The sequence below is a fragment of the Bradyrhizobium sp. CCBAU 25360 genome (genome assembly GCF_028128695.1).
Lineage (GTDB): Bacteria > Pseudomonadota > Alphaproteobacteria > Rhizobiales > Xanthobacteraceae > Bradyrhizobium > Bradyrhizobium ottawaense.
The window spans coordinates 226640-451304 of record NZ_LBJA01000045.1; the positions used below are offsets into that span (position 1 = coordinate 226640).

General features: G+C 64.9%; 221 protein-coding genes, 1 tRNA gene and 2 pseudogenes (2 of these 224 cut by a window edge). 126 read left to right on the forward strand and 98 right to left on the reverse strand.

The annotated features are described in order from the left end of the window. Both XH81_RS35150 and rnz read left to right on the forward strand, forming a co-directional pair. Positions 1–273, forward strand: the final stretch of a protein-coding gene (locus tag XH81_RS35150; protein WP_028145189.1) for an antibiotic biosynthesis monooxygenase. It extends 711 nt beyond the left edge of the window; the window shows 273 of its 984 coding nt (coding positions 712–984); its start codon lies beyond the left edge, outside the window; the stop codon is at positions 271–273. 52 nt (positions 274–325) lie between these two features. Next, a complete protein-coding gene (rnz, locus tag XH81_RS35155; protein WP_028145188.1) occupies positions 326–1231 on the forward strand; it encodes a ribonuclease Z in 906 nt (301 codons plus the stop codon). A 34-nt stretch (positions 1232–1265) separates the two neighbouring features. Here rnz and XH81_RS35160 read toward each other — a convergent pair whose 3' ends face one another. Both XH81_RS35160 and XH81_RS35165 read right to left on the reverse strand, forming a co-directional pair. Next, positions 1266–1997: a DUF3750 domain-containing protein gene (locus XH81_RS35160; protein ID WP_028145187.1), complete on the reverse strand. Its 732-nt coding sequence runs from the start codon at positions 1995–1997 to the stop codon at positions 1266–1268. Between the two features lie 132 nt (positions 1998–2129). After that, the gene (locus XH81_RS35165) at positions 2130–2981 is read right to left on the reverse strand and encodes an IclR family transcriptional regulator (protein WP_028145186.1); all 852 of its coding nucleotides are present in this window, start codon (positions 2979–2981) and stop codon (positions 2130–2132) included. Positions 2982–3085: 104 nt separating this feature from the next. Here XH81_RS35165 and XH81_RS35170 point away from each other — a divergent pair, with 104 nt between their 5' ends. The 9 genes from XH81_RS35170 to XH81_RS35210 all read left to right on the forward strand — a co-directional run bounded on the left by XH81_RS35170 (position 3086) and on the right by XH81_RS35210 (position 11722). Continuing rightward, positions 3086–4006, forward strand: coding sequence for a dihydrodipicolinate synthase family protein (locus tag XH81_RS35170; protein ID WP_179879861.1), 921 nt, complete (start codon positions 3086–3088; stop codon positions 4004–4006). 24 nt (positions 4007–4030) lie between these two features. Next, positions 4031–5470 (forward strand): FAD-binding oxidoreductase, encoded by a 1440-nt coding sequence (locus XH81_RS35175; RefSeq protein ID WP_028145184.1) that lies wholly within the window; start codon positions 4031–4033, stop codon positions 5468–5470. Between the two features lie 2 nt (positions 5471–5472). After that, positions 5473–6579, forward strand: coding sequence for a four-carbon acid sugar kinase family protein (locus XH81_RS35180; protein ID WP_028145183.1), 1107 nt, complete (start codon positions 5473–5475; stop codon positions 6577–6579). Next, complete coding sequence (gene pdxA / locus XH81_RS35185; protein WP_028145182.1) at positions 6576–7613, forward strand: 4-hydroxythreonine-4-phosphate dehydrogenase PdxA; 1038 nt, start codon at positions 6576–6578, stop codon at positions 7611–7613. The genes XH81_RS35180 and pdxA (XH81_RS35185) overlap by 4 nt, the downstream gene beginning before the upstream one ends. Beyond that, complete coding sequence (locus XH81_RS35190) at positions 7570–8757, forward strand: iron-containing alcohol dehydrogenase (RefSeq protein ID WP_271596801.1); 1188 nt, start codon at positions 7570–7572, stop codon at positions 8755–8757. The genes pdxA (XH81_RS35185) and XH81_RS35190 overlap by 44 nt, the downstream gene beginning before the upstream one ends. A 60-nt stretch (positions 8758–8817) precedes the next feature. Then, positions 8818–9789, forward strand: coding sequence for a Bug family tripartite tricarboxylate transporter substrate binding protein (locus XH81_RS35195; RefSeq protein WP_038970931.1), 972 nt, complete (start codon positions 8818–8820; stop codon positions 9787–9789). An 11-nt stretch (positions 9790–9800) separates the two neighbouring features. Beyond that, positions 9801–10940 (forward strand): acyltransferase family protein, encoded by a 1140-nt coding sequence (locus XH81_RS35200; protein WP_271596802.1) that lies wholly within the window; start codon positions 9801–9803, stop codon positions 10938–10940. 177 nt (positions 10941–11117) lie between these two features. Further along, a tRNA-Gln gene (locus XH81_RS35205) sits at positions 11118–11191 on the forward strand. Positions 11192–11359: 168 nt separating this feature from the next. Further along, on the forward strand, positions 11360–11722 hold the full coding sequence (locus XH81_RS35210; RefSeq protein WP_038946399.1) for a DUF1428 domain-containing protein: 363 nt from the start codon (positions 11360–11362) through the stop codon (positions 11720–11722). A gap of 196 nt (positions 11723–11918) precedes the next feature. On the opposite strand, the gene XH81_RS35215 is transcribed toward XH81_RS35210, so the two are convergent. The 3 genes from XH81_RS35215 to XH81_RS35225 form a co-directional block, all read right to left on the reverse strand. Continuing rightward, positions 11919–12482 (reverse strand): invasion associated locus B family protein, encoded by a 564-nt coding sequence (locus XH81_RS35215; protein ID WP_028145177.1) that lies wholly within the window; start codon positions 12480–12482, stop codon positions 11919–11921. 66 nt (positions 12483–12548) lie between these two features. Further along, on the reverse strand, positions 12549–15695 hold the full coding sequence (locus XH81_RS35220; RefSeq protein ID WP_028145176.1) for a multidrug efflux RND transporter permease subunit: 3147 nt from the start codon (positions 15693–15695) through the stop codon (positions 12549–12551). Beyond that, positions 15692–16864, reverse strand: a complete 1173-nt coding sequence (locus tag XH81_RS35225; protein WP_028145175.1) for an efflux RND transporter periplasmic adaptor subunit — start codon at positions 16862–16864, stop codon at positions 15692–15694. The genes XH81_RS35220 and XH81_RS35225 overlap by 4 nt, the downstream gene beginning before the upstream one ends. A 377-nt stretch (positions 16865–17241) precedes the next feature. On the opposite strand from XH81_RS35225, the gene XH81_RS35230 reads away from it, so the two are divergent. From XH81_RS35230 to XH81_RS35255, 6 genes are all read left to right on the forward strand, one after another. After that, positions 17242–17481 carry a hypothetical protein gene (locus XH81_RS35230; protein WP_018319817.1) on the forward strand — a complete coding sequence of 80 codons (240 nt, stop codon included), beginning with the start codon at positions 17242–17244 and terminating at the stop codon, positions 17479–17481. A gap of 224 nt (positions 17482–17705) precedes the next feature. Next, positions 17706–20105: a TonB-dependent receptor gene (locus XH81_RS35235; RefSeq protein ID WP_028145174.1), complete on the forward strand. Its 2400-nt coding sequence runs from the start codon at positions 17706–17708 to the stop codon at positions 20103–20105. Between the two features lie 2 nt (positions 20106–20107). Continuing rightward, positions 20108–20797, forward strand: coding sequence for a Fe2+-dependent dioxygenase (locus XH81_RS35240; protein WP_028145173.1), 690 nt, complete (start codon positions 20108–20110; stop codon positions 20795–20797). Next, positions 20794–21783, forward strand: a complete 990-nt coding sequence (exbB, locus tag XH81_RS35245; protein ID WP_028145172.1) for a tonB-system energizer ExbB — start codon at positions 20794–20796, stop codon at positions 21781–21783. The genes XH81_RS35240 and exbB overlap by 4 nt, the downstream gene beginning before the upstream one ends. Positions 21784–21786: 3 nt before the next feature. After that, positions 21787–22242: a TonB system transport protein ExbD gene (exbD, locus tag XH81_RS35250; protein ID WP_028145171.1), complete on the forward strand. Its 456-nt coding sequence runs from the start codon at positions 21787–21789 to the stop codon at positions 22240–22242. Positions 22243–22251: 9 nt separating this feature from the next. Further along, positions 22252–23064: an energy transducer TonB family protein gene (locus XH81_RS35255; protein WP_028145170.1), complete on the forward strand. Its 813-nt coding sequence runs from the start codon at positions 22252–22254 to the stop codon at positions 23062–23064. On the opposite strand, the gene XH81_RS35260 is transcribed toward XH81_RS35255, so the two are convergent. The 7 genes from XH81_RS35260 to XH81_RS35290 form a co-directional block, all read right to left on the reverse strand. Next, positions 23052–23474, reverse strand: coding sequence for a hypothetical protein (locus XH81_RS35260; RefSeq protein ID WP_028145169.1), 423 nt, complete (start codon positions 23472–23474; stop codon positions 23052–23054). The genes XH81_RS35255 and XH81_RS35260 overlap by 13 nt on opposite strands. Positions 23475–23536: 62 nt before the next feature. Then, entirely contained in the window at positions 23537–24217 is a 681-nt protein-coding gene (locus XH81_RS35265) for a site-2 protease family protein (RefSeq protein ID WP_028145168.1), read from the reverse strand. 149 nt (positions 24218–24366) lie between these two features. Continuing rightward, positions 24367–24759 carry a GFA family protein gene (locus tag XH81_RS35270; RefSeq protein ID WP_028145167.1) on the reverse strand — a complete coding sequence of 131 codons (393 nt, stop codon included), beginning with the start codon at positions 24757–24759 and terminating at the stop codon, positions 24367–24369. Between the two features lie 7 nt (positions 24760–24766). Next, positions 24767–25513 carry an SDR family NAD(P)-dependent oxidoreductase gene (locus XH81_RS35275; protein WP_028145166.1) on the reverse strand — a complete coding sequence of 249 codons (747 nt, stop codon included), beginning with the start codon at positions 25511–25513 and terminating at the stop codon, positions 24767–24769. A gap of 17 nt (positions 25514–25530) precedes the next feature. After that, positions 25531–26262 (reverse strand): SDR family oxidoreductase, encoded by a 732-nt coding sequence (locus XH81_RS35280; protein ID WP_028145165.1) that lies wholly within the window; start codon positions 26260–26262, stop codon positions 25531–25533. A gap of 154 nt (positions 26263–26416) precedes the next feature. Continuing rightward, positions 26417–28246 (reverse strand): IlvD/Edd family dehydratase, encoded by a 1830-nt coding sequence (locus XH81_RS35285; protein WP_028145164.1) that lies wholly within the window; start codon positions 28244–28246, stop codon positions 26417–26419. Between the two features lie 136 nt (positions 28247–28382). Then, on the reverse strand, positions 28383–29483 hold the full coding sequence (locus XH81_RS35290) for a LacI family DNA-binding transcriptional regulator (RefSeq protein ID WP_028145163.1): 1101 nt from the start codon (positions 29481–29483) through the stop codon (positions 28383–28385). A gap of 202 nt (positions 29484–29685) precedes the next feature. On the opposite strand from XH81_RS35290, the gene XH81_RS35295 reads away from it, so the two are divergent. The 14 genes from XH81_RS35295 to XH81_RS35360 all read left to right on the forward strand — a co-directional run bounded on the left by XH81_RS35295 (position 29686) and on the right by XH81_RS35360 (position 42645). After that, complete coding sequence (locus tag XH81_RS35295) at positions 29686–30753, forward strand: ABC transporter ATP-binding protein (RefSeq protein ID WP_028145162.1); 1068 nt, start codon at positions 29686–29688, stop codon at positions 30751–30753. A 47-nt stretch (positions 30754–30800) separates the two neighbouring features. Continuing rightward, positions 30801–32120 carry an ABC transporter substrate-binding protein gene (locus XH81_RS35300; protein WP_028145161.1) on the forward strand — a complete coding sequence of 440 codons (1320 nt, stop codon included), beginning with the start codon at positions 30801–30803 and terminating at the stop codon, positions 32118–32120. Positions 32121–32220: 100 nt separating this feature from the next. Continuing rightward, positions 32221–33138, forward strand: a complete 918-nt coding sequence (locus XH81_RS35305) for a carbohydrate ABC transporter permease (RefSeq protein ID WP_080670311.1) — start codon at positions 32221–32223, stop codon at positions 33136–33138. Beyond that, complete coding sequence (locus tag XH81_RS35310) at positions 33131–34066, forward strand: carbohydrate ABC transporter permease (protein ID WP_028145159.1); 936 nt, start codon at positions 33131–33133, stop codon at positions 34064–34066. The genes XH81_RS35305 and XH81_RS35310 overlap by 8 nt, the downstream gene beginning before the upstream one ends. A gap of 67 nt (positions 34067–34133) precedes the next feature. Further along, complete coding sequence (denD, locus tag XH81_RS35315; protein WP_028145158.1) at positions 34134–35120, forward strand: D-erythronate dehydrogenase; 987 nt, start codon at positions 34134–34136, stop codon at positions 35118–35120. Between the two features lie 24 nt (positions 35121–35144). Then, complete coding sequence (locus XH81_RS35320) at positions 35145–36119, forward strand: sugar kinase (protein ID WP_028145157.1); 975 nt, start codon at positions 35145–35147, stop codon at positions 36117–36119. 11 nt (positions 36120–36130) lie between these two features. Next, positions 36131–36781: a bifunctional 4-hydroxy-2-oxoglutarate aldolase/2-dehydro-3-deoxy-phosphogluconate aldolase gene (gene eda / locus XH81_RS35325; RefSeq protein ID WP_028145156.1), complete on the forward strand. Its 651-nt coding sequence runs from the start codon at positions 36131–36133 to the stop codon at positions 36779–36781. A 61-nt stretch (positions 36782–36842) separates the two neighbouring features. Continuing rightward, complete coding sequence (locus XH81_RS35330; protein WP_028145155.1) at positions 36843–38012, forward strand: acetyl-CoA acetyltransferase; 1170 nt, start codon at positions 36843–36845, stop codon at positions 38010–38012. A gap of 122 nt (positions 38013–38134) precedes the next feature. Further along, positions 38135–38341 (forward strand): hypothetical protein, encoded by a 207-nt coding sequence (locus XH81_RS35335; protein WP_028145154.1) that lies wholly within the window; start codon positions 38135–38137, stop codon positions 38339–38341. Positions 38342–38469: 128 nt separating this feature from the next. Beyond that, a complete protein-coding gene (locus tag XH81_RS35340) occupies positions 38470–39669 on the forward strand; it encodes a CaiB/BaiF CoA transferase family protein (protein WP_028145153.1) in 1200 nt (399 codons plus the stop codon). Positions 39670–39814: 145 nt separating this feature from the next. Continuing rightward, positions 39815–40951: a thiolase family protein gene (locus XH81_RS35345; RefSeq protein WP_152103096.1), complete on the forward strand. Its 1137-nt coding sequence runs from the start codon at positions 39815–39817 to the stop codon at positions 40949–40951. Continuing rightward, a complete protein-coding gene (locus XH81_RS35350; protein WP_028145151.1) occupies positions 40948–41307 on the forward strand; it encodes a Zn-ribbon domain-containing OB-fold protein in 360 nt (119 codons plus the stop codon). The genes XH81_RS35345 and XH81_RS35350 overlap by 4 nt, the downstream gene beginning before the upstream one ends. Positions 41308–41788: 481 nt before the next feature. After that, positions 41789–42316 (forward strand): carboxymuconolactone decarboxylase family protein, encoded by a 528-nt coding sequence (locus XH81_RS35355; protein ID WP_028145150.1) that lies wholly within the window; start codon positions 41789–41791, stop codon positions 42314–42316. Positions 42317–42342: 26 nt separating this feature from the next. Then, positions 42343–42645 carry a nucleoside triphosphate pyrophosphohydrolase family protein gene (locus tag XH81_RS35360; protein WP_028145149.1) on the forward strand — a complete coding sequence of 101 codons (303 nt, stop codon included), beginning with the start codon at positions 42343–42345 and terminating at the stop codon, positions 42643–42645. 135 nt (positions 42646–42780) lie between these two features. On the opposite strand, the gene glsA is transcribed toward XH81_RS35360, so the two are convergent. The 4 genes from glsA to XH81_RS35380 all read right to left on the reverse strand — a co-directional run bounded on the left by glsA (position 42781) and on the right by XH81_RS35380 (position 48581). Next, positions 42781–44628, reverse strand: a complete 1848-nt coding sequence (gene glsA / locus XH81_RS35365) for a glutaminase A (RefSeq protein ID WP_028145148.1) — start codon at positions 44626–44628, stop codon at positions 42781–42783. 21 nt (positions 44629–44649) lie between these two features. Next, positions 44650–46725 carry a TRAP transporter permease gene (locus XH81_RS35370; protein WP_028145147.1) on the reverse strand — a complete coding sequence of 692 codons (2076 nt, stop codon included), beginning with the start codon at positions 46723–46725 and terminating at the stop codon, positions 44650–44652. A 150-nt stretch (positions 46726–46875) separates the two neighbouring features. After that, the gene (locus XH81_RS35375; protein WP_028145146.1) at positions 46876–48042 is read right to left on the reverse strand and encodes a TAXI family TRAP transporter solute-binding subunit; all 1167 of its coding nucleotides are present in this window, start codon (positions 48040–48042) and stop codon (positions 46876–46878) included. A gap of 317 nt (positions 48043–48359) precedes the next feature. After that, positions 48360–48581, reverse strand: a complete 222-nt coding sequence (locus tag XH81_RS35380; protein ID WP_028145145.1) for an acetyl-CoA carboxylase biotin carboxyl carrier protein subunit — start codon at positions 48579–48581, stop codon at positions 48360–48362. Positions 48582–48675: 94 nt separating this feature from the next. On the opposite strand from XH81_RS35380, the gene XH81_RS35385 reads away from it, so the two are divergent. The 4 genes from XH81_RS35385 (at position 48676) to XH81_RS35400 (ending at position 53987) form a co-directional block, all read left to right on the forward strand. After that, positions 48676–49650 (forward strand): IclR family transcriptional regulator, encoded by a 975-nt coding sequence (locus XH81_RS35385; protein WP_028145144.1) that lies wholly within the window; start codon positions 48676–48678, stop codon positions 49648–49650. After that, on the forward strand, positions 49580–51139 hold the full coding sequence (locus tag XH81_RS35390) for an acyl-CoA carboxylase subunit beta (protein ID WP_271596803.1): 1560 nt from the start codon (positions 49580–49582) through the stop codon (positions 51137–51139). The genes XH81_RS35385 and XH81_RS35390 overlap by 71 nt, the downstream gene beginning before the upstream one ends. A 269-nt stretch (positions 51140–51408) precedes the next feature. After that, complete coding sequence (locus tag XH81_RS35395) at positions 51409–53106, forward strand: GMC family oxidoreductase (protein ID WP_028145142.1); 1698 nt, start codon at positions 51409–51411, stop codon at positions 53104–53106. Between the two features lie 287 nt (positions 53107–53393). After that, positions 53394–53987, forward strand: coding sequence for a hypothetical protein (locus tag XH81_RS35400; protein WP_162832234.1), 594 nt, complete (start codon positions 53394–53396; stop codon positions 53985–53987). A gap of 99 nt (positions 53988–54086) precedes the next feature. On the opposite strand, the gene XH81_RS35405 is transcribed toward XH81_RS35400, so the two are convergent. Next, the gene (locus XH81_RS35405) at positions 54087–55562 is read right to left on the reverse strand and encodes an FAD-binding oxidoreductase (protein WP_028145141.1); all 1476 of its coding nucleotides are present in this window, start codon (positions 55560–55562) and stop codon (positions 54087–54089) included. 193 nt (positions 55563–55755) lie between these two features. On the opposite strand from XH81_RS35405, the gene acuR reads away from it, so the two are divergent. The 5 genes from acuR (at position 55756) to XH81_RS35430 (ending at position 59585) form a co-directional block, all read left to right on the forward strand. After that, on the forward strand, positions 55756–56442 hold the full coding sequence (acuR, locus tag XH81_RS35410) for an acrylate utilization transcriptional regulator AcuR (protein ID WP_049801668.1): 687 nt from the start codon (positions 55756–55758) through the stop codon (positions 56440–56442). Between the two features lie 7 nt (positions 56443–56449). After that, a complete protein-coding gene (locus XH81_RS35415) occupies positions 56450–57025 on the forward strand; it encodes a peroxidase-related enzyme (RefSeq protein ID WP_028145140.1) in 576 nt (191 codons plus the stop codon). 111 nt (positions 57026–57136) lie between these two features. Further along, on the forward strand, positions 57137–57943 hold the full coding sequence (locus XH81_RS35420; RefSeq protein WP_028145139.1) for a CoA transferase subunit A: 807 nt from the start codon (positions 57137–57139) through the stop codon (positions 57941–57943). Beyond that, positions 57940–58686 carry a CoA-transferase gene (locus XH81_RS35425; RefSeq protein ID WP_028145138.1) on the forward strand — a complete coding sequence of 249 codons (747 nt, stop codon included), beginning with the start codon at positions 57940–57942 and terminating at the stop codon, positions 58684–58686. The genes XH81_RS35420 and XH81_RS35425 overlap by 4 nt, the downstream gene beginning before the upstream one ends. A 419-nt stretch (positions 58687–59105) precedes the next feature. Further along, positions 59106–59585: a hypothetical protein gene (locus tag XH81_RS35430; RefSeq protein WP_244439109.1), complete on the forward strand. Its 480-nt coding sequence runs from the start codon at positions 59106–59108 to the stop codon at positions 59583–59585. 193 nt (positions 59586–59778) lie between these two features. On the opposite strand, the gene XH81_RS35435 is transcribed toward XH81_RS35430, so the two are convergent. Together XH81_RS35435 and XH81_RS35440 are read right to left on the reverse strand one after the other, a co-directional pair. Beyond that, on the reverse strand, positions 59779–60054 hold the full coding sequence (locus XH81_RS35435) for a DUF3303 domain-containing protein (RefSeq protein WP_018319867.1): 276 nt from the start codon (positions 60052–60054) through the stop codon (positions 59779–59781). A 156-nt stretch (positions 60055–60210) separates the two neighbouring features. Continuing rightward, on the reverse strand, positions 60211–60636 hold the full coding sequence (locus XH81_RS35440; protein WP_028145136.1) for a YybH family protein: 426 nt from the start codon (positions 60634–60636) through the stop codon (positions 60211–60213). A gap of 185 nt (positions 60637–60821) precedes the next feature. Between XH81_RS35440 and XH81_RS35445 the strand changes: the two genes are divergently transcribed. Then, positions 60822–61616, forward strand: coding sequence for a hypothetical protein (locus tag XH81_RS35445; protein ID WP_162130946.1), 795 nt, complete (start codon positions 60822–60824; stop codon positions 61614–61616). Between the two features lie 1421 nt (positions 61617–63037). On the opposite strand, the gene XH81_RS35450 is transcribed toward XH81_RS35445, so the two are convergent. After that, positions 63038–64213, reverse strand: a complete 1176-nt coding sequence (locus XH81_RS35450; RefSeq protein ID WP_028145133.1) for a patatin-like phospholipase family protein — start codon at positions 64211–64213, stop codon at positions 63038–63040. A gap of 198 nt (positions 64214–64411) precedes the next feature. Here XH81_RS35450 and XH81_RS35455 point away from each other — a divergent pair, with 198 nt between their 5' ends. The 3 genes from XH81_RS35455 to XH81_RS35465 all read left to right on the forward strand — a co-directional run bounded on the left by XH81_RS35455 (position 64412) and on the right by XH81_RS35465 (position 67720). Then, positions 64412–65191, forward strand: a complete 780-nt coding sequence (locus tag XH81_RS35455; protein ID WP_028145132.1) for an acetoacetate decarboxylase — start codon at positions 64412–64414, stop codon at positions 65189–65191. Positions 65192–65302: 111 nt separating this feature from the next. Next, positions 65303–66319, forward strand: coding sequence for a transporter (locus tag XH81_RS35460; RefSeq protein ID WP_028145131.1), 1017 nt, complete (start codon positions 65303–65305; stop codon positions 66317–66319). Between the two features lie 30 nt (positions 66320–66349). Further along, the gene (locus XH81_RS35465; RefSeq protein WP_028145130.1) at positions 66350–67720 is read left to right on the forward strand and encodes a carbohydrate porin; all 1371 of its coding nucleotides are present in this window, start codon (positions 66350–66352) and stop codon (positions 67718–67720) included. Here XH81_RS35465 and XH81_RS35470 read toward each other — a convergent pair. The 3 genes from XH81_RS35470 to XH81_RS35480 all read right to left on the reverse strand — a co-directional run bounded on the left by XH81_RS35470 (position 67717) and on the right by XH81_RS35480 (position 71250). Further along, positions 67717–69012 (reverse strand): MFS transporter, encoded by a 1296-nt coding sequence (locus XH81_RS35470; protein ID WP_028145129.1) that lies wholly within the window; start codon positions 69010–69012, stop codon positions 67717–67719. The two genes, XH81_RS35465 and XH81_RS35470, sit on opposite strands and share 4 nt — an antisense overlap. A 112-nt stretch (positions 69013–69124) precedes the next feature. Beyond that, positions 69125–70321, reverse strand: coding sequence for an acetyl-CoA C-acyltransferase (locus XH81_RS35475; protein WP_028145128.1), 1197 nt, complete (start codon positions 70319–70321; stop codon positions 69125–69127). Between the two features lie 158 nt (positions 70322–70479). Continuing rightward, the gene (locus XH81_RS35480; protein WP_028145127.1) at positions 70480–71250 is read right to left on the reverse strand and encodes an enoyl-CoA hydratase; all 771 of its coding nucleotides are present in this window, start codon (positions 71248–71250) and stop codon (positions 70480–70482) included. Between the two features lie 152 nt (positions 71251–71402). Here XH81_RS35480 and XH81_RS35485 point away from each other — a divergent pair, with 152 nt between their 5' ends. After that, positions 71403–71936, forward strand: coding sequence for a PaaI family thioesterase (locus tag XH81_RS35485; protein WP_028145126.1), 534 nt, complete (start codon positions 71403–71405; stop codon positions 71934–71936). Between the two features lie 64 nt (positions 71937–72000). Further along, complete coding sequence (locus tag XH81_RS35490) at positions 72001–72618, forward strand: TetR/AcrR family transcriptional regulator (protein ID WP_028145125.1); 618 nt, start codon at positions 72001–72003, stop codon at positions 72616–72618. Positions 72619–72721: 103 nt separating this feature from the next. Here XH81_RS35490 and XH81_RS35495 read toward each other — a convergent pair whose 3' ends face one another. After that, complete coding sequence (locus XH81_RS35495; protein WP_028145124.1) at positions 72722–73636, reverse strand: LysR family transcriptional regulator; 915 nt, start codon at positions 73634–73636, stop codon at positions 72722–72724. A gap of 102 nt (positions 73637–73738) precedes the next feature. Here XH81_RS35495 and XH81_RS35500 point away from each other — a divergent pair, with 102 nt between their 5' ends. The 8 genes from XH81_RS35500 to XH81_RS35535 all read left to right on the forward strand — a co-directional run bounded on the left by XH81_RS35500 (position 73739) and on the right by XH81_RS35535 (position 83209). Further along, the gene (locus XH81_RS35500; protein WP_028145123.1) at positions 73739–75235 is read left to right on the forward strand and encodes a CoA-acylating methylmalonate-semialdehyde dehydrogenase; all 1497 of its coding nucleotides are present in this window, start codon (positions 73739–73741) and stop codon (positions 75233–75235) included. Between the two features lie 156 nt (positions 75236–75391). Further along, positions 75392–76537 (forward strand): isobutyryl-CoA dehydrogenase, encoded by a 1146-nt coding sequence (locus tag XH81_RS35505; RefSeq protein WP_028145122.1) that lies wholly within the window; start codon positions 75392–75394, stop codon positions 76535–76537. Continuing rightward, on the forward strand, positions 76534–77601 hold the full coding sequence (locus XH81_RS35510) for an enoyl-CoA hydratase/isomerase family protein (protein WP_028145121.1): 1068 nt from the start codon (positions 76534–76536) through the stop codon (positions 77599–77601). The genes XH81_RS35505 and XH81_RS35510 overlap by 4 nt, the downstream gene beginning before the upstream one ends. A gap of 6 nt (positions 77602–77607) precedes the next feature. Next, positions 77608–78516 carry a 3-hydroxyisobutyrate dehydrogenase gene (mmsB, locus tag XH81_RS35515; protein WP_304489545.1) on the forward strand — a complete coding sequence of 303 codons (909 nt, stop codon included), beginning with the start codon at positions 77608–77610 and terminating at the stop codon, positions 78514–78516. A gap of 127 nt (positions 78517–78643) precedes the next feature. After that, the gene (locus tag XH81_RS35520) at positions 78644–80359 is read left to right on the forward strand and encodes an AMP-binding protein (RefSeq protein ID WP_028145120.1); all 1716 of its coding nucleotides are present in this window, start codon (positions 78644–78646) and stop codon (positions 80357–80359) included. A gap of 129 nt (positions 80360–80488) precedes the next feature. Next, on the forward strand, positions 80489–80968 hold the full coding sequence (locus XH81_RS35525) for a MaoC family dehydratase (protein WP_028145119.1): 480 nt from the start codon (positions 80489–80491) through the stop codon (positions 80966–80968). A gap of 106 nt (positions 80969–81074) precedes the next feature. Then, the gene (locus tag XH81_RS35530; RefSeq protein WP_028145118.1) at positions 81075–81992 is read left to right on the forward strand and encodes an SDR family NAD(P)-dependent oxidoreductase; all 918 of its coding nucleotides are present in this window, start codon (positions 81075–81077) and stop codon (positions 81990–81992) included. Beyond that, the gene (locus tag XH81_RS35535; RefSeq protein WP_080670325.1) at positions 81989–83209 is read left to right on the forward strand and encodes an NAD(P)/FAD-dependent oxidoreductase; all 1221 of its coding nucleotides are present in this window, start codon (positions 81989–81991) and stop codon (positions 83207–83209) included. Before XH81_RS35530 ends, XH81_RS35535 begins: the two co-directional genes overlap by 4 nt. A 95-nt stretch (positions 83210–83304) precedes the next feature. Here XH81_RS35535 and XH81_RS35540 read toward each other — a convergent pair whose 3' ends face one another. The 3 genes from XH81_RS35540 to XH81_RS35550 all read right to left on the reverse strand — a co-directional run bounded on the left by XH81_RS35540 (position 83305) and on the right by XH81_RS35550 (position 86765). Beyond that, positions 83305–84384 carry a D-TA family PLP-dependent enzyme gene (locus XH81_RS35540; protein ID WP_028145116.1) on the reverse strand — a complete coding sequence of 360 codons (1080 nt, stop codon included), beginning with the start codon at positions 84382–84384 and terminating at the stop codon, positions 83305–83307. A 64-nt stretch (positions 84385–84448) separates the two neighbouring features. Beyond that, on the reverse strand, positions 84449–86260 hold the full coding sequence (locus XH81_RS35545; RefSeq protein WP_028145115.1) for an ABC-F family ATP-binding cassette domain-containing protein: 1812 nt from the start codon (positions 86258–86260) through the stop codon (positions 84449–84451). 1 nt (position 86261) lies between these two features. After that, complete coding sequence (locus XH81_RS35550) at positions 86262–86765, reverse strand: YaiI/YqxD family protein (RefSeq protein ID WP_028145114.1); 504 nt, start codon at positions 86763–86765, stop codon at positions 86262–86264. A gap of 104 nt (positions 86766–86869) precedes the next feature. Between XH81_RS35550 and XH81_RS35555 the strand changes: the two genes are divergently transcribed. Then, entirely contained in the window at positions 86870–87667 is a 798-nt protein-coding gene (locus tag XH81_RS35555) for a hypothetical protein (protein ID WP_028145113.1), read from the forward strand. 82 nt (positions 87668–87749) lie between these two features. Here the strand turns inward: XH81_RS35555 and XH81_RS35560 are convergent, their stop codons facing one another. Then, on the reverse strand, positions 87750–90122 hold the full coding sequence (locus XH81_RS35560; RefSeq protein WP_028145112.1) for a xanthine dehydrogenase family protein molybdopterin-binding subunit: 2373 nt from the start codon (positions 90120–90122) through the stop codon (positions 87750–87752). Between the two features lie 209 nt (positions 90123–90331). Here XH81_RS35560 and XH81_RS35565 point away from each other — a divergent pair, with 209 nt between their 5' ends. Then, a complete protein-coding gene (locus XH81_RS35565) occupies positions 90332–91405 on the forward strand; it encodes a Ppx/GppA phosphatase family protein (RefSeq protein ID WP_028145111.1) in 1074 nt (357 codons plus the stop codon). Between the two features lies 1 nt (position 91406). Continuing rightward, positions 91407–92102: an RlmE family RNA methyltransferase gene (locus XH81_RS35570; RefSeq protein ID WP_028145110.1), complete on the forward strand. Its 696-nt coding sequence runs from the start codon at positions 91407–91409 to the stop codon at positions 92100–92102. 208 nt (positions 92103–92310) lie between these two features. Here the strand turns inward: XH81_RS35570 and XH81_RS35575 are convergent, their stop codons facing one another. Continuing rightward, positions 92311–93801, reverse strand: coding sequence for a DHA2 family efflux MFS transporter permease subunit (locus tag XH81_RS35575; protein ID WP_028145109.1), 1491 nt, complete (start codon positions 93799–93801; stop codon positions 92311–92313). Positions 93802–94276: 475 nt separating this feature from the next. Here XH81_RS35575 and guaB point away from each other — a divergent pair, with 475 nt between their 5' ends. The 3 genes from guaB (at position 94277) to XH81_RS35590 (ending at position 97503) form a co-directional block, all read left to right on the forward strand. Then, positions 94277–95767, forward strand: a complete 1491-nt coding sequence (gene guaB / locus XH81_RS35580) for an IMP dehydrogenase (protein WP_028145108.1) — start codon at positions 94277–94279, stop codon at positions 95765–95767. 243 nt (positions 95768–96010) lie between these two features. Next, on the forward strand, positions 96011–97033 hold the full coding sequence (locus tag XH81_RS35585) for an NADP-dependent oxidoreductase (RefSeq protein WP_028145107.1): 1023 nt from the start codon (positions 96011–96013) through the stop codon (positions 97031–97033). 170 nt (positions 97034–97203) lie between these two features. After that, positions 97204–97503, forward strand: coding sequence for a hypothetical protein (locus tag XH81_RS35590; RefSeq protein ID WP_028145106.1), 300 nt, complete (start codon positions 97204–97206; stop codon positions 97501–97503). A 15-nt stretch (positions 97504–97518) separates the two neighbouring features. On the opposite strand, the gene XH81_RS35595 is transcribed toward XH81_RS35590, so the two are convergent. Together XH81_RS35595 and XH81_RS35600 are read right to left on the reverse strand one after the other, a co-directional pair. Next, positions 97519–98361: a metallophosphoesterase family protein gene (locus XH81_RS35595; protein ID WP_028145105.1), complete on the reverse strand. Its 843-nt coding sequence runs from the start codon at positions 98359–98361 to the stop codon at positions 97519–97521. A 69-nt stretch (positions 98362–98430) separates the two neighbouring features. Beyond that, positions 98431–99045 (reverse strand): hypothetical protein, encoded by a 615-nt coding sequence (locus tag XH81_RS35600; RefSeq protein ID WP_028145104.1) that lies wholly within the window; start codon positions 99043–99045, stop codon positions 98431–98433. A gap of 171 nt (positions 99046–99216) precedes the next feature. Between XH81_RS35600 and XH81_RS35605 the strand changes: the two genes are divergently transcribed. Together XH81_RS35605 and XH81_RS35610 are read left to right on the forward strand one after the other, a co-directional pair. After that, positions 99217–99639, forward strand: coding sequence for an MAPEG family protein (locus XH81_RS35605; protein WP_028145103.1), 423 nt, complete (start codon positions 99217–99219; stop codon positions 99637–99639). 33 nt (positions 99640–99672) lie between these two features. Continuing rightward, positions 99673–100974, forward strand: a complete 1302-nt coding sequence (locus tag XH81_RS35610) for an RsmB/NOP family class I SAM-dependent RNA methyltransferase (protein ID WP_028145102.1) — start codon at positions 99673–99675, stop codon at positions 100972–100974. 216 nt (positions 100975–101190) lie between these two features. Here the strand turns inward: XH81_RS35610 and XH81_RS35615 are convergent, their stop codons facing one another. The 3 genes from XH81_RS35615 to XH81_RS35625 form a co-directional block, all read right to left on the reverse strand. Further along, positions 101191–101400 (reverse strand): cold-shock protein, encoded by a 210-nt coding sequence (locus tag XH81_RS35615; RefSeq protein ID WP_008141931.1) that lies wholly within the window; start codon positions 101398–101400, stop codon positions 101191–101193. Positions 101401–101666: 266 nt separating this feature from the next. Further along, positions 101667–101999 (reverse strand): DHCW motif cupin fold protein, encoded by a 333-nt coding sequence (locus tag XH81_RS35620; protein ID WP_028145101.1) that lies wholly within the window; start codon positions 101997–101999, stop codon positions 101667–101669. Between the two features lie 152 nt (positions 102000–102151). Then, positions 102152–102523, reverse strand: coding sequence for a nuclear transport factor 2 family protein (locus tag XH81_RS35625; protein ID WP_028145100.1), 372 nt, complete (start codon positions 102521–102523; stop codon positions 102152–102154). Positions 102524–102673: 150 nt separating this feature from the next. On the opposite strand from XH81_RS35625, the gene guaA reads away from it, so the two are divergent. Beyond that, positions 102674–104272 carry a glutamine-hydrolyzing GMP synthase gene (guaA, locus tag XH81_RS35630; RefSeq protein WP_028145099.1) on the forward strand — a complete coding sequence of 533 codons (1599 nt, stop codon included), beginning with the start codon at positions 102674–102676 and terminating at the stop codon, positions 104270–104272. 51 nt (positions 104273–104323) lie between these two features. After that, positions 104324–105223 (forward strand): HNH endonuclease, encoded by a 900-nt coding sequence (locus tag XH81_RS35635; RefSeq protein ID WP_080670309.1) that lies wholly within the window; start codon positions 104324–104326, stop codon positions 105221–105223. Positions 105224–105258: 35 nt separating this feature from the next. Here the strand turns inward: XH81_RS35635 and XH81_RS35640 are convergent, their stop codons facing one another. Next, positions 105259–105606 carry a hypothetical protein gene (locus XH81_RS35640; protein ID WP_028145097.1) on the reverse strand — a complete coding sequence of 116 codons (348 nt, stop codon included), beginning with the start codon at positions 105604–105606 and terminating at the stop codon, positions 105259–105261. 309 nt (positions 105607–105915) lie between these two features. On the opposite strand from XH81_RS35640, the gene XH81_RS35645 reads away from it, so the two are divergent. Together XH81_RS35645 and XH81_RS35650 are read left to right on the forward strand one after the other, a co-directional pair. Next, positions 105916–106578, forward strand: coding sequence for an SRPBCC family protein (locus XH81_RS35645; RefSeq protein WP_018317656.1), 663 nt, complete (start codon positions 105916–105918; stop codon positions 106576–106578). Further along, entirely contained in the window at positions 106578–106940 is a 363-nt protein-coding gene (locus XH81_RS35650; protein WP_028145096.1) for an ArsR/SmtB family transcription factor, read from the forward strand. The genes XH81_RS35645 and XH81_RS35650 overlap by 1 nt, the downstream gene beginning before the upstream one ends. Positions 106941–106964: 24 nt before the next feature. On the opposite strand, the gene XH81_RS35655 is transcribed toward XH81_RS35650, so the two are convergent. Further along, positions 106965–107315 (reverse strand): AraC family ligand binding domain-containing protein, encoded by a 351-nt coding sequence (locus tag XH81_RS35655; protein ID WP_028145095.1) that lies wholly within the window; start codon positions 107313–107315, stop codon positions 106965–106967. 524 nt (positions 107316–107839) lie between these two features. Between XH81_RS35655 and XH81_RS35660 the strand changes: the two genes are divergently transcribed. The 3 genes from XH81_RS35660 (at position 107840) to XH81_RS35670 (ending at position 112277) form a co-directional block, all read left to right on the forward strand. After that, entirely contained in the window at positions 107840–109843 is a 2004-nt protein-coding gene (locus tag XH81_RS35660) for a TonB-dependent siderophore receptor (protein ID WP_212436791.1), read from the forward strand. Positions 109844–109961: 118 nt separating this feature from the next. Continuing rightward, positions 109962–111218 (forward strand): serine hydrolase domain-containing protein, encoded by a 1257-nt coding sequence (locus tag XH81_RS35665; RefSeq protein WP_028145093.1) that lies wholly within the window; start codon positions 109962–109964, stop codon positions 111216–111218. A gap of 180 nt (positions 111219–111398) precedes the next feature. After that, the gene (locus tag XH81_RS35670) at positions 111399–112277 is read left to right on the forward strand and encodes an AraC family transcriptional regulator (protein WP_028145092.1); all 879 of its coding nucleotides are present in this window, start codon (positions 111399–111401) and stop codon (positions 112275–112277) included. A 57-nt stretch (positions 112278–112334) separates the two neighbouring features. On the opposite strand, the gene XH81_RS35675 is transcribed toward XH81_RS35670, so the two are convergent. Continuing rightward, on the reverse strand, positions 112335–112835 hold the full coding sequence (locus XH81_RS35675) for a peptide deformylase (RefSeq protein WP_028145091.1): 501 nt from the start codon (positions 112833–112835) through the stop codon (positions 112335–112337). Positions 112836–112913: 78 nt separating this feature from the next. Here XH81_RS35675 and XH81_RS35680 point away from each other — a divergent pair, with 78 nt between their 5' ends. From XH81_RS35680 to XH81_RS35690, 3 genes are all read left to right on the forward strand, one after another. Next, positions 112914–113498: a TetR/AcrR family transcriptional regulator gene (locus XH81_RS35680; protein ID WP_028145090.1), complete on the forward strand. Its 585-nt coding sequence runs from the start codon at positions 112914–112916 to the stop codon at positions 113496–113498. An 87-nt stretch (positions 113499–113585) separates the two neighbouring features. Continuing rightward, positions 113586–114164, forward strand: coding sequence for a hypothetical protein (locus XH81_RS35685; protein ID WP_028145089.1), 579 nt, complete (start codon positions 113586–113588; stop codon positions 114162–114164). A 308-nt stretch (positions 114165–114472) separates the two neighbouring features. After that, positions 114473–115693 (forward strand): MFS transporter, encoded by a 1221-nt coding sequence (locus XH81_RS35690; RefSeq protein ID WP_028145088.1) that lies wholly within the window; start codon positions 114473–114475, stop codon positions 115691–115693. Positions 115694–115714: 21 nt separating this feature from the next. Here the strand turns inward: XH81_RS35690 and XH81_RS35695 are convergent, their stop codons facing one another. Then, entirely contained in the window at positions 115715–116101 is a 387-nt protein-coding gene (locus XH81_RS35695; protein WP_028145087.1) for an ester cyclase, read from the reverse strand. Positions 116102–116117: 16 nt separating this feature from the next. Next, on the reverse strand, positions 116118–117008 hold the full coding sequence (locus XH81_RS35700; protein ID WP_028145086.1) for a LysR family transcriptional regulator: 891 nt from the start codon (positions 117006–117008) through the stop codon (positions 116118–116120). Between the two features lie 105 nt (positions 117009–117113). Here XH81_RS35700 and XH81_RS35705 point away from each other — a divergent pair, with 105 nt between their 5' ends. Further along, positions 117114–117839 (forward strand): SDR family oxidoreductase, encoded by a 726-nt coding sequence (locus XH81_RS35705; RefSeq protein WP_028145085.1) that lies wholly within the window; start codon positions 117114–117116, stop codon positions 117837–117839. 15 nt (positions 117840–117854) lie between these two features. Here XH81_RS35705 and XH81_RS35710 read toward each other — a convergent pair whose 3' ends face one another. The 8 genes from XH81_RS35710 to XH81_RS35745 form a co-directional block, all read right to left on the reverse strand. Continuing rightward, positions 117855–118727: a helix-turn-helix domain-containing GNAT family N-acetyltransferase gene (locus XH81_RS35710; protein WP_028145084.1), complete on the reverse strand. Its 873-nt coding sequence runs from the start codon at positions 118725–118727 to the stop codon at positions 117855–117857. 63 nt (positions 118728–118790) lie between these two features. After that, entirely contained in the window at positions 118791–119972 is a 1182-nt protein-coding gene (locus XH81_RS35715) for a VWA domain-containing protein (protein ID WP_028145083.1), read from the reverse strand. Beyond that, positions 119969–122194 carry a DUF5682 family protein gene (locus XH81_RS35720; protein WP_028145082.1) on the reverse strand — a complete coding sequence of 742 codons (2226 nt, stop codon included), beginning with the start codon at positions 122192–122194 and terminating at the stop codon, positions 119969–119971. Before XH81_RS35720 ends, XH81_RS35715 begins: the two co-directional genes overlap by 4 nt. A gap of 16 nt (positions 122195–122210) precedes the next feature. Further along, positions 122211–123287: an ATP-binding protein gene (locus XH81_RS35725; protein WP_028145081.1), complete on the reverse strand. Its 1077-nt coding sequence runs from the start codon at positions 123285–123287 to the stop codon at positions 122211–122213. Beyond that, a complete protein-coding gene (locus tag XH81_RS35730; RefSeq protein WP_028145080.1) occupies positions 123284–124711 on the reverse strand; it encodes a DUF5691 domain-containing protein in 1428 nt (475 codons plus the stop codon). The genes XH81_RS35725 and XH81_RS35730 overlap by 4 nt, the downstream gene beginning before the upstream one ends. Beyond that, the gene (locus XH81_RS35735; protein WP_244439106.1) at positions 124704–125924 is read right to left on the reverse strand and encodes an SWIM zinc finger family protein; all 1221 of its coding nucleotides are present in this window, start codon (positions 125922–125924) and stop codon (positions 124704–124706) included. Before XH81_RS35735 ends, XH81_RS35730 begins: the two co-directional genes overlap by 8 nt. Continuing rightward, the gene (locus XH81_RS35740) at positions 125924–126091 is read right to left on the reverse strand and encodes a hypothetical protein (protein WP_271596804.1); all 168 of its coding nucleotides are present in this window, start codon (positions 126089–126091) and stop codon (positions 125924–125926) included. Before XH81_RS35740 ends, XH81_RS35735 begins: the two co-directional genes overlap by 1 nt. Before the next feature lie 98 nt (positions 126092–126189). Further along, positions 126190–126558 (reverse strand): MmcQ/YjbR family DNA-binding protein, encoded by a 369-nt coding sequence (locus tag XH81_RS35745; protein ID WP_028145079.1) that lies wholly within the window; start codon positions 126556–126558, stop codon positions 126190–126192. Positions 126559–126762: 204 nt separating this feature from the next. Here XH81_RS35745 and XH81_RS35750 point away from each other — a divergent pair, with 204 nt between their 5' ends. The 9 genes from XH81_RS35750 (at position 126763) to XH81_RS35790 (ending at position 133575) form a co-directional block, all read left to right on the forward strand. Further along, positions 126763–128427 (forward strand): acetolactate synthase large subunit, encoded by a 1665-nt coding sequence (locus XH81_RS35750; RefSeq protein ID WP_028145078.1) that lies wholly within the window; start codon positions 126763–126765, stop codon positions 128425–128427. A gap of 214 nt (positions 128428–128641) precedes the next feature. Next, entirely contained in the window at positions 128642–128989 is a 348-nt protein-coding gene (locus XH81_RS35755; protein ID WP_026201886.1) for a Lin0512 family protein, read from the forward strand. 4 nt (positions 128990–128993) lie between these two features. Next, a complete protein-coding gene (locus XH81_RS35760) occupies positions 128994–129686 on the forward strand; it encodes a GNAT family N-acetyltransferase (RefSeq protein ID WP_028145077.1) in 693 nt (230 codons plus the stop codon). Positions 129687–129760: 74 nt separating this feature from the next. Then, on the forward strand, positions 129761–130945 hold the full coding sequence (locus tag XH81_RS35765) for a serine hydrolase domain-containing protein (protein WP_028145076.1): 1185 nt from the start codon (positions 129761–129763) through the stop codon (positions 130943–130945). 94 nt (positions 130946–131039) lie between these two features. Continuing rightward, on the forward strand, positions 131040–131249 hold the full coding sequence (locus XH81_RS35770) for a YgaP family membrane protein (protein ID WP_028145075.1): 210 nt from the start codon (positions 131040–131042) through the stop codon (positions 131247–131249). Further along, positions 131246–131767 carry an RNA polymerase sigma factor gene (locus XH81_RS35775; protein ID WP_028145074.1) on the forward strand — a complete coding sequence of 174 codons (522 nt, stop codon included), beginning with the start codon at positions 131246–131248 and terminating at the stop codon, positions 131765–131767. The genes XH81_RS35770 and XH81_RS35775 overlap by 4 nt, the downstream gene beginning before the upstream one ends. Positions 131768–131843: 76 nt before the next feature. Further along, positions 131844–132509: a DUF429 domain-containing protein gene (locus XH81_RS35780; RefSeq protein WP_028145073.1), complete on the forward strand. Its 666-nt coding sequence runs from the start codon at positions 131844–131846 to the stop codon at positions 132507–132509. 34 nt (positions 132510–132543) lie between these two features. Continuing rightward, entirely contained in the window at positions 132544–132771 is a 228-nt protein-coding gene (locus XH81_RS35785; protein ID WP_049801662.1) for a hypothetical protein, read from the forward strand. Positions 132772–132870: 99 nt separating this feature from the next. Next, a complete protein-coding gene (locus tag XH81_RS35790; protein WP_028145072.1) occupies positions 132871–133575 on the forward strand; it encodes a glutathione S-transferase family protein in 705 nt (234 codons plus the stop codon). A gap of 2 nt (positions 133576–133577) precedes the next feature. On the opposite strand, the pseudogene XH81_RS35795 reads toward XH81_RS35790, so the two are convergent. From XH81_RS35795 to XH81_RS35805, 3 genes and pseudogenes are all read right to left on the reverse strand, one after another. Further along, positions 133578–134355: pseudogene (locus XH81_RS35795) on the reverse strand (sulfite exporter TauE/SafE family protein). Positions 134356–134358: 3 nt separating this feature from the next. Beyond that, entirely contained in the window at positions 134359–134991 is a 633-nt protein-coding gene (locus XH81_RS35800) for a TetR/AcrR family transcriptional regulator (RefSeq protein WP_028145070.1), read from the reverse strand. 207 nt (positions 134992–135198) lie between these two features. Next, entirely contained in the window at positions 135199–135570 is a 372-nt protein-coding gene (locus XH81_RS35805) for a tRNA-binding protein (RefSeq protein ID WP_028145069.1), read from the reverse strand. 103 nt (positions 135571–135673) lie between these two features. On the opposite strand from XH81_RS35805, the gene XH81_RS35810 reads away from it, so the two are divergent. Continuing rightward, positions 135674–136033, forward strand: coding sequence for an ArsC family reductase (locus XH81_RS35810; RefSeq protein WP_028145068.1), 360 nt, complete (start codon positions 135674–135676; stop codon positions 136031–136033). A gap of 3 nt (positions 136034–136036) precedes the next feature. Here XH81_RS35810 and XH81_RS35815 read toward each other — a convergent pair whose 3' ends face one another. Next, positions 136037–136684, reverse strand: a complete 648-nt coding sequence (locus XH81_RS35815) for a hypothetical protein (RefSeq protein WP_049801661.1) — start codon at positions 136682–136684, stop codon at positions 136037–136039. Positions 136685–137039: 355 nt separating this feature from the next. Between XH81_RS35815 and XH81_RS35820 the strand changes: the two genes are divergently transcribed. The 7 genes from XH81_RS35820 (at position 137040) to XH81_RS35850 (ending at position 143519) form a co-directional block, all read left to right on the forward strand. Then, entirely contained in the window at positions 137040–137795 is a 756-nt protein-coding gene (locus XH81_RS35820; RefSeq protein ID WP_018317619.1) for an ABC transporter ATP-binding protein, read from the forward strand. Beyond that, on the forward strand, positions 137788–138534 hold the full coding sequence (locus tag XH81_RS35825) for an ABC transporter ATP-binding protein (protein ID WP_028145066.1): 747 nt from the start codon (positions 137788–137790) through the stop codon (positions 138532–138534). Before XH81_RS35820 ends, XH81_RS35825 begins: the two co-directional genes overlap by 8 nt. Positions 138535–138569: 35 nt before the next feature. Continuing rightward, positions 138570–139793 (forward strand): ABC transporter substrate-binding protein, encoded by a 1224-nt coding sequence (locus XH81_RS35830; protein WP_028145065.1) that lies wholly within the window; start codon positions 138570–138572, stop codon positions 139791–139793. A 72-nt stretch (positions 139794–139865) separates the two neighbouring features. Beyond that, a complete protein-coding gene (locus XH81_RS35835) occupies positions 139866–140729 on the forward strand; it encodes a branched-chain amino acid ABC transporter permease (RefSeq protein ID WP_018317616.1) in 864 nt (287 codons plus the stop codon). 1 nt (position 140730) lies between these two features. Further along, positions 140731–141699 carry a branched-chain amino acid ABC transporter permease gene (locus XH81_RS35840; RefSeq protein WP_028145064.1) on the forward strand — a complete coding sequence of 323 codons (969 nt, stop codon included), beginning with the start codon at positions 140731–140733 and terminating at the stop codon, positions 141697–141699. A 156-nt stretch (positions 141700–141855) separates the two neighbouring features. After that, a complete protein-coding gene (locus XH81_RS35845; protein WP_018317614.1) occupies positions 141856–142500 on the forward strand; it encodes a DUF47 domain-containing protein in 645 nt (214 codons plus the stop codon). A gap of 11 nt (positions 142501–142511) precedes the next feature. After that, a complete protein-coding gene (locus tag XH81_RS35850) occupies positions 142512–143519 on the forward strand; it encodes an inorganic phosphate transporter (RefSeq protein ID WP_028145063.1) in 1008 nt (335 codons plus the stop codon). Here the strand turns inward: XH81_RS35850 and sugE are convergent. Next, positions 143512–143826, reverse strand: a complete 315-nt coding sequence (sugE, locus tag XH81_RS35855; RefSeq protein WP_028145062.1) for a quaternary ammonium compound efflux SMR transporter SugE — start codon at positions 143824–143826, stop codon at positions 143512–143514. The two genes, XH81_RS35850 and sugE, sit on opposite strands and share 8 nt — an antisense overlap. A 174-nt stretch (positions 143827–144000) precedes the next feature. Between sugE and XH81_RS35860 the strand changes: the two genes are divergently transcribed. From XH81_RS35860 to XH81_RS35895, 8 genes are all read left to right on the forward strand, one after another. After that, on the forward strand, positions 144001–145623 hold the full coding sequence (locus XH81_RS35860; protein WP_028145061.1) for a peptide chain release factor 3: 1623 nt from the start codon (positions 144001–144003) through the stop codon (positions 145621–145623). Positions 145624–145723: 100 nt separating this feature from the next. Then, positions 145724–146302, forward strand: a complete 579-nt coding sequence (locus XH81_RS35865; protein WP_028145060.1) for a hypothetical protein — start codon at positions 145724–145726, stop codon at positions 146300–146302. Between the two features lie 71 nt (positions 146303–146373). Next, entirely contained in the window at positions 146374–146958 is a 585-nt protein-coding gene (locus XH81_RS35870) for an NnrU family protein (RefSeq protein ID WP_028145059.1), read from the forward strand. A gap of 72 nt (positions 146959–147030) precedes the next feature. Then, positions 147031–148623, forward strand: coding sequence for a class I adenylate-forming enzyme family protein (locus tag XH81_RS35875; RefSeq protein ID WP_028145058.1), 1593 nt, complete (start codon positions 147031–147033; stop codon positions 148621–148623). Positions 148624–148790: 167 nt separating this feature from the next. Next, entirely contained in the window at positions 148791–149444 is a 654-nt protein-coding gene (locus XH81_RS35880; protein WP_028145057.1) for a tetratricopeptide repeat protein, read from the forward strand. 48 nt (positions 149445–149492) lie between these two features. Next, a complete protein-coding gene (locus XH81_RS35885) occupies positions 149493–150041 on the forward strand; it encodes a hypothetical protein (protein WP_028145056.1) in 549 nt (182 codons plus the stop codon). A 50-nt stretch (positions 150042–150091) separates the two neighbouring features. Next, positions 150092–151474 carry a ribosome biogenesis GTPase Der gene (der, locus tag XH81_RS35890; RefSeq protein WP_028145055.1) on the forward strand — a complete coding sequence of 461 codons (1383 nt, stop codon included), beginning with the start codon at positions 150092–150094 and terminating at the stop codon, positions 151472–151474. Continuing rightward, the gene (locus XH81_RS35895) at positions 151471–152727 is read left to right on the forward strand and encodes a TCR/Tet family MFS transporter (protein WP_028145054.1); all 1257 of its coding nucleotides are present in this window, start codon (positions 151471–151473) and stop codon (positions 152725–152727) included. Before der ends, XH81_RS35895 begins: the two co-directional genes overlap by 4 nt. A 188-nt stretch (positions 152728–152915) precedes the next feature. Here the strand turns inward: XH81_RS35895 and XH81_RS35900 are convergent, their stop codons facing one another. From XH81_RS35900 to XH81_RS35970, 15 genes and pseudogenes are all read right to left on the reverse strand, one after another. Further along, positions 152916–154142: an ABC transporter substrate-binding protein gene (locus XH81_RS35900; RefSeq protein WP_028145053.1), complete on the reverse strand. Its 1227-nt coding sequence runs from the start codon at positions 154140–154142 to the stop codon at positions 152916–152918. Between the two features lie 168 nt (positions 154143–154310). Further along, complete coding sequence (locus XH81_RS35905; protein ID WP_028145052.1) at positions 154311–155453, reverse strand: hypothetical protein; 1143 nt, start codon at positions 155451–155453, stop codon at positions 154311–154313. 91 nt (positions 155454–155544) lie between these two features. Beyond that, a complete protein-coding gene (locus XH81_RS35910; RefSeq protein ID WP_028145051.1) occupies positions 155545–156285 on the reverse strand; it encodes an SDR family NAD(P)-dependent oxidoreductase in 741 nt (246 codons plus the stop codon). A gap of 163 nt (positions 156286–156448) precedes the next feature. Next, positions 156449–157972 (reverse strand): amidophosphoribosyltransferase, encoded by a 1524-nt coding sequence (gene purF, locus XH81_RS35915; protein WP_028145050.1) that lies wholly within the window; start codon positions 157970–157972, stop codon positions 156449–156451. Between the two features lie 27 nt (positions 157973–157999). Then, positions 158000–158629 carry a CvpA family protein gene (locus XH81_RS35920; RefSeq protein ID WP_028145049.1) on the reverse strand — a complete coding sequence of 210 codons (630 nt, stop codon included), beginning with the start codon at positions 158627–158629 and terminating at the stop codon, positions 158000–158002. A gap of 167 nt (positions 158630–158796) precedes the next feature. Next, the gene (gene radA / locus XH81_RS35925; protein WP_038946489.1) at positions 158797–160245 is read right to left on the reverse strand and encodes a DNA repair protein RadA; all 1449 of its coding nucleotides are present in this window, start codon (positions 160243–160245) and stop codon (positions 158797–158799) included. Positions 160246–160261: 16 nt separating this feature from the next. After that, positions 160262–160990 (reverse strand): sulfite exporter TauE/SafE family protein, encoded by a 729-nt coding sequence (locus tag XH81_RS35930; protein ID WP_028145047.1) that lies wholly within the window; start codon positions 160988–160990, stop codon positions 160262–160264. A gap of 57 nt (positions 160991–161047) precedes the next feature. Beyond that, positions 161048–161965, reverse strand: coding sequence for a ribokinase (locus tag XH81_RS35935; RefSeq protein WP_028145046.1), 918 nt, complete (start codon positions 161963–161965; stop codon positions 161048–161050). A 13-nt stretch (positions 161966–161978) separates the two neighbouring features. Then, positions 161979–162425, reverse strand: coding sequence for a ribose 5-phosphate isomerase B (gene rpiB / locus XH81_RS35940; protein WP_018317596.1), 447 nt, complete (start codon positions 162423–162425; stop codon positions 161979–161981). A gap of 68 nt (positions 162426–162493) precedes the next feature. Continuing rightward, on the reverse strand, positions 162494–163288 hold the full coding sequence (locus XH81_RS35945; protein ID WP_028145045.1) for a transporter substrate-binding domain-containing protein: 795 nt from the start codon (positions 163286–163288) through the stop codon (positions 162494–162496). Between the two features lie 20 nt (positions 163289–163308). Next, complete coding sequence (locus XH81_RS35950) at positions 163309–164064, reverse strand: amino acid ABC transporter ATP-binding protein (RefSeq protein ID WP_028145044.1); 756 nt, start codon at positions 164062–164064, stop codon at positions 163309–163311. A 1-nt stretch (position 164065) separates the two neighbouring features. After that, a complete protein-coding gene (locus tag XH81_RS35955) occupies positions 164066–164734 on the reverse strand; it encodes an amino acid ABC transporter permease (protein ID WP_026201880.1) in 669 nt (222 codons plus the stop codon). 7 nt (positions 164735–164741) lie between these two features. Continuing rightward, complete coding sequence (locus XH81_RS35960) at positions 164742–165425, reverse strand: amino acid ABC transporter permease (RefSeq protein ID WP_028145043.1); 684 nt, start codon at positions 165423–165425, stop codon at positions 164742–164744. 10 nt (positions 165426–165435) lie between these two features. Beyond that, a pseudogene (locus XH81_RS35965) lies at positions 165436–166341 on the reverse strand (NAD(P)-dependent oxidoreductase); the annotation flags it as partial. Between the two features lie 48 nt (positions 166342–166389). Beyond that, on the reverse strand, positions 166390–167130 hold the full coding sequence (locus tag XH81_RS35970) for a FadR/GntR family transcriptional regulator (RefSeq protein ID WP_018317590.1): 741 nt from the start codon (positions 167128–167130) through the stop codon (positions 166390–166392). Positions 167131–167784: 654 nt separating this feature from the next. Between XH81_RS35970 and XH81_RS35975 the strand changes: the two genes are divergently transcribed. The 3 genes from XH81_RS35975 to XH81_RS35985 all read left to right on the forward strand — a co-directional run bounded on the left by XH81_RS35975 (position 167785) and on the right by XH81_RS35985 (position 170064). After that, positions 167785–168561: a potassium channel family protein gene (locus XH81_RS35975; RefSeq protein WP_028145041.1), complete on the forward strand. Its 777-nt coding sequence runs from the start codon at positions 167785–167787 to the stop codon at positions 168559–168561. A 223-nt stretch (positions 168562–168784) separates the two neighbouring features. Then, positions 168785–169153 carry a GFA family protein gene (locus XH81_RS35980; RefSeq protein ID WP_028145040.1) on the forward strand — a complete coding sequence of 123 codons (369 nt, stop codon included), beginning with the start codon at positions 168785–168787 and terminating at the stop codon, positions 169151–169153. A gap of 95 nt (positions 169154–169248) precedes the next feature. Further along, positions 169249–170064, forward strand: coding sequence for a DUF4886 domain-containing protein (locus XH81_RS35985; protein ID WP_028145039.1), 816 nt, complete (start codon positions 169249–169251; stop codon positions 170062–170064). 110 nt (positions 170065–170174) lie between these two features. Here the strand turns inward: XH81_RS35985 and XH81_RS35990 are convergent, their stop codons facing one another. Continuing rightward, positions 170175–170945, reverse strand: a complete 771-nt coding sequence (locus XH81_RS35990) for an exodeoxyribonuclease III (RefSeq protein ID WP_028145038.1) — start codon at positions 170943–170945, stop codon at positions 170175–170177. A gap of 40 nt (positions 170946–170985) precedes the next feature. Here XH81_RS35990 and XH81_RS35995 point away from each other — a divergent pair, with 40 nt between their 5' ends. Continuing rightward, positions 170986–171207, forward strand: a complete 222-nt coding sequence (locus tag XH81_RS35995) for a cysteine rich repeat-containing protein (RefSeq protein ID WP_028145037.1) — start codon at positions 170986–170988, stop codon at positions 171205–171207. A gap of 122 nt (positions 171208–171329) precedes the next feature. Here the strand turns inward: XH81_RS35995 and alr are convergent, their stop codons facing one another. The 3 genes from alr to XH81_RS36010 form a co-directional block, all read right to left on the reverse strand. Beyond that, positions 171330–172613: an alanine racemase gene (gene alr, locus XH81_RS36000; RefSeq protein ID WP_085967589.1), complete on the reverse strand. Its 1284-nt coding sequence runs from the start codon at positions 172611–172613 to the stop codon at positions 171330–171332. A gap of 40 nt (positions 172614–172653) precedes the next feature. Beyond that, positions 172654–174162 carry a replicative DNA helicase gene (locus tag XH81_RS36005; RefSeq protein ID WP_028145035.1) on the reverse strand — a complete coding sequence of 503 codons (1509 nt, stop codon included), beginning with the start codon at positions 174160–174162 and terminating at the stop codon, positions 172654–172656. Positions 174163–174958: 796 nt separating this feature from the next. Next, positions 174959–176209 (reverse strand): SAM-dependent methyltransferase, encoded by a 1251-nt coding sequence (locus XH81_RS36010; RefSeq protein WP_028145033.1) that lies wholly within the window; start codon positions 176207–176209, stop codon positions 174959–174961. Between the two features lie 279 nt (positions 176210–176488). Here XH81_RS36010 and XH81_RS36015 point away from each other — a divergent pair, with 279 nt between their 5' ends. The 3 genes from XH81_RS36015 (at position 176489) to XH81_RS36025 (ending at position 178632) form a co-directional block, all read left to right on the forward strand. Further along, positions 176489–177448 carry a hypothetical protein gene (locus XH81_RS36015; RefSeq protein WP_028145032.1) on the forward strand — a complete coding sequence of 320 codons (960 nt, stop codon included), beginning with the start codon at positions 176489–176491 and terminating at the stop codon, positions 177446–177448. Between the two features lie 108 nt (positions 177449–177556). Next, positions 177557–178153, forward strand: a complete 597-nt coding sequence (locus XH81_RS36020) for a TetR/AcrR family transcriptional regulator (protein ID WP_028145031.1) — start codon at positions 177557–177559, stop codon at positions 178151–178153. Between the two features lie 11 nt (positions 178154–178164). After that, positions 178165–178632 (forward strand): PaaI family thioesterase, encoded by a 468-nt coding sequence (locus XH81_RS36025; RefSeq protein ID WP_097668183.1) that lies wholly within the window; start codon positions 178165–178167, stop codon positions 178630–178632. 36 nt (positions 178633–178668) lie between these two features. Here XH81_RS36025 and rplI read toward each other — a convergent pair whose 3' ends face one another. From rplI to rpsF, 4 genes are all read right to left on the reverse strand, one after another. Continuing rightward, the gene (gene rplI / locus XH81_RS36030) at positions 178669–179268 is read right to left on the reverse strand and encodes a 50S ribosomal protein L9 (protein ID WP_028145030.1); all 600 of its coding nucleotides are present in this window, start codon (positions 179266–179268) and stop codon (positions 178669–178671) included. A 51-nt stretch (positions 179269–179319) separates the two neighbouring features. Continuing rightward, positions 179320–180306, reverse strand: coding sequence for a membrane protein (locus XH81_RS36035; RefSeq protein ID WP_028145029.1), 987 nt, complete (start codon positions 180304–180306; stop codon positions 179320–179322). A gap of 131 nt (positions 180307–180437) precedes the next feature. Continuing rightward, positions 180438–180677 carry a 30S ribosomal protein S18 gene (gene rpsR / locus XH81_RS36040; protein ID WP_007592020.1) on the reverse strand — a complete coding sequence of 80 codons (240 nt, stop codon included), beginning with the start codon at positions 180675–180677 and terminating at the stop codon, positions 180438–180440. Between the two features lie 5 nt (positions 180678–180682). After that, positions 180683–181192, reverse strand: a complete 510-nt coding sequence (rpsF, locus tag XH81_RS36045) for a 30S ribosomal protein S6 (RefSeq protein WP_028145028.1) — start codon at positions 181190–181192, stop codon at positions 180683–180685. 337 nt (positions 181193–181529) lie between these two features. On the opposite strand from rpsF, the gene XH81_RS36050 reads away from it, so the two are divergent. The 9 genes from XH81_RS36050 to gmk all read left to right on the forward strand — a co-directional run bounded on the left by XH81_RS36050 (position 181530) and on the right by gmk (position 190228). Beyond that, positions 181530–182234, forward strand: a complete 705-nt coding sequence (locus XH81_RS36050) for a TetR/AcrR family transcriptional regulator C-terminal domain-containing protein (RefSeq protein WP_028145027.1) — start codon at positions 181530–181532, stop codon at positions 182232–182234. Between the two features lie 3 nt (positions 182235–182237). Next, positions 182238–183263 carry a fatty acid desaturase family protein gene (locus XH81_RS36055; RefSeq protein WP_028145026.1) on the forward strand — a complete coding sequence of 342 codons (1026 nt, stop codon included), beginning with the start codon at positions 182238–182240 and terminating at the stop codon, positions 183261–183263. A 173-nt stretch (positions 183264–183436) separates the two neighbouring features. Further along, entirely contained in the window at positions 183437–184396 is a 960-nt protein-coding gene (fabD, locus tag XH81_RS36060; protein ID WP_028145025.1) for an ACP S-malonyltransferase, read from the forward strand. Positions 184397–184497: 101 nt separating this feature from the next. Then, positions 184498–185235, forward strand: a complete 738-nt coding sequence (fabG, locus tag XH81_RS36065; RefSeq protein WP_028145024.1) for a 3-oxoacyl-[acyl-carrier-protein] reductase — start codon at positions 184498–184500, stop codon at positions 185233–185235. Between the two features lie 313 nt (positions 185236–185548). Next, positions 185549–185788, forward strand: coding sequence for an acyl carrier protein (locus tag XH81_RS36070; RefSeq protein WP_008130699.1), 240 nt, complete (start codon positions 185549–185551; stop codon positions 185786–185788). Between the two features lie 108 nt (positions 185789–185896). Beyond that, positions 185897–187162 (forward strand): beta-ketoacyl-ACP synthase II, encoded by a 1266-nt coding sequence (gene fabF, locus XH81_RS36075; protein ID WP_028145023.1) that lies wholly within the window; start codon positions 185897–185899, stop codon positions 187160–187162. 125 nt (positions 187163–187287) lie between these two features. Continuing rightward, the gene (gene mltG, locus XH81_RS36080; RefSeq protein ID WP_028145022.1) at positions 187288–188562 is read left to right on the forward strand and encodes an endolytic transglycosylase MltG; all 1275 of its coding nucleotides are present in this window, start codon (positions 187288–187290) and stop codon (positions 188560–188562) included. Positions 188563–188677: 115 nt separating this feature from the next. Next, positions 188678–189565, forward strand: a complete 888-nt coding sequence (locus XH81_RS36085; protein WP_028145021.1) for a YicC/YloC family endoribonuclease — start codon at positions 188678–188680, stop codon at positions 189563–189565. Between the two features lie 3 nt (positions 189566–189568). After that, positions 189569–190228: a guanylate kinase gene (gene gmk / locus XH81_RS36090; protein WP_028145020.1), complete on the forward strand. Its 660-nt coding sequence runs from the start codon at positions 189569–189571 to the stop codon at positions 190226–190228. Here the strand turns inward: gmk and XH81_RS36095 are convergent. Both XH81_RS36095 and XH81_RS36100 read right to left on the reverse strand, forming a co-directional pair. Further along, the gene (locus XH81_RS36095; protein WP_080670308.1) at positions 190161–191390 is read right to left on the reverse strand and encodes a hypothetical protein; all 1230 of its coding nucleotides are present in this window, start codon (positions 191388–191390) and stop codon (positions 190161–190163) included. The two genes, gmk and XH81_RS36095, sit on opposite strands and share 68 nt — an antisense overlap. Before the next feature lie 132 nt (positions 191391–191522). Further along, positions 191523–191819, reverse strand: a complete 297-nt coding sequence (locus XH81_RS36100; protein WP_244429075.1) for a hypothetical protein — start codon at positions 191817–191819, stop codon at positions 191523–191525. A 1515-nt stretch (positions 191820–193334) separates the two neighbouring features. Between XH81_RS36100 and XH81_RS36110 the strand changes: the two genes are divergently transcribed. Both XH81_RS36110 and XH81_RS36115 read left to right on the forward strand, forming a co-directional pair. Continuing rightward, positions 193335–194615, forward strand: a complete 1281-nt coding sequence (locus XH81_RS36110; RefSeq protein WP_038946516.1) for an amidohydrolase family protein — start codon at positions 193335–193337, stop codon at positions 194613–194615. Positions 194616–194792: 177 nt separating this feature from the next. Then, positions 194793–195407 (forward strand): cupin, encoded by a 615-nt coding sequence (locus XH81_RS36115; RefSeq protein ID WP_038946517.1) that lies wholly within the window; start codon positions 194793–194795, stop codon positions 195405–195407. Positions 195408–195457: 50 nt separating this feature from the next. Here XH81_RS36115 and XH81_RS36120 read toward each other — a convergent pair whose 3' ends face one another. Continuing rightward, on the reverse strand, positions 195458–196159 hold the full coding sequence (locus XH81_RS36120) for a Crp/Fnr family transcriptional regulator (RefSeq protein ID WP_028145015.1): 702 nt from the start codon (positions 196157–196159) through the stop codon (positions 195458–195460). Positions 196160–196175: 16 nt separating this feature from the next. Beyond that, entirely contained in the window at positions 196176–196409 is a 234-nt protein-coding gene (locus tag XH81_RS36125) for a hypothetical protein (protein ID WP_028145014.1), read from the reverse strand. A 158-nt stretch (positions 196410–196567) separates the two neighbouring features. On the opposite strand from XH81_RS36125, the gene XH81_RS36130 reads away from it, so the two are divergent. Beyond that, positions 196568–197305, forward strand: a complete 738-nt coding sequence (locus tag XH81_RS36130) for a Crp/Fnr family transcriptional regulator (RefSeq protein WP_038946518.1) — start codon at positions 196568–196570, stop codon at positions 197303–197305. A gap of 115 nt (positions 197306–197420) precedes the next feature. Here the strand turns inward: XH81_RS36130 and XH81_RS36135 are convergent, their stop codons facing one another. The 9 genes from XH81_RS36135 to lptF form a co-directional block, all read right to left on the reverse strand. Continuing rightward, a complete protein-coding gene (locus tag XH81_RS36135; protein WP_028145012.1) occupies positions 197421–198140 on the reverse strand; it encodes a Crp/Fnr family transcriptional regulator in 720 nt (239 codons plus the stop codon). 337 nt (positions 198141–198477) lie between these two features. Continuing rightward, complete coding sequence (locus XH81_RS36140; protein ID WP_028145011.1) at positions 198478–198714, reverse strand: hypothetical protein; 237 nt, start codon at positions 198712–198714, stop codon at positions 198478–198480. Between the two features lie 74 nt (positions 198715–198788). Further along, positions 198789–199847 carry an alcohol dehydrogenase gene (locus tag XH81_RS36145; RefSeq protein ID WP_028145010.1) on the reverse strand — a complete coding sequence of 353 codons (1059 nt, stop codon included), beginning with the start codon at positions 199845–199847 and terminating at the stop codon, positions 198789–198791. Between the two features lie 16 nt (positions 199848–199863). Next, complete coding sequence (gene rsmA / locus XH81_RS36150; protein ID WP_028145009.1) at positions 199864–200724, reverse strand: 16S rRNA (adenine(1518)-N(6)/adenine(1519)-N(6))-dimethyltransferase RsmA; 861 nt, start codon at positions 200722–200724, stop codon at positions 199864–199866. Then, complete coding sequence (pdxA, locus tag XH81_RS36155; protein WP_028145008.1) at positions 200724–201761, reverse strand: 4-hydroxythreonine-4-phosphate dehydrogenase PdxA; 1038 nt, start codon at positions 201759–201761, stop codon at positions 200724–200726. The genes rsmA and pdxA (XH81_RS36155) overlap by 1 nt, the downstream gene beginning before the upstream one ends. Then, on the reverse strand, positions 201761–202696 hold the full coding sequence (locus XH81_RS36160) for a SurA N-terminal domain-containing protein (RefSeq protein WP_028145007.1): 936 nt from the start codon (positions 202694–202696) through the stop codon (positions 201761–201763). The genes pdxA (XH81_RS36155) and XH81_RS36160 overlap by 1 nt, the downstream gene beginning before the upstream one ends. A 69-nt stretch (positions 202697–202765) precedes the next feature. Then, positions 202766–205255 (reverse strand): LPS-assembly protein LptD, encoded by a 2490-nt coding sequence (locus XH81_RS36165; RefSeq protein ID WP_028145006.1) that lies wholly within the window; start codon positions 205253–205255, stop codon positions 202766–202768. Continuing rightward, entirely contained in the window at positions 205255–206352 is a 1098-nt protein-coding gene (gene lptG, locus XH81_RS36170) for an LPS export ABC transporter permease LptG (protein WP_028145005.1), read from the reverse strand. Before lptG ends, XH81_RS36165 begins: the two co-directional genes overlap by 1 nt. Further along, positions 206349–207518: an LPS export ABC transporter permease LptF gene (lptF, locus tag XH81_RS36175; RefSeq protein WP_028145004.1), complete on the reverse strand. Its 1170-nt coding sequence runs from the start codon at positions 207516–207518 to the stop codon at positions 206349–206351. Before lptF ends, lptG begins: the two co-directional genes overlap by 4 nt. A gap of 339 nt (positions 207519–207857) precedes the next feature. Here lptF and XH81_RS36180 point away from each other — a divergent pair, with 339 nt between their 5' ends. The 3 genes from XH81_RS36180 to XH81_RS36190 all read left to right on the forward strand — a co-directional run bounded on the left by XH81_RS36180 (position 207858) and on the right by XH81_RS36190 (position 210468). Then, on the forward strand, positions 207858–209357 hold the full coding sequence (locus XH81_RS36180) for a leucyl aminopeptidase (RefSeq protein ID WP_028145003.1): 1500 nt from the start codon (positions 207858–207860) through the stop codon (positions 209355–209357). A 6-nt stretch (positions 209358–209363) separates the two neighbouring features. Beyond that, positions 209364–209816, forward strand: coding sequence for a DNA polymerase III subunit chi (locus tag XH81_RS36185; RefSeq protein ID WP_018317550.1), 453 nt, complete (start codon positions 209364–209366; stop codon positions 209814–209816). A gap of 166 nt (positions 209817–209982) precedes the next feature. Beyond that, positions 209983–210468 carry a hypothetical protein gene (locus XH81_RS36190; protein ID WP_028145002.1) on the forward strand — a complete coding sequence of 162 codons (486 nt, stop codon included), beginning with the start codon at positions 209983–209985 and terminating at the stop codon, positions 210466–210468. Between the two features lie 165 nt (positions 210469–210633). On the opposite strand, the gene XH81_RS36195 is transcribed toward XH81_RS36190, so the two are convergent. Further along, on the reverse strand, positions 210634–211107 hold the full coding sequence (locus tag XH81_RS36195) for a hypothetical protein (protein WP_028145001.1): 474 nt from the start codon (positions 211105–211107) through the stop codon (positions 210634–210636). 26 nt (positions 211108–211133) lie between these two features. Beyond that, the gene (locus XH81_RS36200; RefSeq protein WP_026201869.1) at positions 211134–211502 is read right to left on the reverse strand and encodes an antibiotic biosynthesis monooxygenase family protein; all 369 of its coding nucleotides are present in this window, start codon (positions 211500–211502) and stop codon (positions 211134–211136) included. Positions 211503–211598: 96 nt separating this feature from the next. Between XH81_RS36200 and XH81_RS36205 the strand changes: the two genes are divergently transcribed. Both XH81_RS36205 and XH81_RS36210 read left to right on the forward strand, forming a co-directional pair. Beyond that, entirely contained in the window at positions 211599–212069 is a 471-nt protein-coding gene (locus XH81_RS36205; RefSeq protein WP_028145000.1) for a MarR family winged helix-turn-helix transcriptional regulator, read from the forward strand. 160 nt (positions 212070–212229) lie between these two features. Beyond that, entirely contained in the window at positions 212230–213198 is a 969-nt protein-coding gene (locus tag XH81_RS36210; protein ID WP_018317545.1) for a tripartite tricarboxylate transporter substrate-binding protein, read from the forward strand. Between the two features lie 92 nt (positions 213199–213290). Here XH81_RS36210 and XH81_RS36215 read toward each other — a convergent pair whose 3' ends face one another. The 3 genes from XH81_RS36215 to XH81_RS36225 form a co-directional block, all read right to left on the reverse strand. Continuing rightward, on the reverse strand, positions 213291–215153 hold the full coding sequence (locus tag XH81_RS36215; RefSeq protein ID WP_028144999.1) for an ABC-F family ATP-binding cassette domain-containing protein: 1863 nt from the start codon (positions 215151–215153) through the stop codon (positions 213291–213293). A gap of 110 nt (positions 215154–215263) precedes the next feature. Then, positions 215264–215437 carry a hypothetical protein gene (locus XH81_RS36220; protein WP_162832233.1) on the reverse strand — a complete coding sequence of 58 codons (174 nt, stop codon included), beginning with the start codon at positions 215435–215437 and terminating at the stop codon, positions 215264–215266. Between the two features lie 218 nt (positions 215438–215655). Then, positions 215656–215913, reverse strand: coding sequence for a hypothetical protein (locus XH81_RS36225; protein ID WP_018317542.1), 258 nt, complete (start codon positions 215911–215913; stop codon positions 215656–215658). Between the two features lie 314 nt (positions 215914–216227). On the opposite strand from XH81_RS36225, the gene ndk reads away from it, so the two are divergent. Further along, complete coding sequence (gene ndk / locus XH81_RS36230) at positions 216228–216650, forward strand: nucleoside-diphosphate kinase (RefSeq protein WP_018317541.1); 423 nt, start codon at positions 216228–216230, stop codon at positions 216648–216650. Between the two features lie 44 nt (positions 216651–216694). Further along, the gene (locus tag XH81_RS36235) at positions 216695–217555 is read left to right on the forward strand and encodes a TerC family protein (RefSeq protein WP_028144998.1); all 861 of its coding nucleotides are present in this window, start codon (positions 216695–216697) and stop codon (positions 217553–217555) included. Positions 217556–217561: 6 nt separating this feature from the next. Here the strand turns inward: XH81_RS36235 and XH81_RS36240 are convergent, their stop codons facing one another. The 5 genes from XH81_RS36240 to XH81_RS36260 form a co-directional block, all read right to left on the reverse strand. Then, a complete protein-coding gene (locus XH81_RS36240; RefSeq protein WP_028144997.1) occupies positions 217562–217873 on the reverse strand; it encodes a DUF3240 family protein in 312 nt (103 codons plus the stop codon). Further along, positions 217870–220944 (reverse strand): efflux RND transporter permease subunit, encoded by a 3075-nt coding sequence (locus tag XH81_RS36245; RefSeq protein ID WP_028144996.1) that lies wholly within the window; start codon positions 220942–220944, stop codon positions 217870–217872. Before XH81_RS36245 ends, XH81_RS36240 begins: the two co-directional genes overlap by 4 nt. Further along, positions 220945–222078, reverse strand: a complete 1134-nt coding sequence (locus XH81_RS36250; protein ID WP_028144995.1) for an efflux RND transporter periplasmic adaptor subunit — start codon at positions 222076–222078, stop codon at positions 220945–220947. 725 nt (positions 222079–222803) lie between these two features. Beyond that, positions 222804–223367, reverse strand: a complete 564-nt coding sequence (locus XH81_RS36255; RefSeq protein WP_028144994.1) for a cytochrome b/b6 domain-containing protein — start codon at positions 223365–223367, stop codon at positions 222804–222806. Positions 223368–223378: 11 nt separating this feature from the next. Then, a complete protein-coding gene (locus XH81_RS36260) occupies positions 223379–223654 on the reverse strand; it encodes a PepSY domain-containing protein (protein ID WP_028144993.1) in 276 nt (91 codons plus the stop codon). 133 nt (positions 223655–223787) lie between these two features. Between XH81_RS36260 and XH81_RS36265 the strand changes: the two genes are divergently transcribed. Then, the gene (locus XH81_RS36265) at positions 223788–224114 is read left to right on the forward strand and encodes a PepSY domain-containing protein (RefSeq protein WP_038946536.1); all 327 of its coding nucleotides are present in this window, start codon (positions 223788–223790) and stop codon (positions 224112–224114) included. Then, positions 224114–224665 carry the 5' portion of a response regulator transcription factor gene (locus tag XH81_RS36270; RefSeq protein ID WP_028144991.1) on the forward strand. It continues 114 nt past the right edge of the window, so 552 of the gene's 666 nt are visible here — the first part of the coding sequence; the start codon lies at positions 224114–224116; its stop codon lies off the right edge, out of view. Before XH81_RS36265 ends, XH81_RS36270 begins: the two co-directional genes overlap by 1 nt.

Here is a 224665-nt window from a genome sequence, read left to right on the forward strand (position 1 = left end):
CCCGTGGTCTATCTCTGGGGCACTTTCGTCAGCCGGCCCCTGATCGACAGCCATGGCGTACCAGTCTGGCTGTCGCTGTTTGTCGGCAATCTCGTCAGCACCCAGCTGCTCGGCTGGTGGCTCGTGCCCGCGGCCTTCAGGGCACTCGACTGGTGGGTCGCGCCGAAGGCGGCGATCAGTCGCCAGATCGCGGGCTATGCACTTCTTGCCGCGCTCTACGCCGCTTCGATGGGGCTGTACGCGCTGTTGCTTGCGTGGCATTGGGGACGGTGAGACCGTCCACCGTACCGTCGCGGAGAGGGGCGGTCGCTGGACATCGACGACCATGTTTGCCCTGACATTCCTCGGCACCTCGGCGAGCGTTCCCTCCGCGGAACGCAACCATCCGGCCCTGCTGATCGAGGCTGCCGGACAGCGCATGCTGGTCGATTGCGGCGAGGGCACGCAGCGCCAGTTGCTGCGCAGTGGCGCAGGTTTTCGACGGCTCGACCGCATTCTGCTGACGCATGCCCATCTCGATCATGTGCTCGGCATCCCCGGCCTGTTCTCGACGCTGCGTTTGCGGCAGAGCGCCGAGGTGATGATGGTTCATGGTGGCCCATCGACGCTTGATACGGTCATCCAGATGCTGGCCGGCTTGTGGGGCGCGGGCAGGGCGCCGCTCCCAGTGGAGTTCGCCTTGTTGGCCGCAGGACGGTTCGTCGACGCCGGTGATTTCACCATCGACTGCTTTCCGGTCCGCCATCGCGACACCGACAGTTTTGGATTCGTCTTCCAAAGCCCCGCTCGCCGCCACCTTCAGCCGGATCGGCTGGCGGCGCTTGGCGTTCCCGACGGTCCCTTGCGCGGCGAGCTGGCCGCAGGCCGGGCAGTCGTAATCGAGGGCGATCAAACGATCGATCCGGAAGACGTCCTGGGGCCGCCGAGCGGCGGCAGGAAACTCGTCGTGATCGGCGACACCGAAACCACCGAGGGGCTGGCGCAACACGTCGTTGACGCCGACATGCTGGTGATCGAGGCAACGTTCCTCGATCGTGACGCGCCAACCGCGCGGGATTACGGCCATCTCACCGCGGCAGAAGCGGCGTCGTTTGCGGCGGCGAGCAATGTGAAGCAGCTCGTGCTGACCCATATGTCGGGACGCTATGAGGACGAAGAGATTTTCGCGGAGGCGGCGCGGATCTTTCCGAACAGCCGGATTGCCGCCGACTTCGATCACATCGTGATCTAGCCGTCGCGACGAGACATCGCCGTCTCGGCCGGCTCTACAGACCGGCGGCAACACCGAGGCGGCCGATGCCCGGCAGCTTGACGGCGGGCCGGCGGATGTCGAGGCCGAGCACGGCGCCGAAGAAGTTGACCTCGAGGCCTTCAACCCATCCGAGGGTCAGGCCGAGATAGCCGAAGAGCGAGGCATAGAAGCCGGTGCGCGAGACGGTCAGCCCAATCCATTCCCCGGAATAGGGATAATCCTTGCCGATCGCGGTCGGCGGCAGAACCGCGCGGAGTTCCGGCACGGCATCGAGCGCGGCTTGAACGAAGGTGTTTGAATTCGGTCCCGGCCAGGCGCTGTAGTCGCCGTAGGTTCGAAACTTGTAGGTCTCGATCACAGTCCGAATCCTGGGAATGAGGAGCTCGGCCCGTGACCCATCTACGGCGACGACGGTTTCCGGCAGGGCGCCGAACCACCTTCCATCGGGGGCGAAGCCATTGCTCCGGATCGGTTCGCCCCACGCGGTGTAGTCGTATCGGCTGTAGCTGGTCGCATCCTTTTCCTTGACGACGATCCAGGTGTGGACGGCGAAGATGCTTCGCCACCGGACCGTTCGCGCCGCATAAACCCGGATCAGGGCGTCGGGATGGGAAGAAGCCGGCGGCAGCAGGCCTGCGCTGGAACGGTCAGCCGTCTGCCAATTGCCGCGGCCATCTCCAAGCCAATAGTACCGCGCGGCCGATAGGCCGATCGGCACGAACAGGAGCAGGAAGAAAATGAGCACGGCTCTTCGCAAGGCGAGATCGGGTTTCGGAAGGAAGTCTCGAGGATATAGGTCGCGAAAGCTTTTTCACAATGATCTTCGAATGCAGATCGTCAGCTGTGAGGTCGCACGGGACATCCGCGAAGAGATCGCTCAGCTCGTCAATCCCGACTTGATCGCGAGATCCTGCACCTGGCCGGTCAGCTCCATCAGCCGCGGCAGCGCCTGGTCACGGAACGTCGGCATGTCCATGCGCATGGCATCGACCGTGATGCTCAATCCCCCGATCACGAGGCCCTGGGCGTCGAAAATCGGCGTTGCCAGGGTGCGCAGGCCGTAGGCGTTCTCCCCGTCGGAGACGGCGTGGCCTTTCTTCTTCACCTGATCGAGCCGGGCGAGCAGGGCATCGAGATCGGTCAGCGTCCGTTCCGACAGTTTGACGCGAGGGCGCGATTCCAGTCGCTCGATCTGCTCGTCACGCGCCAGATGTGCCAGCATGACATGACCGAGCGCGGCGCTATAGGCGGGAATGCGCGTGCCGGGCCGGCGATCCATCTTGTGGCGGTCGAGGCCCGCGCCGACGCGCGCGAGATAGACCACGTCACCGCCGTCGAGGATGCCGAGCGAAGCCGCATCGCCGACATCGGGCACGAGATCTCGCAGCAACGGCTCGACCATCGGCCTTAGCGATCCGTGCGACAGCACGGTGTAGCCGAGGTCGAGGCAGGCAACGCCGAGGCGGAACCGGCGGCTCTGCGGCACGGCTTGCAGATAGCCGAGCTCGGTCAGGGTCTGGATCAGCCGGAACGCCGTTCCGCGATCGAGATCCGCCCGTGCGGCAATCTCACTCAGGGTGAGCTCAAAGGCTTCGCTGCTGAAGCTCTTGAGCACGGCAAAGGCCTTGCCGACGGACGCGACATGATTTTTGGGATTTTTCGGGGACGATTCCGATTTGCGCTTCGTGGCCTTCTTTTCGACCTTGGCCATGCTCGAATGCCTTGCCATGACAGCCACCGCCCTTGACGCGGCGGCAAGCTGATTTTACGACTGGTGCAAGCCAATAACAAATGTTCGCATTCCGAACAACAGATTTGACGATTGGAGGAAGTTTGTCGACACCATCACTGCACCCTCATGGCGTGTTCTCCGCCGCGCTGACTCCGCTCGACGCCGAGCTCGCCCCCGATCATGCGCGCTTCATCGCGCATTGCCGCTATCTCCTCGATGAGGGCTGCGACGGTATCGCGCTGCTCGGCACGACAGGCGAGGCGAACTCCTTCTCCGCGGCCGAGCGCATGGCGCTGCTCGAGGCGGTGGTGGCCGCCGGCATCGCGCCGCAACGACTTTTGCCGGGCACCGGCGTTGCCGCGTTCAGCGAGACCATCGCCCTGACGCGCCACGCGCTTTCAGTCGGCGTCGACACCGTCGTGATGCTGCCGCCGTTTTATTATAAGGGTGTCACGGACGACGGCGTTTACGCGTCCTATAGCGAAATCGTGCAGCGCATTGGCGATGCCAGGCTCAAGGTCGTGCTCTATCACATCCCGCAGATGTCGGCGCAGCCGATCTCGCATGCGCTGATCGAGCGGCTGCGAACGGCTTATCCGGCAACGTTCGTGGGTATCAAGGATTCCTCCGGCGACTTCGCGAACATGACCGCGATGGTCGAGCGCTTCCCCGGCTTTTCGGTCCTGGTCGGAGCCGATCCACTGCTGCTGCCGCTGCTGCGCAAGGGCGGCGCCGGCTGCATCACGGCGACCTCCAATCTGGTCGCGCGGGACCTTGCTTATGTCTACAAGCATTTTCGCGATAGCGACGACGACGCGGCGCTCAAGACGGCGCAGGCGCGCATCGTGAAAGCGCGCGAGCTGGTCTCGCGCTTCCCGCAGATGGCCTCGCTGAAGACACTGGTGGCAGAGCGCACCGGTCATGCGGGATGGCAGAGCCTGCGACCGCCGCTGGAGTGCTTGCCGCCGGAGCAGGTGAAAGAGCTGCTCGCGAATGCTGCGGCATTCGCAGTCGCTTTGTAGGCGGCGCGACGACGAGGCGATCCGATGTCAGACTCCTTCCAGGACGCGCTCTCCGGGCTTGCCGCGATCGTCGGCGACAAGCACGTCATTGCGTCCGGAGCTGACCAGGAAGCCTACGTCGTAGACTGGCGCGGGCGTTATCACGGCCGCGCGGTCGCGGTGGTGAAGCCCGGCTCCACCGCCGAGGTCGCCGCCGTCGTCAAATTCTGTGCGGCAAGGCAGCTCGCGATCGTGCCGCAGGGAGGCAACACCGGCATGTGCGGGGCGGCGACGCCGGACGATCGGGCCGGCAATGTGGTGATCCGGCTCGACCGGATGCGCGCCGTCCGCGACGTCAGCCCACTCGCGAACACGATCACAGTGGAAGCCGGCTGCATCCTCGCTGAGGTGCAGAACGCGGCGCGCGACGTCGATCGCTATTTTCCCTTGAGCTTGGGTGCCGAAGGCTCCTGCCAGATCGGCGGCAACATCTCGACGAATGCCGGCGGCACGGCGGTGCTGCGTTACGGTCCGACGCGCGATCTCGTGCTCGGGCTGGAGGTCGTGCTGCCCGACGGGCGCATCTTCAACGGCCTGCGCGCACTGCGCAAGGACAATACCGGCTACGCGCTCAAGCAGCTGTTCATCGGGGCAGAGGGCACGCTCGGCATCATCACCGCGGCGGTGTTGAAGCTGTTCGCGCCGCCGCGCAGCTCGGCGCTGGCGCTGCTGAAACTGCAGGGCGTCGAGCAGGCGCTCGAGATCATGCAGCACCTGCGCGGCGCGGTCGGCGACCGGCTCGGCAGCCTCGAGATCATGTCGCGTTCGCAGATCGAGGCGATCGCAGAGTCCGTGCCACATGTCGCGATCCCCTTCGAGTTGACGACGCCGTGGTATCTGATCGTCGAACTGACCGACACGCTCGCCGGCGTCGACCTCGACGAGCCGCTGGGCACGGTGCTGGCCGACGCGATGGAAGCGGGGCTCGCCGAAGACGTGATCCCGGCCTCCAACCTGGCGCAGGCGAAGGCGATCTGGGCTGTCCGGCACAGCGTATCCGAAGGCAACAAGCGCAGCGGCTATGTGGTGTCGCATGACAGCGTGGTGCCGCTGGAGCGTCAGGCGGCTTTCGTCAACAATGTCGAAGCCCGTATCAAGGCGGCCGTCCCCCATGCGAACGTCGTGATGCACGGCCATATCGGCGACGGCAACATCCACGTCGTGGCCCTGATCGACCGCGCGCGTTGCCAGGACCCGGCGGCGACGGCTGCGCTGGTGGCTGAAATCAACGCGATCGTCGACGACGAGACCGCAGCGCAGGGCGGTGCGATCAGTGCCGAGCACGGCATCGGCGTCACCAATCGCGGCCGGCTCGCCCGTGTCGCCGATCCCCTCGACATCGAGCTGATGCGCGATATCAAGAGATTGCTCGATCCGGAGGGCCTGATGAATCCCGGCAAGATCTTTGGTGCGGGAGCGGCATGACCATGACGAGCGTCCGCCTGCTTGCCGACGATCTCACCGGTGCGCTCGACACCGCGGCAGAGTTCGTCGGCCTGTGCGGACCGTTCGATGTCCTCTGGTCGGAAGCGTTTACGCCGCTGGAGTCCGGAAGCCTCGCGATCGATAGCGGCACCCGTGAGCGCTCGAAGGCCGACAGCGTCGAAATCGTTGGGCGACTGGCGCCCCACCTTCAGGGCGGGACGATCGCCTACAAGAAGGTCGATAGCCTCCTTCGGGGCGCGTGGGCGGCTGAGCTTGGCGCCTGTCTGCGCAGCGGCCATTGGACCTCCTGCGTGGTCGCGCCGGCGTTCGATTATCAGGGACGCCGCACCGTCGGTGGCCAGCAATTCGCCCGCACCGTGCATGGCGATTGGCACAGGGTCGGCGACAATTTGCTGGATCAATTGCGGCAGGACGGCATCGAGGCACGACAGGGCACGCCCGACACGCTCTCGCAAGGCGGCGTGCAGGTGTTCGATGCCGAGAGCGACCTCGACCTCGATCGCGTCGTCGAAATGGCGCGGCGCATGCCGGGGCCCGTGTTGTGGTGTGGGAGCGGCGGCCTGGCCGGTGCGCTTGCCCGCCGTCAAGGCGCCGCTGCGTCCTCGCAACTGAAGCGGCCGGTGCTGGGGCTGTTCGGCTCCGACCAGGCTGCCACCGCATCCCAGCTGGCTGCATGTGGTCACGCCACCATTGCGCTGGCCGAGGGGGAGGGCGACGCGGGCGTTCGGCGCAAGCTGGCCGACGAGGGCGTGGCGCTGGTGAAATTCGCCCTCGCCGACGGCCTGGTGCGGGCCGAGGCGGCGCGGCGGATCGCGCACGAGATGGCGGGGCTGATCGCGGCACTCGAACCGCCGGGCACGCTGGTTGTTGCCGGTGGGGAAACCCTGAAGGCCGCATGCGTTGCCCTTGGCGCGCATGCGCTCGAGGTGACAGGACGTATCGTGCCGGGATTGCCGCGCTCGATCTTGCAAGGCGGCCGCTGGGCCGGCGTCGATGTCATCTCGAAGTCCGGTGCATTCGGCCCCAGTGAGCTGTGGCGCGACCTGCTTCGGGATAATCATTTGCTCAGCAAGGGGAGTCCGACATGACCTCTCGTCATCTAGCCATCACCATGGGCGATCCCGCCGGGATCGGGCCGGAGATCATCGTCAAGGCCTGCGTCGGGCTGCAGGACCGGATCGCGAAAGGCGATCTGCGGATGCTGATCATCGGCAGCGGCGCGGCGCTCGATGGCGCGAAAGCCGCACTTGGTGCCGGCATTGCGATTCCCGAAGTGCGCGCCGAGGATCGCGACTGGCCAAACCTCTGCTTCCTCCAGGCCGACATCGAGGGCGATCCGATCAAGCCGGGCGTGCTCAGCGCTGATGGCGGCCGCTTTGCCTACAAGGCGATCGAGCAGGGCGTGCGGCTGACGCAGGCGGGCCGGACCGCGGCGATCGTCACGGCGCCGCTCAACAAGGAAGCGCTCAACAGGGCCGGCTATCACTTCCCGGGTCATACCGAGATGCTGGCGCATCTCACCGGCGTGCGCGGCTCGGTGATGCTGCTGGCCCATGGCAACATGCGCGTCAGCCATGTCTCGACCCATGTGGCGCTCGAGGACGTGCCGAAGCGTCTGACGCCGGAGCGGCTGCGCATGGTCATCGACCTCACCAACGATGCCCTGCTGCGGCTCGGCATTGCCAAGCCGAAGATCGCGGTTGCCGCGCTCAATCCACACGCCGGCGAGGGCGGCTTGTTCGGCCGGCAGGACATCGACGTGTCCGCGCCGACGATTGCAAAAGCCGTCGCCGACGGTCTCGACGTCGTCGGCCCCGTGCCCGGCGATACCATCTTCGTCAAGCTGCGCGCCGGCCAGTACGATGCGGCGGTCGCGATGTATCACGATCAGGGGCACATCCCCGTCAAGCTGCTCGGTTTCCAGGTCGATCCGGCAACCGGCCGCTGGCAGGAGCTCTCCGGCGTCAACATCACGCTGGGCCTGCCGATCATCCGCACCTCCGTCGATCACGGCACCGCCTTCGACATCGCCGGCCAGGGCATCGCCAACGAGCACAGCCTGATCGAGGCCATCGACTATGCCGAGCGGCTCGCCGCTGGCGTTTCTGCATCCAAATCATGAGTTCGAACGCACGATGACCAACGCCTTCACGCCCATTGAATTCCAGCGTCCCACCATCCTCGAGTTCGGCAACGGCACGATCGGCGCGGCAGCGCGCTTCGCCGAGCGGATCGGTGCCAGGCGGCCGCTGGTGATCTCCGATCCGTTCAACGCACGCCGCGTCGACATGCTGGCGCTGCCGGGTGCGGTGAAGGTGTTCGGTGAGGTCAAGCCCGAGCCCGACCTGCCCAATCTCGAGAAGGCGGTGGCGATGGCGAAGGACGTCAAGCCTGATCTCGTGGTCGGCTTTGGCGGCGGCAGCGCGATGGATCTCGCCAAGCTGGTCGCGGTGATGTGCACGAGCGACGTGCCCTTTGCCGATATCGTCGGGCCGGAGAAGGTGGCCGGCCGCAGCGTCGCGCTGATGCAGATTCCGACGACGTCGGGCACCGGCAGCGAGGCCGGCACCCGCGCGCTCGTGACCGATCCTGTCAGCCAGAACAAGCAGGCAGTGCAGAGCCGCTTCATGCTGGCCGACATCGCCATCGTCGATCCGGATCTGACGATGACCGTGCCGAAAGAGGTCACCGCGGCAACCGGGGTCGACGCGCTGGCGCATTGCGTCGAGGCCTATACCAGCCGCAGGGCGCATCCGACGATCGACCTCTACGCGCTCGAAGGCGCGCGGCTGGTCGGCCGCTATCTCGAGCGCGCGGTGGCCGATGGCGGCGACCGCGAGGCTCGTGCGGGCCTGGCGCTCGCCTCGCTCTATGGTGGCTATTGCCTGGGACCGGTGAACACGACCGCCGGCCACGCCGTGGCGTATCCGCTCGGCACCCGTCACCACGTGGCGCATGGCCTGGCCTGCGCGGTGATCTTCCCGCATACGCTGGCCTTCAACATGCCGGCGGTGGAAGCGAAGACGATCGCGGTGCTCCAGGCGCTCGGACTGCCGGAGAAGGGCGATCCAAAGCTCGCATTCGACGCCACCTACGGGTTCTGCAAGAATCTCGGCATCGAGATGCGGCTGTCCGCGCTCGGCGTGCCCCGGGACGATCTCGGCGTGATGGCCGACGAGGCGCACGCCATTCGCCGCCTGCTCGACAACAATCCGCGCGACCTCGGCCGGGATGCGATCCTGAACATGTACGAGATCGCGTTCTAGCCGTCTCCGCCGCACGCACGCGGCAGCCGATCAACAACACGGAAAACAGAGGAAACGTCTATGAGATCGATCTGGCTCGTCCTTGCCTCAGCCTTGGTGCTGGCGGCCTCACCCGCAAAGGCGCAGGACGGCTATCCGTCCAAGCAGGTGACGGTGGTCGTTCCCTTCGCCGCCGGCGGCACCGCGGATATCTTCGCGCGGATGGTCTCCAACCATTTGCAGGCGAAGTTCGGCAAGCCTTTCGTGGTCGAGAATGTCGGCGGTGCCGGCTCGATCCTCGGCGTGACGCGGGTGGCGAAATCGGCGCCGGATGGCATCACGCTCGGCCTTGCGAGCACGTCCGCGCTTGCGATCAACCCGTCGCTCTACGGGCCGAAGCTCAGCTACCAGCCGGACAAGGACCTGGTGCCGGTCGCCCAGATCAGCGTCGTGCCCAACGTTCTCGTCGTCAATCCCAACAAGATCAAGGCGCGTACCGTGCCGGAGCTGATCGCCTATCTGAAGGCGAATCCGGACAAGGTCTCGTTCGGCTCGGCCGGTGTCGGCACCTCGCAGCATCTTGCCAGCGAGCTGTTCCAGCAGATGACCGGCACCAAGATGGTGCACGTGCCCTACAAAGGCTCCAGCCAGATGCTGACGGACCTGCTCAGCGGCCAGATCGATCTCGCCTTCGACAACGTTCCGCTGCTGCTGCCGCAGGTGAAGACCGGCCAGCTCGCGCTGCTCGCGACGGCAACGCCGAAGCGCGCCGCCTTCGATCCCGAAGCTCCGGCCGTTGCCGAATTCCTGCCCGGCTTCGAGGCGGTGGCCTGGCACGGTTTCATTGTGCCCGCGGGCACGCCCAAGCCGATCGTCGAAAAGCTCTCGGCCGAGATCCGCGCCTTCATGCAGCAACCGGAGACGGTGCAGAAGATGGCCGAGCTCGGTGCCACCGCTGTCGCCGTGGATTCCGAACCGTTCGCGGCCTACATCAACGCTGAGACGGCGCGCTGGAAGAAGGTGATCGAGGCCGCCAACATCAAGCTGGAGTAGGGCGGCACGCGATGAGAGAAGCCGGCCACCGCATGCCCGAGAACGGCGGCCGCTTGTTCAACGCCGGTCGCCGGTCAAGTTCGCATCAGCCAACGGGTGCGGGGCTGATGGGGACTGTTCGTTTTCTGCTGGCGGCGATCGTCGTTGGATTTCATTGCCAATTTGGCGTCATTCACCAGACAATCGGAGGTTTGGCCGCTGTAGAAGTCTTCTACATCATCAGCGGCTTTTACATGGCCGCCGCCTATGAGCGGCACTATCCCGGACGGCCTGCTGCATTCTTCGCCAGCCGCTTCGCGAGGCTTTATCCGTTCTACCTCGCTGTCCTTGCAGCTACGTTCGCGCTACATCTGTGGAATCCGGCGAACGAGAGCGGCATCTTCAATTCCCTCAGAACGGATGAGCGGCCCTATGTGATCAACCTGTCGCTGCTGGGTCTCGATCTCTATTCGGCCATGCACAGCACCACGTATCTCCTGGTTCCGCAGGCCTGGTCGATCAGTGCGGAGATCGTCTTCTACGCGCTGCTGCCTGCCTTGCTTCTCCTGAATAGAAAATGGCTCGCCGGATTGGTGGTCGCTGCCTTCACGATCAAGATGACCATTCTGCACGTCTACGAATGGAAATGGGCTTACTTCCCGTTCTACAGCCAGATCGGCTATTTCGGCACCGGCGTTGTACTCTTCTCGTTGCGAGATCGCCTGACATGGTCGACGCGAGCGGGCTACTGGCTCGCGGCCCTGTACTGCCTCTATCTCCTCGGCGACGTCTATGCCGACGTCGACTATCACGGGGGCATCGTTCAGGGCGTACCGCTGGTTATCGCAACCTGCATCGTGATTCCGACGCTTTTCTCGAGAATCAACGGACCGCTGTCGACCGCGTTGGGCGACGCCTCCTATGGCGTCTATCTCTCGCATTTTCTCTTCATCCAGATCGCGATCAATCTGCAGTTCTTTGATCCGATCACGCTGACCAATCCACACATTGTGAGCCATTGGCGAATTCTGTTTCAAACCCTGGGCATCCTGCTCGCATCGACGGTCGTTGCGCTCGCCTTCGAGTTCACGCTGCAGCGATGGATCGATCGGGTGCGCCGGTCGCTGTTCTACAACCGCAGAGGGCCGCAGGATTCCTTCGGGAAGAGTTGAGACAGTCGGTCTTGTCGGTGCGAACGCAGCGAGAACAAGCCGACGATGTTCACAGAGGGGCTGGACCGCGAAGGTCAGCGCGGCTATATGAGCGGCCTGCGAGCCGCTGATTTGCGAAACTGTCAGCCCACCCTCGCAGAACTTCCGAAGAAAGCTTAGCGATTTCAAGCGCTTCGGTGGGGAATGGTGTAACGGTAGCACAACAGACTCTGACTCTGTTTGTCTTGGTTCGAATCCAGGTTCCCCAGCCAGTTCCAGGCACGCCCAAAGGTCAAGATCTCGAGGCCCCTCGGTGACGGTGACCGTCCACGGGCCGCGCCGCCGGTCGCGACCGTTTGCCTCATCTGAAATCGCACTTCCCCGGTCGGATCGCCGTTCTCTGCATCGTCCTTGGGTCACACAACTCAAGGAGATCCCTGATGCCCTATGTCGATGGTTTCGTTCTGGCTGTGCCGAAGGACAAGATCGAGGCCTACAAGACGCTGTCGACGACCGCCTGCGCGCTCTGGATGGAGCACGGCGCGCTCGATTATGTCGAATGCGTCGCTGACGATGTCCCCTATGGCGAGCTCACCTCGTTTCCGCGCGCGGTGATGGCGAAGGAGGACGAGGTCGTGGTGTTCGCCTGGATCGTCTACCGCGACCGGGAGACCCGCGATGCCGTCAACAAGAAGGTGATGGCGGACCCGCGGCTGAAGATGGAGGGCATGCCGTTCGACGGCAAGCGCATGATCTATGGCGGCTTCACGACATTGCTCAGGGCGAGCGACGTCGTCAGCTGAGAGGCGGGGGAGAAAGCCTATCTCGGAGGTGCGCGGTCGACTTCGGCCTGCAACAGCGGGCAGCCGGCGAGCCGCGCCTCCATCACCGAATACACGCTGCTGATCGACACGGCTGCTGCACGTCACCGTCACCATGCACAATGACCAGCGGCTCGACGGCGACGCGCAGATGGCGCGGCAGTAACGGGGACTTGCGTTACTTGATCTTGTCGTAGGCGGCCGCGAAATCGCCCAGCGGCATCGGGATCGCGATCGTCTCCTTGGCCATGTTCTGGAAGGAGACCTTGAGCTGCTTGCCCGACCGCAAGGCGGCAAGCAGGTCCGGCGCGATCGGCGCCGAGGCGTAGCAGCCGCGGTTCTCGCAGGTCTGGATCTGCAAATCGACCGTCTTGCCCTCGTCGACCTGGAGCTTGGCGCCGATGGGAAGGTTGAGGCCGAGCGGCAATTGCAGCAGCGCCACCGGCGTGCGGGTGTCGGGCGCGATGCGGATGTTGATCAAAACGATGGTCTGGCCGGTCTTGGTCAGCACCGCGTTCTGCTCCATCGCGCATTCGAGCGGCGCGTCGCGGCTGACGCTGGTGCAACGCACGATCCAGCCGGGCTGTTGTGCCGGCGCGCCGTCAGCCTGTGGCTGCGTCGGAGCCGGCGCGGGCTGTGCCGCCGGAGCGGGGGCGTTCTTCTTGGCCTGTTGGGCATACGCGGCGCCCAAGGGCAACAGGACAGCTGCGGCGAGGGCGACAAGTCTGGATTGCATGAGCATGGCGAGACCGCGTTGGCGTGAACCGGGGGCCTCGCTGTAGCGTCGCCGGAAGCGCCGTGCAAGCCGCTACTCGGCGGCTTCCTTAACGGTGCCGTGCTCGACCGTCTCGCCGCCTTCGCCGTCACCCGAACGGCCCCAGCCCGAGAACCAGTTGTTGAGCTCGTCGAGATAGAGATAGACCACCGGCGTGGTGAACAGCGTCAGCGCCTGGCTGACGATCAGGCCGCCGACCATGGCGTAGCCGAGCGGCTGGCGGATCTCGGCGCCGGTGCCGTGGCCGAGCATCAGCGGCACGCCGCCGAGCAGCGCGGCCATCGTCGTCATCATGATCGGGCGGAAGCGGAGCAGGGCGGCCTGGCGGATCGATTCCGCCGGCGTCTTGTGCTCGTCGCGTTCGGCGGCGATGGCGAAGTCGACCATCATGATGCCGTTCTTCTTCACGATGCCGATCAGGAGAATGATTCCGATCAAGGCAATGAGGCTGAAGTCGAATCCGGCCGCCATCAGGATCAGAAGCGCGCCGACGCCTGCCGAGGGCAGGGTCGACAGAATCGTGATCGGATGGATGTAGCTCTCGTAGAGGATGCCGAGGATCAGGTAGACCACGACGAGCGCGGCAAGGATCAGCAGCGGCACGGTGCCGAGCGATTGCTGGAACGCCTGCGCGGTGCCCTGGAAGCTCGAGTTCAGCGTCGGCGGCGCGCCGAGATCTGCCATCGCCTTCTGCACGGCTTCCGTCGCCTGACCGAGCGCGACGCCCTGGCCGAGGTTGAAGCTGATGGTGATCGCCGGGAACTGGCCCTGGTGGCTGATCGAGAGCGGGCGGACCGGATCGGTGGTCCAGGTCGCGAACGTCGATAGCGGCACCTGGTCGCCCGTCAGCGGCGACTTCAGATAGAGCTTGTTCAGGCTGTCGAGATTGCCCTGCATCTCCGGCAGGATCTCCAGGATCACCTTGTAGGTGTTGAGCTGGGTGAAATACTGCGTGATCTGCCGTTGTCCGAAGGCGTCATACAGCGTGTCGTCGATCAGCTGCGGCTGGATGCCGTAGCGCGCGGCGGTGTCGCGGTTGATCTTGAGCTGGACCGTGGTGCCCTGGGTCTGCTGGTCGGTCGCGACGTCGCGCAGCTCCGGCAGCGTCTGCATCTTGGCGAGGATTTTGGGCGCCCATTCGTTGAGCTCGTCCAGATTGGCGTCCTGCAGCGTGAATTCGAACTGCGTACGCGTCGGCCGTCCGCCGAGGCGCACGTCCTGGGCTGCCTGCATGTAGACGCGGGCGCCCTCGACCTTGTCGAACTGGGGACGCAGTCGCGCGATGATCTGCTGAGCCGAGGCATCGCGCTTGTCGCGAGCCTTCAGCGTGATGAATATGTTGCCGTTGTTGCCGGCGCGGCCGCTGCCGCCGATCGACATGGCGACGCTGGCGACGTCGGGATCAGCGAGGATGATCTTGCCGAGCTGTTCCTGACGCCGGGTCATCTCCTTGAACGAAATGTCCTGCGAGGCTTCCGAAGTCGCCGTGATCAGGCCGACATCCTGCTGCGGGAAGAAACCCTTCGGGATCAGGACGAACAAATAGATCGACAGTCCGAGCGTGGCGAAGAAGATCGCCAGCGTGGTGCGCCGCCAGGCGAGGGCATGGTCGAGAACGTATTCGTAGCCGCGCAGCATCGCGTCGAAGGCGCGCTCGCTCCATTGATAGAACCGGCCGTGGCGCACCTCGCCATGGGCGCGCAGGAAGCGCGAGGCCATCATCGGCGTCAGGGTCAGCGACACGAACATCGAGACGAAGATGGTCATCGCCAGCACGACGGCGAATTCGCGGAACAGGCGCCCGATGATGCCGCCCATCAAGAGCAGCGGAATCAGCACTGCGACCAGCGAGATGCTGATCGACACGATGGTGAAACCGATTTCCTTCGAGCCGCGGAAGGCCGCCGCCATCGGCGATTCGCCTTCCTCGATGTAGCGCGTGATGTTCTCGAGCATCACGATGGCATCGTCGACGACGAATCCGACCGCGATGGTGAGTGCCATCAGCGATAGATTGTCGAGGGAATAGCCGACGACCCACATCAGCGCGCAGGCGCCGAGCAGCGCCAGCGGAACCGTGATGGCCGGAATGACGGTGGCCCAGAAGCTGCGCAGGAAGATGAAGATGACCATGACCACGAGGGCGATGGTCAGCAGCAGCGTGAACTGGACGTCCTCGACGGCGGCGCGGATGGTCGTTGTGCGGTCGCTGATGAGCTCGATCTTGATGGCGGGTGGGATCGCGGCCACGAGGCGAGGCAGGGTGGCCTTGATCCGATCGACGGTCTCGATGACGTTGGCGCCCGGCTGCTTGAATATCACCAGGAACACGCCACGCTTGCCGTTGGCCCAGGCCGCCTGCTTGGCGTCTTCAGCGGCGCTGACCGCCTGGCCGATGTCGCGGATTCGTAATGGAGCGCCGTTGCGATAGGCGATGATGACGTCGTTCCAGTCCTTCGCGTGCGTGAGCTGGTCGTTGGCGTAGATCGTGTAGGCGCGCTTCTCGCCGTCGATATTGCCCTTCGGGCTATCGACCGTGGTGATCGCGATCTGGCTGCGTACGTCCTCCATCGACAGGCCCTTGGCGACCAGCTTCGCCGGATCGACCTGGACGCGGATCGAGGGTTTCTGCTGGCCGCCGATGAAGACCTGGGCGACGCCGGAGAGCTGGCTGATCTGCTGGGCGAGCTGGGCGTCGACCGCGTCGCTGACGCTGGTCAGAGGCAACGTCTCCGATGTCGCAGACAGCAGCAGGATCGGCGCATCCGCCGGGTTGACCTTGCGGTACGTCGGCGGCGACGGCAGGTTCTTCGGCAGCTGGCCGCTGGCGGCGTTGATGGCGCCCTGCACGTCATTGGCGGCGCCGTCAATGCTGCGGTTGAGATCGAACTGGATGGTGATCGACGCCGTGCCGAGATAGCTCGTCGAGGTCATCTGGGCGATGCCGGGAATCTGGGCGAACTGGCGCTCCAGCGGCTGCGCCACCGACGAAGCCATCGTCTCGGGGCTACCGCCCGGCAAATTGGCGGTGATCTGGATGGTCGGGAAGTCGACCTGCGGCAGCGGTGCGACCGGGAGCAGGGGATAGGCGACGAGACCGACGAAGAGGATGCCGGCCATCAGCAGCGAGGTGCCGATGGGATAACGGATGAAAGGTGCCGAAATCCCGCCCTCGGTCATTCCTGTCGTACCTTGTTCTGGGCCGGGTTCGAACTCGCCACCGTCGTCGAGACGAGGCTTCCGGGCTGCACCTTGAACTGGCCGCCGGTGATCACCTGCTGACCGGCGCTCAGCCCTTCTTCGATGACCGAATGTCCGTCGATGGCGTAGCTGACCTTGACCTTGTGCACCTCGGCCTTGTTGTCCTGATTGACGGTATAGGCGTAGAGGCCGTTGGTCGAATGCTGGACCGCGTCATCCGGAACCACGGTCGCATCCTTCAGCGTCCGCACCAGAAGCCGCGTCGAGACCGACTGGCCCGGCCACAGCGTGTGGTCCTTGTTGTCGAACACCGCCTTGAGCCGGATCGTTCCGCTGCTGGTGTCGACCTGGTTGTTGATGACCGCAAGCTTGCCCTCGGCCAGCGTCTTCTTGCCGTCGGTGGTGAAGGCGATCACCTTGAGCGCGCCGCTCTTCTGGCCTTCGGTGATATAGGGCAGCTGGTCTTCCGGCGCGGTGAAGATCACGGAGATCGGCTCGACCTGCGAGATCGTGACGATGCCCGTCTGCGTCGAGGCGTTGACGATGTTGCCGATGTCGACTTGGCGCAGGCCGGCGACGCCGGTGATCGGCGCCTTGACCTGGGTGTAGTCGAGCTGGGTCTGGGCGTTGGCGATCGCGGCTTCGTCGGCGGCGATCTGGGCGGTGAGCTGGGCGACGGTCGAGCGCTGGGTGTCGACCCGCTGGGCGGTGGCGAATTCGCCGAGCTTCATGGCGCGCTGAAGCTCGAGATTGGCGTTGGCCAGACTAGCCTCGTCCTGCGCCTTCTTGGCCTTGGCCTGGTCGAGCGTGGCTTGATAGGGACGGGGATCGATCGAGACCAGAAGCTCGCCCTGCTGGACGATCTGGCCTTCGCGGAAGGCGAGCTTGTCGATCTGGCCATCCACGCGGGTGCGGACTTGCACGGTGTTGAACCCCTGAACCGTGCCGAGACCGGTCAGATAGACCGGGAAATCGACCTTCTGAACCGGGGCAACGCTGACGGGGACGGCGGGCGGGCGGGGCGGACCCTTCTGGGCGGTCTGGGTTTTTCCAGCCTGGGAGGCGCCGAATTTCTGCCAACCATAGTAACCCGCGGAGGCCACGGCCGCGATGATCAGAATCCAGAGGATCGGCCGGGACTTTTTCATATCGTCTCGTGTCGGCTCTTGTGCCCTCAGCTACGAATTATGGGGCAATCGTAGGGTTCCATAAGCGTTTGTATAATACACGCCAAGTTCCAGTGTAAACAGCACTATCAGTTGAGAATCCTAAACAATTGGAAAGCTTTGCACCGTCTGGGCAGTGGTCTGGCACGGCGGTGTGCAGTGCTGCATTTTCCCGGCAGACGCGATCGGCGGGCAAACCTCAAGCAGCACTCCCAGACGGTGTGCTCGGGCCGAATGGTGCGGGCCGAGCCGCCAGTCGGTATCGGTAACAAGAATGGTTCTAAGTCGCGCGGGGGCCGTTTCGGTTGTCAGGAATTTCAGCATCGTCCATATCGGCGCCGCCACAAAGGGAGCGCAGGATGGACGAGCTGAACGGCAAGCTGATCGCGTGTCAGATTCTGATCACGGGATTGATCGCGCGTGTCGCCAATGAGCAGCGCGATCCCTTGCGCTTCCTCACCGACTTCCGGGACGAGATCAAAGCCGTCGTGAACGGCGTCAACATCGCCGGCATGGACAGCACCGATCGCGTGCGCGCTGTTGCGCTGAAAACCGTCGACGAATTGTTTTCGCTGATGAAGCCGCCGAGCAGCGATTGATGCTGTGAGCGAGACCGCCGATTGCACAGCATGCGGCGCTGTTTCTTAGAACGAGTCCAATCTCAGTTTAGAACGATTTCAAACTCTAGTTTAGAATCGTTTTGATCTGGATTGATTCAAGGGTTCTTGCGAGCCGCTCGCATTGACCCGCTATTTTGCGGCCGATACCAACACGCATCGTTCGTCGAAGTGAATGAGCGAACAGGAAGATGGGGCGTTTGGTAATGGGGCAGGTGGTCGCACCGAAATCGTTGCGTTCGGTCGCAGCATTCGGTCTGGTGGATGAAAAGTTCGCGGGCGTTTCTGGCAAGAAGGCGTCGGCAGTTGCGAGCTTGATCGCGGTGGCGTCGGTGTCGAGCGGCGCGCAGGCGCAGCAGTCGAACCTGCCGCCGGTGACGGTCGATGCTCCCGTCGAACGTCCGCGTCCAACGTCGTCGAAGCCCTCGCCGGAGCAGGTCCGCGCCCGCAATGCGATTCGCCGGGCCGCGCAGCGCGAGCAGGCGGCTCAGCAGACGGCGCCGACCACACCGTCAGGCGCTCCCGACGGCAATCCCTATGCGGATCCGGCCGCGCCCTACAAGGTCGACCACGTCCAGGCCAGCGGCAAGTTTCCCGAGAAGATGCTGAACACGCCCAAGTCGATCACGGTGCTCAGCAAGGAAGTTCTCGAGGACAAGAACGCGACGACGCTGAAGGAGATCGGGCGCTCGACCGCGGGCGTGACGCTGGGCTCGGGCGAGGGCGGCAACGCGTTCGGCGACCGTTTCTTCATCCGCGGCTTCGACGCGCGCAACGACGTGTTCATCGATGGCATCCGCGATCCCGCCGTGTCCATCCGCGAGAACTTCTTCACCGAGCAGATCGAGATTCTGCGCGGTCCCGCGTCCTCCTATGCCGGCCGCGGCACCGCCGGCGGCGCCATCAACATCGTCACCAAGCAGGCGGGCGATCGCAATTTCCAGCGCATGGATACCGAGTTCGGGACCGACTACACAAAGCGCGTCACGCTCGACGTCAACCAGGTCATCGATCCCACCTTCTCGGTGCGCACGGGCGGCCTGTTCCAGGACGCCAACGTCGCCGGCCGCAATTATGTGACCGACAATCGCTGGGGCTCCTTCATCTCGACCAAGTACACCCCGACGAGCGACATCAAGATCACCACGAACTACGTCCACACCGACCTCAGCGGTCTGCCGGATTTCGGCGTGCCCTATTACAGGCAGGGCAATGTGCCGGTGACCTCGGCTGGTATTCCGCGCGGCAACTGGTACGGCTTCCTCAATCGCGACTTCCAGACGGCGCGGCAGGATTTCGGCACCGGCACGATCGAGTACAAGGTCAACGAGGCCATCACGCTGACCAGCAAGGTGCGCGGCGAGCATTCGGTGCTCAACTATATCGGCACGCTGCCGCAGAACCCGATTACGACCAGCCCCAATCCGATGCTCTGGACCACGACGGCGAGCGCGCAGAGCCGCTACCAGAACGTGGACGTGTGGACCAATCAGAACGAGGCGACGTTCAAGCTCGACACCGGCGGGGTCAAGCACACCGCGGTGTTCGGCGTCGAATATTCGAACGAGAACATCTCGATCGACCGCTACGCCGGCCTCGCGTCAGAGCTGGCCGGAAGCCCGTTCACGAGCACCGGTGCCGTCACGGGGGTCAATCTCTACTCCCCGCAATACACCAACATTCCCTTCGGCATTCCGGGGCTCGTCGGAAATCCGACGCGCTATGGCGTCAACACCAGCAGCGTGTACGTCATGGACACCGCGAACTGGCAGGACACGATCATCGTCAACGGCGGTATCCGCTACGACGGCTACAGCCAGAGCGCGTCGACGAACTCGGCCTACCTCAAGCAGAACAACGATCTCGTCAATTACAACGTTGGCGCGGTCTACAAGCCGATGTCGATCGGCAGCGTCTACGCAGCCTACGCGACCTCGGCCAATCCGTTCGGCTCGGAGCTTGACGCGACCGGCACCGACTACGGCGGCGTTCCCGCCAACTCGACCATCCTGCTCGGACCCGAGCGCAACAAGGCGATCGAGGTCGGTACCAAATGGGAGCTTGCCGATCGCCATCTGCTGGTGACCGGCGCGCTGTTCCAGACCACCAAGGACAACGCGCGCGAAACCGTCAACGGCCTGCTTACCTCGGGCGCCGCCTACAGGATCCAAGGCATCGACATCGAAGCCGAGGGTAAGATCACGGATCGCTGGAGCATCTTCGGCGGCCTGGTGTTGATGCAGTCCAAGGTCACGCAGAGCGGCGTTGCCTCGAACATCGGCCTGCAGCTTGCCAATATCGCCCACCAGTCGTTCAGCATGCTGACCAAATACAAGTTCGACGACGGCTGGGAGCTTGGCGGACAGGCGGTGTATCGCTCGAAGGTCTATGGCGGCACGTTCGCGGCCAACACCAACGAGCTGCCGAGCTATTGGCGCTTCGATGCGTTCGTCGAGAAGAAGATCGACAAGAACTGGACGATGAAGTTCTACGCCCAGAACCTGACCAACAAGCTGTATTACGACTCGTTCTATCGTAGCGCCGTGCCGTTCGTGGCGGTCGCGCCGGGCCGGGCGTTCTACCTCGTGACGACGGCGAAGTTCTGATCATGTTGACGTGCCTGCCTGGCGTTCTCAGCAAGGATGATGTGGCGGATTTCCGCCGCATCATGGACGCCAGCGCATGGGAGGACGGCCGGTCCACCGCCGGCGCGCAGTCGGCCATGGTCAAGCGCAACGAGCAATTGCCACCGGACAGCGAAGTCGCGCGAAAACTCGGCAACCGCATCATCTCGGCGCTGACGTCGAACCCGCGCTTCATCGCGGCGGCAATTCCGCTCCAGATCTTCCCGCCGCTGTTCAACCGCTATGCGGCGGATAGCGGCCACCATTTCGGCCTGCATGTCGACAATGCGATCCGCGGCGACCGTCTGACCGGCCTTCGCATCCGCACGGACCTGTCGGTGACGCTGTTTCTCGCCGAGCCGGAAGAGTACGACGGTGGCGAACTTGTGATCGAGGACACTTACGGCTCGCACGAAGTCAAGTTGCCAGCCGGCGACTGCGTGCTCTATCCCTCGACCAGCCTCCACCTCGTCACGCCGGTGACCAGGGGAACACGGGTTGCGTCTTTCTTCTGGCTGCAGAGCATGATACGGGACGATCAAGCCCGGAGCATGATCTTCGACCTCGATACCGCGATTCAGGCGCTGGTGGACCGGCTCGGGCGTGACGATCCCGAAACGGTCAAATTGACGGGTATCTATCACAACCTCATTCGCTACTGGGCCGAAGTATGAAGACCATGACCTCTAGAGCAAGCCTTGCCGCAGCTTTGATGCTGGCGGCCGCCGGGCTCGCATCCCCCGTTTCGGCCCAGACACAACCCCCCTCGGCACCGGCGCAGTCGACGGCTCAGCCGGCCCCGGCCGGTCCGGCTCCGGCGGCGCCCGCGGCCACCACGCCTGCGGTCCCGGCGCCTTCGGCTTCGACGGCAGCCACCCCGGTTGCTCCCACGGTGCCCTCCGCGGCCGCCGTTTCGACCACCGCCAAGCCTGATGCCAAGCCTGATGCGGCGGCTGGCATCGCGCCGGCGATGAAGGAATTGTCACCCTGGGTGATGTTCATGTCGGCGGACGTCATCGTGAAGGCGGTGATGATCGGGCTCGCCTTCGCATCGCTGATGACCTGGACCGTCTTCATCGCCAAGTCGATCGAGCTGTCGGTCGCATCCTCCAAGCTTCGTTCGGCGCTGAAGAAGGTTGCGGAGACGCGCTCCCTCGCCGAAGCGCAGATGGCGCTCGGAGCCAAGGAGGGCATCCTGCCGTCGTTCCTGGCGGCGGCGCTGCGCGAGGCGCGGATGTCGGCCGGCCTGTCCAGCGACGCCGGCATCAAGGAGCGCGCAGCCTCCAGCTTTTCCGAGATCGTGCGCGCCGAGGCGCGGCGGATCCGCATCGGCATGGGCGTGCTCGCGACCATCGGCTCGACCTCGCCCTTCGTCGGCCTGTTCGGCACGGTCTGGGGCATCATGAACAGCTTCATCGGCATCTCGAAGTCGCAGACCACGAACCTCGCGGTCGTCGCGCCCGGCATCGCCGAGGCGCTGCTCGCCACCGCGATCGGCCTCGTCGCCGCGATCCCGGCCGTCATCATCTACAACCACTTCTCGCGCGTGACGAAGGGCTATCTCGAGCTCGTCAGCCGCGCCTCGGGTGCCGCGGGGCGGCTGCTCTCGCGCGATCTCGACCGCAGCCACGGCAGCGTGCATTCGCGCGCAGCGGAGTGAGCCATGGGCGTTTCGCTCGCAGACAACGATGACGACGACGATTTCTCGGAAACGCATGACATCAACGTCACGCCGTTCATCGACGTCATCCTGGTGCTGCTGATCATCTTCATGGTCGCAGCTCCGCTCTCCACGGTCGACCTGCCGATCGATCTGCCGACGTCGAGCGCGACGCCGCAGAAGAAACCGGACAAGCCGACCTATCTCAGCATCAAGCCCGATCTGACGCTCGCCCTCGGGGAGAATCCGGTCCACCGGGCCGAGCTGATCGGGACGCTCGACGGACTGTCCGACATGAGCAAGGACAAGTACGTCTTCCTGCGCGCCGATCGTTCGGTGCCGTACGGGGAGTTGATGGGCGTCATGGAGCTCCTGCGCTCAGGCGGCTATACGCGGGTGAAACTGGTGGCGCTGGAAGGCGCGCCGGGAGCGCCTGCGGCAGGCGCCGCTCAGCCTTAGAGGCCCGCTATGTCGGACGAACACAGACCATCCCGGAAGCTCTGGATCCTGGCGGCGGTGGCCGCGCTCGTGCTCCATTTGGGTGGTGCTGCGCTCGCGCTGGCTCATTTGCGCGCTGACGACGACGGCGACGGCCTGGGTGCGAACGGTGCGGAATTCGCCGTGGAGATGGCATCGCCCAAGGCGCCCGAAACCGATCTGCCGCCCGGGCCCGACAGCGAAGCGATGCAGGAGCAGCAGGCGCTTCCCGAGCAGAAGGCCGAGACCAAGGAGACGGAGCTTCCCAAGGACCAGTCGCAGCAGGTCGAGGATCCCGACCGCGTCGTGACCGAGAACAACGCGAAGAAGCCGACCGAAGACGATCCGAAAATTCAGGCGGTCGAAACGCCGGCCGCCGAAGCCTCGCCGAAATCGGTTGCGACGGCACGGCAGACGCTCGAGGAGGACGCGCGCGAGGCCGAGAAGGCGCTGGCGCCCGTCATCGGCATCGGCAAGGACATCCTGAAGCTGACCGCCGACTGGAACCGCAAGATCAGCGCGCATTTGTCGCTGCACAAGATCAATCCGGAAGGCAAGCAGCCCAATAACCAGAAGGTCAAGGTGAGCTTCGCGATCAACCGGAAGGGCAACGTGCTGTCGGTGGATGTGGTGGAGTCATCCGGGGATTCAGCCTACGACGCGGCCGCGGTCTCGATCGTCCGCAAGTCGGATCCGATCCCGCAGCCGCCTGCCGGGCTGACCGAGGACCGGTTCGAGCGGACCGTCGATATCATCTTCACGCCGGCCGACGCGAAAAAGAAGAAGACCGCTCAGCGCCAGTAGAGCCGGATGCCGACATAGACGACGACCAGGCAGGCGAAGATCAGCGCCACCGGGAGTGGCCGTTTCTGGGTTCCAGCTGTCGCCCCAGCCCCGAAAAAGCTGGTCGTCTTTGGCTTCGGCGCCGGACGGCGGAAAGCGGTAACATTGTCCGCCGCTGCTTCAGGCGGGCGAGGGCGGACGTCGGGTGCGGCTCCCGCGCCGCCCATCTCGGCATAATAGGCCTTGTAGATCGCACCGATGGTCGCCTCGGTGGCCTCGCCCTCGCTCATCTGCGCCAGCAGGTTCTGGTAGCTCGCCAGAAACTCCTGGGCCTCCGGCGGGAGCGCGGACGCCCCATTGAGCTTGGCCATCATCTTCCAGGTGGCAAAATCGGCGCGGGCGCGGGTGTCCGCGCGTCGCGCGATCAGCATATCGGCAGCTTTGACCAAGTCGGCCTCTGGCCCTTCGGCTTAAAGTTCGGGTGGCTGTTCAACTACGCATTGCCGGTCAGGAGGAGAACAGCCTGAATCACATAACCGGTCAACGTTCGCAGTATTGCTGAAATAACATCAAGATTTAGACCGAACTGGGAACCTGCAAGGGGCAGCAGGATCAACAGGCCGATCAGGATCAGCATCCCGAACGGCTCGAGCCGGGCCAGCGGCATGGCGAGCGGGCGGGGCAACAGCCCGACCGCGACGCGCCCGCCATCGAGCGGCGGGATCGGCATCATGTTGAAGACCGCGAGGATGGCGTTGATGATGAGCGCATTCTTGAGGTTGTCGGCGACCCATTTCGCCGAGCTTGCGGGGACAAGGGGCAGGGCGTGGAAGGCGAGGGCCACTGCAAGCGCCAGCAGGATGTTGGTGACAGGCCCGGCCAATGCCACCCAGACCATGTCCAGTTTGGGGTTGTTCAGCTTGCGGAAGTTGACCGGTACCGGCTTGGCGTAGCCGAACAGGAACGGCGAGTGCGCGAACAGCAGCATCGCCGGCAGGATCACGGTGCCGAACGGGTCAATGTGGCGCAGCGGGTTGAAGCTGACGCGGCCGAGCTGCGAGGCGGTGTCGTCCCCGAGCCGGTCCGCGACGAAAGCGTGCGCAGCCTCGTGGAAGGTGATGGCGAGCACGAGGGGAAGCACCCATACCGACAGATCATAAAAGGAAATGTTCACGGCTCGTCCGTCCCGGTTTGCCTGCGGCCTTGCGGCCGTCCCGGCCAACCGGCGGTACAGCAACGCTTCGGCTCAACATAGGAGGGGCGGTCCCGAAATGCCACGCTGCAAAGGGGGCGCCGGCAGCACGCCGCCGTGCCATCGTGCAATCAGGCCGGAATCGTCCCGGGATATTGCACCAGGCCGTCGTCGAGCTTCAGCCAGGCGGGCTTTTCCGAGACCCAGATGTGCTCGGTCGGCGCGAAGGCATTGCGATCGTCGAAAACGGAGAGGGACACGCCCGCGAGCGTGCCGTTACGGCGCCAGGCGAACAGGCGCGTGCCGCAGCGCTTGCAGAACACGCGGTCGATCGCCTCGGACGACGCATAGCGCTCCGTCTCGCCTTCGACGCTCAGTGCGCGCTGGTCGAACTGCGCGCGGGCGAAGAAGGGCGAGCCCATCGCCTTCTGACAGAGGCGGCAATGGCAGACGCGAACGTTGAGCGGCTCGCCTTCCGCCTTGAACCGCACCGCGCCGCACAGGCATCCACCTTCCCGGATCATGCTGTCCTCAATAGGTTGCGCGTCCGCCCGAGATGTCGAACACCGCGCCGGTCGAGAACGCGCAGTCCTCGGATGCGAGCCAGGCCACCATCGCGGCGAGCTCTTCGACCAGCACGAAGCGCCCCTTCGGTATCTTCGACAACATGAAGTCGATGTGCTGCTGCGTCATCTGGTCGAAGATCGCGGTCTTGGCCGCGGCCGGCGTCACCGCATTGACGAGGATGTCATGCGCGGCGAGCTCCTTGCCGAGCGACTTCGTCAGCGCGATCAGGCCGGCCTTGGACGCCGAATAGTGCGAGGCGTTCGGGTTGCCTTCCTTGCCGGCGATCGAGGCGATGTTCACGATCCGCCCGTATTTCTGCTTGAGCATCGCGGGCACGATGGCCTTGCAGACGATGAAGGGACCATCGAGGTTGATGCGCAGGACCTTCCGCCATTCCTCGAGGTCGGTCTCCCAGACCGGCTTGTTCACGCCGGCGATGCCGGCATTGTTGACGAGGATGTCGATCTTGCCGAATGCGGCGAGCGTCGCATCGCGCGCCTGCTCGACGGCCGCGGTGTCGGTGACGTCGACCTTGAAGACGCGGACGTTGTCGCCGATCTCCTTCGCCGTCTTCTCAGCGAGCGCGGCGTCGAAATCCCAGATCGCGACCTTGGCGCCGGAGGCGGCAAGGCGCTCGGTGATGGCGCGGCCAAAGCCCTGCGCGCCACCGGTGACGATGGCGACGCGGCCGTCGAGATCGATCTTGTTCATGCCGGGTGCCCCTGGGGTCAGAGCATGTAGCCGCCGTCGACGACGAGGTCGACGCCGGTGGTGAAGGCGCTCTCGTCGCTGCCGAGATAGACCGCCATGTTGGCAATCTCCTCGGCGGTGCCGAGCCGGCCCATCTTCTGGCGGGAGATGAACATCTCCTTGCCTTGCGGTCCCTGTGCGGCGGCGCGGTCGAGCATCGACGGCGTCTCGACGGTGCCGGGGCAGATCGAGTTGCAGCGGATGCCCTTGGTGATGAAGTCGAGCGCGACCGCACGCGACAGCAGCGACACTGCCGCCTTCGACGAGCTGTAGACGTAGCGGTTCGCCGGCGGCCGCAGCGCTGCGCAGGACGAGATGTTGACGATGCTGCCCCCGCCGCCCGCGATCATCTCGGGCAGGAACGCCCTGATGGTCCGGTGCATCGACTTGACGTTGAGGTCGAACGAGAAATCAAAATCCTCTTCCGAGCACTCCAGGATGGTGCCGTGGTGCACGAAGCCGGCCGCGTTGAGCAGGATGTCGATCTTGCCGATGCGCTTGGCAAGGGCGTTGACGTCGGCGGTGTTGCGCACGTCGAGCTTTGCGACCTCGGCAATGCCTTCCTTGGTCAGATCAGCGATACCGGCCTCGTTGATGTCGGTGGCGATGACGGTTGCGCCTTCACGCGCAAATGCGATGGCGCAAGCGCGCCCGATGCCGGCCGCTGCCGCCGTGACGACGGCGCGTTTACCCTTGAGGCGGTTGGCCATGTTGTTTGTCTCCTTTGAATTGGTGCCGTCATTCCGGGGCGCGGCGAAGGCGCGAGCTACGATGCGCAATTGCGCATCTGAGAATCCATAACCACGATCGGGAGTATGGATTCCGGCCTGCGCCTTGCGGCGCATCCCGGAATGACAATCTTGCTTAGTGATTATCCCGCGCCACGCCAAACGTGCCGGCGACGTTCTGATAGCGCGTGGCGAGCTCCATGCAGGCGCCGGTCGATTGCTGGCCGACGGTGTTGCGATAGATCTCCTGCCACGGCGTCTGGTTTTCGGGATGCTTGAAGCCGCCATTGGCCTTGAGCTCGGCGTGACGCTTCTTCAGCTCCTCGTCCGAGATCAGGATGTTGGCGCTGCCCTTGTTGAGGTCGACCCGGACCTTGTCGCCAGTCTTGAGTATCGCAAGCCCGCCATTGGCGGCGGCTTCCGGCGAAGCATTCAGGATCGAGGGCGAGCCCGAGGTGCCGGACTGGCGGCCGTCGCCGATGCAGGGCAGGGACAGGATGCCGCGTTTGATCAGCGCTGCCGGCGGCTGCATGTTCACGACCTCGGCTCCACCAGGGTAACCGATCGGTCCGGTGCCGCGGATGAACAGCACGCAGCGCTCGTCGATGTCGAGCGAGGCATCGTCGATCCGCGCGTGATAGTCCTCCGGACCCTCGAACACGATGGCGCGGCCCTCGAATGCGTTGGGATCTTTCGGATTGCTGAGATAGCGGTCGCGGAATTCCTTGGAGATCACTGAGGTCTTCATGATCGCGGAATCGAACAGATTGCCCTTCAGCACCAGGAAGCCGGCGTCCTTCACCAGCGGCTTGTCGTAAGCCCAGATCACGTCGTTGTCGGGGACAGGCGCGTCCTTGCAGTTCTCGCCGATGCCGCGGCCGTTGACGGTGACGGCATCCTCATGGATGCGCTTGTGCTTCATCAACTCGCGCACCACCGCAGGCACGCCGCCGGCGCGGTGGAATTCCTCGCCGAGATAGAAGCCGGCCGGCTGCATGTTGACCAGCAGCGGCACGTCGTGCCCGACCTTCTGCCAGTCCTCGATGGTGAGCTCGACGCCGATGTGGCGGGCCAGCGCGTTGATGTGGATCGGCGCGTTGGTCGAGCCGCCGATCGCCGAATTGATCACGATGCAGTTCTCGAACGCCTTGCGGGTCAGGATGTCCGAGGGCTTGAGATCTTCCCAGACCATCTCGACGGCGCGCTTGCCGGTCTCGTAGGCGATCTGGCCGCGCTCGCGATAGGGCGCGGGGATCGCCGCGCAGCCCGGCAGCGAGAAGCCGAGCGCTTCGGCAAGACCGTTCATGGTCGAGGCGGTGCCCATGGTGTTGCAATGGCCGACCGAGGGCGCCGACGAAGCCACGATCTCCATGAACTCTTCATAGTCGATCTCGCCCGCGGCGAGCCGCTCGCGCGACTTCCAGACGATGGTGCCGGAGCCGGTGCGCTCGCCGGCATGCCAGCCGTTCAGCATCGGGCCGCCCGACAGCACGATCGCGGGCAGATTGACGGTCGCCGCCGCCATCATGCAGGCCGGCGTGGTCTTGTCGCAGCCGGTGGTGAGCACGACGCCGTCGAGCGGATAGCCGTAGAGGATCTCGACCAGGCCGAGATAGGCGAGGTTGCGGTCGAGCGCGGCGGTCGGGCGCTTGCCGGTCTCCTGGATCGGATGGGTCGGGAATTCCATCGCAATGCCGCCGGCCTCGCGGATGCCCTCGCGGACGCGATGGGCAAGCTCGATATGGTGGCGGTTGCAGGGAGAGAGGTCGTTGCCGGTCTGGGCGATGCCGATGATCGGCTTGCCGGACTGCAGCTCCGCACGGGTGAGGCCGTAATTGAGGTAGCGCTCCATGTAGAGCGCCGTCATGCCCGGATTATGCGGGTTGTTGAACCATTCCTGCGAGCGAAGGTGGCGGCGGGAGCCGTTGCCGGCGGGCGCATGCCCATTGGTTGGCTTTTTTGTCATTGGTTTCTCCTGCAATGCAAACGCACTGGCGTCCGTCCATTTACATCAGTCTTGGGGTGTCGGCTTGTGCGATGCCCAATGACGCCAATGACGGATCGCTGGCCCGCTGGCGGGTCGTTTCCTCACAAATGCGATACTAGTCATGGCTACTTGGTAACGCTACCATTTTGTTCGCCGCGCCTGCGCCTGAAACGGTCGGCCTGCCGTCCGAATGGCGCGGCGATGAGCTTTGCCGCTCGATTACCCTGAAGCCGAGATCGAGCACCGACTGCTCCGGGCGCCGTCCGTCGATCGCCTCGATCAGCATGGTGGCGGCCGTTTTGCCCATCTCGTAGCGGTTGGTGCGCACGCTGGTGAGGGTGGGGACGGCGGAGGCCATGAATTCGAGGTCGTTGAAGCCGACGATCGCGATCTGCTCGGGGACAGCGATCTCCCGGCGCCGGCATTCGAACAGCACGCCGAGCGCAAGGTCGTCATTGGCGCAGAACACCGCATCGAGATTGGGCTCGCGCGCCAGGAGATCGGTGAACAGGGCGCCGCCCAGCGTCACCGAGGTCGGTGTCGCCGTGGTGACGACGAGGCGCTGCTCGAACAGTGCGGCATCCTTCATCGCCGAGACATATCCGTCCAGCCGCCGCTGCACCCGCGGGTCCATGCGCGCACCGACGAAGCCGATCTTGCGGCGGCCCTGCTCGAACAGGTGCCCAACCGCTGCGCGGGCTGCATCATAGTGCGAAAAGCCGATCATCATGTCGACCGGATCGGGGCCGATCTCCATGATCTGCACGATCGGGCAATCCGCGGCCTCCAGCATGGCACGCGATTCCGTGGTCTGGTCGATGCCGGTGACGATCAGCCCGGCCGGCTTTTGCGCGAGAAACAGTCGCAGCAGCTTTTCTTCCTGGAGAATGCTGTAGCGCGTGTTGGACAACTGGATCGAGTAACGGCTACCTTCGGACGCGTCGTAGATGCCGCGCAGCACGTCCGAGAACACGTTGTTGGTTAGGGACGGGATCAAGACACCGATGACCTCGGTGCGTTGCGAGGCCAGCGCGCGGGCCGCAAGGTTCGGCACATAGCCGAGCTCCTTGGCGGCGCTCTCGACCCGCGTCCGCTTGCCGATCGACAGGGCCTCCGGATTGCGGAAGAAGCGGGACGCCGTAATCGGGCTGACGCCGGCAAGCTCGGCGACTTCCGCCAGCCGGATCTTGCCTGACTTGGTGCGTTTTCGACCCATTTGCTGCTCTTAACACAGTCAGTCCCGCAAACAAAGGAACGTTGACAGCGCTACCAGCAACGACTAACCAAAGACAAATTGCCAAAACCGCACAAACTGCCGACAATGTTGCCCGCTAAGATCGGGCCGAGTTCGGTGAAGTCTGAAAAAACAAGACGGTCGCGGCGCTAGAGGCGCCGTGGACTTTCGAGGAGGGAGCTAGATGTCGTCTGTGCAAATCCGCGACGTGCGGAAATCGTTCGGCAATTTTGAAGTCCTGCACGGCGTGACTGTACCGATCGAGGACGGCCAGTTCGTCGTTCTGGTCGGCCCTTCCGGCTGCGGCAAGTCGACGCTTCTGCGCATGCTCGCCGGTCTCGAGAACATCACCTCCGGCACGATCTCGATCGGCGACCGCGTCGTCAACAATGTCCAGCCCAAGGAGCGGGACATTGCGATGGTATTCCAGAACTACGCGCTCTATCCGCACATGACGGTCGCCGACAACATGGGCTTCTCGCTGAAGCTGCGGAATGCGGGCGCCGACGAGATCAACAAGCGCGTCAAGCGCGCCGCCGAGATCCTCGCGCTGTCGCCGCTGCTCGATCGCTATCCGCGCCAGCTCTCCGGCGGCCAGCGCCAACGCGTCGCGATGGGCCGCGCCATCGTGCGCGATCCGCAAGTCTTCCTGTTCGACGAGCCCTTGTCCAACCTCGACGCCAAGCTGCGCGTCGCCATGCGCACCGAGATCAAGGAGCTGCATCAGCGGCTGAAGACGACGACCGTCTACGTCACCCACGACCAGATCGAAGCCATGACCATGGCCGACAAGATCGTCGTCATGCATGACGGCATCGTCGAGCAGATGGGCACGCCGCTCGAGCTCTATGACAAGCCCGATAACCAGTTCGTCGCCGGCTTCATCGGCTCGCCCGCGATGAACTTCCTGAAGGGGCATGTGCGCGTCAACGGCGTTGCGACCTTCGAGGGACCGAACGGCGTCAAGCTGCCGCTCAAGACCGCTCCCGCGGCGTCCGACGGCCGTCCCGCGGTCTATGGCGTGCGGCCCGAGCATTTCACCATTGCCGACGACGGCGCCGAAGCCGAGATCATCGTGGTCGAGCCGACCGGCTCGGAGACGCAGGTGTTCGCCAAGATCGGCGGCGAGCAGGTCGTCGCGGTCTTCCGCGAACGCCATCAGTTCAACCCGGGCGACAAGATCCGGCTGAAGCCCGATCCGTCGCTGGTGCATCTGTTCGACGAGGCGACGGGAAAGCGCCTGAACGCGTAGCGTAAGTTCAAGTTAAGACAATAAAAAAGCATCACAGGGAGGACGACATGCAAGACTTTACCCGCCGGACTCTGCTTCAAGGCGGAACGGCACTGGCTGCGACCGGCATGCTCACCGGGCCGGCACTGTTCGATTTCGCCAAGGCCTGGGCGCAGAGCGCGCCCTGGAAGGCGGAGCCCGGTGCCAAGCTGACCGTGATGCGATGGAAGCGCTTCGTGCCGGCTGAGGACGACGCGTTCAACGCAATGGTCGCGGCGTTCAAGGCTGCCACCGGCACCGAGATGAACGTGTTCAGCGAATCCTTCGAGGACGTGCAGCCGAAGGCCTCTGTTGCGGCCAATACCGGCTCCGGGCTCGATCTCGCCTGGGGCCTGCACACGTTGCCGCAGCTGTTCCCCACCAAAGTGCTGAAGATGAACGACGTTGCCGATTATCTCGGCAAGAAGTACGGCGGCTGGACCGATGCGGCCGCCAAGACCTGCAAGCAAGGCAACGACTGGCTCGGTATTCCCGTCGCGACCAACGGCGGTTACATGACGTACCGCAAGTCGGCGCTCGACAAGGCGGGGTTCAAGGAATTCCCGAAGGACTTCCCCAGCTTCCTCGAGATGTGCAAGGCGCTGAAGGCGAACAACACGCCGGCCGGCTTCGCGCTCGGGCACGCCTCGGGCGACGGCAATTCGTGGCTGCACTGGGTGCTGTGGGGCCACGGCGCCTACACGGTCGACCAGAGCGACAAGATCATCATCAATTCGCCGGAGACCGCGAAGGCGCTGGAATATTGCAAGTCGCTGTACGATGCCTTCATCCCGGGCACCGCGTCCTGGAACGATTCCTCCAACAACAAGGCGTTCCTCGCCGGCGAGCTCTATTGCACGGCGAACGGCATCTCGATCTACGTTGCCGCCAAGACCGATGCGAGCAAGAAGGAGCTCGCCGAGGACACCTATCACGCGCTCTGGCCGGTCGGACCGGTCGGCAAGCCGACCGAGCTGCAGCTTGCGCTGCCGATCCTCGCCTTCAACTTCACCAAATATCCGAACGCGGCGAAGGCTTTCGTCGCCTTCATGCTGGAGAAGGAGAACTACGAGAAGTGGCTGGACGGCGCGCAGGGCTATCTGACGCAGACCTTGAACGGCTATGAATCGGCGCCGATCTGGACGGCGGATCCCAAGAATGCCGTGTTCTCGCAGGCGTCCAAGCGCACTCTCCCGGCGGCCGGTATCGGCACCGTCGGCGAAAAGGCGGCAACCGCAATCGCCGACTTCATCGTCGTCGACATGTTCGCCAACTACTGCACCGGCACCAAGGATGCGAAGGGCGCGATGGCGGAAGCCGAGCGCCAGCTGAAGCGCATCTATCGCTGAGGGTCACGGGGCGGGCGGCCATTCGGCCGCCCGCTCGTCAACATTTCGATCAGGGATATCGGGCATGGCTGATGTCGCAATTCCCCGGGCCAAGCCTCAGATGAGAGAGGACGGCGCCTGGACCCAGCTCAAACACAATCGCAACTGGCTCGGCTTCTGGTTCATGGTGCCGGCCATGGCCTTCCTGATCTTCTTCCTGGCCTATCCGCTGGGGCTCGGCATCTGGCTGTCCTTCACCGACACCCGCATCGGCAGGGTCGGGCACTTTGTCGCTACCGAGAACTATGAGTGGTTGTGGGACGACTCCATCTTCTGGCTGTCGGTGTTCAACACGCTGCTCTACACCTTCGTCGCCAGCGCCCTCAAATTCGCGATCGGGCTTTATCTCGCGCTGCTGCTGAACGAGAACATGCCGTTCAAGGCGATGTTGCGCGCGATGGTCCTGATCCCCTTCATCGTGCCGACGGTGCTCTCGGCACTGGCGTTCTGGTGGATCTTCGACTCGCAATTCTCCATCATCTCCTGGTCGCTGAGGCATCTCGGCCTGATCGACCAAAACATCAACTTCCTCGGCGACACGACCTGGGCGCGCATTTGCGTGATCTTCGCCAATATCTGGCGCGGCGTGCCGTTCGTGGCCATCACGCTGCTGGCGGGCCTGCAGACGGTGTCGCCCTCGCTCTATGAAGCCGCAACGCTCGACGGCGCCACGCGGTGGCAGAATTTCCGCTTCATCACCTATCCGCTGCTGACGCCGATCATCGCCGTCGTGATGACCTTCTCGGTGCTGTTCACCTTCACCGACTTCCAGCTGATCTGGGCGATGACCCGCGGCGGCCCCGTCAACGCCACCCATTTGATGGCGACGCTGTCCTACCAGCGCGCGATCATCGCCGGGCAACTGGGCGAGGGTGCCGCGATCTCGAGCGCCATGATCCCGTTCCTGCTCGCCGCAATCATGGTGTCGTGGTTCGGCCTCCAGCGCAGGAAATGGCAGCAGGGAGAGAACAATGACTGATCTGCCCACCAGGTCCGTTGATCTCAAGGCCGTGCTATCGGGATCCTCTCCGACGGTGGCGAAGGACGATCACAGCGAGGGCATGAGCTATCTGCAGTCGGTGCCGCGCCGGATGGTGACGCTGTACCTGCCGCTCGCGATCATCGTCATCGTTCTGCTGTTCCCGTTCTACTGGATGGCGCTGACCTCGGTGAAGCCGGACGAGCAATTGCTCGATCTCGACAGGTACAACCCGTTCTGGACCTGGAATCCGACCTTCAAGCATTTCCACAAGCTGCTGTTCGAGAGCTACTACCCGTACTGGCTCTGGAACACGATGTACGTGGCCGTCTGCGCGACGGTGCTTTCGATCATCGCGTCGGTGTTAGCTGCCTACGCCATCGTGCGCTTGCGCTACAAGGGCGCCAATCTCGTCGGCGGGCTGATCTTCCTCGCTTATCTGGTGCCGCCGTCGATCCTGTTCATCCCGCTCGCCACCGTCGTGTTCCAGTACGGCCTGTTCGACTCGCCGCTGGCGTTGATCCTGACCTATCCGACCATCCTGATCCCGTTCTCGACCTGGCTCTTGATGGGCTATTTCAAGACCATCCCGTTCGAGCTCGAGGAATGCGCGCTGATCGACGGGGCGAGCCGCTGGCAGATCCTGATCAAGATCGTTCTGCCGCTCGCAATCCCCGGGCTGATCTCGGCCTTCATCTTCTGCTTCACGCTGTGCTGGAACGAGTTCATCTACGCGTTGACCTTCCTGCAGTCGACCAGCAACAAGACGGTGCCGGTCGCGATCGTCAACGAGTTCGTGGACGGTGACATCTACCGCTGGGGTTCGCTGATGGCCGGAGCCCTGGCCGGCTCGCTGCCGCTCGTCATCCTTTACGCCTTCTTCGTGGAGCATTATGTGTCCGCGATGACCGGCGCCGTGAAGGAATAATCGCGGGGTCCGCCACGGGAGCGCGCCGGAGGCTGCGCGCTCCGGCCAATAAGAAGGAGTTAAGCTCTTGCACATTCTGGTTCTCGGCGCCGCCGGCATGGTCGGCCGCAAATTGTGCGAACGGCTGTTGCGTGACGGCCGGCTCGGCAAGAGCGACATCACCAAGCTGACCATGCATGACGTGGTCGAGCCGAAGAGGCCGGAAAAGGCCGGTTTCCCGGTCGAGACCGTGTCGGGCGATTTCGCAGTCCCAGGCGCGGCCGAGAAGCTCATCGCCGGCCGCCCGGACGTGATCTTCCATCTCGCCGCGATCGTCTCCGGCGAAGCCGAGCTCGACTTCGACAAGGGTTACCGCATCAATCTCGACGGCACGCGGATGCTGCTCGATGCTGTCAGGCTGGTCGGCGGCGGCTACAAGCCCCGCGTGGTGTTCACGTCCTCGATCGCGGTGTTCGGCGCGCCGTTCCCCGATGCGATCGGCGACGAGTTCTTCCACACCCCGCTGCTCAGCTACGGCACCCAGAAGGCGATCGGCGAGCTGTTGCTGGCCGACTATTCGCGCCGCGGTTTCCTCGACGGCATCGGCATCCGTCTGCCGACCATCTGCATCCGGCCGGGCCTGCCCAACAAGGCGGCATCGGGTTTCTTCTCCAACATCCTGCGCGAGCCGCTGGCCGGCAAGGAAGCGGTGCTGCCGGTGTCCGAGGACGTTCGCCACTGGCACGCGACGCCGCGCTCCGCGGTCGGCTTCCTGCTCCATGCCGGCACCATGGATCTCGCCACCGTCGGCCCGCGCCGCAATCTGACCATGCCAGGCCTTTCGGCAACGGTCGGCGAGCAGATCGCCGCCTTGAAGCGGGTTGCCGGCGAAAAAGTCGCGGCGCGCATCAAGCACGAACCTGATCCCTTCATCGTCGGCATCGTCGGCGGCTGGCCGCGCAATTTCAATGCAAAGCGGTCGCTCGAGCTCGGCTTCACCACCGCCGAGAAGACCTTCGACGACATCATCCGCATTCACATCGAAGACGAGCTCGGCGGCAACTTCGTCGCATGATCACTGACTGAGCGAGCCCTGGTGATGGCGAGCGTTGCTTGCATCGGCGAATGCATGGTCGAGCTCAGGCAGGCGCAAGGAGGCGCGTCTGCCGGGCAAGGGCAGGGCGGCGGGCTGTATTCGCGCGGCTTCGGCGGTGACACCCTCAACACCGCGGTCTATCTGGCGCGGCTCGAGGTCAAGGTCGATTATCTCACCGCGCTCGGCGATGACGGCCTCAGCGAAGAGATGATCGCGGCCTGGAATGCGGAGGGCGTCGGCACAAGGCGTGTCGTGCGGCTGGCCGGCAAGCTACCCGGCCTCTACATGATCCAGCTGGATGCGAAGGGCGAGCGCCAGTTCTTCCACTGGCGCGACAGCGCGGCGGCGCGCCAGCTGATGAACCTGCCGGAGACCGATGAGCTGCTCAACTCGCTGATGAGCTACGACATCGTCTATCTCTCCGCGATCACGCTCTCGATCTACGATGCGCCCGGGCGCGAGCGGCTGTTCGCGGCGATCAAGCGCGCGCGCCTGCTCGGCACCCGCTTCGTGTTCGACACCAATTTTCGCGCGCGGGGTTGGCCGGACCGCGACGTCGCGCGCGAGGTGTTTGCGGCTGCTTTCGCCGCCGCCGATATCGTGCTGACCTCGACCGAGGACCTGCTCGCGCTCTATCCTGGCGAGAGCAACGATCAGCTGATGGCGCGCATCCCGACGCCCGAGCTGGTGTTCCGGCTCGCCGAGCCCGTCAGCCTGCTGCGTTTCCCCGGGGCTACCCATGAGGTCCGGGCCGAACCGATGACCAAGCCCGTCGTCGACACCACGGCGGCCGGAGACAGCTTTGCCGCGGCCTATATCGCGGCCCGGCTCGCCGGTTCCGATCCGGTCGAGGCCGCCCAGGCCGGGCATCGCCTCGCCAGCCTCGTGATCTGCTATTCCGGCGCCATTATTCCGGGCTATGCCATGCCGCCGAAGAAACGGCACCGGCCGGCGACCTCCCGCCAGGCGACCAAGTAAAGATAGACCCTATGACCACGACTGCCCAACAGAACCACCTCGCCGCGCTGTTCAAGGCGGCGACCGTCATTCCCGTCCTCACCATCGAGCGGATCCAGGATGCCGTGCCGCTGGCGCGCGCGCTGGTTGCCGGCGGCGTCCGCACACTGGAGGTGACCATGCGCACCCCGGTTGCGATCGAGGCGGCGAGGGCGATGATGGCCGAAGTCCCGGAGGCGGTCGTCGGCATCGGCACGATCCTCAATCCGGCCGACTTCACCCGTGTCGAGAAGCTCGGCGTCGCCTTCGGCATCAGCCCGGGCCTGACCCCCGATCTCCTCAAGGCCGCCGCCCACAGCTCCCTGCCGTTCGCGCCGGGCATCGCCACGGCGTCCGAGCTGATGCTGGCGCTGTCGCACGGCCTCGACGTCGCAAAATTCTTCCCGGCCGAGCAGGCCGGCGGCATCAAGGGCCTGCGTTCGCTCGGCGGCCCGTTCCCGAACGTGCGGTTCTGCCCGACCGGTGGCATCGGTGAGGCCAATGCGGCGAGCTGGCTCGCCGAGCCCAACGTGGTCGCGGTCGGCGGTTCCTGGCTGTGCCCGACGGCCGAGATCAAGGCCGGGAACTGGGCCGGCATAACTGCCATCTGCCAGCGCACCCTCAAGGCCCTGAAACCCGCGTGAAGTCTTGCCATCCCTGCGCTAAGACTTAGCTCAGGAAGAGAGACCCCAGGGAGACATGATCATGACTGCCAGCATCGTCGGATGGGCGCATACGCCGTTCGGCAAGTTCGACACCGAGACCGTCGAAAGCCTCGTCACCCGCGTCGCCAATGAGGCGATGGCCGATGCCGGCATTTCGGCCGGCGATGTCGACGAGATCGTGCTCGGCCATTTCAACGCCGGCTTCTCGGCGCAGGATTTTACCGCCTCGCTGGTGCTCCAGGCCGACCCGAAGCTGCGCTTCAAGCCGGCCACCCGGGTCGAGAACGCCTGCGCCACCGGTTCTGCCGCCGTGCACCAGGGCCTGCGCGCGATCGCCGCAGGCGCCGCCAAGATCGTCCTGGTCGTCGGTGTCGAGCAGATGACCCGCACCCCGGGCGCCGAGATCGGCAAGAACCTGCTGAAGGCGTCCTACCTCCCCGAGGACGGCGACACCGTCGGCGGCTTCGCCGGCGTGTTCGGCAAGATCGCCAGCTCTTATTTCCAGAAATACGGCGACCAGTCCGACGCCCTGGCGCTGATCGCGGCCAAGAACCACAAGAACGGCGTCGCCAATCCCTTCGCCCAGATGCGCAAGGATTTCGGTTTCGACTTCTGCCGCGCCGAGAGCGAGAAGAACCCCTACGTCGCCGGCCCCCTCAAGCGCACCGATTGCTCGCTGGTCTCCGACGGCGCCGCCGCGCTGGTGCTGGCTGACGCCGAGACCGCCAAGGGCATGACCAAGTCGATCGGCTTCCGCGCCACCGCGCACGCCCAGGACTTCCTGCCGATGTCCAAGCGCGACATCCTCCAGTTCGAGGGCTGCACCGTTGCCTGGCAGCGCGCGCTGGAGAAGGCCGGGGTGACGCTGTCCGATCTCTCCTTCGTCGAGACCCATGACTGCTTCACCGTGGCCGAGCTGATCGAATACGAAGCGATGGGGCTGACGCCGAGGGGGCAGGGCGCCCGCGCCATCAAGGAAGGCTGGACGCTCAAGGACGGCAAGCTGCCGGTCAATCCGTCCGGCGGCCTGAAGGCCAAGGGCCATCCGATCGGCGCCACCGGCGTTTCCATGCATGTGATGACCGCGATGCAGCTCGCAGGCCAGGCGCCCGAGGGCATGCAGCTCAAGAACGCCAAGCTCGGCGGCATCTTCAACATGGGCGGCGCCGCGGTCGCCAACTACGTCTCGGTGCTGGAGCCGCTGAAGTAGGTCTTGTAGGGTGGGCAAAGGCGCGAAGGCGCCGTGCCCACCCTCTTCCTTGCGTTAGATCATGGTGGGCCCGCTTCGCTTGGCCCACCCTATGGCTCCTGATTGATTGGCGGAAATGCATCATGAGCACTGACTACGAAGACTCGCTGTCGATGGACGCACTCAACGGTCGGATTGCGATCCTCGAGGACAATATAAGGCAGCTCATCGAGCAGGCCGCGGCCGCCTCAGGCGAGCAGAACGAGTCGCGCATCGCCGACCGGATCAGCCAGCAGAACGAAGAGCTCGACCGGCTCCTCAAGATCCGCGAATCCCGCCAGAAGAAATAGCGGCCGATATCACCGCGCGGCGCATGCGGCCATACGCCGGCCGCCCTTGCGCGCGCGGCACCGCTGCCCTTAGCTGGACCGAAATCGCGGGGCCGCGCCTTGAGCCCCCCGCGCATCGGGAGCGAATGATGGGGCCGCTGAAGGGCATCAAGGTCATCGACATGACCACCGTGCTGATGGGGCCGTATGCGACCCAGATGCTCGGCGATTACGGCGCTGACGTCATCAAGGTGGAATCGCTCGACGGCGACGTCACCCGCCTGATCGGCCCGATGCGCCATGCCGGCATGGGCCCGGTATTCCTCAACACCAACCGCAGCAAACGCTCGATCTGCCTCGATCTGAAGAAGCCCGCGGGCCGCGAGGCCGTGTTGCGGCTGCTGAGGGACGCCGACGTTCTCGTCTACAACGTCCGTCCGCAGGCGATGGCGCGGCTGCAGCTCGGCTACGACGTCGTCTCCGCCCTCAATCCGCGCCTCGTCTATGCCGGCGTGTTCGGCTTTGGCCAGGATGGCCCGTATGCCGCAAAGCCCGCCTATGACGATCTGATCCAGGGCGCCACCGCGCTGCCGGCGCTGATGGCGCAGACCGGCGACGGCGTGCCGCGCTACGTGCCGAACGCGCTGGTCGACCGCATCGTCGGCCTCACCGCCGTCGGCGCGATCTGCGCCAGTCTCGTGCATCGCGACCGCACCGGACGCGGCCAGCGCGTCGATATCCCGATGTTCGAGACCATGGCCGGCTTCGTCATGGGCGATCACATGGGCGGGCTCACCTACGAGCCGCCGCTCGACAAGGGCGGCTATGCCCGCCACCTCTCGCGCGACCGCAGGCCGTACAAGACCTCGGACGGCTATCTCAGCGTCATCGTCTACAACGACAAGCAGTGGGAGAATTTCTTCAAGGCGACGGCGCGCGATGATCTGCGTGTCGATCCAAAATTCGCGACTTTCGCGGGGCGCGCCGCCAATATCGACGTCGTCTATGCCGAGCTCGCGCGCATCTTCGAGACGCGCTCCACCGCCGAATGGATCGACCTGCTGACCAAGGCCGACGTGCCGGTCATGCCGATGCACGACCTCGCGTCGATCCTGCACGACGAGCATCTGGAGGCGACGAATTTCTTTCCGGTCGTGGACCATCCGACCGAAGGTCCGATCCGCAGCATGAAAGTGACCGCGACCTGGTCGGAGACGGAGGCCGAGCCGGTGCGGCTGGCGCCGCGGCTCAACGAGCACGGCGCGGAGATTCTTCGCGAGATCGGATACTCCGCCGACGAGATCGCCGCCATGGTGCGCGACGGCGTCACGCGCTCGCCGCCGGAGTAGGGGAGGAAGTGATGGCGACAACTCTCTCATCCGTCATTCCGGGGCGCGACGAAGTCGCGAGCCCGGAATCCATAACCACGATCGGGAGTATGGATTCCGGGCTCGCGCCAAGGGGCGCGCCCCGGAATGACGAGGAGGAGAGACGATGAGCTTCATCACCGGCGTCGGCCTCACGCCCTTCGGCAAGCATGACGGCTCGTCCTCGCTCGACCTGATGAGCCAGGCGGCACAAGCCGCGCTCGACGATGCCGGGCTGAAGCGCGCGGACATCGACGGCATCCTTTGCGGCTATTCCACCGTCTCGCCGCACATCATGCTGGCGACCGTGTTCGCCGAGCACTTTGGAATCCGCCCGAGTTACGCTCACGCCGTGCAGGTCGGCGGCGCCACGGGACTCGCGATGACGATGCTGGCGCATCACCTCGTCACCTCGGGCGTCGCGCGCAATGTGCTGGTCGTTGCCGGCGAGAACCGGCTCACCGGGCAGAGCCGCGATGCCTCGATCCAGGCGCTGGCGCAGGTCGGCCATCCCGAATACGAGGTGTCGCTGGGACCAACGATCCCCGCCTATTACGGCCTCGTCGCTAGCAGGTACATGCACGAATATGGCGTGACCGAAGAGGACCTTGCCGAATTCGCCGTGCTGATGCGCAGCTACGCCTGCACCCATCCCGGCGCGCAATTCCACGACCCGATCACCGTTGCCGACGTCATGGCCTCGAAGCCGGTGGCGATGCCGCTCAAGCTGCTCGACTGCTGCCCCGTGTCCGACGGCGGCGCCGCCTTCGTCATCAGCCGCGAGCGGACGGGGGAGGCGGGCGTGCGCATCCGCGGCTGCGCCCAGGCGCATACCCATCAGCATGTCACGGCCGCGCCCGCGCTCAGCGAACTCGGCGCCGAGATCTCCATCGCCCGCGCCAAGAAGGCCACGGGCCTTGCGATCTCCGACGTGCGCTACGCCGCGATCTACGACAGTTTTACCATTACGCTCGCGATGCTGCTCGAAGACCTCGGTCTTGCCGGCCGCGGCGAGGCCGCAGCCCGCGTCCGATCGGGCCATTTCAGCCGCGACGGCGCGATGCCGCTGAACACCCATGGCGGCCTGCTCAGCTATGGCCATTGCGGCGTCGGCGGCGCTATGGCGCATCTGGTCGAGGCGCATTTGCAGATGACGGGGCGGGCGGCTTGCCGCCAGGTGCGCGACGCCTCGATCGCGTTGCTGCATGGCGACGGCGGCGTGCTGTCGTCGCATGTGAGCATGTTCCTGGAGCGGGTGCGATGAGCGGGCGTCTGGCAGACTGGACCAAGGGCGAGGCGGCCATCACCTACCACACCTGCAACTCATGCGGGCATGTGCAGTATTTCCACCGCGCCTTCTGCGCGGCTTGTGGCGAATCGGATCCGCGCGAGCAGCGCGCCAGCGGCAAGGGCAGGGTCTATGCGAGCTCGCTGGTCTGCCGCGCCGCCACACCCGAGACGCGCGCACACGTGCCTTACAACATTTTGCTGGTCGATTGCGCCGAGGGTTTTCGCATGATGGCGCATGGCGACAACGGACTCGTCATCGGCGATTCGGTCATCGCGAGCTTCAAGCCGTTTGCCGGGAAACTCGTGCCGTTCTTCACGAAGGAAACGTAACGGGATTCGTCATTCGGGGGCGGTCATGGGACCGAGCCTGGAACGGGTATTCTGGGCCTGGCCTGTGCGAGGGCCACCCCGGAATGACGAAAACTCTAGAACTCCAACTAACGCCCGTAGAACAAGATGCTGGCGATGACGAGCATCGCCGTCACCGCCAGCATATGCGCGAGCGCTCCCGAGGCCGCCCCCTTGGTGGCTTCCTTCATGCCTTTTTCTCCCTAGACTTGGGCGTGACTCATCGTTGTGCGGCTAGCGCACCCGACGGCCAATTGTTTTACTCGGAACACCCCATTTGCGAGTATTCACCGTGATTTGTCCCCACGCGGCGAATATCGACTGTGTCAGGGTCGATCAGCAATGCGGCGGCAATTTGACTCGATAATGTTGCTCCTGCGTCCTCGCGCGAATAGAGTCTTTGGGAACTTGCGCGGACGACGACAAAAAGCATCAAAAAATCAGGGAAAACTTCAGGAAAATCATGGCCCGCATCAACTACAGCGACCCGTCCAAGGCATCCGACCGCACCCGCGAAATTCTCGACAAGAACCGCAACGCCAACATCTTCCGCATGATGGCGCACTCGCCAAGCTATTTCGAGCAGTACTGCCGCCTGGGGGGCGCCATCCGTCACAAGGGCGAGCTCGATCCGGTCGTGCGCGAGCTTGCGATCACCCGCACCGGCATCTTGTGCGAGGCGCCGTACGAGATCGTCGCGCACAAGCGGATCGGCAAGAATGTCGGCGTCACCGACGCGCAGAACGAGGCGCTCGAAAACTGGCAGGCGGCGACGTGCTTCAACGAGGTGCAGCGCGCCGCGCTCGCCTTCACCGACGAGATCGTGAAACTCAAGAAGCCGACGGATGCGACCTTCAAGGCGATCGCAGCGAAGCTGACGCCGGCTGCGCTGGTCGAGCTGCAGCTCTCGGTCGGCTTCTACATCATGACGTCAAAATTCCTGGAGACGTTTGAGATCGATCTCCAGCCCGTTACCGAAGTGGTGGGCTGATCGAAGCACCGCGGCGAGGGATGCCAATGACGATCGATGAATATGCGGCCTGGGCCGCGAGCGTTGCGAAAGTCGATGAACATCCGTCCAACGAGCGGCTGTCCTATCTCGGTCTCGGCCTCGCGGGCGAGGCCGGCGAGGTGGCCGAGCACATCAAGAAGCTGTTGCGCGATGACTGGCTCGACAAGGCTGGCCTCGTCGATGAGCTCGGCGACGTCATCTATTACTGGGCCTGCCTCTGCGCGACGACCGGCCAGAAGCCGTCCGAGCTGCTCGAAAGGAGCGCGGCAAAGATCAAGCGGCGGCTGAGCGAGGCGGCGAGCCGGTAGGGCAAGAGATGTAGGCTGGACACCGACAGCCTCCACAGCGTCATGCCGGGCTCGTCCCGGCCATGCCATGCAGCACGATGGACGTGGATGCCCGGGACAGGCCCGGGCATGACGACCTGTCGTGAATGAGCTGCTCTACATCGATGTCAGAATATCCACCTTGGCGTTGGCGACAATCAGGCGGTCGGCGAGGAGCTGGGCGAGGTTGCGCATGATGCGCTCGCTGGCGTGCGGGTGCCGCTGGCGGAAGCGTTCGAATTCCTGCAGCGGAGCCTCATAGGCGGTCGCTGCCATGTCGGCGAAGACGTCGGCCGAGCGCGTGGATTCCAGCAGCGCCATCTCGCCGAACGCCATGCCCGCGGTCAGCGTCGCGAGCCGCACGCCGTCAGGCAGCGTGACGTGCACGGCGCCGCTGCGCAGGAAAAACAGGGAATCGGCGGGATCGCCCGTGGTGAGAATCTTCGCGCCGGACTGATAGGTGCGGATGGTGCAGATCGAGGTGAGGTCAGTCAGCTCGTCCTCGCCGAGGCCCTCGAGCAGCGGTTGCTCGGCAAGCTCGGTGGTCTCGTGGAAGTCGATCGAGCCGCCGTAGCGGTAGACGATCTGGTCTTCGGCCCATTCGATCGCGGTGTCGAGCAGGTAGAAGTCGCGGACGTTCTTCAGCTCGGCCGTCCATTCCCGCAACGTGTCCCATTCCTTGGATGCGCGCCTGACGCCCGACAGCACCACCGTGACATTCAGCGCCGCGAGCTCCTCGAACGCTTCGGCGACGAGCCGCGCCCCGGCGCGCGTGGTGGAGGTGACGCGGTGCAGATCGAAGATCACGAATTGCGGACGGGGCCGCCCCGCAAGCCGCCGGGAGACGTAGTCGACCGCGGACAGTGACAGCGTGCCGACCAGCTCGATGATCCGCACCTCCTGCTCATGGGCGGCGAGAATCTCGCGCTCCTGCGGCCGGCGCACGCGGCGCGACGGGCTCTTGCCGATATCGTAGTCGGCGATGACGGCGTTGCGCGCATCGTCGCTGCGGTTGAGCATGTGCAGATCGTAATGTGAGGACAGCGCCTCGCAGACCTTGATGCCGCGCACGCTGTTGCCGTGCTTGTCGAGCCTTGGCGAATAGCTGCCGAGCCCGAGCCGGGCGGGGAGGGCGGCAAGGATGCCGCCGCCGACGCCGCTCTTGGCGGGAATGCCGATCCGGTAGATCCATTCGCCGGCATAGTCGTACATGCCCGAGGACGTCATCACCGACAGCGTGCGGGAGATCGCGTAAGGCGTCAGCACCTGCTCACCCGTGACCGGATTGACGCCGCGATTGGCGAGGGTCGCCGCCATCACCGCGATGTCGCGCGCGGTGACCAGCACCGCGCATTGCCGGAAATAGACGTCGAGCACGCCTGCGACATTGTCCGAGATCACCGCGTTGGTCTTCAAGAGATAACCGATCGCGCGGTTGCGGTCGCCGGTCTGGCTCTCCGAGCCGTAGACGGCTTCGTCCACGGCGAGATCGCGACCCGCGAAGCGGCTCAGCGCCAGGCGTATCTGCTCGAAGGCATCTGCGCCCTTGCTGTCGTAAATCAGCCCGGTGCAGGCGATCGCGCCGGCATTGACCATCGGGTTGAACGGGTGGTTCTCGGAATTGAGCCGGATCGAGTTGAAAGGATCGCCCGACGGTTCGACGCCGATCGCGCTCTCGACCCTGCCGGCGCCGAGCAGGTCGAGCGCCAGCGCGAACACGAACGGTTTTGACATCGATTGGATGGTGAAGGGCACCCTGGAGTCGCCGACCTCATAGACATGGCCGTCGAGCGTGGCGAGGCTGATGCCAAAATAGGCAGGATCGGCCTTGCTCAGTTCGGGGATGTAGTCGGCGACGCTGCCCGAGGTTTCGGCGGAGAATTCGTTGAGGCAATTGTCCAGAAACCGCAGCAAGGGCGGCTTCGAGCGGGTCCAGGCGGCGGCGAGAGGAGAGAGCGGGGTCATCGCCTCTCTTGTGCAACGCAATCAGGGTACGCGCAACCCGTTCGGTACCACGGCCTGCCGCCGGACCAGCAGCAGGGCGAGCAGAACCGTGGGTGCAAGGATGGCAAGGCCCAGCAGCGTCACCTGCAGCTGCGACAGCGGCATGATCCCGCCGCCCGGTGTCGCCACCACGAAGCCGCCGATCACCAGCAGAACGCGGATCGGCCATTCCAGCCCGCCGGCGCTGCGTAAGTCCCCGACGAAGGGCTGATAGCCCTGGATGCCGCCGCAGATGAACAGCGTGCCGAACGCAGCAAGTCCCATCAGGCCGAGACCGGCGAGATACGGGCTCGGCCCTTGCAGCACCAGCGCCGGATTGAGCACGAAGAAGAACGGGATGAAATAGATGATGCTGCCGACCCACATCGATTCCCAGCCCGTCTTCATCGCCGGCGAGCCGGCAATGCCTGCGGCCGCGAAGGAGGCGATCGCGACCGGCGGGGTGATCGAGGACAGCATGCCCCAATAGAAGATGAACATGTGCACGGCCATCTTGTTCAGCCCGAGCTTCTCCAGTGCGGGCGCGACCAGGATGGCAAGGAAGATGTAGCAGGCCGTCGTCGTCAGCCCGAGGCCGAGGATCAGGCTGGTGACCGCGCACATGCCGAGCAGCAGGAAGGGATTGTCGCCGGCAATATGCAAGAGATCGTTAGCAAGGCTCGACACCACTCCGGTCATCGAGAACGCGCCGATCAGGAGACCGCAGCCGGCGAGGATGCCGACGAGCTCGACAAAGGTGCGGCCGTTGACCTCGAGGAATTTTCCGATCGTCGCAAGGGTCCAGCGGGTGTCCTTGGAGAAGAACTGGTTGAGCACCAGCAGCAGCGCGGTCGCGTAGAACGGCGCATGGCTTTCGCGCTTGAAGTAGAGCAGCATCACGATCAGCAGGGCGATGACGAAGACGTAGTACCAGCCGTCCTTGATCGTATCCATGATCCGCGGCAGCTCGGCGCGCGGAATCCCCTTCAGCCCGTGGCGCGCGGCGTAGGTATCGACCTGCATGAACAGGCCGACATAATAGAGCGCGGCCGGGATGATCGCGGCGACCGCGACCTCGGCGTAGCTGATATTGAGGAACTGCGCGATCACGAAGGCGGTCGCGCCCATCACCGGCGGCGCCAGCACCGCGCCGGTCGAGGCGCAGGCCTCGATCGCGCCGGCATAGGAGGCGCGAAAGCCGCTCTTCTTCATCACGGGGATGGTCATGGTGCCGGCGGTCAGCACGTTGGAGATGATCGAGCCCGACATCATGCCGAGCAGGCCGCTCGCGAAGATGCAGACCTTGGCCGCGCCGCCGCGGAACGTCCCGCACATCGCGAAAGAGAGGTTGATGAAGAATTTGCCGGCGCCCGTCATCATCAGCGCAGTGCCGAATACGAGGAAGCCGATCACGGTATCGGCGAAGGCCTGGATCGGAATGCCGAGCAGGCTCTCGCCCGACAGCACGTGATAGGCGGTCGCCTGCTCCAACGTCGATTGCGTGCCGCGGAAAGGGCCGAGCCAGCTGGATTCGGCGAACAGCGGATAGACGGTGAAGGGGAGCACGCTCAACAGCAGGCTCCAGCCGCCGGTGCGGCGCAGCGCCTCCATCAGCATCACCCACATCACGAGCCCCGCGGCGATCACGTTGTTCGGCGCGCCGCCGAATTCCCAACCGGCCTCCGCCGCCTTGCGCACGTTCGACATCAGCAGCAGCGCTGCGGCGAAAGTCGCGGCGAACAAGACGAGGTCGTACCAGGGAATCCGGTCGAGCGGGGCGCGCTCGGAGCCCGGAAAGATCAGGAAGGTGAAGGGCAGCATCAACGCGATCAGGAGATAGAAATACTCCGTGTTGAGCTGGGTGTAGCCGATGAAGAAGCGCAACGAGAATTGCTGGTTGATGCAGAGCAGGATCGTGGCCGCGGTCGCCGCGACCAGCGTCCAGCGCCAGGCGCCGCGCAAGGTGCGCACGCGCGTGACTTCGGCCTCCTGCATGTTGCCGGCCGCGCCATGTGGATCGTCGAATACGACCCGCTTGGTCTCGTCTTGCGGGGCAGTGGAGGTGGAAACGGAAGACATCAATCGACCCCGCGCGTGGGCTGGTAACTAATTAGGCGAATGGCCGTTGGTTGACTCGAATGCGGCCGCGAGCTCGCTCAACCTCTCCCGCAAGCGGGAGAGGCGGCGCACCTGACGCGAAGCAACGGTCAAGCTCAATGTCGGCACACTCTAATCCTCGAACCCGTTCGGCATGTCGGCTTTCGCAAGCGCCGTCGCGCGCGCCTTCATCCAGCCGTCGAGAAACGCCTTGTCGTCCGACGGCGGGTTGGACTTGCCGTAATCGGCCCACGCGGCTGCCAGCACCTCCTGCCGCTTGATCAGCTTGTTGTTGTGCGTCTCCTGCGCATCGCTCCATTGCCCGGCTTCCTTCAGCGCCTTCACCGAGCCGGGATGCACCGGCACCACCCAGTTCTTGGTCTGGCGGTCGGCGGCGAGGCCGCCGGCGCCGGGCGCGGAGTCCTTGTAGGCATCGTAGTTGACGATCATCGCCTTGGTGATCGCATAGACCTGGTCGGCCGGCTGCGAGGCATAGGCGACGAAGATCGGGTAGGGGTAGTTGCCGAGCTCGACCGGCTTGTCCGGCGAGATGCCGGCCCCGCAGGTCGCGACTTGCGGGAAGAAGAACGAGCCGACCTTCTGCATCCGCGCCCAGCCTTCCTTGTCCTTGGCGGGCAGCGGCGGCCAGATCAGGCCACGCGGCGAGGTCTCGGCTTCCTTGGCGGGGCCGGTGATGGTGGTGCCGAAAGCGGCATCGACGTCGTTGTTGATCAGGCCTTTCCACATCGCGCCGTAGCTTGCGAATTCGACGGCCTTGACGTCCTTCTGCGTCAGCCCGGCGAAGGCGAGCACTGCGAGCGAGTTCTGGTTCAGCGCGGGTGAGCCGACCACGAAGCCGACACGCTTGCCCTTGAGGTCCTTCAGCTCCTTCACACCGGTGTCGGCGGCGACGCCAAGCGATCCGCAATTGCAGTCGACGGTCGAGAGCAGGATCTGAAGCGGCTGCGGACCCCATTCCTTCGCGCCGAACTCGAACATGCCTTCCTGCGCGAAGTAGGTGCCGGATCCCATCGCCGAGGATGCCGCGCGCTTGGCGCGCAGCGGCGCGAGGCGGGCGACGTCGTTCCCTGCGGGCAGCACGCGCACATCGGTGCCGTATTTGTCCTTCATCATCTTGCCGACGCCGACGGCGATGTTGAAGCCGGCCGTTCCGGTGTCATAGGCGGTGAACGTCAACGTCGCCGGCAGCTTGATGTCTTCGGCGAACGAATAGCGTGTAGACGCAAAAGAGATGCCCGCCACCAAGGCAGGCGCGAGCATGAGCAGCCCACGAAGCATGTTTCCCTCCAATGATCGTCGCGTTTGCCGCGAAGAATTTCGTTCTTTGTTTGAAACAGAGTTTTGTTTGCGACGGATCATGTCACCCGCATCAGGCGATGGCAACGCCGTACCGGGAATGCGACGCATCGGACTGACACATTGTCGCGGAGGATGCAGCCTCGCGGCGAATACGGAGTGCTCGGCCCATGGTTCGAGACGCGCCGTAAGCGGCGCTCCTCATCATGAGGTCTACGAATCTGCGGCGAAAACAGACCTTATCCCGAGGAGCCCGCCGTAGCAGGCGTCTCGAAGGATGGCCACGAAGAGAACGCACTTCAGCTCGCGACAATCGCGACCGCCTGTCCCTCGGCAACGACGTCGTCGAGTTTCACCAGAAGCGATGTGATGGTGCCGTTCGCGGGCGAGGATACCGGTATCTCCATCTTCATGGCTTCGACGATTACAACGTCATCGCCATCCGCAACGGTTCCTCCAACTTGCACGGGAGTTGCGCAGACGCGCCCGGCGACCTCCGTGACGATCTTAATTTCTGGCATGCCATCGCCTTTTTGTTGTCGTCGCAAAATGCCTGAGGTAGCGTCGTCTGCAAGTGGAATTTAATTCCGCACAGCGGAACAAACGGTAGGGAACATGGGACGACGATCCGAGCGGTTGAGTAGGCAAGGTGTGCTCGCTGGCGATGCCGGTGAGGGTGATGTCATCCAGGTGGTCTCGCGCGCGTTCGACGTGTTGCGATGCTTCGAGGGCCACGAGGCAAGGCTCGGCAATCTCGAGATTTCAAATCGCTGCGGCCTGCCGCGCTCGACGGTGTCGCGGCTCACGCACACGCTGACGCGGATGGGCCAGCTGGTCTACCTGCCGCGCGATCAGAAATATCGCATCGGCCCGAGCGCGGTGGCGATGAGTGCCTCGATGATGAAGGGCGCGCAGCTGCGCAGCATGATCCGGCAACGGCTTCAGGAAGTCGCCGAGCAGCTGCCGGGCACAGTCGGCCTCGTCGTGCCCGATCGCTTCCATCTGGTCTATCTGCAGTTCGCGCGCTCGCCGACCGCCCTCGGCCTGCACGAGGGCACCGGCAGCCGCATCTCGATGGCCTCGACCGCCGCGGGCGCGGCCTACACCGCGGCGCTGGCGCCGGAGATCGGCGATGCCTTCATCGCGGACGTGGAACGGGAAGCGCCCGAGGCTGCGAAGATCCTGAAACCCCGCATTGAAGCCAATCGGCAGATGTTGCGTGAGCGCGGATATGTCGTGGCCTGTGGCCTCTGGAGCCCGCACATCAACGGGCTCGCGGTGCCGATCTGGTCGCCGCAGTACCAGACCTACGTCGTCATCACGATCGGCCTTCTGTCCACGATGTATGACGAGCAGCGGCTGCATGCCGAAGTCGCACCCCTGATGCTCGAGCTCGGCCGTTCGCTCGGCAGCCTGATGGAAGGCGCGGAAGGCGACGCCTTCAACAACCGCATCCCGCGTAAACCGGTCGCAATGGCCGTGCACAACAATAACAAGCCGATCAATTCGGAGGGAGTGAATGAACTGGAAGCCGGAACTCGACGAGCTCGCCCGGCGCGAAGCCTTCGCGCGGGAGATGGGCGGCGTTGACAAGGTCAAGCGACAGCATGACCAGGGCCGGCTGACTGTTCGGGAGCGTATCGACAAGCTGATCGATCGCGGCAGCTTCCACGAGATCGGTGCCGTCTCCGGCATCGGTGAGTACGATAGCAGCGGCGAGCTGCAGAAACTGACGCCGGCGAACTGCGTGTTCGGCCGCGCGCGCGTCGACGGCCGCACCGTGGTTGTGGTCGGCGACGACTTTACGGTACGGGGCGGCTCGGCGGATGCGTCCATTTCCGCAAAGCCGCTGATGGCGGAGGAGATGGCGCATGATTTCCGCCTGCCGATCGTCCGCATCATCGAGGGCTCCGGCGGCGGCGGTTCGGTCAAGACCATCGAGACCAAGGGCGCGGCGAATCTGCCTGGAGGCATCGGCGGCACGCGCTGGTATCGCTTCACGACGGAGAATTTGTCGCGCGTTCCCGTGGTCGCCCTTGGCCTTGGCTCGGTCGCAGGGCTCGGTGCCGCGCGGCTTGCCGCCAGCCACTATTCGATCATGACGAGGAAGTCCGCGATGTTCGTCGCGGGGCCGCCGGTGGTGAAGGCGCTCGGGCAGGACCTCTCGAAGGAGGATCTCGGCGGCGCCGACATCCAGACCCGCGCCGGCGCGGTCGATCATGCCGTCGATACGGAAGAAGAGGCGTTCGCCTGCGCGCGGCGCTTCCTGTCCTATCTGCCGTCATCGGTCTATGAGCTGCCGCCGACCTTGCCCTGCACCGACAATCCCGAGCGCTCCGAAGAGGCGCTGATGAACGCGGTGCCGCGCAACCGCAAGCAGGTCTACAAGATGCGGCCCATTATCGAGTCCGTCGTGGACAAGGGCTCGTTCTTCGAGGTCGGCAAGAATTTCGGCAAGCCCATCATCGTCGGTCTCGCGCGACTCGAGGGCAGGGCGGTGCTGGTCCTCGCCAGCGATAGCTTTCATTATGGCGGCTCCTGGACGGCGGATGCCTGCCAGAAGGTGGTGCGCTGGGTCGACTTCGCCGAAACTTTTCATCTGCCGGTCGTCTATCTCATGGACTGCCCGGGCTTCATGATCGGCCTCGATGCCGAGAAGGCCGCCACCATCCGCCACGGCGTTCGCGCCATGGCTGCGGTGAACCAGACCACCGTGCCCTGGTGCACCGTGATCCTGCGCAACGCGTTTGGTGTTGCGGGTGTCGTGCACCAGCCGGCCGACCGCTTCTCGATCCGCTATGCCTGGCCGTCGGCCTATTGGGGCTCGCTGCCGCTCGAAGGCGGCATCGAGGCTGCCTACCGCGCCGACATTGATGCTGCCGAGGACAAGGCGGAGAAGCTCAAGGAGATCGAGGAGCGCCTCAACAAGCTGCGCTCGCCGTTCCGCTCGGCCGAAAAATTCTGGGTCGAGGAGATCATCGATCCCCGCAAGACAAGGTCGCTGCTGTGCGAGTTCGCGCGCCTCGCCGAGCCGCTGCGAAAAGCCGGGCCGCCGGAGAACTTTTCGATCCGGCCGTAGGCACCGTGTGCCAAGCCGTGACGCTCGTGCCCCGGACGCAGCGCAGCGCCGCCGAAGATGCGAAGCATCGTCCGGCGGTGGTGCGCTGCAGAGCCGGGGCCCATGCCACAGCGAGTCCGGAGCCTCCTGGGTCCCGGCTCTGCGCAGCAACGCTACGCGTTGCGGCGCGTCCGGGACACGAGAAGCTGCGCCGGTGCGATCCAAAGCCCTTCCACGGCAAAGCAATAACGCGTTAAGCTCCGCCAACAAGAACAACAGGAAACGCCATCGTGTATGACTTCATTATCGTGGGCGGCGGCTCGGCGGGGTCCGTGCTGGCCCACCGGCTCTCCGCGAAAAGTGCCAACAAGGTCCTGCTGTGCGAAGCCGGGCAGGACACGCCGCCCGGCAACGAGCCGGCCGAGATCAGGGACAGCTATCCGGGTACGGCCTATTTCGATCCGCGCTTCCACTGGACCGAGCTCAAGGTCACGACGCAGGTCGTCAGCCACAACAACCCGCACGTGGGCCGGCCCCCCTTGCGCAAATACGAGCAGGCGCGCGTGCTCGGCGGCGGCTCATCGATCAACGGCCAGATGGCCAACCGCGGTGCTCCCACCGATTACGACGAATGGGACGCGCGCGGCGCCGAAGGGTGGACCTGGAACGACGTGCTGCCCTTCTTCAAGAAGGTCGAGCGCGATCTCGATTTCGACGGACCGTACCATGGCAAGGATGGCCGGATCCCGGTCCGCCGCATCCCGCGCGAGCACTGGACGCGGCATTCGCAGGCCTTCGCCGATGCTTTCCAGCAGGCCGGCCACCGATTCCTGCCGGACCAGAACGGCGAGTTCGTCGACGGCTATTTCCCGGTGACGCATTCCAATCAGGCCGAGCAGCGCGTCTCGGCCGCGATGGGCTATCTCGACCGCGACACCCGCCAGCGCGCCAATCTCACGATCTCCACCAACACGCAAGTGCGCGAGCTGCTGTTCGAGGGGACGCGATGCGTCGGCGTGAAGGCCGTCGTGGACGGACGCGAGCAGGAATTCCGTGGACGCGAGATCATCCTCTCCAGCGGCGCCATCCATTCGCCGGCGCATCTGCTCCGCGCCGGCATCGGGCCGGTCGGCCATCTCAAGGATATGGGGATTCCCGTGCTGATGGGACTGCCGGGTGTCGGTCAGCGCCTGATGGATCATCCCTCGATCTCGCTGTCGTCTTTTGTCCGCCGCGGCGCGCGCATGAACGAGCACACCAGGCGCCACATGCAGCTTGGCCTGCGCTACTCGTCGGGTCTCGAAGGTGTGCCGAAGGGCGACATGTTCGTCGTCCTGCTCTCCAAGTCGGCCTGGCATGCGGTCGGCGAGCAGATCGGCTCGCTCTTGACCTTCGTCAACAAGACCTATTCCGAGACCGGACAGGTCAAGCTGGCCTCGCGCGATCCGTCGGCAGAGCCGATCGTCGAGTTCAACCTGTTGTCCGACCGGCGCGATCTCGATCGCCTGATGAGCGGCTTCCGCAAGATGGCGGCGGTGCAGATGAGCGACGTGGTCAAGGCGGTGACGGACAAGCCGTTCCCGGCCGCCTATACGGACAAGGTCCGCAAGATCGGCGTGGTCAACACCAGGAACAGGATCTTGACCAAGATCGCCGCGACCTTGATGGACGGACCGGCGGCGCTGCGTCACTACATGATCGACAATTTCGTGGTCGAGGGTTTTACCTTCGATCAGGTGATGAACGACGACGAGGCGCTGGAAGCCTTCGTGCGCAAGGCGACCATCGGCGTCTGGCACGCCTCCTGCTCATGCCGCATGGGCCGGGCCGACGATCCGATGGCGGTGGTCGACAATCAGGGCCGCGTCAAGGGCATCCAGGGCCTGCGCGTCGTCGACGCCTCGATCTTTCCGGTGGTGCCATGCGCCAACACCAACTTTCCCGTGTTGATGTCGGCGGAGAAGATCGCGGCAGCGATGATGCAGTGAATGGCGGCGTCGTGCCGATCACGGGTAGCGCAGTGACGAGGAGAGCTTGCTGTGGAATCCACGACCCATGCGAACCGGACTTGATTGCATGCGCTGCGTTGGACGCGCGGAGCGCTCATTCGTTCTCTGCGAGTTAATCATTTCGGTCGCTATTTGTAGGCTATGATGATTACAGACAGCGTCGCGCGGACGCAGCCATTTTCAGCCGCTCTTTAGGCCCATTTCAGCCAAACTGTTATTGATTTCTCGTTGCCTGGGGCAGGACCACTCTATTTTGGAGTCCTGCAATGTACAGGCTAGTAATTTCTGCGTATCTCTTCGTTGTCTTGAGCTCTGTTACTTCGGAAGCGCGACCTTATCGCATTCATCATGCTTCCGAATGCAACGTCACCATGCCTTGCGACTTCTCGTATTCGCAGATGCAGCGCGAGCGGACTTTCAAGTCTTCAATTACTTCCAGATACTCACTGAATTCCAGGCCGTCACTGCAAGCGTACCGCTCGACGCAACTGACAGTGACCGATGCTGGGGGCGCCGCCACGCCGGCGACCGTCTCCAGTGCCTCCGGGGCTCGCGTCGTCGGTGGTCGTCCGGCAGGTTGCCCTTCGTCCTTCTGCGGCTGCGGCGCGGCTCTGCGCGTGTTCGGTCGTATCGTGCCGGAATTGAATCTTGCGGCCAATTGGCTGCGCTTTCCGCGGACATCACCCGCACCGGGAATGGTTGCTGCGCGACGAGGACACGTTTTCGTTCTGGAGCAGCACCTCGGAGGCGATGTCTGGATGGCCTATGACGCCAACTCGGGCGGACACGCCACGCGAATCCACGCACGTTCATTGCGAGGGTATGCGATCGTCAATCCGCGCGGCGGTTCGGCGGCTTGAGGGCCGCGGACACCACTCTCGACAAGATCGCGGACGGGTCGCAACATCGTTGCGACCTGCCCACGCTCGACCGATCGTCGGCGCGGGGCGCAGCGTCGGTCACAGCCGCAGCACCTTGCCGGGATTCATGATGTTCTGCGGATCGAGCGCGCGCTTGATGGTTCGCATGATGTCGAGCTCGGTCTTCGAGCGATAATGGCTGAGCTCGTCGAGCTTGTCGATGCCGATGCCGTGTTCCGCCGAGATCGAGCCGCCCATCGAGGTGACGAGATCGTTCACGGCCCGCGTGATGGCCCCCTTGTATTGGGTCAGCGTCTGCTGATCCATGCCTGATGGCCCCATGAACGAAAAATGCAGATTGCCATCGCCGATGTGCCCCAAAGGATAGGGCCTGATGGTCGGGAGAATGTCGAGCACCGCCGTGGTGCCCTTGGCGATGAACTCCGGAATCTTGGAGATGGCCACCGACACATCGAAGCTGAGCCCCGGACCTTCGGCCCGGGACGCCTCGGCGACACTTTCGCGGATGCGCCACATGTTGCGCGCTTGACCGACCGTGTGGGCGATCACCGCATCGAGCACGCGGCAGGCCTCGAGTTGATGGCCAAGAAACTGCTCCATCTTCTCGGACATGCCCTCCGCGCCGTCCTGGCGCGCCCGCGAGGACGACCATTCCAGCAGCAGGTACCATGGCGTGTCGGCCTTGAGAGGATCCTGGGTGCCGGGAATATGGCGCAGCACCATGTCGATGGCGGCCCGGCTCATCAGCTCGCAGGAGCCGACATTGTCCTCGGACGCGCTGTGCGCTTCCGACAGGATCTCGAGGGCCGCGCGCGGATCGCGGATCGCCAGCCACGACGTAGAGACGTCCTTCGGCGCCGGCCACAGCTTGAGCACGGCTTTGGTGATGATGCCCAGCGTGCCCTCGGCGCCCATGAAGAGGTGCTTGAGGTCATAGCCGGTGTTGTCCTTCTTGAGCGCGCGCAATCCGTCCCAGATCTCGCCGCTCGCCAGCACGACCTCGAGACCCAGCACGAGATTGCGGGCATTGCCATAGCGCAGCACCTGCACGCCGCCGGCGTTGGTCGATAGATTGCCGCCGATCATGCACGAGCCCTGGGCGCCGAGGCTGAGCGGCAGGAACCTGTCGTGCCGGCTTGCCGTCTCTTGAAGTGTCTGCAGCACGCAGCCGGCCTCGACCGTCATCGCATAGCCGACGGGATCGACGTCCAGCACGCGGTTCATGCGGCCGAGCGACAACACGATGCCGGTGTGTGCAGGCCAGGGCGTTGCCCCACCCATCAGGCCGGTGTTGCCACCCTGCGGCACGATGGCGACGCCGTGCTCATGGCAAAGCCGGACCACTTTCGAGACCTCCTCGGTGTTGCCAGGACGGACGACGGCGCCGGCACCGCCAACCAGCAGTCCCCGCCAATCCGTCACGAATGGCTGCTTGCCGTGCGCGTCCTCGATGAGGCCCTTCTCACCCACGATCGCGCGCAACGCATCGCGCATCTCGGCCGTCAAGGGAGCGGTCGGAATGGTGGGTTCGGACGACGGAAAGGCAGCCGGCATTTTCGTTTCCCCTGGCGCATCTTGGTGTGCACTGCGCACGTAACGTGCCCGGGTTATTGTCCACGTTTGGCGCGGGGAGTCTAACGGCAAGATGTCTCGAACTGCAGCCGGTGACGAATGCGGTCCGCGGGAGAGTTGAGCCTTGGGACGACGAGCGGTTGATTTTGCAAGACAGTCGGTCTAATAAATCATGATGAATAGAGCAGCCTCGGTTTCAGAGCCGCGCCGACGGGGCCGTCCTCCCAAGGACCAGTCGCAGCCGAATGCGCCGCGCGCGCGTCTGTTGCGGACGGGCGTTGCTATACTGACCGAGAAGGGATTCAGCGCCGTCGGCGTCGAGGAAATCCTGGATTCCGCGGACGTGCCGAAAGGGTCGTTCTATCATTACTTCGACAGCAAGGAGGCTTTTGGCCTCGAGCTGATCGATGCCTATGCCGCCTATTTCGCCCGCAAGCTGGATCGATGGTTCGACGACATTGAGCGGGCTCCGCTGGATCGCCTGCGCGATTTCATCGCAGACGCGCGGTCGGGCATGGCTCGCTACGGCTATCGACGTGGCTGTCTCGTCGGCAATCTCGGGCAAGAGATGGGGGCGCTGCCGGAGCCGTTCCGAAAGCGCCTCGCCGCCGTCTTCAGGGATTGGGAGGCGCGGACCTCACGCTGCCTCCGCGCGGCGCAGCAGGCGGGCGACATCCCCGAAGGCGTCGATTGCGACAGCCTCGCGCAGTTCTTCTGGATCGGCTGGGAGGGCGCGGTGCTGCGGGCGAAGCTGGAAAGACGCCCCGACGCGCTCGACGTCTTCGCGCGAGGATTTCTCGCCATGATCCAGGCGAAGGAACGCGTGATCGTACCGATTTCCATCGACGAGTACCGAGGATAACCAGGCCATGACCCAGGCACTTGCCATCAGCCGCTTCCCTGTCCCTGATCTGGCCGACATGCCAGAGGACATCCGCGCCCGCATCGTCGCCGTCCAGGAGAAGTCCGGCTTCATCCCGAACGTCTTTCTCGTGCTGGCGCACCGGCCGGACGAGTTTCGCGCATTTTTTGCCTATCACGACGCGCTCATGGACAAGCCCGGCAACACCACCAAGGCCGAGCGGGAAATGATCGTGGTTGCGACCAGCAACCTCAATCAATGCCAGTATTGCGTCGTCGCCCATGGCGCGATCCTGCGGATCCGCGCCAAGGATCCGCTGATCGCCGACCAGGTCGCGGTCAATTACCGCAAGGCGGATATCACCGACCGGCAGAAGGCGATGCTCGATTTCGCCGTGCGGGTCTCGACCGAGGCCTACAAGGTTTCCGAATCCGATTTCGCCACGCTGAAATCGCACGGGTTCACGGAAGACGACATCTGGGACATTGCCGCGATCTCGGCCTTCTTCGGTCTCTCCAACCGGCTTGCCAACGTCACCAGCATGCGTCCGAACCCGGAGTTCTACAAGATGGGACGTGGTTGACCGGGTCCGCATGTTCACAATCGGCGGCGCCACGGCTCGGATGACGCGGACGAGTCCGGACGTTGATCTTGTTCGATGGGCCTGACTGGAAATCGAGGGAGAGGTGAAGAGATGACAGACTTCGTAACGCCGCGAGAGATGGCGGAGATGATACCCTCGGGGTGCAAGCTCGGCCTGGCGCCGGACGACTACGCCGCGGCACCAGGACTGGTTCGGATGCTGATCGATCGCGGCATTCGCGATCTCCATGTGGTCTGTGCACCGATCGGCGGCATGCAGGTCGACATGCTCATCGGCGCCGGCGCCGTGGCAACGCTGGAGACGAGCGCCGTCAGTCTCGGCGAAGCCGGCGGCGCGCCCTGTTTCAGCCGGGCTGTCCGCGACGGATCCATTCGCCTCCGTGATGCCACTTGTCCCGCGGTGTTCGCAGGGTTGACGGCCGCGGAGAAGGGCGTTCCGTTCATGCCGATCCGCGGCATCATCGGCAGCGACGTCCTGGAGAAGCGCGACGACTGGAAGGTGACGTCCAATCCGTTCGACGACGGCGAGAAGATCGTCGTGGTCTCGGCGATCCAGCCCGATATCGCTTTGTTTCATGCGCCTGAAGCAGACAGGTTCGGCAATGTGCGGCTGGGCCGCCGACGCGAAACGATGCTGCTGGCCCATGCGTCGAAGCGGGCTTTCGTGACCGTGGAGCACATCTCCGAGACGTCGCTGCTCGAGGACGAGAAGATGGCCGCGGGCGTCTTGCCCGCGATCTATGTGAGCGCGGTGGCACAGCTGAAGAACGGTGGATGGCCCACCGGGCTTTACGCCGAATATCCCAGGGATGGACAGGAAGTCGAGAAATACGCGCGCGCGGCGCGCTCGCCGGAAGGGTTCCAGGCCTACATGCGGGGCGCGAGGAGCGTGGCATGAGCGAGGCGTGCACCAGCCGCGAGTTGATGATCTACACGATCTCGCGGCTGCTGAAGGGCGTGCGGCATGTTGCAGTCGGTCAATCCTCGCCGATGCCGGCGGCGGGAGCGATGCTCTTGCGCGCGCTCAACCAGCGTGACGGATTGGAGCACGTGCAGGTCTCGATCCTCGGGTCGGTCAAGCACAATTCCTTCACTGGCGGTGCCGAGGAGCTGTTCGATTGCGCTGCGCAGGGGCGCCTTGACGCCTTCTTTCTCGGCGGCGGCCAGATCGACGGTCAGGGCAACGTCAATCTCGTTGGCACCGGCGACTATCCGAACAATCCGGTCAGGTGGCCCGGCTCGTTCGGCTCCGCCTATCTGTACTTCCTGGTGCCGCGGGTCATTCTGTTCCGCGAAGAGCACAGCCTGCGATCCCTGGTGGAGCGCGTGGACTTCGTCTCCGCGCCTGGAGTTACCGACGGGACGGTCTATCGGCGAGGCGGCCCTCATGCCCTGCTGACCAATGCGGCGTTGTTTTCCTTCGACCGGGAAGCGGGACGTTTCCGCCTCGAGAGCACGCATCCGGGATATGGTTGGCGCGACATTCGAGGCACGACGGGATTCTCGTACGACAACGAGAGATGCGAGGTCACGACGCCGCTGCCGGACGAGGCGACGCTTGCTTTGATCCGGGGGCGAATCCGCGAGGAACTGCGCGAGTGCTATCCGCAGTTTGCGGGCAATATGCCCGGTCCGAACTGAGGCGGGATTTCGCTCCGGCGACGTTCTCTGTGGCCATCCTTCGAGACGCCCGCCGTTGGCGGGCCCTCAGGATGAGGACGGAGTGTGCGGCAGCACTCTCAACGGGCACCGATGCCGCTTAGCCTCATCCTGAGGAGACCGCAAAGCGGTCGTCTCGAAGGACGAGGCGCGCGCTCGGCTGGCGGAAAATGCCGTATGCGATTGCCCTGCGCTCCCGCGGGGTATTCGCGGCCGAGCGGGACAGCCGGGAACTTGCCGCGGCGATATCGGCTTCATTACCGGCTGATGTGTCGATCCCGGCAACGTTCAGGCAATCTCTGCAACATTTCTAAACATCTTCGACAACTTCCCGCGGCCATCAGGGCGTAGAACGCGCTCGGACTTTACAGATCAGGATTGGCAGAATGCGATTGAAGGTTTTGGCGGCGCGCATGAGCATTGGCGCGGCCTGGCTCGTGCTCGTCGGCACCGGCCCGCTGCGCGCAGAGCCGGTGTTCGACAGTCTGGCCGGCGCATGGTCGGGCATCGGCACCATGAAGCCGTCGGACGGTCCGCGCGAGAAGGTTCGCTGCAAGGTGGCGTACAACGTCACCAGGCCGGGGCGGTCGTTGACGCTCGACCTGCGCTGCGCAAGCGATGCGTACAAGATGGTCCTGTCCGCGAACATCGAGCAGAGCGGGACGGAACTTTCCGGCAACTGGTTCGAGAGCGAATACCGGCAGGGCGGCAAGGTCTACGGCACCAACAAGGACGGCCTGATTGAGGCGCGAATAGAGGGAAACACAGTGGCCGCACTGGTGACGATCCAGACCAGGAGCAACCGTCAATCCTTTCTGATGGAGGCGCCGGGCTCCTGGATGGCGGAGGTCGCGATCGAATTGAACAAGGACGCGAAGTAGCCGCTCTCCGGAGAGTCCAGGAGACGGCTGGACCCTAGAGCATGATCCGGAAAAGTGCGCAGCGGTTTTCCGAAAAGTTCATGCTCAAGCAATAAACTAAAGCGCGATGACGATTCATCCTAATCTCATCGCGCTTCAGTGGATGAGCTGGTTCAGAAAACCCTTTGCCCGCTTGATGATCAACGCTTGATGATCAACGCTTGGGAAGCGACGCCATCACCTCGCCCGCGTCTCCGTCCTCAAGGCAGGGCGTGACGGTTAACGGGAGCAGGTCAGACCATTGCGCGAGCCAACGATACATGGCTTTTGGATCACTCGATTCAGAGATCGCGAATCCCTGTCCATTCATGCCATGCCAGCGGCCCAGCATCTTGACGCCCTCGGGTGGCGCGCCACCGGTCTCGAGAAAACGGGCGACGGCTGCATTGAAGGTGCCTTGAGGTACGCTCCAGGTGGTTATGAATTTCATGCGATTCTCCCATGACTAGAATTATCGGATGAACGTCGCGGCTGCGCCGCATGCGCACGATAGCGCCTGCTTATCGAATGACAACGGCGAATGAACACGCGCGTCGGTTTGATCCCTCCTGCTTTTTGCGCAAGCGCTGGTTTGAACGTAAGACGGCTACTTGCCGTCGTTCCAGATGTCGGTGGCGAGCTTCCAGTCGTCTCCGACCTTCTCCCAGACGACGACATACTTTCCGGTCACTTCCTGCGGTGTCGACCCCTTGGTCTTCAGGACGAACGTGCCGATCTCACGGGCCGCGGAAGAACCGAGTGGCTTGACATCCACCGTTGTGAGCTTCGGATCGGTCACTTGTTCAGCCATGCTTTTCCACATGACCTCGATGGCTGGTCGACCCTGCACCATCGCGGAGCCCGGCGGGAGCGCGGTCGCATCGGCGCTGTAGAGGGATGCAATCCCGGAAAAATCTCCCTTGTTGAACATCTCTATCCATTTCGCATTGTTCGCTTCGATCTCGGCCTTCTGAGCCAAAGCCGGCGCGCTCAACGCGATCACGATTGCAATCGCCGATGCAATGTTGCGCATGATCATCTCCAGACTCAATGTACGATGCGGACAAAGGGGCAGTCGTCTCGTCTCGAAGTGGATGCATTGAATGGCCCATCCCAGACCGGGACAGACGCAACGGCAATTCCGGAGAATTACCGTCAGCACCATTGACGAAGCTGCGCAGGGGAAAATTGACGGGCAATTGACCTGACGAGTATTCCATGTCGCGGCTCGAACGCTTGACCAGGCGCGCTCTTCGTCCCTGGCGGGCGCGGCCCGAAGGGGTTGGCATTGCCGGCGCAGCGTTCGGCCCGCTGCCTTTCGCAGCAAGCGCCGATTGGACGGGAAGCTATGCAGTCGTCCCCGATCGGCTGCTGCATGCTTTGCATTGTCTGCGGCGCCGTAGCGTTCGCCGTCAAACGACCCTCTTCGCCGGCTTAGTCGATGTTGAATTGCAAGATGGGAGTAACGCCATGACAGGCGAAGAAACGACCATCGTGGCGGGCATCGAAATTCCATCAACCGACCACTTCTTTCTGGCGTTGATCTTCGGGGTGCATATCCCCCTGGGCCTTGCGAGCGTTGCGATCGGCGCAATCGCAATGTTGAGTCAGAAGCGTCGCGGGCGTCATTCTAGGCTTGGAACGATCTATTTCTGGTGTCTGCTGGCGCTCTTCGCGTCCGCGACGTTACTGTCGCTTATGCGCTGGGCCGAAAACTATCACTTGTTCGTTCTCGGTACGTTGTCGTTCGCCTGCGCCTGGATCGGTCGCACTGCGCTCCGGCACCGCTGGCGGTATTGGGTCAGGGTCCATATCGCGGGGATGGGCCTGTCGTATATCCTGATGCTGGTTGCCTTCTACGTGGACAACGGAAAGCAGCTTCCACTTTGGAAGGACCTGCCTCATTTCATGTACTGGCTGATACCTCTGGCCGTTGGTATTCCGCTCATCGTTCGGGCGCTTCTGTGGCCGCCGTTAGCGCCAGCCCGCCCTGATTTCCACCTGATGCGGTAGCTAACGACATTCAATCGACGTCCTACCGCGGCGCCTCCTGCGGTTTGTTTTGGGGCCTTGCGCGGCCGATTTAGGTCTGGAGGTGGCTGACCTCTACCCCAAGCCGAGAGATTGGGACTCGGAAAAAGGCTTGTCCTTCCAGTTCGGGTCACAAAAGGGATCAATGACTTAGCGGGTCCGCAAATCGTATGCCTCGGCTCGGCCCGTCTCAGCAACCGACTGTTGCAAATCGGGGCGCGGCCGAGACAGGAGAAAGGACCGCCGCCAGCTGCTCGGGGACTGTCAACGTCCAGGGGCCGAGGCGGCGGTCCTCAGGCGCGAGAACTTGGGGAGTCCTAGGGCCTGAAGGCAACGATAGCGGCTGCGATGCCGCTCCACCAAGCGGAGAACGATTGCTGCGTATGGAGAATTGTTGCGCATGCGCGAAGATCGGCGTCACTTCGCTTCCTTGTTCAATTCGATCGCGATCTCCGCCATCCAGGAGCCCGGCGCCTCCATCAGGAAGCGACTTGCTCGAAACGATCTGCTGTTGTTCCACCCCGGTGATTGCGAGAGGGACCCGAAGGCCCTTACACCATTGCATCGAATATTCAGTTAGGGTGGCACGCCGCCCGTCGGGCAAAACACCCTGTCAATCCCTCGACGCAAAAACATTCCTATTTACCGAATTTCGGATATGTCGTATCAATGGCTCATCCCGCCCGCCACAAGGGGCGTTTCGCGATCGTCACGAGACGCGGGCCGGGAGGCGGTGGCCGCGACGGCGTCGGCGCGCTGGGCAGGCTGCAGGGCGGGATCCCCGTGAGCAGCTGCACGCGCGATACGACACGGCGCTGACGGCGTCCTTGGTTCGGCCTCGACGGTGAGCGCACGCAAGCCATCGGGGACAGGAACGGGGATGTGCGCGGACGGCAAAATCGTGTGGTCCTGACGCCCGGGGTCTGTGCGTCAAGTGTTGCGGTGATGTTGCGGCTCAACCGGGTCAGCACATCAGTCATCCGCAACGCGACGGGGGCAATAGTGCATCGCTCCCCGGGGAGAGCGCGACATAAGCCGTAAAGCCATCCGCGCAGGGAAGGCCGGTCGCCCGGCTACACCTGTTGTCCAACCCGTGCGCGTCTTGTTCGCACACGGGACCGCGGGTGCCAGCCGGCGCCCGGCCTTCCCTGCGCCCTTTCTGAACAAGAAGGGCAACGACGAGAGCAAAGCTCGGGCGAAATGAGCCGCGAGAATGCGGAAGTGTGTCTTCCGAATGGATCATGTTTATGGGCAGTCTCGTGCCCCGGACGCAGCGCAGCGTCCCTTTGACGGAGCGCTGCAGAGCCGGGGCCCATGATCGCGGCGAACCGTGTAGCTTCTGGGTCCCGGCTTGGCGCAGCAACGCTCAAGGCGTTGCTGCGCGTCCGGGACACAAGCGTCCCTTACGCGCTCTCCGTCTCCCGGTGCACGTCGTGCACGACGAGGCCCATGCCTTCCTCCGGCATCTTGATCCAGTCGCGGCGCTTCAGCGTGCGCTTGGTGTCTTCATAGCCGCTGGTCCAGTGCTCGCGCATCGAGGTGCCCGAGAACTCGTGGTCCTTGGCGTCGCCCTCATAGGCCTTTTGCTGGTAGATCAGATGCAGGATCGCGATCTCCGGCATGTGGCACAGGCTCGTCTTCAGCTTGCGCTCCTCGTCGGACAGTTGCTCGTCCGGCAGCTTCGCCAGCGCCTTGTGGAGCAGGACCTTGAGATTGTGGGTGCGGCGATAGACGTCGGTGTTGTGGCGCGTGCGCGAGGAATACATGATGTCCTTGTGGCGAGCCATCACGTCCTGGATCGAGCGCGGCAGCACGCCGCGCGCGCTGAACAGGTCGACCTGAAACACCAGCGAATTGAGCGCATCCTCCTGGTCGAGCAGGTGTTGCAGCGGCGTGTTGGAGACGATGCCGCCGTCCCAGAAATGATCGGTGCCGATCCGCACCATCGGCAGCGCCGGGGGCAGGGCGCCGGAGGCCATGATGTGCTCCGGCTCGATCTCGTCATGGGAATTGTCGAAATAGATGAAATTGCCCGAAAGCACGTTGACCGCGCCGACCGCGAAGCGGACCTTCTTCTCGTTGATGAGATCGAAGTCGACCAGCTCGAGCAGGCTCTCCTTCAGCGGCATGGTGTCGTAATAGCTGGTCGCGGTGCGCGCGCCGACCGGGCTGAACCAGGGATTCATTTGGTGCGGGGTGAAGAATCCGGGCTGGCCCATCGCCGAGGTCATCCAGGCGCTGGTGAGATTGCGCCACTGGCGGAAGACGTCGCCGTCGGGCGTGTAGTGCCAGATCTTGCGGTTGGTGATGCGCTCCCAGAAGATGCGCAGCGCCTCGAGCCGCTTTTCCGGCTTGTTGCCGGCGATGATGGCGGAGTTGATCGCGCCGATCGAGACACCGCAGACCCAGTCGGGCTCGATGCCGGCCTCGTGCAGCGCCTGATAGACACCGGCCTGGTAGGCGCCGAGCGCGCCGCCGCCCTGCAGCACCAGCGCGATGCGATCGCAGCGTTCGGGCCGCCAGCCCCGCGAGGGCGCCTGATGGCTCTGATATGTCGGATGCGACGTGCGGGCGTCCATGGCGATGCCTCCTGCTTGCGCAAGACGATTGCGTCACGTGGTGACGGCGTGATGACAGGGCGGCACCGATGCATCGCCGGCAACGCAGACCGACCACGCTGCAATGGCAGGGGTCGTGCGCCTGACGGAAAAGCTTCACATCGCAGTCAATGAGGATCGCTAGCAATTGCCGCCGATCAGGAACACAGGAGACCAGCGATGCGAAGCGAAGACGTGCTGAGACTTCCGTCCATGCCCGCGGCGGGGCCGAGCTATCCGGCCGGTCCGTATCGGTTCGTCAACCGCGAATTCCTCGTCATCACCTACGAGACCGACCCGGAGCTGATCCGTGCCGGCCTGCCTGAGCCGTTGCAGCCGATCGACCAGCCGATCGCGCATTACGAGTGGATCAAGATGCCTGACTCCTCCGGCTTCGGCAGCTATACCGAATCCGGCCTCGTCATTCCCGCGCGCCTCAACGGCGAGGACGTCAACTTCGTCTCGCAGATGTATCTCGACGACGATCCGCCGATCGCCGCCGGCCGCGAGATCTGGGGCTTTCCCAAGAAATACGCCCATCCCAAGCTCGAAATCGTCAAGGACACGCTGACGGGCACGCTGGAATATGCCGGCCAGCTCGTCGCCATGGGCACCATGGGCTACAAGCACGAGAGCATGGCCGGCAACGGCGACCTCACCCGCGCCACGCTGTCGAAGACGCAGATCAATCTGAAGATGATCCCGGGCGTCGACGGCCGTCTCGAGGTCTGCCAGCTGGTTGCGATCAACCTCGTCGACATCGTGCCGAAGGGCTCCTGGATGGGGCCGGGCCGGCTGCACCTGGTGCCGCATGTGAATGCGCCGGTCGCCGATTTCCCGGTCCGCCGCTGCCTCGGCGCGCATCATTACATTGCCGATCTGACGCTGCCGTTCGGCCGCGTCGTCCATGACTACATCAGGCAAGCCGAGGCGGCCGCGACCGGGCTGGCGGCGGAATAGGGCGGCATCATCAAACTGTAACACTGGCGTAATTGAGTACCCGCGTGGGGTCCGGAAGATGCCGTCAGCCATCTTCCGAAACGGGGCAGTTGTTGACGGTTGGGGCTATCCATGGCTGAGCCGGCAAAGCTTGCCAGCGCATTATCGAACGCCGAACCCGCCATTCCCGGCCTGGTCTGGGCCTTCCGCCTGCACAGCGACGGCAGTGCCGAGGCGCTGCCGGTCGACCAGCCGATCGAGTTCAGCCATGACGGCCGGCTCTGGCTGCATTTCAACCTGACCGACGCGCGGGCGCGGCCCTGGATCGCGGCGTCGCAGCTGCCGGCGCTTGCACGCGAACTGCTGCTGTCGAGCGACACCTTCCAGCAGCTTCACGTCATCGACCATTGCGTCTATGGTGTGTTCTCCGATCTCGTGCGCGAGATCGACAGCGCGACGGAGGAGACCGCGTTCCTGCGCTTCGCCATGACCGAGCGGCTGCTGGTCTCTGGCCGCCATCAGGCGCTGTGCTCGGCGGACGCCACGCGGCGGGTGCTCGAAGGCGGCTACCGCGTCGACAATGTCGCTCATCTGCTCGAAAAGATCGTCGATGAGGTCGCGGACACGCTGGACCGGATGGCCGACAAGCTCGGCCAGGAGATCGACGATATCGAGGAGCGCATCCTGGCCGATGACGCGAGGCCGGAGATGCGCCGCAATCTCGGCCGGCTCCGCCGCACCTGCGTCCGGCTGCATCGGCAGCTCACCGGATTGCGCACGCTGTTTCACCGTCTCGATCAGAAGAACACCGATCATTTGTCGCCGGCGTTGCGGATCCAGGCCGGCAAGCTCGCGCAGCGGCTCGACGGGCTCGATCACGACATCGTCGAGCTGCGCGAGCGCAGCCGCCTGCTCGAGGAAGAGCTGCGCTTCAAGAACGAGGAGGAGAGCAACCGCCATCTCCACACCCTCTCGATCGTGACCTCGCTGTTGCTGCCGCCGACGCTGGTCACCGGCATCTTCGGCATGAACACCAAGGGCCTGCCGCTGACCGAGGTCGAAAGCGGATTTTTGTGGGCGGCAGTGCTGATGGCCTGCTCGGTTACTGCGGCCTATCTCTTCATGCGGCGCACCGGTATCTTCAAGTAGCGTGTGTCGATCGTGAGTTGGGGGACCCAAATATCCGTGGCGGCCGCGATCGCCCTGGCCTGCACGGCGACGAGCGCGCTCGCCGGTGCCAAGGACGAAAGCGCGGCCGCATGGCTGTTTCCCAAATGGTTCAACGAATGGCACGACGGCCTTGCCAGCAAGGGCCTGAATTTCGGCGCCACCTATATCGCAGACAATATCGCCAACGCCGCCGGCGGCGTGAAGCGTGGCGCCATCCATTTCGGCCGGCTCGATCTGTCGGTCGATGCCGATCTCGACAGACTGGTCGGCTGGACCGGCGGCCGCTTTTACGCCAATGCTCTCGTCATCTACGGCCAGGGGCTCAGCCGCAACTACGTGATGAACCTCGCCACCATCAGCGAGATCGAGGCGCTGCCGGACCAGCGGCTCTACAACGCCTATTTCGAGCAGAGCTTTTTCAATGACCGCCTGAACATCAGGGCCGGCCAGCAGGCCGCCGATGTCGAGTTCTTCGACAGCCAGACCGACGACCTCTTCATCAACGGCACCTTCGGCTGGCCCGCGATCAAGGCGTCCAACCTTCCGGCCGGCGGCCCGGCGCCGCCGATCGCGGTGCCCGGCATTCGCATCAAGGCCGCACTGACCGACAAGATCACCGCGTATGGTGCGGTGTTCAACGGCGATCCGTCCGGGCCCGGCGATGTCGATCCTCAGCTGCGCGATCATCATGGCCTGGCATTCCGCGTCAACGATCCGCCGTGGGTGATCGGGCAGGTCCGCTTCAACTACGACATCGATATCGGCGGCCGTCCGCTCGCCGGCAATTTCACGCCGGGCGCGTGGAAGCACTACGGCTCGTTCGACAGCCAGCGCTTGACGGCGGAGGGGATGTCGATCGCCGATCCCGGCGGCAGCGGCATTCCCGCAAGGCTCAAAGGCAATTACGGCATCTTCGCCGTGATCGAGCAGGTGCTGTATCGTCCGCCTGAGGTGACCGAGACCAGCACGTCGGCCTCGCTCCCCGGCATCACCGCGTTCGGCCGCATCGCCCACAGCCCGCCGGATCGCAATCTGATCGACCTCTATATGGACGGCGGCATCGGCTTCGTCGGCTTCACGCCGGGCCGCCCGCTCGACCGCTTCGGCGTGGCGATGGCCTATATGCGAATCTCGAACAGCGCGCGCCATCTCGACGTCGACACGCAGGTCTTCACCGGCATCCGGAGCCCGGTGCGCAGCAACGAGACACTGATCGAGATGATCTACGAGGCGCACATCAAGCCGGGCTGGCTGATCGCGCCTTACTTTCAATATGTGTTCCGTCCCTCCGGCGGCATCGCGAATCCGAACGATCCGAGCGGTATTTCCAGGATCGGTGACGCCGCGGTGTTCGGCGTCACCACCACGATCCGGTACTAGGCTGAGGCCGCCGCCCGCTGTAGTTTCGGTTGCCGCGACAGCGCCAGCACGATCAACGAGGCGAACACGCAGAGCGCGCCGGCGATGAAGAACGCGGGCAAATAGCTCTCATAGACCGTCCGCGAGAGACCAGCGCCGAACGCCGCGGTGCCGGCGCCGAGCTGATGGCCGGCAAAGATCCAGCCGAACACCAGATTGGCGCGCTCGGGCCCGAATTTCTGCGCGGTGAGACGCACCGTCGGCGGCACCGTCGCGATCCAGTCGAGGCCGTAGAACATCGCGAAGATCGAAAGGCCATAGAACGAGAAGTCGCTGAACGGCAGGAAGATCAGCGAGAGCCCGCGCAGGCCGTAGTACCAGAACAAGAGATAGCGATTGTCGTAGCGGTCCGACAGCCAGCCCGACATGATGGTGCCGAAGAAGTCGAAGATGCCCATGGCTGCGAGCAGGCTCGCGGCCTGCACCTGCGGGATGCCGAAATCGAGGCACATCGGGATCAGGTGAACCTGGACGAGGCCGTTGGTGGAAGCGCCGCAGACGAAGAAGGTCGCAAACAGGATCCAGAATGCAGTCGACTTCGAGGCATCGCGCAGCGTGCCGAGCGCCACGCCCGTGATCGAGCCGTGGCTCACGGGCGGGGTGGGCAGGGGCTCGGTGCCTTCGTCGCCGTACGGGCGCAGGCCGAGATCGCTCGGCCGGTCGCGCATCGCAAGCAGGACGGCCAGCGCAGAGACGCCGAGCATGATGCAGACGAAGCCGAGCGCCAGCCGCCAGCCGTAGCGTTCGGTGAGGCTTGCGAGCAGCGGCAGGAACACGAGCTGGCCGGTGGCGACGCTCGCGGTCATGATGCCGACGACGAGGCCGCGCCGTGCCGCGAACCAGCGCGTGGCAATGGTTGCGCCGAGCACCAGCGCGGTCATGCCGGTGCCGATGCCGATCACCACGCCCCAGAGGGCGACGAGCTGCCAGACCTGAGTCATGCCGAGCGATGCGACCAGCGCCGAGACCACGATCAGCTGTGCCGCCAGCGTGACGTTGCGCAGCCCGTAGCGGTTGAGCAGAGCGGCCGCGAATGGCGCCATCAGTCCGAACAGGATGAAACGGATCGACAGCGCGGAAGAGATCTCCGCCGTGCTCCAGCCGAACTCCTTCTGAAGCGGAACGATGAACACGCCGGGCGCGCCGACCGTGCCGGCGCTGATCAGCGCGGCAAGGAAGGTCACGCCGACCATCACCCAGCCGTAATGGATGTTGCGGCGGGACAATGCTGCCGCGAGCCAGTTCGAGATCATTGGGCCTCAATGTGGGTTGGCGAGCCCCGAGGGACCCGCGTCATCGTTGCAGTCTGGCACAGGAAGGAGAAGTCTGAAATGACAGACTTCCCTTAATTTCGGACACCCGCGCTCAGCGCGCCAGCCGCTCCACCGCGATCGCCGTGGCTTCGCCGCCGCCGATGCAGAGGGCCGCGATACCGCGTTTGAGATTCTGGGCCTCGAGCGCATGCAGCAGCGTCACGATCAGTCGCGCCCCGGTGGCCCCGATGGGATGGCCGAGCGCGCAGGCGCCGCCATTGACGTTCAGCTTGTCGCGGGGAATGCCGAGGTCACGCTGCGCCGCCATCGCCACCACGGCAAAGGCCTCGTTGATCTCGAACAGGTCGACATCGGAGGCAGCCCAGCCGACCTTGTCGAGCAGCTTGCGGATCGCCGGGATCGGCGCCGTGGTGAACCATTGCGGCTCCTGGCTGTGGGTGGCGTGGCCCTTGATCTCCGCGAGAACGGGCAGGCCGCCCCGATCGGCGAGCGACCGCTTCGTCAGCACCAGCGCGGCGGCGCCGTCGGCATTGGCGGAGGACGCGGCCGGCGTGATGGTGCCGTTGGCGCGGAATGCCGGCTTCAGGCCCGGGATCTTCGCCGGATCGACCTTCAATGGATGCTCATCATTGGCGATGATGCGGGGACCGGCCTTTTCCGCGAGCGTGATCGGCGCGATCTCGGCCTTGAACGCGCCGCCCTCGACCGCCTTGCGGGCGCGGCTCAGCGTCTCCATCGCGTAGGCGTCCTGGTCCTTGCGGGTGAACTGGTACGTCTCCGCGGTGGCCTCGCCGAAATCGCCCATCGAGCGACCGGTCTCGTAGGCATCCTCCAGCCCGTCCATCATCATGTGGTCGATGATGCGGTCATGGCCGACGCGATAGCCGCCGCGCGCCTTGGCGAGCAGATAGGGCGCATTGCTCATGCTTTCCATGCCGCCGGAGACGACGATCTCGGCCGAGCCGGCGCGAATGATGTCGTGCGCGAGCATGGTCGCCTTCATGCCGGAGCCGCAGACCTTGTTGACCGTGGTCGCGCCGGTGGCATCGGGCAGCCCGGCCGCGCGCGCCGCCTGGCGGGCGGGTGCCTGGCCCTGTCCGGCCGGCAGCACACAGCCCATGAAGACCTCGTCGACTTTCTCGGGTTCAAGTCTTGCGCGCTCCAGCGCCGCGCCGATCACATGCGATCCGAGCTTGTGGGCGGGGAGCGGCGAGAGCTCGCCCATGAAGCGGCCGAGCGGGGTGCGGGCGGCGGAGAGGATGACGACGGGATCGGCGGCTTCGGCCATGATGGGGCTCCCTGGCGGTGATGTGTAGAATTACGATCATCATATGATGCGGCGCAAAAAATGCAACCGCGGCAGGGATGAGAAAATGTCGTGGGTCGGATGAGATTTGTTGCGGCGCTGTTTCCTCACGCTGCGTCCGGGGCACCGGAGCCTGCATCCTACCGTTTCCTGTTCACAAACGCCTGCATCAGCCGCGTCGGCTCGTCCGTCAGGAACGACTCGCCGAACACCTTGACGCTGAGGTTCACCGACTCCGTCAGCGGCAGTTCCTCCCACTGCCGCAGCAGGGCCTTCTGCGAGCGCAGCGCTTCGGGGCCGCATTCGAGCAATGCTTTCACCAAGTGCTCGATCTCCGCATCCAGGCCGTCTTCGGGCGCCACCTTGTCGACCAGGCCCCAGGCGAACGCCGTCGGCGCGTCGATATTCTCCGCCGTCATCACCAGCCAGCGCGCGCGGGCCCAGCCGATCAGACGGGGCAACAGCGCTGCGTGGATCACCGAGGGGATGCCGACGCGAACCTCCGGCATGCCGAAATGCGCATCATGCGCGGCAATCCGGAAATCGCAGGCGGCGGCGACTTCGAGGCCGCCGCCGAGGCACCAGCCGGGCATGCGCGCGATCACCGGGGCGGGGAAGGCGCGCACGGCCTCGCAGAGATCGCGCAGGCGGCTGATGAAGGCCTCGGCCGATCGTTGGTCGAGCTTGGCCATCTCCTTGATGTCGGCGCCCCCGATCATGCTCTTCTCGCTCTGGCCGCGCAGCACCACGACGCGGATGCTGCGGTCCGAGCTGAGCTGCTGCAGGCCTTCGCGCACGTCGTCGATCACCGGCGAGCCGAGAATATTGAGCGGGCCCGCGTTGCAGATCGCGACATGAACGACGCCGCGCGTATCGCGCGTCACGCCGCAGTGGGGGGTGAGCATTTCCATCGTGGCATCTCGAAGGTTTCGTGGACAGGCGCGAGGCGCGCGGGTCGGTGCCACTTCCGGGCCGAAACGTCCTTGTTGTCAAGCGGGGTGGGGCGAGTTGCAAGGGCGAAGTCCGTGGCATAGTATGACGAGTAACATACAAAAGGGATCCCATGACTGAACCCGACCAACTCGATCTGTTTTCGCCCGCACAGCGTCGCGAGCGCGTGGTGGACTGGCAGGTGCCGGCGCCGGTCGCGAAAGTAGCAATGAGCCTGTCGGGCATGGACGCCATGCTGGGCATTCGCGATGGCCGGCTGCCGCCGCCGCCTTTTGCAAAACTGATCGGCTTCACGGTGGGGGTGGTCGAGCCGGGCCGGATCGTCATGGAACTGGAGCCGCGCGAGGATCTCGAAAATACCATTGGCCTCATCCACGGCGCGACAGCAGCTGCGCTGCTCGATACCGCGATGGGATGCGCGATCTCGACCCGGTTGGAAGCCGGGCAGAGCTCCGTGACGCTCGACCTGAAAATGACCTTCCTGCGTCCGCTCTCGGTTCGCTCAGGCCTGATCTCGGCCGAAGGCAAGGTGATCAAGCTGGGGCGGCAGACCAGCTACGCCGAAGGCTTCGTCCGGGACGGCAAGGGCGCCCTTGCGGTGCACGCAACCGCGACGTTTTCCATGATCGGAAGCAACTTAACATGAATTAATGCACCCTTTTCGTCATTTGCGTGTTATGAGATGACCATCGACATTCAATGAGAACCGCATGCGCTACTCCCGGGAACACAAGCAGGAAACCCACGACCGTATCGTGAAGAGGGCCTCTGTGCGGCTGCGCGAAAAGGGCGCCCATGGCATCGGCGTGGCCGACCTCATGAAGGAGGCGGGCCTGACCCATGGCGGCTTCTACGCGCATTTCGATTCCCGCGAGGCGCTGGTGATCGAGGCGTTCGGTTACGCGATGGACCGCTCGATGGAACACTGGCGCAAGATCACCGACGAGGTTTCGCCGGACAAGCGGCTGGCGATGATCGCGGAGGCCTACCTGTCGGCGTTGCATCGCGACAATCCCGGCCATGGCTGCTCGATCCCGGCGCTCGGTGCCGAGATTGCCCGCGAGAGCCCGAAGGCGCGAAAGGCCTTTGCCGGCAAGCTCGACGAGATGATCGAGGTGCTAGCGGACAACATTCCGAACATGCCGCGCAAGGCCGCACGCAAGCAGGCGGTTGCGACGCTGGCGACGATGGCCGGCACCATGCTGCTGGCGCGCATTGCAGGGTCGAGCGAGCTCTCCGACGAGGTGTTGAAGGTGGGCAGGGACAGTGCGCTGGAGGGCGCGAAGCGCGAACCGAAGGCTGCTGCGCCAAAGAAGGCGAAGAGCTAGCCGAGGTGCCATTGAATGCGTAGGGTGGATTAGCGAAGCGTAATCCACCTCTTCGATTTCCGCGGAGGCAGGCGTGGTGGGTTACGCCTTCGGCTAACCCACCCTACGAAGTGCGTCCCGCAAACAGCGCCCGCTCGCGCTCCACGATCTCCCCGATGTAATCGGCCACCGCCCTGATCCGCGCCAGATCCTTGCTGTCGGCGTGCATCAGCATCCAGAATGTCCGCGTGATCGAGATCTCCTCGGGCAACACCGGAACGAGTTGCGGATAATCGCTCGCCATGAAGTGCGGCAGCACCGCGATGCCGAAGCCCGACAGCGTGGCATTGAGCTGTGCGATCAGATTGGCGCTGCGGAAGCGCGCCGAAATCCGCGGCGACACCTGCGGCAGATAATCGAGTTCCGGCGTGAACAAGAGCTCTTCGATGTAGCCGACGAAGCGGTGTTGCGGCAGATCCTGCCGCGAGGTGATCGCAGGGAAGCGATCGAGATAGCCAGGTGCGGCATAGAGGCCGAGGCGGTAGTCGAGCAGCTTGCGGCCGACAATGCGACCTTCCTTCGGCATGGTCAGGCTGATGGCGATATCGGCCTCGCGCTTGGAGAGACTGAACAGCCGCGCGGTGGCCACAAGTTGCAGATCGAGATCGGGATACCGGTCGGCAAAGGGGGCCAGCCGCGGCGCCAGGAAGGCCGTGCCGAACCCGTCGGGCGCGCCGATCCGCACCGTCCCCGTCAGCCGCGCCACGGAGCCGCCGACCTGCTCCTGGTTGGCAACGATGGTCGATTCCATCGCTTCCGCGCTATCGGCGACGCGCTGGCCGGCCTCGGTGAGGAGGTAGCCGGTCTTGCGCCGGTCGAACAGCTTGGCCGAGAGGTGCTTCTCTAGCCGGTCGACGCGGCGGATCACCGTGGCATGGTCGACCCCGAGCTGTTTTGCCGCAGCCGAAACCGAGCCGCCCCGCACGATGGCCAGCACGAAGCGAAAGTCGTCCCAATCGATAGCGCCTTGATCCAGCATTTTCGCACATCTATGGTGCATTATCTCAGACTTGAATCCTATAAAATGCAGGTCGATAGGATTTGTCAAAGCGTTCAAGCTCGGCCTCAAGGAGATCATTCCATGCGTTCAGTCGGACATTTCATCGGTGGTAAGGAAGTAAAGAGCACCTCTGGCCGCACCGCCGACGTTTTCGAGCCGATGACCGGTGACGTCCAGGCCAAGGTGGCGCTGGCGTCCAAGGCCGAGGTCCGGGCCGCCGTCGAGAACGCCCGCGCAGCACAGCCCGAATGGGCCGCGACCAACCCGCAGCGCCGCGCCCGCGTCATGATGAAATTCGTCGAGCTGGTTCAGCGCGACTACGACAAGCTGGCCGAGCTGCTCGCCCGCGAGCACGGCAAGACCGTCCCCGATGCGAAGGGCGACATCCAGCGCGGCCTCGAGGTCGCCGAGTTCGCCTGCGGCATCCCGCATCTGATGAAGGGCGAATACACCGAAGGCGCCGGCCCCGGCATCGACATCTATTCGATGCGCCAGGCACTCGGTGTCGTCGCCGGCATCACGCCGTTCAATTTCCCGGCGATGATCCCGATGTGGAAGTTCGCGCCCGCGATCGCCTGCGGCAACGCCTTCATCCTCAAGCCCTCCGAGCGCGATCCCGGCGTGCCGATGCTGCTCGCCGAACTCATGATCGAGGCCGGCCTGCCGGCCGGCATCCTCAACGTCGTCAACGGCGACAAGGAGGCGGTAGACGCCATCCTCGACGACCCCGATATCAAGGCCGTCGGCTTCGTCGGCTCCACGCCGATCGCGCAGTACATCTATGAGCGCGCAGCTCAAACGGGCAAGCGCTGCCAGTGTTTCGGCGGCGCCAAGAACCACGCCATCATCATGCCGGATGCCGACATGGACCAGGCGGTCGATGCGCTGATCGGCGCGGGCTACGGCTCGGCCGGCGAGCGCTGCATGGCTGTCTCCGTCGCGGTCCCCGTCGGCAAGTCCACTGCCGACCGTCTCATGGAAAAGCTGATCCCGCGCGTCGAGTCGCTCAAGATTGGCACCTCGATCGATCCGTCCGCCGATTACGGCCCGCTGGTGACGCGCGAGGCGGTCGAGAAGGTCAAGGGCTACATCGACATCGGCATCAAGGAAGGCGCGACGCTCGCCGTCGATGGCCGCGGCTTCAAGATGCAGGGCTACGAGAACGGCTTCTATCTCGGCGGCTCGCTGTTCGACAACGTCACCAAGGATATGCGGATCTACAAGGAAGAGATCTTCGGCCCGGTGCTCTCGGTCGTGCGCGCGCACGATTACAAGGAAGCGCTGGCGCTGCCGTCCGAGCATGACTACGGCAACGGCGTTGCCATCTTCACCCGCGACGGTGACGCCGCCCGCGACTTCGCAGCCAAGGTCAATGTCGGCATGGTCGGCATCAACGTGCCGATCCCGGTGCCGATTGCCTATTACACCTTCGGCGGCTGGAAGAAGTCGGGTTTTGGCGATCTCAACCAGCACGGTCCGGACTCGGTCCGCTTCTACACCAAGACCAAGACGGTGACCTCGCGCTGGCCGTCCGGCGTCAAGGAAGGTGCGGAGTTCTCGATCCCGCTGATGAAGTAGGGCTGTTGCCCGGCCCGTCATTGCGAGGAGCGTAGCGACGAAGCAATCCAGAGTCTTTCCGCGGAGGCAGCCTGGATTGCTTCCGCCTTCGCCAAAGGCTTCGGCGGACACGTCGCTGCGCTCACAATGACGATGGGGCAAGAGGGTAACGGCAGCATGCAGTTCGCTCTGAACGAGGATCAGATCGCGGTTCGCGACATGGCGTTGGCGTTTGCGGCGGAGAAGATCGCGCCGCACGCGCTGCGCTGGGACGAGGAGAAGCACTTCCCCGTCGACGTGATGCGCGAGGCCGCCACGCTCGGCATGGGCGGCATCTACATCCGTGAGGATGTCGGGGGATCCGCGATGACGCGGTTCGACGCGGCGCTGATCTTCGAGGCGTTGGCGACGGGCTGCCCGACCACCTCCGCCTTCATCTCGATCCACAACATGGCGAGCTGGATGATCGATGCCTTCGGCAGCGACACCCAGCGTCATACATGGCTGCCAAAGCTCTGCTCGATGGAGCTGATCGCCAGCTACTGCCTGACCGAGCCGGGCGCGGGCTCGGATGCCGCGGCGCTCCGCACCCGCGCGGTGCGCGATGGCGATCACTACGTTCTCAACGGCCAGAAGCAGTTCATCTCCGGTGCCGGCGGTACTGATCTGCTGGTCGCGATGGTGCGCACCGGCGGCGATGGCCCGGGCGGCATCTCGACCCTCGTCATCGACGGCAAGACGCCGGGCGTCTCCTTCGGCGCCAATGAGCGCAAGATGGGCTGGAACGCGCAGCCGACCCGCGCCGTGATGTTCGAGAACGCCCGCGTGCCTGTTACCAACCGCCTCGGCGGGGAGGGCATCGGCTTCAAGATCGCGATGGCCGGTCTCGATGGGGGCCGCCTCAACATCACCGCGTGCTCGCTGGGCGGCGCGCAAACCGCGCTCGACAAGGCGCGCGCCTACATGAAGGAGCGCAAGGCCTTCGGAAAGCGTCTCGACGAATTCCAGGCGCTGCAATTCCGTCTCGCCGACATGGCGATCGAGCTCGAGGCCGCGCGCACCTTCCTGTGGCGCGCCGCCGCGGCGTTGGACCGGAAGGACCCCGATGCCACCATGCTATGCGCGATGGCAAAGCGCTTCGGCACCGATGTCGGCTTCGAGGTCGCCAACCATGCGCTGCAGCTTCACGGCGGCTACGGGTACTTGAGCGAATATGGGATCGAGAAGATCGTGCGCGATCTGCGCGTGCACCAGATCCTCGAAGGCACCAATGAAATCATGCGGCTCATCGTGGCGCGCAAACTGATCGAGGGCGCGCGATGAGTTCGGTGGAAGAGGGCGATCTGGTCGCGCGCGTCGAGGGCGCGGCCGGGGTGATCAGGCTCAATCGTCCCAAGGCCATCAACGCCGTCACGCTGGAAATGTTTCGCGACATCGACAAAGCGCTCGATCGCTTCGAGGCCGATTCCGCCGTCGCCGTGATCGTGCTGGAAGGTGCCGGGGAGCGCGGCCTCTGTGCCGGCGGCGACATCCGCACGCTCTGGGAGAGCTCGAAGGTCAACGGCGACCTCGGCAAGATCCTCTGGCGCGAGGAATACATCCTCAACGCCCGGATCAAGAAATTCCCCAAACCGTATATCGCCTTCATGGACGGCATCGTGATGGGCGGCGGCGTCGGGCTCTCCGCCCATGCCAGCCATCGCATCGTCACCGATCGCACCAAGCTCGCGATGCCCGAAGTCGGGCTCGGCTTCTTTCCTGACGTCGGCGGCACCTTTCTGTTGTCGCGCTCGCCGGGCGAGATCGGCACTTACTTCGGCCTGACCGGCCAGACCATGAACGGACCCGACGCGATCCACGCCAAATTCGCCGACGCCGTGGTGCCGACGGCCAAATGGCCGGAGCTGCGCGAGGCGCTGACCAAGGTTCGTCCAGGCGTAACTGCGGCCGATATTGGCAAGCTCATCAACGGCTTTGCGACGGGCGAGACCGCGGGACCGGTCGCGGCAAAAGAGCCTGCTATCGACGCATTGTTCGGCTTCGACCGGATGGAAGATATCTTTGCCGCTCTGAAACGTGACGGCTCGGAGTTCGCGCTGGCCACGCTGAAGACGCTCAACGAAAAATCACCGCGCGGCATGGTGGTGACGCTGAAATTGTTGCGACTGGCGCGCACCGCGTCGAGCCTGGAGGAATGCCTGGTGCGCGAGTACCGTGCCGCGCTCGAGGTGTTCCGCAGCGATGATTTTCGCGAGGGCGTGCGCGCGGCCGTGATCGACAAGGACCGCAATCCGATCTGGTCGCCGCCGCGGATCGAGGATGTGACGCCAGAGATGCTTGCGCCGTATCTCGCCGAGATCGGCGCCGACGAGCTGAAGTTCAACTAATCAACGATTGAAGCGGAGGAGACGACAATGGCCACGATCGCATTCATTGGTCTGGGCAACATGGGCGGCCCGATGGCCGCCAACCTCGTGAAGGCCGGCCACAAGGTGGTGGCGTTCGATCTCGTCGAAGCCTCGCGCAATCAGGCCAAGGCCGACGGCGCCGGCATCGCCGACAGCGCCGCGGGCGCGGTAAAGGGCGCCGATGTCGTCGTCACAATGCTGCCGGCCGGCAAGCATGTGCTCGGCGTCTGGAACGAAATCCTTCCCGCGATGACCAAGGGTGCGCTGGTCATCGATAGCTCCACCATCGACGTCGAGAGTGCGAGGCAGGCGCATGCGCTCGCCGGCAAGCACGGCGTGCTCTCGGTGGATGCGCCGGTCTCCGGCGGCACCGGCGGCGCCAAGGGCGCGACGCTCACCTTCATGTGCGGCGGCGAGGAGAGTGCATTCGCGGCGGCAAAGCCCGTGCTGGAGAACATGGGCAAGAAGATCGTGCATTGCGGCGGCGCCGGCGCAGGGCAGGCGGCCAAGATCTGCAACAACATGATCCTCGGCATTTCCATGATCGCGGTGAGCGAAGCTTTCGCACTCGGCGAGAAGCTCGGGCTCTCGCATCAGGCGCTGTTCGACGTTGCCTCGACCTCGTCCGGCCAGTGCTGGTCGCTGACGACCTATTGCCCGGTGCCGGGTCCGGTGCCGACTTCGCCCGCGAACAACGACTACAAGCCGGGCTTTGCCTCGGCGCTGATGGTGAAGGATCTGACGCTGGCGCAGGACGCCGCGAAGGCTGCGGGCGCGGCCACCCCGCTCGGCAAGCATGCGCAGGAGATCTATCAGTCTTTCGACGCAGCCGGGCAAGGTGGGGTGGATTTTTCCGGAATTATCAAGCACGTTCGCAGCCTCGCTGGAAAATAGCGAGGCTTCGTTGCCCGGATGGAGCGAAGCGAAATCCGGGTCAGCTGCTTCAATGGCGTAGCCGGCCCCGGATTGCGCTTCGCTCCATCCGGGTTACGTTCGAAGATCATTTCGACAGGCCCGGAACATGACGACATTTCAGGACGCGCGCGCGTTTCTGCTCAAGCACCGCACGGATTACGAGACAGCGGTCAAAGGCTTCCGCTGGCCGGATCCGGTTCCCTTCAACTGGGCGCTCGACTGGTTCGACGAACTGGCGAAGGACGCCGAAGCCAAGGACCGGCCCGCGCTCTGGATCGTCGACGCCGCGCAGGACCGGCAGACAAAACTGTCCTTCGCGGCGCTCTCGAAGCGCTCGAACCAGGTGGCGAACTTCCTCCGCGCGCAGGGCCTGAACCGCGGCGATCATCTTCTGCTGCTGCTCGGCAATGTGGTTCCGCTGTGGGAGACGATGCTGGCGGCGATGAAGCTCGGCGTCGTCGTGATCCCCGCGACCACGCTGCTCACCGCGGACGAGCTGCGCGATCGCCTCGATCGCGGCAAGGCCAAGGCGGTGATCGCCGCCGAGGATCAGGTCGCGAAGTTCGCAAACCTTGGTGCCGAGAACATCGTTCGCATCGTGGTCGGCACGGCTCACGACGGATGGCTCTCCTATGATGAGGCCGCAAAGGCCCCGGAGAGTTTTAGCGCCGACGGCCCGACTAATGCCGACGATCCGATGCTGCTCTATTTCACATCGGGCACGACGGCGAAGCCGAAACTCGTGCTGCACAGCCAGCGCAGCTATCCGGTCGGCCATCTGTCGACCATGTACTGGATCGGGCTGAAGCCGGGTGACGTCCATCTCAATATTTCCTCGCCCGGCTGGGCCAAGCATGCCTGGAGCTGCTTCTTCGCGCCGTGGAATGCGGGCGCCACCGTGTTCGTGGTCAACCAGCCGCGCTTCGATGCTAAGGGCCTGCTCGCCACCATCGGCCGCTGTGGCGTCACCACGCTGTGCGCGCCGCCGACGGTGTGGCGGCTGTTCATCCAGGAGAACCTTGCCTCCTTCAAGGTGAGCTTGCGCGAGGTCTGCGGCGCCGGCGAGCCGCTCAACCCGGAAGTGATCGATCGGGTGCAGTCCGCCTGGGGGCTCACCATCCGCGACGGCTACGGCCAGACCGAAACCACCGCGCTCGCCGGCAACTCGCCGGGCCAGAAGATCAAGATCGGCTCGATGGGCCGGCCGCTGCCGGGCTATCGCGTGCAGATCAGCGATGCTGACGGCCATCCCGCCAGGGAAGGCGAAGTTACACTGGTGCTCGGCGCCGAGCGCCCCGCCGGGCTGATGCAGGGCTATCAGAGCGACGACGGCAAGCTCTCCGGCGCCGAGGGCGAGCTCTATCGCAGCGGCGATGTCGTGTTCGAAGACGACGAGGGCTATCTTACTTTTGTCGGCCGCTCCGACGACGTGTTCAAGTCGTCGGATTACCGGATCAGTCCGTTCGAGTTGGAGAGCGTGTTGCTCGAGCATGAGCTGGTCGCAGAAGCCGCGGTGGTGCCGAGCCCGGATCCGATCCGGCTCGCGATCCCCAAGGCGTTCGTGCTGCTGACCTCGGGCGCGGAGCGGACGCCTGAGACCGCGCTGTCGATCTTCCAGCACCTGCACACGCGGCTCGCCCCGTTCAAGCGCATCCGTCGCCTCGAAATCGTCACCGAGCTGCCGAAGACGATCTCTGGAAAAATCCGCCGGGTGCAGCTACGCAGGCTGGAGCGCGACGATGATCGCAACGATCCGCTGCGCGGCCGGGAATTCCGTGAGGAGGATTTTCCGGAACTGCCGAAAACACGGAGTGAGACCTAAGTAGGCTTGTCATTCCGAGGCGATGCGTAGCATCGAACCCGGAATCCATCTTGCAACAGACGCCGTGGCGCGATGGATTCCGGGCTCGCGCTTCGCGCGCCCCGGAATGACGGCATTTGGAGTTGCTAAATGAACGAAGTCTGGAAGAAGCCGCCGATTTCCTTGGAAGCCTATCAGGCCATGGTCGGCAAGGAGATCGGCGTGTCCTCATGGCACCTGATCGATCAGCCGCGCATCGACACCTATGCCGATGTGATCGAAGATCATCAGTTCATCCATGTCGACCCTGAACGGGCCAAGAAGGAGACCGCCTTCGGCACCACCATCGCGCACGGCTTCCTGACGATGTCGCTGCTGTCGATCATGTCCTATGAGGTGATGCCCGTGATCGCGGGCACCACGATGGGCGTCAATTACGGTTTCGACAAGCTGCGCTTCATCTCGCCGGTGCGTTCCGGCAAGCGCGTCCGCGGCCGTTTCGTGCTGGCCGAAGCCAAGCTCCGCAAGCCCAACGAGCTGCAGTCCCGCACCAACGTCACCGTGGAGATCGAAGGCGAGGACAAGCCGGCGCTGGTCGCGGAGTGGCTGGGTCTGATCTATTTCGCGTAGGGCGGCCGGGCTTGACCCGGCCAGCCATCGCTGCTCAAAAGCCTGTCAATTTGATGGATGGCCGGGTCGAGCCCGCCCATGACGACTAGCATGTAGGAAAGCACTCATGGCAATCAGGTTCGACGGACGCGTCGCCATCGTCACCGGCGCGGGCAATGGTCTGGGGCGTGCGCATGCGCTGGGACTGGCCAGCCGCGGCGCCAAGGTCGTCGTCAACGATTTCGGCGGCGCGCGTGACGGCACCGGTGGCTCGCTGTCGCCGGCCGAGACCGTGGTCGAGGAAATCCGCAAAGCCGGTGGCACCGCGATGGCGGATGGCGCCGACGTCTCGAATTTCGAACAGGTCACCGCCATGGTCGAGCGCGCCACCAAGGAATGGGGCAGCGTCGATCTCTTGTGCGCCAATGCCGGCATTTTGCGCGACAAGTCGTTCGGCAAGATGGAAGCGGCCGACTTCCAGAAAGTGCTCGACGTGCATCTGGTCGGCACCTTCTATTGCTGCAAGGCGGCCTGGGCCGGCATGCGCGACCGCAATTACGGCCGCATCGTGCTGACGACGTCGTCCTCCGGCCTCTACGGCAATTTCGGCCAGGCCAATTACGGCGCGGCCAAGTCCGGCATGGTCGGCCTGATGAACGTGCTCGCCGAGGAAGGCCGCAAGTCCGACATCCGCGTCAACATCATCTCGCCGACGGCGGCGACGCGCATGACGGAAGAGCTGCTGCCGCCGCAGGCGCTGCAATTGATGAAGCCGAACGCGATCACGCCCGCGGTCGAGTACATGCTCAGCGAAGACGCTCCGACCCGTACCATCATGGGCGCCGGTGCTGGCTCCTTCGCGGTGATCAAGATCGTGGAGAGCGAGGGCATCAACCTGCCGGAGACCGAATGGACGCCGGACGCGGTGGCCGCGCATTTCGCGGAGATCAGCGACATGTCGAAAGCCAAGGCGCTGACCGGGGCGTTCGAGCAGACGCAGAAATACGTGGCGCAGGCCGCGGCGCGGGCGGGGATCAAGCTCTGACCGACGTCGCCGTCATCGGGGCCGGTCCCGCCGGGCTGATGGCGGCGGAGGTGCAGGCGCAGGGCGGCGCGCGCGTCACCGTGTACGACGCGATGCCGTCCGCGGGCCGAAAATTCCTGATGGCCGGCCGCGGCGGGCTCAATCTCACCCACAGCGAACCGCTGTCGGAATTCATGGCGCGCTATCGCGAGGCGGCCCCGAAGCTGCAGGCGGCGATCGAGGCGTTTTCGCCTGAGGCGTTGCGCGCGTGGAGCGAAGCCCTGGGTGAGCCGACCTTCGTCGGCACCAGCGGGCGGGTGTTTCCAAAAGCGTTCAAGGCCTCGCCCTTGCTGCGCGCGTGGCTCCGGCGGCTCGATGCGAGCGGCGTGCGGTTTGCCTTTCGTCATCGCTGGACCGGCTGGGATGACGAGGGGCGGCTGGTGTTTCGAGCGCCCGATGGCGTGGCGGTCGTCACTGCCAACGCCACCGTGCTCGCGCTCGGCGGCGCGAGCTGGCCGCGGCTGGGGTCGGATGGCAGCTGGGCCGACATCCTCGCCGCGAAGGGCGTTGCCATCTCAAAGCTCCGGCCGGCCAATTCCGGCTTCACGGTCGCCTGGTCCGATGTGTTCCGCGATCGTTTCGAGGGCCAGCCGCTCAAGGGCGTGGCGCTGACGATCGGCGCGCATACGGTGCGGGGCGAAGCCATGATCACGCGTAGCGGCATCGAAGGCGGCGCGATCTACGCGCTGTCGGCGGAGTTGCGGGAGGCGGTGCTCAGTCTCGGGCAGGCGACGCTTTTGATCGCATTGCGGCCGGACCTCGACGCCGCCGCCCTGACCACGCGGCTATCAGGGACACGCGGCAAGCAATCGCTCGCGAACTTCCTGCGCAAGGCGGCGCAATTGTCGCCGGTCGGAATCGGCCTGATGCAGGAGGCCGCCATCGTGTCCGGCCGGCCACTGGCCGCGTTCTCGCCCGCCGAGCTTGCGCAGCTGATCAACGCCATTCCGGTGCAGCTCACCGGCGTTGCCCCGATCGATCGCGCGATCTCGACTGCGGGCGGGATCACCTTCGATGAGCTCGACGGCCGCTTCATGCTGCGAAAATTGCCCGGCATGTTCGCCGCCGGCGAGATGCTGGAGTGGGAGGCGCCGACCGGCGGCTATCTGCTGCAGGCCTCGTTCGCGACGGGAGCCGCCGCGGGCAGAGGCGTGCTGGCGTGGCTCGCCAGGTCGTAGGGTGGGTTAGCGAAGCGTAACCCACCACGTCTGTATCTGCATCGAGAGGAGTGGTGGGTTACGCCTTCGGCTAACCCACCCTACCAGAGCAATGCCTACCGCAACTTCCCGCGTGCCGCCACCGGCAGCGTGCCGATGATCTCCTCGCCGCGGACCATCACCACCTCGTCCATCATGTTGACGACGACACAGACGTGGTTGGGCACGATGCGGACGACGTCGCCGACATTGGGCCGAGTGTTGCTGCGGGAGAGATCGAGGAAGCCGTGCTCCTCGGCGAAGCGCGCGATCTTGGCTTCGGGGTGCTCCAGGATCAGGCCGTGGCCGTCGAGACCGCCGGTATCCGTGGTCAGCGTCTTCGAGCCGGCATCGAGAATGCCGCGCTCGGGTGCGGCGCGGCTGACCACGGTCGAGTAAATATGCAGCGCGCAATCGTCCCAGGTCGCCGAGCCCGCAGCGACCTGCATGCGGTCGTTGTAGATGTAGGTGCCGAAGCGATGCTCGGTGCCGCCCTTGAGCTTGCCGATGTTCTTCAGGTTCGGCGTACCGCCGGTCGAGACGATTTTTGCGTCCAGCCCGTGCGCGCGCACGCCGGCCAGCGCTTCGTCGTAGAATTTTTGCGCGTCCGCCCAGCCGGTCTCGGTTGGATACAGCATGAAGCCGGCGAATTCGAGCCCCTTCGAGCTCGCGATCTCGCGTGCTAGCGCGATCGCCTCCGCCGGCGTCTCGACGCCGGCGCGCTTGCGCCCGGTGTCGCATTCGACCACGACCGAGAGCGGACGGCCCGACGCCGCCGCGGCCTTGGGCAGGCCGGCAACGACGGTCGAATTGTCGGCGGCCACCGTCATGTTGGCCTTGGCCTGCAGCGCACCGAGCCGCGCCATCTTCTCTTCGCCGAGGAGATTGTAGCTGATCAGGATGTCGTCGATGCCGGCATTGGCCATGATCTCGGCTTCGCCCAGCTTCTGGCAGGTGATGCCCTTCGCGCCGGCCGCGACCTGCATCTTGGCGATGGTCGGGTTCTTGTGGGTCTTGATGTGGGGACGGTTGGCGATTCCGGCCTCGTCGCAGGCCTTCTGGATCCGCGCGATGTTGCGCTCGACCTTGTCCATGTCGATGACGGCGCAGGGCGTGCCGTATTCGCGGGCGATTTTTGCGGCGAGGGGAGTTGTCATGGGAGTCTCTTAGTTGGCGCGCATTCTGATCGCAAAACCGGTGCCCACTTTTGCGGAATGCGCGCTAGGCCTGCTCTATTTCTTCACGAAGCATTTCAAGTTCGAGCCAGCGCTCTTCAGCGGCAGACAGTTCATCATGCGCCTTCGCGATAGCGGCGGAGGTGTCGTCGAATGTCTTGCGATCCTTGGCGTAGAGGTTGGGATCGTCGAGCACGCGCTGCAGTTTTGCAATATCCGCCTGCAGCGTTTCCATTTTCTTCGGCAGCGTTTCCAGCGCGTGCTTCTCGTTGAAGCTCAGCTTGCGTTTCGGTGTGGAGGCGGGAGCAGCGGCGCGCTCCTCTCTCTTCTCCGCAACCGGCTGGGCCTTCGCCGTTTCGCGCTTCAAATCCGCGCCGCGCTGGGTCAGCATATCGCTGTAGCCGCCGGCATATTCGGTCCACTTGCCGTTGCCCTCGGGCGCGATCACGGAGGTGACGACGCGGTCGAGGAAGTCGCGGTCATGGCTGATCAGGATGACGGTGCCCTCGTAGTCGCCGAGCATGTCTTCGAGGACGTCGAGCGTTTCGAGGTCGAGGTCGTTGGTCGGCTCGTCCAGCACCAGCAGGTTCGAGGGTTTTGCCAGTGCGCGCGCCAGCATCAGCCGGCCGCGCTCACCGCCCGAGAGGACTTCCACCGGCGTGCCGCGCTGCTCCTGCGCGAACAAAAAGTCCTTCATGTAGCCGACGACGTGCTTCGGCTTGCCGCCGACCATGATCTGGTCGCCGCGCCCGCCGGTCAAGGCTTCAGCCAGCGTCGATTTCGGATCGAGGCTTTCGCGGTGCTGATCCAGCGTCGCTACCTCCAGATTGGCGCCGAGACGTAGGGTGCCGGAGTCCGGTTCCCCGCCGCCGGTGAGCAGATTGACCAGCGTGGTCTTGCCGGCGCCGTTCGGCCCGATGATGCCGAGCCGGTCGCCGCGCTGGATGCGCGTCGAGAAATTCTCGACGATCTTGCGCTCGCCATAGGCTTTGGTGACGCCCTTGGCCTCGATCACCAGCTTGCCGGATTGCTCTGCTTCGGCCGCCGCGAGACTGGCGGTGCCGGCCGTGCCGCGATAGTTGCGCCGCTGGTCGCGCAGCGCATGCAGATTGCCGAGACGCTTGACGTTGCGCTTGCGCCGGCCGGAGACGCCGTGGCGCAGCCAGTGCTCTTCGTCGACGATCTTGCGGTCGAGCTTGTGCTGGTCGCGCTCTTCTTCCGCCAGCACCTCGTCGCGCCAGCTCTCGAACGAGGCAAAGCCACGATCGATCTGCTTGATCCGGCCGCGGTCGAGCCAAGCCGTGGAGCGCGAGAGATTGGTGAGGAAGCGGCGGTCGTGGCTGATGATCACCAGCGCGCTGCGCCTGGAGTCGAGCTCCTGTTCCAGCCATTCGATGGTGGCGAGATCGAGATGGTTGGTCGGCTCGTCCAGCAGCAAAATGTCAGGCGAGGGCGCTAGCACATACGCCAGCGCCGCGCGACGGGCCTCGCCGCCGGAGAGATTATGCGGGTTCTCGTCACCGGTCAGGCCAAGCTGCTCCAGCAGGTAGCGCGCCTGGTGCTGATCGTCGCCGGGCGCGAGACCGGACTCGACATAGGCAAGCGTGGTCTTGTGCTCGCCGAAGTCGGGCTCCTGCGGCAGGTAACGCACGGTGGCGCCCGGCTGCACGAAGCGCGTGCCGCCGTCGGGCTCGACGAGGCCGGCCGCGATCTTCAGCAGCGTCGACTTGCCCGAGCCGTTGCGGCCGATCAAACAGACGCGCTCGGATGGCGCGACGTTGAGCTCGACGCCTGACAGCAGCGGCGTGCCGCCAAAGGTCAGCCTGATGTCCTTGAGTTGGATCAGCGGCGGCGCCATGTCAGCCCTGACTCAAATTCTGGCTCGTAGCGGCCTGATCGGCGCGGCGGCGCTGGATCCGGCGCAGCGTCTGGTCGAGCGCCGAGAGGAAGGCGGAACGGTCGCGCGGTGCGAATGATCGCGGGCCGCCGGTGACCTCGCCGGCCGAGCGCAGATCCGTCATCAGATTGCGCACCGCCAGCGTCATCCCGATCGACTCTTCCGTGAACGGCTTGCCGTTCGGGGCGATCACGTCAGCGCCGGCCTTGACGCAGCGGCTCGCAAGCGGAATGTCCGATGTGACGACGACGTCGCCGGACTTGACGCGCTCGACGATCCAGTCGTCGGCAGCGTCCATGCCGGCGCCTGCGGCGATACGCTCGATCAGCGGATCGGGTGGCACACGGATGAAATTGCCGGCGACCACGCTCACGGGCACGCCGTGCCGGAGCGCGACGCGATAGATCTCGTCCTTCACCGGGCAGGCGTCGGCGTCGACATAGATGCGGGTGGGGGTGTCAGTCATTCGCCGCGTGGTACCCCATTCAGGCCGCAAAGGCGAGGGGATTGACCGGTGTTCCCTGGGGCCTACGATCAGCCCGAAACAACAAGAACAGGGAAGATGTCCCCATGCCGGACCGGCTCGAAACCTGGCGCGTCGAGGCCTACAACACCGCCAAGCAATCCGAAAACAAGATGCATGACGACACCGTGGCGCGCCGCTTCGGCTTTTCCGGCGGGCTTGTCCCCGGCGTTGATGTCTTCGCCTACATGATGCACGTGCCGGTGGCGCGGTGGGGCCGTGATTTTCTGAGCCGCGGGCTCATCGAGGCCCGCTTCATCAAGCCGGTCTATGATGGCGAGCCTGCCGATGTCGATGCGACCGAGCACAACGGCTTGCTGACGATCGAAGTGTTCAGCCGCACCGAGCTCTGCGCGACAGGCACGGCCTCGCTGCCGGCGGCAGCGCCGGCGGTGTCGCTGAGCGACTATGTCGCGGTCCCCGTGGTCGCCAAGCGCAAGCCGGTCAGTCCGGCGACGTTCGAGACGGGCAAATGGCTGGGCACCGAGCCGCGCCGGTGGGCCGGGCAGGACGCGACCGACTATCTCGCCGATGTCAGGGAAACCGATCCGATCTTTGCGCGCGAAGGGCTCGGCCATCCCGGCCTGATCCAGCGGGTCATGAACCGCGTGCTGGTCGACAACACCATTCTCGGCCCGTGGATCCACGTCGGCAGCCGCATGCAGCTGCTGTCTGCGGGACGCACCGGCGACGAGATCACCGCGCGGGCCAAGGTCACGGCGAATTACGAGAAGAAGGGCCACCGCTTCGTCGAGCTCGACGCGCTCGTCGTCGCCAACGGCACGACGCCGCTCGCGCACTGCCAGCACATTGCGATCACCCAGCCGCGCGAGCAGGCGGCGTAGGCGGAAATAAGCACATCGTCACCACGTCGTCATGCCCGGGCTTGTTGTTTAGCCCGGCCATGACGACTGAGAAAGGGCAGCCTTACGCCGCCTTGCCCTTCGCGTCCTGAATGGCCCGCCACACGCGCTCCGGGGTCAGCGGCATGTCGATCTGCTTGATGCCGTGGTCCGAGAGCGCGTCGAGCACCGCGTTCACCACCGTCGACAGGCTGCCGGCGCAGCCGGCTTCGCCGCAGCCCTTGCTGCCGAGCGGATTGGTCGTCGCGGGCACCGGGTGATCGCCGACCGTCATGTTGGGAACGTCCTCAGCGCGCGGCAGCGCGTAGTCCATCAGCGAGCCCGTGATCGGCTGGCCGCTCTCGTCGTAGCGGAAGTGCTCCATCAGCGCTTGCCCGATGCCCTGGACCACGCCGCCATGGAGCTGGCCTGCGACCAGCAGCGGGTTGATCACCGTGCCGAAATCGTTGACCGCGCTGTAGCGCACGATCTGCACCACGCCGGTTTCGGGGTCGATCTCGACCTCGGCGACATGACAGCCGTTCGGGAACGCCGAGGCGACTGGTTCGCTGGTGTGATCGACGTCGAGGCTATCGGGCACGCCCTCCGGCGTCTTGCCGTCATGCAAGCGCTTGGCAAGCTCCATGATGTCGATACTGCGATCGGTGCCGGCGATGGTGAAGCTGCCGCCTTCGAATTCGATGTCGGCTTCGGACGCTTCGAGCATATGCGCCGCTGCGCGCTTGCCTTTTTCGATGACGAGCTTTGCAGCCCCCACGATGGCCTGGCCGGTTGCCGTGATCGAGCGCGAGCCGCCGGTGCCGTTGCCGGTATGGACGATGTCGCTGTCGCCCTGCACCAGCTTGACGCTCTCGAAGGGAACACCGAGCTGCTCGCTCAGCACCTGCGCGAATGGCGTGGCATGGCCCTGGCCGTAATCGAGCGTGCCGGTGATGAGCTGCACGGTGCCGTCAGCGTCGAACACGATCTTTCCCAGCTCCGGGCTCGGCGGCGCCGTGACCTCGAGATAGGATCCGACGGCGATGCCGCGCAGCTTGCCGGCCTTCCTGCTCTCCTTCTTGCGCTTGGCGAAATTCTCGTGGTCGGAGATTTCGAGCGCCTTGTTGAACACGGCCTGGAAGTCGCCGCTGTCATAGGTGACGCCGGAGGACGCCGCGAACGGCATCTGGTTCTGCTTGATGAAATTGCGCTTGCGCAAGGTCAGCCGGTTGATGCCCATCTCGTCGGCAGCGCGATCGATCAGCCGCTCCATGTAGTAGTTCGCCTCGGGCCGGCCGGCGCCGCGATAGGCGCCCATCAGCGTGGTGTTGGTCAGCACCACCTTGATGTCGACTGCCATCAACGGCGTGCGGTAGACGCTGGAAAAATTCTTGCCGGTATTGAGCGAGAGCGGCCCCGGCGCGACGCCGGTGATGTAGGCGCCGAGATTGCCGTAGCCGGACAGCTTGGCCGCGAGGAAATGCCCTTCGGCGTCGAGCGCCAGCTCGGCGTGGATCTTCTGCGCACGGCCGTGGCTGTCGGAGAGGAAGGCGGTCGAGCGCTCGTCGAGCCACTTCACCGGCTTTCCCAATTCCTTCGCCGCATACAGGATGCACATGTACTCGGGATAGTTGATGTTCTTCATGCCGAAGGAGCCGCCGACATTGGCGGTGAGGATGCGCACTTTCTCGTTCGGCACCTTCAGGTTCTTGGCGAGGTTGGCGCGGTTGCCGGCGACGCCCTGCGTCGGCACCTGAAGCGTGTAGCGCTCGGTCTTTTTGTCGTAGGAGGCAAGGCCGACGCGCGGCTCCATCGAGACCACGGCGACACGGGTGTTTTCGATGTCCATCCTGGTGACATGGGCGGCGTTGGCGAAGGCCGCGTTGACCTTCTCCATGTCGCCATAGTGGTAGTCGAGCGCCACGTTACCAGGAATGTGCTCATAGAGCTGCGGCGCGCCGGGCTTGGCCGCGTCCTCGGGATCCGTCACGGCTGGCAGCGGCTCGATATCGAGCTCGACCGCCTCAGCCGCATCGCGCGCCTGCGCCAGTGTCTCGGCAACCACGAAGGCGACGGGATCGCCGACGAAGCGGACCTTGTCGGTCGCCAGCGGCTGGCGGTTGGTCTGGAGCAAAGGCGAGCCGTCGCGGCTCTTCAGCGGCAGGCCGCAGGTGAAGGGGCCATAGCCGGCGGCATCGAGATCCCTGCCTGTCCACACGCCGAGCACGCCCGGCATCGCCTTGGCGGCGTCGATGCCGATGCCGCGGATGATTCCATGGGCGCGGGTGGAACGGACGACCACGGCATAGGCCTGGCCGGGCAGGTTGAAATCGTCGGTATAGCGGCCCTTGCCGCGCACCAGCGTGTCGTCCTCCTTGCGGCGGACGGGTTGCCCGACGCCATATTTTTGCAGTGCAATAGCGTTTTCGAGCGTGGACGATTTGGTGTGTTCTTGCATGGAATTGACCTGAAAAGCCGGCATTTGCGCATTTTCGCGGCAGCGGGGCACCGGACTCCATTGAGATAACCCACCACCCCGTTCACGACAACGCACGAATGGGCATGGTCCCATGTGATGCGTTGTTGCGCAGGCCGGCTGCGCTGCTAATGTTTCAGGCGAAAAATCAATTCCAGACCGGCCCGACCGGCCGCGGAAAGACAGTTTGTATGAATGACCACACGCGGCTCCGCGACGGCCATGCGCCGCACGGTGAGCTGGAGGGGTCGATGGCGGCGGTGGCGTTGGCCACCGAACCGGCTGTCGGCGCGCAGGCGTCGGGAACCGGCGTCTATGCGGCGCTGGACCTCGGCACCAACAATTGCAGGCTGCTGATCGCCTGTCCGACCCAGGACGGCTTTCGCGTCGTCGATTCCTTCTCGCGCATTATCCGGCTCGGGGAGGGGGTCTCGTCGACGGGGTGCATCAGCGACGCCGCGATCGAGCGTGCCATTGCCGCGCTCAGCATCTGCCGCGACAAGATCAATTTGCGCAAAGCGCGCCGGTTGCGGCTAATCGCGACCGAAGCCTGCCGCGCCGCCTCGAATGCGGAGGGGTTCCGCAGCCGCGTCGCGGCCGAGACCGGCATCGAGCTCGAAGTGATCGACCGCGAGACCGAGGCCGCGCTCGCCGTGCTCGGCTGCTCGCCGCTGGTCGACCCCAGGGGCCGCGGCGCGATCCTGTTCGACATCGGCGGCGGCTCGACCGAGCTGGTGCGGATCGAGCGCGATCCGCAAAATCCGGAGCCGCGGATCAAGGCCTGGATGTCGATCCCCTACGGTGTGGTCACGCTCGCCGAGCAATTCGGCGGCCGCGACGTGACGCCGGAGATCTACGCCGCGATGGAGCAGGAGGTGGCGAACCACGTCGCGCCGTTCGCCGAAGTCCACGGCGGCGATCTCGCCGACATGCACCTGCTCGGCACCTCGGGCACGGTGACGACGCTCGCCGGCATCCATCTCAACCTCGCGCGCTATGACCGCCGCCGCATCGACAGCATCTGGATGAACGATTCCGACATCACCGCGACCATCAACAAGCTGCTCGGCATGAGCTACGAGGAGCGCGCCGGCAACAGTTGCATCAGCGTCGAGCGCGCCGATCTCGTGCTCGCCGGCTGCGCCATCCTCGATGCGATCCGCCGCGCCTTTCCGCTGCCGCGCCTGCGCGTCGCCGACCGTGGCCTGCGCGAGGGCATGCTGGTCGAGATGATGCGCGAGGACGGCGCGCTCAGGAGCTGGTGAGATGGCCAAGGACACCACCGGCCGCTTGCACGTCCAAGTCAAGACCAAGGTCAAGACCGGCGGCAAGCGCAAATTGTCGTCGAAGCTGTGGCTGGAGCGGCAGCTCAACGATCCCTATGTCGTGAAGGCCAAGGCGGCGGGCTACCGCTCGCGCGCCGCGTTCAAGCTTCTGGAGATCGACGACAAATTCCGGCTCTTGAAACCCGGCATGGCCGTCGTCGACCTCGGCGCGGCGCCCGGCGGCTGGAGCCAGATCGCGGCCAAGCGCGTCGGCTCGGTGGAAGGCAAGGGCAAGGTCGTTGCCATCGATCTGTTGGAAATGCCGGAGATCCCCGGCGTGGATTTCGCGCAGCTCGACTTCATGGCCAACGAAGCGCCTGAGAAGCTGACCGCGATGCTGGGCGGCGGCGCCGATTTCGTGATGTCCGATATGGCCGCCAACACCACCGGCCACCGCAAGACCGACCAGCTCCGTATCGTCGGCCTGGTCGAGACCGCCGCGGCGTTTGCGTGCGACGTGCTCAAGCCCGGCGGCGCGTTCCTGGCCAAGACGTTCCAGAGCGGCGCCGATGCCGATCTGCTCGCCCAGCTCAAGCGCGATTTTGCGACGGTGCGTCACGTGAAGCCCGCGGCGAGCCGGCAGGATTCCTCGGAACGCTACGTGCTGGCGACGGGATTTCGGGGCGGGGCTGCCTGAGCCAATCTCCGCTGTCGTCCCGGACAAGCGGAGCTCCCGACAACGCGTAGCGTTGTCTGGAGCGAAGCGCCGATCCGGGACCCATAGCCACAGGGAGAAGTTTGGCGAAGACTCGGAGTGGCAGACTCGCGCAACGTCTCCTCCCTGTGGTTATGGGTCCCTGCGTTCGCAGGGACGACACCGAGTGTGAGGCGCCCGCTCGCTCAACTCACCCCAACCTTTGATCCCGCACGTCCTGCGTATCCTCGGACGCCGCCTTGACCGCCGCCTTTTCTGCACCCTTGCCGGCACCCTTGCGACTGGCGATCTCCACGGCCTTGCGGCCGGAGATCTCGTGGCCGGCATCGACGGGCATCTGCCAGAAGAACCAGCTCGACGCCGCCGAGGTCAGCGCGACCACGAGGAAGGCGGGGGCGAACACGGTGGCGTCGATTTCGCTGACATGGTTGAACCACATCGTCGTTTCCACGCAGGCCGCGCCGACGGCGACGCCGGCGGAGACCGCGAGCTGCTGGTTGACGCTGACGAGGGTGGTGGCGCGGCTCATCTGCGCAGTCTCGACGTCGGCATAGGCGACCGTGTTGATCGCGGTGAACTCGAGCGAGCGGAAGAAGCCGCCGACCACCAGGATGACCATGATGATGAGCAGCGGCGTCGTCACCGTGAACAGCGCGCAGACGGCGAGGAAGAAGGCGCTGACGATCGCGTTCACCGTCATCAGATTGCGGAAGCCGAAGGTGCGGATGATGCGCGCCGCCAGCGTCTTCATGCCCATGGCGCCGAGCGAAGAGGCGAAGGTGACGAGACCCGAATGGAACGGCGACAGACCGAAGCCGATCTGCATCAAGAGCGGCAGCAGGAACGGCAGCGCGCCGATGCCGAGCCGGAACAGGAAGCCGCCGAACACGGCGGCGCGCAGCGTCGGCAGCTTCAGGAGCGAGAAGTCGAGCACCGGCGAGCCGGTGCGCCGGGCGTGAATGACGTAGAGTGTCATCGAGATCGCGCCGCCCGCGATCAGCGCGGCGACGGTGCTCCACGGCAGCAGGTTGAGACCAGCAACGGACAGGCCGAAGGCGATGCCGGCGAGGCCGATGCCTGCGAGCACCATGCCGTAGAGGTCGAACGGCTCGCGCTCCTCGCTCTTGATCGGGTCGATGAAGCGCAGCGCCATGAAGATGCCGAGCAGCCCGATCGGGATGTTGATCAGGAAGATCCAGTGCCAGGACGCGTAGGTCGTGATGAAGCCGCCGAGCGGCGGCCCGATCACGGGACCGATCAGGGCAGGGACCGTCACCCAGGCCATGGCGTTGACCAGCGCGCTCTTGTCGACCGAGCGCAACAGCACCAGGCGCCCGACCGGCGTCATCATCGCCCCGCCCATGCCTTGCAGGACGCGCGCGAACACGAAATCGGTGACCGAGGAGGAGAGCGCGCAGCCGACCGATCCGACCATGAACACGCCGACGGCGATCGCGAACACCATCCGCGCGCCGAAGCGGTCGGCGGTCCAGCCGCTCGCCGGGATGAACACCGCCAGCGACAGCAGATAGGACGTGATCGCGAGTTTCAGCGTCAGCGGGCTGGTGCCGATGTCGGCTGCGATCGCCGGCAGCGAAGTGGCGATCACCGTCGAGTCCATGTTCTCCATGAAAAGCGCGGTGGCCACGATCAGCGGAATGACGCGTTGCTTGTCGACCATGACGGATTGGTAATGAAAATCGGAAGGAAGGGTGGAATTGCGGCTTATCACCGCCGCCGGCCCCCGACCATTGCGGATCGACGCATAGCACCTAGATCCCGCGTAACAACGGTGTGACCTCTCTCCAGGGTTGCGTGTCGCGCTCCTTCGTCATTCCGGGGCGCGCCACTTGGCGCGAGCCCGGAATCCATTGGGCCGCAGGGACCGCTGCGGGATGGATTCCGGGCTCGCGACGTCGTCGCGCCCCGGAATGACGAGAAGGGGGCTGCCCCCGGCTATCCACGCTGAACTGGCCAAAAAAGCCTGTGCATGGCTGGCCGGCGGTCCGAATTGCTTTGATTCGTCACGCGACCGTGCTATCGACCCGCGTCAACCCCACCGATGGGCTCCGATTCTCAAGGCGATGCCGCAAGGTACGCCGAGGGCGGCGCTCATCCATAGCTATTTGCGGCAGGGCCGCGGAAGGAGTTGGCACATGGCCACGGTGCAACAAGGCATTCGCGAAGCCTTTACGTTCGACGACGTGCTGCTGAAGCCGGGCCTGTCGGACGTCATGCCGGGCGAGGTCGACATCCGCTCCCGCGTCACCCGCGCCATACCGCTCAACATCCCGATCATGGCCTCCGCCATGGACACCGTTACCGAAGCCCGCATGGCGATCGCGATGGCGCAGGCCGGCGGCCTCGGCGTCATCCACCGCAATTTCGATCCCGAAGGGCAGGCCGCGCAGGTGCGGCAGGTCAAGCGCTACGAGTCCGGCATGGTGGTGAACCCGCTCACCATCAGCCCCGAGGCCTCGCTCGAGGACGCGCTCAAGCTGATGAGCGATCACGGCATCTCCGGCATTCCCGTCGTCACCGGCGCCGGCAAGTCCACGCCGGGCAAGCTGGTCGGCATCCTCACCAACCGCGACGTGCGCTTTGCCACCGACCGCCGGCAAAAAGTCTCCGAGCTGATGACGCATGAAGGTCTCGTCACGGTGCGCGAGAATGTCAGCCAGGACGAGGCGCGGCGGATGCTGCACCAGCATCGCATCGAGAAGCTGCTCGTCGTCGACGAGCAATATCGCTGCGTCGGCCTCATCACCGTCAAGGACATGGAGAAGGCGGTCGCCCATCCGCTCGCCTGCAAGGATGCCCAGGGGCGCCTGCGCGTTGCCGCCGCCACCACCGTCGGCGACACCGGCTTCGAGCGCACCGAGCGGCTGATCGATGCCGGCGTCGACCTCGTCGTCGTCGACACCGCGCACGGCCATTCCCGTCATGTGCTGCATGCCGTGAACCGCATCAAGCGTCTCTCCAACTCCGTGCAGGTCGTTGCCGGCAACGTTGCTACCACCGAGGGCACGCAGGCCCTGATCGATGCTGGCGCCGACTGCATCAAGGTCGGCATCGGCCCGGGCTCGATCTGCACCACGCGCATCGTCGCCGGCGTCGGCGTTCCCCAGCTCACCGCGATCATGGATGCGGTGGAAGCGGCGAAGAAGGCCGACATTCCCGTCATCGCCGACGGCGGCATCAAGTTCTCCGGCGACCTCGCCAAGGCGCTCGCCGCGGGGGCCGACATCGCGATGGTCGGCTCGCTATTGGCCGGTACCGACGAGACGCCCGGTGAAGTGTTTTTGTGGCAGGGCCGTTCCTACAAGGCCTATCGCGGCATGGGCTCGGTCGGCGCGATGGCGCGCGGATCTGCCGATCGCTACTTCCAGCAGGACATCAAGGACACGCTCAAGCTCGTGCCTGAAGGCATCGAGGGCCAGGTGCCCTACAAGGGCCCGGTCGGCAACGTCATGCACCAGCTTGCCGGTGGCCTGCGCGCCGCGATGGGCTATGTCGGCGCAAAGGACATGAAGGACCTGCACGACAAGGCCCAGTTCGTCCGCATCACCGGCGCCGGCCTGCGCGAAAGCCACGTCCACGACGTCACCATCACGCGCGAGAGCCCGAACTATCCGGGCGGGGGCTAGTTACTCCGCTCTCGTGCCCCGGACGCAGCGCAGCACCTCTTCGGTGATGCGCTGCAGAGCCGGGGCCCATGTCTCGGCATTTTGCCGTGTCGCTTTCTGGGTCCCGGCTCTGCGCAGCAACGCTGCGCGTCCGGGACACGAGAGCTGCGCGTGAAACGCCATCACGCGTCACCGCTTTTGTATTGACGCAGCTACCTCCCTCCGCTTCCGTTCACGTCGAAAGACAATCAGGAGGAAGCCATCATGTCCCAAGCCAAGCGCATCGTTCTCGCCGCGCGTCCCGTCGGTGAGCCCAAACCGTCTGATTTCCGTATCGAGGAATTCGCTGTCCCGGCGCCTGCGGCAGGCGAAGTCCTGCTGCGCACGATCTGGCTCTCGCTCGATCCTTATATGCGCGGGCGCATGAGTGATGGTCCGTCCTATGCTGCGCCGGTGCCGGTCGGCGGCGTGATGGAAGGCGAGGCGGTGAGCGAGGTCGCGGCCTCCAACAATCCGGATTTCGCCAAGGGCGACATCGTCCGTGCACGGACCGGCTGGCAGACGCATGCGATCTCGAACGGCAAGGGCCTGATCAAGGTCGATCCGAAGCTCGGTCCGATCTCGACCTCGATCGGCGTGCTCGGCATGCCCGGCATGACTGCGTATACGGGCCTGCTCGACATCGGCAAGCCGCAAGCAGGCGAGACCGTCGTGGTCGCGGGTGCCTCCGGTGCGGTCGGCTCGGCGGTGGGGCAGATCGCGAAGATCAAGGGCGCACGCGCGGTCGGCATTGCCGGCGGCAAGGACAAGTGCGCCTACGTGGTGAAGGAACTCGGCTTCGATGCCTGCATCGATCACCGCGATCCCGAATTGGCCGCCAAGCTGAAGGAGGCCTGTCCGAAAGGTATCGACGTCTATTTCGAGAATGTCGGCGGCGCCGTGTTCGAGGCGGTGTTCCCCCTGCTCAATCCGTTCGCGCGTGTGCCGGTGTGCGGCCTGATCGCGCACTACAACGACACCGAAGCCAAGGCGCCGAAATGGGCCGCATCGATGATGCGAGCGACGCTGACGAAGCGGCTGACCTTCCGCGGCTTCATTGTCTCCGACTTCGCCTCGCGCCATGGCGACTTCCTGCGCGACATGTCCTCTTGGGTCCGCGACGGCAAGGTCAAGTACAAGGAGTTCGTCACCGAGGGCCTGGAAAGCGCGCCTGGCGCCTTCATGGGCCTCTTGAAGGGCGCTAATTTCGGCAAGCAGCTGGTCCGGGTCGGGCCGGACAAGGCCTAGCGCGACAGGGACTGGGACTCCCGTGGCTCGGGAGCCACATGCCGCCCCGGGATAGTTAAGAAAGAGTCACCAAATGGTCACACCTGCCCGCAAAAGCCGCAGGTGTGACCGGCTGTTCATTGACGGGATCGCGAAGGCATTGAATCATCGGGCATATTTTAGGTGCTGCGATGTTAGAGATCAGTGTTTTCTGCGTTATCCTGCTTGCTGCCGGCTATTGGCTGGCCATGTTCGTCATGGGCCGCCACGACGACGTCATCCATGGCAAGTTCGTCCATGTCGACGAGGAGGGCGATCTGACGCGCCCCTCGATGCCGGCACCGCCCCCGCCATTCCCAAAGCGCCCGGTCAAGGCCGTGCAGCCCGCCAGGCAGCCGCCTGCCAATGATCTCGCGGCCAAGCCGGTGAACAGCGAGGCGCTGCAATCCTTGCTCGCTGCGATCCAGCAGGACCTCAAGAGCGTCGCCTGAGCGGATCAGCGCGCCTTAATGCTCGCCGCCCATCTGGACGAGCAGCTCCTCGATGTCGACATCGACCTGGCCCGCAGCCCTGACGTGGCGGACCTCGAAACTGTCGGGCCGGAAGCGGTATTCGACCAGCCCGACTTCCTTGATCGCGATCCGGTCCTGGCGCTGATCGTTGATGACGAAGCCGGCCGACGGCGCCCAGACATGGCGGGTGTGGCGCCAGGTGAAGTCGCGCCGCTGGTGCACGTGGCCGCTGGCGATGAGGCGCAGGTCGATCGTCCCGAGCATCTCGATCAGCCGTGCCCGTGCCGGTTGCGGCACGTAGCGGATCGCGGTCTCCGGCGTCTCGGGATCGTCCGGCAGGTTGAGAAACACCGGCTTGTGCAGGAACAGCGCGACCGGCCTGCCGTTCGTGCGCGCGATCTGTTGCGACAGCCAGTCGAACTGCTCGGCCTCGAAGGCGAGCCCGGAATTCATCACCAGCGAGTTGAGGCCGATGAAGCGCCAGCCGGCGGCCTCGAATGACCAATGGTCTTCGCCGATGAGGTCGCAGAATTGCCGGCGATGCGCTTCCGTGACCGGCGGTTTCGGCGCCGGGCCAACCGCGGTCGGATTGTCGCCGATGTCGTGATTGCCGGGGAGGTAACGGCAGGCGACGGGCAGGGCGTCGTGCAGGTCTTTTGCGAAGACGACATCGTCGCGGCCGGTCGGCCCGTCGAAGGCGACGTCGCCGGTGTTGATGACGAGATCGGGCCGGTTACCGTCGATATGTTCGCTGATCGCCTGGAAGTTGGCGACCAGGCCGGGGAAGCGCCGGCCGAGATGGGTGTCGGAAATCTGCGTCAGGCGAAATTCGGACATGCGATCACCGTACCCGTGCTTGCGCGTCGGAACGATGACGGCGCGGGCATGGATCGCAACGAACAAAGTTTAAAGCACGCGGTAGCGGATCGTGTAGGCGTCCTGCGGCGCGACGGTGTCGGCGAGCGGCGAGGCGATGCGGTCGGCGAGGTGCCAGGGACCGAACTCGACGGAGCGATGCGGCTCGGCGGGCAGACGGAGGCGGAACTCGAAAATGCCATTGCCCGGCAGGTTCACGACCAGCACGCGGTCCGCGGTGCGGTGGTTGAGCGCGACCGCGCCGCGCAGCAGCGCACGGCCATCCGAGAGGTCGCGCACGCCCTCGACCAGCGCCAGTGTCTGGTTGCGGTCGGTATGCAGCTCGATCTGGCTGTCGGTCACCGCCGTCAGCATCGCCCGGGGCATGCGGATTTCGAACTCGACGGCGGGCTTGGACGGATTGAGACCGAGATAGGCGAGCGCGGCGTGGCGCATGTCGTAGACGGCGAAGGCGAACAGGGCAGTGGCGGCCAGAGCGGCGAGGCCATGCCTGACGACGTCGCGCGAGGTTCGGTAGCTCAGGCGAAAGTAGACCGTCATCGCCAGCGCGACCGCAAGCGCCATCGCGATACCTGAGAGGGCCGACATCAGGATACCGAGCTGGCCGTCGGCGGATTCGGTCCAGAGGCTGGACAGGGTGGTCATGGCGCCATCTCGCCTCTATCTCGCCTTGGGCTCCCGAAAAGGAGCCGAAATCGCTTTAACTATCGGTGGTTGGTCGCAAGACCGGGAACGCCGGTTCAACTGGTTGATTGTCAGGACGAGGAGCGGCGGCTAATGACGGTTCGCGGCGTTCCGCCTTACGGGAAAGTTCCGATGTCCGTCCAAATGGTCCTGCTCCCTGTCTTCGTGCAGGTCGGCCTTACCTTCGCGCTTCTGATCGGCATGGTGTTCGCGCGCCGCAAGACGCTGGTCTCCGGCGAAACCAGCATCCGCGACATTGCACTCGGCGAGCCGAACTGGCCGAAGGGCGCCACACAGATCGCCAATTGCTACCGCAACCAGTTCGAGCTGCCGGTCCTGCTCTACGTCCTGATCGCGCTGGCGCTGCCCTTGCGCCATGCCGATCTCTTCATCGTGCTGATGTCCTGGGTGTTCGTGGTGACGCGCTTTGCCCATGCCGGCGTGTTCGTCTCCTCGAACGATCTCGGCCGGCGCTCCACGATCTGGCTCGCCGGCGTGCTGGTGCTGCTGGCGATGTGGATCTACTTCGCGCTGAAAATGCTGTTGCTGATCTAGGCGCGCCCGCCAATGCCAATCTGAAAGATTCAAATGACTCCCGCTGCCCGGCTGTCCGCAGCCATCGAACTGATCGACACCATCGAGAAGGACCGCGTGCCCGCGGCCAAGGCGCTGAAGGAGTGGGGCACCGCGCACCGCTTTGCCGGCTCGGGCGACCGCGCCGCCATTGCCGGCCTGGTCTGGGACGTGCTGCGCCGCTACGCCTCGAGCGCGTTCCTGATGGAGTCCGGTACCGCGCGTGCCAGGTTGATCGGCATGCTCCGGCTCGAGCGCGACATGGACACGGCCACGATGGGCGCCTTGTTCGACGGCAGCCGCTTTGCGCCGGCGCCGCTGACCGAGGCGGAAGCGGCCGCGCTCGCCTCGCGGTCCCTGAAGGACGCGCCGGCCGCGATCGCCGGCGACTATCCCGAATGGCTGGATCCGCACCTGGCAAAAGTGTTCGGCGAGGACCGTGCCGCGGAGGCGGCCGCGATGGCGAGCCGGGCACCGCTCGACCTGCGCGTCAACACGCTAAAATCCAACCGCGACAAGGCGCTGCAGTCGCTTGCTCATCTTCATGCGAAACCGACGCCTTGGTCGGCAACGGGCCTGCGCATCGCGCTTTCGGCCGATGCACGCAACCCCGGGATCCAGGCCGAGGAGGATTTCATCAAGGGCGCCATTGAAGTGCAAGATGAGGGATCGCAGCTGGCCGCCCAATTCACCGCGGCAAAGCCCGGCGAGCAGGTGATCGACCTCTGCGCCGGCGCCGGCGGCAAGACCCTGGCGCTCGCCGCTCTGATGCAGGGCAAGGGCCGGCTTATCGCGACCGACAGCGACAAGCGCCAGCTCGCGCCGATCCACGAGCGCCTCTCGCGCGCCGGGGTCCATAATGCCGATGTCCGCACGCCCAAGGGCGAGGCCGATCCGTTGGCCGACATCCGCGCCTCTGCCGACCTCGTCGTGATCGACGCGCCCTGCACGGGAACCGGAACCTGGCGCCGCAACCCCGATGCCAAATGGCGCATGCGCCCGGGCGCGCTGGAGATTCGCCTGCGCGACCAGGCCGAGGTGCTGGAGCGCGCGGTGCCGCTGGTGAAGGCTGGCGGCCGCATTGCCTACATCACCTGCTCGGTGCTTTCGGAAGAGAACGGCGAGCAGGTGAGGGCATTCGTCGCGCGCCATCCCGAGTTCGCGGCCGTGCCGCCCGAGCAGACCGCGAGCGTGCTGTGGGACAAGGCGGAGGCGTTTGGCGAGGCCGCGCTGCAGTCGCCCGAGGGCTGGCTGATGACGCCGCGGCGGACCGGGACGGACGGGTTTTTCGTCTCAGTGTTGAAGAAGGCGGGCTGACAATACTCCGCCGTCATTCCGGGGCGCCCGCAGGGCGAGCCCGGAATCCATCGCGCGGCAGTCTCTGCGGTCCAATGGATTCCGGGCTCTCGCTTCGCGAGCCCCGGAATGACGGGGAGCCAAAAACAAAAACCCCGCAGACCGGATCCCGGTCGCGGGGCTTTCATTTTTCTAACGTTCTGCCGGTACGTCCGTGGTCAGAACGCTGCGTAGGCGTTAGCCGACGCGGAGATTGTCAGCCGAGGACTTGCCGCTGCGACGATCGGCGACGATGTCGAACGAGACCTTCTGACCCTCGTTGAGGGAAGAGAGGCCGGCGCGCTCGACGGCGCTGATGTGCACGAACACGTCCTTCTGGCCGTCGTCCGGCTGGATGAAACCATAACCCTTTTGGGTGTTGAACCACTTCACGGTGCCCATAGCCATGGGAATTTCCTTTAGTTAGTTAGATTGAGTACGCACGCGGACCGGTACGCAGCATTGCGCCCATAGTCCCTGATGAGTCGATGTTTGGAGAATTCATCTGAAGCGTGCGCGCCCGTCAGCAACGAAGCGAAGCGGCCCAGTCGTTCGGCCAAGTATCGATGATCACAATATAGCGAGAATTTGGGGCCAGTTCAAGGCACCACCCGTGAGCCGGCGCGTCGCGCGACTTTGCTATTTTGCGGTGCAAATTAACCGCCCGGCGGATCTCAGTCCACGATGAAAAGCGTCGCCCCGGTCGCGGTCGAGGACCGGTGCGCGGCGTCGCCGTAGTCCGAGACCTGGTAGCTCATCCCGGCCGTGAGCTTGAATTTGCGCCCGTCGCGCAGCTCGCTGTCGAGCTCGCCCTTGAGCACGTAGAGCACGTGGCCGCGATCGCACCAATGGTCGGCCAAATAGCCCGGCGAATACTCGACCATCCGCACCCGGAGATCGCCGATGTTGAGCGTGCGCCAAATGGCCTCGCCATGCTCGCCGGGGTGTGTGGTCGGGCTGACCTTGCTCCAGTCGGTGACGGTGAACGGGGAGGTGGGAAGCTTCATGAGGGAGGTCCTGAATTGGGGGCGATGCTGCTTGGCTCGCTATTAGCAACAAACTTCGTCATTGCGAGGAGCCCTTGCGACGAAGCAATCCAGGAATGTATCCGCGGAAAGATTCTGGATTGCTTCGCTGCGCTCGCAATTACGGGGATAGACTAGTGCACCAAATGGTTCGCCGAGCCCTGCACGATCAGCCCCGCATCATTCACCCGCAGATATTCGCAGATCTTCTTGCCGCGCTCGTTCGCGTAGAACACCACGACGCTATCGGGGCTGACGAACAGCTCGATCAGCGAAAAATGCAGCTCCGGCAGCAGCCCAAGCGCCTTGCCCCAGTAGGCCCGCAAGGCGTCCTTGCCGCGCAACGTTCCGCTGGCATCGAACCCCAGCGCCGGAATGCGGTCCGAGGTCATCACGGCGGCCTCGTCATAGAGCGCGAGCACGCGTTCAAGATCGCGCGCGTTCCAGGCCTCGACCCAGGTCCGGCCGAGCTCGGCAAGCGTTGACGGCTGATGATGCTGCGGCATGGCGTTCTCCCTGATAGGCCCCTGTTTGAAGAGCGGGGCATATTAGGTCAATGATACTTACCTATATCCGCCTTGTCCATGCCCAAAGAAGAATGTGGGCGCGCGGCCCGCGCGGTTGCGGGAAAAGCCCCCGTCGCGTATCTGCTGGCCATGACAGCAGCACAGAACGACCGCTCCGCGTCGACGCCCTCGGTGGCCTCGGCGCACGACAAGATTCTCATCGTCGACTTCGGCAGCCAGGTGACGCAGCTGATCGCGCGTCGCGTGCGTGAGGACGGCGTCTATTGCGAGATCGTCCCGTTCAACAAGGCCGAAGCCGCCTTCAACGAGATGAAGCCGAAAGCGGTGATTCTCTCGGGCGGCCCCGAGTCGGTCCACGAGGCCGGCTCGCCCCGCGCCCCGCAAGCGATCTTCGATTCCGGCGTGCCCGTGATGGGCATCTGCTACGGCCAGATGACCATGGCGGCCCAGCTCGGGGGCGAGGTCGAGGGTGGCCATCACCGCGAATTCGGCCGCGCCGACGTCGAGGTGAAGGCGCCGAGCAAGCTGTTCGAGGACGTCTGGTCGTCGGGCGGCAAGAACCAGGTCTGGATGAGCCATGGCGACCGCATCACCAAGATGCCGCCGGGCTTCTCCGTTGCCGGCACCTCGCCGAACGCGCCGTTCGCGATCATCCAGGACGAGACGCGCAAATATTACGGCCTGATGTTCCACCCCGAAGTGGTGCACACGCCCGACGGCGCGAAACTGATCCGCAACTTCGTGCGCAAGATCGCAGGGCTCACCGGCGACTGGACCATGCGCGCCTTCCGCGAGGAGGAGATCGCAAAAATCCGCGCCCAGGTCGGCAAGGGCAAGGTGATCTGCGGCCTCTCCGGCGGCGTCGATTCCGCCGTGGCGGCCGTGCTGATCCACGAAGCCATCGGCGAGCAGCTGACGTGCGTGTTCGTCGATCACGGCCTGCTCCGCCTCGACGAGGCCAAGACCGTGGTCGACCTGTTCCGCCACCACTACAACATCCCGCTCGTGCACGTGGATGCGTCCAAGCAGTTCCTCGGCGAGCTCGAAGGCGTCACCGATCCCGAAACCAAGCGCAAGACCATCGGCCGCCTCTTCATCGAGGTGTTCGAGCAGGAGGCCAAGAAGATCGGCGGCGCCGACTTCCTGGCGCAAGGCACGCTCTACCCCGACGTGATCGAGAGCGTCTCCTTCACCGGCGGCCCCTCGGTGACGATCAAGTCGCACCACAATGTCGGCGGCCTGCCCGAGCGCATGAACATGAAGCTCGTCGAGCCGCTGCGCGAGCTGTTCAAGGACGAGGTGCGCAAGCTCGGCCGCGAACTCGGCCTGCCCGAGATCTTCGTCGGCCGCCATCCGTTCCCGGGCCCGGGCCTTGCCATCCGCTGCCCTGGCGACATTACCCGCGACAAGCTCGACATCCTGCGCAAGGCGGACGCCGTCTACATCGACCAGATCCGCAAGCACGGTCTCTACGACGAGATCTGGCAGGCCTTCGCCGTGCTGCTCCCCGTGAAGACGGTGGGCGTCATGGGCGACGGCCGCACCTACGACTACGTCGTGGGCCTGCGCGCCGTCACCTCAACCGACGGCATGACCGCGGACTTCTACCAGTTCGACATGAAGTTCCTGGGCGAGACCGCCACGCGCATCATCAACGAGGTGAAGGGCGTGAATAGGGTGGTGTACGACGTGACCAGCAAGCCGCCCGGGACGATTGAGTGGGAGTAGGGGGTGCCTATTCAATCTCAAGCGCTTCGGGGAGGCGGCGTCGCTTAGATCATGGGATTTGGGGTATTCATCCATCGATCGGACTCGATCTACGATGACAGCCCCGCTGAACAATATCAATTTCCCAGCCAGTATCTTCGCCGCGTTGAAGCCTGCGTCGGTGATTGGATAATCTACTACGAACCGAGCAAGGTCGCTGAGACGCGGGGCTACTTTGCGATTGCGCGGGTTCAGCAGGTTGTTCCCGATCCAGGTACTTCGGGAATGTATTTGGCTATGATCGAACCCGGAAGTTACCTCGATTTCGCCAATCCGGTCCCCTTCAACGGGCCAACTGGTCCCGTAGAGCGCGGCGTCCTGAATGAGCAGGGACGAATTTCAGGACGCGCTCAGTCTGCAGTCCGTCCAATCTCCCCCGGCGACTTCAACAGAATATGTGAACTTGGTCTGGCGGAGAATGCGCCGCTGTTGCCGCGACGCGATGACGATGTCCGTCCACTCGACCTTAACGAGGAGGCGGTGCCGTTCAGATTCGAACAGCAGCGCGAGCGTATTAGCGTGACGGTATCTAGGATTTTGCGCGATCGAGTCTTCCGTCGCGTCGTGCTTCGCGCCTACGATGAGCGTTGTGCCATCACCGGGCTGAAGCTTATCAATGGAATGGGGCGTGCCGAGGTCGCAGCCGCTCACATACGACCGGTCGAGGCGCGTGGACCTGACATCATTAGCAATGGCATCGCACTTTGTGGTACCGCGCATTGGATGTTCGATCGCGGCCTCATTAGCCTGGCGGACGATTTGAAGATATTGATCTCGCGCCAGACAAACGATCCGGACGGCGCGCGATCAATCATCAATAAGACGGGGTACGCACTTGCGCCGCGGCGAATATCAGATCGCCCACACCCGCACTTCCTGAAATGGCATCGCGAACATTGCTTCAAGCAATAGGGAAAGCGAGCGAGGTCAACGCGTAGGATGGGCACTTACCGCGGCGCCAACCCCGCGCCATTCTGGAACGCCAGCAGCCCGACGCAGAAGATCGCGGCGCCGACTAACAGCACCACCGGGACCAGGTACGGGGACGAGATGACCTCGAGCACGGGAAATGCCTTGTCCGAAACAAACCGCCCGTAGGCTACCCATGTGGTTGCGACGAGGGGCGTCAGGGCGACGATGATGTAGAGAGCTCCGAGGATCCAGCCGAAGGCCGTCAGGTCCTTGGATCGGGTGGCCTCTCCTGCAAAGCCAAGCGCGGCAATTGAGATGAAGGCACTCAGCGCGCTGATGAGAAGCTCGGCAGCGAGGACGAGGATCGAGACAGTTACGTTCATTCCTGGATTCCGTTTGAGATTGGACTTCCTCAAGAGGTCATTCGTGATTCATCCTGAGCGTGCAGCCTCGTAGCATCGGTACTGAGGTAGCGCCAGCGCAAGCGGGCCCGGCCGGCGGCCATCGCATTAGCGCCGGTTGAAGTCCTCGAGGTCGAGGATAAAGTGTTCGAACCGGCGCGCGCTCAAAGTGTGTGCGGCGGAACCCCTCGTGCTCAACGGCCAGGCGAGGGTCGCATGCTATAATATAAGTATTGACTTATATAAGCGCATGCCGATATTCCTTCCCGAAACCAAAAAGGGAGGTCCGGGATGGAGATCGACGTTGCCAGGGTGTTGGGGCTTGTCACGCGTTCGGTGCGCAATTTCGAGAAGGACGGGAAGGCGGCCAGTGCGGTCACCTTGACGCGGCTCTACGACACCAGCGTCGACGATCTCTGGGATGCGGTGACGAGCAGGGAACGCATCCCGCGCTGGTTTCTGCCGGTCGAGGGAGATCTCCAGCTCGGCGGAAGATATCAGCTCAAGGGCAATGCGGGCGGCACCATCACGGCCTGTGCGCCGCCAACTCATTTTGCGGCGACGTGGGAATTTGCAGGCGCGGTGAGCTGGATCGACGTCACGCTGGCGGCAGAACGGAGCCAGGCGCGCTTGACGCTCGAGCACAGCGCGATCATCGAGGATCATTGGAATCAGTTCGGTCCGGGTGCGGTCGGCATCGGTTGGGACCTCGCCATTGCCGGGCTCGAGCGATACGTTGCGACGGGGGCATCGGTCGACCACGAGACGGCCGAGGCGTGGATGGGCTCGCCCGAGGGCAAGGAATTCATGACCGGGAGCGGTGAGTATTGGCGCGCAGCGCATGTCGCGAGCGGGGTGGATGCGGCCTCGGCGAAGCAGCGCTCGGACCGTACCATTGCCTTCTATCGCGGCGAGATGCCGCCTGACATCGCGCACCCCGGCACAGGAAGCTGATGCACGTCTTCGAAGTCCTCGCCGATCCCGTGCGCCGACGCATCCTCGAACTGCTCGCCCCGGGAGAGATGGCCTCCGGGGAAGTCGTCGAGGCGATCGGCGCCGAGTTCGGCATCACGCAAGCCGCCGTGTCGCAGCACCTGAAGGTGCTGCGCGAGAGCGGCTTTGCGACCGTTCGAGCGCAAGCGCAACGACGCCTCTACTCGGTCGACGTGGCCGGACTTCAGGCAGTGGATGCCTGGGTCGGTCGGTTCAGGACTTTCTGGGAGCCGAAGCTCGACGCGCTGGCGACGGAAATCGTGCGCGGCAAGCGGGAGCGGCGCAATGCGCCGCTGACCAAGCGGAGCGGCAAGAGGGCCTGAGAGCCGTGCCGGACCCGAAACGTCTCACTCATGCGCCTCCTGCCAATGTGGATAGGTGACGTAGGCCGTGACGGCGCCTTGCTCGTGCGAGCGGATAGTGACCTTCTCGCCCTTGGGCATGTAGATGATCTCGCCGGGGCCTGCCGTGACGGTGCCGGCTTCACTCGACACCGATAGCTTGCCCTCCAGCACGAGCATGACATCGTCCACGGCGAGCTTTTCATCGAGGCTCTGGTTCGGCGCATAGCGGCCGTATCCGATGGTGATCGGGCCGCCGTGGCGCCGGTCGATCACATTGCCTGCGAAAATATCTCCGTCCTGCCCGGGCGAGCGTTCGAACGACGCATCCGCCACGGCAAACTTGCGAACCTTCATGGGATCCTTCCGTTCCGCGCCTGAGTTGACAGGGTGAAACGGTAGACGCCTGACGCCGGTGTTTGTTCAACATCGCCGCGGGGCGGTTTGACGCAGCGCTCGCAGCGCCATCCATCAAGGGGTGCGATGTCCAGATTGTCGCACGCTGCGCATACGGGATCGGAGTCGCAACAATGCCACAGTCGCGACGAGACGACATTCTTTAGACCCATTCAATTTCGCTTCCTCGTTTCCGTGTGCCCATAAGTCCGCGTCTGATTTTTTGCTCACCGGGGATTGGAATGCTGAGTTTGAATGCCGTGAGGCATGGTTTTCTCGCGACCTGCAGTTTGTTCGTGTTGGATGCAGGACTTGACGGCAAGAGTTACGCTCAATCTCAGCTACCGCCAGTGACGGTCGATGCTCCAAAGCCGCAGCAGGCCCGCCGCGCGCAGTCCGCGCGGCCCGGTGCCGCAAGCGAGATGCGACGATCGGTGCGGCGGCCGAATCCGCGCAGGGAGGCGCAGATTGCTGCAGCAGCTCCGGTGTCGGCCACGACTCTTCAGAGTGCGATGGGTCCGGTCCAGGGCTTCGTCGCAACGCGCAGCGCCACCGGCACCAAGACGAATACGCCGCTGATCGAGACGCCGCAGTCCGTCTCGGTCGTGACGCAGGACCAGATCCGCGACACCGGCGCACGAACCGTCGGCGAGGCGTTGGCCTACACCGCCGGCGTGCAGACGCAGCCATACGGCTTCGACCCGCGTTATGATCAGTTTCTGATCCGGGGCTTTGCGGCCAACCAGTACGGCAATTATCGGGACGGCTTGCGGCAGGGCAACGGCTCGTTCGCCTATTTCCGCAACGAGCCCTATGGCGCCGAGCGCATCGAGGTGATGCGCGGTCCGTCGTCCGTGCTGTACGGTGCCAATGAAGCCGGTGGCATGGTGAACTATGTGAGCAAGATGCCGCTCGACAAGCGGCTCAACGAGGTTGGCCTCGATATCGGCAATTTCGATCGCTATCAGGGACGTTTCGACTTCAGCGGACCGAGCCTTGATAACGACAAGCTGCTCTATCGCTTCACCGGGCTGGTGCGCGACAGCGGCACGCAGATTCCCGGGACGTGGGACGACCGCGTGTTCTTCGCCCCGAGCGTGACCGCCAAGCTGAACGAGGATACGACGCTGACCGTGCTGGCCGAGTACGAGCGCAGCAAGACGTCGATGTGGCCGTATTACCTTCGCAACCCGGTGACCGGCGTGGTCACCAATATTCGTCTCGGCGATCCCGCATTCGACGCGCTCACGCAGTGGCAGGCCTCGGTCGGTTACAGGCTCGAGCATCGCTTCAACGAGGCATTGGCGTTCCGGCAGCATGTCCGGCTCGGACATGTGTCGTTCGAGGGCAACATGGTCGATGCGCTCGGTTTGTCGCCGGATGGCCGCACCCTCAATCGCTACGCGGCGACCTTCCGTGAGCGGCTGAACACGTTCAACGTCGACAACCAGATCGAGGCCAAGCTGGCCACCGGTCCGATCAAGCATACGGTCCTCGCGGGTGTTGATTATTTCCGGCAAAGCACGACGCTGGACTATTATGCCGGCTTGGCGCCGTCGCTCGATCTGACCAATCCGGTTTACGGCAGTTCGGCGCCGACGATGCCTCTGGGGCTCATGAGCACCAACAGCCAAACGCTCGGCCAGGTCGGGCTTTACGCACAAGACCAGATGGCGTGGGGCGGCTGGCGGCTGACCGTCGGCGGCCGGCAGGATTTTGCCGAGCTCTCGAACCGCAACGACCTGACGGGTGTGACGAGCAACAGCGAGCCAAGCAAGTTCACCGGCCGCGCCGGATTGTTGTATCTGTTCGAGTCGGGGCTTGCCCCCTATGTGAACTATGCGACATCGTTTCTGCCGCTAACCGGCACGACGGCACCCCAGCGCGGCGGTACACCATTCGCGCCAACGACGGGTGAATCGTTTGAAGCCGGTATCAAGTATCAGCCGCTTGGCTGGAACAGTTACTTCACCGCGACCTGGTTCAACCTCACCAAGGACAACGTGTTGACCATCGATCCGGCCTTTCCGACTTTTTCGGTGCAGACCGGTCAGGTTCGTTCGCGCGGCGCCGAGCTCGAGGCCGTGCTGTCGCTGGCCGAGGGTCTCAAAGGTGTCGCGTCCTACAGCTATACCGATGCCATCGTGACGCGCAGCAATGGCCTTGATCTCGGCAAGGTGCCGATCGGCGTGCCGTTGCAGCAGGCGGCGATCTTCCTCGATTACACCTGGCAGAATGGCCTGCTTGCAGGCTTTGGCGTCGGTGCCGGTGCGCGATGGATCGGGCAGACCTGGGCGGACGAGGTCAATACGATCAGGAATCCGGCCGTCACGGCGTTTGATGCGGGCGTGCATTACGACTATCGCGGCATGCGCTTGGGTCTGAATGCGCGCAATCTGTCGGATGAGCGCGTTCCGATCTGCAATGGTGGGACCTGCGCGTTCACGCAGGGACGGACCGTGCTGGGGAGCGCGACAGCGCGGTGGTGAGCAGGGCTGGCGCTGCCGCCGATCCGATCGGCGCGCAGGGACCCGGCGCAAACGTCGGATGTCCGTCACGTTCGGCCGTGATACGACATCCGCATCGCCCTCTCCGGAGCCAGCCTGCATGTCCACCGCGATCGCCCCCAGCCAACAGCCCGCAACCGCCGCCGAGACCGATCCCGAGACCCTCGGCTGGATGAAGGGCTTTCCGCCGGCGCCGGATCGCACCATCACCTTCCAGGACGGCTCGTTCCGCAGCTTTCCCGAGTTGCGCTGGGCGTGGAGCAATGTCCGGCAGCTGGTGCCGACGGTGAACGTCTGGCGCGGGGCAGGGCCGGCCTCGCTGCTGCCGCGCGAGGACCGTGACATCGGCGCGGTCGCCTCGACCACGATGGACGGCCGGCCCATGACCTTCGCAAAGATGCTGGAGGAGACCTATGCGGACGGCATCGCCGTGCTGCATCGGGGCAAGCTGATCTATGAGCGCTATTTCGGCGCGTTGAAGCCGCACAAGCCGCATATCGGGATGTCGGTGACGAAGTCGTTCACCGGTGTGCTCGCCGGCATCCTTGTCAGCGAGGGCGAGATCGATCCGCAGGCGCCCGTCACGGACTACGTGCCGGAGCTGAAGGCCAGCGCGTTCGGGGACGCGCGTGTGCACGAGGTCATGGATATGACCACGGGCCTCGCATACACCGAGGTCTACACCGACAAGAATTCCGCCGTGTGGGGATTGCGGCGCGCCAACGGCATGGCGCCGATCGAGCCCGATTATGACGGCCCGACCACCATTTTCGATTTCCTGATGGCGCAGAAGAAGCAGGGCGAGCACGGCAAGGTCTTTGCGTACAAGACCGTCAACACCGACGTGCTGGCCTGGATCATCAGGCGCGCCAGCGGCATGACGCTGTCCGATCTTCTGTCGGAGCGCATCTGGATTCCCATGGGTGCGGAGGAGGACGCGTATTATCACGTCGACCGCATCGGCACCGAGAGCGGCGGTGGCGGTCTTTCCACGACACTGCGCGATCTTGCCCGCTTCGGCGAGACCATGCGCAACCATGGCCGCTTCAACGGTCGCCAGATCGTGCCATCATCCGTGGTCGAGGACATCGCGCGCGGCGGCGACCCCGAAAAGTTCAAGCCCGCCGGCTACACCACCTTGCCCGGCGCCTCCTACTGCAACCAATGGTGGGTCAGCCACAACGCCCACGGCGCCTACATGGCGCGCGGCGTCTACGGCCAGGGCATCTATGTCGATCCGAAGGCCGAGATGGTGATCGCGCGCTACGCCTCGCATCCCGTCGCGGGCAACGCCGCCAACGATCCCGTGACGCTGCCGGCCTACATGGCGCTGGCGAAGGCGCTGATGGCGGGATAGGTGCGTAGGGCGGATTAGCCGCAAGCCGTAATCCGCCGCTGCTCGTTCAAGATGGCGGATTACGCTTCGCTAATCCGCCCTACGGGCCGGCGAATGCCGCGATATCCTCTCAAACCGCAAGATCGGTCGAGCGTGTCACGGCCTTCTGCGGCTAGATGGAGCCGCCACGGAGGAGGGACGATGAAGGCGGCGCTGCAAAACTATCAGGACCGGATGCGACGGGTGCTGGATCATATCGATCGGCATCTCGACGATGATCTGGCCCTCGACGGGTTAAGCGCTGTTGCCGCGTTCTCGAAGTTTCATTTCCACCGGCAATTCACCGCGACCTTCGGGTTGTCAGTGCATCGCTATGTCCAGTTGGCCCGCATGAAGCGCGCTTCACATCAGCTGGCCTACGGTAACGCCCTTGGCGTCACCGACATCGCGATGGATGCCGGTTACGCTACGCCTGACGCCTTCGCCCGCGCCTTTCGGCAACGGTTCGGGCAATCGCCGTCGTCGTTCCGGAAGTCTCCCGACTGGGAGCCGTGGCTTGCGGCCTTCGGGCCTCTCGATAACGCGAGGAACAAGCTCATGAAGACGTTTAGCAGTGACGACGTGACGATCCGCGATGTGCCCACCACGAAAGTGGCGATCATGGAGCATCGGGGCGACCCGGCGACGCTTGGCGCCACCATCCAGCGCTTCATCGCCTGGCGCAAGACAGCCGGCCTGCATCCCCGGACAAGTCCGACTTTCAATGTCTGGCGTTCCGAGCGGCGTCCTTCATCGCCTGCCGATTACAGCGTGGACCTTTGTGTCGGCGCCGAGCAGTCGATCGAGGCGAATGGCGAAGAGATCAAGGCCGGCGAGATCCCCGGCGGACGCTGCGCCGTGCTGCGAATCGTCGGCTACACCGACAATCTGGAGCCCGCCGCGCTCTATCTCTATCGCGACTGGCTTCCGGCCAGCGGCGAGGAGGCACGTGACTTCCCGATCTATTGCCAACGGCTGAGCTTCTTCCCGGAAGTGCCCGAGCACGAGACGGTCGCGGATTTGTTTTTGCCGCTGAAATGATTGCCTAAGGTGGATTATGCCCGCGGCTGCGCGAAGCGCAGTCGCGGCCAACCCGTACTACATATTCCGCGACATCTTCTCGAACTTCTTCACCAGCCGCTCGCGCTTCAGCCGCGACAGCCGCTGGATCCAGAACATGCCGTCGAGCTGGTCGATCTCGTGCTGATGGCAGACGGCGCGCAAGGCTTCGGACTCCTCGCTCTGCAATTTGCCGTCGAGATCCCAATAGCTGATCCGCACCCGGGCGTGGCGCTGTACCTCGTCATTGACGCCGGGCATCGAGACGCTGCCCTCGCGGTGCAGGATCATCTCGGGTGACGTCCATTCAATGACCGGATTGACGTAGGTGAGGGGGCCGTCCTTGGCATCGAGCTCCAGCACGACGACGCGCAGCGGCACGCCGACATGCGGCGCGGTGATGCCGATGCCGGGCGCGGCGCGCATGGTGTCGAGCAGATCCGCTGCAAGCTCGCGCAGGCCGTCGTCGAATGCGGTGACGGTGCGTGCCGGCATCGTGAGCCGGCGATCGGGGTAACGGACGATGGGGCGGATGGTCATGCAGGGCTCCTACCACTCACGGAGGGTTGAAGCACGCCGTTCTTGACGGCCTACCAACTGGAAGGTAGTTAACCTGCCATGACCAAGATTTCCTCGACCGCCGACGACATTCTGGACTGCGCCCGCACGCTGATCATTGCAGGCGGCTACAACGGCTTCAGTTACGCCGATGTGGCCGAGATCGTCGGCATCCGCAAACCGAGCATCCACCACCATTTCGCCAGCAAGGTCGATCTGGTCCGCACCCTCGTGTCGCGATATCGCGAGGAGGCCCAGGCTGGGCTGGCGGCCATGGAGCGAAACGTCCCCGACCCGGGCGAGCAGCTCAGGAGCTATGTCGCGTATTGGGAAGCGTGCATCAAGGACGCGACGGCTCCGTTCTGCGTTTGCGCGCTGCTCGCCAGCGAGCTTCCGATCCTGCCTGAGGAGGTCGCGCTCGAGGTCCGGGCTCACTTCCGCTCGCTGGCGTCGTGGCTGACATCGGTGATGGAGCGCGGCAAGCGGCAGGGGCGGCTTCAGCTCTCCGGCACGGCCCGGGTCGAGGCTGAAGGGTTCATGGCGACCGTTCACGGCGCGATGTTGTCGGCGCGGGCCTATGGCGATCCAAAGATGTTTGGGGTCATCGCCCGGCCGTTGCTGGATCGGCTTTCCCCCAGGCACTGACGCAATCCGCACTGTTGCAATCGATCTGAATGGCGAGGCGATCTGGTTTCGCAAGAAAACTACCAACTAGTAGGTAAGGAAGAGAAAATGAAAGATCTTGAGATGACTTCGGATACGTTCGACCGCGCGCAATGGCTGAAGCAATACTATTTCCTACGCGCCGCGTTTTCCCTCGCCTGGGTCATTGCGGCCTTCGCCATCGCGCCGTCATCTGCGGTGATCGCGGCAACGTTGCTGATCGCCTATCCGGCATGGGACGCCGCGGCGAACTATCTTGACGCGCTCTGCAGCGGCGGATTGAACCAGAACCGCACCCAGGCACTGAACGTGCTGGTCAGCCTGGCGACCACCATCGCGGTCATCCTGGCCTTGCGGGTGAGCATGAACTGGGTGCTCGGGATCTTCGGCGCGTGGGCGATCCTTGCCGGATTGCTTCAACTCGGAACGGCGGTCCGGCGCTGGAGGAGCTACGGCGCGCAATGGGCGATGGTGCTCAGTGGTGGCCAGTCGGCGCTGGCGGGCGGCTTCTTTATCTTTCAGGCTACGATGCCCGCAATCCCGTCGATCGCGAACGTCGCGGGCTACGCTGCGGTCGGCGCGCTGTACTTCCTGGTCTCGGCGGTCTGGCTCACCGTCGGCACGTGGCGCCGTGGCGCGGCGCTGTGAGACGGGCGCCTCCGGCAACGCATCTTGTCGTCTGTCGGTGGCAGACGTTCGATGGTGATGAGATCAAGTTCGGCGGGATGATGCCATCGTGCCGGTGTTTTGCCTGACAGGTCAAATCGCGCGTCATTCCGCAAATCGCAGGCCTCGTAAGTCCTTGATCCGGCAGCGCCCGGCTACTGTGCATGGGGTTGTTTTCGACTCTTTTGTTGGCTGGTCACGAACCCGTGCGGCAAAAATGAGGTGAGCCATGTCGGCCGGCGCAGTTCCCATTCGTCTTCCACGTGAGACAGACCTGACGGGAGACCGAAATGACTTCTTCCAACTATCGCTGGGTGATCGTCGCCGCCGGCGGCCTGCTCGGCTGCGTCGCGATCGGCGGCATGTTTTCGCTGCCGGTGTTCCTGCAGCCGATCGCCAAGGACACCGGCTGGTCCGTGACCGGCATCTCCAGCGCGATGACGATCGGCTTTCTGGCGATGGCCTGCACCAGCATGGTCTGGGGCACACTGTCCGACCGGTTCGGGCCGCTGCCGGTGGTGCTGACGGGATCGACGGTACTGGCGCTCAGCCTGTTCACGGCGAGCCATGCGACCTCCCTGATCGTGTTCCAGCTCGTGTTCGGCCTTCTGGTCGGCGCCTCCTGTGCGGCGATCTTCGCGCCGATGATGGCGACCGTGACTGGCTGGTTCGATACCCATCGCAGCCTTGCCGTGTCGCTGGTGTCGGCCGGCATGGGCGTGGCGCCGATGACGATGGCGCCGCTCGCGGCCTGGCTCGTCTCGAACCATGACTGGCGCACCTCGATGCAGATCATCGCGCTCGTCGTCGGCGCCATCATGATCCCAGTCTCGTTCCTGGTGCGCCGCCCGCCAGCGCTCGCCAATGCGGCGGTCGCACCAACGGGCGAGGGGGCCGCGCAGAGCGAGATGTCGATGGGCGAGGCGCTGCGCTCGCCGCAATTCCTCATCCTGCTCGCGACCAATTTCTTCTGCTGCGCCACCCATTCCGGTCCAATCATCCACACCGTCAGCTATGCCGTGAGCTGCGGCATCCCGCTGGTCGCGGCGGTGACGATCTACAGCATCGAGGGTTTTGCCGGTCTCGGCGGGCGCATCGCCTTCGGCCTGATGGGCGACCGTTTCGGGGCCAAGCGCGTGCTGGTCTCAGGGCTGCTGCTCCAGGCGTTCGGCGCGCTCGCCTACGTCTTCGCCCATCAGCTCGCGACCTTCTACGCCGTCGGCGCGGTGTTCGGCTTCATCTATGCCGGCACCATGCCGCTCTACGCCGTGCTGATACGCGAGAACTTTCCGCTGCGGATGATGGGCACGGTGATCGGCGGCACGGCGATGGCCGGCAGCCTCGGCATGGCGACGGGCCCGCTCGCCGGCGGCCTGATCTACGACGCCTTCTCCAGCTACGCCTGGCTCTACATCGCTTCCTGGGCGATGGGCTTGGGTGCCTTCCTGATGGCGATGAATTTCAGGCCGTTTGCGAAGCCGCAAGGCGAGGTGGCGCCGGCGGCGGCGTAGGTTCGACATCGAGGCGCAAGGTCAGAGCTGCGCCTCGATCGCGGTCTTGTCGATCACCGACCAGACCTGCCGGATCTTGTCGTTGCCGAATTCGTAGAACACGTTCTCGCAAAACGACACGCGCCTTCCGTTGACGGCAAGCCCAAGGAACGTCCCGACCGGCGTGCAATCGAACTTCAGTCGTGCCGCGACGCGCGGTGGATCGATGATGAGCATCTCGATGTGGAATTGCAGGTCGGGTATCTCCCGAAAATCCTGCTCCAGCATCGCGCGGTAGCCGGACAGGCCGAGCGGACGGGCATTGCGGGCGACCTCATCATGCACGAACTGGCCGAGCGCCGGCCAATCCTGCCGGTTCAGGCAGGCGATGTAGGCACGGTAGATGCCGGCGAGCTCTTCTTTCTCCATACCGGCTCCTTCCGGTTCACGCGCGCCGCCGCAGATGCTCGATCAGCGCGCGCAGCTTCGGTGCGACGTTGCGGCGGCTCGGGTAGTAGAGATAGAATCCGGCGAAGCAGGGGCAATAGTCCTCCAGGATCGGCACCAGCTCGCCGCGCGCGATCGCGGGGCGAAAGCTCGCCTCCATGCCGAACGTGATGCCGGCGCCGGCCACCGCCAGCTTGATCATCAGCGCCATGTCGTTGGTCGTGATCTCGGGCGCGACCGCGACGCTGAACTCCTTGCCGCCGTCGGCAAACTCCCAGCGATAGGGGACAACGTTCGGCGCCGGACGCCAGCCGATACAGCGAAAGGACGCAAGCTCGGACGGATGCGAGGGCACGCCGAAGCGGTCGCGGAAATCCGGCGCGCAGACGGCGAGCTGGCGTTCCTCTCCGGCGATCGGCACCGCAATCATGTCCTGCTCGATGACCTCGCCAAGGCGGACGCCGGCGTCATAGCCGGCGGCGACGATGTCGAATTCCGCATCCGTCACGGTGATGTCGAGCTGCACCTCCGGGTTCGCGTCGGCGAAGTCCGCAAGAAAGCGCCCCGAGAGAAAATGCTCGGCGATCGAGGAGACGGCGAGGCGTAGCAAACCGCGCGGCCGCCCGCGTAGTGCCTCGGTGCCGTCGAGCGCGGCGCGCATGTCCGCGATCGCAGGCGCGACCTCCGCATGCAGCCGCTCGCCGGCTTCGGTCAGGCTGACGCTGCGGGTGGTGCGCTGGACCAGCGCGATGCCGAGCGTTTCCTCCAGCCGCCGGATTGTCTGGCTCACCGCCGAGCGGGTTACGCCGAGACGGTCGGCGGCGGCGCGGAAATTCCGCTCTTCGGCGACCAGCGCAAAGACGGCGAGGGCGTTGAGGTCTGGTTCCATCGGTTAGCGTAGCTTGTCAGTGTGGTTAGGGATCGTCGTCTTATCACAGCGATGGCGCCGGTCCATCTTCCCGCAATCACTCCGAAAGCAACGGGAAGAACCCTCATGCCAATCGACAAAGTCATTCTCATCACCGGCGCCTCCAGCGGTATCGGCGCCGGCATTGCCCGCGAGCTGGCCGCGGCCGGCGCGAAGATTCTGCTCGGCGCGCGGCGCACCGACCGTCTGAATGCGCTTGCGGCCGAGTTGAACGGGCGGGGCGGAACGGTGCTCGCGCATCCACTCGACGTCACCGACCGCGCCAGCGTTGCCGCCTTTGCCGACGCAGCGCGCGGGGTCTGGGGCCGCGTCGACGTCATCGTCAACAATGCCGGCGTGATGCCGCTGTCGCTGATGGCCTCGCTCAAGGTCGAGGAGTGGGACCGGATGGTCGACGTCAACATCAAGGGCGTGCTCTACGGCATCGCCGCCGTGCTGCCGGAGATGGTGGCGCGCGGCTCCGGCCAAATCGTCAACATCGCCTCGATCGGTGCGCTGAGCGTGTCGCCGACGGCAGCCGTCTACTGCGCCACGAAATATGCGGTGCGGGCGATCTCGGATGGCCTGCGCCAGGAGCACGACAATATCCGCGTCACCTGCATCCATCCCGGCGTGGTCGAAAGCGAGCTTGCCGGCACTATCACCGATCCCGTGGCCGCCGAGGCGATGAAGGCGTATCGGGCGATTGCGCTTCAGCCAGACGCCATCGCCCGCGCGGTGCGCTTCGCCATCGAGCAGCCCGATGACGTCGACGTCAACGAGATCGTCGTGCGGCCGACGCGGACGAGGTGACGATACCCATCCGCATCAGATGCGCTTCTCGAAAAACAGGTCCGGGTAGGGGTCGTCATTGTAGCGCGGGATCCCGCGCCAGCCCGTCGTGCGGTAGAGCTGGCCGGCCTCGGGCAGCGCGCTGTTGGTGTCGAGCCGCAGCAGCGTGATGCCGAGTTCGCGCGCGGCGCTCTCGGCCCCGTCCATCAGGCGCCGGCCGAGCCGCAATCCGCGCGCGGCGGGCGCGACCCACAGCCGCTTGATCTCGGCATAGCCGTGATCGGTTCCCTTCAGGCCGACGCAGCCGATCGGCAGCGTGTCCGACATCGCGACGATGAAGCTGCCGCGCGGGCGGCGCATGTCCTTGGCGTCGGGGTCGCGCGACAGCGAAACGTCGAAGCCCTGCTTGAAGCGGCGGCCGAGCTCGGCATAATACTCGCCGAGGCAGTAACGCGCTTGCTCGCTTTGCGGATCCATCTCCTCCAGCGCAACACGCTCGCGCGTCAATGCGGACGCGATCAGGTCCATCGCCGCCAGCAGCGTCTCGGCCTGCGAATGCTGCGCGAGCAAGCCCTCGGCTTGCGTGTTCGACAGCGCCTCATAGGCTGCGAACTCGCGCCGGCCCGCACGCGTCAATGTCGCGACCCGGCGGCGGGCATCGTCCTCATGCGCGGCGGTCTCGACCAGGCCGTCCTCTTCCAGGCTGCGCAGCAGCCGGCTCATCAAACCGGAATCGAGGCCGAGATAATCGCGGATCTCGGCCACGTCCGAACGCCCGTGCCCGATCGCATTGAGCACACGCGCCGCGCCGAGCGGGCGGCCGCGCCCGAGAAATGAGGTATCGAGCGCGCCGACGGCGGAGGTGACGGCACGGTTGAAGCGGCGGACGCGGGAAACGGGGTCGAGCATGATGTCTGACTTTAGTCAGATATCGTGGTCTGTCAATCGGGCGGGAGCTGATCGGGCTGGATGCTAGGTTTCCGGCCGGATCAGCTTGATGTCCTGGTCGGCGGCCCATCCGGCAACATCCTCGCGCTTCAGGGCGGTTGCCATCAGATCCGGGAACTGATCCGGCGTGCAGGCGAACACGGGAATGCCGAGACTTGCGACCTTCGCAGACAGCGCGGGATTGTAAGAGGGATGGCCGGTGTCGGTCAGCGCCAGCAGCACGATCACGTTGATGCCGCGCGTCGCGAGCCGCGCCAGCCGGTCGACCAGCGCGTCCGCATCGCCGCCCTCATAGAGGTCGGTGATCAGGATCAGATGCGCTTTCGCCGGCCGTTCGATGCGTTCCTCGCAATAGGCGACGGCGCGGTTGATGTCGGTGCCGCCGCCGAGCTGGACGCCGAACAGCACCTCGACGGGATCGGCGAGCTCCTCGGTGAGGTCGACGATCGCAGTGTCGAAACAGACGAGCTTGGTTGTGACCACCGGCAGCGAGGCCATCACCGCCGCGAAGATCGAGGCATAGACGACGGAGGTTGCCATCGACCCCGACTGGTCGACGCACAGAGTAACCTCTTCGAGATCGACGATGCGACGCTGCTGGCGCAGGAAGCCGATCAGCCGTTCGGGCACCACGGTGCGGTGCTCGGCCTGGTAGTGGCGCAGATTGGCCTTGATGGTGCGCGGCCAGTCGATGTCGGCAAAGCGCGGGCGATGGGTGCGCAGCGAGCGGTTCAAGGCGCCGCGGACCGCGTCCGCGGTGCGCCGCTCGAGCCGTTCCATCAGCTCGGCCACCACCTTGGCGATGACGATGCGGGCGGTGTCCTTGGTCTTCTCCGGCATCACGCCGCGCAGTGCGACGAGATCGGCGATCAGGCTCACATCCGCCTCGACGGTCGCAAGGAATTCAGGCTCGAGCAGCATCTGGCGCAGGCCCTTGCGCTCGAAGGCATCTTTCTGGATCACCTGCACCACGGGCGCGGGGAAGAACTCCCTGATGTCGCCGAGCCATTTTGCGACGCGCGGCGCCGAGCCGCCGAGCCCGCCGCGGCCCTTCCTCGGCGCCTCGTCGCCGTCGCCATAGAGCGCCGTCAGCGCCTCGGACATGCGGCGATCGCTGGCGGACAGGGCGGGGCCGTTCTCGGCGCCTTCCGCGTCGACGCCGAGGGCGAGCGTCCAGCGGCGGCTGCGTTCATCGGCTTCGCTCATCGCGCAGCTCCCGAGGTGAGAAGTTCGAGCACGCGGGCCTGATGCGCGGGCCAGATCTCGCCTGCGCCGGCGAGCAGCCGATACCCTTTGGCGGCATCGGTGCTGCGCGCGAACAGCGCGTCCATCAATCGCCTGCGCTCGGTTCGGTCCAGCGCCGAGAAGACGCGGCGGAACAGCGGCAGGCTCGCGGTGAAGGCGTCCTCGTCCAGCGTCATCAACCAGCCGTCGACGGCGCCGCGCAGCGTTGCATCGTGGATCAGCCGCTGGCCGGCGCCCTCGAAGAAGCCTTCAAAGAAGCCGGCGGCTTCCGCCACGGGTGTGCCGGGCGAGAGCATCCGCGTCAGCAGGTCTGCCGCGTGATGGGCGGTCAAGAGCTCGGCCTCGTAGAGCAGCCGGGCCGCGGTGCCGGCGATCAACCGGGTCGCCTGATCATCGTTCAGCAGCGCGCTCAGTGCATCGCGCCAGCTGGCTACGATTTCGGGCTCGATCTGGGCAAGCTGGATCGCGGCGTCGGCCGCGAGCAGCGCGCCGCGCAGCCTGGCCGCGGCGGGACCGTCCAGATTGCGCGCCGCATAAGGCAAGGCGAGTGCGGCCTGCACCACGATGCGCGGCATCAGCGCCGCCAGATGCTCGACCGTGCCGGCGCGCGCCTCGCCATAGCGCAGGATGTCGGCCATTGGCGGCAGCGCACCGAGCAGAGACTGCCCGTCGCTGGTCAGCGCCGCCTTGGTCTCCAGCGCCGCGATGCCGAACGCAGTGGCACGGGACAGGTCGGCGATCATGGCGTTGCGCACCAGCGTCGCGAGCGGAGCAAGCTCGGCTTCCTTGCCCATCGATTCGATCAGGCGTCCGCCGGCAGCTTCAGCGATGGTCGAACCGTAGAGCAGATTCTCCACGAGTCTGACTGCGAATTCCGGCTCCCAGCGCAACTGCCAGTTCTCGCGAAAGGTACCGCGGCTGCGGCCCGCATCGGTCAACCGTCCCCAGGGCACGTCGAGCGCGTTCAGCCGGTGCAGCAGCGTGGAGCGCATCAGCCCGCTTTCGCTGCGCAGATCGAGCGTCAGCGGTCGATCGAGCGCCTCCGGCTTGAGACGCGTGGCCTTCTGCTGCCGCTGGAGATCTTCGAGCAGCGGCGCAAGCGGTGTTGTCGCTGGAATCGCGCCGACACCTGCGCCGATCAGCAGCTCGGCCGAAATGTCGTCCCACATGGCGCGTTCGCCGTTGCAGAGGCAGGCGATCGCCGCCTCGCGCAGCTCCGCGAAACCCGGCGCGGGGCGGCCGCGCAGCGCCGCAAGCGCCGTGCCCAGCCGCTGCGCCTCGATGACCGAGGCGGTCGAGACGAAATGGCCGCGATCGCGCAGCACGCGGGTCGCCTTGGCAAGCCACTCCGCGGCACGATCGCGCTCGCGCGTGTCCCAGACATGAGCGCACCATCCCGGCGCCACCACGCCCGCGCCATAGCCGCTCGCGCGCGCCAGACGCGGCGCGGTCCAGGGCGCCCAGGTCGCCTTGATCTTCGTCTTCGGCCGGCCCTTGAGCAATTCGCGATCCGCAGCAAGGCTGCGACGCTCGGCGAGTGCCGGCACGTGCCAGGCGCCGCAGACGACCGCGATGGCGCCATCGTGGTCCTTTGCTGCCTTCGCGATCTCGATCCGCATATGCGCCTCGCGCGCGGCCTCGCGGGCCGATAGCGATTTCTCGTCTGCGCGCAGCGCCGTCATCGCATCGGCAACGGCGGCGAAGATCGGGCCCGTTGCAGGGTTTTCCTCGATGACGTCGGACCACCAGGACTCGCCGTCGTCATAGCCTGCGGCGGTGGCGAGCGCCCCGATCGGGTCGTGGCTGACTGGATCGGCCTCCGCCCTTGCAGCAATCTCCTCCGCAATGTCGCCGTCGGTGGCACCCAGCCGGTCCGATGCCGGCAGGTCGATGAAGCGCAGGGTCGCGCCGTGGCGCACCGCCCAGCGTGCGGCCTGGTATTCCGGCGAATAGTCGGCGAAGGGGAAGAAGCTGGCGTTGGCCGGATTGTCCTCGGCGTAGGTGAGCAGCGCCACCGGCGTCACCATGTCGGGATCGGCGAGCATCGGTAGTAGCTCCGATGCATCCGCCGGGCCCTCGATCAGCACCGCGACCGGCTTCAGCGCGTCGAGCGCTTCCACCAGCCGCCGCGCGGAGCCGGGACCGTGATGCCGGATGCCGAAGAGGGAGACCTGGTCTGCCATCGCTCGCGCCGCGCTGTCAGATCCGGTCGGTCAGCGAAGCATAGTAGCCTTCGAAGCCACGCCGCTTCTTCAGCACGGTCTCGAGATACTCGCCGAGCACGGCCGTATCCTGCACCGGATCCTTCACGACGGCGCCGATCATGTTGCTGGCGAGTGTTTCCGGCGTCAGCTTGCCGTCGTTGAAGAAGGTCGCCTGGCTGATGCCGCCGATCATCACCGCGATCGCTTCGGCTGTCGACAGCCCGCCCGAGGGCGACTTCAGCGCGATCTTGCCGTCCTCAGTCGAGCCCGAGCGCAGCTCACGGAAGATGGAAACGACGCGCGCGACCTCGTCGGCGACGTTCTTCGGTGCCGGCAAATCGAGATTCTCAGCCATCTCGCCGACACGCTTGACGATGATCGCCACTTCCTCCTCGGCGCTGTCGGGCAGGGGCAGCACGACGACGTTGAAGCGGCGCTTGAGCGCGGACGACAATTCGTTGACGCCCTTGTCGCGGTTGTTCGCGGTGGCGATGATGTTGAAGCCGCGCTGGGCATAGACGGCAGTGTTGAGCTCAGGAACCGGCATCAACTTTTCCGACAGCACCGTGATCAGCGTGTCCTGCACGTCGCTGCCCATCCGCGTCAGTTCCTCGAAACGGCAGAGCTTGCCGCCCTCCATCGCACGCATCAGCGGCGTAGGGACCAGCGCTTCGCGGCTCGGCCCGTGCGCGAGCAATTGGGCATAGTTCCAGCCGTAGCGGATCTGGTTCTCGTCGGTCCCGGCCGTGCACTGGATCACGAGTGTGGAGTCGCCGGTGATGCCCGCGGCGAGGTGCTCGGAGACCCACGATTTGGCGGTGCCGGGCACGCCCAGCAGCAACAAGGCGCGATCGGTCGCAAGTGTCGCGACGGCGGTCTCGATCAGCCGCTTGTCTCCGACATATTTCGGCGTGATCACGCTCCCGTCGGCAGCCTTTCCGCCCATGAGGTAGGTCACCACTTGCCGCGGCGAGAGCGCCCAGCCCGGCGGACGATGCCCGTCGCCCGCGGCAAGCGCCTTCAACTCGGCGGCATAGCTGTCCTCGGCGGGCAAGCGCAGTTTCTCGCTCATGGTTTCGCTCCATTGTCGTCCAACGCGGCGTTGAGCCGCAGCATGTCGAGGCGCGGGTCTCCTTGCAGGAGGCCCGCAGCCGTCAGTCGTTGCAGTGATTGTCGCGCGCCGTCTCGCGAGGCGAGAAGGCCGAGCGCGTGAAGCTCCGGGACCTGATCGCCGGGCCTCGCGTCATCGCGATGAAGCGCGGCGAGCAGGGTCTTGCCGGCGGGCGCGGAGAGCGGATCGTCCAGCCGTGCCGCTGCGCCTGCGAGTTGTCGGGCCAGTTCGAAGCTGATGCCGTGGGTGCGCAGCGCCGCCTCGGCATGCCCTGTGCGTTCGGCGGGCGCAAGGCGTGGCGCGAGCGCGGCAACGAGGCCAGTGGCATCACGTTCACCGACGGCATCCGCCGCTTGCGCGACCAGCGCATCCGTCCCGGTCGCGACGATCAGGTTGATCAATGACATGTCGGCGGCGTGGTCCACGTTCCAGTCCCAGGCGGCGATTAGCTCCTGCGGCGCAAGCCCCAGCGCGCCGGAAAACGAAACGAGGTCGGCGCCGTCGAACAGGGCCTTGCGGCGTTGCACTTGCGCCGGCGTCTTGAGTGGTTCGGCCTGGACCACGCGCGAGCGGCGTAGCAGCCCCTTGGTCTTGACCGAAAAGAAGCCGGCAAGTTCGGCGACGTCCTCGCCGGCCGCAGGGCTTCGGCCAAGACGCGCGAGCAGCGAGGCCGCAAGCGCCTTGACCTTGGGGGCGCGATCGTCGGCCGCGATGCGTTCGAGAAAAGGGATGTCGTCGTCGGAAAGCCGCTCCGACAGCAGCAACAGCAGGCGCAAGCGTGCGTCGGCAGTCTCGCTCGCGAGCTTGGCCTCGAGCACCGCGCGTGCGGCGGACGAGTCGCGCCGCCTGAGTTCGGTCAGTGCCGCCTTGCGCGCAGCGGGCCAGAAATCGTCCCAGTTCTCGGCGGTGAGGCTGTCGTTGGTTTGCCGGGCGGCGCTGTCGGAGTCTGCAAGCGCCGCCCAGTCGCGCCAGCTGGCATAGACGTCCGGCGCGTCGTCATCGTCGGCTGCCGGCATCCAGTCGGCCGGATGCGTTGTCCAGCCGCGCGCCGCCAGGAAATGGACGAGTTCGGTTGCCGCCTGCGCCTGTTTCTTCGCCGCGAGGATCCGGCGCACGAGCGGACGCAGCTCTTCGGGCACCGTCGGCAGTGCAAGCGTCGGGATATCGGGCAGGACGCGGAGCACTGAAGCCGGCTCCATCGTCACCGATGTGCCGAGGAACTGGCCCGAAAGCGCAAGCAGCCGCAATTCCGCTTCGGCGGGATCGTCGCCGAGCTCGGTACGCCAGAACGTGGCTGCGGGCGCGGCCGCGGATCCCATGGTCCAGCGCGTGAGGACCGCGCCCATCGCATCAAGGATCGTCTCGGCCCTGGTTGCCTCAGTCATGGCCGCCGATCCGCCCCCAAGGGGTCTGCGCGGCGAGGATCGCGAGCCGATTGCCCGACCAGATCGCGGCGGTGCGCGCGAGATCGGTGCCGCACAGAATGCCATTGACCTCGGAGGCCACCGGCAGCGTCGCGAGGCCATCGGCCGATCGCCACCATGTGTGTCCGGCAGCGTCGCGCGCGATGCGCCCCTGCGGCAGCAGCAGCGGAATATCGATCACCCAGGGCTCTGCCAGCAACGGTCGCGTCAACGCGTCGGAGAGTGTGTCATCCGGCGCGGGCCATGCCGGCGGCGGCATCTCGTGCGTGGCGTCGCGCCGGACGAGCAGGGCGCGAAGCGGCCGCGCCGACGGATAGAAGACGAGCTCGCCATGAAAGCGCTCGCCGGGCGTGAAGACCGAACCGCGCCTTCCCGCGCTTGCCGGGAAAAAATCGAGCAGCATTGCGAAGCGTGGGCCGGCCGCGGCGAGGTTGAGCAGCCATGTCGTCTGTGACACCAACCCGTCACGGCGCGTCTGCACCTGCTCGGCAAGCACCTCCCAATCCGCATCGACCCGTAGCGCATCTGGATCGGCCAGCACCGCCTCGCGCGTCTCCGATGCGGCGACCGCGCGCCGGATCGCGGTATTGCGCGGGGTGGCGCGGAAGGCGCGCGCGAGCAGAACGAGCTTGCCGAGCTCGACCACGGCGCCGCGCGGACGGTCGCCTGCGGAGAGCGCGAGGAGGCGGGACGGCAGCTCGTCGATCCGGCCGGCGAGCACCGCGGCCTTGCCATCGACAAGCCGCGCCGCGATCCGCCGGCATCGCGCCGTGGCATCATCGATGAAGCCTGACAATCCCATGCGAAGCTGGTCGCCGATCCATTGATCGAGCGCATCCAGCGCATCGAAAATGGCGCGCTCGGTCTCTTCGTTACGTTTGGCTAACTGGGCCTCGCGCCGCGCCACGTCCTTCGGGTCGTCTGCGACCTCAGGCTCGGCGGCGCGCGCGGCACCCAGATCCTTGTCGCCGCCGGGCGGCGCATTGGTTGCAGGCTTTGCCGCGGACGGGCCGCGCCTGCGGCCGAGCCAATCGCTGACCCAGGCCGGCGTGTCGGCGGGCGTGAACGGCACCACCGCTTCTGCATTCAGCCACAACAGGCCGAGCACATGCTTGCAGGGGAATTTGCGCGAGGGGCAGGTGCACTTGTTGCCGAGGTCGCGCAGATCGGCCATCACGCGGTACGGATTAGCGCCGGAGCCCGCGCATTCACCCAGATCAGCGCGGCATCACGGCTCATGCCGACACCGGACCATTTGGCGGGCTTGGCGAGGCCGGCGGCGGCCTTGAGTGAGGATTGATCGGTAGCGAGTTGCTCGACCGCCTTCAGATCAATCGCCACGCCGATGCCCTAAATCGAATCCAGAAGCGGCAGTATAACGGGGAACAATGAAAGCTCAATGTCGCCGCGAGCGATCCCTGTGCTGCACGCGGGAATGGTCATGATCGCTCCGGTGAGGCGAGCCCGAGTTCCTTGCGTGTCTTCCGCGTCAGCTTTGCCGCGATCAGCGCGTGCGCCTGCGCCAGATACAGGATGAGCTCGGCATCGGGTAAGGCGTTGTTGCTGACGAGTTGCACCCATTTGGCGCGCGCCAAATACGGCGCAGGCCGGGCCAGGCCGTGCTCGATCAGCATGGCGTAGGCCATGTTCGCGGTCTTGAACATGTAGCCGCCGGAGCGCGCGGCAAAGCCGCCGCCGAGCGCGAACATCTTGCCGCCGACCTTGAAGACGGAGGTGCCCTCCCATTGCACCACCTTGGTGACGGCGGGCAGGCCCAGGCAGCGGGTTTCGAAGGATTTGGGTGTCATTGCCGGAGCGATAGCAGGTTGCGCGCGGCTTGCAACGTGCATGCTGACGGCCTCGCGGAGAGACGCTCGATTGTTTCGCTTGGTTCGCACGGCAAGGGCGAAGTTGATGCCGTGTGCCGCCCTTTGTGAGTTGTGCCGGCGCCGCAGGCCGCTACCATGTGCCAACTGCCGTGGAACACGGCAGCGAGCACAAGCGGAGGCGACATGAGCGGACAGGAGCGCAAGGTGAAGGGATCGGACCTGTTTGTCGCGGCGCTCGAGAACGAAGGTGTCGATCGCATCTTCGGCGTTCCCGGCGAAGAGAATCTCGATCTCGTGGAATCGCTCCGCACCTCCAAGATCGAGCTGGTCCTGACCCGTCACGAGCAGGCCGCCGCCTTCATGGCCGCCACGCATGGGCGGTTGACCGGCAAGCCCGGCGTTTGCCTCTCGACGCTCGGGCCCGGCGCGCTCAATCTGTCAACGGGGGCCGCCTATGCGCATCTCGGCGCGATGCCGATGATCCTGATCACCGGCCAGAAGCCGATCATGAGCAGCCGACAAGCGCGCTTCCAGATCGTGGACGTGGTCGCGACCATGAAGCCATTGACGAAGCTGTCGCGGCAGATCGTCAGCGCCTCCAGCATTCCGACCGTGGTGCGCGATGCCTTTCGCGTCGCCATGGAGGAGCGGCCGGGGCCGGTGCATCTCGAATTGCCCGAGGACATCGCGGGTGACGAAGTGCCTGATGTTCCCGTGATCCCGGTCCATCCGATCGAAATCCCGGTCGCTCATCGCACCGCGCTCGACCGCGCCGCCGAGATGATTCTGTCGGCGAGACATCCGCTGGTCATGATGGGCGCCGCGACCAGCCGGCCGCGCGCGACCCACGGTATCGCCAGCTTCGTGCGGCGGACCGGCATTCCGTTCTTCACCACGCAGATGGGCAAGGGCACCGTGCCCGGCGGTACCAATCTCTACATGGGGACCGCCGCGCTGTCCGAACGCGACTACGTTCATGACGCGATCGATGCCGCCGACCTGATCATTGCGATCGGTCACGACCCGATCGAGAAGCCGCCCTTCATCATGGGGCCGTCAGGCCCGAAGGTCATTCACGTCAGCTACACGTCGGCCAGTGTGGAGCTGGTCTATTTTCCCGACGCGGAGGTCATTGGCGACGTCGGCCCCAGCCTGGAGCTGCTCGCCGACCGGCTCGAAGGCAAGCTGCCGCAAGCCGCGTCGCTGCTGCCGCTGCGCGAGAAGATTCTCGGCCACATCGCCGACCGCGCCACCGAGGCGCGCTGGCCGCCGACGCCGCAGCGGATCGTGCACGACATCCGGCAGGTGATCCCGGAGAACGGCATCGTCGCGCTCGACAACGGCATGTACAAGATCTGGTTCGCGCGCAACTACCGCACCCGCGTCGCCAACACGCTGCTGCTCGACAATGCGCTGGCGACCATGGGCGCAGGTCTGCCGTCGGCGATGATGGCCGCGATGCTCTATCCCGATCGCCGCGTGCTCGCGGTCGCGGGCGACGGCGGCTTCATGATGAACAGCCAGGAGATGGAGACCGCCGTTCGCCTCAAGCTCAACCTCGTCGTGCTGGTGCTGGAGGATAACGCCTACGGCATGATCCGCTGGAAGCAGGCCGTCGATCATTTCGCCGATTACGGCATGACCTTCGGCAATCCCGATTTTGTCCTCTACGCGAAGGCTTATGGAGCGAAGGGGCATCGGGTCGAGAGCATCGACAGCTTTGGCCCGACGCTGGACGCCGCTTTCAAAGAGGGCGGCGTGCATCTGGTCGTGATCCCGATCGACTATTCGGAGAACGTGCGGGTGCTCGCGGACGAGCTGCGCGCCCATGAGAAGGCAAAGGGGTGATGTTTGGTCTCGTGCCCCGGACGCAGCGCAGCGCTTCTTCAGCGTTGCGTTGCAGAGCCGGGGCCCATGCGTCAGCCACCTTCGCCGCCTCCTGGGTCCCGGCTCTGCGCAGCAACGCAAAAGCGTTGCAGCGCGTCCGGGACACGAGAGGGGCTTGTCTGGAGAGACTCGATCACCCACACTCCCAAATACCGAACAAGCACAGGACAACAAAATGACTCGTGTTCGCTGCGTCACCGAGATGGGTATGGGCGTCGATGTCCACGGCAGGGACGCCACCAAGGCGGCCAAGCGCGCGGTGTCGGATGCCATCAGGCACTCGAGCCTCGGCTTCTTCCGGATGATCGGCAAGACCGCGAACGACATGTTCGTCGACGTCACGATCGCGGTACCCAATCCGGAAGCCGTCGACAAGGAGGCTGTGGCCAAGGAGCTTCCTTACGGCACCGTGACCGTCACCGCGGTCAAGGGCGGGCTGGAGATTCCCTCGGCGACCGAAGTGGCCAACGATCCCATCCTCATCGCCAATGCAGCTGTCATCGTCAGCTTCGACAAGGACTAGACCGGTGTCCGACAGCGATGAGGCGCTGCTCGATCGTCCGATCTGGAGCGCGCTGACGACCAGCCACAAGCATCTGGCCGAGGGCGGGCCGCGGGCGTTGCGCTATCCCGTCGACATGACGCCGTTTGCCGACATGGTCGACATGTCCGCGGCAAGCTTTGCCGCGCTGCGCGATCTGCTGTCGGGTTCGCAGGTCGCAGCATTGTTCACGCCGGATCCGGTTGACGTCCCCGCCGGTTTCAAGGTCGTGATCGCCGGGCCTTGCGAGCAGATGATCGGCTCGCCCGCGGTCAGTCCGCTCCGCGATGCCGAGATCGTCACTCTGGGGGCCGACGACGTCCCTGCCATGATGGCATTGACGGAGCTGACGAAGCCCGGTCCGTTCGCGCGGCGCACCCATGAGCTTGGTACGTTCCTCGGCATTCGCGCCGGGGGACAATTGGTCGCGATGACCGGCGAGCGCATGAAGCCGGGCAAGTTCACCGAGGTGACGGCCGTGTGCGTGCATCCCGACTATCGCGGGCGCGGCTATGCGCAAGCGCTGCTTGCGGCCGTCGCGCGCGGGATCGAGGCGCGCGGGGAAATTCCGTTCCTCCACGTGTTTTCGAGCAACGCGTCGGCGATCGCGCTGTACCAGCGACAGGGCATGCGCATCCGCCGTTGCCTGCACGTCACAGCGTTCATGAGGGAAGAATAGGCGCCCTCGGGGGCGCCCTTCATTTCCTCCCGATTTTCGCTATATCCGTCCCAACCACAATTTGGGGGAAGTACATGGACGCCAGAACGACCGATTTTTCCGCCGCACGGACGGCGATGCAGCGCTACGTCGATCAGGAGATCATTCCGGGCGCATCCTGGGCCGTGCTGCGCGGGGGCGAGGTGGTCGACCAGCAATGCGTCGGTTTTGCCGACCGCGAAGCAAAGACCGCGCTTCGTCCCGACCATATCTTCCGCGCGTTCTCCAACACCAAGATCTTCGTCACTTGCGCGATCATGCTGCTGGTTGAGGAAGGCCGCATCGGCCTCGATGACCCGATCGAGACATTCCTGCCGCAGCTCGCCGGTCGCAAGGTGCTGAAGCCGGGCGCCTCGAGCCTTGCCGATGTCGAGCCGGCGAAGAATTCGATCACGATCCGCCAGCTCCTGACCCACACCTCCGGCCTCAGCTACGGCATCTTCGATCCCGGCACGGTGCTGTTCAAGGCCTACAACGAGGCGCGCGTACTCAATCCGCTGACACCACTCGCCGACATGATCGACCAACTCGCCGATCTGCCGCTGTCTTATCATCCCGGCACGAGCTGGGAATATTCGGTCGCCACCGACGTGCTCGGCCGTGTCGTGGAGGTCGTCTCCGGCAAGCCGCTCGACGCTTTTCTGAAGGCGCGCATCTTCGACCCGCTCGGCATGACCGATACCAGCTTCCATGTTCCGGATGCGCAGCAGGGCAGGCTGGTTGCGCTCTACAATGGCGCCGACGTGCTCGACCCCATGAAGCCCGGCCTCACGCGGGCCGACAATCTGCCGTTTCCGCAAGCCTATCGGCGGCCGTTCCCGCGGCTCTCGGGCGGCGGCGGTCTGGTCTCGACCCTGCCCGACATGCTCGCGCTGGTCCGCGCGCTGCTGCCCGGTTCGGATGCGCTGCTGAAGCCGGAGACGCTGCGGCAGATGATGACGAACCAGCTCCCGGCAGGGCAGACCATCCGCTTCGCCAATCTCGGCCCGATCCCCGGCAAGGGCTTTGGCCTCGGCGGCGCCGTCACCTTCGCGCCGACGCCGTTTGATCCGCCGAACTCCACTGGTGAATTCCAGTGGGGCGGGCTTGCCGGCACGCATTGGTGGATCTGTCCGCGGGCCAATACCGCGGGGGTCCTGATGGCCCAACGTTACATGGGCTTCTGGAATCCGTTCTTCTTCGAGTTCAAGCGCCTGGCCTATCAGGCCGTCGGAGGCTGACCCGCGAAAAAATACGCGCCCCGCGAATCCTTTCCGGCCGGCGCGCCCTCTTGATGGTCGAGGCAATTTGCCTCGGCTCAACTCGGAGGATGCGATGGCATTTTACAGGAAGAACATCGGCGGCTTGCACCAGGCGGTGCGGATCGCCTCGGGCGTCGCGGTGGTGGTTGCGGCATCCGTTTATCTGGCCGGCCCGACGGCGTGGCTGGTCGCGCTGGGTGGCGCCGGCTTCGCGCTGACCGGCCTTGTCGGCTATTGCCCGATGTGCGCGATGGCGGGGATCGGGCGAGGAGGGGTGTCGTGAGTGCGGCGGCGATCTCGCCGAACCTGTTCGAAGCGGCGCGGCTCGGCGATCCCCACGCGATCGCCTCGCTGCTCGAGACGGCGCAGCCGGATATCCGCCGCTACGCCCGCGCGACCTGCCGCAGCTCGGCGGATGCCGAGGATGCGGCGCAGGAGGCGCTGTGGATCCTGTTCCGCCACGTCGGCACGATCCGCTCGCTGCTGGCGTTTTCGGCCTGGCTGTTCAGCGTGGTCCGCCGCGAATGCCTGCGGTTGGCGCGCAAAGCAGGCCTCGCGCGGCCTATCGATGAGAGCGAGGCGGAAGCGCTGCTGCTGACGCGCCCTGAAGCCGATCTGCGACTCGACGTGGCTGCGGCCTTCGAGGCACTGCCGCCGCATTATCGCGACGTCGCGCTGATGCGCGACGTCAAGGAAATGACCATCGAGGAAATCGCCGTCGCGCTCGGCGCGTCCCGGCAGACCGTAAAGGCCCGGCTGCACCGCGCTCGCGCCCTGATGCGCGAATATCTGACGAGATGAAACGTGAGCGCTGTTCCTGCAACATCGAGGTGGCAGCTTGGGGTGAACGAACTTCGGCAGCGGCGGCGTCGCGCGCGTGAATAACTATCTCGGCATCGACGGATTTCGTTTCGGCTGGGTCGCGGCCTGGATCGGCGAGCGCGGCGATCATGGCTTCGACTACTCGCCGGGCCTGACGCGTTTGCTCGCGTTGCCGCATGTGCGTGCGATGATCGACATGCCGATCGGATTGAATCCGGCCGGCTATCGCCTGTGCGACCTGCGAGCGCGCGAGCTGATTGGCCCCGCCGTGTTTCTCGGTGCGCGACGCGATCTCTGGACGTTCACCGACATGGCCGAGGCCAACCGTTACTACTGGGCGCAAGAAGGCAAGGGCAGGGGCGTGTCAGCGCAGCTCTGGAATATCAGGGACAAGATCAGGGAGGTCGACGAGATCATGACTCCGGCGCGGCAGGCAACGACCGGCGAAGCGCATCCGGAATTGGTGTTCTGGAATCTCGCAGGGCGAGTCCGGCTTGCGAAGAAGGCATCCGCGCTCGGCCGCGAGCAGCGCGTCGCGCTGCTCGCGCAACGCGGCTTTACGCGCTTGCCGAAATGGCTGGCGCAACGACATGGCACCGGCATCGGCCGCGACGATCTCATCGACGCCTGTGCCTGCGCCATCGCGGCGCGCGACAGCACGCAACGTGTCGGCGGGGAGGAGACCGATCCGCGCGGACTGCGTATGGAGATCAATTATTGAGGCTGCCAGCCCATGAGATGGAAATCGGGAAAAAATGGCAATTTATTTGACCTATGCAGGAACTGTCGATGGCGGGTCCGCGTTCCCCGTGTGGACCGATGACAGAGAAGCTCGTGCGATGAGGGATGTCAGTCAATTCGCGACCGCAATGCTTGCGCTCGTCTTCACCAGCGCGTTGCTCGTCACCGGACAGCTCTTCATCAAGCAGCGCGCCCAGCGCGATGTGATTTACGCCACCAGTCATTTGCTGCGACCCTTGTGACCTCATCCCCGTGCGGGAAATGATGTGACCGCTCGACCTTGCGTCGTTCGTCCGCTCGCCTAGATTAGGCGGCATCGCATGAGCGAAGCTGGAGTCCCGATGTCTGATCTGTCCGCCTTTCCCGTAACCAAACGCTGGCCGGCCAAACATCCCGAGTTGCTCCAGCTCTATTCGCTGCCGACGCCGAACGGCGTCAAGGTCTCGATCATGCTGGAGGAGATCGGACTTCCCTACGAGGTCCATCTCGTCGATTTCGGCAAGGACGACCAGAAGACGACTGAATTTCTCTCGCTCAATCCGAATGGCAAGATCCCGGCGATCCTCGACCCCAACGGTCCCGGAGGCAGGCCGCTGCCGCTGTTCGAGTCCGGGGCGATCCTGCAATACCTCGCCGAGAAGACCGGCAAGCTTCTGCCGGAGGATGCCGCGCGCCGCTACCAGACCATCCAGTGGGTGCACTTCCAGATGGGCGGCATCGGGCCGATGTTCGGCCAGGTCGGCTTCTTCCACAAATTCGCCGGCAAGGATTTTGAGGACAAGCGGCCCCGTGACCGATACGTCGCCGAAGCCAAGCGCCTGCTCGGCGTGATGGAGACGCATCTTTCGGGACGGCAATGGTTCATGGATGACGACTACACCATTGCCGACATCTCCATGCTCGGCTGGGTGCGCAATCTCATCGGCTTCTACGGTGCCGGCGAGCTCGTCGAATTCACCCAGTTCAAATCGGTCGGTGCCTGGCTCGAACGGGGCCTCGCGCGTCCGGCGGTGCAGCGGGGGCTGAACATTCCGCAGCGGCCGTAAGATCAGGTCAGCGCCTTGTACGTCATGTAGAGCGCCATCAGCGAGACGAAGGCGATCATGACCCGGCGCAGCACCGATCTGCTGACGCCGTTGGCCATGCGTGCGCCGAGATCCGTGCCGATCCAGAGGCCGGCCAGAATACCTGTGATGGCCGGCCAGCCGACCATCAGGCCCTTGCTAGATCCAGGCCGCCGGCAGGTTGGTCGGGATGACCGAGAAAACGAGGCTGACGAGCTGCGCCTGATGCTGCGGCACGCGCAGGCCCGCAGCAAGGCCGACCGTGATGGCCAGGCCCCCGCCGATGCCCATGAAGCCGGAGGAAAATCCGGCGAGCAGGCCGATGAGCAGCAGGGGTAGCCGGGGCTGCTGGTCCTGGTCGTCGGCCTCACGGCCGCCGTCCTTGCGATCGCGGCGCAGGATCAGCAGGGCGATCAGCGCGGCGAGATAGATGACATAAGTCCATTGCAAGACCCGGTCGGAAACCGCCGCCGCGGCGTAACCGCCGCCGGCACCGCCGACGAGAAATCCGATGCCGATCCAGACGATCCACGGCCAGGGGCTGCGATTGCCGCTCCGCCAATAGCGGCGCGCGCCGGCGAGGCCCGTCGGCGGAATCTGGGTGATCAGCGAGGTGCCCTGCGCGACGTGTTGTTCGGCCCCAAACAGCAGCACGCTGAAGATCACGAGCCCGCCACCCGGGCTCGTTCCCATCAAGCCCGACGTCAATCCGCTGACCAGGCCGACGCCGGCGCCAGCGAGCAGGTCGTGGATTCCTGACATCGCTTACGTCCTGGTTCGCCGCTTGATGTCAGGCCTGGTCGTGCGACAGCCGTCGATCACCCCGGCCACCGCCGCCATGCAGGCCTCGACGTCGAAATCCTCGCCCCAGCATTTTTGCAGCACAAAACCCTGGAAGATCGCGATCAGCACGCGTGCGATCGCTTCGGCACCGAGGTCGCGCCTGATCAGGCCGTCATGCTGGCCGCGCTCGACCAGCGCCACGATCAGCGCGCGCGGCATGTCGATGCCTTCGACGACGCTGGTGCGGACGCGGCGGTTGCGCAGGGCTTCGGCCCAGCCGTGGATGCCGACACGGCGGCGCGGTTCGCCGGCGGGGTCGGTCAGCCATTGCGCGTAGACGCGGATCAGCGCGTGAAGCCCTTCGATCGGATCGCCGGATCCTTGCGCGACCGAATTGAGCACGGCTTCGCGCCGATGCCGGTCGTCGGCGAGTGCCTCGATCAGATCGTCCTTGCTCTGGAAGTAGAGATAAACCGCGCCGTGGCTCAGTCCGGAGCGTTTCACGATGTCGGCCATGCCGGTCTGGTGAAAACCGTCTTCGGAGAAGCAGGCGAGGGCAGCTTCGAGAATTTGCTGCCGCCGACTTTCGCGCTGCTTGTCGCTGATCTTGGGCATCTCGCCGTCCTTAAATAACTGACAGGTCGATCACTTTACCGTCGGTTCCGGTCGATCCTGCACCAAGCGGATTGATATAAAAAACGATCAGTCAGTCATTTTTATTGCAGAGGGGGATTTTGGTCAAGTCCGCGGGGCCGGGAAGAAGGAGGAGGATGTGGTTGCGAATGCCTCGACAGGGGCGACGCTGCGCTCGATCGCACGCGGCTAGAACAGCCGTCCTCCGTTCGGCACCGGCTTGCTCGGCTGCACCAGCACGACCTTGCCGTCGGCATCGGGGAAGCCGAGCGTCAGCACCTCGGAGATGACGGGTCCGATCTGGCGCGGCGGGAAATTGACGACGGCCGCGACCTGTTGTCCCACCAGCGTCTCGAGCGGATGGTTCTCGGTGATCTGCGCCGAGCTCTTGCGCACGCCGATCACCGGGCCGAAGTCGATCCACAGCCGAAAGGCCGGCTTGCGCGCCTCTGGAAACGGTTTCGCATCGACGATGGTGCCGACGCGGATATCGACCGCGAGGAAGCTGTTGAAGTCGATGGTCGGCGTGGCGGCGGCTGCGGGATCGTGGGTGACGTGCATGGGATGTCCGTTCGGCGAGTTGGCGTCGTTCGCAATATTGTCGCGCGAGGCGGAGTTTCGTACAACGCTGCGAACATCACGTACGCCATGCGCGAGGAACATCTTGCCCAACACCATCTACGGCATCAAGAACTGCGACACCATGAAGAAGGCGCGCGCCTGGCTCGACTCCCATGGCGTCGCATATGAATTTCACGACTACAAGACAGCGGGCGTAGACAAGGACAAGCTCAAGCACTGGAGCGACAAGGTCGGCTGGGAGAGTCTGCTCAATCGCGCCGGCACGACGTTCAAGAAGCTGCCCGATTCCGACAAGGAAGGCGTCACCGAGAAGAAGGCGCTGGCGCTGATGCTAGCGCAACCATCGATGATCAAGCGGCCGGTGTTGGAGATCGGCGGCAAGCTGCTGGTCGGCTTCAAGCCGGACATCTATGCCAAGGAAGTCGGAGCCAGGACGCGTTAGAGTCTAGTTCAGCTCGATGATCTCGTTGGTGACGCCGGGAGCCGGCTGGTCCGCGAACTCGACGACGTCGGCCGTCGCGATGCGGCCAGGCGCGCGATGGAAGAGATCGCGATCGATCACGGCGCGCAGTTTCGGGCGCGGCAGCGCGTCATTTCCGCGCATCAGATTCTTGATCTCGAAGCCGCCGTCCTCGCAGAAGGTCTTGACCGAGGCGATGACGTGGCAGACTTGGCCGCCCGTCTGGAAAGGTAGCAGCAGCCGTTCATACGCGACGATGCGTCCGTAGATGTCGTCGACATCGGCAACGCTGTAGACGGGCAGCCCGCGTGCCACGCATTCATAGTAAACCGGCATCACGAAGGGGGCGAGCCGCGGCCCGAGATAATCGTCGAGCAGAACGCCCTTGCCGGTATGTCCATAGGCGCGGGAGATGCGCGTGTTTTCGCTCTGGATGGTGAGGCGCGGCGCCGGCGTCGAAACGTCCACCGTATAATAGATGAGATCGAACAGCTCTTCCTCGAGCCGCGCAGGCTGATATTCCCAGACCGCCGGCGCGATCTGCTGGCGCGCATAAAGTCGCAGCCACGTGTTCAGGAGATCACGCTGCCTGATCGATTTGACGACGGACGGAGCGGCGCTTGCGAAATCCAAAACAATAATCCCGGAACGTCAAAACCAGCACATGATGTCTCCTGCGGGAAAATTTTCTATGAAGGCTGGCGCGCCGGACGAAAGACCGTTAACGACGGCTTGATGACCGGTGTCTTGCGAACCGGGAGGCCGGGCAGGCACGACATCAAAACATCTCCGACTAAGGGAGCATTTGTATCCCAGCCGGAGACCTGATCTGCTCAGCTTTCCGCCTTGCCTAACCCCCGTCACCTCCGGCATATTCCGCGCCCGGAGACGGCGTTCCGGATGGGCTCCAAGGATAGGCTCCAAGGCCCCCGGAAAGCCGAAGCAACAAGGATAGCCACGCGGCTCGCGCGGGCAGGGGGAAATCTGTTTGGCCGATGAGTTTATTCTCGAAACGGAAGGCTTGACCAAGGAGTTCGCGGGCTTCTTCGCCGTCCGTGACGTTGCGCTCAAGGTTCGCCGTGGGAGCATTCATGCGTTGATCGGCCCGAACGGGGCCGGCAAGACGACCTGCTTCAATCTTCTGACCAAGTTCCTGAAACCGTCCGCAGGAAAAATCCTCTACAAGGGGCAGGACATCACCGCGATGGCGCCGGCCGACGTGGCCCGCATGGGGCTGGTCCGTTCGTTCCAGATTTCGGCGGTGTTTCCGCATCTCACGGCGCTGGAGAACGTCCGTGTCGCGCTTCAGCGCCAGCACGGCTCTTCGTTCGATTTCTGGCGCTCCAAGTCGGTGCTCAACCGCTTCAACGATCGCGCGCGCGAATTGTTGAACGATGTCGGCCTGAACGAGTTTGCCAACACGCCCGCGGTCGAGATGCCCTATGGACGCAAGCGTGCACTGGAGATCGCAACCACGCTCGCGCTCGACCCGGAGATGATGCTGTTGGACGAGCCGATGGCGGGCATGGGCCACGAGGACATCGACAAGATCGCGGCGCTGATCAAGCGGATCTCGGCGAAATACACCATCCTGATGGTGGAGCATAACTTAAGCGTCGTGGCCAACCTGTCCGACATCATTACCGTGCTGACGCGCGGCCAGGTGCTCGCGCAGGGCCATTACTCGGAGCTCACCAAGGACGAGCGCGTCAAGGAAGCCTATCTGGGAGCCGGTCATGCCTGACACTGCGATCGCCGAGGCTCCGGCCAAGGCTGCGACCGGCGGAAACATCCTTCAAATCCGCAACCTGGAAGCCTGGTACGGCGAGTCTCACATCCTGCACGGGATCAACTTCGACGTGAACGCGGGCGAGGTCGTCACCCTGCTCGGGCGTAACGGCGCCGGTAAGACGACCACGCTGAAGTCGATCATGGGCATCATCGGCAAGCGTACCGGCTCGGTGAAGTTCAACAACCAGGAGATCATCCGCGCGACCTCCGACAAGATCGCGCGCATGGGCATCGCATTCTGCCCGGAAGAGCGGGGCATATTCTCCAGTCTCGATGTGCGGGAGAATTTGATGCTGCCGCCGGTGGTCCGCGAAGGCGGGCTGCCGCTCGATCAGATCTTCGATCTGTTCCCGAACCTGAAGGAGCGGCTCAACAGCCAGGGCACCAAGCTATCCGGTGGCGAGCAGCAGATGCTCGCGATCGCGCGCATCCTGCGCACCGGCGCGAGCTTCCTGATGCTGGACGAGCCGACCGAGGGCCTGGCTCCGGTCATCATCCAGCAGATCGGCCACACCATCGCGCGGCTCAAGAAGGAGGGGTTCACGATCCTCCTGGTCGAGCAGAATTTCCGCTTCGCATCCACCGTCGCCGACCGCTACTACGTGGTCGAGCACGGCAAGATCATTGACGGATTTTCCAATGCGGAGCTTGCCGCCAACATGGACAAGCTCCACACCTATTTGGGTGTCTAGAACTGCCAACGAGAAAATTCAAAAAGGAAAGTTGCATGAAGACGAAGTCGATTGCATCGTTGCTGCTGACCACCGCGCTCACCTTCGCCGTAACAGGCGTCGCCTCCGCGCAGGACAAGACCGTCAAGATCGGCGCGCTGTCCGATCAGTCCGGCCTCTACGCCGATCTCGGCGGTCCCGGCTCGACGCTTGCCGCACAGATGGCGGTTGAGGATTCCGGCCTGGCGGCGAAGGGCTGGAAGATCGACATCATCTCCGGCGATCACCAGAACAAACCCGACATCGGCACCGCGATCGCGCGGCAGTGGTTCGACGTCGACAAGGTCGACATCATCGTCGACGTGCCGAATTCCGGCGTGGCGCTCGCCGTCAACAACGTCATCAAGGAAAAGAACGGCGTCTACATCAATTCGGGCGCGGCGACCTCGGATCTCAGCAACGCGCAGTGCTCCCCCAACACCGTGCACTGGACCTACGATACCTACATGCTGGCCCACACCACCGGCCAGGCGCTGGTGAAGGCCGGCGGCGACACCTGGTTCTTCCTGACCGCCGACTATGCCTTTGGTGCGGCGCTCGAGCGCGACACCACGGCGGTCGTCACCGCCAACGGCGGCAAGGTGGTCGGCGGCGTCAAGCATCCGCTGAACACGCCCGACTTCTCGTCATTCCTGCTCCAGGCGCAGTCATCCAAGGCAAAGATCATCGGTCTTGCCAATGCCGGCGGCGACACCACCAACACGATCAAGCAGGCTGCCGAGTTCGGCATCGGCAAGGGCGGCCAGAAGCTCGCGGCGCTGCTGCTCTTCCTCACCGACGTCAAGGCGATCGGGCTGGAGACGGCGCAAGGCCTCAACTTCACCGAGACCTTCTACTGGGACATGAACGACCAGACCCGGGCGTTCTCGAAGCGCTTCGCTGACAGGATGAAGAACAACGCACCGCCCACCATGGTGCAGGCCGGCGTCTATTCGGGCGTGCGTCACTATCTCAAGGCGCTGGAAGCGCTCGGCGGCAATCCCCATGACGGCGTCAAGGTCGTCGAGAAGATGAAGTCGATGCCGACGGAGGACGATCTGTTCGGCAAGGGCGAGATCCAGCCCAACGGCCGCACCATCCACAACGCCTATCTGTTCGAGGTGAAGAAGCCCTCCGAATCCAAGGGGCCGTGGGACTTCTACAAGCTGGTCGGCACGGTGCCGGGCGATCAGGCTTTCACGCCGCTGTCCGAGAGCAAGTGCGCGCTCTTGAAGAAGTAAGATAACCGCCCGCAGGCCATCAGGCCCGCGGGCGACTTTCAGGGAACGCCGAAGGGACCGGGTGCGGGATCGATGCAGGCTCTATACGCTCAGCTACTGGTGGGACTGATCAACGGCTCGTTCTACGCGCTGCTCAGTCTCGGGCTTGCCGTGATTTTCGGCATGCTCAACATCATCAATTTCGCCCATGGCGCGCTCTACATGATGGGCGCCTTCGTTGCTTATTTCCTGTTGAGCCTCGGCGGCATCAACTACTGGTGGGCGCTGCTGATCGCACCCGTGATCGTCGGCATCTTCGGCATGATCCTGGAAAGGACCATGCTGCAATGGCTGACCGGGCTCGACCATCTCTACGGCCTGCTCCTGACCTTCGGCATCGCGCTGATCGTGCAGGGCGTGTTCCAGAACTATTTCGGCTCCTCCGGTCTGCCTTACGCCATTCCGGACCAGCTCAAGGGCGGCATGAATCTGGGCTTCATGTTCTTGCCGATCTATCGCGGCTGGGTGGTCGTGTTCTCGCTGGTCGTGTGTCTGGCGACCTGGTTCCTGATCGAGAAGACCCAGCTCGGCGCTTACCTGCGCGCCGCCACCGAAAATCCGACGTTGGTGCGCGCCTTCGGCATCAACGTGCCGCGCATGATCACGCTGACCTATGGTCTCGGCGTCGGCCTTGCCGCGCTCGCGGGCGTGCTCTCGGCGCCGATCAACCAGGTGCGGCCGCTGATGGGCGCCGACCTCATCATCGTCGTGTTCGCGGTGGTCGTGATCGGCGGCATGGGTTCGATCATGGGCTCCATCATCACCGGCTTCGCGCTGGGCGTGATCGAGGGTCTGACCAAGTATTTCTATCCCGAGGCCTCCAACACCGTCGTGTTCGTGCTGATGGTGCTGGTGCTCTTGGTGAAGCCAACGGGATTGACGGGAAGGGCGGCCTGATATGACAACCCTGACGGACGACACGCTGCCGGTGACCCCTCGCGCGATGCGCGACGAGATGATCGCTTTCGTCGTGATGGCGCTGCTGCTGGCGTCGGTGCCATTCACGGGCGTCTACCCGTTCTTCGTGATGCAGGCGCTGTGCTTTGCGCTGCTCGCCTGCGCCTTCAATCTGCTGATCGGCTATGGCGGCCTGTTGTCGTTCGGCCACGCCATGTTCCTGGGTACCGCCGGCTATTGCTGCGCGCATGCGCTGAAAGTGTGGGCGCTGCCGCCCGAGCTCGGCATCCTCGTCGGCATCGCCGCGGCTTTCGTGCTCTCGCTCATCACCGGCTACATCTCGATCCGCCGCCAGGGCATCTATTTCTCGATGATCACGCTGGCGCTGTCGCAGCTGCTGTACTTCATCTACCTCCAGGCCCCGTTCACCCACGGCGAGGACGGCATCCAGGGCATCCCACAGGGACACATGTTCGGCGTGTTCGATCTGTCCAAGCCGACGGTGCTCTATTACGTCGTGCTGGTGGGGTTCCTCGCCGGCTTCCTGCTGATCTTCCGTGTCATCAACTCGCCGTTCGGCGAGGTGCTGAAGGCGATCCGGGAGAATGAGCCGCGGGCGATTTCGCTCGGCTACCGGACCGACCAGTACAAGTTCCTGGCCTTCGTGCTGTCGGGAACCCTGGCCGGTTTTGCCGGTGCGCTGAAGGTGTTCGTGGCGCAGAACGCCTCGCTCACCGATGTCCATTGGTCGATGTCGGGCGAGGTCGTGCTGATGACGCTGGTTGGCGGCCTTGGAACCATCTTCGGCCCCGTGGTCGGTGCGTTCGCGATCATCGCCATGCAGCAATATCTCGCGGGCTTCGGCCAGTGGGTGACGGTAATCCAGGGCTCGATCTTCGTAATCTGCGTGCTCACCTTCCGCCGCGGCGTCATCGGCGAAATCGCGCATTACTTCCGGCGATCTCTCTAAGTAGCTGATTCAGAAGTGGTTTACCGGCCGCCTGAAAGCGGTGGATGATCCGGCTCCGCGGGCGTGAGATGACACGCGCGCGGATCGAAAATGGTCTATGACAGTTTCATGACGGCCCGACAGGGCCGGGCCATTTCCAACCGGTAGCCTACCCCCATGATGCGATGGTTTCGTGCTTTCCTTCCCAAGGAAGAACGGTTCTTTGACCTGTTCGACCGGCATGCCCAGACGGTGATCCAGGGCTCCATCGCGCTCCAGGGTATGCTGAACGGGGGCGAGGAGACGCCGGTCTATTGCCAGCGCGTCAACCAGTTCGAGAATGATGCCGACAACATCACCCGAGAGGTGCTGACGGCGGTGCGCCGCACCTTCATCACCCCGTTCGACCGCGGCGACATCAAGAACCTGATCACGTCGATGGACGACGCCATCGACCAGATGCAGCAGACGGCCAAGGCGGTGATGCTGTTCGAGGTCCGCACCTTCGAGCCGCCCATGCGCGAGATCGGCGGGCTTCTGATCGAATGCGCCAATCTGGTCGGCCGCGCGCTGCCGCTGATGCAGTCGATCGGCCCGAATGTCGCCATGCTGACCGCGATCACGGAGGAGCTCGGCAAGCTCGAGGGCCGCGTCGACGATCTCCACGACATCGGCTTGAAGGAGCTGTTCCTCAAGCATCGCGACGGCAATGCGATGGACTTCATCGTCGGCGTCGAGATCTACGACCACCTCGAGAAGGTGGCGGATCGCTTCGACGACGTTGCGAACGAGATCAACAGCATCGTCATCGAGCAAGTTTAGGACAGGCCGCTGTGGATGCCGCGTTGGGTCTTCCCGTCCTGGTCGGCTTGATCGCCGTCGCGCTGCTGTTCGATTTCCTGAACGGCCTGCACGATGCCGCCAATTCGATCGCGACCATTGTCTCGACCCGCGTGCTGCGACCGCAATTCGCGGTATTCTGGGCCGCGTTCTTCAATTTCGTCGCCTTCATGGTGTTCGGCCTGCACGTTGCCCAGACCATCGGCACCGGCATCATCGATCCCTCGATCGTCGATGCCCAGGTGATCTTCGCGGCCCTGGTCGGCGCCATCGTCTGGAACCTCGTGACCTGGGCGCTCGGCATCCCGTCCTCGTCGTCGCATGCGCTGATCGGCGGGCTCGTCGGCGGCGGCATGGCCAAGGCCGGGATCTCGGCTGCGGTGTGGAGCGGATTGACCAAGACGGTGCTGGCGATCGTGCTGTCGCCGCTGATCGGCTTCCTGCTCGCGATGATGCTGGTGGCGATCGTGTCCTGGGCCTCGGTGCGCTCGACGCCTTTCGCGGTCGATCGCGCCTTCCGTATCCTGCAATTCGCCTCCGCCTCGCTCTATTCGCTCGGCCATGGCGGTAACGATGCGCAGAAGACCATGGGCATCATCGCGGTGCTGCTCTATTCGCAGGGCCATCTGGGCAGCGACTTCTCGGTGCCGTTCTGGGTGGTGCTGTCCTGCCAGGCGGCGATGGCGCTGGGCACCCTGATGGGCGGCTGGCGCATCGTCCGCACCATGGGCCTGCGCATCACCAAATTGACCCCGATGCAGGGCTTTTGCGCCGAGACCGGCGGGGCCGCGACTTTGTTCATGGCAACCTATCTCGGGGTTCCCGTCTCCACCACGCACACCATCACCGGCGCCATCGTCGGCGTCGGTGCCGCCCGCCGCGTCTCGGCGGTGCGCTGGAACGTTGCCAGCTCGATCGTCTACGCCTGGGTGATCACGATCCCGGCCTCGGCCATCGTGGCGGCGCTGACCTGGTGGGCGGTCAAGATCTTCGTCAAGTAACGAGCTTCAGCCCGACGATCCCGGCGACGATCAGCCCGATGCTGGCAAGACGGAGGGCCGTGGCCGGCTCGCCGAACAGGATGATGCCCAGTGTTGCGGTGCCGACCGCGCCGATGCCGGTCCAGACCGCATAGGCGGTTCCAACGGGCAGGGATTTGAGCGCGAGCCCGAGCAGGATGACGCTGCCGGCCATGGCCACGAGCGTGACGACGGACGGAACAAGCCTGGTAAAGCCCTCGGTGTATTTCAGGCCGATCGCCCAGGTGATCTCGAGAAGGCCCGCGACGAACAGGATGCTCCAGGCCATGACGACCCTCCATTCAAGGCAGGGTCGTCCCCGCGGCTAACGTGCTGATGGGCTGGGGAGGCCGTCCTCCCCCAAGGCCAGTATGGCCAAGGCCGATATGGGGCTGGCCGGGGGGCTCCGCAATCACCAAATGAGGCTTGATCAGGCCCGTTTTCCCTGCCACACGCTCCCGCCATGTCCGACATCGCCATCACCACAGCCGAATTGCCGGCCCGTTCCCCGCTTGCCGCCGAAGTGGCGCGGCGGCGCACGTTTGCGATCATCTCCCATCCCGACGCCGGCAAGACCACGCTGACCGAAAAGCTGCTGCTGTTCGGCGGCGCCATCAATCTCGCCGGCCAGGTCAAGGCCAAGGGCGAGCGGCGCAACACGCGATCGGACTGGATGAAGATCGAGCGCGAGCGCGGCATCTCGGTCGTGACCTCGGTGATGACCTTCGAGTTCGAGCGCCTCGTGTTCAACCTCCTGGACACGCCGGGCCACGAGGACTTTTCGGAAGATACGTATCGCACCCTCACGGCGGTCGATTCCGCCGTGATGGTGATCGACGCCGCCAAGGGCATCGAGGCGCGCACCCGAAAGCTGTTCGAGGTGTGTCGTCTTCGGGATATCCCGATCATCACCTTCATCAACAAGATGGATCGCGAGAGCCGCGACGTGTTCGAGCTGCTCGACGAGATCGAGAAGACGCTGGCGCTCGACACCACGCCGATGACTTGGCCGGTCGGACGCGGCCGCGACTTCCTCGGCACCTACGACGTCGTCAATGGCGGCGTGCGCCTGCTCGAAGGCGGCGGCGCCAAGACCGGCGCGGCGCAGCAGATCGAGATCGCCGAGCTCGCCAAGCTCAACGCCAATCTCGACGTTTCCGCGGTCAAGGACGAGCTCGAGCTCGTCACCGAAGCGTCAAAACCGTTCGAGCTCGACGCGTTCCGCGAGGGCCACCTGACGCCGGTCTATTTCGGCAGTGCGCTGCGCAATTTCGGCGTCGGCGACCTCCTGGAAGGCCTCGGCAAGTTCGCGCCCGAGCCGCGCGCGCAGGACAGCGACCAGCGCAAGGTCGAGGCCACCGATCCGCGCATGAGCGCCTTCGTGTTCAAGATCCAGGCCAATATGGATCCGAACCACCGCGACCGCATCGCCTTTGCGCGCCTCTGCTCGGGCAAGCTCAGCCGCGGCATGAAGGCCAAGCTGGTGCGCACCGGCAAGAGCATGCCGCTGTCGAGCCCGCAATTCTTCTTCGCGCAGGACCGCTCGGTCGCGGATGAAGCCTTCGCTGGCGACGTCGTCGGCATTCCCAATCACGGCACGCTGCGCATCGGCGACACGCTGACCGAAGGCGAGGATTTCAACTTCGTCGGGGTGCCGAGCTTTGCGCCGGAAATCGTTCGCCGCGTCCGTCTCACCGACGCGATGAAGGCTAAGAAGCTGAAGGAAGCGCTGCAGCAGATGTCGGAAGAGGGCGTGGTGCAGGTGTTCCGCCCGCGCGACGGAGCGCCGGCGCTGGTGGGTGTCGTCGGCGCGCTGCAGCTCGACGTGCTGAAGGCGCGGCTGGAGGCGGAGTATTCGCTGCCGGTCGAATTCGAGGTCAGCGAATTCCAGCTCGCGCGCTGGGTCTCCTCGGAGGACCGCAAGAAGCTCGACACCTTCATCGCCGCCAATACCTCCAGCATCGCCGACGACGTCGACGGCGATCCCGTGTATCTGGCGAGGAACGAATTCTATCTCGGCTACACCAAGGAGCGCGCCGAGGGCATCGAGTTCACCAACGTCAAGGACGTCAAGAAGAAGGGGTAGGGCGGCGCCTCATCTTGCGCGCGAGCATGTGAACCCGCGCGGGCTTGACGCGTGCATGGACGATGCCACTTTTGTCGAAGTGACATCGCGAACTCGCATCATGTGGCGCGGCATCCTCGTTTTCATCCTATTGGCGATCTCTACGATCGCTGCCGACGCGAGGCCGCGGCAGATCAATCCGATCCCGTTCGCGCACGAGCCCTGCAGCGTGCTCGACGGCCGCCCCTGCACGCCGTCCTATTGCAGCCCGCTCGAGCCCGGTCCCTGCATTCCCGAGATCGACTATCCCTACGGCCAGAATCTCCAGCTCACCATCCAAAGCGTCCCATCAGAGGCCGATCGCGCCAAATACCAAAAGCCCGATCACGATCTCGACACGATCGGCGACCTCTTCGCCGAGTTGCGTAGCTGCTGGTCGCCGCCATCGGACAATGCGCGCGCGGGCATGCAGATGTCGGTGCGTTTCAGCTTCAACAGGGCCGGAGGCCTGATCGGCCCGCCGCGCCTCACATTCGCGACCGCCGGCGTCCCCGCCGACACCCGCACGACCTATCTGAAGGCGATCAACGCATCGCTGAATGCCTGCCTGCCGCTGAAATTCACTGGCGGGCTCGCCGGCGCCCTGGCCGGACGGCCGATCGCGATCCGGTATGTCGACAATCGGCAGGTCGCTCAGTAGCGCGCGAGTTGCGACCCGCGGCCAATCGATGATACGCCATTGGCGGGGGCTGCTTTACGGGGGAGGATGTCGTGGGTCTGCTGGTCATGATCCTGGGGCTTGCGCTGTTTTTTGCGACCCATGTGTTCACCACCAAACGTGAGGCGCGCGCGCAGGCAATCGCAAGGCTGGGCGAGGGGACCTACAAGATTCTCTATGCCGTGGTCTCGCTCGCGGGGCTCGCGTTGATCATCTGGGGTTTTGCCCACTACCGCAGCTCCGGCTGGATCGACGTCTGGTATCCGCCGAAGGCGATGAAGCACATCACGCTCGCGCTGATGCTGCCCGCGGTCATCCTGGTGGTCGCCTCTTACCTGCGCGGCCGCATCTACGCGACGCTGAAGCATCCGATGCTGGCCGGCATCAAGCTGTGGGCGGCGGCGCATCTGCTCGCCAACGGCGATCTCGGCTCCATCATCCTGTTCGGCTCGTTCCTGGGCTGGGCGGTATACGACCGCATTTCGCTCAAGCATCGCACCGATAGCGGTGGCCCGCCGATCCCGGTGGGCGGCGTCAGCAATGATCTGATTGCGATCGTCGTCGGCGTCGTCGCCTATCTCGCGCTGGCCTTCGCGTTCCATCCGGTCGTGATCGGTGTTCCCGTGATCGGGGTCTAGCCGGTCAGCACAAGACGAAACCCGATGTCCATGCGCGGAAGGCAATAAGAGCAACAAGCCGAGGGCCCTTCGATGGACTGGTCGCAATCTCAGATCCCGCCGATGCGGTTCGAGGCGCGCTTTGGCGATCGGGTGGTGCCGGCCTTTTGCGACCGGCCGGCGAGCGTGTGGGAGATGATCGCGCAAGCCCGCGCCCGCAATGCCGATGGCGAGGCGCTGATCGCAGGCAATGTCCGGCTGAGCTGGCGGCAGGCCGTGGAGCAGGCAGCGCAGATCGCCGCGGGCTTCCGCAAGCTTGGCCTGCAGCGCGGCGACCGCGTCGCGATCCTGCTCGGCAACCGCATCGCATTTCCGCTGCTGCTGTTTGCCGCCGCGCATGAGGGGCTGGTCACGGTGCTGCTCAGCACGCGCCAGCAGAAGCCGGAGATCGCCTATGTCCTCGCCGATTGCGGCGCCAGGATCCTGATCCACGAAGCAGGGCTCGCAGAGCGGCTGCCCGATGCGCAGGAGGTGCCCGATGTGATCCATCGCATCGCCGTCGACGACGATCCGGCTCGCTCGCGCTTCGCCGCGCTCGCCGACAATCCGCCGGCGCCAGCGCCGGTCGAGGTGAGCGAAGAGGACACGGCGATGATCCTCTACACCTCGGGCACCACAGGCAAGCCGAAGGGCGCGATGCTGGCCCATTGCAACATCGTCCATTCCTCGATGGTGTTCGCGTCCTGCCTGCAATTGACGCAGGCGGATCGCTCGATCGCGGCAGTACCTCTCGGCCATGTCACCGGCGTCGTCGCCAACATCACGACCATGATCCGCTGTGGCGGAGCGCTGATCATCATGCCGGAGTTCAAGGCCGCCGATTACCTCAAACTCGCCGCGCGCGAGCGGGTCACCTACACGGTGATGGTGCCGGCGATGTACAATCTCTGCCTGCTGCAGCCCGATTTCGACGGCTACGATCTGTCGAGCTGGCGCATCGGCGGCTTCGGCGGCGCGCCGATGCCGGTCGCGACCATCGAGAAGCTCAAGGCGACGATTCCCGGACTGAAGCTGATGAACTGCTACGGTTCGACCGAGACGACGTCGCCTTCGACGATCATGCCGGGCGAGTTGACCGAGAGCCACATCGACAGCGTCGGCCTGCCGTGTCCCGGCGCGCGCATCGTCGCGATGGATCCGGATGGGCGCGAGCTGCCCCATGGCGAGATCGGCGAGCTCTGGATCCAGAGCGCCTCCGTCATCAAGGGCTATTGGAACAACCCGAAGGCCACCGCCGAAAGCTTCACCAGCGGATTCTGGCACTCCGGCGATCTCGGCTCGGTCGATGCGGAAGGGTTCGTCCGCGTGTTCGACCGGCAGAAGGACATGATCAATCGCGGCGGCCTGAAGATCTATTCGGCCGAGGTCGAATCCGTGCTGGCCGGCCATCCCGCGGTGATCGAGAGCGCGATCATCGCCAAGGCCTGCCCGGTGCTGGGCGAGCGTGTCCACGCCGTGGTGGTGACACGCAGCCCGGTCGCCGACAGCGACTTACGGGCTTGGTGCGCCGAGCGTCTGTCCGACTACAAGGTTCCCGAGACCATGGCGATCACGCCGGACCCGCTGCCGCGCAATGCCAACGGCAAGGTGCTGAAGCGGCAGCTCCGGGAGCTCCTGGGCGCTTGAGCCGGGCAGGCGCCATCCGGGCTCTCCCGGGTGGTTAACGCCTTGATCGGGCTCGCTTTGCCTTGCCAGCGCCATATCGTTAGGGTACCTCGCCGCCACGTGGGGGACGGGATTCCTGACGCGAACGCTTCCGCGCGCGTACCCGGATGGGCATGGGATTAGCATAAGTGTCTGAATTATTTAACGAAGTCGACGAGGAAGTACGTCGCGAACAGCTCAAGAAGCTGTGGGATAGATATTCGATCTACTTCATCGCCCTGATGGTGCTGGTTGTGGCCGGCGTCGGCGGCTGGCGCGGGTATCAATATCTGGAGGCCAGGAAGGCCGCCGAGGCCGGCGCCGCCTTCGAGAGGGCCGCCGAGCTGTCCGACCAGGACAAGCATGCCGAGGCCGAGGCCGCCTTCACCGAACTCGCCGCCAAGGCGCCGTCGGGCTATCGCACCCTGGCGCGGCTGCGTGCCGCGGCCGAGGCGGCGCCCCGCGACGCCAAGGCTGCCGCCAAGATGTATGACGACATCGCTGCCGACCGCAGCGTCGGCGGTGAGTGGCAGGATCTGGCCAAGGTCCGCGCCGCCGGCCTGCTGCTCGACAGCGCGTCCTATGCCGACATGCAGCAGCGGCTCGAGCCTTCCGCAGCGCCCAAATCGACCTTCCGCCACAGTGCCCGCGAGATGCTGGCGCTGTCGGCCTGGCGCAACAACGACATGACCGCGGCCCGCAAATGGCTCGACGCGATTAGCGAGGACGGCGAAACGCCGCCCGGCCTGCGCTCGCGCGCCGAGGCGCTCCAGGCCCTGCTTCCGCCCGTCGCCAAGAGCTGAGCAAAAAGAGCTGACGACGGGCCCTCTGACGTAAACGAGACACACAAGATGCGCCGTACGCCACGCTTGATCGCAGCCGCCGTCCTGATCGCCTTCACGGGTGTCCTGGGCGGCTGCTCCAGCTTCGATCCAAGCGACATGCTCGACTTCCTCGACACCAAGAAGAAGCTGCCGGGCGACCGCAAGCCGGTCTTCCCGGAGGGCGTGCCGGGCCTCGAGCAGGGCGTCCCGAAGGACATGTACAAGGGCGCGCAGCAGCAGCCCGATCCGAACGCACCTGCCGTCGCGGCTTTGCCCGCCGAGCCGCCGCCCGAGGCCAAGCCGGCGAAGGGAGCCCACGCAAAGAAGACAAGGCAGCCGGCCGCCGCAGCCGTCGCGCCCGCGGAGGCGCCCGCCGGCGAAGTTGACGGCGAGGCCCAGCCGGAGGCGGCGCCGGCCACGGCCGCTCCGCCGCCCAAGCACAAGATCGTCCGCAAGCGCACCACCGCACCGCCGCCAGATCAGCCGGTCCAGCAGGCGCAACCGACCCAGACCACGCAGCAGCAGACGCAGGGCGGCTTCCCGGCGCCGCTGCCGAGCGGCAGCTTCTCGCGCTAATAATTCCACCTGCATTGACAGGCGCAGCCCCGGCAGCGCACGAATGACCGATGTCCTTCACGATTGCCATTATCGGCCGGCCCAATGTCGGCAAATCGACGCTGTTCAACCGCCTGGTCGGACAGAAGCTCGCGCTCGTCGACGACCTGCCGGGCGTCACCCGCGACCGCCGCGAGGGTGAGGCGAGGCTCGGCGATCTCGAATTCACCATCATCGATACCGCCGGCCTCGACGAGGGCGCCAAGGGCTCGCTGACCGCGCGCATGCAGGAGCAGACCGAGACCGCGATCGCGCAGGCCGACGCGCTGTTCTTCGTCATCGATGCCCGCGTCGGCCTCACCCCCACCGACCGCGCCTTCGCCGATTTCGCCCGCAAGGCCAACAAGCCCGTGCTGCTGGTCGCCAACAAGAGCGAAGGCAAGCATGGCGATGCCGGCGCGATGGAATCCTTTGCACTCGGCCTCGGCGATCCCATCCAGATCTCGGCCGAGCATGGCGAGGGCATGGGAGAGCTCTACGATGAGCTCGCCAAGCTGATGCCGGAGCCCGGCGACGACGACGAGACCGAGGACGACGAGCCGCTCACCGAGGAAGAGGCCGCGACGCGCCCGATCCGGGTCGCCATCGTCGGCCGGCCCAATGCCGGCAAGTCGACGCTGATCAACCATCTGCTCGGCGAGGAACGCCTGCTGACGAGCCCGGAGGCCGGCACCACGCGCGATTCCATCGCGGTCGAGATCAACTGGAAGGGCCGCGAGTTTCGCGTGTTCGATACCGCCGGTCTCCGCCGGCGCTCCCGCATCGAGGAGAAGCTGGAAAAGCTCTCGGTCGCCGACGCCCTGCGTGCGGTCCGTTTTGCCGAAGTCGTCGTGATGATGATGGATTCGCAGAACCGCTTCGAGGAGCAGGATTTGCGCATCGCCGATCTGATCGAACGCGAGGGCCGCGCGGTCGTGCTCGCCGTCAACAAATGGGACCTGATGGAGAGCAAGGGGGGCGGCGCGATCTCGGGCCTGCGCCGCGATGCCGACCATTGGCTGCCGCAGATCAAGGGCGTGCCGATCGTCGCGGTCTCGGGCCTGATGGGCGAGGGCATCGATCGGCTGATGCAGGCAATCCAGGACGCCTACGCGCTCTGGAACCGGCGCGTGTCGACTTCGGCGTTGAACCGCTGGTTCGAGCAGGCTGTCCAGGCCAATCCGCCGCCCGCCGTGTCCGGCCGACGGCTCAAGCTCAATTACATCACGCAGACCAAGGCGCGCCCGCCGAGCTTTGTACTGTTCTGCTCGCGCGCGGACGCGGTGCCGCAGTCCTATCTGCGCTACCTCATCAATTCCATGCGCGAGACTTTCGAACTGCCGGGCACGCCGGTGCGCATTACTCTCCGTGAAAAGGCCAATCCCTTTGCGCACAAGCGCAAGCGCCCGTCGTGAGTGACGGCGCCGGCGAGGCGACGGCGCAAGGCGCCGTGCCGGCGAGGCGCGGCGCGGTCGCCTTCATCTTCGTCACCATCCTCTTGGACATGCTCGCGCTCGGCGTGATCATGCCGATCCTGCCGAAGCTGATCGAGAGCTTCGTCGACAACGATACCGCCCACGCCGCCCGCATCTTCGGCCTGTTCGGCACCGCCTGGGCGCTGATGCAGTTCGTGTTCTCGCCGTTGCTCGGCGCGCTGTCGGACCGTTTCGGGCGGCGGCCGGTGGTGTTGCTGTCGAATTTCGGCCTTGCCGCCGACTACGTGCTGATGGCGCTGGCGCCGTCCCTGGTGTGGTTGTTCGTCGGCCGCGTCATCTCCGGCATCACCTCGGCCAGCATCTCGACGGCCTTTGCCTATATCGCCGACATCACGCCGCCGGAGCGGCGCGCGGCGGTCTTCGGCCGGATTGGCGCGGCGTTCGGCGCCGGATTCATTCTTGGGCCAGCGCTCGGCGGCCTGCTCGGCGATATCGATCCGCGCTTGCCGTTCTGGGCGTCGGCAGCCCTCAGCTTCGCCAATGCGCTCTATGGGCTATTCGTCCTGCCGGAATCGCTCGCGCCCGACAAGCGCGCGCCGTTCCGCTGGCGGAGCGCCAGTCCGGTCGGGGCGCTCCGCCTATTGCGCTCCAATGCAGTGCTCGCTGCGTTGTCCGTCGTCAATTTCATCGCGCAGGTCGCACATGTCGTGCTGCCCTCGACCTTCGTGCTCTATGCGACCTATCGCTACGGTTGGGATTCCAAGACCGTGGGATTGACGCTGGCGATGGTCGGCATCTGCGCCATGGTGGTGCAGGGGCTTGCGATCGGCCCGATCGTGCGCGTGCTCGGCGAGCGGAACGCGCTGTTGCTGGGCCTGTGTTGTGGCGCGCTCGGCTTCGTCGTCCTGGGCGCTGCGCCGACCGGGCCGCTGTCCTGGATCGGGATTCCCATTCTGGCGCTGTGGGGCATCTCGGGTGCCGCGTCGCAGGCATTGATGACGCGGCTGGTCGCGGCCGAGCAGCAGGGCCAGCTCCAGGGCGCGACCGCGAGCGTGCAGAGCGTCTCGCAGCTCGTCGGCCCGTTCCTGTTCACGCTGACCTTTTCCTATTTCATCAGCGCGGGCGCGCCGCTGCATCTGCCCGGCGCACCGTTCCTGCTCGCGGCAGCGCTGATGGTGGTCTGCGTGGCGATCGCGGTGCGGACGCTGGGGGCGGCGAAGGCAGGATCGTAGGGTGGGCAAAGGCGCGCCGCGCCGTGCCCACCATCTGTTCATGATAGCAAGAAGTCGTGGGCACGCTTCCGCCGCCGCTCTTCGAGCTATGGCGGACAAGTCGCTTTGCCCACCCTACGGCAGTGGAGAATGCCGCGCGAGATCCCGGGTTCGATGCTTCGCATCGCCCCGGGATGACCGCTATGCGGTCACTTCTTTACCAGCGGGCAGTCGCTGTCCTTGAGCGGCTTGGCCGCGTCTTCCGCCGAGATCGTGGCGATCTGCTTGTAATAGTCCCACGGCCCCTTCGACTCCTCGGGCTTCTTCACCTCGAACAGGTAAGCGGGGATGAGGCGGCGGCCGTCCTGGCGCAGCGGACCGTTGCCGAACAGCGGATCGTCGGTCGGCAGCTCCTTCATCTTGGCGACGACCTTGGCGCCGTCATGCGGATTGCCGCCGAGTGCGTCCATCGCCTTCAGATAGTGCAGCACCATCGCGTAGTTGCCGGCCTGCGTCATCGAGGGCATCGCGTTCTTGCTGGCCAGCGCCGAGAAACGCTTGGACCATTCGCGGGTCTTGTCGTTCAGGTCCCAGTAGAACGATTCGGTGAAGGTCAGGCCCTGGGCGGTCTTGAGGCCCAGCGAATGCACGTCGTTGATGAACAGCAGCAGGGCCGCGAGCTTCTGGCCGGCGGAGACGATGCCGAATTCGGCCGCCTGCTTGATCGAGTTCGTGGTGTCGCCGCCGGCGTTGGCAAGGCCTACCACCTTGGACTTGGAGGATTGCGCCTGCAGCAGGAAGGATGAGAAGTCCGCGGTATTGATCGGATGCTTGACGCTGCCGAGCACCTTGCCGCCGTTCGCGGTCACGACCGCCGTGGTGTCGCGTTCGAGCGCGTGGCCGAAGGCATAATCCGCAGTCAGGAAGAACCAGCTGTCGCCGCCGGCCTTGGTCAGCGCCTTGCCGGTGCCGTTGGCCAGCATGTAGGTGTCATAGGTGTAGGAGATCGTGTTCGGCGTGCAGGCCTTGCCGGTGAGGTCGGCGGAGGCGGCGCCGGAATTCAGCAGCACCGCATTCTTTTCCTTGACAAGGTTGCTGACCGCCAGGGCGACACCGGAGTTCGGCGTGTCGGCGATCGCGTCGACCTTCTCGTTGTCGATCCACTGCCGGGCGATGTTGACGCCGACGTCGGGCTTGTTCTGGTGATCGCCGCTGATGACGTCGATCTTCCAGCCCTTCTTGAGCAGGCCGGAATCCTCGACCGCCATCTTGATCGCAACCACGGAGTTGGGGCCGCCGATGTCGGCATAGAGGCTCGACATGTCGTTGAGCACGCCGATCTTGACGGTCTTGTCCTGCGCGTAGGCGGATGTTGCAAAACCGAAGGCGGCACAGGCCAGAAGGGCCGCGGAGCGGCGCGCGAACGTCGTCGTCATAAAAGGTTTCCTCCCTTGTCAAATATGCGGACGGCTCTCTTGCGGAGCCTTGTTCCGGCTGATTGGCTCTAGCCTTTCCCAGGGCCGGCGGCAATGCGCCTAAAGCCGGATGACGCTGCGTCGTAGCGTCATCCTTCGGTTAACTTTTGGGCAAAATGCGTTGAGACGCTATTTGAGCGCGTCCGATGTCAGCTTGAATTTCTGGATGCGCTTTCCGGTATCGACCTCGGCGGTATAGACGTTACCCCTCGCGTCGATCGCCATGGCATGCACCCAGTGGAATTGACCGGCGTTGCGGCCGTTGTGCCCGAAGCTGCCGACCACGCTACCATCTTCGCGCTTGATGACCCTGATCTCGTTGTTCTCGCCATCGGCGCTGAGCAGATAGGTCTGCTTCGGATCGGGCCAGATCGCGACGTCCCACACCGCGCCGTTGCCGAGTGTGTTCTTCTCGAAGAAGAACTCCTTCACGAAGCTGCCGTCCTTCCTGAACACCTGGATACGGTTGTTGATGCGGTCGCAGACATAGACGAGGCCGTCATTGGCAAGCTTCACGCAGTGGACCGGGTTGCCGAATTGCTGCGCGACCTGCGCCTTGGGATCGTAGGGCGCCTGCTTGGCGTCGTCGGGCTTGTTGCCGTAGGCCCCCCAGTGTCGCTTGTAGGCCAGCGTCGTCGCATCGAACACGATGACACGGCGGTTGCCGTAGCCGTCGGCGACGTAGATTTCGTTCGCCTCCTTGTCGAGTGCGGTCTCGGCGGGCTTGCCGAGCTGCGTCGTGTCGTTGCTGCCGAGGCTCGGGGCGAACTTGCCGATCTGGGCGACGAACTTGCCGTCGAGCGTGAACTTCAAAATGGCGTTGTCGTTGTCGGCATTGCCGCCGACCCAGACGAAGCCGCGCTCGTCGACCTCGATGCCGTGCTCGCGGCCGACCCATTCATAGCCCTGGCCGGGACCGCCCCAGGACCGCAGCAGATTGCCGTCGGCGTCGAACTCGAGCACGGGCGGCGCCGACACGCAGCATTTCGAGCGCGGAGGAGTGAGGCTTGCGCCTTTCTCGTCGTCGGTGAGCGAGCGCGGGCGATGGATCACCCAGATATGGCCCTGCCAGTCGACCGTGATGCCGCCGACCTGGCCGAGGATCCAGTTGTTGGGCAGCTGCTTCGGCCAGGAGGCATCGACCGCGAAGGTCGGGACGTCGCCGGCATTCGATGCAACCGGAGACGCGAGCGCGACGGCTGCGATCAGAATGGAGAGTGCGTGACGTGCGAGCGCAGACGCAAAGCCTGCGCGATCATGCCATGGCGCCATGGCAACCTCCCTTTTTTGGCGCGCGGCTTGCTGCCGCTTGCGCGCGGGCAGTCAATCGCGGGGAGGCAGGCGAGTCAATCGGGCAAGGAAATTACGCAGGCGAGCGGAAGCTCATCAGGTTGCGGGTCTTGTAGTCATAGAACTTGCCGGTCTCGGTCCAGTCAGGCGCGCACATCGGCACGATGAATTCGGCGACCTGCTCGGGCGTGTCGAGCGTCGCGGGGTCTTCGCCCGGCATCAGCGTGGCGCGCATGCGGGTGCGGACCGGGCCGGGGTTGAACAGGTTGACGCGGAGCTTCGTGTTCGCGGTCTCCTGCGCCCAGGCGCGCGCCAGCGTCTCCAGCGCGGCCTTGGACGCTGCGTAGGGGCTGACATAGGCGGTCGCCTTGTTGGCGGCGCCCGAGGTGATGAACACGGCGCGGCCCGCATCCGACTGCTTCAGCAGCGGCTCCATGCAGCGGATCAGCTGGAAGTTGGCGGAGACGTTCACGGCCATCACGTCGGTGAAGGTCTTCAGCTCGATATGGCCGATCGGCGAGGAGGGACCGAGCACGCCGGCATTGCCGACGAGGATGTCGAGCTTGCCATAGCGCTCGTGCAGGCCGGCGCCGAGCCGCGCGATGCCGTCGGAATCGGTGAGGTTGAGCGGCACCAGGGTGGCGCTGCCGCCGATCTTCCGGATCTCGTCATCGAGCTCCTCGAGCCCGCCTTGCGTGCGCGCCACCGCCACGATATGCGCGCCGGCTTTGGCGAGCGCGATCGCGGTGGCATAGCCGATGCCGCGCGAGGCGCCGGTGACGAGAGCAATGCGATCAGCGAGGAGTTTTGTCATGGCGGGGTTTTACAGGCGTGGATGGCCGGGACAAGCCCCCATCCGCATCTGTCATTTCCGGGATGGTGCGAAGCACCAGACCTCAGATGCGCAATCGCGCATCGGGGAATCTCGAGATCCCGGGCTCGATGCTTCGCATCGCCCCGGGATGACGACTACGCCGTCAGCTCGCCTCAGCCAGCAGGGACAGCTGCCGGGGCTGCTGCTCGGTCTGGGTCTGGTCGGTGAGGTGAGTCGGATAGGCGCCGGTAAAACAATGATCCGAGAACTTCGGATTGGCCGGGTCGCGGCCGGGCTCGCCCATGGCGCGGTACATGCCGTCGATCGACAGGAAGGCGAGCGAGTCGGCGCCGATGATCTCGCGCATCTCCTCCAGCGAATGCGTCGCGGCCAGGAGGCCGCCGCGGTCGGGCAGGTCGATGCCGTAATAATCGGGATAGAGGATCGGCGGCGAAGCGAGGCGGAAGTGCACTTCCTTGGCGCCGGCATCGCGCATCATGCGCACGATCTTCTTCGAGGTGGTGCCGCGCACCAGCGAGTCGTCGATCAGGATGATGCGCTTGCCTTCGATCGCGGCGCGGTTGGCCGAATGCTTCATGCGCACGCCGGATTCGCGGATCGCCTGCGTCGGCTGGATGAAGGTGCGGCCGACATAGTGGTTGCGGATGATGCCGAGCTCGAACGGCACGCCCGAATGCTGGCTGTAGCCGACCGCGGCGGGCACGCCGGAATCCGGCACCGGCACGACGACGTCGATCGGCACGTGGCTCTCGCGCGCGAGCTGCGCACCGAAGGCCTTGCGGACCTCGTAGACCGAGCGGCCGTGGACGATGGAGTCCGGACGGGCGAAATAAATGTATTCGAAGATGCAGGGACGCGGCGCCATCGGCGGGAACGGCTTGTGGATGTCCTGGCCGTTCTCGTCGAACACGATGACTTCGCCCGGCTCGATGTCGCGGATGAAGCGCGCGCCGATGATGTCGAGCGCGCAGGTCTCCGAGGTCAGGATCGGGCAGCCGTCGAGCTCGCCGAGCACCAGCGGGCGGATGCCACGCGGATCGCGCGCGCCGACCAGCTTCTTGTTGGTCAGCGAGACCAGCGCATAGGCACCCTCGATCTCGCGCAGCGCGTCGATGTAGCGCTCGATGAAGCGGCTGCGCCTGGAGCGCGCGACCAGATGCAGGATCACCTCGGTGTCGGTGGTCGACTGCATCATGGCGCCGTGGCGCACCAGCTCGCGGCGCAGCGTCAGGCCGTTGGTGAGGTTGCCGTTATGGGCGACCGCCAGACCGCCGGCATTGAGCTCGGCGAACAGCGGCTGCACGTTGCGCAGGATGGTGGCGCCGGTGGTGGAGTAGCGGACATGGCCGACGGCCATATTGCCGGGGAGGCGGTCGATCACTTCGCGGCGGGAGAAGGTGTCGCCGACGAGGCCGAGGCGGCGTTCACTGTGGAAGCGGCTGCCGTCGTAGGAGACGATGCCGGCGGCTTCCTGGCCGCGGTGCTGAAGGGCGTGCAGACCAAGCGCGGTGATGGCGGCGGCGTCCGGGTGACCATAGATGCCGAAGACGCCGCATTCCTCGCGCAGCGTATCTCCTTCCAGGTCGTCCTGAACCTCTAGAGCGGCCGGGCTTGGGCCGGCGTTTGGATCGAGATCAAGTTGGGCGTCCTGGTCAGGGTGTCGCATCTCGTCCGCGCCTCTCTTTAAGGGCAATCAACGCGCCGCAGGTTTCTCGATCAGTTTCTTCAAACTGTCACGAGCAGGTTTACTGTATCCGTCGCCACTGCCCGAAGGCTGCTGCTCGGATTCAGCTTGATCATCATCTGGTTTGTTTTTCTTGAATCTCTTCAAGATGGTGTTCTCGGGGTCGTCAGGCAAGAGGGCCATTAGCCAATCCCCGGTTCCCTGGAGCACAACGCGGGATTTGGCCCCCGTCACCCAGTCCGGGCGCTGCTTGTCCGGAACCAGCCAGGTGAAGAACAGGAAGGCGACCACGACGATCAAAAGCCCGCGAGCCAGGCCAAACAGGAAGCCGAGGGTGCGGTCCAGCGCGCCGATCCTGGAATCCAGGATCATGTCGGAGATCCGGACCGTGATCACGGAGACCACGACCAGGGTGCCGACGAAAACGCCGGCGACGACGACCACGCTCGCGACGGTATCGTTGTTGAAATAGCTCTTGGCGGTCGGCAGCAGCTTTGAGAAGGAGTACAGCGTCACGATCGCCGCGGCGCCCCAGGCCGCGATCGACAGGATTTCGCGCATGAAGCCGCGGACCATCGCGAGCAGGCCCGAGATCAGCATCACACCGAGCAGGATCAGGTCGAGGAGTGTTACTGGCATCGGCTGGTCTGGTCCGCTCGTACGTCGAAGGTGCTCTAGCGAATCGGTGTTTGGCCGCTGCCCTAAAAGAGGGGCAGACGGCGTTCCCGGCAAGGCCGCAACCACGCAATCCCATGCTGCTTTTGTGACGGCTGTATAGCGGCGGGGGCCTCCGGCGTCACCTCCACCTAACCCTCTCCACGGCGGAATCTTGCCGGTGTGGCATTTTTCTCTGCCGGCGCGTTCGATTCGCCCCGGCGCGAGCCCTTGGCGGCAATCTCTGCGACCAATGTCGTCAGGCTGTTGACCGCGTTCAGGGACAGTCCGGCGTCACCGCCGGCATCCCCGCCTCGGGCCGATTCGGGCAGCACGGCGCGCTTGAAGCCCAGCTTAACCGCCTCCTTGAGCCGGGCCGGGGTCTGCGCCACCGGCCGGATCACGCCAGAGAGCGAAATCTCGCCGAAATAGACCGCGTCGGTGGGTAACTGCGCGTTAACCAGGGAGGACACCAGCGCGGCCGCGGCGGCCATGTCGGCCGCGGGCTCGTGGATGCGCAAGCCTCCCGCCACGTTCAGATAGACGTCGTGGCCCGACAGCTTGACCCCGCAATGGGCCTCCAGCACCGCCAGCACCATCGAGAGCCGACTCTGATCCCAGCCCACCACGGCCCGTCGCGGGGTGCCGAGCGAGGTCGGCGCCACCAGCGCCTGCAATTCGACCAGGACGGGCCGCGTGCCCTCGATGCCCGCGAACACTGCGGTGCCGGGCGTGCCGAGATCACGCTCGGACAGGAACAGCTCGGAGGGATTGGTGACCTCGCGCAGGCCAAGGCCCGTCATTTCGAACACGCCGATCTCGTCGGTCGGGCCGAAACGGTTCTTCACGGCGCGCAGGATGCGGAACTGCTGCGAGCCTTCGCCCTCGAACGACAGCACGGCGTCGACCATGTGCTCGACCACGCGGGGGCCGGCAATCTGGCCGTCCTTGGTGACATGGCCGACCAGGATGATGGCCGCACCGGTTTTCTTCGCAAAGCGGATCAGCGCCTGCGCCGAGGCGCGCACCTGGGTCACCGTACCCGGCGCGGATTCCACCGTGTCGGTCCACATCGTCTGGATCGAATCGATCACGATCAACCGCGGGACCGCGCCCTCGGACAGCGTCGAGACGATGTCCTCGACCGAGGTCTCGGCGGCGAGCTGCACCGGCGCATCGGACAGCCCGAGCCGTTCGGCGCGCAGGCGCACCTGCGCGACGGCTTCTTCGCCGGAGATGTAGACGATGCGGTGGCCGGCGCGTGCCATCATGCTGGTGGCCTGCGTCAGCAATGTCGACTTGCCGATGCCGGGATCGCCGCCGACCAGCAGCACCGAGCCGCGCACGAAGCCGCCGCCGGTGACGCGGTCGAGCTCGGTCATCCCTGAGGACAGGCGCGGCGCATCCTGGGTTTTCCCCGACAGGCTCTCCAGCGCAAACGTCCGTCCCTTACGCTTGGAGCGGATCGAGACGGGGATGCTGCCGCTGGTGTCCTCCTCGGCAAGCGTATTCCACTCGCCGCAGGATTCGCACTTGCCCTGCCAGCGGTTATAGGCCGCGCCGCAGTTCTGGCAGACGAAGGAAAGCGTGTTCTTGGCCATGGGGCGTCAATCGTGCTCAGGGAGATTGCGTCGCGTTCCATAGCATGGAGAGCCCGGCCGCGACCATGATCGCGTCCATCAGCAGGCGGAACACGTCCGGCTTCAGGTGCAGCACGAAGCGTTTTGCGATGAAGGCGCCCGACATCAGCGAGGCACCCGCGATCAGGCCCTTCATGAAGACATCGCCGGTCAGCGCGCCGAAACGCTCGAAGGTCACCGATTTCGCGAAGTAGAGGCCGAGCGAGGAGGCCGCCTCGGTGGCGAGGAAAGCGCCCTTGCTGAGTCCGTAGAACAGGAACAGCGGCACGCTGAGCGGGCCGGTCGAGACCACGATGCCGGTGAGATAGCCGATCACGGCGCCGCCGATCGCCAGATGCCAGAGATTGGCCTTGAGGTCGTGCCGCGCCAGCCAGTGCCGCACCGGCACCATCGCGATCAGGAATATGCCGATGGCGAGGTCCACCGCATGAGAAGGCAGCGCCAGCAGCGTCCGTGCGCCGAGCACGGCGGCCGGAATGCCCGTGACCGAATAGGCCGCGCAGGCCCGCCAGTCGACCTCTCGCCACCAGGCCAGGATCCGCGAAAAGTTCGCCATCACGGACGCGACCGCCATGATCGGCACCGCTTCCTTCGGCCCATAGGCATAGACCAGCACCGGCATCAGCATGATCGACGAGCCGGTGCCCACGATGCCTGAAATGGTGCCGGCGACGAGGCCGACGATGAGGACGAAGAGGAAGGCCAAAACGCTCTCCACGAATCGGGAGAGTTTAGCCGCGGGCAGCGATATGGGCGATTCGTGCTAGGCGAGGGAACCTATTGCGCTACGCATCGGCATGCCGGTCTGGGCGCCGGCTTTGAGGCATTTCAATGCGGCGGCTTCGCAGCTCACATCGAGCGCAATCTGCAGCGACACGCCTTCGCTCAGCATGGCCGCGAACGCGCCGACAAAGGTGTCGCCAGCGCCGGTCGTGTCCACCGGCGTGATCCGTGGAGCAGCCGCGCGGAAGCGGGAGCCGTCGGCCGTCACCGCCAGCGCGCCTTGCGCGCCGGCGGTCACGATGCAGGTCAGGTCGCCGGCCCTGGCGAGGTCCGCGGCAGCGGCCTCGTAACTGGACGTAGCGAGGTCGATGGCGCCGGCGGCGTCCAGCGCCTCGTGCTCGTTGACGAGGAGATGGTCGGTCACGGCAAGAAGCTTTGTCACCATCTCGCGGGTCATCCTCTCCGGGACGGGCGCGAGATTCCAGACGACGGTGCCGGCGGCCAATGTCGTCCTGCGCGCAGCCTCGAGCGCCTGCGCGAAGGGCACTTCCATCTGAAGCACCAGCACCGTGTCGGGACCAAACAGCCTGGCCGGGAGATCCCCGGCATTCGCGGCCATGTTGGCGCCGCTTGCGACCGTGATCGCATTCTCGCCGGCCTGGTCGACCGTGATAAAGGCGCAGCCGGTCGGCTCGTCGGCCCCGACGACGAGGCCGGTGTCGACTTCGTTGGCCCGGAGGTTCTCGATCGCGCTGTTGCCAAACCCGTCCCGGCCGACGCGGCCCGCCATCCGGACTTGTCCCGGTCCCGCGATCCGCGCGGCGGCAACGGCCTGGTTGGCGCCCTTGCCGCCGAAATGCGTCTGGTAGGACGGCGCGAGCACCGTCCGGCCGGGGCCTGGAATGATCGGGACCTTCGCGACGAGGTCGATGTTGAGCGACCCGAACACCAGGATCATGGTGGAGAGGCCCTCAGCCTTGCTCGTCCATGACGCGCAGTTTCTCGACCCGACGGCGGAAATCCTCGTCGGTCGAGAACTCCGCGGAGAGGTAGGACGAGACGAGATCCACGGCGAGCCAGGCGCCGACGATCTGCGCGCCGATGCACATGACGTTGACGTCGTCGTGCTCGACGCTCTGATGGGCGGAATGAACGTCGTGACAGACCGCGGCGCGGATGCCCTTCATCTTGTTGGCCGCGATCGAGGCGCCGACGCCGGTGCCGCACACCATGATGCCGCGTGCGGCTTCGCCCGACGTCACCTTCTGCGCCACGGCCCGCGCGATGTCGGGGAAGTCCACCGGCTTGTCGTCATGGGAGCCGACATCGACGATGTCGTGGCCGAGCTTGCGGATGTGGTCGATAACGGTCTGCTTGAGCGGCCAGCCGGCGTGGTCGGATCCGATGACGAGACGCATGTGGTGTCCTTCTTGATTTTTCATTGACCGTGACAACCGGAAAGCGGCTGTCACGGCTTCTCTTTCGTTCAGCTACGCATGTCGGGCGGCAGCTCGACCCCGTGGAATTTCTTGTAGATCGCGTTGAGCTTGCCGTTCTTGACGTTCTCGGTGATCCAGCCGTTGAGCTTGTCCATCAGGCGCTGCTCGCCTTTCTTCAGGCCGATGGCGAGGTCGAAGGTTGCGAGCGGAATCTTCGACTCGAAGATGCGGGCGGGATTCTTGACGCCGATCTGGTTGATGATCGTGGCCGACGTGCCGACGCAATCGACCTGACCGGAGACGGCCGCGGTGACTTCCGTGGCGTCGTCGTCATAGCGGGCGATCGTCAGCTCCTTGTCCTTCATGTTGGACAGGGTGGTATCCTGCGTGGTCCCGCGCGAGACGCCGATGGTCTTGCCTTTCAGGTCGGGCCAGTCCTTGACGTTCATCGACTTGAGGCAGCCGACGTCGGACTGCAGCGTCGCATAGCGCTTGGTGAAGTCGATGACCTTGGCGCGCTCGGGCGTCACCGACAGGGTCGAGATGATGATGTCGGCCTTGCCGGTCAAGACGTTCGGGATGCGGGTCGCGCCGGTGGTCTGGATGAATTCGAGCTCGAGGCCCCAGTCCTTGGCGAGCAACTGAGCCACCTCGACGTCGGAGCCGGTCGGCTTCATGCTGGAATCCATCATGCCCGAGGGCGGAATCGCAAGATCGGTTGAAATGCGAATCTTCTTGGCCTTCATCACGTCGTCGAGCAGGTCGGCCGATGCCGGCGTGGCGGACAAAATGACGAGGCCGAGCAGCGCGGCGGCGGTCCCCAGCAGTGTTTTGTTGGTCATCCCTAGTTCTCCTCTCCCTGTTATGATTTTAGATTTCCGGTGCCCACGAATTGCGTGAGCTCCGGCGTCGTCGGCGATGTCAGGATCGAGGCGGGGCCGGTCTCGTGAACCTTGCCGCGATGCATGAACACGATCCGGTCGGCGATGCCCTTGGCAAAGCCCATCTCGTGCGTGACCATCACCATGGTCATGCCGTCCGCCGCCAGCTGCTCGATCACCTTCAGTACTTCGGCGGTGAGTTCGGGGTCGAGCGCAGAGGTGACCTCGTCGAACAGCATCACCTTCGGCTGCATGGCGAGCGAGCGCGCGATCGCGGCGCGCTGCTGCTGGCCGCCCGACAATTGCTCGGGATAGGCGTGCAGCTTCTCTTCGAGCCCGACCTGCGCCAGCACCTTGCGCGCGAGGTCCTTGGCCTGCGAATTCGCCAGGCCCTTCACGGCGCAGGGCGCCAGCGTGATGTTCTGCTCGATCGTCAGGTGTGGAAACAGATTATAGCTCTGGAACACGATACCGACGTCCTGGCGCAGCGCGCGCAGATCGACGTCGGGACGGTCGACCCGATGCCCGCAAACGACGATCTCGCCGCCGTCGACCTTCTCGAAACGGTCGATACAGCGCAGCGCCGTGCTCTTGCCGGAGCCTGAGCGGCCGATCAGCGCCAGCACTTCGCCGCGCTCGACTGCGAAGCTGACGCCATCGAGGACCCGGAGCGAGCCAAAGCTCTTTTGCACGTCGCGGAGCGACACGATTGAGTCGGAGGAGGGGTTCTGTTGCATGTCAGGCCGGCGCGAGGTTGGATCTGCCACGCCCCATCCGCCGTTCCAGCCTCTGGCTGAACAGCGACAGCGGATAGCACATGGCGAAATAGATGACGGCGATGATGGCGTAGATGGCGAAGGGCTCGAACAGCGAGTTGTTGACGATCTGCCCCGAGCGCATCAGCTCGACGAAGCCGACGACGGAGGCGAGCGAGGTGTTTTTGACGATCTGCACCATGAAGCCGACGGTGGGCGGCGTCGCGATGCGAATGGCCTGCGGCAGGATAACTTTCATCATGCGCTGGGTCCGGCTCAGCGCCAGGCCTTCGGCGGCCTCCCATTGCGGCTTCGGCACGGACTGGATGCAGCCGCGCCAGATCTCGCCGAGATAGGCGGCGACGTACAGCGTCAGCGAGGCGCCGGCAGCAGCGAGCGGCGAGACCTTGAGGCCGATCGCGGCGAGACCGAAATAGCCGAGGAACAGGATGACGAGTAGCGGCGTGCCCTGGATGAGCTGGACATAGACGGCGCTGGCAATCCGCACCGATTTCAGCGGCGATATCCGCGCGAGCGCGATCACGAAACCGACGATGCCGCCGCCGATCAGCGCGATCACCGACAAGCCAATGGTCCACAGCGCGCCCTGGCCGAGGAACATCAGATGATTGATGTTGAGATGTCCGCCCATGATCATCTCACAACGGCGTGCCGAGCCGGCGACGGCGCGGAAACAGCACGAGGCCGAGGCCCCAGAAGCCGGCGCGCATCACCAGCGACAGGATGACGTAGAGCACGGCGACGATGATGTAGGTCTCGAACGCGCGATACGTATCCGACTGGATGTAGTTGGCGACGGCGGTGAGCTCCTCGGCCGAGATCTGCGAGCAGACCGAAGAGGCCAGCATCAGCAGCACGAACTGGCTGGTCAGCGCCGGATAGACCTTCTCGATCGCCGGCAGCAGGATGATGTGCCAGTAGATCTGGAGGCGCGACAGCGCCAGGCCCTCGGCCGCCTCGATCTGTCCGCGCGGGATCGCCTCGAAGCCGGCGCGCATGATCTCGGCGGTGTAGGCGCCGACGTTGATCGTCAGCGCGGCCACGGCCACCGTGAAAGCGGAGAATTTCAGCCCCAGACTGGCCAGGCCGAAATAGACCAGGAAGATCTGAACCAAGAGCGGCGTGTTGCGGATGGTCTCGACATAGGCCTTGCAGGCGCCTGATATCAGCGCGTTGTGCGTTCCGCGCCCGACCGCCGCGAGTGTGCCGAGGAGGGCGCCGAGCACCGTCGCGAAGGCGGCAAGTTCCAGCGTGAGGACGGCGCCGGCGAGAAAGCTCGGCCAACGCTCCAGCACCGCGGGAAAGTCGAGTTGAAGGCTCATCGCCACCCGTTCAGCCGGTTGTCTGGTTGGTCATGCGGTCGTAGACGCGGAACAGCGCCTGGTTGCCGTTGCTTCCTTCGCCGTGTGCGCGCGCATCGACATACTGGCTGGTCACGAGCGCGGTGCCGGGGAGCGGCACGCTCAGCGCCTGCGCGTGCTCCTGGACCAGGCGGAGGTCCTTGAGCTGGAGATCGATCCGGAAGCCGGCGGAGACGTCGCCTGCGATCATCTGGGGGCCGAGCTTGTCGAGCATCCAGGAGGCGGCGGAGCCACCGAGCAGCACCCGGCGCAGCAGATTGAGATCGAGGCCCGAAGCGCGGCCAAGCGCCAGCGCCTCGCAAATCGCCTGGATGTTGATGCCGCAGATCAGCTGGTTGCAGAGCTTGACGGTCTGGCCGGCGCCGGACGCGCCGACATGCGTGATGGTGGTGCCCATCGCACGGAAGAACGGCTCGGCCTGCGCAAAGGCGTCCGCATCGCCGCCGGCCATGATCGAGAGCGCGGCATTCTTGGCGCCAACCGGCCCGCCGGAGACCGGCGCGTCGATGAAGCCGACGCCGATCTTTTGCAGGTCGGCATGGATGCGGCGGACGGCGACTGGCGAAATCGTGCTCATGTCGACGACGAGCTTGCCTGATGGCGGCGACTTCAGCAGGCCGTGCTCGCCGTAAATGGTCGCCTCGACATGGGGCGTGTCGGGCAGCATGGTGATGACGATGTCGGCGCCTTGCGCGGCATCGGCTGGACTCTTGGCACGAGCAGCGCCTTCCCTGGCGCTGTCGGCCAGTGCCGCCTCGTCGAGATCGAACACGCGAACTGCGTGGCCGGCCATCAGCAAGTTGCGCACCATCTCTCGGCCCATCGTGCCGATGCCGATGAAGCCGACATTGCCCTTGTCGTTCCGTCCCATGTAATAAGTCCGTTTCTTGGTTGATTGGCTTCTTGGTTGACCGCGCTGCCGCGATCATCCCGAGGCGCTGGTCTTGTCGATGTCGCCGACGATGGCGCGCCGCCGGTACTCGTCGCCGATGGCGAAATGCTTGCGCAGCGTCGCGTCCGCCCGCTCCGGGTCGCGCGCAATCACGGCCTCGAAGATGCGGCGGTGATCGTCGATCAGATAGGTCTTCATCGACGGGAAGGCCTGCACCAGCTCACGGCGGCTGCGATGCGAATGGGTCAAGAGGCCGGCCAACGAACCATGCAGGACCGTCAGTGTCTCCGAATGCGAGGCGACGACGATGGCACGGTGGAAGTCGAAATCGGCCATGCCGCCGGCATCGGCCTCGTCGATCGTCTCGCCGATCTTCGCGAGCGCGCGCTGCAGGCGCTCGAAATCTGCAATGTTGGCACGCTCGCAGGCGAGGCGGATCGCCTGGCATTCGATCGCGACGCGCGCCTGCATGACGTCGTCGAGCATGTCCGCCTGCTGGGCGAGCGCGAAGGTGAAGAAGTCGTTCAGCACCGACACGTCCGGCCGGGTCACCACGGTGCCGATGCGATCGCGGATCTCGACGATGCCGAGCACGGTGAGGGCACGCAGTGCCTCGCGGACGATCGGCCGGCTGACGCCGAGGAGAGTTGCCAGCTCGCGTTCCGAGATGAGGCGGTCGCCGGGCTTGAGCGAGCCGGCGAGCAGGCGTTCGCGCAGGAAGGCGAACACCTTCTCGAACCCTTTTTCGCCTTCGGTGGCCCGCTTGAGCTCCATTCCCGTCCCACTGGTCTGATCTTGGTCAGACCAGTATGCTGACCAAGGGCTGAGGTCAAGAGGCTCGGCTCTCAAGCCGGCCTCGGTTCCGGCCTTAGTCCACCGGGAGCCGCTTTTGGCCGTCGATGTCGACATCGCCCAGTCCGTGATCGGGTCGTCGGGGCGGCATCGAGGCGGCGCTCGCGGCAAACTGGACGGCGAAGCTCGACTATCTCCACATCGACCTTGGCAGCACCTATTCGACGAAGACGTTCATTCTCGACAACGACGAGTTACCGATCCGACATCCGCAACAATGTCGATCGCGTCGGCTTCAACTCAGCGGACGATCCTCGCAGCGATACTGACACCCATTGCGGGTCGGAGTTTCGGAAACGCTTGAACGTCACGTTCTGCGCCTGTGCGGCACCAATGCAGGCGAGCGACATCGCAGCGATCAGAATAATTCGCACCGCGAATAATCTCGGAATAGATCAGGTGGGCTAAGAAATTATCGCGAAACTGGCGCAACCATGGCTTTCGTGTCGGACACCGTCCAGTCGCTCAGGGTTGGCAACCCTTCTCCTGTTCGGCCAAAGATGGCAGCGATCGGGTTCGATCTTGCGGCGCGCTCTCCGAGTTGCCATCATCCGTGCAAACCGCGATCATGATGCCGTGACTCTCAATTCTCTCAGAAGCGATGTCCGTCGCCTTTACGAGGGCGCAACGCCGGGCGGCGTGCGCTTCCGCTACGCGCTGCTTGCCTTCGATATCGTGACGGTGCTGTTCATCATTGCAACCTCGTTCCTGCCTCCCAGTGAGATCATCGAGACGCTCGACGTTTTGTTCGGCATGCTTCTGCTTGCCGATTTCTCGGCACGGCTCCTCGTCGGTCGGCATCCTCTTCGGAAGTTCCGTCAGATTGCGACCTGGGCTGACATGGTGGCGATCGTATCTTTCCTGGCACCGCTTGCCGGCGAGGCGGGCGGCTTTCTCCGGATCCTGCGAACGCTGGGGCTGCTTCGCGACTACCAGATGCTGGCGAGGCTCCGCATCGATTCTCCGTTCTTTCGTCGCAACGAAGAGGTCATCTTCGCGGTGACGAACCTCGCCGTTTTCATATTCGTCATGACGGGGATCGTCTACGAGACTCAGAAGTTTCGCAACAATGAGATCCACAACTATGCCGATGCGCTGTATTTCACGGTCACGGCACTGACGACGACCGGCTTTGGCGACATTACCCTGCCGGGCACGCTCGGTCGTCTCATCACCGTCGTGATCATGATCTTCGGGGTTACACTGTTCTTCAATCTCGCACGCGCGCTCCTCAGTCCCCACAAGGTGCGATTTCCGTGCCCCGCTTGCGGACTCCAGAGGCACGATGCCGACGCCGTGCATTGCAAGGCCTGTGGCACCGTTCTCAATATTCCTGACGAAGGGGCGATCTGAAGAGTCCTCCTGCCGGCGGAATCCCCGACGGTGGCATCGTGTCGGTGTTTTGCCCGACGGGAGGCAGGTCGAATTGCGGAGTCAGTAACTCATTGATCCGACTGCGGTCAGCTACTGTGCAGGGGGATGTTTTTCATATTTTGGTTGAGGCGTTGTGCTGCTGACAGCATGTTGGCAGCAGGGGCCGGCTATGCCCCACCTCTGACACAACGGGGAGCGGGTCATGCCGATCGAGGCAAGCTGTCATGGCGGTGAGACGGTGTTCGAGGTGACGGAGGCGCCCTCGAGCGTGACGCGCTGCACCTGCACGCTCTGCGCCAAGCGCGGCGCGTTGTGGGCCTATTACACGCCGGCGCAGTTTCGTCTGCTGTCACCCGCGGAGAACGTTGCGACCTATTTGTGGGGTAGCCGCACCATCAAACATCATTTTTGTGCAAGCTGCGGCTGCGGCACTTATTCGGAGTCGCCGGACTGGTCGACCGGCAAGCCCGATTTCGACAATCCCAAGGTCGCGGTGAATGTGCGCCTGTTCGACGATTTCGATCTGGAGGCGGTGCCGGTCAACATGATTGACGGCAAGAACTTGTGGTGAGCATGCATGCGCAGATGTCCGCGGCACGTTCGCGCTCTTGAGGCCATTTTGAAAAGCTGATTTGGTTCCGGCCCTGGAGAAAAGGGGAGGAAGCCATGATGCGTCTTTTTGCGCGAGTCATGCTCGCAATGTGTCTCGCCGTTGCAGCCGGCTTCAATGTCCAGGCGCAGACCAGGCCGAAGGTGACTTCGCTCGGACCGGACTTCCCCAAGGCAGCGCTGTTCGTCGGCAACAGCTTCTTCTACTACAACAACGGCATGCCCGGGCATCTCACCTTCATGGAGCGGGCGGTGGATCCCGCGAACAAGGCGGTGTACCGCAACACCATGGTGACGATCGGCGGCTCCGGCCTCGATTGGCACGACATGGACAATCTGCTGCGGCCGGGCGGCCTCGGCGCGTATTCCTTCGACGAGCAGAACAACGTCATCTTCAACAAGCCAGGCCGGCAGTACGACGCCGTCGTGATGATGGATTGCAGCCAGTGCCCGATCCATCCGCAATTGAAGGACGCGTTCGCGACTTTCGCGAAGAAGGACAGCGAGATCGTTCGCGTGCACGGCATGCGGCCGGTGCTGTTCATGTCCTGGGCCTATGCCGACAAGCCGGAGATGACGGAATCGTTGGCCGAGGCCTACACGATCGCAGGCAATGCCAACGATGCGTTGGTCATTCCTGCAGGTCTTGCCTTCGCGCGGGTGCGCAAGCTGCGGCCGGAGCTCAATCTGTATGCGCTGGACAAGCGGCATCCGAGTCCGGCGGGCACCTATCTTGCGGCATGCGTGACGTTTGCCGCGTTGACAGGCCGCTCGCCTGTCGACAATGCCTACACTTTGGGGCTGGATGCGGGGACGGCGCAGCTTCTGCAAAAGGCGGCATGGGACACGGTGCAGGACTATTATGGGCGCTGAACTCGGGTGATCGCAGGGTGGGCAAAGGCGCACTTGCGCCGTGCCCACCGTCTGTCTCCGTAAACGAGTTTGGTGGGCACGCTTCGCTTTGCCCACCTACGGCACTTCTGCTATTTCAACACCACCCATGCCGGCGCGTGATCGCTGGCGCCATCCTCGCCGCGGACCTTCTTGTCGACGCCGGCCTTGGCCAGGCGCGGGGCGAGGGCTGGGCTGAGCAGGAGATGATCGAGCCGCAGCCCCGCATCGCGCGGCCAGCGGTTCCGCTTGTAGTCCCAGAACGTGTAGATGCGCTGGTCCGGATGCAGCTCGCGGATCGCATCGCACCAGCCTTGCTCGACGAGCGAGGCAAAGGCTGCCCGGCTCTTCGGCTGGATCAGCGCATCCTTGTCCCATGAGCGCGTCGGATAGATGTCGATCACTTTAGGCGCGACGTTGTAGTCGCCGGCGAGCACGACGGGCAGATCCTGCTTGATGAGGCTCTTGGCGTGGCGCTTGAGGCGCGCGAACCAGTCGAGCTTGAAGTCGAATTTCGGCCCCGGTTGCGGATTGCCGTTCGGCAGATAGATGCTGGTGACGATGATCCCGCGCACGGCGGCTTCGAGATAGCGGGCTTCGAGATCGCTGGGTTTTCCAGGCAAGCGGTCGCGGGTCAGAATGGGCTCTGCATTGCGGGCGAGGATCGCGACACCATTCCAGGTCTTCTGTCCGCGCCACACCGCGCCATAGCCGGCCTTTTCGATCGCGGCCGCCGGAAATTCGCCATCACTTGCCTTCAATTCCTGAAGCGCGACGACATCGGGCTTTGCCGTGCGCAGCCATGCCAACAGATTGGGCAGGCGGCGGTTGACGTTGTTGATGTTGAATGTCGCGATCTTCATGTAGAGCTACCGGCTCCTGCCTTTCGTACCCGGAGATACAATGTCCAAGTTGAACTTTGCCGCCATCGTCGTCGCCCTCGCGTTCTCCGGGGCCGCGTCGGCACAATCGTCCGACCCGCGCGGTGCGTGCAAGGCAGACTATGACAAATTCTGCGCCGGCATCGCGCCGGGTGGAGGGCGCGTCGTCGCCTGCCTCACCGACAAGCGCGACCAGCTCAGCGCGACCTGCAAGGCGGCGCTGGACAACAGGAAGAAGAAGTAAGCGATCCCTTCCGTGTCCCGGACGCGCGTAGCGCGAGCCGGGACCCAGACAGCGACACGGTGCGCTGTAGAGAGATGGACCCCGGCTCAGCAGCGCATTACGCCGCGTCCGGGCGCGATAGTTCAGCCCGGCAGCGGCGGCGGGGCTGCCGGCTGCTCGATTGGCGGCGGGGAGGGCGGTTGCTCGGCGGCCTGCGCTGGCTCCGGCTTCACCAGCGGTTCCTCCACATTGCCGCCCTTGTAGAGGCGGGCGTAGCGGTGGCCGAGGCTGGTCAGCACCTCATAGCCGATGGTGCCGAAATGATGCGCGAGCTCGTCGACGGTGATGCCTTCGCCGAGCAGCGTCACCATGTGGCCGCGCCGCGCTGCATTCGGCGGCAGATCGGTGATGTCGATCGCGATCAGATCCATGGAGACGCGGCCGGCGACGGGGCAGCGCTTGCCGGCGACGATGACCTCGGCGCCGCGGGTGCCGTCATTGGAGCTGGCGGCGCGGAAATAGCCGTCGGCATAACCGACCGCGATGATCGCGAGCTTTGTCGGCCGCCGCGCGGTCCAGGTGCCGCCATAGCCGACGGTCTCGCCGCGCTCGACAGTGCGGATCTGCACGATGCGCGCCTTGAGGTCGACCACCGGCTGCATCGGATTGTCGGCCTCCGGCGTCGGGTTGACGCCGTAGAGCGCAGCGCCCGGCCGCACCATATCGAACTGGAAGGGCGCGCCGAGGAAGATGCCGGAGGAATTGGCGAGCGCCGCCGGCACGCCGGAGAATTCGCTGGCGATGCCGCGGAAGGAAGCGAGCTGCTTGGCGTTCACGGGGCTGTTGAGCTGCTCGGCCGAGACCAGATGGCTCATCACCAGCGTGATGCCGTGATCGCCGGCATTGATGCGGGGGATGATGGCCTGCGCTTCCGACAGCGTCAGGCCGAGCCGGTTCATGCCGGTGTCGATGTGAACGGCCGTGCCCCCGGTCCAGCCGGTGCGGCGGCAGAACACGTCCCACTCGGCGAGCTCGTTGAGGTCGCCGATGACAGGACGGCAATTGATCTTGGCGTAGTGCTCGCCGGTATTCTGGAAATAGCCGCCGAGCACGTAGATCGTGGGCTCCGGCACGGCTGCGCGCACCTTGCGCGCTTCCTCGATGGTGGCGACGAAAAAGGTCTTGCAGCCGGCCTTGCTCAGCGCACGCGCGACTTCGGCGGCGCCGCAGCCATAGGCGTCGGCCTTGATCACCGCCGAACACTCAGCCGGCACCGCCGTCTTCTCGAGCTTGCGCCAATTGGCAATGATGGCGTCGAGATCGACGGTCAGCACGCCGCCATAGGCAGCGAGCGCGGCAGCCTGGTTGGCCTCCGCGGAGAGAAGGCCGGATTGTGAGATGGTTTTCGGGTCGGACGCCATTGTCATGGCGTCGTTTTACGCAAGAGGCCGGTCCTGTTCAAGGAACTCAGTAGTCGTTGCCGCTGCGAGCCGGCAACTGACTGTCAGGCGCGAGGTCGCCGAACCGCGTGATCGAGGCCTCGAAGGCCAAGTCAACGGTGCCTGTCGGGCCGTGGCGCTGCTTGCCGATGATGACCTCGGCCTTGCCGTGCGCAAGACTCATATCGAGCTGCCACTTCTCGTGTTCAGGCGTGCCCGGGCGCGGTTCCTTCATGGCGAGGTAATATTCCTCGCGATACACGAACAGCACGACGTCGGCGTCCTGCTCGATTGATCCGGATTCACGCAAGTCGGAGAGCTGCGGCCGTTTGTCGTCGCGGGATTCGACCTGGCGTGAGAGCTGGGACAGCGCGATGATCGGAACGTTGAGCTCCTTGGCGAGCGCCTTCAGGCTGGTCGTGATCTCCGTGATTTCCTGCACGCGATTATCGCTCCGCTTGCCCGAGCCCGACAGCAGCTGGATGTAGTCGATCACGAGCAGATCGAGGCCCTTCTGCCGCTTCAGCCGGCGGGCGCGCGCCATCAGCTGCGCGATCGACAGGCCGCCGGTCGCGTCGACATAGAAAGGCAGCGATTGCAGCTCGATCGAGACCTCCCGGATCTTTTCGAAATCGGCTTCCGAGATGCCACCGCGGCGGATGTGGGAGGAGGGAACGCCGGTGCGCTCGGCCACGATACGCGTGGCGAGCTGGTCGGACGACATTTCGCAGGAGAAGAAGCCGATGACGCCGCCATTGGCGGCCTTCGTGGTGCCGTCGGCCTGGAGTTCCGGAACATAGGCTTGCGCGACATTGTAGGCGATGTTGGTGGCCAGCGAGGTCTTGCCCATGCCGGGACGGCCCGCGACGATGATGAGGTCGGAGTGCTGCAGGCCACCCATCTTGGTGTCGAGGTCCCGCATGCCCGTCGAGATGCCCGACAGCTTGCCGTCGCGCTGGAACGCCTTTGCAGCGAGATCGACCGCGACCGCCAGCGCCTGCGAGAATTTCTGGAATCCGCCGTCATAGCGGCCGGACTCGGCGAGTTCGTAGAGGCGGCGCTCGGCATCCTCGATCTGCGCCCGCGGCGCGAAATCGACCGGGGCGTCATAGGCGACATTGACCATGTCCTCGCCGATGCCGATGAGGTCGCGACGCAGCGCCAGGTCATAGATGGTGCGGCCGTAGTCCTGAGCATTGATGATGGTGGTCGCTTCCGCCGCGAGGCGCGCCAGATACTGCCCGATGGTCATACCGCCGACGTCGGTGTCGGCGGGCAGGAACGTCTTCAGCGTCACGGGCGTGGCGATCTTGCCCATCCGGATCAGGCTGCCGGCGGTCTCGTAGATGGTCTGGTGCAGCGGCTCGAAATAATGCTTCGGCTCGAGGAAGTCGGAGACACGGTAGAACGCATCGTTGTTGACCAGGATCGCGCCCAGAAGGCTCTGTTCCGCTTCGATATTATGCGGCGCGCTCCGATAGGCGGGAGTGCCGGGCTCGGGTGCGAGTTTGAGGACGTTCGAATCAGTCAGGGCCATGGTCGGACGTGCTTAGCAATTTTCTTGGGCGGATGCGGGGCCGGGATAAAGCGCCGCCTCGGTGCAAAGCGGAAGCGAAAGCTGACCGCTATCAACCGCTCAGTTAAAATGGTGGATGATTAGCGCTCGCAGCACGCGTCGCGCTTGACGGATTTTTGCGGAACTCGCCCGGCCAGGAAGTGGCCGCGACGGCGCCATGGAAAAATCCTGCAACCATGTACCTTATGGCATGAACCTAATGGATTGGCGCGCAGACGAATCCAGAAGCGCGCGAAATGACGCACGCTGGCGGCTTTGGGCTCGCCTTCAGACCAGCAGGAGGTAGACCAGCGCCACCAGAGCCGCCCCGACGCCGGTAACGATCAGGGCGTAATCGGTGCGGAGGTCGTCCTGCACGTCGAATGAGGTTTGGGTCTCTTTGCTCATGGCGACGGTCTAAGCCAGGCCCGACCAGACTTATGTGAATTGGATCACATCTCCCCGGAATCTTTCGGGGGTAAGACGGGAACAGGCAGGCGGGGGAGGGAATTGTCTCCCGCGATCCGTCAACAGGGAACGAGGCAGGCGATGCGGCCAGAACGGCAGCACCAGATTTGGCGGAGCGAGGCGGGTAGCCGGCTTTGGCTCTCGGGGCTGATTGCGGCCATGGAGCACGCGGAACGGCCCGAAATACGTCGCCAGCCTGTCGCCCCGGAAATCCTGGTCGCGCTGAGGGCGCAGCTGGCGTTAACGGCCAGTTTCCGCTCCTCCCAGATGTCGACCCTGCGTCACTAGGATCTATTCACCAGACTAGGACCTATTCACCAGCCAATTTCAGTCTGGGCTTGCTCGCGCGTTCGCGAGCTCGCAGCCGGGCTTCTTCACGCGGCATGTAGTCGCGGGTGATCGGCACCACGCCCTGGCGCCGGGTGAGCTGGATCTGGAAGTTCATCATGGCTTGCTTGCGGAACGTCATCTCGCAGGCCGCCAGATAGAATTCCCACATCAGCGCGAAGCGCTCGTCGTAGAGCTGCACGGCCTCCTCGCGCCGTGCCATGAAACGTTCCCGCCAGGCCTTCAGCGTTTCCGCGTAATGCAGGCGCAGGATCTCGATATCGCAGACCAGGAGGCCGGCGCGCTCGATCGCCGGCAGCACCTCCGACAGCGCCGGGATGTAGCCGCCGGGGAAGATGTATTTGGCGATCCAGGGATTGGTCGAGTCCGGGCCCTGCGAACGGCCGATCGCGTGCAGCAGCATGATGCCGTTCTCGCCCAACAGCTCGGCGCAGCGTTGGAAGTAGGTGTCGTAGAAGCGGGCGCCGACATGCTCGAGCATGCCAACGGAGACGATACGGTCGAACGGGCCCTCGATGTCGCGATAGTCCTGGAGCAGGAATCTGGCCGATCCGGTCAGGCGCTTTTCGGCCGCGCGCGCGTTGGCGAGCTGCAGCTGCTCGCTCGACAGCGTCACGCCGGTGACGTCGGCGGCGGCGATCTCGGCGAGGTAGAGCCCGAGCCCGCCCCAGCCGGAGCCGATGTCGAGGACGCGCTGGCCGGGCCTGACCAGCAGCTTTGCGGCGATGTGCCGTTTCTTGGCGATCTGCGCGTCGTCGAGCGTCGCGTCCTGCGTCTCGAAATAGGCGCAGCTATATTGCTTGTCGGCGTCCAGGAAGAGCGAATAGAGCCGGGCATCGAGATCATAGTGATGCGCGACGTTGTGGCGGGAGCGCGAGCGCGGATTGAACTGCTTCAGATGCCGCGTCAGATAGCGCAGGCGCCACCAGGGTTTTGCCCACTGCGGCAATAGGTCGGGTTGATCGAGCAGGATCGCGAGGGCATCAGCTATGGTGCCGCGCTCGACGATGAACTCGCGGTCCATATAGGCCTCGCCAAGCCCGAGCTCGGGATTGACGAGAATCTTCCGCTCCGCCTCCGCGGTGACGAAGCGCACCGCGACCGGTTCGCCAGTGCCGTCTCCAACGGTGAACTTCGATCCGCTCGAGCCGGTCACCGTCATCGTGCCGCGGCGGATGAATTGAGACAGAAATCTACGCAACAAGAGGTCCATCGACACCTTCCTCTCGAGCGAACCCGAAGGGATGCGACTAACCCGGCCTTCACTTCTGACGCCCAGGTGACGCGGCGGTTCCTATGCGCTTGCATCCAAATTTAGGGAGGCAGGATCGGCTGCGCTAATGCGCTGAGTTCACAGCCGATATTCGCAAACCGCTTAATCACATCCTTGCGCGTGGTGCCTGCTTCCATTCGTGGCTCAATCGGATAAAAGGTGACCGCTGCCGCGCCGCACGCTGGCTGCAACTCTCGGAATTCAATGGAGATGATGGGAATGTCGAGCCGAGCGCTCAGCCTCGCGACGGTATTGCTTCTGATCGGCTTCGGCGCGGCCGATACCGTTTTTGCGCAGGTGACCAACCTCGAGGCCGGCAAAACCCCGTCCCAGCTTTTCGCGCAGACCTGCAATGCGTGCCACAAGAGCCCGCGCGGACTTCTGAAGTCCGTCGCGCCGGGCTCGCTGCCGGGCTTCCTGCGCCAGCACTACACCACGAGCTCGGACATGGCGGGCATCCTCGCCTCCTATCTCGTCTCCAACGGCGCCACCGACACGCGCTACCAGGCCAAGGACGGCAAGAAGGACGGCGCGAGGGAGAAGGACGCGAGCACCAATCCCGAGCATCAGGGCCGCCGCCCGCGCGCCCAGGACGCGGCCAGGCCGGACGGCGAGGCCGCTGCTCCCGCAGCGGAAGGTGCGCGCCAGAAGCGTGCCGCACGGCCGGTCGAGGAGGGCACGAAGCCCGAGGGACAGGCTGCGCCCGAGGGACGCAAGGGCAAGCGCCGCGCCAAGCCCGGCACCGAGGAGGCGCCGAAGGTCGACGCCGCCGCGCCATCCACTGACGAGAAGAAAAGCGAATCCAAGCCCGAGTTCAAACCTGAGTCCAAGCCCGACACGGCCAAGGTCGAGCCCGGTCGCGACGAGGCCAAGCCCGACAGCGGCAAGGCGTCCGAGAAGCCTGTTGAGACCCGGCCTGACAGCGCCAAGGTCGAGCCCCGCGGCAGCGAAGCTCCGGCGCTGCGGCCCGATCCAGTCCCGGCGGTAGCGCCGGCTGCGAAGCCTGCCGAGCCAGCCGCGCCCAAACCGGCGGAAGAGGCCGCTCCCAAGCCGGCCCCGCCTGCGGCCAGCTCCGAACCGGCGGCCAAGCCGCAGCCGGCACCGCCCGCGACCGCTGCAGCCCCGCCTGCTGCGCCGGCCGAGTCCTCCGGTCCGCCAACGCCGCCCATCTCGCGCTAAGCCAGCGACGTTTTTGATCGACATGCGGAGGCCGCGTTCATCGCGGCCTCCGCATTGCATTGACCGCGTCTAGAGTATTGCTCTAGAGTAATACTCTAGGAGGCGTCCATGACGGCGAGCGTGCGGAACGACCTGTTGGCAGCCGGGCTGATCGTGTTCGACCGCATCGGATTCGAGGCCGCGACGGTGGCCGCGATCCGCACCCGGGCCCGCGCCTCCAATGGCAGCTTCTTTCACGCCTTCGGCTCGAAGAAGGAGCTCGCCGGTGCGCTGTTCCTGGAGGTCTTGCGGCACTATCACGCCGCGGTGCTGGCGGCGCTCGATCCCGTGCCCGATGCGGAGCGGGGCATCGATCGGCTGATCCGGGCCCATCTCGACTGGGTCGCGACCAGCCGGCGCGAGGCGCGCTACCTGTTCGAGATTTCGCGGAGCGAGTGGGGCGAGGACGTTCGCGACGCCCAGCGCGCGCAGAATGCGCGGCTCGCCGACGGTATCGAGCGCTGGCGCGCGCCGCTGGTTGCAAGCGGTGAGCTCTTGCCGATGACGCCGGTGATGTTCGTCAGCCAGCTCATCGGGCCGGCGCAGATCTTCTGCCGCGCCTTCCTGTCGGGACGCGACCGCGCCGATCCCCGCGTCGAGGCTGACACGCTGATCGCCTGTGCCGGCCGTGCGCTGAGGCCGCCCGAACGCATCAACAAGACATAAGGAGAGGCCTCATGAGCGCCGCAGCAGATCCCGAATTCGCCACTGTGGCCGAACGCATCCACGCCAATGTCGGCCGACAAGGCTTCATGAACCTGGTCGGCGCCGAGCTCTCGGAATTGTCGCGCGGCACCTGTACGATTGCTGTGGATCGCCGGCCGGAGCTGCAGCAGCAGCACGGCTTCTTCCACGGCGGGGTCACCGCCTTCCTGGTCGACAACGCCACGACGATCGCAGCCGCGACCTCGCGCGGCCAGCCGGCGCTGACGGCGGAATACAAGCTCAACCTGTTGTCGCCCGCGGTCGGTGAGAAGCTGATCTGTCGTGCCCGGGTGATCAAGCCGGGCCGCCAGGTGTCGGTGGTCGCGGCCGACGTGTTCTGCGTCAGCGACGGTGTCGAGAAGCACACGGCGACGGCGCTGGCCTCGATCGCGATGTTGAGCGAGGACGTCGCCGTCAAAACGAAAAGCCCGGCCGCCTGAGGCGACCGGGCTTCGCTTCGCGTATGAATGCGAGGCTTACTTCTCTTCCGCGGCCGGTGCGGGCTCGGCTTCGTCGTGCTCGGCTTCCGGATCGAAGAACTCGCCGGCGGCGGCGATCGCCTCGGCGGCCGCGTCGCGGTCCTCGTTGCGGGTCGAGATGTCCTCGCCGCGGTTGATGCGCTCGGCCTCGTCCTGGCTGCGTGCAACCGTGACGGTGATCTCGACCTCGACCTCGGGGTGGACGGCAACGGTGATGGAGCGCTTGCCGATGGTCTTGATCGGCGCGTCGAGCTGGACCTGCGGGCGGGCCAGCGAGATGCCGTCGGCTTCGAACGCGACGACGATGTCACGCACGTTGACCGAGCCGAACAGCTGGCCGGCTTCCGAGGCCTGGCGGATCACGATGATGTTCTTGCCCGCGATCTTCTCGGCGACCTTTGACGCCTCGCCCTTGCTCTGGAGGTTGCGGGCCTCGAGCTCGGCCTTCATGCCGTCATACTTGGCTTTGTTGTCGGCGGTGGCGCGCAATGCCTTGCCGCGCTTGAGCAGGAAATTGCGGGCATAGCCGTCGCGAACCTTCACGACTTCGCCCATCTGGCCGAGCTTGTTGACGCGTTCCAGCAAAATGACTTCCATATTCGTTCTCCTTTTGAAGTGCTCTGTACGGTTTCGGTTTCGGGGTTGAACTCAAGGGGTCGGCAGCGGCGGCGGTTGCCGGCTGCGCAGGAAGCGTTCGCGGAAGCCGAACACGGCATCCGCAAGTCCGAGGATCACCATCGCGATCACGGGCCATCCGAACACGACCACGACGGCGTAGGTTGAGCCGAGCCAGAAGGTGCGGCTCTTCAGCGTCAGCGTGAGCGTATGCAGCACCGCAAAGCCGGTCAGCGCATAGCCCATCATCAGCGCGGCCGCGGTGATCTGTGCCGCGATCGCGAGCAGCCCGCCGGTGAAGCAGAAGGCGAGCGCGATGCAGAGCGCCACCAGCGTCATCGGCGGCAGCTCCGCCGTCATCATGTCCGGCCACGGGCGCCGCAGCCGGCCCGAGGTCGCCGTGATCTTGGCGCTGAGCCAGAGGTTGAGCGTCAGTGTCATCATCGCGATGATGGTCGCCGCGGCCGGTGCGATCCGCACCAGCGCGTCGACGAACTGGCCGGCTTCGCCGGAGCTTTGCGGGTCGGTGGCCCGGAGGAGGCGCATCAGGCCGCGCCGCAGCGTGCCGATGATGGTCTCGGCGTCGGTCCCGAGCGTGAGCAGGGCGGCGATCGTGGTCAGCGTGGCGAAGCCGGCGAGCCACAGCAGGATGCGGCCGACCGGATACCATTCGAGGTCAGGTTCGGCGGGCGCGGCGCCGTCTGGCGCGGCATGTCCCACGGCAACCTTTCCCACAGGACGGCTGAGCAGCACGAGATGGCCGAGCCACCAGGCCGGCAGCGCGACGGTGACGGCGAATGCGATGCAATAGGGCAGGCCGAACAGGGCACCGAGGCCGATCGCGGCGGCGATGCCGCCGAGGCTTGCGCAAAGCGGTCCCCAGCCGATCGCGGCGACCATCAGCGGCAGCGGTGCGAGATAGAACAGGACGAGCGAGATCAGCGCGCCCGAAATGATCGAGGCGAACATCAGGGCCGACGCAGCGCCGGCGATCAGGGCTATCAGCACAAAGGCCATCATCAGCTGTCCCGCTCCCTTCGAGCGGTTAGAGGCATCTCGCCCCAACCATCGGCGACCGGACGACCCGGAAGCCTTATGAGTTCAAAAAAGTCGCGACCGGCGGCGTGACGCCGCCGGTCGAATTGGTCGTATCAGCGAATGACGTAGGGCAACAGGCCCAGGAACCGCGCGCGCTTGATGGCGCGGGCGAGCTCACGCTGCTTCTTCGCGGACACCGCGGTGATGCGGCTCGGCACGATCTTGCCGCGCTCGGAGACGTAACGCATCAGCAGCTTGGAGTCCTTGTAGTCGATCTTGGGAGCGTTGGCGCCCGTGAACGGACAGCTCTTGCGACGACGGAAAAATGGGCGGCGTGCACCAGCTTCAGCCATTGTTCTTACTCCCCGTCCGTCGTGGTGGTGGTTTCAGCTTCTTCGCGCGGACGGCGCGGGCCGCGGTCACCGCGGAAGCCACCACCGTCACGATCGCCACCACGGAAACCACCCTCGCGGTCGCCGCGGAAGCCACCGCCTTCGCGGTCGCCACGGAAGCCGCCGCCACGGTCGTCGCGCTCGCGGTCACGGTCGGCCTTGCGCATCATCGCGGACGGGCCTTCCTCGAGTTCCTCGACGCGGACGCTGAGATAGCGAATCACGTCTTCGCTGATGCGCTCCTGGCGCTCGATCTCGGCGATCGCCGCGGACGGCGCGTCGATGTTGAGCAGAACGAAGTGCGCCTTGCGGTTCTTGTTCATGCGGTAGGTGAGGGAGCGTACGCCCCAATTCTCGGTCTTGGTGACCTTGCCGCCGAGACCCTCGACGATACCGGTCATCTGCGCAGTCAGTTCTTCGACCTGCTGCGTGCTCGCGTCCTGACGCGCGAGAAAGACATGCTCATAAAGAGCCATGGTAGTCCTTTCCTCATGTTGGCGCATCGCCCGGCGTCAAGCCCTTAAGAGGCCTTCGGAAAGGACTCTGGGATTAAGCTCAGAAGGCGGAAACACGGGACGACGGGCCGACTGGCCCTGCCACACCAAAATCACGAATGACTTGCTGAGACCGTCCGTTCAGCTCCCGGCCGGGGTCTGCGGATGCGCGCCTTATACGGATTTTGGCTGACTTGGCAAGGTTGGAGTGTCCCGTTTCCGGCCGGGCGGTGCTGGCAGGGGGGGCCAAACCCACGCTCCCTTACCAGCTTGACCTATTTGTTTGTATGTCATACAAATAATGGATCGGGAGGTGCTGATGGCGGGTGAATCGATCCAGGCTCCGTTTGAGGCGTCGGCAGGCGATCCGAAGCACGCTACGCGGGCCACACGGTCGGCGGGGCGCAAGATGCGCTCGCTGCTGCTGGATGCGGCAAGCCCCCTGTTCCGGGAGCGGGGACTTTCGGGCACGGCGATCACCGACATCGCGGCCGCCGCGGACGCATTCCCGAGCCAGATCACCTACTACTTCCGCACCAAGGAGGCGCTGTTCGTCGAATGCGCTTGCCGCGAGCTGCTGTATCTGGCGCGTGCGACCGAGCAGGCGGCGCTGAAGGCGCGCACGCCACGGGACTACACGCATGCGCTCGCGGAGACCGTGACGGCGAGCGATTCAGTGGCTTTCTTTGCCGAGGCGCTGACATTGACGCGGCGCCGCCAGGATCTCGCACCGCTGGTCGAGCGCACGATCGAGCGCCTGCACGGCGAAGGCGCGCGCGCCTATGCAAGCCAGGTGGCGCGGCACGGCTGGCGCTCGCTGCGCGCGCCCGACGAAAGCTCGCGGCGGTTCTGGGCCGTCGCCATCGGCGTCATTCTCGAAGGCTACGCCATGGGCCGTTCGCCCGAGGCGCTCTGCGCCGAGATGCTGCGCGTGCTCGGCGAGCAGGCGAAATCCGATGACACGGCGCGCCTGCGTCTCGTCGAGGGGCGCGAGGCATCAAGCAATTCGAACGAGGAAGGCTAGGCCATGACCGCGCTTCGCATGCGTGCCCGCGATTTCCTGACCGACGACCAGCTTGCCGACGTGCGAGAGCGTGTGACCTGGAAAGGTGTTGCGCTGATCGCGCACGCCTGGGCGCTGATCATTGGCGCGATCGCCTTGGTCGCGTGGTGGCCCAATCCGGTCACCTATGCCCTCGCCGTCGCAATCATCGGCTCGCGCCAGCTGGGCCTCGCGATCCTGATGCATGATGGCGCACATGGCTGCCTGTCCACTGATGAGAAAACCAATCTGGCCCTGAGCCAGTGGTTCTGCGCCTATCCGCTGTTTGCTGAGACGCGCAGCTACCGGCGTTACCACCTTCAGCACCATGCGCGCACCCAGCAGGAGGATGATCCCGATCTCGTGCTGTCGGCGCCGTTTCCGATCACCAAGCTCAGCTATCGCCGCAAGTTCATTCGCGACATCACCGGGCAGACCGGCTACCAGCAGCGCAAGGCGCAGCTGCTCAATGCGCTCGGGCCGAAGGACTGGCCGTGGCGGCAGCGTCTGGCGCATTTCTGGGACAAGCTCGGCCCGCAATGCCTCCTCAACGCCGCCATGTTCGCAGCGCTCGCGGCGGCCGGCGTATGGTGGGCCTATCCGCTGCTCTGGCTGGTGCCGCTCCTGACCTGGATGATGGTCATCACCCGCATCCGCAACATTGCAGAGCATGCCGTCGTCCCCGACAGCAGCGATCCCCTGCGCAACACCCGCACCACGCATGCCAATGTTCTCGAGCGCCTGTTCATCGCGCCGTACTACGTCAACTATCACCTCGAGCATCATCTGCTGTTCTACGTGCCCTGTTACAATCTGCCGAAGGTCCATCGCCTGCTGAGCGAGAGCCGGCACGCCGGCCGCATGGAGGTGCAGCCGAACTACGCGGCGGTGTTGCGGCTGGCGACCGCAAAGCCTGACAGGGAGGATCGGCCGGGGCAGTTGGCGAGCAGCGCGCGCCGTGCGCGGGCCGGAGCTGAGGTCGACGCCAACCAGACCGCCGGTGGGTTTTGAGGGGGCGCATCCCCAGTTGAGTGCTGCTCGGAGTTCCCATCTCGGCTTGACAGTCCGGCCCCGGACAGTGTCTACGGCCCCCTTTGGAGCACGATCCGGAACCATGGCCTAACGCCGTGCGTAATCGGCTGCCGGTTCTCGCGGGGATCGTGTCCGACAAGCAGGGAGCGCCGATGACGGCTGCATTCACATTTCCTGGGCAGGGTTCCCAGGCGGTCGGCATGGGCAAGGCCCTGGCCGATGCCTTTCCGGTGGCGCGCGCCGTGTTCGACGAGGTCGACGCCGCGCTAGGGGAGAAGCTGACAGCGATCATCTGGGATGGTCCGGCCGAAACCCTCCAGCTCACCGAAAACGCCCAGCCGGCGCTGATGGCGGTGTCGGTCGCCACCCTGCGCGTGCTGGAGGCTGAGGCGGAATTTTCCGTGGGACGAGATGCGGCCTTCGTCGCCGGCCACTCGCTCGGTGAATATTCGGCGCTGGCCGCGGCCGGCAGCCTGACGGTCTCGGATACCGCCCGCCTGCTTCGCACCCGCGGTCTCGCAATGCAAAAGGCCGTCCCGGTCGGCGCCGGCGCGATGGCCGCGCTGCTCGGTCTCGACTACGAGGCCGCCATGGAGGTCGCCAAGGAGGCGGCGCAGGGGCAGGTCTGCCAAGCCGCCAACGACAATGGCGGCGGGCAGGTTGTCGTCTCGGGCGACAAGGCCGCGGTCGATCGCGCCGTCGAGATCGCCAAGGCCAAGGGCGCCAAGCGCGCGATGCTGCTGCCGGTGTCCGCCCCGTTCCATTGCAAGCTGATGCAGCCCGCTGCCGACGCCATGGCAGAAGCGCTGTCGAAGGTCACGATCAAGGCCCCGGCCGCGCCGCTGGTGTCGAACGTGCTGGCGAGCGCCATCACCGATCCCGACGAGATTCGTCGCCGCCTGGTCGAGCAGGTCACCGGCACCGTGCGCTGGCGCGAGTCGGTTGCCTATATGGCAGGGCAGGGCGTCACGCGGTTCTTCGAGATCGGCGCCGGCAAGGTCCTGTCCGGTCTCGTCAAGCGCATCGCGGACGGCGCCGTCGGCGTTTCAGTCGGTGGCCCGAACGACATTGCCGCCGCCAAGGATGCATTGGCCGCTGCCAAGCAGGGCTAAAGCGCGATGATTGCTCATCGCGCTTGAGTTTTTCAGTTTACGCACGATCTTTCGGAAACCGCTGCGCACTTTTCCGGATCGTGCTTTGGAGGAGTTTTTCGATGTTCGATCTGACTGGTAAAAAGGCGCTCGTCACCGGCGCGACCGGCGGCATCGGCGGCGCGATCGCGCAGGCGCTGCACGCGCAGGGTGCGACCGTTGCGATATCAGGAACGCGCAAGGAGGTGCTGGATGAGCTTGCCGGCAAGCTCGGCGAGCGCACCTTTGTGTTGCCCTGTAATCTTTCCAAGGCCGACGAGGTCGAGGCGCTGGTGCCCGCTGCGGAAGCGGCAATGGGCCAGGTCGACATCCTCATCGCCAATGCCGGCATCACCCGCGACAATCTCTTCGTGCAACTCCGGGACGAGGATTGGGAGGAGGTCATCAACATCAATCTGACTTCGACCTTCCGCCTGGCGCGCGCCGCCACCAAGCTGATGATGCGCAAGCGCTTCGGCCGCATCGTCGCCATCACCTCGGTGGTCGGCGTCACCGGCAATCCCGGGCAGGGCAATTACACGGCGTCGAAGGCGGGCCTGATCGGCATGATCAAGACGCTGGGGGCCGAATACGCCAAGCGCGGCGTCACCGCCAACTGCATCGCACCGGGCTTCATCAAGACGCCGATGACCGATGCGCTCAACGACAAGCAGCGCGAAACGATTCTGACCAAGGTTCCGGCCGCCCGCCTGGGAACGCCCGAGGATATCGCGGCGGCCGCCGTCTACCTCAGTTCGAACGAAGCAGCCTACGTCACCGGCCAGACCATTCACGTCAACGGCGGCATGGCCATGATCTGAAGCGTTCGTTCCGCACTGCCCACATGGGCTGTGGGGATGCGGCAAACGGCCGTTTCCGGAGGGAAATGAGGCTTGTAGTCAAGGCAATTGAAGTATGATAACCGGACGCTCAACGGATGGGCAAAGAACGCCATTGCAGGTTTTTGAAACCCTGTATATTGGCGATGCGGAGCCTTGGCCGTCGTTCGCCGGGCCCTGTATCGGTTAGGATGGGGCCAAATCAAAGTTCGTAAGCGAAGGCAAGTAACACGACCACGACGGCTCGTATCGTCCCGGGGGGTCGGGTCTACAGGGAACAACACGAGGTTATGCAATGAGTGACATTGGCGAACGGGTTAAGAAGATCGTGGTCGAACACCTTGGTGTTGAACCCGAGAAGGTTGTCGACGCCGCGAGCTTCATCGACGACCTCGGCGCCGACAGTCTGGACACCGTCGAGCTGGTGATGGCGTTCGAAGAAGAATTCGGTTGCGAGATTCCGGACGACGCTGCGGAAACGATTCTCACCGTCGGCGACGCCACGAAGTTTCTCGAGAAGAACGCGAAGAGCTAAGGCTCTTCATTTTCGCGGGGACAACATTGAAACCGGACGGGCCGCTTCCCAGCGGTCAGCCGGTTTCTTGTTATTGGCCGTGAATCTTTCGATGCGGAGTTTTCGGATATGAGGCGGGTTGTCGTCACTGGTCTCGGCATGGTGTCGCCACTCGGCTGCGGCGTCGAACCGACCTGGAAGCGCATCCTCAACGGCGAGAGCGGTGCGCGCAGGATCGAGAGCTTCGATGTCTCCGATCTTCAGACCAAATACGCCTGCACGGTCGTGCGCGGCGACGGCACCAACGACACCTTCAATCCCGACAAGTGGATGGAGCCGAAGGACCAGCGCAAGGTCGACGACTTCATCATCTTCGGCATGGCCGCAGCCGGCCAGGCGCTCGACGACGCCAACTGGCATCCGGAGACCGAAGAGGACAAATGCGCAACCGGCACCATGATCGGGTCGGGCATCGGCGGCCTCAACGGCATTGCCGAGACCGCGATCCTGCTCAAGGAGCGCGGACCGCGCCGGGTGTCGCCGTTCTTCATTCCGGGCCGCCTGATCAATCTGGCTTCCGGCTACGTCTCGATCGCGCACGGACTGAAGGGACCGAACCATTCGGTGGTCACGGCCTGCTCGACCGGCGCACACGCCGTCGGCGATGCCGCCCGCCTTATCGCGCTGGGCGATGCCGACGTGATGGTCGCTGGCGGCGCGGAATCGCCGATCAGCCGCATCGGCATTGCCGGCTTCAACGCCGCGCGCGCGCTGTCGACCGGTTTCAACGAGACACCCGAAAAGGCCTCGCGTCCCTACGACAAGGACCGCGACGGTTTCGTGATGGGCGAGGGCGCCGGAGTCCTGGTGCTCGAGGAGCTCGAGCACGCCAGGCGCCGTGGCGCCAGGATCTATGCCGAGGTGATCGGCTACGGTCTTTCGGGTGATGCCTATCACATTACCTCGCCGTCGCCCGACGGCGATGGCGGCTTCCGCAGCATGTCTGCCGCGCTCAAGCGCGCCGGCCTGACCGCCTCCGATCTCGACTACATCAACGCGCACGGCACCTCGACGCCGCTCGGCGACGAGATCGAGCTCGGCGCCGTCGAGCGTCTGCTTGGCAATGCCGCCTCCAAGGTTGCGATGTCCTCGACCAAATCGTCGACGGGTCATCTCCTCGGCGCGGCCGGTGCGATCGAGGCGATCTTCGCCATTCTCGCGATTCGCGATAATGTCGTGCCGCCGACGATCAACCTCGACAATCCGTCGGTGGAGACTGCGATCGATCTCGTGCCGCATACGGCGAAGAAGCGTGAGGTCAACGTCGCCCTGTCGAACTCGTTTGGTTTTGGCGGTACCAATGCGTCGGTGATCGTCCGGCGCCTCGCCAGTTAGTTTAAGTTTGAGACGAATCCACCGTTTTGCCGTATTCGGCGATAGTCATGGAAGTGGGCGCGTGCATTTGGCAGGGCAAGCGATTGTCGGGCCGCGATTGAACCGGCAGGATTCAGGTTGTTTCGATGAGTGAAAGGCCGCCCATTTCGCCCCGGAGTCCGCGGGCAGCGCTCGAGCCCGAGCAGGTCCCGCCGCCGCCGAAGCGATCGGACCGTGCGCGCAATCCTTTCGTGGTCGTCGGCAACGCCATCATCACCCTCCTGCTGATCGCCATGCTCGGCGCCGGCGGCATCTATTATTACGGCCGGCAAGTGCTCGAGGCGCCCGGGCCGCTCAAGGATGACAAGATCGTCAACATCCCCCAGCGTGCGGGCAAGCGCGACATCGCCGAGACGCTGAACCGGGAAGGCGTGACCGACATCAACCCGTGGGTGTTCATCGCCAGCGTTGCCGCGTTGAAGGCGAGCTCGGACCTCAAGCCGGGTGAATATTCGTTCCAGAAGAACGCATCGCTGCGCGACGTCATCGCCACCATCGTCGAGGGCAAGGTGGTGCAGCATGCCGTCACGATTCCGGAGGGTCTGACCTCCGAGCAGATCGTGGCGCGCCTGTCCGACAACGACATCTTCACCGGCAGCGTGCGCGAGCTGCCGCGCGAGGGCACGCTGCTGCCCGAGACCTACAAATTCCCGCGCGGCACCCCGCGTGATCAGGTGGTCCAGCGCATGCAGCAGGCGCACAAACGCGTGCTCGCCGAGATCTGGGAGCGCCGCAATCAGGACATTCCGGTCAAGACGCCGGAGCAGCTGGTGACGCTCGCCTCCATCGTCGAGAAAGAAACCGGAAAGCCCGACGAGCGCAGCCGTGTCGCCGCGGTGTTCACCAACCGGCTGAAGCAGCGGATCAAGCTGCAGTCGGATCCGACCATCATCTATGGCCTCGTCGGCGGCAAGGGCACGCTGGGCCGCCCGATCAAGCGCAGCGAGATCACGCAGCCCTCGCCCTACAACACCTATGTGATCGAGGGCCTGCCGCCGGGTCCGATCGCCAACCCCGGCCGCGCCTCGCTGGAGGCCGCCGCCAATCCGGCCCGCACCCGCGACCTCTTCTTCGTCGCCGACGGCACCGGCGGGCACGCCTTCACCGAGACTTACGACGCCCATCAGAAGAACGTCGCCAAGCTCCGCGCCATGGAAAAGCAGATCCAGAACGACACGGTGGAGCCGGCCGAGGATGCGCCGCCGCCCGCCGCCGTCGCACCCGGAGCTGCCGATACACCGACGGCGACCACGCCGGCCCGGCCCAACCAGCAGAAAAAGCCGCCGGCGGCACGCCCCGCCGCTCCAGCACCGGCGCGGCAGGGCGCGGTGCAGCCCTCGCCGCCGGTGGTCCAGCGCTAGGCGCGTTGCAGACCTGCTTGCGGGACTTTGCGGATTCCACTTTCCTGCAAAATAGTCTTAAGTTTCGCGTGGCTTGATGCCTCGCGAATCCCGTGTTTCTGGAGAATTTGACCTGATGGCGCTGTCGTCCATGACCGGCTTTGCGAGATGCCACGGCGCTAGCGGGCCGTACACCTTCGAATGGGAATTGAAGTCGGTCAACGCCAAGGGCTTTGACCTCAGGGTGCGGCTGCCGCAGGGGTTCGACGAGCTCGAGGCCCATGCCAAGAAACGCGCCGGCGAGCTGCTGTCGCGCGGCACCGTCTACGCCAATCTCACCGTCAAGCGCGCCAATGCCGCAGCCTCTGTCCGCGTCAACGAGGACGTGCTCAACGCCGTGCTGAAGGCCGCCGCCATGATCGCCGGCAAGGTCGACGCGGTGGCGCCGAGCATCGACGGCCTGCTCGCCATCAAGGGCGTCGTCGAGGTTGCCGAGCCCGAGGGCGAGGAGGAGGAGGACAAGGCCGCGCGGATCGCCGCCGCCGAGGCCTTCGACAAGGCGCTCGCCGATCTCGTCGAGATGCGCAAGCGCGAGGGCACGTCGCTCGGCCAGATCCTGACCCAGCGCGTCGACGAGGTCGAGCAATTGGCGAAGAAAGCGGAAGCCGCGCCCGGCCGCAAGCCGGAGGCGATCAAGGCGAGGCTCGCCGAGCAGATCGCGAGCCTGCTCGACACCTCCGACCGTTTCGATTCCGACCGCCTGATGCAGGAGGCGATCCTGATCGCCACCCGGGCGGACATCCGCGAGGAGCTCGACCGCATTGCTTCCCACATCGCGCAGGCGCGCGAGCTGATCGGCAAGGGTGGCCCGATCGGCCGCAAGCTCGACTTCCTGGCGCAGGAGTTTCACCGCGAGGTCAACACCTGCTGCTCGAAGTCGAACGACATCGAGCTGACCAATACGGGCCTCGCCATGAAGAACGTGGTCGAGCAGTTCCGCGAGCAGGTCCAGAATCTGGAGTGATCGATGACGAGCGGCGGTCACGGAACTGACGGTGTCGAGCGGCGCGGATTGATGTTCGTGCTGTCCTCGCCCTCGGGCGCGGGCAAGACGACGCTGTCGCGTCTTTTGATCGACCGCATGTCCGGCCTGAAAATGTCGGTATCCGCGACCACGCGGCCGATGCGGCCGGGCGAGGTCAACGGCAAGGACTATCTGTTCGTCGACAAGCCCCGCTTCGAGGCGATGGTGAAGGGCGATGAGCTGCTGGAATGGGCCACCGTGTTCGACAACAGCTACGGTACGCCGCGCAGCCCCGTCGAAGCCGCGCTATCGTCCGGGCAGGACGTGCTGTTCGACATCGACTGGCAAGGCACGCAGCAGCTGCGCGAAAAAGCCCGCGCCGACGTCGTCAGCGTCTTCATCCTGCCGCCCTCGGCGGCGGATCTCGAAAAGCGCCTGCATTCGCGCGCGCAGGATTCCGACGAGGTGATCCGCAAGCGCATGAGCCGGGCCAGCCACGAGATGAGTCACTGGGCCGAGTACGACTACATCGTGATCAACCACGACGTCGACGAGGCGTTTGCCGAGGTGCAGTCGATCCTGAAGGCCGAGCGCCTCAAGCGCGAGCGGCGGATTGGCCTCGTTGGTTTCGTACGAGCTCTGCAAGCTCAGCTTCAGGGCTAGGCTGCGGCAGCCGCGGCCCTTGCTTCGCCAGCCGTTCCAGCATCGCGGTGATCACGTCGACGTCGACGGCTTCCCCAGCCTGCGCATCTACCTGAGCATCTTCATGGCGATCGACGGGCTCTTCGTCGGCCGTATCTTTGACCGCGAGCCGGGGCGCCGATGCCTCGATCTCGAACTTTCCGTTGAAGATGTCGGCCTTGTCGAGCTCGGCGGCCTTGTTGCGAATGGACGCGGATTGCGCCGCGATCCTGCCGATCTCCCTGGTGAAGGCGGCGATTTGCGCGGTCTGCGGCGGCCGAACTTCATCGAAGTCGACGGGGCCCTGCTGTGCGCGCGGCGTGACGGCCGGCTCCGCACCGAGCCAGGGCGCGCGGCTTGCGTCATGGTCCTGCGGCGTCCAATCGTCCCAACGTCCGCGGCGGTCGGCGGCCTGGACGCGGAGGCGTCCGCCGGCGAAGCGGTAGATGATGCTGGCGAGGATGCCGGCGAGCGCCAGCGCGCCGCCGATCACGAGCAGCAGCATCTGCACCGAGCCGGCCGGCTTGTCGGCGGAGCCGTCTGCGCCGGCCAGGGCCATCGGCGCGGGAGGCTTTGCCGGCTTCGCGCCCGCCGGCGCGGTGGCCGCAACGGGGGCCGGCGGCGGTGTGGGCGCGGCGGAGGCCGGAGAGGCCTCGGGCCAGCGCGCGGTCACAGCCGGCTGCTGCGCGTTGGTCGCAGGCGCGCCGCTTGGCGGCTGCTGGGCGACCGGCGGCGCATTGGTTGCAGCGGGCGCGGGCGCGCTCATGTTCGGCGTGCCTGGTGCGGCACTCGTCTGCGGAGCGGTGTATTCGGCGCGCGCGTTCTGCATCGCTTGCGGCACGGCCGAATCCGCCTCGGGCGTGTCGGTCGTCGCCTGCGCGGTCTGGGAGGATTTGCCGCCTGCGGCGCGCAGATACCAGCATTGCCGCTTGGTCGTGCGGTCGAGACGATAGTACCAGTGTTGCCCCTGCGGCGCGGCGCCCTTCGGCGAGGCGAGGCAGTCGGCGGCCGCGTTGGCTGTGCTCGATGGCGCCGGCGCGTTCTGCGACACGGCGGCCAGTGGCGCGCCGGCAATGATGCTGCCGACTAGCGCGGATACGAATTTTGCGGTGCGGTTGCCCATCCTGGTCTCCCGGTTACGCATGACGCAACTCTTAACCAGCCCTTTGTCATCAAAGACTTGGGTGGCAATGAGCCGCAAATCCGGAGAGGATGTGGCTTGAATTGGGCTTGCGGCGCGTTCGTTCCGCCGCGAGATCAGGCATTTCCTTGCGCGTTACTGCTTCGCCGAGCTCCAGGTTCCGCCGCAGCCATCGGAGCGCCGCCAGGTTCCGGAACCGCTGCGAGCGCCGAGACGGCCGGAGCCTGTGAAGGTCACGCCGTCGCCTTGACCGACCGTGCTGACCGAGCCGCTCGGGCTGACGGTGCCAGTGACACCCTGGCCGATGACCTTGCCCGAGGAGACGACGACCGCACCGGACGTGGTGCCGCCGCAGCCGACACTGGTGACCACCCAGGCGCCGTCAAACCCGCCACCTCCGCCACCGCCGCGCGCCGCGAGGCGTGGTTCCACGAGATGCCCCATTTGCTGTTGTCCGGGCCGTAGACGATCGAGCCCCAGGGCTTGAGATCCTCCATCTTGCGCATGCGCAGCAACAGGCCCTCGGTCGGCTCTCCATTCGGCGCCATCGAAATCCGCTGCTGGAGCTTTGTGATCGCGCGAGTGAGTCCGTCGGGGGTATCAGGGTCGAAATTGAGCTCGTCCGCAGTGCCGACAAGCAAGGCCAGCGTCGCCAGCCCCAAAACGCGATTGAAAATCCTCGCGCGCATCAAAATTCCCCAAAATAATGGCGCCACTCTACCAGCCCGGCGCGCGCGAAAAGTGGTGCGAGAGACGGTGGTACCCACACACGTGTCCCGGACGCGCTGCAGCGTTCTTACGCTGCTGCGCAGAGCCGGGACCCAGCGCTGCCCGCGCGCCGCTGCGACATGGGCCCCGGCTCTGCAGCGCACCGCTAAGGGGCGCTGCGCTGCGTCCGGGGCACGAGAGCCGAGGAGGCTGAGGCGCTCGCAATAACGGAGTATGAGGTTGCAGCCCGCTCCAAGTGACGCTGTCTGCGATGACACCGAGTATGTGGTGCAGACACGCCTTCGCGCTCTCGCGGCGCGTTTCGCCCGAGGCTTGCTGTCGTTCGCGCTCCTTGAAGACCAAAGGGCGCAGGGAAGGCCGGGCGCCGGCGGCACCCGCAAGTCCGTGCGCGACGAAGATGCACACGGGGTGGACCACAGGTGATGCCGGTCGCCCGGCCTTCCCTGCGCGGCTGGTTTTAACGGTGTCCTTCGTGCTCTCCCCGGGGAGCGATGCACTATTGCCCCCGTCGCCTTGCGGATGATCGATGCGCGTGCCCGGTCGGGCCGCCGCATCACCGCAAGCCTTGACGCACAGACCCCGGGCGTCAGGACCACACGACTTCTCCGTCCGCGGACGATCCCGCCGAAATACCCGGAAGGCTTGCGTGTGCTCGCCCCCAGGCATCGACGAAACCGCTGTGACCGCGCCGTGTCGTATCGCGTCGCCTGAGGACTCACGGTTGCCCGCCCTGTCATCATGCTGAGCCGCGCCGGCGCTACCGCGTCCACCGCCACCCGGCCCGCATCTCGTGACGATCGCGAAGCGCCCCTTTGGCAGGGGCCGGGATGGGCGAGGATATGCCATAAATCCGAAATTCGGGAAAGTGGAATATTTTTACGCCAAGGGCTTGACCGGGTGTTTTGCCCGACGCCTCTCGGGAGCCGCCGTCAGTTCTGCTTGCCGTTCTGCATGGCGCAAACGGCCCATCGCCACGAATGACCCAAGCGGCCCGGCGGATGTGCTCGCTTAGTCGGCGCTCTTCCCAGGAAGGTTCACGCGATTCCGGAAAATTTCGCGGCTCCTCAGGGCTCGTGTGCAGTCATAGGATTGGATCATCCGCGCGAAGATGCTTCAATTCCAATTCCATTCATTCCGGTCTCGTACGTTGGCGGCAGAAGCGCATCTGCTCGTCAAGGCGGGGCCGTAGCCGCCAATAAAAGCGCATGGGGGGCCGTCATGTCCGTGTTGTCACGCCGCGATTTCCTGGCATTGTCGACGTCAGCCGCAGTTGTCGGTCTCGCCGCGCCCGCCGGCGCCGCGATGGGGCCGAACGACAAGTACGATCTGGTGATCCGGGGCGGCGAGGTGCTCGACCCCAGCCAGTCGCTGCGCGCCAGACGCGATATCGGCATCCGCTGGGGCGTGATCGAAACGGTACAGGAGGCGATCCCGGCCGAGCGCGCGCTGAAGAGCATCGACGCGTCAGGCAAGCTCGTGATGCCCGGTCTCATCGATCTGCATAGTCACGTCTACCCCTACGGCTCGGCAATCGGTATTCCCGCCGACGAGCTGGTGCAATTCCAGGCCACGACAACCGTCGTGTCCGCGGGCGACGCCGGGGTCAACAATCTGGCGGCGCTGCGCCGGTTCATCGTGGCCCAGACGCGGGCGCGGATGTATGCCTTCGTCCATATCGCCAATAACGGCCTGTCGGCGTTCCCGGTCGCGGAGCTGTACAATATCGACGTCGCCCAGACCGAAGCCTGCGCGATGGCGCTCGCCGAGAACGCTGATTTCCTGCTCGGGGTCAAAGTGCGGATGTCGGAGAACGTGATCTACAAGCATGGGCTCGAGCCGCTGAAGCGCGGCATCCAGGCTTGCGAGATGTGCGGCTGGCCGGCGAAGATGATGGTGCATATCGGCGGCGTCGAGTCCAAGGAGCTGATGTCGCAGATCCTCGACCTGCTCCGCCCGGGCGACGTGCTGACCCATGCCTATTCGGGCGCACCGAACATGTCCAACGTCTTCACCAATATCGTCCAGGAGGGCAAGCTGCTGCCAGCGGCCCTGGCGGCGAAGCAGCGTGGCGTCATCTTCGACGTCGGTCATGGCGGCGGCAGCTTCGATTTCACCGTGGCGGAAGTGGCGATCCCCGGCGGATGCACGCCGGACACCATCTCCTCCGATATCCATGTCTTCTCCGGCAATTCGCCGGGCATCCCGTTCCTGCCCAACGTGATGAGCAAGTTCATGACGCTGGGCTTCACGCTGGAGCAGGTGGTCGCGATGGCCACCACGGCTCCGGCGAAGATCATCAATCGCGCGCCGAAGATCGGCACCCTGCAAGTCGGAGCGCCCGGCGACGTCGCCATCATGGAGCTGGTGGAGGGGCCGGTCAGCTTCCTCGACACCCGCAACAACAAGAGAGACGGCAAGGCCCAGCTCAAGCCGGTCCAGACTGTCATCAACGGCGTGCCGTTCGGCCGGCCTTATCAGGCGCCGTTCGCGGTGCGATAGAGAGCCGGCCGGTCTCAGCTGTTGTGGGGACCCGCATGAACCAGTGCGACGCGCGAGTTGTCCAGGCTGCATCGAGGCTGCAGCCCGCAGGATGGGGTGAGCCCTGCTGCTGATCGAGCCCGTTCGCCTGGAAACTTCTCACCCCCGCCGTCGTTGAATCGTGGCTGAGGACAGGCCATGCCGATCAAGGACCAGATCAGGAATCTCGCCAAGAAGCTGGTGGAGGAGCATCCCGATGCGGCAACGCTGCGGGCGCTGGTGCGGCCCCGGAAGCCGGCAGCTTTCCGCTTTCGCGACGATGGCATCGTGCCGAACAATCCGCGTTTTCCGGTGTTGCTCTATCGCGGCGCGGTGAATCTGAAGTCCAGGCGCTTTCCCCCCGAGGTCATCATCGACACGCTGTTCGATACAAACGGCTGGGGTCGGTCGTGGCGGGACACCGTGTATGACTTCGTCCATTATCATTCGCAGATCCACGAAGTGATGGGCGTGGCGCGCGGCACCGCCAGGGTCGAGTGCGGCGGGATCAAGGGGCGCATCCTCCGTGTGAAAGCCGGCGACGTTCTGGTGCTGCCCGCCGGCACCGGACACCGGTTGATCGAATCCAGCCGGGACTTCGGGGTCGTCGGAGCGTATCCGCAGGACGGGACGTACGACGAGTGCACCGACATGCGAGAGCGTCTCGATGCCGTCACGCGCATCGCCAAGGTCCGCAAGCCGAAGTCGGATCCTGTCCTCGGCCGCGGGGGTCCGCTGCTCACATCATGGCGGACCGCGCGGTCGCGTTCGTGACGCGAGGGGTAGCGCTCCGCTCACCCATTCTCCGCGCTCACCCACCGCGCTCAGGTCAGATAGTCGGGCGTGAAATCGGCAAACCTGCGCAACTCGTCGGGCTGCAGCAGCTCGATCTCGTTGCCCTCCCATGCGATCAATCCGCGATGCCGCAGTTCCTGGATGGTGCGATTGACGTGCACGATCGACAGGCCGCAGGCATCGGCGACGTGCCGCTGCGTCATCGGCATCTGGAAGCAGGCGTCCTTGAGAAGGCCGACGATCTCCAGCCGCGCCGCGAGCTCGCAGATCAGATGCGCGACCTTCGGCAAGGCCGCCTGCGCGCCGAGCCGGGCGATCCATTGCCGCGAGATCGCCGCATCGATCAGCGTCTCGCGCCAGAACGCGCGGGTCAGATGGATCGAGCCGTCGAGCAGCTGGCGGAGCTGGCTGTGCCCGACGTAGCCGACGACGGTCGGGCCGAGGCCGACGAGGTCCGCATCCGTCGGCGAGACCAGCAGCGTGTGCAGGCAGGGCATGTCGCCGGGAACGTGGAACGCGAGGATCTGGCTGCGATCGCCGACGATGCGGGCCTGGTAGAGGAAGCCGCTGACGACGAAGACGCAGCGCGCGGCGGCCTCGCCCTGACGCAGCACGATCTCGCCGTCCGCGACCTGGCGTAGCGTGGACGGCAGGCCCGCGATCTGCCGGCGTTCGTCCTCGGACAGGCCTTCGATGGCCTGGAGACGCGCGATGAACTTCGGATGCGGCATGAGCCTCGCGCGTGCTTCAGCAGTCTCGCGGCACGTCGATGAAGCGCCGCGAGAGCTTTGCGATGGTCCAGTCGGAGACCTCGGTGCTGCGGAACTCGCGGATGGCGTGGGCGAGTTCCTGATCCGACATCGGATGCGCCGGCTCGCGCAGCGTGCCTTTTTCGAAGGCATCGCTGATGCAGTCGAGGTGTTCGCTGGTCTCGGATGCGAACAGGCCGCGGATGCGCTCCAGGATCGTCGTAGGGCTCATGAGAAGGACCGGCTCGGTTGGTGATCGAGGTGTGGTGTGGGTGCGACCCGTACGATCGCAAACGGATTAGCAACCTGTGCGTCCGTCTCGCGTTCTAGTCCGCTGAACCGAGGCCAGAAGTATCATTTGATAGATCCGGCGCGATTTTTGGTGGTCTCATGGAAAAAGCCCACGACGTGCTGATCCGGAACCTGAGCGAGCACACCGCGCTCACCGGGGAGGATCTCGACGAGATCCGCGCGCTCACCTTTACGCAGCGCGATGTCGCGCCCAACGAGGATTTCATCCGCCAGGGTGACGAGCCCGAACATTCGGCGCTGGTCGTCTCCGGCATGGTGGCGCGTTACCATCTGCTCGGCAGCGGGGGGCGGCAATATCTCGCGTTCCATATCTCCGGTGACCTGCCGGATTCCCAGGGCCTGTTCATCGACCAGATGGACCATGGGCTCTCCGCGCTCGGGCACGCCTCGGTTGCCTTCATTCCGCATCGCGAATTGTTCACGGCCTTCCGGCGCCGGCCCACTTTCGCGCTCTCGGTCTGGCGCGAGACGCTGCTCGATGCCTCGATCTTCCGCGAGGCCATCACCAACAACAGCGCCCGGCCGATGCAGGCGCGCATGGCGCACCTGTTCTGCGAGCTGTTCTACCGCGCCCGCGCCGCGCAGCTCATCCGCGGCAATCGCTTCCGCCTGCCGATCAGCCTGGTGCAGCTCGGCGAGACGCTGGGCATGGCGATCGCGACGGTGAACCGGACGCTCGCTGACCTTAGACGGGGCGGCGCGATGGATCTGCGCGACGGGGAGCTCATCGTCCTGAAATGGCGCGAGCTGCAGCGGCTCGGCGATTTCAGCCCGGCCTATCTGCATCTGAAGCGTCAGTCGCCACCGGAGACGTGAGCCGCAACGGCGCTAAAGCATGATCCGGACAAGTGCGCAGCGGTTTTCCGAAAAGATCAAGCTCGAACGACAACCTGAAGCGCGAATGACGAATGCATCCTGATCGTATCGCGCTTTAGCCATCGGCAGGTGTTGCTCCGCCCAGCACCTCATCAAAATGCTTCCTTACCCAATCGTTGCAGCTGCAGGCTCTGGCTTCGAGCGCTGTCCCGTCGAGGATCAGGATGGCGCCGCGGCGGGTCGCGAGGATGCGCCTTGCCTTGAACATCTGGATGACGCGGCTGGCATAGCTGCGGGAGACGCCGAGCATGCCGGCGAGTTGCTCGTGGGTGAGGGGGATCTCGGCCCCGCCGATACTCTCTTTCGCGGAGATGATCCATTTGGCGGCGCGCTGCTCGATCGAATGAGCGGCGTTGCAGGCCGCCGTCTGCAGCAGCTGCGCGAATTGGCAGTCGGCGTAGCGCGAAAAGACCTCCTGAAGCGTGGCCGACCGCTGCTGTGCCTGCTCGAGTGCGCGCAGTGGCAGCCGGACGAGGGTGCCGCCCAGCTTCACGACAATGCGCGAATATGCGAGCGAAGGGTTGCGGCCTGCGGCAAGGCCCACCGCACCCTCACGGCCCACCAGCAGGCTTTCGACCTCGCGATCGTCCTCGACCGGCACGGCGAACGATACCAGTGCGGAACCGCAGGGAAAGTGTACCGCCGCCACGTCGTCGCCGGCGTGATGCAGGACGTGGCTCGCCGCGAGTTCGACCGGCTGGAGGTGAGGCGCGAGCAGTTCGAAATCCTGGTGGGTGAGCTGCCGGAGCAGATCGTTCGGGGGCCGACCGGTCACAGTTTCTTCTCTGGGCTGGCCGGGAATCGGCGCCAGCCAGAACCCTACGTTTCCGCAGCGGAACCGACGGTTCCAAAGTGCACACAAGCGGCCGTGCATAGTTGAGATGCTAGCGCGCGGGCTTGGACTCCCGGAAGTTGGTAGGGGCGAGTCTGCATGCGCGTTCTTAGCGCAGCGCTGATCTGGCGAGGTCTGTTCAGGAGTGAACATAGCGCGCTTGCGGATTGGCGTAGCATGTGGCGCCGAGCGCCGTATTCCGTGCGCTTTGCCCGAGGACCGCCGGCCTCAATCCGCCAAAACGCCGCTGGGCCGGCGGCCCGAGGGGCGGCGACGATCATCACCCGAAGCGTGCTTCGCGATTCCACGAAGATCGGTGCAGCGCTGCGTGCGCGCGATAGGCGTCGATCGCCTTGTTGGCGAGCATCAGCTGCCGGCGTTCGCCGGTTCTGAGCTGACCTTCGATGGCGTCGAGAATGACGTTGGCGCTCTCGTCCGGCGGACCGAGCTCGCCGCTCTGCTCCAGGCAGCTCCAGGCGATGAAGAATGCGCTTTCGACGGTGCAACGAATGGACATGGGCTGCCAACGCGGCGGGGCAGCAGGCGTTCCGTCACGCGGGCCCAACTTGCGTCGGGCCCGCTGCGTGCGGCTCAGTTCTTCAGCACGATGCGGCCGACGACCTTGCCGGCACGAAGCTCGTCGATCCATTTCTGGACGTCGCCCATCGGCTCCTCGCGCATCGGCGTCGGCTTGATCTTGCCGGCGCGCGCCAGCGCCATCAGCTCCTGGGCCTCCTTGAGCGTTCCGACCATGAAACCCTCGATGGTCATGCGTTTGTAGACCCATTGCACCATCGGCAATGTGAACTGGCCGCCCATCAGGCCGGAGACCACGATCTTGCCGCCGCGCGCGGCGACCGCGACCGCAAAGGCCATCGACTTCTCGTTGCCGGCGAAATCGACGATCTCGTCGAAGCCGCCTTCGGTCTCCTTCAGGATGCGCTTGATCACGTCGGGCTCGGACGGATCGTAGGCGTTGGCTGCGCCGCTCTTCAGCGCGGTGTCGCGCGCGGCCGGCGACAGGTCGGCGACCGTGATCGGCTGCTTGAACATCGCCTGCGCGAACGACAGGCCCATCATGCCGACGCCGCCGAGACCGATCAGCAGCAGATTGCGCTGGCGCGGACGGTCGACCAGGCGCTTGAGCGCGCCATAGGCGGTGACGCCGGAGCACATCAAGGTCGCGGCCTGGTTGACGGGCAGGGGATCGTAGTCGAGCAGATATTTCGCGTCGGGCACCAGCACGTGGGTGGCGAAGCCGCCGTCGATGGAGACGCCGAGGAAGCGCTGCTTCACGCAGAGATTCTCGTCGCCATTGGCGCAGTCGCGGCAGTGGCCGCAGCCGATCCAGGGGAAGACGGCCTTCTTCGCGCCGACGAGGCCGGCGGCGACGTCGGGGCCGACTTCGTCGACGACGCCGGCAATCTCGTGGCCGAGCGTGAAGGGCAGCGTCATGCCGCGCGTGGTGTCGAGCTTCTTGCCGCCGCCGAGATCGGCATAGCCGTCCTGGATGTGCAGGTCGGAATGGCAGAGGCCGCAGCGCTCGATCCGCACCAGCACCTCGGCGCCTTTCGGCTTCGGCGTGTCGACGATGGTCTCGCACAGCGGCGCATCAAACTTGACCAGGGACTGCCGACGCATCAACGCCATATTTCTTCCTCCGAAATTATCGCTCTGTTTCGGTTCGTATATTGGCCAATTCACAGGCCATGGCAACAAAGCCCGAGATCGGAATGGTCTCGGCGCGCCGCGTCGCATCGACGCCGGCGGCCGCAGCGAGCCGCGCGGGGTCGACGCCCAGCGACTTCAGACTCTGCCGCAACATTTTCCGGCGCTGACCGAAGGCGGCCGCGGCGACCTGCTCGAGCAGCTTGCGATCGCAGGCAAGCGGCTCGGCGCGCGGCGTGAGGCGCACGACGGAGGAGGTGACCTTGGGCGGCGGCACGAAGGCGGACGGCGCAATGTCGAACAGGATCTTGGTCTCGCAACGCCAATTGGCGAGCACGCCGAGCCGGCCATAGGCCTCCTCGTCCTCGCGCGCGACGATGCGCTCGCCGACCTCGCGCTGGAACATCAACACCATCATGTCGTACCAGGGCGGCCAGGGCTCGGTGGTGAGCCAGCCGATCAAGAGCTGGGTCGCGATGTTGTAGGGCAGGTTGGCGACGATCTTCGCGCGTTCGCCATTGAGCAGCGGGCGGGGATCGAAGGTCATGGCATCGCCATGCACGATCTCGAGCCTGTCAGGGTAGCGCGCGGAAATATCCTGCAAGGCCGGGATCGCCCGCTCGTCATGCTCGATGGCGATGACGCGCCTCGCGCCGAGCGCGAGCAGCGCGCGTGTCAGCCCGCCCGGGCCCGGGCCGATCTCGACGATGGTGGAATCTTCGAGTGGCACTGCCGCGCGCGCGATGCGGGCGGTGAGATTGAGGTCGAGCAGGAAATTCTGGCCGAGCGATTTGCGCGCCGACAGCGCGTGCTGGCGAATGACCTCGCGGAGCGGCGGGAGGTCGTCGATCGCGCTCATCAGCTTTGCGAAGCCGCCATGCGGCTGGCCAGCTGAAGCGCCGCGATCAGGCTGGCCGGATTGGCCTTGCCGGTGCCGGCGATGTCGAAGGCGGTGCCGTGATCAGGCGAGGTGCGGATGAAAGGCAGGCCGAGCGTGACGTTGACGGCGTCGTCGAAGGCGACGGTCTTGATCGGGATCAGCGCCTGGTCGTGATACATGCAGATGGCGCAGTCATAGGTGCTGCGCGCGGCCTCGTGGAACATGGTGTCGGCGGGTAGCGGGCCCCTGGCCTCGATGCCGTCGCCACGCAGCGTCTTGAGTGCGGGGGCGATGATCGTCTGCTCCTCGTGACCGAGCGAGCCGTCCTCGCCGGCATGCGGGTTGAGGCCGGAGACCGCGATGCGCGGCTGCGCGATGCCAAAGCGGGATTTCAGCTCGGCCGCGACGATGCGAGCAGTCGAGACGATCAGCTCGCTGGTGAGCTCTGCCAGCGCATCGCGGATCGAGACGTGGATGGTCACGGGCACCACCGCGAGCCGCGGCGACCACAGCATCATCACCGGCTGCGGCACGCGGCCGCCTTCCGCAGCGAGCTCGGCGAGGAATTCGGTGTGGCCGGGATGACGGAAGCCTGAGCGGTAGAGCACGCTCTTGGCGATCGGATTGGTGACGACGGCGCCGGCGCGGCCCTCGCGGACATCGGTGACCGCCTGCCGGATCGAGGCGAGCGCGGCCGGCGCGCTCGATGCGTCGGGCGTCCCGGGCTCGGCGGTTGCGCGCTCGCCGGTGGCGACCACCGGGAGGGCGTCAATGAAGGCGGAAGCGGCCTCGTCCGGGCTCACCGCCGCGGTCTTGACGTCGGCACCCAGCGCGGCGGCGAGCGCCTTGGCGCGCCGGGCGATCAGCGCCTCGTCGCCGAGCAGATAGAAGGCGGGCAGGTTCAGTTCACGGCGCCGGAGCCAGGCTGCGATCGTGATGTCGGGGCCGATGCCGGCGGGCTCTCCCAGGGTCAGGGCAAGGGGAAGGGTATGCGGTTTGGCTGCGCGATTGGCCATCAGCGGTTGCGATATTCGATCATCGCCGCCTTGCGGAGTTCGTCGAGATAGGCCTTCTGGGTCTTCTCGTACTTCTCCTGATACATCTTCTCGCGGACCTCGCGCTTCTTCGGCGTGTCGATCATGGTCGGCTTGCGCGAGCACAGCACCACCATCTCGATGCCGTTCTTGGTCATCTCGGGCGCCGTCAAATGGCCGATCGGGGTGTCGTCGAGCACCTTGCGCAGCGCCTCGGGCAGCTCCGCGGTGGTCTTGGTGACGCTGTCGCGGATGGTGGCGTTCGGCGTCGAGCGGAACAGCGAGTTGGCTTCCTCGCAGCTTCCGACGCGCGCGCGATAGCTCTCGGCTTCCTTCTTCCGTGTTTCCAGGAACGCGGCGGACGAGCCGCGCGGCACGATCAGCACGATCGGCTGCATCTTGTATTCGGTGCCCTCGATCTGGAGCTTGTCGCCGGTCTGGGCCTGCACGGCCTGCGCGACGTCGCGCTCGCCGACGAGCAGCTTCTCCTTGAAGCGGCCGCGCACGAGGCTGGTCCAGACCATCTCGGCCTTCATGCGGCCCTTCAGCGTCTCGGGGCGCACGCCTTTGGATTCGAGCGACTTGGTGAGCTGGTCCGGCGTGATGCGCATGCGCTGCGCCATGCCTTCGTAGGACTGGTTGATGTCGGAGACGCCGGGATCGACCCCGAACTTCTTGCCCTCCTTCATCTTCACCTTGTCGTCGATCAGCTCGTTGATGACCTCCTGCCGGCTCGGGGTCTTCTGCGTCGTCAGCTGGTCGAGCTTGGAGCGCTGCTCGATGTCGAAATCGGTGATCGGGTCGCCGTTGACCATGACGACGATGTTCTGCGCGCGCGACGGCGAGGGCAGTCCGGTCAGGACCAGTCCGGCAGCGATGGCGAGGAGAAGGCGGAAGACGGGCAATGGGGTCGTCATGATTGTCGCTCGCATGTCAGCCGCGTCGAGCCTGTGATGGGGGCAAGCGCGGCCGGCACTTCAAACCGTTCACTGGAGGCCGGCGGAACTGCTGGTCGTCGACGAGGTCGCCAGCGTGCGCAGGCCGATCTGGAACATGAACGCATGGCTCAGGACGGGCGGCGCGGTGCCCGCCGAGTAGCTATACGAAGTTACGTAGTTCGCCGCCAGCACGAAGCAATCGTCGACATAGCCGGCACCGAGCACATACTGGTTGATCTTGTTGGCCTCGAGGTCCCACCGCGCCGAGCCCGACACCACCCAGTTGGTCGCGAGCTTTATGGAGCCCGAGGTCAGGATGCCCTCGCGGCGGGTCAGATAGCCGAGCTCCGGCTGCGCCGCGTAATTGCCGTACAGCACGCTGACCGCCCAGCGATTGAAGTTGGCGCGGCCTTCCGCCTCGAAGCGCTGCACGTTCCAGGTCTGCTCGTCCATGCGGGAGCGAACGCTGAACGTGTAGGTGCTGTTGGGCGAGTAGCTGGCGCTCGCGACGTAATCGGAACGCGGCTTGTCCAGGCCGGAATTGAGGCCGGTATTGATGGGGTCCTGGACCGCGAAGGAGTTCATGCCGAACAGCTGGTAGGACTGGCCGAACAGGGCCTTGACGGCGCCGCCCTTGTCGAACTGCGTGGTGGACTGCACGCCGACATTGGCGCGGCCGCCACCCTCGACGCGGTCGTAGCCGGAGAACTTGTCGACGCTGAACAGGTTCGAGGCGTCGAACACCATGCTCTGGGCGTCCTCGTTCGGGAGCTTGCCGGCATAGGTCTCGTTCGGCCGGATGATGATCTGCGCGATCGGCTCGACGGTGGTCGAGCCCCAGGGCTGAATGTTGATGAAAGGGTAGCGGTATTCCAGGCCCACGGTCGGCATCAGGCGGAACGCCTGGGTGTCGCCGACGGGGAGATAGTTCGACACGCCCGGCTGGTTGGAAACCGAGGAGTTGATCGCGTCGGCGCGCAGGCTGGCGAACGGCGTCCAGATCTGGCCGAGCGGATCGGTGAAGGATTTGCGCCACTGCGCCTCGGCCGTGAGGCGGGTGTAGGTGCCGGGGAAGCCGCGCAGCAGGCACTGCGACGGCGTGCGGGCGAGCGGATCGGCCGACGCCGTCGTGCACAGGCTGTTGGTGTTCGCGATCGTGGTGATCGGATCGAACACCGCCTGGTCACGCGACATGTTCACGAAATTGGTCTTGTAGCTGAACTCGCCGCCGAACACCGGATAGTTGAGCACGTTGGAGTAGTCGATCACCGGATAGACGATCGGCACCTGGCTCTGGTTACCCGAATAGCTCAGCCAGTACATCGTGCGCGCGTCGAAGAAGCTGCGGTTGCCGACGCCGGTCAGATAGAGCTGCGACAGCGCCTCTGTCGGCAGCAGCAGGAACGAGCCGAGCGGATCGCGGTACTGGTAGAGCCGGTAGTCCGAGAAGAAATAGTAGTCGGACATCAGGACGCCGTCCCAACCCCAGACCCATTTGTCGTTCAGCGCGAACTGACCCTTGGTGTCGACGGCGCCGCGGAACTGCTTGTCGCCCGGCTGCCCGGAGAACGCGCCGGGATCGAGCTGGTCGATGCCATAGGCGCGGATCTGGTAGGCGCCGTCGATCAGGCGCTGCCGGAATTCTCCCTGCAGCAGCACGCCTTGCCGCGACAAGAAGCGGGGGTTGATGGTCGCGTCCATGTCGGGCGCGATCGCCCAATAATAGGGAACCTCGACGCCATAGCCCGTGTTCGTCGTGCCGGAAACATAGCCCGGCATCAGGAAGCCGCTCTTGCGCTTCACGGTCGGGTCGGGCGTCGAAAAATAGGGCATGTAAGCGAGCGGCACACCGAAGAATTCGATCTGCGCCGTCTCGAAATACAGCATCTTCTCCTGCTGGTCATGGATGATGCGCGCACCCTTGACCTGCCACAGCGGCGGCTTCTTCGGATCGTCCTTACACGGCGCGCAGGCCGTGTAGACGCCGTTCTCGAACACTGTGTAGTTGCCGCTGGAGCGGTCGGCGCGGCTCGCGGCCATGCGGGTCTGGTCGGCCGTGTCCACACGCAGCGAATCGACGAAACCGTCGCGGTAATCGTCGGAGAGATCCATGATCTCGGCATAGGTGATCTTGCCGTCGGCATCCGTCATGCGGATGTTGCCTTCGGCATGCAGCCGCTTGGTCTTCTGGTCGTAGATGACCTTGTCGGCCTCGACGCTGGTGCCGTTGTAGAACAGCTGAACGTTACCGACCGCGGAGACGCGTGAATTGTTGTAGTCGTAGTCGACCTCGGTCGCCTGAACCAGCATCTGGTTGTCGTTGGCGGCCTTCGGCGGCTTCGGACGCGGCGGCAGCGGATTATAGGTGAAGCTCTGGGCCGAGGCGGGGGCCACGGCAGCAACGTCGATCAGCGCGCCGAGCGATGCCACGGCAGCCACAGCCATCATGAGCCTGCGAAGAGACAAGCCGAACCCGTTCGCGCGCATCACGATGCGGCGCGTCAAACGAGACACGGGTCCTCGATGGACGGCAGTCACTAACCGTCCTCCTGGTACAACAAGGCCAAAAAGCCGGTGAGGCCGCCCACCACCACGGGCAACCACGCCGCAGCGATCGGATGCATCAACTCAGCCTTGCTCAAGTCTTCAGTCACTTTCGACAGAACGTAGAGCAGAAAGCCTGCGCCCACGCCACTCAAAACCATCTTCTGCACGCCGCCCATCCGGAAGAAGCGCAACGACACGGAGGCCGCGAGCATCACCATGGCCGCAAGCAAAAACGGCTGTGCCAGAAGCTTCTGATACTGGAGTCGGTATCCGGCTGTCGCGAAGCCTGAGCTCTCGGATGAGCGGATGTAGCTCGGTAGTTGCCAAAAGGACACAGTCTCGGGGGTGGAAAAGCTGTTGCGGACCTGCGCCTCGGTGAGCGTCGTTGGAATCTCCATGGTGGCCTGGTCGATCGGCGGGGAGTCCAGCGAGAAGCGGCGAACGGATTTGAACAGCCAGTGGCCGGACTCCAGTGTCGCCTCGCGCGCCTCGATCCGCTCCTTGAAGTGACTGTCTGTGTCAAAGCGGAACAGCGTCAGGCCGGTGAGTCGAACGCCCTGCTGCTCGCTGCGCGCGGCGTTGATGATGGTCTGGCCGTCGCTGGTCACCTGATTGAGCCAGAAGCCGGAAGCGTCCTGGATGCCGCCGCCGGGCGCCGAGCCGAACAACTCGGCTTCCATGCGCTTGGAGAGCTCACGCAGATTCGCCGACATCGGATTGTAGGCGACGGTTGCGATCACCCCGATCAGGAGCGCGCTGCCGAGCGCCGGTGAAATGAACTGCCATGCGGAGATGCCGGCGGCGCGCGCAACCACGAGCTCGAGCCGGCGGGAGAGGGCGAGATAACAGGTCATGGCGCCGATCAGCATGCAGAACGGCGTCAGCTTCTCCAGCAGTTGCGGCACCCTGAACAGCGAGGTCTCGGCCACCATGAGCGCCGAGGCGGACGCCAGCCCCGAGGTCTTGCGCACCATCTCGATGTAGTCGACCAGCACCAGCAGCAGGAAAATGCCCGCGAACACGCCGAGCGCCGCGACCACGAAGCGGCCGGCGAAATAGCGTCCGAGTGTGTTGGTGAGCATGCTCATGCGGTGGCTGGCCGTCCGAACAGCTGCGCGATGCGCGCGTTCGACCTGTTGATGGCCTCCATGAGGCCAGGGGGCGGCTCGACCACGACGCCGCGGATGATCATCCACAGCCCGACGCCGATGGCGCCCATGACCATCGCATATTGCACCAGCACCGGGCTCGGCGACTTCACCGCCATGACCGAGCAGGCAAAGCCGGCCATGCGCAGGCCGAACACCGCAACGACCGAAGTGCCGATCGAGAAATTACGGCTCTGGCGGGTGGTGCGGGGCGCACCGAGGAAGGCGAAGGTCAGCACGGCGAAGGCGAAGGGATAGATCGGCGCGAGCAGGCTGTCATGCAGGGCCGAGCGGAACTGGCCGGGAATCTGCTTGTAGACGGGGTCGTTGTCGGACGGCGCGAGCAGCTCCCAGAGATAGCGCTCGCGGATGCCGAGGGTGACGTCGCGGCCCTGGTTGGAGAACTTCGACATGTCGAAGCCGTAGCGGCCGAACGCCACCAGCGCGGGATCGCGCTTGCCCGCCTCGAAGCGCTGGAGATTGCCAGTCTCCAACACCAGGAACGAGCCGGTCTCGTTCTTCACGACCTCGCCGTGCTCGGCGACGATCGAGACGCGCTCGTTGGGATCGCGGCGGTCGTCGATGAAGATGCCGGCAAGGATGCCGCCGGGCTGGCGTTCGCGAATCCGGATCGTGAGGTTCTTGTCGAGCTGGGCGAAGCGGCCGGGCTGCAGGATGTTGGTGAGCACGTCCGCGGTGATCTCGGCATCCCACTGCTTGATCCGCCGCATGCCGTCGGGGGCGAGATAGGCCGCGATGAAGGCAACCAGCAGCGCCACCACGCAGGTGGCGTAGAAGAACGGATAGAACAGCCGGAACGGCGACAGGCCGGCGGCATTCATCACGATGATCTCGGAATCGGTCGCGAGCTTGTTCAGCGTGTGCGAGATCGCGATCATCAGCGCGATCGGCGAGATGATCAGGACCAGGGCCGGCACGACGAGGCTGGTGATGCCCAGGAAGGTGAGGATGGTCTGTCCCTGGCTCGTCATCAGGTCGATGCCGCGCAACGCCTGCGTAATCCAGATCACGCCGGTGAGGCTGACCAGGATCAGCGCAAACGACGCCAGCGTCGTGCGGAAGATATACCTATCGATCGACCCCATGCGCTACCGCACGAATCCCACCAAGTCCCCAATGTCGGCCGAAACTCCGCTGTCCAACCAATCCCCGATCAGGGGATCCCCAAGGTTGGCGAGCGCCTCTTCCGCCAGCTCACTCTCTCACTACCATCCCTTTGATCCGTCAACAAAATGGCTGCCCCGTGGCACCCTCATAATATGGTTAATATTTCCCTCGTTGTTGCCTTGAGGCCACGGGGGGTGCTTGGCATCTGCCGGGGCGCTGGCCCATAGTGCGGGAGGCTTAGTGAATCGCCGTTCAGGTCCGGCCCTGGCCAGGAACCGTGACCAGCAAAAAGACCAAGATTTTTGAAGGAGTTACCCATGTCCGATGCCATCAAGGTCGGCTTTGTCCCGTTGTCTGCCGCCGCCCGTGGCATCCTGGTCGTGTTTTGCGACGACAGTCTGAAGGTCGGTCCGGCGACGGCCAAGGCCCTGGGCGGCGCTATCGAACTCGTGAAGCGTGCGGCCGTCGCCGCCGCCTTCAAGGGCAAGACCGGGGCTGCGCTCGACATCCTGGCGCCGGAAGGAGTGAAGGCCACCCGTCTGCTCGTGATCGGCGCCGGCAAGGCGGCCGGCCTGAAGGCGAACGATTTCCTCAAATTCGGCGGTGTGGCGGCGGGCAAGCTTGCCGCCGGGGCGGCCGCCATGACCATCATGGCGGAACTGCCAAGTGGTGCCATGACGAGCGAGCAGGCGGTTGCGATCGCCTCGGGCCTGCGCCTGCGCGCCTACAAGTTCGATCGCTACAAGACCAAGAAGAAGGACGGCGAGGAGGGCGGTTCGCGCGCCGACATCACGCTTGCTGTCGGCGATGCCGCTGCCGCGAAGAAGGCGTTTGCCCCGGCCGGCCACGTCGTCGACGGCGTGATCATCGCGCGCGATCTCGTCAACGAACCGCCGAACGTGCTCTTCCCCGAGGAATTCGCGCGCCGCGCCAGTCAGCTCCGCAAGCTCGGCGTCAAGGTCGAGGTGCTCGACGTCAAGGCGATGCAGAAGCTCGGCATGGGCGCGCTGCTCGGCGTCGGCCAGGGCTCGGCGCGGCCGAGCCGCACCGTGATCATGCGCTGGGACGGCGGCAAGAAGGGCGAGGCGCCGGTGAGCTTCGTCGGCAAGGGCGTCTGCTTCGACACCGGCGGCATCTCGATCAAGCCGGCCGGCAGCATGGAGGATATGAAGGGCGACATGGGGGGCGCGGCCTGCGTCGTCGGCCTGATGCACGCGCTTGCCGCGCGCAAGGCCAAGGTCAACGTGGTCGGCGCCATCGGCCTCGTCGAGAACATGCCCGACGGCAACGCGCAGCGGCCGGGCGACATCGTGACCTCGATGTCGGGCCAGACCATCGAGATCATCAACACCGACGCGGAAGGCCGGCTCGTGCTGGCCGACGTGCTCTGGTACGTCGCCAAGAAGGTGAAGCCGAAATTCATGGTGGATCTGGCGACGCTGACCGGTGCGATCGTGGTCGCGCTCGGCACCGAGCATGCCGGCATGTTCTCCAACAACGACGAGCTCGCCGAACGCCTGCTGGCGGCCGGCATCGAGAGCGGGGACAAGGTCTGGCGCATGCCGCTCGGTCCCGAATACGACAAGCTGATCGATTCCCAGTTCGCTGACATGAAGAACACCGGCGGCCGCCATGGCGGCTCGATCACCGCGGCGCAGTTCCTGCAACGTTTCGTCGACGGCACGCCCTGGGCCCATCTCGACATCGCCGGCACCGCCATGGGCGCGCCGAAGACCGACATCAACCAGAGCTGGGCAAGCGGCTATGGCGTCCGCCTGCTCGATCGCCTGGTCGCCGACCATTACGAGCGCAAATGACCTGAGATGACCGAAGTCCTGTTCTATCATCTGCAAAACATGACGGTGGAGAACGTGTTGCCGCCGCTTCTCGAGAAATCGCTCGAGCGCGGCTGGCGCGTCGTGGTGCAGTCGACCTCGGAAGAGCGGGCCGATGCGCTCGACGCGCATCTATGGACCTATCGCGACGATTCCTTCCTGCCGCACGCGACATGGCGCGTGAACGATGCCGCCGATCAGCCGATCGTGCTGGCGATCGAGGAGGGCAATCCCAACGGCGCCCATGTCCGCTTCCTGGTCGACAATGCCGCCCTGCCGCAGGACGCGCAGGGCTATGCGCGCATGGTGCTGCTGTTCAACGGCGACGATCCGGACGCACTCGCGCTCGCCCGCAGCGCCTGGACGGATTGCAAGGAGCGGGGATTTGATGTCACCTATTGGCAGGCCGACGAGCGGGGCCGATGGCAGCGTCGGAATTAGGGGTCCTTCGCAATTAATGATAATTTGCACTTTTCGGGCGATGCTGGCTTTTGTCACCTTCGTGCCGCAAAGTGATGTTGGGACAATCGCTTAGGGCTGGTCCTTCACGCGGGGAATTTGGTTTATCGTGCGACATCAAAAGCTTCCCAAGTCGCTCATAGTTGCGTTGGCTGCCGTAGCACCGCTGGTCGCGGGCTGCTCGGGGACCGATCTGCTGTCCAAGGACGCACAATGGTTCAACACGCCCAGCCGTCTCTTCATCAAGAACATCTCGATCGAATCCCCGCCGCTGACCCCCGACAAGGCGGTCGGAGCTGAGGATCTCGTCAGCGCCGACGGCGGCTGTCCCGGCATGGCGCCGCCTCCCGGACCGGCCGATGCCAATGCATCGACGACGGCGCCGGCGCCGACGGGCGGCACGGTCGCGCTCGGCCACACCGAATGCGACGTGGTGCGCGGCATCGGCGCGCCATCGAACGTCAATCTCTCCAATGATGCCGTCGGCCGCCGCGTTGCCGTCGTCACCTGGGCCATGGGACCGCGCGCCGGCATCTACACGTTCACGGCTGGACGTCTGTCGTCAATCGAGGGCAACCCCGATCCGCAACCGGTGCCGAGGGCGACCAAGCCAAAGCCGAAGAAGCACGCGTAAGCGCGGATCGCCTGCACCATAACGGATCGGCTGCGCGCATCGGAGAAGCTATTGTGCTGCTCCGTAAATCGCCATCTGCTCGAATAGCGGCATCGATGCCGTGGTTCTGAAGGACACGGGCGAGCGTGGGCGGCCCCGATCGGAAGTCCGCTTCGCGCGCGAACCTCAGAGCATCGGCTTGGTGTTGAAGCGATCGGGTTGGGGAGCGCGGAAGCGGCCCTTCATCTTGAAGCCGTCACGCATATTGAGGCCGAGAAGAACGATGTTCATCGCGCCGGCAAACAATTCGAGAGTCTGCACTGTGTAGAACGTGGTGTCGAACTCCGCGGCGTTTGCCTTGGAGGCAAGAAACAAGGCGGCGGGAATGAGAACGAGGATGCCGTTGCCCGCAATGAACGGCATGCGCTTGATCTTCGCGCCGATCAGGCCAGCGCGCCGTCCCTTTGCCAGAAAGAAACCCGAACCTCCCGTCACCGCCAGCGCCGGAACCAGCAACAGGAAGCCCCAGGGGATGGCTGTCTTCACCAGGGTTACGCTCGCGTGTGATGCGAATAGCTCGGAGAGAGCCGTGGAGAGCCAGAAGGTCGCAATGGTCGTCAGCGCGACCACGCCCGCGACGGGGTGAATGATCTTGGTCATCGGGTCCTGCTGTTCTTTAAGGCGAGCTACGCGACGCAGATGCCGGGCACGGCGACCTTCTCGAACAGGTGCGGAGAGGCGACGGCGGAGGAGGGATAGGCTGCGATCTTCGATCTGAACTCAGGATGTGTGAACGCGGCCCGGAAGTGGGCAGTCGATTCCCAGACGGCATAGTTCAGATATGTCGGGCTATCGCCGATTGCGCGGTGAAGCTGGGTGGCAATGAAGCCCGGCTGCCGCTTCATGAAGGCTGCATCGTCCTGCCAAACCTGGAGGAAGCTCTGCTCGTCGGTCTTGTCGAGCGTGAACACATTCACCAGCACTGCGGGGCTGGTGTCGATGCCAAGCTGACGTTCAATGGGAAAGTTAGGGTCCAGAGGGCGTAGGTGGGCCATGGCAGGCTCCGTTCGATATGGCAATATGGTGTCAATGTGGTACTATACGTAGTAATTATTTGACATCATGATGTCAATAACGGTTTATGGTGACGGATGCCGAAATCCTTGCGAACGCCGGCCGGTGATGCTCTGTCGAACCTCGTGCTTGACCTGTTCCGGCTGAACAGCCTGCTCCTGACCGCAGGGGACCGCTTGGTGGCCCAGCTCGGGCTCACGAGCGCTCGCTGGCAGATTCTCGGCGCCATCGTGCATGCGGAGCGTCCCCAGCCGGTGGCTTGGCTTGCCCGCGATCTGGGTGCCAATCGCCAGAACGTGCAGCGGATCGTCAATGACCTGCACGCGGAAGGCCTCGTTGCTTTCGAGGCCAATCCGCATCACCGCCGAGCGCAGCTTGTCGTCCTGACCGACAAGGGGCGGCATGCTTTCGATGCCGCCATGGCTTTGCAGGCGCCGTGGGTCAACGGCCTTTCGGAGGGGCTTCCGGTCAAGGACCTGCAAACCGTTCATCGCATCGTCGCGGACCTGCGAACGAGGCTCGAGAGCGAGACAGAGAGCCAGACCTAGCGCACGGCGAGCAGGCGGAATTGACGGGCAACTCTTCGCGACATGTTCCCGGAACGCCGCTGCGGCCGAACAATTGCTGCACGTTTCTGATGAGAAGCTTTCCTGATGGTCTTGCAGCCAGGAATGCGCTCATATGGAGCGATAAAATCTGGAGGAGACTATGCGGTTCTCGATTGCCCTCGTATCGGCTCTGCTTCTGCCGCTCGGCGCGGCCGTTGCCCAGGACTATCCGACGAGGCCCATCACCATGCTGGTTCCATTCGCGGCGGGCGGGCCGACCGACACCATCGCGCGCCTGACGGCCGCAGGCATGGGGAAGTCGCTGGGACAGCAAATCGTCGTCGAGAACGCGACCGGCGCCGGCGGCACCATCGGCACGACCCGCGCCGCGCGCGCCCAGCCCGACGGCTACACGCTGCTGATCCATCACGTCGGCATCTCGACCGCCGCGACGCTGTATCGCAATCTCAGCTATGACACGAAGACGGCGTTTGCGCCGATCGGCCTCGTGACCAATGCACCGATGACCATCATTGCGCGTCCGGACTTTCCGGCCAACACGCTCAAGGAACTGGTCGCCTACGCCCAGCAGCAGGGCGACAAGCTGACTTACGCCAATGCCGGGTTAGGTGCGGCATCGCATCTCTGCGGCATGCTGTTCATGACGGCGATCCAGAAGCAGCTCACCACGGTGCCTTACAAGGGCAACGGTCCGATCATGAACGATCTGCTCGGCAAGCAGATCGATCTCACCTGCGACCAGGCGACCAACACCACCGGGCCGATCACGGCCAAGCAGGTCAAGGCCTATGCGATCACCACCAAGGAGCGGCTGAAGAGTCTGCCCGATCTGCCGACGGCCGATGAGGCGGGCCTCAAGGGATTCGAGCTCGGCGTCTGGCATGGCCTCTATGCTCCCAAGGGCACTCCGCCCGCGGTCGTGCAGAAGCTGACGGCCGCGCTGCAGACGGCGCTCAAGGATCCGGCGCTGATCGCCCGGTTCAACGACATCAACACCGAGCCCGTGCCGCAGGACAAGGCGACGCCCGAGGCGCTGGGCGCGATGCTGACGAGCGAAGTCGACCGCTGGGCCCCGATCATCAAGGCGGCCGGGCAGTTCGCGGACTGAGCGGACAATCCCATGAGAGTAGCTTGGTGAGCCACTAAGGCAGGGTGATTAACTACCGCTCCTGTGCATGGGGTTGTTTTCCAGATTTGGATTCAACCCGCCGCTTCGTCGAACTGCGTGCTCGCCTCGAGCCACTGCTCCTCCGCGCGCGCCAGCGCATCGGCGGCATTGGCGCGCGCCTTTGACAGCTGCGCGGCCTGCTTGGGATCGCGCGTAAAAATGTCGGGCAAAGCGAGGGCCGTGTCGATCTTGGTGATGATGTCGCTGACGCGGGCGATCTCGGCTTCGGCCTCGGTGATGCGCTTCTTCAGCGAGCCGCGATTGTCGGGCCGCGCGCGCTGCGGCTTTTCGCTTGGCACACTGCGCTCGCGCGGTGCGGGCTCGCCGTTGCGCGCGGACAGCACCAGGCGGCGGTATTCGTCGAGGTCGCCGTCGTAATTGGTGACGGTGCGGTCGGCGACGATCCAGAGCCGGTCGGCACAGGCCTCGATCAGGTAGCGGTCGTGCGAGACCATGATGACGGCGCCGGGGAATTCGTTGATGGCTTCGGCAAGCGCGGCGCGGCTGTCGATGTCGAGATGGTTGGTAGGCTCGTCCAGGATGATCATGTTGGGGCCGAAGAAGGTCGCAAGGCCGAGCAGCAGCCGCGCCTTCTCGCCGCCCGACAGTTTGGCGACCTTGGTGTCGGCTGCCTTGCCGGAGAAGCCGATCGCGCCGGCGCGCGCGCGCACCTTTGCTTCGGGCGCGTCGCCCATCAGCTTGCGGACGTGGTCATAGGCGGACGCGTCCACGTTGAGCTCGTCGAGCTGGTGCTGCGCAAAATAGGCGATCGACAGCTTGTCCGCGCGCGTCACCTTGCCGGAGAACGGCGCAAGCCTTCCGGCGAGCAGCTTGACCAGCGTCGACTTGCCGTTGCCGTTGGCACCCAGCAGCGCAATGCGGTCGTCATTGTCGATGCGCAAGGTGACGCGATTGAGCACGGGGCTAGCCGGATCGTAGCCGACGGAGGCGTTGTCCACGGCGATGATCGGCGGCGACAGGATCTTTTCCGGCGCCGGAAAGCTGATCTCGCGCACGTCCTCGGTGACCAGCGCCGTGATCGGCTTCAGCCGCTCCAGCATTTTCACGCGAGACTGTGCCTGGCGGGCTTTCGAAGCCTTGGCCTTGAAGCGGTCGACGAAGGCCTGCAGGCGGGCGCGCTCGGCCTCCTGGCGCTTGACCTGCTTGGCATCGAGCAGCTCGCGCGCGGCGCGCTGCTCTTCGAACGAAGAATAGGTGCCCCTGTAGAGCGTAAGCTTGCCGCGCTCCAGATGCAGGATCTGGTCGACCGAGCTTTCGAGGAGATCGCGGTCGTGGCTGATCACGATCACCGTGCGCGGATAGTGCGCGAGGTGATCCTCCAGCCACAACGTTCCCTCGAGGTCGAGATAGTTGGTGGGCTCGTCGAGCAGCAACAGGTCGGGGGCTGCGAACAGCGTCGCGGCGAGCGCGACGCGCATGCGCCAGCCGCCGGAGAATTCGGCGCAGGGGCGGAGCTGATCGGCGGCGGAGAAGCCGAGGCCGGAGAGGATCGCGGCGGCACGGCTCGGCGCCGAATGCGCGTCGATGTCGACCAGCCGGGTCTGGATCTCGGCGATCCGGTGCGGATCGGTCGCGCTTTCGGCCTCGGCGAGCAGCGCGTCACGTTCGAGGTCGGCCTTGAGCACGACGGAGATCAGGCTTTCGGGTCCGTTCGGGGCTTCCTGGGCGAGGCTGCCGACGCTCCAGCGCGGCGGCAGGGTCACCGAGCCGTGCTCTGCCGCGAGCTCACCGCGGATCACCTTGAACAGCGTCGACTTGCCGGTGCCGTTGCGTCCGACCAGGCCGACGCGCGATCCCGGCGTGATCTGCACGGAACTCTGGTCAATCAGAAGGCGTCCGGCGAGGCGGATGGAGAGGTCGGTGATCCCAAGCATGCGGCCTTGTCACCGCAAGGCGCGCCGAACGCAACCCGTTTTTCCGGGGTTATCGTTGAAGCATGATCGTTCCGGAAAACCGCTTCACACTTTTCCGGATCATGCTCGGCTCAATGCGAGTCGCGGTCGCGCTGCCTCAGCTCTTTCATGAGCTGCTCGAGATGGGTCGGGAGCTGGGGTTCGGGACGCAGGCTCTGCTGGAGCCGTTCGCCCACCGCATCGCAAATCGAACGGCTGGTCCGCCGGTCGATCTGCTCACTGTCATTGGCAAAAAGGCCAGCCATCGCGCAGGTTCCGTGTGCTCAAAGTTAGGACACGGTACCAAGTCATTGGCCCCCAAAATGGTTTCGCCGTTTTTGGGGGAATGCTGGCATTCTCGTCAAAATTGTATGAGTCCCGCCATATCCGCCCAAAATGCGAAGCCCCGGCGGGGGGATCGCCGGGGCTTCTCTTGGACGGCAACCGGGGGGTCGGTAGCCTTTAAGTTAAGGTGCTGTCGGGCTCAGTAGCAGCGGTTGATCATCCGCCAGCGGGGTCCCCAGGGGGTCGGGACCAACCGGCGCACATAGCAGCCGCCATAACCGTAGGAGACGGGGGCATAGAAGCGCGGACCGCCCCAGCCATGGCCGCGGTGCCAGCCACCGCCGCCGCCGTGCCAGCCCGGGCCGCCACCGTGCCAGTGGGCGGAAGCCGAGGTCGGCGCCAGCGCGGCACCCAGCGCAACCGCAGCGACGGCGGCAAGCGAAAGTTTCCTCAACATGGTGATCTCCTCAATACTGCCGGCGCGGGGCTATCGCGTCCGATGGAAAGGCCGCCGAAACGGTCCGCCCAGTGATCGGGCTTCAGTTTCGATGGGGCCAACCCTACGCCGGCAAGGCTGAACCGAATCCTGACAGGGGCTTCAGATTGGGTTCATCTGGGTGAAATTGTCGTAATCCAGGTTGAAACCGCATCCTCCGGTCCTGCGGCGAAGCGCCTGTGACGTCATACCGGCGATCGCTTGCCGGATGGCAAAGGCGCCGATATAAGCCCGGCAACTCGACAACCACCGCTTTTCTTCCCAAGGACAAGATTATGGCCATCGAACGCACTTTCTCGATCATCAAGCCCGACGCGACCGCGCGTAACCTGACCGGCGCCGTCAACGCCGTGATCGAAAAGGCGGGCCTGCGCATCGTCGCGCAGAAGCGCATCCGCATGACCAAGGAACAGGCCGAGACCTTCTATGCCGTCCACAAGGCGCGGCCGTTCTTCGGCGAGCTCGTCGAGTTCATGACCTCGGGCCCGGTCGTCGTCCAGGTGCTGGAAGCCGAGAACGCCATCGCCAAGTACCGCGACGCGATGGGCGCGACCGATCCGTCGAAGGCCGCCGACGGCACCATCCGCAAGCTCTACGCCAAGTCGATCGGCGAGAATTCCGCGCACGGCTCGGATGCGCCGGAGACCGCCGCGATCGAGATCGCGCAGTTCTTCTCGGGCAACGAGATCGTCGGCTGATCCATCGGCTGATAAGTTAAATCGACGGGGCGAAAGGACGTATTGTGAGCTGGCTCTGGCAGATCTTCGATCCCGCAACGATCGGGGCGTTCTTCACCCAGTTTCGCAACGAGATGGCCGAACCGACTTTCTGGATTGCGGTCGGCAAGATCATCTGGATCAACATCCTTTTGTCCGGTGACAACGCGCTGGTGATCGCGCTCGCCTGCCGCGGCCTCTCGCCGCGACACCGCCTGTGGGGCATGATCTTCGGTGCCGGCGCCGCGGTGCTGCTGCGGATCATCTTCACCGGCATCGTCGCAACCCTGATGGAGTTGCCGTACCTCAAGCTGATCGGCGGACTCGCGCTGATCGTGATCGCGGCCAAGCTGCTGGTGCCGGAACACGAGGACGAGGACGACGTCGACGCTGCTTCGCATCTGTGGCAGGCCGTGCAGATCGTCGTGGTCGCCGACATCGTCATGAGTCTCGACAACGTCATTGCGGTCGCAGCCGCCGCCAATGGCAGCGTGCCGCTCCTGATCCTCGGCCTTGCCATCAGCGTGCCGCTGATCGTCGCCGGTGCGGCGCTGATCATGGCGCTGCTCGAGAAGCTGCCGGTGCTGGTCTGGGCGGGTGCTGCGCTGCTCGGCTGGATCGCGGGCGAGGTGATGGCGACCGATCCCGGCGTCGCGCCCAAGCTGCACACGCTGTTCGACGGTCCGTTCGGTGCCGCGCTCGACTCGATGCTCGGCGCCTTGCGCATCCCGCCGCAATTCGGCCATGGCGGGGCGGGCGGCGAATATTTCTGCGCAGCGCTCGGCGTCGTCGTCGTGCTGGTGGTCGGCACCATCTGGCGCCGCCGCAAGCTGACCGCCGCGGCGCTGGAATCGTCCGAGCGGCACGCCAGGGCGTCGGCGGAGTAGGCCCGCTCAGTCGATCGTGCCGAGTTCCGTCACGGGTATCGTCCAGTAGACCAGCTTGGTTCCGGCGAACGAAACCCGCAGACGGTCGAGCAAGCGGCCGGCATCTGTCCCTGCGAGCACCACCTGCACGACGGCCTGATCGGCGTGGCCTTTCACGCGTTCGGCGGCCGTATGCAAGCGGATCTCAGTGCCGTGACCGGCTCCGTGCGATGCCGTGAATCCCGAAACCAGGTCGGTCTGCTCAGTGAGATAGTCGAACACCTCCTCGCGGAGGAGATGCGGCACAATCAGCGTCAGACAGACCGGCTGCTCGATCATTTGGCCACCTTCGACGATCCGCCATAGCGGCGATACAGAATCGGCAGGAGAATCAGGGTGAGCAGGGTGGAGGACAGCAGTCCTCCGATCACGACGATTGCGAGCGGTCGCTGCACTTCGGAACCCGGGCCGGAGGCGAACAGCAGCGGGATCAAGCCAAGCGCCGTGATGCTCGCGGTCATCAGCACGGGGCGAAGCCTGCGCATGGCGCCTTCGACGACGATGCGATCCTCGGGAAGGCCGTGGGCACGGAGCTGATTGAAGTAGGAGACCAGCACGACGCCGTTGAGCACGGCGATGCCGAGCAGCGCGATGAACCCGACCGAAGCCGGCACCGACAGGTACTCGCCCGTCACGACCAGCGCGAAGACGCCCCCGATCAGGGCAAACGGGATGTTGACGAGCACCAGCAGGGCCTGGCGGATGGCACCGAATGTGGTGAAGAGCAGCACGAAGATCAGGCCGATCGCGACGGGGACTACGACGGATAGGCGCGCGGCAGCGCGTTGCTGGTTCTCGAACTGCCCGCCCCAGGTCAGCCGGTAACCGTTCGGCAGCGGGAGTTCGGTCGCCACCTTCTGGCGGGCCGCTTCGACGAAGCCGACCATGTCGCGACCGCGGACGTTGGCGCGCACCACGCTCATGCGAGCGCCGTCCTCGCGGTCGATCTTCACCGGACCGTCTACGCGTTGGATACGGGCGACCTGCGATAGCGCGACGTGCTGTCCGGAGGCGAGCGTGAGCGGCAGGCTGGCCAGCAGCGTTGGCGCTTCCCGCGTCGTCTCGCTGCCCCGGACGAGGATCGGCGTGCGGCGCCCGTCCTCGAGCGCGGTCCCGATGGTCCGGCCCTCGATCTGCGTCCGCAGCGAGTTGACGACGGAATCCACGGTCAGGCCGAAGCGGCCGGCTTCCATGCGGTTGACCGCAACCGTGTAGTATTGAGCGCCTTCATTCAGCGTGGTGTAGACGTCCTCGGCACCGTCGATGCTGGACAGGATCGCCGACAGCTTTGCCGCGGTTTCGTTCAGCCTGGCGATGTCGGGGCCGAAGATCTTGACGGCGACGTCACCGCGCACGCCGCTGATCATCTCCTGCACGCGCATGTCGATGGGCTGGGTGAAGCTGAGCGAGATGCCGGGGAAGCCGGTGAGGACCTCGCGAAGCTTCTGCAGCAGGGCCTCGCGATTGTCGGTCGCGCGCTCGGCGGCCGGCTTGAGCACCAGGAACGTGTCGGTCTGGTTGGGGCCCATGGGATCGAGGCCGAGCTCGTCCGACCCGGTTCGCGCGACGATGCCGGCAATATCAGGTACGGCCAGAAGCGCGGTCTGCAGCCTTGCATTCATCGCTAGCGACTCGTCGAGGTTGACGGACGGAAGCGTCTCGACGCTGACGATGACGTCGCCTTCATCCATGGTCGGCATGAAGGTCTTGCCGAGCTGGGTATAGGCGAAGCCCGCCGCGACGAGGCCGATCAGCGCCGCAGCCATCACCTTGCGCTCGTTGTTGAGGGCCCAGTCCAGTGCCGGCGCGTAGATCCGTTGGGCCGCACGCACCAGCAGGGGATCGCGATGTGACGCCGACTTGAGCACGAAGGAGGTTGCGACCGGGATCACGGTGAGCGCCAGCAGCAGCGAGCCGGCCAACGCGAAGATGATGGCCAGCGCGACCGGGATGAACAGCTTGCCCTCCAACCCCTGCAGCGTCAGCAGCGGGACGAACACGATGATGATGATGAGCACACCCGAGGCGACCGGTTCCAGGACTTCGCAGACCGAACGGTAGATCAGGTGGATCAGCGGAATGGCCTTGTCCGGGGCGTGCTTGCCGAGGTTGCCGACGATGTTCTCGACCACGACGACCAGCGCGTCGATCAGCATGCCGATCGCGATCGCAAGTCCGCCGAGGCTCATCAGATTGGCCGACATTCCCACCACGCGCATGACGATCAAGGCGATGACGATGGCCAGCGGCAGGCTGAGCGCGATCACCAGTGAGGCCCGCCAGTTGCCGAGGAAAAGCAGCAGAAGGACGATGACGAGGGCGGTGGCCTCGCCGAGGGCCCGCACCACGGTGCCGACGGCGCGGTTGACCAGGCGGCTGCGGTCATAGAACACGTTGATCGACACGCTCTTCGGCAGCGAGGGTTGCAGCTCCGCGAGCCGAGCACGCACGTCACGGATCAGCTGACCCGCGTTGGCGCCGCGTAAGCCGAGGACCAGTCCCTCGACGGTTTCGCCGCGGCCGTCCGCCGTGACGGCGCCATAGCGGGTCAGCGTCCCGACTTTGACGCTCGCGACGTCGTTGACCAGGATCGGCACGCCCTCGCGGGTGTCGACGACGATGGCCTTGATGTCCTCAATCGACCGGATGCTGCCTTCGATCCGAACCAGAGCGCTGTCCTCGCCCTGGTTCACCCGTCCGGCGCCGTCGTTGCGGCTGTTGGCTTCGATGGCCCGGCGAAACAAATCGTAGGAAATGCCGCGCGCGGCCAGCGCATCGTTGCGCGGCACGATCTCGAAGGCGCGGACATAGCCGCCGAGCGCATTGACGTCCGCAACGCCGGGGACGGTCCGCAAGGCCGGGCGGATCACCCAGTCGAGCAGGGTGCGGCGTTCCGCGAGCGACAGCTCGGGACTGTCGATCGTGAACATGAACATCTCGCCGAGCGGGCTCGTGATCGGCGCCAGACCGCCGCTCACTCCGTCCGGGAAATCGCGCGAGATGTTCGACAAGCGCTCCGAGACTTGGTTGCGCGCCCAGTAGATGTCGGTGCCGTCCTCGAAATCGACGGTGATGTCTGCCAGCGCGTATTTCGTGGTCGAACGAAGCACCTTCTTGTTCGGCAATCCGAGCAGTTCGAGCTCGACGGGGACGGTGATGCGCTGCTCGACCTCTTCGGGAGTGAGGCCCGCCGCCTTCATGATGACCTTGACCTGAACCGGCGAAACGTCAGGAAAGGCATCGATCGGCAAGCCGGGCAGGAGGACAGCGCCGGCGCCGATCACCAGCAGCACGCCGAGCATGACGAACAGTCGCTGCGACAGTGCGAACGCGACCAGGCGCCGGAGCATTTACTGCCCCAGTCCGGAGAGGATGCCGCGAAGCGCCGAGATGCCGCCGATCGCGATCTCATCCCGGGCCGAGACGGCGCCCGCTACGACCACATGGTCCTGATCTTCCGCAAGCAGCTTGACCGGCACCAGCCGGAAGCCGCCGTCAAAGGCGACGAAGACCGACGTTTGCTCGCCCCGCCGGACTAGCCCGCTGTAAGGGATCTCCCAGGCGCTTTCGCCGGTCGAGAGAAATCCGATGCGGGCCGCGGTGGTCTGGCCGGGATGCAGCTCGCCGTCGTTGGGGACTTCCGCGCGAACCAGAATAGTCTGGGTGGCAGGATCGATGGTCTCTGAGACCAACACGACCTTGCCCGGGGTGGAATAGCCCTCGATCTCGACTTTCGCGCCGGTACGGATCGCTCGAATATTGGCGGCAGGGACCGCGATTTCCGCCCATAGCGGCGAGAGCCGCGCCAACTTGACGAGCGGTGCGGATTGTTCGAGCCGCTGCCCTGGTGACACCGCGAGTTCGACCACGGACGCGGCTTGCGGTGCATTGACCGTGAGCGTCCCGCTGATCGCCGCTTGCTGGGCCAGCCGGGAGATTGCATCGTCGGACATCCCGCTCAGATGCAGCATCTGACGCCGTTCGGCGACGACGAGGGCGGCCTGGCGCGCTTCGGCCTGGCTGGCCTCCAGCACGCGTTGCGGCACGGCCTTGCCCTCGAACAGATCCGCATTCCGATTGAGTTGCTGGTTGGCGAGATGCTCCTGCGCGATCGCGTGCAGATAGTCGCGTTGCTGGGAGACGAAGCTCGGACTTTCCAGAGTGACCAGCGGCTGGCCGGCCGTGGCGCGGTCACCGCGCCCGACCAGGAGATTGGCGACCATGCCGGCTACCGGCGCGCTGACGACCCACAATTGTTGCGTCGGGATGACGATCTGGACGGGATAGGGCAGCGTCAGATCGGTCCGGCTCGCGACCGGATGGGTCACGCGCACCCCGAGATTGCGCGCCTGCGCATCGCTCAGCTTCACCTCGTCCTGTGCCATCGACACGGAAGGTAACAAGCTCAATGCAATGGCGATGAGCGTACGAGCGAGCGTGCCGCCAGAGAAGGTGAGAAGGAGAGGTACGTGGCGGACTCGCATGAGGAATGTCCCGCATTCGCCGGCGAGCGAAGCGCTGCTCGATCGCAGGTTTCGCTTAACCCACCAGCGCGTTGGGGCGTTGATCTGTCTCAAGCGGGCCCACCACTTTGGAAGGCTGCTCGCCGTCCCGGGAGGGCTTCGGTTGATCTTGCTCAATTCCGTCCCAGCCCGGGAAGCTAGGCTGGCTTTGCATCCTTCGGAGAGGCGGCCGTGAGACCAACAAGATTCGCGACGATCCTGGCAACCGGCTTTGTCGCGCTGGTTGGGCTCGTGCAGCCGGCACTCTCCCATAGCGGAACGGCGCAGGACCCCTGGAGTTCTGCGCACATCGAAATGCTGCCGCCTGAAATCCGAGCGGACGTGCGGAAATGGGATGCAGCGTGCGGCGCGCCAATCGCCGCTGCCCAACGCTTTGCTCTTTATCTGACCGTGCCGGGCGCTCAATTCCTGGCTCTCCATTTTGACGACTTTCGTTGCCGCAACAGGGCAGTTTATTGCGGGTCCGCAGGGTGCCTGCACGAGGTGTATGTCTCGAAAAGCGGGCGTTACAGACGTGTGCTTTCCGTGCACGCTCATGACGTTCGGCTGTCTTCTTCCCACGATCAGGCCGTCGTTGAAGTCGTGGACGGGAGGGGCACGAGCCGCACGCTGTGGTGGAACGGAAGCCGATTTGTCGGCAGATGAGCGTTTGAGAAGCCTTCGTGCCGGGGCATCCCCGGGCTCGCTCATGATGGACGCTTCCTCCCGGTGATCATCGCCTTCACCAGGCTCTCGCGGTGCTCGAAGCTCGCCACGAGGACGCCAAGCACATGGACGACGACGAGGCCGATCGTGAGGTTGGCGAACGCCTCATGGACCTCTTCCACCCATTTTGCTCCCCAGAAGCTGCCAATCGTCATCATGTAACCGGTGGTGCAGGTGCCGATCAGCATGACGATCAGCGCCACGACCATCGTGCCGCCGGCAGGATTGTGGCCGAGATAGCGTGGCGCCCTCAGCAGCGCCACGTCGCGCATGTAGGCGAGCACCGCGCGCGGCGAGCGCACGAAGTCGCTGAAGCGCGCATAGCGCGGCCCCACGAAGCCCCATAAGATCCGTAGCGCGAGCAACCCCGCAATCGTGTAGCCGGCGGCGATATGGACATTCTCGATCTCGTCACCGGTCGCATACGCGAGCAGAAACAGCCCGGCCAGCGACCAATGGAACACGCGCACAAAGGGGTCCCAGACCTTGACGGTGGCCGGCGGCTTCTCGCCGCCGGCCACCGTCGCATCGTGAATCGAGCTCATGGCGCGGCCTCTTACAACTGACCGACGATCTGGCCGCTGGTCGGATCGACGAACAATTCGACCCGGCTGCCGGACTTGTCGATGGTGTAGAGTTCGCCACAGGCATTCTTGAGCTTGGCCTTCTGGACTTTGTAGCCCTGGGCTTCGACCTTGGCCTGCAGTTGTTCGAGCGGCAGCCAGCTTGTCTGGGGCGCCGCAGTGCAGGGACGCCCGAGGCTGCCGGCATGAGCGGTCGCGGTGGCTGCGAGCAAGGCGGCGGTCGCGATGAAGATGGTGATGTTGCGCATGGTTCTCTCCGGCTTGTGGCGCCCGGCCGCGTCATGCGGCGAGGCGATGGACGGACACTGGCAGAAGAGCGCTGACGGCCACCTGTTGATCCACGTCAGCGTTCTGTCAGGTCGATTAGGGCATTCTTTGCGAATGCAACCCGCCAGCCTCCTGGGATTCCTCGCGGTGCCATTGCTGGCAGGCGTCCTGCTCGCGCCGGTGCCTGCCGCAGCAGGCGGCCACGATAAAGGCGCGCCCGACGCGGTTCGCCGTGCAGTCGAGGCGGGTGAGATCAAGCCGCTCGCCGACATTCTCGCATCCATTCGCGGCAAGCTGCCGGGTGAGGTTGCCGGCGTGGAGATAGAGCGCGAGCGTGGCCGCTGGATCTACGAGTTTCGCGTCGTCGACGACAAGGGCCGCCTCTACGAGGTGTACGTCGATGCGCGCAGCGGCGAGATCGAACGCGTCAAGGAGAAGTGATGCGCCTGCTGCTCGTGGAGGACGACCGACGGATCGCGGCCGATGTGGAGAGGGCGTTACAAGCGGCCGGCTATGTGGTCGAGACCGTCCGCAACGGCGAGGAAGCCTGGTTCCGCGGTGATACCGAGGACTACGGCGCCGTCATCCTCGATCTCGGCTTGCCCGACATGGACGGCCTGGCGGTGCTCAAGCGCTGGCGCGCGAACGGACGTTCCATGCCGGTGCTGATCCTGACGGCGCGCGGCAGCTGGGCCGAGCGCGTCGATGGTATCGACGCGGGCGCCGACGATTACCTGCCTAAGCCCTTCCGCATGGAGGAACTGCTGGCGCGGCTGCGCTCGATCGTGCGCCGCTCGGCAGGCCATGCCTCCTCACGGATCGTCGCCGGCGACGTCGAACTCGACGAGCGTCAGATGAAGGTGACGCTGCGCGGCGTACCCGTCGCGTTGTCGCCGTTGGAATATCGCCTGATCGCCTTTCTCTTGCACCACCGCGGCCGTGTGGTGTCGCAGCACGAGCTCGACGAAAACGTCTATGGCCACGGCGAGGAC

What these genes read in the sequence shown, in the direction of transcription:
- lptF (WP_028145004.1), bottom strand. Translation starts at nt 207,518, where the DNA reads ATGGGGTCGATCGATAGGTATATCTTCCGCACGACGCTGGCGTCGTTT.
- XH81_RS35875 (WP_028145058.1), top strand. Translation starts at nt 147,031, where the DNA reads ATGGACTGGTCGCAATCTCAGATCCCGCCGATGCGGTTCGAGGCGCGC.
- XH81_RS35570 (WP_028145110.1), top strand. Translation starts at nt 91,407, where the DNA reads ATGGCCAAGGACACCACCGGCCGCTTGCACGTCCAAGTCAAGACCAAG.
- XH81_RS35445 (WP_162130946.1), top strand. Translation starts at nt 60,822, where the DNA reads ATGTCGCGGCTCGAACGCTTGACCAGGCGCGCTCTTCGTCCCTGGCGG.
- XH81_RS35805 (WP_028145069.1), bottom strand. Translation starts at nt 135,570, where the DNA reads ATGCACGTCACCCACGATCCCGCAGCCGCCGCCACGCCGACCATCGAC.
- XH81_RS35555 (WP_028145113.1), top strand. Translation starts at nt 86,870, where the DNA reads ATGCCGGACCGGCTCGAAACCTGGCGCGTCGAGGCCTACAACACCGCC.
- eda (WP_028145156.1), top strand. Translation starts at nt 36,131, where the DNA reads ATGACCACGACTGCCCAACAGAACCACCTCGCCGCGCTGTTCAAGGCG.
- XH81_RS35220 (WP_028145176.1), bottom strand. Translation starts at nt 15,695, where the DNA reads ATGACCGAGGGCGGGATTTCGGCACCTTTCATCCGTTATCCCATCGGC.
- XH81_RS35495 (WP_028145124.1), bottom strand. Translation starts at nt 73,636, where the DNA reads ATGCTGGATCAAGGCGCTATCGATTGGGACGACTTTCGCTTCGTGCTG.
- XH81_RS35695 (WP_028145087.1), bottom strand. Translation starts at nt 116,101, where the DNA reads ATGGAGAAAGAAGAGCTCGCCGGCATCTACCGTGCCTACATCGCCTGC.
- XH81_RS35680 (WP_028145090.1), top strand. Translation starts at nt 112,914, where the DNA reads ATGACCAAGATTTCCTCGACCGCCGACGACATTCTGGACTGCGCCCGC.
- rpsR (WP_007592020.1), bottom strand. Translation starts at nt 180,677, where the DNA reads ATGGCTGAAGCTGGTGCACGCCGCCCATTTTTCCGTCGTCGCAAGAGC.
- XH81_RS35380 (WP_028145145.1), bottom strand. Translation starts at nt 48,581, where the DNA reads ATGCCAGAAATTAAGATCGTCACGGAGGTCGCCGGGCGCGTCTGCGCA.
- XH81_RS35885 (WP_028145056.1), top strand. Translation starts at nt 149,493, where the DNA reads ATGCGCCGTACGCCACGCTTGATCGCAGCCGCCGTCCTGATCGCCTTC.
- XH81_RS35625 (WP_028145100.1), bottom strand. Translation starts at nt 102,523, where the DNA reads ATGCCGCAGCATCATCAGCCGTCAACGCTTGCCGAGCTCGGCCGGACC.
- XH81_RS35835 (WP_018317616.1), top strand. Translation starts at nt 139,866, where the DNA reads ATGCAGGCTCTATACGCTCAGCTACTGGTGGGACTGATCAACGGCTCG.
- XH81_RS35970 (WP_018317590.1), bottom strand. Translation starts at nt 167,130, where the DNA reads ATGGAGCTCAAGCGGGCCACCGAAGGCGAAAAAGGGTTCGAGAAGGTG.
- XH81_RS35490 (WP_028145125.1), top strand. Translation starts at nt 72,001, where the DNA reads ATGCGCTACTCCCGGGAACACAAGCAGGAAACCCACGACCGTATCGTG.
- XH81_RS35350 (WP_028145151.1), top strand. Translation starts at nt 40,948, where the DNA reads ATGAGCGGGCGTCTGGCAGACTGGACCAAGGGCGAGGCGGCCATCACC.
- XH81_RS36265 (WP_038946536.1), top strand. Translation starts at nt 223,788, where the DNA reads ATGCAACCCGCCAGCCTCCTGGGATTCCTCGCGGTGCCATTGCTGGCA.
- XH81_RS36055 (WP_028145026.1), top strand. Translation starts at nt 182,238, where the DNA reads ATGACCGCGCTTCGCATGCGTGCCCGCGATTTCCTGACCGACGACCAG.
- XH81_RS36025 (WP_097668183.1), top strand. Translation starts at nt 178,165, where the DNA reads ATGAGCGCCGCAGCAGATCCCGAATTCGCCACTGTGGCCGAACGCATC.
- XH81_RS35995 (WP_028145037.1), top strand. Translation starts at nt 170,986, where the DNA reads ATGTCCAAGTTGAACTTTGCCGCCATCGTCGTCGCCCTCGCGTTCTCC.
- XH81_RS35600 (WP_028145104.1), bottom strand. Translation starts at nt 99,045, where the DNA reads ATGACCACCCTGTCCAGCCTCTGGACCGAATCCGCCGACGGCCAGCTC.
- XH81_RS36160 (WP_028145007.1), bottom strand. Translation starts at nt 202,696, where the DNA reads ATGACGACCCCATTGCCCGTCTTCCGCCTTCTCCTCGCCATCGCTGCC.
- XH81_RS36140 (WP_028145011.1), bottom strand. Translation starts at nt 198,714, where the DNA reads ATGTCCATTCGTTGCACCGTCGAAAGCGCATTCTTCATCGCCTGGAGC.
- XH81_RS35335 (WP_028145154.1), top strand. Translation starts at nt 38,135, where the DNA reads ATGAGCACTGACTACGAAGACTCGCTGTCGATGGACGCACTCAACGGT.
- ndk (WP_018317541.1), top strand. Translation starts at nt 216,228, where the DNA reads ATGGCCATCGAACGCACTTTCTCGATCATCAAGCCCGACGCGACCGCG.
- purF (WP_028145050.1), bottom strand. Translation starts at nt 157,972, where the DNA reads ATGCGACACCCTGACCAGGACGCCCAACTTGATCTCGATCCAAACGCC.
- mltG (WP_028145022.1), top strand. Translation starts at nt 187,288, where the DNA reads ATGAGTGAAAGGCCGCCCATTTCGCCCCGGAGTCCGCGGGCAGCGCTC.
- XH81_RS35190 (WP_271596801.1), top strand. Translation starts at nt 7,570, where the DNA reads ATGCCGAGCGGCTCGCCGCTGGCGTTTCTGCATCCAAATCATGAGTTC.
- XH81_RS35510 (WP_028145121.1), top strand. Translation starts at nt 76,534, where the DNA reads ATGAGTTCGGTGGAAGAGGGCGATCTGGTCGCGCGCGTCGAGGGCGCG.
- XH81_RS36245 (WP_028144996.1), bottom strand. Translation starts at nt 220,944, where the DNA reads ATGCTCCGGCGCCTGGTCGCGTTCGCACTGTCGCAGCGACTGTTCGTC.
- fabD (WP_028145025.1), top strand. Translation starts at nt 183,437, where the DNA reads ATGACGGCTGCATTCACATTTCCTGGGCAGGGTTCCCAGGCGGTCGGC.
- XH81_RS35715 (WP_028145083.1), bottom strand. Translation starts at nt 119,972, where the DNA reads ATGAGCGAAGCCGATGAACGCAGCCGCCGCTGGACGCTCGCCCTCGGC.
- pdxA (WP_028145008.1), bottom strand. Translation starts at nt 201,761, where the DNA reads ATGGCCAATCGCGCAGCCAAACCGCATACCCTTCCCCTTGCCCTGACC.
- XH81_RS35605 (WP_028145103.1), top strand. Translation starts at nt 99,217, where the DNA reads ATGTCCGTCCAAATGGTCCTGCTCCCTGTCTTCGTGCAGGTCGGCCTT.
- XH81_RS35295 (WP_028145162.1), top strand. Translation starts at nt 29,686, where the DNA reads ATGTCGTCTGTGCAAATCCGCGACGTGCGGAAATCGTTCGGCAATTTT.
- XH81_RS35520 (WP_028145120.1), top strand. Translation starts at nt 78,644, where the DNA reads ATGACGACATTTCAGGACGCGCGCGCGTTTCTGCTCAAGCACCGCACG.
- XH81_RS35405 (WP_028145141.1), bottom strand. Translation starts at nt 55,562, where the DNA reads ATGCCGGCTGCCTTTCCGTCGTCCGAACCCACCATTCCGACCGCTCCC.
- XH81_RS35590 (WP_028145106.1), top strand. Translation starts at nt 97,204, where the DNA reads ATGTTAGAGATCAGTGTTTTCTGCGTTATCCTGCTTGCTGCCGGCTAT.
- XH81_RS35435 (WP_018319867.1), bottom strand. Translation starts at nt 60,054, where the DNA reads ATGAAATTCATAACCACCTGGAGCGTACCTCAAGGCACCTTCAATGCA.
- XH81_RS35650 (WP_028145096.1), top strand. Translation starts at nt 106,578, where the DNA reads ATGCACGTCTTCGAAGTCCTCGCCGATCCCGTGCGCCGACGCATCCTC.
- XH81_RS35385 (WP_028145144.1), top strand. Translation starts at nt 48,676, where the DNA reads ATGGGACGACGATCCGAGCGGTTGAGTAGGCAAGGTGTGCTCGCTGGC.
- XH81_RS35340 (WP_028145153.1), top strand. Translation starts at nt 38,470, where the DNA reads ATGGGGCCGCTGAAGGGCATCAAGGTCATCGACATGACCACCGTGCTG.
- fabG (WP_028145024.1), top strand. Translation starts at nt 184,498, where the DNA reads ATGTTCGATCTGACTGGTAAAAAGGCGCTCGTCACCGGCGCGACCGGC.
- rpiB (WP_018317596.1), bottom strand. Translation starts at nt 162,425, where the DNA reads ATGCGTCTCGTCATCGGATCCGACCACGCCGGCTGGCCGCTCAAGCAG.
- XH81_RS36035 (WP_028145029.1), bottom strand. Translation starts at nt 180,306, where the DNA reads ATGATGGCCTTTGTGCTGATAGCCCTGATCGCCGGCGCTGCGTCGGCC.
- XH81_RS36195 (WP_028145001.1), bottom strand. Translation starts at nt 211,107, where the DNA reads ATGACCAAGATCATTCACCCCGTCGCGGGCGTGGTCGCGCTGACGACC.
- XH81_RS35375 (WP_028145146.1), bottom strand. Translation starts at nt 48,042, where the DNA reads ATGCTTCGTGGGCTGCTCATGCTCGCGCCTGCCTTGGTGGCGGGCATC.
- XH81_RS36085 (WP_028145021.1), top strand. Translation starts at nt 188,678, where the DNA reads ATGGCGCTGTCGTCCATGACCGGCTTTGCGAGATGCCACGGCGCTAGC.
- XH81_RS35750 (WP_028145078.1), top strand. Translation starts at nt 126,763, where the DNA reads ATGAGCGGACAGGAGCGCAAGGTGAAGGGATCGGACCTGTTTGTCGCG.
- gmk (WP_028145020.1), top strand. Translation starts at nt 189,569, where the DNA reads ATGACGAGCGGCGGTCACGGAACTGACGGTGTCGAGCGGCGCGGATTG.
- fabF (WP_028145023.1), top strand. Translation starts at nt 185,897, where the DNA reads ATGAGGCGGGTTGTCGTCACTGGTCTCGGCATGGTGTCGCCACTCGGC.
- XH81_RS35675 (WP_028145091.1), bottom strand. Translation starts at nt 112,835, where the DNA reads ATGACCATCCGCCCCATCGTCCGTTACCCCGATCGCCGGCTCACGATG.
- XH81_RS35920 (WP_028145049.1), bottom strand. Translation starts at nt 158,629, where the DNA reads ATGCCAGTAACACTCCTCGACCTGATCCTGCTCGGTGTGATGCTGATC.
- rsmA (WP_028145009.1), bottom strand. Translation starts at nt 200,724, where the DNA reads ATGAGCGCGATCGACGACCTCCCGCCGCTCCGCGAGGTCATTCGCCAG.
- XH81_RS35370 (WP_028145147.1), bottom strand. Translation starts at nt 46,725, where the DNA reads ATGTCTTCCGTTTCCACCTCCACTGCCCCGCAAGACGAGACCAAGCGG.
- XH81_RS35200 (WP_271596802.1), top strand. Translation starts at nt 9,801, where the DNA reads ATGAGAGAAGCCGGCCACCGCATGCCCGAGAACGGCGGCCGCTTGTTC.
- XH81_RS35275 (WP_028145166.1), bottom strand. Translation starts at nt 25,513, where the DNA reads ATGAACAAGATCGATCTCGACGGCCGCGTCGCCATCGTCACCGGTGGC.
- XH81_RS35960 (WP_028145043.1), bottom strand. Translation starts at nt 165,425, where the DNA reads ATGAGCCTTCAACTCGACTTTCCCGCGGTGCTGGAGCGTTGGCCGAGC.
- XH81_RS35800 (WP_028145070.1), bottom strand. Translation starts at nt 134,991, where the DNA reads ATGCCCAAGATCAGCGACAAGCAGCGCGAAAGTCGGCGGCAGCAAATT.
- XH81_RS35770 (WP_028145075.1), top strand. Translation starts at nt 131,040, where the DNA reads ATGGCATTTTACAGGAAGAACATCGGCGGCTTGCACCAGGCGGTGCGG.
- XH81_RS35700 (WP_028145086.1), bottom strand. Translation starts at nt 117,008, where the DNA reads ATGGAACCAGACCTCAACGCCCTCGCCGTCTTTGCGCTGGTCGCCGAA.
- XH81_RS35745 (WP_028145079.1), bottom strand. Translation starts at nt 126,558, where the DNA reads ATGACACCCAAATCCTTCGAAACCCGCTGCCTGGGCCTGCCCGCCGTC.
- XH81_RS35690 (WP_028145088.1), top strand. Translation starts at nt 114,473, where the DNA reads ATGACTTCTTCCAACTATCGCTGGGTGATCGTCGCCGCCGGCGGCCTG.
- XH81_RS36095 (WP_080670308.1), bottom strand. Translation starts at nt 191,390, where the DNA reads ATGCGTAACCGGGAGACCAGGATGGGCAACCGCACCGCAAAATTCGTA.
- XH81_RS35545 (WP_028145115.1), bottom strand. Translation starts at nt 86,260, where the DNA reads ATGGCGCCGCCGCTGATCCAACTCAAGGACATCAGGCTGACCTTTGGC.
- XH81_RS35310 (WP_028145159.1), top strand. Translation starts at nt 33,131, where the DNA reads ATGACTGATCTGCCCACCAGGTCCGTTGATCTCAAGGCCGTGCTATCG.
- XH81_RS35210 (WP_038946399.1), top strand. Translation starts at nt 11,360, where the DNA reads ATGCCCTATGTCGATGGTTTCGTTCTGGCTGTGCCGAAGGACAAGATC.
- XH81_RS36010 (WP_028145033.1), bottom strand. Translation starts at nt 176,209, where the DNA reads ATGGACCTCTTGTTGCGTAGATTTCTGTCTCAATTCATCCGCCGCGGC.
- XH81_RS36110 (WP_038946516.1), top strand. Translation starts at nt 193,335, where the DNA reads ATGTCCGTGTTGTCACGCCGCGATTTCCTGGCATTGTCGACGTCAGCC.
- XH81_RS36215 (WP_028144999.1), bottom strand. Translation starts at nt 215,153, where the DNA reads ATGCTTGGGATCACCGACCTCTCCATCCGCCTCGCCGGACGCCTTCTG.
- XH81_RS35280 (WP_028145165.1), bottom strand. Translation starts at nt 26,262, where the DNA reads ATGGCCAACCGCCTCAAGGGTAAACGCGCCGTCGTCACGGCGGCAGCG.
- XH81_RS35685 (WP_028145089.1), top strand. Translation starts at nt 113,586, where the DNA reads ATGAAAGATCTTGAGATGACTTCGGATACGTTCGACCGCGCGCAATGG.
- XH81_RS36200 (WP_026201869.1), bottom strand. Translation starts at nt 211,502, where the DNA reads ATGGCCCACCTACGCCCTCTGGACCCTAACTTTCCCATTGAACGTCAG.
- XH81_RS35530 (WP_028145118.1), top strand. Translation starts at nt 81,075, where the DNA reads ATGGCAATCAGGTTCGACGGACGCGTCGCCATCGTCACCGGCGCGGGC.
- XH81_RS35260 (WP_028145169.1), bottom strand. Translation starts at nt 23,474, where the DNA reads ATGCTGATCGCGCGACGCGCGGACACCCGCGCCCGCGCCGATTTTGCC.
- XH81_RS35240 (WP_028145173.1), top strand. Translation starts at nt 20,108, where the DNA reads ATGTTGACGTGCCTGCCTGGCGTTCTCAGCAAGGATGATGTGGCGGAT.
- XH81_RS36210 (WP_018317545.1), top strand. Translation starts at nt 212,230, where the DNA reads ATGCGGTTCTCGATTGCCCTCGTATCGGCTCTGCTTCTGCCGCTCGGC.
- XH81_RS35475 (WP_028145128.1), bottom strand. Translation starts at nt 70,321, where the DNA reads ATGGCCGAAGCCGCCGATCCCGTCGTCATCCTCTCCGCCGCCCGCACC.
- XH81_RS35320 (WP_028145157.1), top strand. Translation starts at nt 35,145, where the DNA reads ATGGCGAGCGTTGCTTGCATCGGCGAATGCATGGTCGAGCTCAGGCAG.
- XH81_RS35175 (WP_028145184.1), top strand. Translation starts at nt 4,031, where the DNA reads ATGTCAGACTCCTTCCAGGACGCGCTCTCCGGGCTTGCCGCGATCGTC.
- XH81_RS36125 (WP_028145014.1), bottom strand. Translation starts at nt 196,409, where the DNA reads ATGAGCCCTACGACGATCCTGGAGCGCATCCGCGGCCTGTTCGCATCC.
- XH81_RS35945 (WP_028145045.1), bottom strand. Translation starts at nt 163,288, where the DNA reads ATGACCAACAAAACACTGCTGGGGACCGCCGCCGCGCTGCTCGGCCTC.
- XH81_RS35470 (WP_028145129.1), bottom strand. Translation starts at nt 69,012, where the DNA reads ATGATCTCGAACTGGCTCGCGGCAGCATTGTCCCGCCGCAACATCCAT.
- XH81_RS35825 (WP_028145066.1), top strand. Translation starts at nt 137,788, where the DNA reads ATGCCTGACACTGCGATCGCCGAGGCTCCGGCCAAGGCTGCGACCGGC.
- XH81_RS35845 (WP_018317614.1), top strand. Translation starts at nt 141,856, where the DNA reads ATGATGCGATGGTTTCGTGCTTTCCTTCCCAAGGAAGAACGGTTCTTT.
- XH81_RS35705 (WP_028145085.1), top strand. Translation starts at nt 117,114, where the DNA reads ATGCCAATCGACAAAGTCATTCTCATCACCGGCGCCTCCAGCGGTATC.
- XH81_RS35910 (WP_028145051.1), bottom strand. Translation starts at nt 156,285, where the DNA reads ATGACAAAACTCCTCGCTGATCGCATTGCTCTCGTCACCGGCGCCTCG.
- XH81_RS35790 (WP_028145072.1), top strand. Translation starts at nt 132,871, where the DNA reads ATGTCTGATCTGTCCGCCTTTCCCGTAACCAAACGCTGGCCGGCCAAA.
- XH81_RS35390 (WP_271596803.1), top strand. Translation starts at nt 49,580, where the DNA reads ATGAACTGGAAGCCGGAACTCGACGAGCTCGCCCGGCGCGAAGCCTTC.
- XH81_RS35610 (WP_028145102.1), top strand. Translation starts at nt 99,673, where the DNA reads ATGACTCCCGCTGCCCGGCTGTCCGCAGCCATCGAACTGATCGACACC.
- radA (WP_038946489.1), bottom strand. Translation starts at nt 160,245, where the DNA reads ATGGCCAAGAACACGCTTTCCTTCGTCTGCCAGAACTGCGGCGCGGCC.
- XH81_RS36225 (WP_018317542.1), bottom strand. Translation starts at nt 215,913, where the DNA reads ATGTTGAGGAAACTTTCGCTTGCCGCCGTCGCTGCGGTTGCGCTGGGT.
- XH81_RS35225 (WP_028145175.1), bottom strand. Translation starts at nt 16,864, where the DNA reads ATGAAAAAGTCCCGGCCGATCCTCTGGATTCTGATCATCGCGGCCGTG.
- XH81_RS35330 (WP_028145155.1), top strand. Translation starts at nt 36,843, where the DNA reads ATGACTGCCAGCATCGTCGGATGGGCGCATACGCCGTTCGGCAAGTTC.
- XH81_RS36130 (WP_038946518.1), top strand. Translation starts at nt 196,568, where the DNA reads ATGGAAAAAGCCCACGACGTGCTGATCCGGAACCTGAGCGAGCACACC.
- XH81_RS36070 (WP_008130699.1), top strand. Translation starts at nt 185,549, where the DNA reads ATGAGTGACATTGGCGAACGGGTTAAGAAGATCGTGGTCGAACACCTT.
- guaB (WP_028145108.1), top strand. Translation starts at nt 94,277, where the DNA reads ATGGCCACGGTGCAACAAGGCATTCGCGAAGCCTTTACGTTCGACGAC.
- XH81_RS36250 (WP_028144995.1), bottom strand. Translation starts at nt 222,078, where the DNA reads ATGCGAGTCCGCCACGTACCTCTCCTTCTCACCTTCTCTGGCGGCACG.
- XH81_RS35950 (WP_028145044.1), bottom strand. Translation starts at nt 164,064, where the DNA reads ATGCAACAGAACCCCTCCTCCGACTCAATCGTGTCGCTCCGCGACGTG.
- XH81_RS35230 (WP_018319817.1), top strand. Translation starts at nt 17,242, where the DNA reads ATGGACGAGCTGAACGGCAAGCTGATCGCGTGTCAGATTCTGATCACG.
- exbD (WP_028145171.1), top strand. Translation starts at nt 21,787, where the DNA reads ATGGGCGTTTCGCTCGCAGACAACGATGACGACGACGATTTCTCGGAA.
- XH81_RS35710 (WP_028145084.1), bottom strand. Translation starts at nt 118,727, where the DNA reads ATGCTCGACCCCGTTTCCCGCGTCCGCCGCTTCAACCGTGCCGTCACC.
- XH81_RS35785 (WP_049801662.1), top strand. Translation starts at nt 132,544, where the DNA reads ATGGCAATTTATTTGACCTATGCAGGAACTGTCGATGGCGGGTCCGCG.
- XH81_RS35455 (WP_028145132.1), top strand. Translation starts at nt 64,412, where the DNA reads ATGCGAAGCGAAGACGTGCTGAGACTTCCGTCCATGCCCGCGGCGGGG.
- XH81_RS35355 (WP_028145150.1), top strand. Translation starts at nt 41,789, where the DNA reads ATGGCCCGCATCAACTACAGCGACCCGTCCAAGGCATCCGACCGCACC.
- XH81_RS35720 (WP_028145082.1), bottom strand. Translation starts at nt 122,194, where the DNA reads ATGGCAGACCAGGTCTCCCTCTTCGGCATCCGGCATCACGGTCCCGGC.
- XH81_RS36145 (WP_028145010.1), bottom strand. Translation starts at nt 199,847, where the DNA reads ATGGCGTTGATGCGTCGGCAGTCCCTGGTCAAGTTTGATGCGCCGCTG.
- XH81_RS35285 (WP_028145164.1), bottom strand. Translation starts at nt 28,246, where the DNA reads ATGACAAAAAAGCCAACCAATGGGCATGCGCCCGCCGGCAACGGCTCC.
- XH81_RS35235 (WP_028145174.1), top strand. Translation starts at nt 17,706, where the DNA reads ATGGGGCAGGTGGTCGCACCGAAATCGTTGCGTTCGGTCGCAGCATTC.
- XH81_RS35180 (WP_028145183.1), top strand. Translation starts at nt 5,473, where the DNA reads ATGACGAGCGTCCGCCTGCTTGCCGACGATCTCACCGGTGCGCTCGAC.
- XH81_RS35670 (WP_028145092.1), top strand. Translation starts at nt 111,399, where the DNA reads ATGAAGGCGGCGCTGCAAAACTATCAGGACCGGATGCGACGGGTGCTG.
- XH81_RS35360 (WP_028145149.1), top strand. Translation starts at nt 42,343, where the DNA reads ATGACGATCGATGAATATGCGGCCTGGGCCGCGAGCGTTGCGAAAGTC.
- alr (WP_085967589.1), bottom strand. Translation starts at nt 172,613, where the DNA reads ATGACAATGGCGTCCGACCCGAAAACCATCTCACAATCCGGCCTTCTC.
- lptG (WP_028145005.1), bottom strand. Translation starts at nt 206,352, where the DNA reads ATGAGCATGCTCACCAACACACTCGGACGCTATTTCGCCGGCCGCTTC.
- XH81_RS35415 (WP_028145140.1), top strand. Translation starts at nt 56,450, where the DNA reads ATGACCCAGGCACTTGCCATCAGCCGCTTCCCTGTCCCTGATCTGGCC.
- XH81_RS36180 (WP_028145003.1), top strand. Translation starts at nt 207,858, where the DNA reads ATGTCCGATGCCATCAAGGTCGGCTTTGTCCCGTTGTCTGCCGCCGCC.
- acuR (WP_049801668.1), top strand. Translation starts at nt 55,756, where the DNA reads ATGAATAGAGCAGCCTCGGTTTCAGAGCCGCGCCGACGGGGCCGTCCT.
- XH81_RS35500 (WP_028145123.1), top strand. Translation starts at nt 73,739, where the DNA reads ATGCGTTCAGTCGGACATTTCATCGGTGGTAAGGAAGTAAAGAGCACC.
- XH81_RS35955 (WP_026201880.1), bottom strand. Translation starts at nt 164,734, where the DNA reads ATGGGCGGACATCTCAACATCAATCATCTGATGTTCCTCGGCCAGGGC.
- XH81_RS35460 (WP_028145131.1), top strand. Translation starts at nt 65,303, where the DNA reads ATGGCTGAGCCGGCAAAGCTTGCCAGCGCATTATCGAACGCCGAACCC.
- XH81_RS35990 (WP_028145038.1), bottom strand. Translation starts at nt 170,945, where the DNA reads ATGAAGATCGCGACATTCAACATCAACAACGTCAACCGCCGCCTGCCC.
- XH81_RS35575 (WP_028145109.1), bottom strand. Translation starts at nt 93,801, where the DNA reads ATGGTCGACAAGCAACGCGTCATTCCGCTGATCGTGGCCACCGCGCTT.
- XH81_RS35345 (WP_152103096.1), top strand. Translation starts at nt 39,815, where the DNA reads ATGAGCTTCATCACCGGCGTCGGCCTCACGCCCTTCGGCAAGCATGAC.
- XH81_RS35595 (WP_028145105.1), bottom strand. Translation starts at nt 98,361, where the DNA reads ATGTCCGAATTTCGCCTGACGCAGATTTCCGACACCCATCTCGGCCGG.
- XH81_RS35860 (WP_028145061.1), top strand. Translation starts at nt 144,001, where the DNA reads ATGTCCGACATCGCCATCACCACAGCCGAATTGCCGGCCCGTTCCCCG.
- XH81_RS35830 (WP_028145065.1), top strand. Translation starts at nt 138,570, where the DNA reads ATGAAGACGAAGTCGATTGCATCGTTGCTGCTGACCACCGCGCTCACC.
- XH81_RS35165 (WP_028145186.1), bottom strand. Translation starts at nt 2,981, where the DNA reads ATGGCAAGGCATTCGAGCATGGCCAAGGTCGAAAAGAAGGCCACGAAG.
- XH81_RS36015 (WP_028145032.1), top strand. Translation starts at nt 176,489, where the DNA reads ATGTCGAGCCGAGCGCTCAGCCTCGCGACGGTATTGCTTCTGATCGGC.
- XH81_RS35215 (WP_028145177.1), bottom strand. Translation starts at nt 12,482, where the DNA reads ATGCTCATGCAATCCAGACTTGTCGCCCTCGCCGCAGCTGTCCTGTTG.
- rnz (WP_028145188.1), top strand. Translation starts at nt 326, where the DNA reads ATGTTTGCCCTGACATTCCTCGGCACCTCGGCGAGCGTTCCCTCCGCG.
- XH81_RS35730 (WP_028145080.1), bottom strand. Translation starts at nt 124,711, where the DNA reads ATGACTGAGGCAACCAGGGCCGAGACGATCCTTGATGCGATGGGCGCG.
- XH81_RS35420 (WP_028145139.1), top strand. Translation starts at nt 57,137, where the DNA reads ATGACAGACTTCGTAACGCCGCGAGAGATGGCGGAGATGATACCCTCG.
- XH81_RS35400 (WP_162832234.1), top strand. Translation starts at nt 53,394, where the DNA reads ATGTACAGGCTAGTAATTTCTGCGTATCTCTTCGTTGTCTTGAGCTCT.
- XH81_RS35985 (WP_028145039.1), top strand. Translation starts at nt 169,249, where the DNA reads ATGATGCGTCTTTTTGCGCGAGTCATGCTCGCAATGTGTCTCGCCGTT.
- XH81_RS35255 (WP_028145170.1), top strand. Translation starts at nt 22,252, where the DNA reads ATGTCGGACGAACACAGACCATCCCGGAAGCTCTGGATCCTGGCGGCG.
- XH81_RS36115 (WP_038946517.1), top strand. Translation starts at nt 194,793, where the DNA reads ATGCCGATCAAGGACCAGATCAGGAATCTCGCCAAGAAGCTGGTGGAG.
- XH81_RS35560 (WP_028145112.1), bottom strand. Translation starts at nt 90,122, where the DNA reads ATGCAAGAACACACCAAATCGTCCACGCTCGAAAACGCTATTGCACTG.
- rplI (WP_028145030.1), bottom strand. Translation starts at nt 179,268, where the DNA reads ATGGAAGTCATTTTGCTGGAACGCGTCAACAAGCTCGGCCAGATGGGC.
- XH81_RS35300 (WP_028145161.1), top strand. Translation starts at nt 30,801, where the DNA reads ATGCAAGACTTTACCCGCCGGACTCTGCTTCAAGGCGGAACGGCACTG.
- XH81_RS35505 (WP_028145122.1), top strand. Translation starts at nt 75,392, where the DNA reads ATGCAGTTCGCTCTGAACGAGGATCAGATCGCGGTTCGCGACATGGCG.
- XH81_RS35935 (WP_028145046.1), bottom strand. Translation starts at nt 161,965, where the DNA reads ATGATCCTGGTGTTCGGGTCGCTCAACATCGACCTCGTCGCGAAGGTC.
- XH81_RS35290 (WP_028145163.1), bottom strand. Translation starts at nt 29,483, where the DNA reads ATGGGTCGAAAACGCACCAAGTCAGGCAAGATCCGGCTGGCGGAAGTC.
- XH81_RS36050 (WP_028145027.1), top strand. Translation starts at nt 181,530, where the DNA reads ATGGCGGGTGAATCGATCCAGGCTCCGTTTGAGGCGTCGGCAGGCGAT.
- XH81_RS35305 (WP_080670311.1), top strand. Translation starts at nt 32,221, where the DNA reads ATGAGAGAGGACGGCGCCTGGACCCAGCTCAAACACAATCGCAACTGG.
- rpsF (WP_028145028.1), bottom strand. Translation starts at nt 181,192, where the DNA reads ATGGCTCTTTATGAGCATGTCTTTCTCGCGCGTCAGGACGCGAGCACG.
- XH81_RS36020 (WP_028145031.1), top strand. Translation starts at nt 177,557, where the DNA reads ATGACGGCGAGCGTGCGGAACGACCTGTTGGCAGCCGGGCTGATCGTG.
- XH81_RS36120 (WP_028145015.1), bottom strand. Translation starts at nt 196,159, where the DNA reads ATGCCGCATCCGAAGTTCATCGCGCGTCTCCAGGCCATCGAAGGCCTG.
- XH81_RS35440 (WP_028145136.1), bottom strand. Translation starts at nt 60,636, where the DNA reads ATGCGCAACATTGCATCGGCGATTGCAATCGTGATCGCGTTGAGCGCG.
- XH81_RS35585 (WP_028145107.1), top strand. Translation starts at nt 96,011, where the DNA reads ATGTCCCAAGCCAAGCGCATCGTTCTCGCCGCGCGTCCCGTCGGTGAG.
- glsA (WP_028145148.1), bottom strand. Translation starts at nt 44,628, where the DNA reads ATGACCCCGCTCTCTCCTCTCGCCGCCGCCTGGACCCGCTCGAAGCCG.
- der (WP_028145055.1), top strand. Translation starts at nt 150,092, where the DNA reads ATGTCCTTCACGATTGCCATTATCGGCCGGCCCAATGTCGGCAAATCG.
- XH81_RS35765 (WP_028145076.1), top strand. Translation starts at nt 129,761, where the DNA reads ATGGACGCCAGAACGACCGATTTTTCCGCCGCACGGACGGCGATGCAG.
- XH81_RS35735 (WP_244439106.1), bottom strand. Translation starts at nt 125,924, where the DNA reads ATGGCCGATCTGCGCGACCTCGGCAACAAGTGCACCTGCCCCTCGCGC.
- XH81_RS35565 (WP_028145111.1), top strand. Translation starts at nt 90,332, where the DNA reads ATGAATGACCACACGCGGCTCCGCGACGGCCATGCGCCGCACGGTGAG.
- XH81_RS35195 (WP_038970931.1), top strand. Translation starts at nt 8,818, where the DNA reads ATGAGATCGATCTGGCTCGTCCTTGCCTCAGCCTTGGTGCTGGCGGCC.
- XH81_RS36205 (WP_028145000.1), top strand. Translation starts at nt 211,599, where the DNA reads ATGCCGAAATCCTTGCGAACGCCGGCCGGTGATGCTCTGTCGAACCTC.
- XH81_RS35840 (WP_028145064.1), top strand. Translation starts at nt 140,731, where the DNA reads ATGACAACCCTGACGGACGACACGCTGCCGGTGACCCCTCGCGCGATG.
- XH81_RS35540 (WP_028145116.1), bottom strand. Translation starts at nt 84,384, where the DNA reads ATGACAACTCCCCTCGCCGCAAAAATCGCCCGCGAATACGGCACGCCC.
- XH81_RS36255 (WP_028144994.1), bottom strand. Translation starts at nt 223,367, where the DNA reads ATGAGCTCGATTCACGATGCGACGGTGGCCGGCGGCGAGAAGCCGCCG.
- XH81_RS35905 (WP_028145052.1), bottom strand. Translation starts at nt 155,453, where the DNA reads ATGGCGCCATGGCATGATCGCGCAGGCTTTGCGTCTGCGCTCGCACGT.
- XH81_RS35665 (WP_028145093.1), top strand. Translation starts at nt 109,962, where the DNA reads ATGTCCACCGCGATCGCCCCCAGCCAACAGCCCGCAACCGCCGCCGAG.
- guaA (WP_028145099.1), top strand. Translation starts at nt 102,674, where the DNA reads ATGACAGCAGCACAGAACGACCGCTCCGCGTCGACGCCCTCGGTGGCC.
- XH81_RS35425 (WP_028145138.1), top strand. Translation starts at nt 57,940, where the DNA reads ATGAGCGAGGCGTGCACCAGCCGCGAGTTGATGATCTACACGATCTCG.
- XH81_RS36240 (WP_028144997.1), bottom strand. Translation starts at nt 217,873, where the DNA reads ATGATCGAGCAGCCGGTCTGTCTGACGCTGATTGTGCCGCATCTCCTC.
- XH81_RS35270 (WP_028145167.1), bottom strand. Translation starts at nt 24,759, where the DNA reads ATGATCCGGGAAGGTGGATGCCTGTGCGGCGCGGTGCGGTTCAAGGCG.
- XH81_RS35645 (WP_018317656.1), top strand. Translation starts at nt 105,916, where the DNA reads ATGGAGATCGACGTTGCCAGGGTGTTGGGGCTTGTCACGCGTTCGGTG.
- XH81_RS35480 (WP_028145127.1), bottom strand. Translation starts at nt 71,250, where the DNA reads ATGGAAATGCTCACCCCCCACTGCGGCGTGACGCGCGATACGCGCGGC.
- XH81_RS35450 (WP_028145133.1), bottom strand. Translation starts at nt 64,213, where the DNA reads ATGGACGCCCGCACGTCGCATCCGACATATCAGAGCCATCAGGCGCCC.
- XH81_RS36220 (WP_162832233.1), bottom strand. Translation starts at nt 215,437, where the DNA reads ATGGCTGGCCTTTTTGCCAATGACAGTGAGCAGATCGACCGGCGGACC.
- sugE (WP_028145062.1), bottom strand. Translation starts at nt 143,826, where the DNA reads ATGGCCTGGAGCATCCTGTTCGTCGCGGGCCTTCTCGAGATCACCTGG.
- XH81_RS36185 (WP_018317550.1), top strand. Translation starts at nt 209,364, where the DNA reads ATGACCGAAGTCCTGTTCTATCATCTGCAAAACATGACGGTGGAGAAC.
- XH81_RS36005 (WP_028145035.1), bottom strand. Translation starts at nt 174,162, where the DNA reads ATGGCCCTGACTGATTCGAACGTCCTCAAACTCGCACCCGAGCCCGGC.
- XH81_RS35620 (WP_028145101.1), bottom strand. Translation starts at nt 101,999, where the DNA reads ATGAAGCTTCCCACCTCCCCGTTCACCGTCACCGACTGGAGCAAGGTC.
- exbB (WP_028145172.1), top strand. Translation starts at nt 20,794, where the DNA reads ATGAAGACCATGACCTCTAGAGCAAGCCTTGCCGCAGCTTTGATGCTG.
- XH81_RS35755 (WP_026201886.1), top strand. Translation starts at nt 128,642, where the DNA reads ATGACTCGTGTTCGCTGCGTCACCGAGATGGGTATGGGCGTCGATGTC.
- XH81_RS36260 (WP_028144993.1), bottom strand. Translation starts at nt 223,654, where the DNA reads ATGCGCAACATCACCATCTTCATCGCGACCGCCGCCTTGCTCGCAGCC.
- XH81_RS35640 (WP_028145097.1), bottom strand. Translation starts at nt 105,606, where the DNA reads ATGAACGTAACTGTCTCGATCCTCGTCCTCGCTGCCGAGCTTCTCATC.
- XH81_RS35980 (WP_028145040.1), top strand. Translation starts at nt 168,785, where the DNA reads ATGCCGATCGAGGCAAGCTGTCATGGCGGTGAGACGGTGTTCGAGGTG.
- XH81_RS35725 (WP_028145081.1), bottom strand. Translation starts at nt 123,287, where the DNA reads ATGAGCGAGAAACTGCGCTTGCCCGCCGAGGACAGCTATGCCGCCGAG.
- XH81_RS35550 (WP_028145114.1), bottom strand. Translation starts at nt 86,765, where the DNA reads ATGACTGACACCCCCACCCGCATCTATGTCGACGCCGACGCCTGCCCG.
- pdxA (WP_028145182.1), top strand. Translation starts at nt 6,576, where the DNA reads ATGACCTCTCGTCATCTAGCCATCACCATGGGCGATCCCGCCGGGATC.
- XH81_RS35615 (WP_008141931.1), bottom strand. Translation starts at nt 101,400, where the DNA reads ATGGCTATGGGCACCGTGAAGTGGTTCAACACCCAAAAGGGTTATGGT.
- XH81_RS35485 (WP_028145126.1), top strand. Translation starts at nt 71,403, where the DNA reads ATGACTGAACCCGACCAACTCGATCTGTTTTCGCCCGCACAGCGTCGC.
- XH81_RS35655 (WP_028145095.1), bottom strand. Translation starts at nt 107,315, where the DNA reads ATGAAGGTTCGCAAGTTTGCCGTGGCGGATGCGTCGTTCGAACGCTCG.
- XH81_RS35865 (WP_028145060.1), top strand. Translation starts at nt 145,724, where the DNA reads ATGTGGCGCGGCATCCTCGTTTTCATCCTATTGGCGATCTCTACGATC.
- XH81_RS35525 (WP_028145119.1), top strand. Translation starts at nt 80,489, where the DNA reads ATGAACGAAGTCTGGAAGAAGCCGCCGATTTCCTTGGAAGCCTATCAG.
- XH81_RS35635 (WP_080670309.1), top strand. Translation starts at nt 104,324, where the DNA reads ATGGGATTTGGGGTATTCATCCATCGATCGGACTCGATCTACGATGAC.
- XH81_RS35900 (WP_028145053.1), bottom strand. Translation starts at nt 154,142, where the DNA reads ATGACGACGACGTTCGCGCGCCGCTCCGCGGCCCTTCTGGCCTGTGCC.